Origin of the sequence: Streptomyces sp. PsTaAH-124, from assembly GCF_000373685.1 — a bacterium.
Lineage (GTDB): Bacteria > Actinomycetota > Actinomycetes > Streptomycetales > Streptomycetaceae > Streptomyces > Streptomyces andamanensis.
Window position 1 is genome coordinate 1 of record NZ_KB892165.1, and the last position, 226,555, is coordinate 226,555.

General features: G+C 73.0%; 191 protein-coding genes, 3 tRNA genes, 9 pseudogenes and 5 riboswitches. Of the genes and pseudogenes, 82 read left to right on the forward strand and 121 right to left on the reverse strand.

Annotation, left to right across the window (positions count from 1 at the left end; genetic code table 11):
- A partial coding sequence (locus tag B086_RS39810) for a type I polyketide synthase (RefSeq protein ID WP_037873345.1) occupies nucleotides 1-3,482 on the reverse strand: 3,482 nt, incomplete at its 3' end.
- Nucleotides 3,483-3,733: 251 nt separating this feature from the next.
- Nucleotides 3,734-4,978: a 5-aminolevulinate synthase gene (hemA, locus tag B086_RS0111815; RefSeq protein ID WP_018566618.1), complete on the reverse strand. Its 1,245-nt coding sequence runs from the start codon at nucleotides 4,976-4,978 to the stop codon at nucleotides 3,734-3,736.
- A gap of 210 nt (nucleotides 4,979-5,188) precedes the next feature.
- Between hemA and B086_RS0111820 the strand changes: the two genes are divergently transcribed.
- A complete protein-coding gene (locus B086_RS0111820; protein WP_018566619.1) occupies nucleotides 5,189-6,751 on the forward strand; it encodes an AMP-binding protein in 1,563 nt (520 codons plus the stop codon).
- Nucleotides 6,752-6,758: 7 nt separating this feature from the next.
- On the forward strand, nucleotides 6,759-8,411 hold the full coding sequence (locus B086_RS0111825; RefSeq protein WP_018566620.1) for a long-chain-fatty-acid--CoA ligase: 1,653 nt from the start codon (nucleotides 6,759-6,761) through the stop codon (nucleotides 8,409-8,411).
- Nucleotides 8,412-8,625: 214 nt separating this feature from the next.
- Here the strand turns inward: B086_RS0111825 and B086_RS45905 are convergent, their stop codons facing one another.
- The 3 genes from B086_RS45905 to B086_RS0111845 all read right to left on the reverse strand — a co-directional run bounded on the left by B086_RS45905 (nucleotide 8,626) and on the right by B086_RS0111845 (nucleotide 11,788).
- Entirely contained in the window at nucleotides 8,626-9,468 is an 843-nt protein-coding gene (locus B086_RS45905) for a phosphatase PAP2 family protein (protein WP_018566621.1), read from the reverse strand.
- 562 nt (nucleotides 9,469-10,030) lie between these two features.
- Entirely contained in the window at nucleotides 10,031-10,273 is a 243-nt protein-coding gene (locus B086_RS0111840; RefSeq protein ID WP_018566622.1) for a DUF5302 domain-containing protein, read from the reverse strand.
- Between the two features lie 84 nt (nucleotides 10,274-10,357).
- A complete protein-coding gene (locus tag B086_RS0111845) occupies nucleotides 10,358-11,788 on the reverse strand; it encodes a DEAD/DEAH box helicase (RefSeq protein ID WP_018566623.1) in 1,431 nt (476 codons plus the stop codon).
- A 288-nt stretch (nucleotides 11,789-12,076) separates the two neighbouring features.
- Between B086_RS0111845 and B086_RS0111850 the strand changes: the two genes are divergently transcribed.
- The gene (locus B086_RS0111850) at nucleotides 12,077-12,676 is read left to right on the forward strand and encodes a TetR/AcrR family transcriptional regulator (protein WP_018566624.1); all 600 of its coding nucleotides are present in this window, start codon (nucleotides 12,077-12,079) and stop codon (nucleotides 12,674-12,676) included.
- Nucleotides 12,677-12,719: 43 nt separating this feature from the next.
- Here B086_RS0111850 and B086_RS0111855 read toward each other — a convergent pair whose 3' ends face one another.
- Both B086_RS0111855 and B086_RS0111860 read right to left on the reverse strand, forming a co-directional pair.
- On the reverse strand, nucleotides 12,720-13,331 hold the full coding sequence (locus B086_RS0111855) for a chorismate mutase (protein ID WP_018566625.1): 612 nt from the start codon (nucleotides 13,329-13,331) through the stop codon (nucleotides 12,720-12,722).
- A gap of 47 nt (nucleotides 13,332-13,378) precedes the next feature.
- Nucleotides 13,379-13,939 carry a hypothetical protein gene (locus B086_RS0111860; protein ID WP_018566626.1) on the reverse strand — a complete coding sequence of 187 codons (561 nt, stop codon included), beginning with the start codon at nucleotides 13,937-13,939 and terminating at the stop codon, nucleotides 13,379-13,381.
- A gap of 217 nt (nucleotides 13,940-14,156) precedes the next feature.
- Here B086_RS0111860 and B086_RS0111865 point away from each other — a divergent pair, with 217 nt between their 5' ends.
- Entirely contained in the window at nucleotides 14,157-16,007 is a 1,851-nt protein-coding gene (locus B086_RS0111865) for an FUSC family protein (protein WP_234029299.1), read from the forward strand.
- 38 nt (nucleotides 16,008-16,045) lie between these two features.
- Here B086_RS0111865 and B086_RS0111870 read toward each other — a convergent pair whose 3' ends face one another.
- Nucleotides 16,046-18,382, reverse strand: coding sequence for an FdhF/YdeP family oxidoreductase (locus B086_RS0111870; RefSeq protein ID WP_018566628.1), 2,337 nt, complete (start codon nucleotides 18,380-18,382; stop codon nucleotides 16,046-16,048).
- 194 nt (nucleotides 18,383-18,576) lie between these two features.
- Here B086_RS0111870 and B086_RS0111875 point away from each other — a divergent pair, with 194 nt between their 5' ends.
- The 3 genes from B086_RS0111875 (at nucleotide 18,577) to B086_RS0111885 (ending at nucleotide 20,947) form a co-directional block, all read left to right on the forward strand.
- Nucleotides 18,577-18,942, forward strand: a complete 366-nt coding sequence (locus B086_RS0111875) for a DUF488 domain-containing protein (RefSeq protein ID WP_018566629.1) — start codon at nucleotides 18,577-18,579, stop codon at nucleotides 18,940-18,942.
- Nucleotides 18,943-19,144: 202 nt separating this feature from the next.
- The gene (locus B086_RS0111880; protein ID WP_018566630.1) at nucleotides 19,145-20,128 is read left to right on the forward strand and encodes a Dyp-type peroxidase; all 984 of its coding nucleotides are present in this window, start codon (nucleotides 19,145-19,147) and stop codon (nucleotides 20,126-20,128) included.
- Between the two features lie 3 nt (nucleotides 20,129-20,131).
- Nucleotides 20,132-20,947: a family 1 encapsulin nanocompartment shell protein gene (locus B086_RS0111885; protein ID WP_018566631.1), complete on the forward strand. Its 816-nt coding sequence runs from the start codon at nucleotides 20,132-20,134 to the stop codon at nucleotides 20,945-20,947.
- Between the two features lie 13 nt (nucleotides 20,948-20,960).
- Here B086_RS0111885 and B086_RS0111890 read toward each other — a convergent pair whose 3' ends face one another.
- From B086_RS0111890 to B086_RS0111900, 3 genes and pseudogenes are all read right to left on the reverse strand, one after another.
- The gene (locus tag B086_RS0111890; RefSeq protein ID WP_018566632.1) at nucleotides 20,961-22,001 is read right to left on the reverse strand and encodes an NAD(P)-dependent alcohol dehydrogenase; all 1,041 of its coding nucleotides are present in this window, start codon (nucleotides 21,999-22,001) and stop codon (nucleotides 20,961-20,963) included.
- A gap of 79 nt (nucleotides 22,002-22,080) precedes the next feature.
- Nucleotides 22,081-22,554 (reverse strand): annotated as a pseudogene (locus B086_RS39825) (SDR family NAD(P)-dependent oxidoreductase); the annotation flags it as partial.
- 7 nt (nucleotides 22,555-22,561) lie between these two features.
- Nucleotides 22,562-23,254: a TetR/AcrR family transcriptional regulator gene (locus B086_RS0111900; RefSeq protein WP_018566634.1), complete on the reverse strand. Its 693-nt coding sequence runs from the start codon at nucleotides 23,252-23,254 to the stop codon at nucleotides 22,562-22,564.
- 193 nt (nucleotides 23,255-23,447) lie between these two features.
- Between B086_RS0111900 and B086_RS0111905 the strand changes: the two genes are divergently transcribed.
- Complete coding sequence (locus B086_RS0111905) at nucleotides 23,448-24,071, forward strand: acetate uptake transporter (RefSeq protein WP_018566635.1); 624 nt, start codon at nucleotides 23,448-23,450, stop codon at nucleotides 24,069-24,071.
- Between the two features lie 76 nt (nucleotides 24,072-24,147).
- On the opposite strand, the gene B086_RS0111910 is transcribed toward B086_RS0111905, so the two are convergent.
- Nucleotides 24,148-26,079 carry an ABC transporter ATP-binding protein gene (locus B086_RS0111910; protein WP_051115817.1) on the reverse strand — a complete coding sequence of 644 codons (1,932 nt, stop codon included), beginning with the start codon at nucleotides 26,077-26,079 and terminating at the stop codon, nucleotides 24,148-24,150.
- Nucleotides 26,080-26,384: 305 nt separating this feature from the next.
- Here B086_RS0111910 and B086_RS0111915 point away from each other — a divergent pair, with 305 nt between their 5' ends.
- The gene (locus tag B086_RS0111915; protein WP_018566637.1) at nucleotides 26,385-27,464 is read left to right on the forward strand and encodes a mechanosensitive ion channel family protein; all 1,080 of its coding nucleotides are present in this window, start codon (nucleotides 26,385-26,387) and stop codon (nucleotides 27,462-27,464) included.
- A 91-nt stretch (nucleotides 27,465-27,555) separates the two neighbouring features.
- Entirely contained in the window at nucleotides 27,556-29,775 is a 2,220-nt protein-coding gene (locus tag B086_RS0111920; RefSeq protein ID WP_018566638.1) for an NADP-dependent isocitrate dehydrogenase, read from the forward strand.
- Nucleotides 29,776-29,860: 85 nt separating this feature from the next.
- On the opposite strand, the gene B086_RS0111925 is transcribed toward B086_RS0111920, so the two are convergent.
- Nucleotides 29,861-30,202 (reverse strand): DUF5713 family protein, encoded by a 342-nt coding sequence (locus tag B086_RS0111925; RefSeq protein WP_018566639.1) that lies wholly within the window; start codon nucleotides 30,200-30,202, stop codon nucleotides 29,861-29,863.
- A gap of 167 nt (nucleotides 30,203-30,369) precedes the next feature.
- Between B086_RS0111925 and B086_RS0111930 the strand changes: the two genes are divergently transcribed.
- Nucleotides 30,370-31,662 (forward strand): cytochrome P450, encoded by a 1,293-nt coding sequence (locus B086_RS0111930; RefSeq protein ID WP_018566640.1) that lies wholly within the window; start codon nucleotides 30,370-30,372, stop codon nucleotides 31,660-31,662.
- 18 nt (nucleotides 31,663-31,680) lie between these two features.
- Here B086_RS0111930 and B086_RS0111935 read toward each other — a convergent pair whose 3' ends face one another.
- Genes B086_RS0111935 through B086_RS0111945 form a run of 3 tightly spaced genes read right to left on the reverse strand, consistent with a single transcriptional unit; the run spans nucleotide 31,681 to nucleotide 34,252 of the window.
- Nucleotides 31,681-32,187, reverse strand: a complete 507-nt coding sequence (locus tag B086_RS0111935) for a hypothetical protein (RefSeq protein WP_018566641.1) — start codon at nucleotides 32,185-32,187, stop codon at nucleotides 31,681-31,683.
- The gene (locus B086_RS0111940) at nucleotides 32,184-32,822 is read right to left on the reverse strand and encodes an RNA polymerase sigma factor (protein ID WP_064536479.1); all 639 of its coding nucleotides are present in this window, start codon (nucleotides 32,820-32,822) and stop codon (nucleotides 32,184-32,186) included. Before B086_RS0111940 ends, B086_RS0111935 begins: the two co-directional genes overlap by 4 nt.
- On the reverse strand, nucleotides 32,819-34,252 hold the full coding sequence (locus tag B086_RS0111945) for a S8/S53 family peptidase (RefSeq protein WP_018566643.1): 1,434 nt from the start codon (nucleotides 34,250-34,252) through the stop codon (nucleotides 32,819-32,821). The genes B086_RS0111940 and B086_RS0111945 overlap by 4 nt, the downstream gene beginning before the upstream one ends.
- Nucleotides 34,253-34,385: 133 nt before the next feature.
- On the opposite strand from B086_RS0111945, the gene B086_RS0111950 reads away from it, so the two are divergent.
- Nucleotides 34,386-36,989: a CHAT domain-containing protein gene (locus B086_RS0111950; RefSeq protein ID WP_037873330.1), complete on the forward strand. Its 2,604-nt coding sequence runs from the start codon at nucleotides 34,386-34,388 to the stop codon at nucleotides 36,987-36,989.
- A gap of 52 nt (nucleotides 36,990-37,041) precedes the next feature.
- Here B086_RS0111950 and B086_RS0111955 read toward each other — a convergent pair whose 3' ends face one another.
- The 9 genes from B086_RS0111955 to B086_RS0112000 form a co-directional block, all read right to left on the reverse strand.
- Nucleotides 37,042-38,178: an LLM class flavin-dependent oxidoreductase gene (locus B086_RS0111955; protein ID WP_018566645.1), complete on the reverse strand. Its 1,137-nt coding sequence runs from the start codon at nucleotides 38,176-38,178 to the stop codon at nucleotides 37,042-37,044.
- Between the two features lie 11 nt (nucleotides 38,179-38,189).
- Nucleotides 38,190-39,281, reverse strand: a complete 1,092-nt coding sequence (locus B086_RS0111960) for an LLM class flavin-dependent oxidoreductase (RefSeq protein WP_018566646.1) — start codon at nucleotides 39,279-39,281, stop codon at nucleotides 38,190-38,192.
- Nucleotides 39,278-40,651 carry an NtaA/DmoA family FMN-dependent monooxygenase gene (locus B086_RS0111965; RefSeq protein ID WP_018566647.1) on the reverse strand — a complete coding sequence of 458 codons (1,374 nt, stop codon included), beginning with the start codon at nucleotides 40,649-40,651 and terminating at the stop codon, nucleotides 39,278-39,280. The genes B086_RS0111960 and B086_RS0111965 overlap by 4 nt, the downstream gene beginning before the upstream one ends.
- 19 nt (nucleotides 40,652-40,670) lie before the next feature.
- Complete coding sequence (locus B086_RS0111970; RefSeq protein WP_018566648.1) at nucleotides 40,671-41,906, reverse strand: LLM class flavin-dependent oxidoreductase; 1,236 nt, start codon at nucleotides 41,904-41,906, stop codon at nucleotides 40,671-40,673.
- 107 nt (nucleotides 41,907-42,013) lie between these two features.
- A complete protein-coding gene (locus B086_RS0111975) occupies nucleotides 42,014-43,036 on the reverse strand; it encodes an ABC transporter substrate-binding protein (RefSeq protein ID WP_026252330.1) in 1,023 nt (340 codons plus the stop codon).
- Nucleotides 43,037-43,146: 110 nt separating this feature from the next.
- Complete coding sequence (locus B086_RS0111980) at nucleotides 43,147-44,127, reverse strand: amino acid ABC transporter permease (protein WP_026252331.1); 981 nt, start codon at nucleotides 44,125-44,127, stop codon at nucleotides 43,147-43,149.
- A 721-nt stretch (nucleotides 44,128-44,848) separates the two neighbouring features.
- Entirely contained in the window at nucleotides 44,849-45,745 is an 897-nt protein-coding gene (locus tag B086_RS0111990) for a glutathione S-transferase C-terminal domain-containing protein (protein ID WP_018566652.1), read from the reverse strand.
- Nucleotides 45,746-45,999: 254 nt separating this feature from the next.
- Entirely contained in the window at nucleotides 46,000-46,152 is a 153-nt protein-coding gene (locus tag B086_RS44970; protein WP_018566653.1) for a putative leader peptide, read from the reverse strand.
- A gap of 191 nt (nucleotides 46,153-46,343) precedes the next feature.
- On the reverse strand, nucleotides 46,344-47,012 hold the full coding sequence (locus B086_RS0112000) for an NADPH-dependent F420 reductase (RefSeq protein ID WP_018566654.1): 669 nt from the start codon (nucleotides 47,010-47,012) through the stop codon (nucleotides 46,344-46,346).
- A gap of 69 nt (nucleotides 47,013-47,081) precedes the next feature.
- On the opposite strand from B086_RS0112000, the pseudogene B086_RS39830 reads away from it, so the two are divergent.
- Nucleotides 47,082-47,438: pseudogene (locus B086_RS39830) on the forward strand (winged helix-turn-helix transcriptional regulator); the annotation flags it as partial.
- 107 nt (nucleotides 47,439-47,545) lie between these two features.
- Here B086_RS39830 and B086_RS0112010 read toward each other — a convergent pair.
- Entirely contained in the window at nucleotides 47,546-48,478 is a 933-nt protein-coding gene (locus tag B086_RS0112010; protein ID WP_018566656.1) for a LysR family transcriptional regulator, read from the reverse strand.
- A 180-nt stretch (nucleotides 48,479-48,658) separates the two neighbouring features.
- Here B086_RS0112010 and B086_RS0112015 point away from each other — a divergent pair, with 180 nt between their 5' ends.
- Together B086_RS0112015 and B086_RS39835 are read left to right on the forward strand one after the other, a co-directional pair.
- The gene (locus tag B086_RS0112015; RefSeq protein ID WP_018566657.1) at nucleotides 48,659-49,510 is read left to right on the forward strand and encodes an alpha/beta hydrolase; all 852 of its coding nucleotides are present in this window, start codon (nucleotides 48,659-48,661) and stop codon (nucleotides 49,508-49,510) included.
- A 14-nt stretch (nucleotides 49,511-49,524) separates the two neighbouring features.
- Entirely contained in the window at nucleotides 49,525-50,976 is a 1,452-nt protein-coding gene (locus tag B086_RS39835) for an MFS transporter (RefSeq protein ID WP_018566658.1), read from the forward strand.
- A 32-nt stretch (nucleotides 50,977-51,008) separates the two neighbouring features.
- On the opposite strand, the gene B086_RS0112025 is transcribed toward B086_RS39835, so the two are convergent.
- From B086_RS0112025 to B086_RS0112045, 5 genes and pseudogenes are all read right to left on the reverse strand, one after another.
- Nucleotides 51,009-51,194, reverse strand: coding sequence for a hypothetical protein (locus B086_RS0112025; protein WP_018566659.1), 186 nt, complete (start codon nucleotides 51,192-51,194; stop codon nucleotides 51,009-51,011).
- Nucleotides 51,191-51,484 (reverse strand): annotated as a pseudogene (locus B086_RS0112030) (ATP-binding protein); the annotation flags it as partial. The gene B086_RS0112025 and the pseudogene B086_RS0112030, both read right to left, overlap by 4 nt.
- Before the next feature lie 133 nt (nucleotides 51,485-51,617).
- Nucleotides 51,618-52,832, reverse strand: coding sequence for a helix-turn-helix domain-containing protein (locus tag B086_RS0112035; RefSeq protein WP_026252332.1), 1,215 nt, complete (start codon nucleotides 52,830-52,832; stop codon nucleotides 51,618-51,620).
- A gap of 103 nt (nucleotides 52,833-52,935) precedes the next feature.
- Nucleotides 52,936-53,793, reverse strand: coding sequence for a hypothetical protein (locus B086_RS39840; protein ID WP_063746785.1), 858 nt, complete (start codon nucleotides 53,791-53,793; stop codon nucleotides 52,936-52,938).
- 5 nt (nucleotides 53,794-53,798) lie between these two features.
- Nucleotides 53,799-54,449: a papain-like cysteine protease family protein gene (locus B086_RS0112045; protein WP_063746780.1), complete on the reverse strand. Its 651-nt coding sequence runs from the start codon at nucleotides 54,447-54,449 to the stop codon at nucleotides 53,799-53,801.
- Nucleotides 54,450-55,145: 696 nt separating this feature from the next.
- Between B086_RS0112045 and B086_RS39845 the strand changes: the two genes are divergently transcribed.
- Nucleotides 55,146-57,905 carry a helix-turn-helix transcriptional regulator gene (locus B086_RS39845; protein WP_234029300.1) on the forward strand — a complete coding sequence of 920 codons (2,760 nt, stop codon included), beginning with the start codon at nucleotides 55,146-55,148 and terminating at the stop codon, nucleotides 57,903-57,905.
- A 15-nt stretch (nucleotides 57,906-57,920) separates the two neighbouring features.
- Here the strand turns inward: B086_RS39845 and B086_RS0112055 are convergent, their stop codons facing one another.
- The 3 genes from B086_RS0112055 to B086_RS0112065 all read right to left on the reverse strand — a co-directional run bounded on the left by B086_RS0112055 (nucleotide 57,921) and on the right by B086_RS0112065 (nucleotide 67,079).
- Complete coding sequence (locus B086_RS0112055) at nucleotides 57,921-58,199, reverse strand: hypothetical protein (RefSeq protein WP_018566665.1); 279 nt, start codon at nucleotides 58,197-58,199, stop codon at nucleotides 57,921-57,923.
- 381 nt (nucleotides 58,200-58,580) lie between these two features.
- Nucleotides 58,581-59,222, reverse strand: a complete 642-nt coding sequence (locus B086_RS44570; RefSeq protein WP_158690384.1) for a hypothetical protein — start codon at nucleotides 59,220-59,222, stop codon at nucleotides 58,581-58,583.
- Nucleotides 59,223-59,303: 81 nt separating this feature from the next.
- Nucleotides 59,304-67,079 carry a ricin-type beta-trefoil lectin domain protein gene (locus tag B086_RS0112065; RefSeq protein ID WP_018566667.1) on the reverse strand — a complete coding sequence of 2,592 codons (7,776 nt, stop codon included), beginning with the start codon at nucleotides 67,077-67,079 and terminating at the stop codon, nucleotides 59,304-59,306.
- Between the two features lie 540 nt (nucleotides 67,080-67,619).
- Here B086_RS0112065 and B086_RS0112070 point away from each other — a divergent pair.
- Nucleotides 67,620-70,823 (forward strand): DNRLRE domain-containing protein, encoded by a 3,204-nt coding sequence (locus B086_RS0112070; RefSeq protein WP_018566668.1) that lies wholly within the window; start codon nucleotides 67,620-67,622, stop codon nucleotides 70,821-70,823.
- Between the two features lie 127 nt (nucleotides 70,824-70,950).
- Nucleotides 70,951-72,531, forward strand: coding sequence for an endonuclease/exonuclease/phosphatase family protein (locus tag B086_RS0112075; protein WP_158690385.1), 1,581 nt, complete (start codon nucleotides 70,951-70,953; stop codon nucleotides 72,529-72,531).
- A gap of 197 nt (nucleotides 72,532-72,728) precedes the next feature.
- On the opposite strand, the gene B086_RS0112085 is transcribed toward B086_RS0112075, so the two are convergent.
- Entirely contained in the window at nucleotides 72,729-74,309 is a 1,581-nt protein-coding gene (locus B086_RS0112085; RefSeq protein WP_018566671.1) for a YncE family protein, read from the reverse strand.
- A 68-nt stretch (nucleotides 74,310-74,377) separates the two neighbouring features.
- Nucleotides 74,378-75,013: a hypothetical protein gene (locus B086_RS41935; RefSeq protein ID WP_158690386.1), complete on the reverse strand. Its 636-nt coding sequence runs from the start codon at nucleotides 75,011-75,013 to the stop codon at nucleotides 74,378-74,380.
- Nucleotides 75,014-75,312: 299 nt separating this feature from the next.
- Between B086_RS41935 and B086_RS0112095 the strand changes: the two genes are divergently transcribed.
- Nucleotides 75,313-76,542 carry a hypothetical protein gene (locus B086_RS0112095; protein ID WP_078509760.1) on the forward strand — a complete coding sequence of 410 codons (1,230 nt, stop codon included), beginning with the start codon at nucleotides 75,313-75,315 and terminating at the stop codon, nucleotides 76,540-76,542.
- Nucleotides 76,543-76,727: 185 nt separating this feature from the next.
- On the opposite strand, the gene B086_RS0112100 is transcribed toward B086_RS0112095, so the two are convergent.
- From B086_RS0112100 to B086_RS39860, 3 genes are all read right to left on the reverse strand, one after another.
- Complete coding sequence (locus tag B086_RS0112100; protein WP_234020811.1) at nucleotides 76,728-77,276, reverse strand: PadR family transcriptional regulator; 549 nt, start codon at nucleotides 77,274-77,276, stop codon at nucleotides 76,728-76,730.
- Between the two features lie 193 nt (nucleotides 77,277-77,469).
- Complete coding sequence (locus tag B086_RS39855; protein WP_078531066.1) at nucleotides 77,470-78,321, reverse strand: prepilin peptidase; 852 nt, start codon at nucleotides 78,319-78,321, stop codon at nucleotides 77,470-77,472.
- A gap of 131 nt (nucleotides 78,322-78,452) precedes the next feature.
- Entirely contained in the window at nucleotides 78,453-78,833 is a 381-nt protein-coding gene (locus B086_RS39860) for a type IV pilin protein (protein ID WP_037873336.1), read from the reverse strand.
- Between the two features lie 259 nt (nucleotides 78,834-79,092).
- On the opposite strand from B086_RS39860, the gene B086_RS0112115 reads away from it, so the two are divergent.
- From B086_RS0112115 to B086_RS0112140, 6 genes are all read left to right on the forward strand, one after another.
- On the forward strand, nucleotides 79,093-80,955 hold the full coding sequence (locus B086_RS0112115) for a GspE/PulE family protein (protein WP_234029301.1): 1,863 nt from the start codon (nucleotides 79,093-79,095) through the stop codon (nucleotides 80,953-80,955).
- Between the two features lie 140 nt (nucleotides 80,956-81,095).
- A complete protein-coding gene (locus tag B086_RS0112120) occupies nucleotides 81,096-82,307 on the forward strand; it encodes a type II secretion system F family protein (protein ID WP_018566677.1) in 1,212 nt (403 codons plus the stop codon).
- Nucleotides 82,304-82,738, forward strand: a complete 435-nt coding sequence (locus B086_RS0112125; RefSeq protein WP_018566678.1) for a hypothetical protein — start codon at nucleotides 82,304-82,306, stop codon at nucleotides 82,736-82,738. The genes B086_RS0112120 and B086_RS0112125 overlap by 4 nt, the downstream gene beginning before the upstream one ends.
- Nucleotides 82,735-83,259 (forward strand): type II secretion system protein, encoded by a 525-nt coding sequence (locus B086_RS0112130; RefSeq protein WP_018566679.1) that lies wholly within the window; start codon nucleotides 82,735-82,737, stop codon nucleotides 83,257-83,259. Before B086_RS0112125 ends, B086_RS0112130 begins: the two co-directional genes overlap by 4 nt.
- Nucleotides 83,256-87,107 (forward strand): hypothetical protein, encoded by a 3,852-nt coding sequence (locus B086_RS0112135; RefSeq protein ID WP_020573046.1) that lies wholly within the window; start codon nucleotides 83,256-83,258, stop codon nucleotides 87,105-87,107. The genes B086_RS0112130 and B086_RS0112135 overlap by 4 nt, the downstream gene beginning before the upstream one ends.
- Nucleotides 87,104-88,216, forward strand: a complete 1,113-nt coding sequence (locus B086_RS0112140; protein ID WP_018566680.1) for a type IV pilus twitching motility protein PilT — start codon at nucleotides 87,104-87,106, stop codon at nucleotides 88,214-88,216. The genes B086_RS0112135 and B086_RS0112140 overlap by 4 nt, the downstream gene beginning before the upstream one ends.
- Nucleotides 88,217-88,420: 204 nt before the next feature.
- On the opposite strand, the gene B086_RS0112145 is transcribed toward B086_RS0112140, so the two are convergent.
- Nucleotides 88,421-88,867: a hypothetical protein gene (locus B086_RS0112145; RefSeq protein WP_018566681.1), complete on the reverse strand. Its 447-nt coding sequence runs from the start codon at nucleotides 88,865-88,867 to the stop codon at nucleotides 88,421-88,423.
- 215 nt (nucleotides 88,868-89,082) lie between these two features.
- On the opposite strand from B086_RS0112145, the gene B086_RS0112150 reads away from it, so the two are divergent.
- Nucleotides 89,083-92,145 (forward strand): AfsR/SARP family transcriptional regulator, encoded by a 3,063-nt coding sequence (locus tag B086_RS0112150; RefSeq protein ID WP_018566682.1) that lies wholly within the window; start codon nucleotides 89,083-89,085, stop codon nucleotides 92,143-92,145.
- Between the two features lie 69 nt (nucleotides 92,146-92,214).
- Nucleotides 92,215-92,595 carry an alpha/beta hydrolase gene (locus B086_RS46205; protein WP_199790743.1) on the forward strand — a complete coding sequence of 127 codons (381 nt, stop codon included), beginning with the start codon at nucleotides 92,215-92,217 and terminating at the stop codon, nucleotides 92,593-92,595.
- A gap of 177 nt (nucleotides 92,596-92,772) precedes the next feature.
- Here the strand turns inward: B086_RS46205 and B086_RS39865 are convergent.
- Nucleotides 92,773-93,195: pseudogene (locus B086_RS39865) on the reverse strand (MgtC/SapB family protein); the annotation flags it as partial.
- Nucleotides 93,196-93,769: 574 nt separating this feature from the next.
- Here B086_RS39865 and B086_RS0112160 point away from each other — a divergent pair.
- Entirely contained in the window at nucleotides 93,770-95,533 is a 1,764-nt protein-coding gene (locus B086_RS0112160) for an ABC transporter permease (protein WP_018566684.1), read from the forward strand.
- Nucleotides 95,534-95,568: 35 nt separating this feature from the next.
- The gene (locus B086_RS0112165; RefSeq protein WP_018566685.1) at nucleotides 95,569-96,945 is read left to right on the forward strand and encodes a nitrate/sulfonate/bicarbonate ABC transporter ATP-binding protein; all 1,377 of its coding nucleotides are present in this window, start codon (nucleotides 95,569-95,571) and stop codon (nucleotides 96,943-96,945) included.
- Here the strand turns inward: B086_RS0112165 and B086_RS0112170 are convergent.
- From B086_RS0112170 to B086_RS0112180, 3 genes are all read right to left on the reverse strand, one after another.
- Nucleotides 96,939-97,343, reverse strand: a complete 405-nt coding sequence (locus tag B086_RS0112170; RefSeq protein ID WP_037873337.1) for an ArsR/SmtB family transcription factor — start codon at nucleotides 97,341-97,343, stop codon at nucleotides 96,939-96,941. The genes B086_RS0112165 and B086_RS0112170 overlap by 7 nt on opposite strands.
- 218 nt (nucleotides 97,344-97,561) lie before the next feature.
- Nucleotides 97,562-97,635, reverse strand: a tRNA-Pro gene (locus tag B086_RS0112175).
- Nucleotides 97,636-97,701: 66 nt separating this feature from the next.
- Entirely contained in the window at nucleotides 97,702-98,223 is a 522-nt protein-coding gene (locus B086_RS0112180) for a MarR family winged helix-turn-helix transcriptional regulator (protein WP_026252336.1), read from the reverse strand.
- A gap of 260 nt (nucleotides 98,224-98,483) precedes the next feature.
- Here B086_RS0112180 and B086_RS0112185 point away from each other — a divergent pair, with 260 nt between their 5' ends.
- Nucleotides 98,484-98,909, forward strand: a complete 426-nt coding sequence (locus B086_RS0112185; RefSeq protein WP_018566688.1) for an SH3 domain-containing protein — start codon at nucleotides 98,484-98,486, stop codon at nucleotides 98,907-98,909.
- A 210-nt stretch (nucleotides 98,910-99,119) separates the two neighbouring features.
- On the forward strand, nucleotides 99,120-100,076 hold the full coding sequence (locus B086_RS41940; RefSeq protein ID WP_018566689.1) for a helix-turn-helix domain-containing protein: 957 nt from the start codon (nucleotides 99,120-99,122) through the stop codon (nucleotides 100,074-100,076).
- Between the two features lie 78 nt (nucleotides 100,077-100,154).
- Here B086_RS41940 and B086_RS0112195 read toward each other — a convergent pair whose 3' ends face one another.
- Nucleotides 100,155-100,670, reverse strand: a complete 516-nt coding sequence (locus tag B086_RS0112195) for a hypothetical protein (protein WP_018566690.1) — start codon at nucleotides 100,668-100,670, stop codon at nucleotides 100,155-100,157.
- 164 nt (nucleotides 100,671-100,834) lie between these two features.
- On the opposite strand from B086_RS0112195, the gene B086_RS0112200 reads away from it, so the two are divergent.
- Nucleotides 100,835-101,188, forward strand: coding sequence for a cupin domain-containing protein (locus B086_RS0112200; RefSeq protein WP_018566691.1), 354 nt, complete (start codon nucleotides 100,835-100,837; stop codon nucleotides 101,186-101,188).
- Nucleotides 101,189-101,240: 52 nt separating this feature from the next.
- Here the strand turns inward: B086_RS0112200 and B086_RS0112205 are convergent, their stop codons facing one another.
- The gene (locus B086_RS0112205; protein WP_018566692.1) at nucleotides 101,241-101,885 is read right to left on the reverse strand and encodes a GPP34 family phosphoprotein; all 645 of its coding nucleotides are present in this window, start codon (nucleotides 101,883-101,885) and stop codon (nucleotides 101,241-101,243) included.
- A 242-nt stretch (nucleotides 101,886-102,127) separates the two neighbouring features.
- The gene (locus B086_RS0112210; RefSeq protein ID WP_018566693.1) at nucleotides 102,128-103,036 is read right to left on the reverse strand and encodes a sugar phosphate isomerase/epimerase family protein; all 909 of its coding nucleotides are present in this window, start codon (nucleotides 103,034-103,036) and stop codon (nucleotides 102,128-102,130) included.
- Nucleotides 103,037-103,236: 200 nt separating this feature from the next.
- Between B086_RS0112210 and iolB the strand changes: the two genes are divergently transcribed.
- The gene (gene iolB, locus B086_RS0112215) at nucleotides 103,237-104,196 is read left to right on the forward strand and encodes a 5-deoxy-glucuronate isomerase (RefSeq protein WP_018566694.1); all 960 of its coding nucleotides are present in this window, start codon (nucleotides 103,237-103,239) and stop codon (nucleotides 104,194-104,196) included.
- Nucleotides 104,193-106,121 (forward strand): 3D-(3,5/4)-trihydroxycyclohexane-1,2-dione acylhydrolase (decyclizing), encoded by a 1,929-nt coding sequence (iolD, locus tag B086_RS0112220; RefSeq protein ID WP_018566695.1) that lies wholly within the window; start codon nucleotides 104,193-104,195, stop codon nucleotides 106,119-106,121. The genes iolB and iolD overlap by 4 nt, the downstream gene beginning before the upstream one ends.
- Nucleotides 106,122-106,145: 24 nt before the next feature.
- Here the strand turns inward: iolD and B086_RS0112225 are convergent, their stop codons facing one another.
- The 5 genes from B086_RS0112225 to B086_RS0112245 form a co-directional block, all read right to left on the reverse strand.
- On the reverse strand, nucleotides 106,146-107,534 hold the full coding sequence (locus tag B086_RS0112225) for a PP2C family protein-serine/threonine phosphatase (RefSeq protein WP_018566696.1): 1,389 nt from the start codon (nucleotides 107,532-107,534) through the stop codon (nucleotides 106,146-106,148).
- 350 nt (nucleotides 107,535-107,884) lie between these two features.
- On the reverse strand, nucleotides 107,885-109,654 hold the full coding sequence (gene cimA / locus B086_RS0112230; RefSeq protein WP_018566697.1) for a citramalate synthase: 1,770 nt from the start codon (nucleotides 109,652-109,654) through the stop codon (nucleotides 107,885-107,887).
- Between the two features lie 43 nt (nucleotides 109,655-109,697).
- Nucleotides 109,698-110,702, reverse strand: a complete 1,005-nt coding sequence (locus B086_RS39875; RefSeq protein WP_158679223.1) for an NAD(P)-dependent oxidoreductase — start codon at nucleotides 110,700-110,702, stop codon at nucleotides 109,698-109,700.
- Between the two features lie 272 nt (nucleotides 110,703-110,974).
- Nucleotides 110,975-111,127, reverse strand: a riboswitch (cobalamin riboswitch).
- Between the two features lie 79 nt (nucleotides 111,128-111,206).
- Nucleotides 111,207-111,824, reverse strand: coding sequence for a TOPRIM nucleotidyl transferase/hydrolase domain-containing protein (locus tag B086_RS0112240; protein ID WP_026252338.1), 618 nt, complete (start codon nucleotides 111,822-111,824; stop codon nucleotides 111,207-111,209).
- Between the two features lie 69 nt (nucleotides 111,825-111,893).
- Nucleotides 111,894-113,306 carry a short-chain fatty acyl-CoA regulator family protein gene (locus tag B086_RS0112245; protein WP_018566700.1) on the reverse strand — a complete coding sequence of 471 codons (1,413 nt, stop codon included), beginning with the start codon at nucleotides 113,304-113,306 and terminating at the stop codon, nucleotides 111,894-111,896.
- A gap of 392 nt (nucleotides 113,307-113,698) precedes the next feature.
- Between B086_RS0112245 and aceA the strand changes: the two genes are divergently transcribed.
- The 11 genes from aceA (at nucleotide 113,699) to B086_RS0112300 (ending at nucleotide 130,996) form a co-directional block, all read left to right on the forward strand.
- Nucleotides 113,699-114,982, forward strand: a complete 1,284-nt coding sequence (gene aceA / locus B086_RS0112250) for an isocitrate lyase (RefSeq protein ID WP_018566701.1) — start codon at nucleotides 113,699-113,701, stop codon at nucleotides 114,980-114,982.
- Between the two features lie 83 nt (nucleotides 114,983-115,065).
- Nucleotides 115,066-116,673, forward strand: coding sequence for a malate synthase (locus tag B086_RS0112255; RefSeq protein WP_018566702.1), 1,608 nt, complete (start codon nucleotides 115,066-115,068; stop codon nucleotides 116,671-116,673).
- Nucleotides 116,674-116,920: 247 nt separating this feature from the next.
- A riboswitch (cobalamin riboswitch) is annotated at nucleotides 116,921-117,144 on the forward strand.
- A 171-nt stretch (nucleotides 117,145-117,315) separates the two neighbouring features.
- The gene (nrdI, locus tag B086_RS0112260; RefSeq protein ID WP_018566703.1) at nucleotides 117,316-117,735 is read left to right on the forward strand and encodes a class Ib ribonucleoside-diphosphate reductase assembly flavoprotein NrdI; all 420 of its coding nucleotides are present in this window, start codon (nucleotides 117,316-117,318) and stop codon (nucleotides 117,733-117,735) included.
- On the forward strand, nucleotides 117,732-119,873 hold the full coding sequence (gene nrdE / locus B086_RS0112265; RefSeq protein ID WP_026252339.1) for a class 1b ribonucleoside-diphosphate reductase subunit alpha: 2,142 nt from the start codon (nucleotides 117,732-117,734) through the stop codon (nucleotides 119,871-119,873). The genes nrdI and nrdE overlap by 4 nt, the downstream gene beginning before the upstream one ends.
- Nucleotides 119,874-119,907: 34 nt before the next feature.
- Nucleotides 119,908-120,930, forward strand: a complete 1,023-nt coding sequence (nrdF, locus tag B086_RS0112270) for a class 1b ribonucleoside-diphosphate reductase subunit beta (protein WP_018566705.1) — start codon at nucleotides 119,908-119,910, stop codon at nucleotides 120,928-120,930.
- A gap of 9 nt (nucleotides 120,931-120,939) precedes the next feature.
- Nucleotides 120,940-122,238 (forward strand): tRNA uracil 4-sulfurtransferase ThiI, encoded by a 1,299-nt coding sequence (gene thiI / locus B086_RS0112275; RefSeq protein ID WP_018566706.1) that lies wholly within the window; start codon nucleotides 120,940-120,942, stop codon nucleotides 122,236-122,238.
- 239 nt (nucleotides 122,239-122,477) lie between these two features.
- On the forward strand, nucleotides 122,478-124,286 hold the full coding sequence (locus tag B086_RS0112280) for a methylmalonyl-CoA mutase family protein (RefSeq protein ID WP_018566707.1): 1,809 nt from the start codon (nucleotides 122,478-122,480) through the stop codon (nucleotides 124,284-124,286).
- Nucleotides 124,286-126,463, forward strand: a complete 2,178-nt coding sequence (scpA, locus tag B086_RS0112285) for a methylmalonyl-CoA mutase (protein WP_018566708.1) — start codon at nucleotides 124,286-124,288, stop codon at nucleotides 126,461-126,463. The genes B086_RS0112280 and scpA overlap by 1 nt, the downstream gene beginning before the upstream one ends.
- 12 nt (nucleotides 126,464-126,475) lie before the next feature.
- Nucleotides 126,476-127,504, forward strand: coding sequence for a methylmalonyl Co-A mutase-associated GTPase MeaB (gene meaB, locus B086_RS39880; RefSeq protein WP_018566709.1), 1,029 nt, complete (start codon nucleotides 126,476-126,478; stop codon nucleotides 127,502-127,504).
- 63 nt (nucleotides 127,505-127,567) lie between these two features.
- Nucleotides 127,568-128,275, forward strand: coding sequence for a GntR family transcriptional regulator (locus tag B086_RS0112295; RefSeq protein WP_018566710.1), 708 nt, complete (start codon nucleotides 127,568-127,570; stop codon nucleotides 128,273-128,275).
- Between the two features lie 351 nt (nucleotides 128,276-128,626).
- A complete protein-coding gene (locus tag B086_RS0112300; RefSeq protein WP_078531068.1) occupies nucleotides 128,627-130,996 on the forward strand; it encodes a M9 family metallopeptidase in 2,370 nt (789 codons plus the stop codon).
- Nucleotides 130,997-131,067: 71 nt separating this feature from the next.
- On the opposite strand, the gene B086_RS0112305 is transcribed toward B086_RS0112300, so the two are convergent.
- From B086_RS0112305 to B086_RS0112325, 5 genes are all read right to left on the reverse strand, one after another.
- On the reverse strand, nucleotides 131,068-131,418 hold the full coding sequence (locus B086_RS0112305) for an ArsR/SmtB family transcription factor (protein WP_018566712.1): 351 nt from the start codon (nucleotides 131,416-131,418) through the stop codon (nucleotides 131,068-131,070).
- 134 nt (nucleotides 131,419-131,552) lie between these two features.
- A complete protein-coding gene (locus tag B086_RS0112310; RefSeq protein ID WP_018566713.1) occupies nucleotides 131,553-131,984 on the reverse strand; it encodes an ATP-binding protein in 432 nt (143 codons plus the stop codon).
- A 6-nt stretch (nucleotides 131,985-131,990) separates the two neighbouring features.
- Entirely contained in the window at nucleotides 131,991-132,398 is a 408-nt protein-coding gene (locus tag B086_RS0112315) for a pyridoxamine 5'-phosphate oxidase family protein (protein WP_018566714.1), read from the reverse strand.
- Entirely contained in the window at nucleotides 132,395-134,152 is a 1,758-nt protein-coding gene (locus tag B086_RS0112320) for a SulP family inorganic anion transporter (protein WP_018566715.1), read from the reverse strand. Before B086_RS0112320 ends, B086_RS0112315 begins: the two co-directional genes overlap by 4 nt.
- Before the next feature lie 242 nt (nucleotides 134,153-134,394).
- Nucleotides 134,395-134,925 (reverse strand): CGNR zinc finger domain-containing protein, encoded by a 531-nt coding sequence (locus B086_RS0112325; protein ID WP_026252343.1) that lies wholly within the window; start codon nucleotides 134,923-134,925, stop codon nucleotides 134,395-134,397.
- A gap of 25 nt (nucleotides 134,926-134,950) precedes the next feature.
- Here B086_RS0112325 and B086_RS0112330 point away from each other — a divergent pair, with 25 nt between their 5' ends.
- Nucleotides 134,951-136,504 carry an MFS transporter gene (locus B086_RS0112330; RefSeq protein WP_018566717.1) on the forward strand — a complete coding sequence of 518 codons (1,554 nt, stop codon included), beginning with the start codon at nucleotides 134,951-134,953 and terminating at the stop codon, nucleotides 136,502-136,504.
- Between the two features lie 707 nt (nucleotides 136,505-137,211).
- Entirely contained in the window at nucleotides 137,212-138,177 is a 966-nt protein-coding gene (locus B086_RS44975) for a hypothetical protein (RefSeq protein ID WP_018566719.1), read from the forward strand.
- Between the two features lie 20 nt (nucleotides 138,178-138,197).
- On the opposite strand, the pseudogene B086_RS39885 reads toward B086_RS44975, so the two are convergent.
- From B086_RS39885 to B086_RS0112360, 4 genes and pseudogenes are all read right to left on the reverse strand, one after another.
- A pseudogene (locus tag B086_RS39885) lies at nucleotides 138,198-138,402 on the reverse strand (transposase); the annotation flags it as partial.
- A gap of 154 nt (nucleotides 138,403-138,556) precedes the next feature.
- A complete protein-coding gene (locus tag B086_RS0112350) occupies nucleotides 138,557-138,790 on the reverse strand; it encodes a hypothetical protein (protein WP_018566721.1) in 234 nt (77 codons plus the stop codon).
- A gap of 215 nt (nucleotides 138,791-139,005) precedes the next feature.
- A pseudogene (locus tag B086_RS0112355) lies at nucleotides 139,006-139,272 on the reverse strand (M43 family zinc metalloprotease); the annotation flags it as partial.
- Nucleotides 139,273-139,554: 282 nt separating this feature from the next.
- Nucleotides 139,555-139,628: transfer RNA gene (locus B086_RS0112360), tRNA-Pro, on the reverse strand.
- 114 nt (nucleotides 139,629-139,742) lie between these two features.
- On the opposite strand from B086_RS0112360, the gene B086_RS0112365 reads away from it, so the two are divergent.
- On the forward strand, nucleotides 139,743-140,267 hold the full coding sequence (locus B086_RS0112365; RefSeq protein WP_026252345.1) for a DUF309 domain-containing protein: 525 nt from the start codon (nucleotides 139,743-139,745) through the stop codon (nucleotides 140,265-140,267).
- 94 nt (nucleotides 140,268-140,361) lie between these two features.
- Nucleotides 140,362-141,132: a precorrin-6A synthase (deacetylating) gene (cobF, locus tag B086_RS0112370; protein ID WP_018566724.1), complete on the forward strand. Its 771-nt coding sequence runs from the start codon at nucleotides 140,362-140,364 to the stop codon at nucleotides 141,130-141,132.
- Here cobF and B086_RS39890 read toward each other — a convergent pair.
- Both B086_RS39890 and B086_RS0112380 read right to left on the reverse strand, forming a co-directional pair.
- Nucleotides 141,092-141,901 (reverse strand): polysaccharide deacetylase family protein, encoded by an 810-nt coding sequence (locus B086_RS39890; RefSeq protein ID WP_078531074.1) that lies wholly within the window; start codon nucleotides 141,899-141,901, stop codon nucleotides 141,092-141,094. The two genes, cobF and B086_RS39890, sit on opposite strands and share 41 nt — an antisense overlap.
- Before the next feature lie 207 nt (nucleotides 141,902-142,108).
- Nucleotides 142,109-142,957 carry an SDR family NAD(P)-dependent oxidoreductase gene (locus tag B086_RS0112380; protein WP_018566726.1) on the reverse strand — a complete coding sequence of 283 codons (849 nt, stop codon included), beginning with the start codon at nucleotides 142,955-142,957 and terminating at the stop codon, nucleotides 142,109-142,111.
- 227 nt (nucleotides 142,958-143,184) lie between these two features.
- Here B086_RS0112380 and B086_RS0112385 point away from each other — a divergent pair, with 227 nt between their 5' ends.
- Entirely contained in the window at nucleotides 143,185-144,459 is a 1,275-nt protein-coding gene (locus B086_RS0112385; RefSeq protein WP_018566727.1) for an MGDG synthase family glycosyltransferase, read from the forward strand.
- A gap of 28 nt (nucleotides 144,460-144,487) precedes the next feature.
- Here B086_RS0112385 and B086_RS0112390 read toward each other — a convergent pair whose 3' ends face one another.
- Complete coding sequence (locus tag B086_RS0112390; protein ID WP_018566728.1) at nucleotides 144,488-144,946, reverse strand: RpiB/LacA/LacB family sugar-phosphate isomerase; 459 nt, start codon at nucleotides 144,944-144,946, stop codon at nucleotides 144,488-144,490.
- Between the two features lie 10 nt (nucleotides 144,947-144,956).
- The gene (locus tag B086_RS0112395; RefSeq protein WP_234029302.1) at nucleotides 144,957-146,048 is read right to left on the reverse strand and encodes a serine/threonine-protein kinase; all 1,092 of its coding nucleotides are present in this window, start codon (nucleotides 146,046-146,048) and stop codon (nucleotides 144,957-144,959) included.
- A 319-nt stretch (nucleotides 146,049-146,367) separates the two neighbouring features.
- On the opposite strand from B086_RS0112395, the gene B086_RS0112400 reads away from it, so the two are divergent.
- Entirely contained in the window at nucleotides 146,368-146,553 is a 186-nt protein-coding gene (locus B086_RS0112400; protein ID WP_018566730.1) for a hypothetical protein, read from the forward strand.
- Between the two features lie 54 nt (nucleotides 146,554-146,607).
- Here the strand turns inward: B086_RS0112400 and B086_RS0112405 are convergent, their stop codons facing one another.
- From B086_RS0112405 to B086_RS0112415, 3 genes are all read right to left on the reverse strand, one after another.
- Entirely contained in the window at nucleotides 146,608-147,381 is a 774-nt protein-coding gene (locus B086_RS0112405; RefSeq protein WP_018566731.1) for a sulfite exporter TauE/SafE family protein, read from the reverse strand.
- Nucleotides 147,382-147,506: 125 nt separating this feature from the next.
- The gene (locus B086_RS0112410; RefSeq protein ID WP_018566732.1) at nucleotides 147,507-149,012 is read right to left on the reverse strand and encodes a long-chain-fatty-acid--CoA ligase; all 1,506 of its coding nucleotides are present in this window, start codon (nucleotides 149,010-149,012) and stop codon (nucleotides 147,507-147,509) included.
- A 126-nt stretch (nucleotides 149,013-149,138) separates the two neighbouring features.
- Nucleotides 149,139-150,326 carry a thiolase family protein gene (locus B086_RS0112415; protein ID WP_018566733.1) on the reverse strand — a complete coding sequence of 396 codons (1,188 nt, stop codon included), beginning with the start codon at nucleotides 150,324-150,326 and terminating at the stop codon, nucleotides 149,139-149,141.
- Nucleotides 150,327-150,529: 203 nt separating this feature from the next.
- Here B086_RS0112415 and B086_RS0112420 point away from each other — a divergent pair, with 203 nt between their 5' ends.
- From B086_RS0112420 to B086_RS0112430, 3 genes are all read left to right on the forward strand, one after another.
- Complete coding sequence (locus tag B086_RS0112420; RefSeq protein WP_018566734.1) at nucleotides 150,530-151,354, forward strand: alpha/beta hydrolase; 825 nt, start codon at nucleotides 150,530-150,532, stop codon at nucleotides 151,352-151,354.
- 111 nt (nucleotides 151,355-151,465) lie between these two features.
- Nucleotides 151,466-151,945 (forward strand): Dps family protein, encoded by a 480-nt coding sequence (locus tag B086_RS0112425; protein ID WP_018566735.1) that lies wholly within the window; start codon nucleotides 151,466-151,468, stop codon nucleotides 151,943-151,945.
- 162 nt (nucleotides 151,946-152,107) lie between these two features.
- Nucleotides 152,108-152,758, forward strand: coding sequence for an endonuclease (locus tag B086_RS0112430; protein WP_018566736.1), 651 nt, complete (start codon nucleotides 152,108-152,110; stop codon nucleotides 152,756-152,758).
- A 26-nt stretch (nucleotides 152,759-152,784) separates the two neighbouring features.
- Here B086_RS0112430 and B086_RS0112435 read toward each other — a convergent pair whose 3' ends face one another.
- Nucleotides 152,785-153,729 carry a Cof-type HAD-IIB family hydrolase gene (locus B086_RS0112435; RefSeq protein ID WP_018566737.1) on the reverse strand — a complete coding sequence of 315 codons (945 nt, stop codon included), beginning with the start codon at nucleotides 153,727-153,729 and terminating at the stop codon, nucleotides 152,785-152,787.
- 295 nt (nucleotides 153,730-154,024) lie between these two features.
- Here B086_RS0112435 and B086_RS0112440 point away from each other — a divergent pair, with 295 nt between their 5' ends.
- Together B086_RS0112440 and B086_RS0112445 are read left to right on the forward strand one after the other, a co-directional pair.
- Nucleotides 154,025-154,837, forward strand: a complete 813-nt coding sequence (locus B086_RS0112440; RefSeq protein WP_018566738.1) for an SAM-dependent methyltransferase — start codon at nucleotides 154,025-154,027, stop codon at nucleotides 154,835-154,837.
- Between the two features lie 69 nt (nucleotides 154,838-154,906).
- Nucleotides 154,907-155,434 carry an NUDIX hydrolase family protein gene (locus tag B086_RS0112445; RefSeq protein WP_018566739.1) on the forward strand — a complete coding sequence of 176 codons (528 nt, stop codon included), beginning with the start codon at nucleotides 154,907-154,909 and terminating at the stop codon, nucleotides 155,432-155,434.
- A 28-nt stretch (nucleotides 155,435-155,462) separates the two neighbouring features.
- On the opposite strand, the gene B086_RS0112450 is transcribed toward B086_RS0112445, so the two are convergent.
- The 7 genes from B086_RS0112450 to B086_RS39895 form a co-directional block, all read right to left on the reverse strand.
- Nucleotides 155,463-156,935: an MFS transporter gene (locus B086_RS0112450; RefSeq protein WP_018566740.1), complete on the reverse strand. Its 1,473-nt coding sequence runs from the start codon at nucleotides 156,933-156,935 to the stop codon at nucleotides 155,463-155,465.
- 61 nt (nucleotides 156,936-156,996) lie between these two features.
- Complete coding sequence (locus B086_RS0112455; protein ID WP_018566741.1) at nucleotides 156,997-157,683, reverse strand: putative N-acetylmannosamine-6-phosphate 2-epimerase; 687 nt, start codon at nucleotides 157,681-157,683, stop codon at nucleotides 156,997-156,999.
- Nucleotides 157,680-158,699: an ROK family protein gene (locus tag B086_RS0112460; RefSeq protein ID WP_018566742.1), complete on the reverse strand. Its 1,020-nt coding sequence runs from the start codon at nucleotides 158,697-158,699 to the stop codon at nucleotides 157,680-157,682. Before B086_RS0112460 ends, B086_RS0112455 begins: the two co-directional genes overlap by 4 nt.
- Nucleotides 158,696-159,655: a dihydrodipicolinate synthase family protein gene (locus B086_RS0112465; protein WP_018566743.1), complete on the reverse strand. Its 960-nt coding sequence runs from the start codon at nucleotides 159,653-159,655 to the stop codon at nucleotides 158,696-158,698. The genes B086_RS0112460 and B086_RS0112465 overlap by 4 nt, the downstream gene beginning before the upstream one ends.
- Nucleotides 159,656-159,911: 256 nt before the next feature.
- Nucleotides 159,912-160,679 carry a FadR/GntR family transcriptional regulator gene (locus tag B086_RS0112470; RefSeq protein WP_018566744.1) on the reverse strand — a complete coding sequence of 256 codons (768 nt, stop codon included), beginning with the start codon at nucleotides 160,677-160,679 and terminating at the stop codon, nucleotides 159,912-159,914.
- A 176-nt stretch (nucleotides 160,680-160,855) separates the two neighbouring features.
- Nucleotides 160,856-162,487 (reverse strand): amidohydrolase, encoded by a 1,632-nt coding sequence (locus B086_RS0112475; protein ID WP_018566745.1) that lies wholly within the window; start codon nucleotides 162,485-162,487, stop codon nucleotides 160,856-160,858.
- A gap of 67 nt (nucleotides 162,488-162,554) precedes the next feature.
- A complete protein-coding gene (locus B086_RS39895) occupies nucleotides 162,555-163,373 on the reverse strand; it encodes a TetR/AcrR family transcriptional regulator (protein WP_018566746.1) in 819 nt (272 codons plus the stop codon).
- A 76-nt stretch (nucleotides 163,374-163,449) separates the two neighbouring features.
- Here B086_RS39895 and B086_RS39900 point away from each other — a divergent pair, with 76 nt between their 5' ends.
- Nucleotides 163,450-164,916: a purine-cytosine permease family protein gene (locus tag B086_RS39900; RefSeq protein WP_018566747.1), complete on the forward strand. Its 1,467-nt coding sequence runs from the start codon at nucleotides 163,450-163,452 to the stop codon at nucleotides 164,914-164,916.
- A gap of 88 nt (nucleotides 164,917-165,004) precedes the next feature.
- On the opposite strand, the gene B086_RS0112490 is transcribed toward B086_RS39900, so the two are convergent.
- Together B086_RS0112490 and B086_RS0112495 are read right to left on the reverse strand one after the other, a co-directional pair.
- The gene (locus tag B086_RS0112490) at nucleotides 165,005-165,625 is read right to left on the reverse strand and encodes a response regulator (RefSeq protein ID WP_026252347.1); all 621 of its coding nucleotides are present in this window, start codon (nucleotides 165,623-165,625) and stop codon (nucleotides 165,005-165,007) included.
- Between the two features lie 137 nt (nucleotides 165,626-165,762).
- Nucleotides 165,763-167,088, reverse strand: coding sequence for a sensor histidine kinase (locus B086_RS0112495; RefSeq protein ID WP_018566749.1), 1,326 nt, complete (start codon nucleotides 167,086-167,088; stop codon nucleotides 165,763-165,765).
- 300 nt (nucleotides 167,089-167,388) lie between these two features.
- Here B086_RS0112495 and B086_RS0112500 point away from each other — a divergent pair, with 300 nt between their 5' ends.
- From B086_RS0112500 to B086_RS0112510, 3 genes are all read left to right on the forward strand, one after another.
- Nucleotides 167,389-167,961: a GlcG/HbpS family heme-binding protein gene (locus B086_RS0112500; RefSeq protein WP_018566750.1), complete on the forward strand. Its 573-nt coding sequence runs from the start codon at nucleotides 167,389-167,391 to the stop codon at nucleotides 167,959-167,961.
- Between the two features lie 75 nt (nucleotides 167,962-168,036).
- The gene (locus B086_RS0112505) at nucleotides 168,037-168,684 is read left to right on the forward strand and encodes an ankyrin repeat domain-containing protein (protein WP_018566751.1); all 648 of its coding nucleotides are present in this window, start codon (nucleotides 168,037-168,039) and stop codon (nucleotides 168,682-168,684) included.
- Nucleotides 168,681-169,847: a YncE family protein gene (locus tag B086_RS0112510; RefSeq protein ID WP_026252349.1), complete on the forward strand. Its 1,167-nt coding sequence runs from the start codon at nucleotides 168,681-168,683 to the stop codon at nucleotides 169,845-169,847. Before B086_RS0112505 ends, B086_RS0112510 begins: the two co-directional genes overlap by 4 nt.
- A 21-nt stretch (nucleotides 169,848-169,868) precedes the next feature.
- Here the strand turns inward: B086_RS0112510 and B086_RS0112515 are convergent, their stop codons facing one another.
- From B086_RS0112515 to B086_RS0112530, 4 genes are all read right to left on the reverse strand, one after another.
- Entirely contained in the window at nucleotides 169,869-170,435 is a 567-nt protein-coding gene (locus B086_RS0112515) for a deaminase (RefSeq protein ID WP_018566753.1), read from the reverse strand.
- 14 nt (nucleotides 170,436-170,449) lie between these two features.
- Nucleotides 170,450-170,950 carry a nucleoside deaminase gene (locus tag B086_RS0112520; protein WP_018566754.1) on the reverse strand — a complete coding sequence of 167 codons (501 nt, stop codon included), beginning with the start codon at nucleotides 170,948-170,950 and terminating at the stop codon, nucleotides 170,450-170,452.
- 177 nt (nucleotides 170,951-171,127) lie between these two features.
- The gene (gene cynS / locus B086_RS0112525) at nucleotides 171,128-171,598 is read right to left on the reverse strand and encodes a cyanase (protein ID WP_018566755.1); all 471 of its coding nucleotides are present in this window, start codon (nucleotides 171,596-171,598) and stop codon (nucleotides 171,128-171,130) included.
- A 128-nt stretch (nucleotides 171,599-171,726) separates the two neighbouring features.
- A complete protein-coding gene (locus tag B086_RS0112530; protein ID WP_018566756.1) occupies nucleotides 171,727-172,326 on the reverse strand; it encodes a carbonic anhydrase in 600 nt (199 codons plus the stop codon).
- A gap of 191 nt (nucleotides 172,327-172,517) precedes the next feature.
- On the opposite strand from B086_RS0112530, the gene cynR reads away from it, so the two are divergent.
- The 3 genes from cynR (at nucleotide 172,518) to B086_RS0112545 (ending at nucleotide 174,466) form a co-directional block, all read left to right on the forward strand.
- Nucleotides 172,518-173,456, forward strand: a complete 939-nt coding sequence (gene cynR, locus B086_RS0112535; protein WP_018566757.1) for a transcriptional regulator CynR — start codon at nucleotides 172,518-172,520, stop codon at nucleotides 173,454-173,456.
- 121 nt (nucleotides 173,457-173,577) lie between these two features.
- Entirely contained in the window at nucleotides 173,578-174,024 is a 447-nt protein-coding gene (locus B086_RS0112540; RefSeq protein WP_158679221.1) for a hypothetical protein, read from the forward strand.
- Nucleotides 174,025-174,055: 31 nt separating this feature from the next.
- A complete protein-coding gene (locus tag B086_RS0112545) occupies nucleotides 174,056-174,466 on the forward strand; it encodes a hypothetical protein (RefSeq protein ID WP_018566759.1) in 411 nt (136 codons plus the stop codon).
- A 63-nt stretch (nucleotides 174,467-174,529) separates the two neighbouring features.
- Here the strand turns inward: B086_RS0112545 and rpsR are convergent, their stop codons facing one another.
- From rpsR to rpmG, 4 genes are all read right to left on the reverse strand, one after another.
- Nucleotides 174,530-174,772 (reverse strand): 30S ribosomal protein S18, encoded by a 243-nt coding sequence (rpsR, locus tag B086_RS0112550; RefSeq protein WP_018566760.1) that lies wholly within the window; start codon nucleotides 174,770-174,772, stop codon nucleotides 174,530-174,532.
- 85 nt (nucleotides 174,773-174,857) lie between these two features.
- Complete coding sequence (locus B086_RS0112555; protein WP_018566761.1) at nucleotides 174,858-176,033, reverse strand: CobW family GTP-binding protein; 1,176 nt, start codon at nucleotides 176,031-176,033, stop codon at nucleotides 174,858-174,860.
- Nucleotides 176,030-176,350, reverse strand: a complete 321-nt coding sequence (locus B086_RS39905; protein ID WP_018566762.1) for a type B 50S ribosomal protein L31 — start codon at nucleotides 176,348-176,350, stop codon at nucleotides 176,030-176,032. The genes B086_RS0112555 and B086_RS39905 overlap by 4 nt, the downstream gene beginning before the upstream one ends.
- A 5-nt stretch (nucleotides 176,351-176,355) precedes the next feature.
- On the reverse strand, nucleotides 176,356-176,520 hold the full coding sequence (gene rpmG, locus B086_RS0112565; protein ID WP_026252351.1) for a 50S ribosomal protein L33: 165 nt from the start codon (nucleotides 176,518-176,520) through the stop codon (nucleotides 176,356-176,358).
- Nucleotides 176,521-176,601: 81 nt separating this feature from the next.
- Here rpmG and rpmB point away from each other — a divergent pair, with 81 nt between their 5' ends.
- Together rpmB and rpsN are read left to right on the forward strand one after the other, a co-directional pair.
- Nucleotides 176,602-176,838 carry a 50S ribosomal protein L28 gene (rpmB, locus tag B086_RS0112570; RefSeq protein ID WP_018566764.1) on the forward strand — a complete coding sequence of 79 codons (237 nt, stop codon included), beginning with the start codon at nucleotides 176,602-176,604 and terminating at the stop codon, nucleotides 176,836-176,838.
- Nucleotides 176,838-177,143, forward strand: coding sequence for a 30S ribosomal protein S14 (rpsN, locus tag B086_RS0112575; protein ID WP_018566765.1), 306 nt, complete (start codon nucleotides 176,838-176,840; stop codon nucleotides 177,141-177,143). The genes rpmB and rpsN overlap by 1 nt, the downstream gene beginning before the upstream one ends.
- A 141-nt stretch (nucleotides 177,144-177,284) precedes the next feature.
- On the opposite strand, the gene B086_RS0112580 is transcribed toward rpsN, so the two are convergent.
- Nucleotides 177,285-177,779: a pyridoxamine 5'-phosphate oxidase family protein gene (locus B086_RS0112580; RefSeq protein ID WP_018566766.1), complete on the reverse strand. Its 495-nt coding sequence runs from the start codon at nucleotides 177,777-177,779 to the stop codon at nucleotides 177,285-177,287.
- 212 nt (nucleotides 177,780-177,991) lie between these two features.
- On the opposite strand from B086_RS0112580, the gene B086_RS0112585 reads away from it, so the two are divergent.
- The 3 genes from B086_RS0112585 to B086_RS39910 all read left to right on the forward strand — a co-directional run bounded on the left by B086_RS0112585 (nucleotide 177,992) and on the right by B086_RS39910 (nucleotide 179,979).
- On the forward strand, nucleotides 177,992-178,501 hold the full coding sequence (locus B086_RS0112585; protein WP_199790744.1) for a MauE/DoxX family redox-associated membrane protein: 510 nt from the start codon (nucleotides 177,992-177,994) through the stop codon (nucleotides 178,499-178,501).
- 58 nt (nucleotides 178,502-178,559) lie between these two features.
- Entirely contained in the window at nucleotides 178,560-179,354 is a 795-nt protein-coding gene (locus B086_RS0112590) for a DsbA family protein (protein ID WP_018566768.1), read from the forward strand.
- Between the two features lie 64 nt (nucleotides 179,355-179,418).
- Complete coding sequence (locus B086_RS39910) at nucleotides 179,419-179,979, forward strand: GNAT family N-acetyltransferase (protein ID WP_063746781.1); 561 nt, start codon at nucleotides 179,419-179,421, stop codon at nucleotides 179,977-179,979.
- 132 nt (nucleotides 179,980-180,111) lie between these two features.
- Here B086_RS39910 and B086_RS0112600 read toward each other — a convergent pair.
- From B086_RS0112600 to B086_RS0112610, 5 genes and pseudogenes are all read right to left on the reverse strand, one after another.
- A protein-coding gene (locus B086_RS0112600; protein ID WP_420712548.1) for an IS5 family transposase occupies nucleotides 180,112-180,920 on the reverse strand; the annotation gives its coding sequence in 2 pieces (ribosomal slippage) (nucleotides 180,112-180,572 and nucleotides 180,572-180,920; 810 coding nt in all).
- Nucleotides 180,921-181,580: 660 nt separating this feature from the next.
- Nucleotides 181,581-182,162: a hypothetical protein gene (locus B086_RS45410; RefSeq protein ID WP_234029304.1), complete on the reverse strand. Its 582-nt coding sequence runs from the start codon at nucleotides 182,160-182,162 to the stop codon at nucleotides 181,581-181,583.
- A 249-nt stretch (nucleotides 182,163-182,411) separates the two neighbouring features.
- A pseudogene (locus tag B086_RS46210) lies at nucleotides 182,412-182,498 on the reverse strand (hypothetical protein); the annotation flags it as partial.
- Nucleotides 182,499-182,637: 139 nt separating this feature from the next.
- Nucleotides 182,638-182,982, reverse strand: a pseudogene (locus tag B086_RS46215) (transposase); the annotation flags it as partial.
- A complete protein-coding gene (locus tag B086_RS0112610; RefSeq protein ID WP_106436069.1) occupies nucleotides 182,955-183,473 on the reverse strand; it encodes a winged helix-turn-helix domain-containing protein in 519 nt (172 codons plus the stop codon). The gene B086_RS0112610 and the pseudogene B086_RS46215, both read right to left, overlap by 28 nt.
- 42 nt (nucleotides 183,474-183,515) lie before the next feature.
- On the opposite strand from B086_RS0112610, the pseudogene B086_RS46220 reads away from it, so the two are divergent.
- Nucleotides 183,516-183,857: pseudogene (locus B086_RS46220) on the forward strand (helix-turn-helix domain-containing protein); the annotation flags it as partial.
- A 470-nt stretch (nucleotides 183,858-184,327) separates the two neighbouring features.
- Entirely contained in the window at nucleotides 184,328-184,807 is a 480-nt protein-coding gene (locus tag B086_RS0112615; protein WP_018566773.1) for a hypothetical protein, read from the forward strand.
- A gap of 251 nt (nucleotides 184,808-185,058) precedes the next feature.
- On the opposite strand, the gene B086_RS0112620 is transcribed toward B086_RS0112615, so the two are convergent.
- Nucleotides 185,059-185,132 (reverse strand) — tRNA-Pro (locus B086_RS0112620).
- A gap of 153 nt (nucleotides 185,133-185,285) precedes the next feature.
- Between B086_RS0112620 and B086_RS0112625 the strand changes: the two genes are divergently transcribed.
- Together B086_RS0112625 and B086_RS0112630 are read left to right on the forward strand one after the other, a co-directional pair.
- Nucleotides 185,286-185,993, forward strand: a complete 708-nt coding sequence (locus tag B086_RS0112625) for a transketolase (RefSeq protein ID WP_018566774.1) — start codon at nucleotides 185,286-185,288, stop codon at nucleotides 185,991-185,993.
- Nucleotides 185,994-186,073: 80 nt separating this feature from the next.
- Entirely contained in the window at nucleotides 186,074-186,988 is a 915-nt protein-coding gene (locus B086_RS0112630) for a transketolase family protein (protein ID WP_018566775.1), read from the forward strand.
- Nucleotides 186,989-187,001: 13 nt separating this feature from the next.
- Here the strand turns inward: B086_RS0112630 and B086_RS0112635 are convergent, their stop codons facing one another.
- From B086_RS0112635 to B086_RS0112685, 11 genes are all read right to left on the reverse strand, one after another.
- The gene (locus B086_RS0112635; protein WP_018566776.1) at nucleotides 187,002-188,357 is read right to left on the reverse strand and encodes an MFS transporter; all 1,356 of its coding nucleotides are present in this window, start codon (nucleotides 188,355-188,357) and stop codon (nucleotides 187,002-187,004) included.
- A 261-nt stretch (nucleotides 188,358-188,618) separates the two neighbouring features.
- Nucleotides 188,619-188,978 carry an MmcQ/YjbR family DNA-binding protein gene (locus B086_RS0112640; protein ID WP_026252355.1) on the reverse strand — a complete coding sequence of 120 codons (360 nt, stop codon included), beginning with the start codon at nucleotides 188,976-188,978 and terminating at the stop codon, nucleotides 188,619-188,621.
- Between the two features lie 105 nt (nucleotides 188,979-189,083).
- Nucleotides 189,084-189,986 (reverse strand): LysR family transcriptional regulator, encoded by a 903-nt coding sequence (locus B086_RS0112645; protein WP_018566778.1) that lies wholly within the window; start codon nucleotides 189,984-189,986, stop codon nucleotides 189,084-189,086.
- Between the two features lie 45 nt (nucleotides 189,987-190,031).
- Nucleotides 190,032-191,225 carry a glycine C-acetyltransferase gene (locus B086_RS0112650; protein ID WP_018566779.1) on the reverse strand — a complete coding sequence of 398 codons (1,194 nt, stop codon included), beginning with the start codon at nucleotides 191,223-191,225 and terminating at the stop codon, nucleotides 190,032-190,034.
- Nucleotides 191,226-191,357: 132 nt separating this feature from the next.
- Nucleotides 191,358-192,386, reverse strand: coding sequence for an L-threonine 3-dehydrogenase (tdh, locus tag B086_RS0112655; RefSeq protein ID WP_018566780.1), 1,029 nt, complete (start codon nucleotides 192,384-192,386; stop codon nucleotides 191,358-191,360).
- Nucleotides 192,387-192,595: 209 nt separating this feature from the next.
- A complete protein-coding gene (locus B086_RS0112660) occupies nucleotides 192,596-193,306 on the reverse strand; it encodes a GAF domain-containing protein (RefSeq protein ID WP_018566781.1) in 711 nt (236 codons plus the stop codon).
- A gap of 128 nt (nucleotides 193,307-193,434) precedes the next feature.
- On the reverse strand, nucleotides 193,435-194,133 hold the full coding sequence (locus tag B086_RS0112665) for a GTP-binding protein (RefSeq protein ID WP_018566782.1): 699 nt from the start codon (nucleotides 194,131-194,133) through the stop codon (nucleotides 193,435-193,437).
- Nucleotides 194,111-194,488, reverse strand: a complete 378-nt coding sequence (locus tag B086_RS0112670) for a DUF742 domain-containing protein (protein ID WP_026252356.1) — start codon at nucleotides 194,486-194,488, stop codon at nucleotides 194,111-194,113. The genes B086_RS0112665 and B086_RS0112670 overlap by 23 nt, the downstream gene beginning before the upstream one ends.
- Nucleotides 194,485-194,919 carry a roadblock/LC7 domain-containing protein gene (locus B086_RS0112675; RefSeq protein ID WP_018566784.1) on the reverse strand — a complete coding sequence of 145 codons (435 nt, stop codon included), beginning with the start codon at nucleotides 194,917-194,919 and terminating at the stop codon, nucleotides 194,485-194,487. Before B086_RS0112675 ends, B086_RS0112670 begins: the two co-directional genes overlap by 4 nt.
- Before the next feature lie 119 nt (nucleotides 194,920-195,038).
- Complete coding sequence (locus tag B086_RS0112680; RefSeq protein ID WP_026252357.1) at nucleotides 195,039-196,970, reverse strand: sensor histidine kinase; 1,932 nt, start codon at nucleotides 196,968-196,970, stop codon at nucleotides 195,039-195,041.
- Nucleotides 196,971-197,231: 261 nt separating this feature from the next.
- Nucleotides 197,232-197,765, reverse strand: a complete 534-nt coding sequence (locus B086_RS0112685; protein ID WP_018566786.1) for a MarR family winged helix-turn-helix transcriptional regulator — start codon at nucleotides 197,763-197,765, stop codon at nucleotides 197,232-197,234.
- Between the two features lie 47 nt (nucleotides 197,766-197,812).
- On the opposite strand from B086_RS0112685, the gene B086_RS0112690 reads away from it, so the two are divergent.
- The 4 genes from B086_RS0112690 to B086_RS0112705 all read left to right on the forward strand — a co-directional run bounded on the left by B086_RS0112690 (nucleotide 197,813) and on the right by B086_RS0112705 (nucleotide 203,487).
- The gene (locus B086_RS0112690) at nucleotides 197,813-199,084 is read left to right on the forward strand and encodes an ABC transporter substrate-binding protein (protein WP_018566787.1); all 1,272 of its coding nucleotides are present in this window, start codon (nucleotides 197,813-197,815) and stop codon (nucleotides 199,082-199,084) included.
- A gap of 119 nt (nucleotides 199,085-199,203) precedes the next feature.
- Nucleotides 199,204-200,631 carry an APC family permease gene (locus B086_RS0112695; RefSeq protein WP_018566788.1) on the forward strand — a complete coding sequence of 476 codons (1,428 nt, stop codon included), beginning with the start codon at nucleotides 199,204-199,206 and terminating at the stop codon, nucleotides 200,629-200,631.
- 99 nt (nucleotides 200,632-200,730) lie between these two features.
- A complete protein-coding gene (locus tag B086_RS0112700) occupies nucleotides 200,731-201,753 on the forward strand; it encodes an acetamidase/formamidase family protein (protein WP_018566789.1) in 1,023 nt (340 codons plus the stop codon).
- A gap of 210 nt (nucleotides 201,754-201,963) precedes the next feature.
- Nucleotides 201,964-203,487: a chitinase gene (locus B086_RS0112705; protein ID WP_018566790.1), complete on the forward strand. Its 1,524-nt coding sequence runs from the start codon at nucleotides 201,964-201,966 to the stop codon at nucleotides 203,485-203,487.
- A gap of 84 nt (nucleotides 203,488-203,571) precedes the next feature.
- Here the strand turns inward: B086_RS0112705 and B086_RS0112710 are convergent, their stop codons facing one another.
- The 6 genes from B086_RS0112710 to B086_RS0112735 form a co-directional block, all read right to left on the reverse strand.
- Nucleotides 203,572-204,204 carry an FxLYD domain-containing protein gene (locus B086_RS0112710; RefSeq protein WP_018566791.1) on the reverse strand — a complete coding sequence of 211 codons (633 nt, stop codon included), beginning with the start codon at nucleotides 204,202-204,204 and terminating at the stop codon, nucleotides 203,572-203,574.
- A gap of 114 nt (nucleotides 204,205-204,318) precedes the next feature.
- Nucleotides 204,319-205,365 carry a TRM11 family SAM-dependent methyltransferase gene (locus B086_RS0112715; protein ID WP_018566792.1) on the reverse strand — a complete coding sequence of 349 codons (1,047 nt, stop codon included), beginning with the start codon at nucleotides 205,363-205,365 and terminating at the stop codon, nucleotides 204,319-204,321.
- Nucleotides 205,366-205,560: 195 nt separating this feature from the next.
- Nucleotides 205,561-207,189 (reverse strand): adenosine deaminase, encoded by a 1,629-nt coding sequence (locus B086_RS0112720; RefSeq protein ID WP_086024209.1) that lies wholly within the window; start codon nucleotides 207,187-207,189, stop codon nucleotides 205,561-205,563.
- 172 nt (nucleotides 207,190-207,361) lie between these two features.
- The gene (gene eno / locus B086_RS0112725) at nucleotides 207,362-208,630 is read right to left on the reverse strand and encodes a phosphopyruvate hydratase (RefSeq protein ID WP_018566794.1); all 1,269 of its coding nucleotides are present in this window, start codon (nucleotides 208,628-208,630) and stop codon (nucleotides 207,362-207,364) included.
- 53 nt (nucleotides 208,631-208,683) lie between these two features.
- Nucleotides 208,684-209,406, reverse strand: a complete 723-nt coding sequence (locus tag B086_RS0112730; RefSeq protein ID WP_037873411.1) for a 2,3-bisphosphoglycerate-dependent phosphoglycerate mutase — start codon at nucleotides 209,404-209,406, stop codon at nucleotides 208,684-208,686.
- Nucleotides 209,407-209,440: 34 nt separating this feature from the next.
- The gene (locus B086_RS0112735) at nucleotides 209,441-209,941 is read right to left on the reverse strand and encodes an inorganic diphosphatase (RefSeq protein ID WP_018566796.1); all 501 of its coding nucleotides are present in this window, start codon (nucleotides 209,939-209,941) and stop codon (nucleotides 209,441-209,443) included.
- A gap of 237 nt (nucleotides 209,942-210,178) precedes the next feature.
- On the opposite strand from B086_RS0112735, the gene B086_RS0112740 reads away from it, so the two are divergent.
- Nucleotides 210,179-210,508 carry a hypothetical protein gene (locus B086_RS0112740; RefSeq protein ID WP_018566797.1) on the forward strand — a complete coding sequence of 110 codons (330 nt, stop codon included), beginning with the start codon at nucleotides 210,179-210,181 and terminating at the stop codon, nucleotides 210,506-210,508.
- A 22-nt stretch (nucleotides 210,509-210,530) separates the two neighbouring features.
- On the opposite strand, the gene B086_RS39915 is transcribed toward B086_RS0112740, so the two are convergent.
- From B086_RS39915 to ettA, 3 genes are read right to left on the reverse strand one after another with little or no spacing between them, the layout of a single operon-like run.
- Nucleotides 210,531-211,706 carry an MFS transporter gene (locus tag B086_RS39915; RefSeq protein WP_018566798.1) on the reverse strand — a complete coding sequence of 392 codons (1,176 nt, stop codon included), beginning with the start codon at nucleotides 211,704-211,706 and terminating at the stop codon, nucleotides 210,531-210,533.
- Entirely contained in the window at nucleotides 211,703-212,152 is a 450-nt protein-coding gene (locus tag B086_RS39920; RefSeq protein ID WP_018566799.1) for a hypothetical protein, read from the reverse strand. Before B086_RS39920 ends, B086_RS39915 begins: the two co-directional genes overlap by 4 nt.
- 22 nt (nucleotides 212,153-212,174) lie before the next feature.
- Nucleotides 212,175-213,842 (reverse strand): energy-dependent translational throttle protein EttA, encoded by a 1,668-nt coding sequence (gene ettA, locus B086_RS0112755; protein WP_018566800.1) that lies wholly within the window; start codon nucleotides 213,840-213,842, stop codon nucleotides 212,175-212,177.
- Nucleotides 213,843-213,882: 40 nt separating this feature from the next.
- Nucleotides 213,883-213,946, reverse strand: a riboswitch (Fluoride riboswitch).
- A gap of 112 nt (nucleotides 213,947-214,058) precedes the next feature.
- A riboswitch (Fluoride riboswitch) is annotated at nucleotides 214,059-214,125 on the forward strand.
- A 25-nt stretch (nucleotides 214,126-214,150) separates the two neighbouring features.
- Between ettA and B086_RS0112760 the strand changes: the two genes are divergently transcribed.
- Both B086_RS0112760 and B086_RS0112765 read left to right on the forward strand, forming a co-directional pair.
- Nucleotides 214,151-214,642: an inorganic diphosphatase gene (locus B086_RS0112760; protein ID WP_018566801.1), complete on the forward strand. Its 492-nt coding sequence runs from the start codon at nucleotides 214,151-214,153 to the stop codon at nucleotides 214,640-214,642.
- A gap of 68 nt (nucleotides 214,643-214,710) precedes the next feature.
- Nucleotides 214,711-214,791, forward strand: a riboswitch (Fluoride riboswitch).
- A gap of 161 nt (nucleotides 214,792-214,952) precedes the next feature.
- Complete coding sequence (locus tag B086_RS0112765) at nucleotides 214,953-215,159, forward strand: DUF2180 family protein (protein WP_018566802.1); 207 nt, start codon at nucleotides 214,953-214,955, stop codon at nucleotides 215,157-215,159.
- A 161-nt stretch (nucleotides 215,160-215,320) separates the two neighbouring features.
- Here B086_RS0112765 and B086_RS0112770 read toward each other — a convergent pair whose 3' ends face one another.
- Nucleotides 215,321-216,121, reverse strand: coding sequence for a TioE family transcriptional regulator (locus tag B086_RS0112770; RefSeq protein ID WP_018566803.1), 801 nt, complete (start codon nucleotides 216,119-216,121; stop codon nucleotides 215,321-215,323).
- An 80-nt stretch (nucleotides 216,122-216,201) separates the two neighbouring features.
- Between B086_RS0112770 and B086_RS0112775 the strand changes: the two genes are divergently transcribed.
- Nucleotides 216,202-217,431, forward strand: coding sequence for an erythromycin esterase family protein (locus tag B086_RS0112775; RefSeq protein ID WP_026252360.1), 1,230 nt, complete (start codon nucleotides 216,202-216,204; stop codon nucleotides 217,429-217,431).
- 72 nt (nucleotides 217,432-217,503) lie between these two features.
- Here the strand turns inward: B086_RS0112775 and B086_RS0112780 are convergent, their stop codons facing one another.
- Nucleotides 217,504-218,730, reverse strand: coding sequence for an MBL fold metallo-hydrolase (locus B086_RS0112780; protein ID WP_018566805.1), 1,227 nt, complete (start codon nucleotides 218,728-218,730; stop codon nucleotides 217,504-217,506).
- Between the two features lie 137 nt (nucleotides 218,731-218,867).
- Between B086_RS0112780 and B086_RS0112785 the strand changes: the two genes are divergently transcribed.
- Entirely contained in the window at nucleotides 218,868-219,488 is a 621-nt protein-coding gene (locus tag B086_RS0112785) for a TetR/AcrR family transcriptional regulator (protein WP_199790745.1), read from the forward strand.
- An 83-nt stretch (nucleotides 219,489-219,571) separates the two neighbouring features.
- Here B086_RS0112785 and B086_RS0112790 read toward each other — a convergent pair whose 3' ends face one another.
- The gene (locus tag B086_RS0112790; RefSeq protein WP_018566807.1) at nucleotides 219,572-220,357 is read right to left on the reverse strand and encodes an SGNH/GDSL hydrolase family protein; all 786 of its coding nucleotides are present in this window, start codon (nucleotides 220,355-220,357) and stop codon (nucleotides 219,572-219,574) included.
- 249 nt (nucleotides 220,358-220,606) lie between these two features.
- On the opposite strand from B086_RS0112790, the gene B086_RS0112795 reads away from it, so the two are divergent.
- The gene (locus B086_RS0112795; protein WP_018566808.1) at nucleotides 220,607-221,404 is read left to right on the forward strand and encodes a tyrosine-protein phosphatase; all 798 of its coding nucleotides are present in this window, start codon (nucleotides 220,607-220,609) and stop codon (nucleotides 221,402-221,404) included.
- Between the two features lie 30 nt (nucleotides 221,405-221,434).
- Here the strand turns inward: B086_RS0112795 and B086_RS39925 are convergent, their stop codons facing one another.
- The 5 genes from B086_RS39925 to ispG all read right to left on the reverse strand — a co-directional run.
- Nucleotides 221,435-221,554 (reverse strand): DUF6126 family protein, encoded by a 120-nt coding sequence (locus tag B086_RS39925; protein ID WP_018566809.1) that lies wholly within the window; start codon nucleotides 221,552-221,554, stop codon nucleotides 221,435-221,437.
- Entirely contained in the window at nucleotides 221,551-222,174 is a 624-nt protein-coding gene (locus B086_RS0112805) for a helix-turn-helix domain-containing protein (protein ID WP_018566810.1), read from the reverse strand. Before B086_RS0112805 ends, B086_RS39925 begins: the two co-directional genes overlap by 4 nt.
- Before the next feature lie 86 nt (nucleotides 222,175-222,260).
- Complete coding sequence (locus tag B086_RS0112810) at nucleotides 222,261-223,643, reverse strand: aspartate aminotransferase family protein (RefSeq protein WP_018566811.1); 1,383 nt, start codon at nucleotides 223,641-223,643, stop codon at nucleotides 222,261-222,263.
- Nucleotides 223,640-225,625 carry a 1-deoxy-D-xylulose-5-phosphate synthase gene (gene dxs / locus B086_RS0112815; RefSeq protein ID WP_018566812.1) on the reverse strand — a complete coding sequence of 662 codons (1,986 nt, stop codon included), beginning with the start codon at nucleotides 225,623-225,625 and terminating at the stop codon, nucleotides 223,640-223,642. The genes B086_RS0112810 and dxs overlap by 4 nt, the downstream gene beginning before the upstream one ends.
- Before the next feature lie 30 nt (nucleotides 225,626-225,655).
- Nucleotides 225,656-226,555, reverse strand: a 900-nt coding sequence (gene ispG, locus B086_RS0112820; protein WP_026252361.1) for a flavodoxin-dependent (E)-4-hydroxy-3-methylbut-2-enyl-diphosphate synthase, incomplete at its 5' end; no start/stop codon positions are given.

Below are 226,555 nucleotides of genomic sequence, written 5' to 3' on the forward strand. Positions count from 1 at the left end.
TAAGGCGCCAGAGCCCGACCACACTCCGCCATCCGCCCCGCGAACACACGCGACTCGTCCAGCAGCCCCGCAGCCATCCCCACCCACTGCGAACCCTGACCCGGAAACACCCACACCGAACGACCGGAGACCAACCCGCCACCGGACACCAGCCCGGATACCGGTGCCGAACGCCCTTCCGCCAGCGCCTTCAGCCCACCGAGCAACGCACTCCGGTCGCCGCCCACCACCACGGCACGGTGCTCGAACGCCGCGCGCCCCGTCGCCAGCGAACAGCCCACGTCCGCCACATCAAGGCCGGGCTCCGCCATCACCCGCGCCGCCAACGCCTCCGCCTGCGCCCGCAGAGCCTCCGCGCTGCGCGCCGACACCGGCCATACGACCGTCCCCGGACGCCGGGCACCCGCCGGTGTCCCGGCCGGGGCCTCCGCTAGGGCCGCGGACTTAGCCTCCGCCGGGGCAGACTCCAAGATCACGTGAGCGTTGGTCCCGCTGATACCGAAGGAGGACACAGCCGCCCGGCGCGGACGACCCGTCTCGTCCCACGCACGGGCCTCCGTCAGCAGCCGGCCGGCCCCCGCCGACCAGTCCACCTCCGGCGTCGGACCGTCCACGTGCAGCGTCTTCGGCATCACCCCGTGCCGCATCGCCAGCACGGACTTGATGACCCCGCCCACACCCGCCGCGGCCTGGGTATGGCCGATGTTGGACTTCAGCGAGCCGATCCACACGGGGCGGTCCCCCGGCCGGTCCTGCCCGTACGTCGCCAGCAGCGCCCGCGCCTCGATCGGGTCACCCAGTCTGGTGCCCGTACCGTGCGCCTCCACCACATCCACATCCGCCGCCGTCAGCCCCGCGTCCGCCAACGCCGCACGGATCACCCGCCGCTGCGACGGACCACTGGGCGCCGTCAGACCATTGCTCGCACCGTCCTGGTTCGTCGCCGAGCCCCGCACCACCGCCAGCACCGGATGCCCGTGACGCCGGGCGTCCGACAACCGCTCCAGCAGCAGCATCCCCACACCCTCGGCCAGGCCGAAGCCGTCGGCGGCTGCCGCGAACGCCTTGCAGCGGCCGTCCGGGGCCAGACCGCCCTGGCGGCTGAACTCCACGAGCATGCCGAGCGTGGACATCACGGTCGCGCCGCCCGCCAGCGCCAGCGAGCACTCCCCCGACCGCAGCGCCCGTACCGCGAGGTGCAGGGCCACCAGCGAGGACGAGCACGCCGTGTCCACGGTGACCGCCGCTCCCTCCAGACCGAGGGTGTAGGCCAGGCGGCCCGAAGCGACGCTTCCGGTGGTGCCGGTCAGCAGGTGGCCGCCCTCGTCGGCGCCCTGTTCGAGAGGGGGGCCGTAGTCCATGGTCATCGCCCCGACGTAGACGCCCGTCGGGGTCCGCCGCAGGGTGGCGGGGTCGATACCGGCCCGCTCCAGCACTTCCCAGGCCGTCTCCAGCAGCAGCCGCTGCTGCGGGTCCATGGCCGCCGCCTCGCGCGGCGAGATGCCGAAGAACTCCGCGTCGAACTCGGCCGCACCGGCGAGCGAACCTGCCTCGCGCTGGTAGTACCGCCCCGGTGTTCCCGGTGTGGGGTCGTAGCGTCCGGCGGTGTCCCAGCCGCGGTCCTCGGGCAGCGCGGAGACGGCGTCGGCACCTGCCGCCACCAGCTCCCAGAGTTCGTCGGGGCTGCCGACACCGCCGGGGTAGCGGCAGCCCATCCCGACGATCACCACGGGGTCGTCGTCCGCGGGCCGCCGTACCGGCCCGTCCGCGTCCGTGTCCCTCCTGTCGGGTCGGTCGCCGCCGATCTCGGCGCAGAGGTACGCGGTCAGGGCCGCCGGGGTCGGGCAGTCGAAGACGACCGTCGCCGGGATGCGCAGCGCCGTCGCCGCGCTCAGCCGGTTCCGCAGCTCCACGGCGGTGACGGAGTCGAACCCCAGGTCCAGGAAAGCAAGTTCGGCGGGGACAGGGTCGGAGCGTCCGGTCAGCGCGGCGATCTCCTCGTCCACCAGCCGGGCCAGCGCGGCACGCCGCTCCGGTACGTCCGTCGCGGCCAGCTCCGCGCGGAACGCGGTGGCGGCCTCCCGGTCACCGACCGCGCCGTCCGCCCCGTCCGGCCCGTCCGGCCCGTTGACGTTCGCCGGACCGTCCTGCGTGAACGCCGCCAGGACAGCCGTCGGCAGCTCCCGCACCCGGGCGTGCCCGGCGGCGGACAGCGCTTCCCGTTCCGGGGTGACACCGCGCACGTACAGGTCACCGAGCGAGGTCAGGAACCGTCCCGGACCGTCCTGGTCCCGGCGCAGCGTCCCGAGGACGGCGACCCGCGCGCGGTGTTCCTCCACGCAGTCCGTGAGGGCGGAGGTCAGCACGGTGTGCGGGCTGACCTCCAGCAGGACGTCGTGCCCGTCCCGCAGCAGGGCGCCGGCCGCCTGCCGGAACCTGACCGTGTTGCGCAGGTTGCGGCACCAGTAGTCGGCGTCCAGTACGGGGACGTCCAGTCGTCCGCCGGTCAGTGCGGAGTAGTAGGGCAGATGCGGTGTGCGGGGCCGGATCGGTGCCAGGTCGGCGCTCATCCGGGGAGTGATCGCGTCGATGTGGGGGGAATGGGCGGCCAGGCCCACGGCGATCCGCCGTGCGTGCACCGCGTCCGCGGCCAGGTCGGCGAGGAGTTCGGCCGCGGCGTCGCGGTCGCCGGAGACGATCACGGACCGCGGGCCGTTGTGCGCGGCGACGACGAGGCGGCCCTCCCAGCGGCGCAGCCGCGGCTCGACCTCGTCGGCCGGGGCCATGACGGAGAGCATGTCGCCCTGCCCGGCCAGGGTCGCCTGGGCCTGGCTCCACAGGGCCACCACCCGCGCGGAGTCGTCCAGGGACAGCGCGCCGGAGACGGCGGCGGCGGTGACCTCGCCGACGCTGTGTCCGAGCACGGCGGCCGGTTCCACGCCGTGGGAGCGCCACAGCGCGGCGAGCGACACCGTCACGGCGAACAGCAGGGGCTGCACCACGTCGGCCCGGTCCCCGGCGGGCGAACCCGGCGCGTCCGGGTCGCGGAGCACGTCGACGGGCGACCAGTCGACGAACGGTTCCAGGGCCTGCGCGCACGCGTCCATCCGGTCGCGGAACACCGGAAAGGTGTCCAGCAGGTCCGCCGCCATCCGGGGCCACTGCGCGCCCTGTCCGGGGAACACGAAGGCGACCCGGCGGCCGGACCCGGCGGCGCCCTCCACCAGGCCGGGCATGCTCCTGCCGTCGGCGAGCGCGTCCAGCCGCCGCAGGAACCCGTCCCGGCCGTCCGCCACCAGTGCCGCCCGCCGACTCCCCTCGGAAGCGTCGCGCGCGAGGGCGGACGCGATGTCCCGGGGGGTCCAGTCGGCTCGGCCGGCCAGGTACGCGTGCAGGCCGCGCGCGCCGGCCGCCAGCGACTCCCTGCCGCTGCCGGAAAGGGTCCACAGCAGCGGTGCTTCCGTACCGTCGGGGTGCGCCATCGTGTCTTCGGACTCCTTCACGGCGAGCAGGAACACCGGTCACCGGACCGTGGCGGGGTGCCGCTCCCACGGGTCGCGCGTCGGCCGGGCGGCCTTCGTCGGGCCCGGCGTGCGGCGCCGCCGGGCCTACGAGGCCGATCTTGCCCACGTCGCATAGCGGCCCGATATCGCAGGCCGCGACACGACGCGGGTACGGGGAACGGACGGGTCGGGGAGCGGCGGAAGTGCCGCGTGCGGCCTTTCGGGGCGCCTCAGCCGTCCGTTCCGGGCGAGGGGTGCGGGCCCGGAATCCGCGTCACTCCCAGTTCCCGCCAGATCCCGTCCAGCGCGGCGACGAACTGCTCGATCTCCGCGGGCTCGTGGACGGCCCCGGGTGCGCTCCTGAGGATCTCCTGGCCCGCGCGCACGCTCGGCGCGTTGATCGCCTGGACGTAGATGCCGTGGCGTACCAGCAGCAGGGCGGAGATCCGCCGGGCGAGTGCGTCGTCCCCGACGAAGATCGAAACGATGTGGGACCCGTCGGAGACGAAGGGGATGCCGTGTTCCGTGAGCAGCCGGTGCGTCAGTCGCGCGTTCTCGCGGAGCCGGTCGCGTTCCTCGTCGGAGGTGCGCAGATGCCGGACCGCGGCGAGGGCGCCCGCCACGACCGCCGGTGGCAGGGCGGTGGTGAAGATGAAGGGGCGGGACAGGCCGCGCACCGCGTCGACCAGTTCGGCGGGACCGGCGATGTATCCGCCGGTGGTGCCGAATCCCTTGGCCAGGGTTCCCATGATGACGGTGAACTCGTCCGCGAGGCCCAGGCTCGCGGCGACACCGGCTCCCTCCGGGCCGTACATCCCGACCGCGTGGACCTCGTCGAGGAAGGTCATCGCGCCGTGCTCGCGGGCGATCCGGGCGATCTCGGCGAGCGGGGCGACATCGCCCGCCATCGAATAGACCGACTCCGTGACGATCATCTTCGGCCGACCGGGGTCGGTGGCAGATATCAGCTCTTCCAGATGCGCCATGTCGTTGTGGCGGAAAATGTGTTTCTCGGCGCCGCTGTGGCGGAGTCCGTCGATGATCGAGGCGTGGTTCATCTCGTCGGAGAAGACGACGCAGTTCTCCGGCCGACCGGCGAGGACCGTGAGGGCTCCGTCGTTCGCGGTGTACCCGGAGGTGAAGAGAAGGGCGTCCGCCTTGCCGTGCAGATCCGCCAGTTCCTTCTCCAGCAGCACGTGGTAGTGGTTGGTCCCGCCGATGTTCCGGGAGCCGCCCGAGCCCGCGCCGTACTCGTCGAGGGCTTCGCGCGTGGCCGCCAGGACCAGCGGGTGCTGCCCCATCCCCAGGTAGTCGTTGCTGCACCACACGCTGATCTCGGAGGTGACCCCGTCCCGCAGGCTCCGGGCCGCCGGGAATTTCCCGGCGAGCCGGCCGATCTCCAGAAACTCCCGTTTCGCCTCCGGTGACCCACCTTCCCCCGTATACCGCGAGAAGAGCTCCAGGTAATGGTTCATGACGACCCTTTTCTCCGAAGACCAAGCCGATGCGGGGGCCGAACCGGTAGAGGGCATTGTCTCAGAGCGGCATATCACTTCGATGGCGCGGCCTGCGACAATTCGGCACCGCCTGCGCACCCGTTTCTTCTTTTCACACTCCTGGTGTACTCGATTCGCTTGTTGTAGGCTCTGCGGAAATTCCTCGACACGGCACCGTTGGAGTTTCCTATGCCGTCGAACGAAACGTATGTCAGCCAGATCCTTCAGGTGATATCCGCGGAACCGGAGAAAATCCTCCTGTCCTGGCGCGACAAGACGCTGACCGCGGCGGAGCTGACCACTCTGGTCCGGTCGGGCGCGCAGGTCCTGCACCAGCACGCCGCCGGGACCGGTGGGACCAGTGGGACCGGTGGCGGAACCGTCGTCGCCGTCCTGACCGTCACCAACACCGCCCCGACGCTGGTCCTGCGGTACGCCGCGAATCTGGCCGGGGCCACGGTGGTCCATCTGCACACCACCAACGCGGTCGACCCGGCGGACCAGCTGGCCGCCGACGCCCGGCTCAAGATCCTCCGGGAGACCGGTGCGACGCATCTGGCCGTCGACGCGGAGAACCTCGCGGCCGCCCGTGAGCTGCGCGGGCGGCTGGGCACTCCGCTCACCCTCGTCGCCCTCGGCGACCTCGGCCCCGACGTCCTGGACCTGACGGCCGGGGATCCGGACGCGCTGGACCCGGCCGCCATCGAGATCGGACTCGACCGGCCCGCCGTGGTGACCTACACGAGCGGGACGACCGGTGAGCCGAAGGGCATCGCCTTCGACTTCCGGGCCCGCAACGGTTTCATCTCCGCCGGACTCCAAATGGGCTGGCGGTCGGTCTATCTGGCCTGCCTCCCGCTCAGCCACTCCAGCGGCGCCACGGCCGACGACTCACTGGCGTCCGGCGGCTCGGTGGTCCTGCGGGACGGCTTCGACGCGGGTGACGCGCTGCGCTGCGTCGAGCGGTACGGGATCACCCGGATGCTGCTCTCCCCTCCCCAGCTGTATCTGCTCATGGACCATCCGGAGCTGGGCTCGACCGACCTGTCCCGTCTCCAGATGGTCACGTACGTGGGCTCCCCCGCGTCCCCCGAGCGACTGGGCGAGGCGGTCAGGGTCTTCGGCGACGTGCTGATCCAGGTGTACGCCACGAGCGAGGCGGGCTTCGTCAGCATGCTCTCGCCCGCCGAACACCTCGACCCCCGGCTGCGGGTCACGGTCGGCCGGCCGATGCCCGGCTGGGTCCGGATCACCGATCCGGACGACCACCGCGACCTGCCGCCGGGCGAGATCGGCGAGGTCTGCGTGCAGTCGCCGTTCACGATGAGCGCGTACGTGGCCGAGCCCGAACTCACCGCCCGGACCGTGCGGGACGGCTGGGTGCACACCGGTGACCTCGGTCTCGTCGACGGTGACGGCTACCTCCACCTGCGCGGCCGGATCGGCGAGGTGATCAAGACCAATGGCATCAAGATCCACCCGGTGACCGTGGAGAACGCCTTCCTGGCCCATCCCGATGTCGTGCAGGCCGCCGTCTTCTGCGTCCAGGACCGGGACCGGGTCGAGCACCTGCACGCCGCCGTGGTGCTGCGCGAGGCGAGTACGGCCGGCCCCGGCGAACTGGCCGAACACATCCGGACCGCCATCTCGCCCAAGCACGTTCCCGCGCGGATCGACGTCCGCCCCGCTCTCCCGCTCACCGGTGTCGGCAAACCGGACAAGGCGCGGCTGGCCGCGGAAGCGAGCGGGTGACACCCCCATGACCCTCTCCGTGGCGTCCGTACTGGCCGAATCCGCGCTACGGCGACCGGAGCACCCGGCGATCGTCTCCGGTACCCGGAAGATCACCTACCGCGAGCTGTGGGACGGGGCGCGGCGGTACGCGGCGGCGCTGCGCGCGCGGGGCATCGGGCCCGACGACAAGGTGGCGCTGCTGCTGCCCAGCACACCGCACTTCCCGCTTGCCTACTTCGGTGTGCTCGCGCTCGGCGCGATCGCGGTGCCGGTCCACGCCCTGCTCCGGGCCGACGAGATCGCGTACGTCCTGAAGGACTGCGGGGCGGCGGCGCTGATCTGCGCCGCCCCGCTCCTGGCCGAGGGCGGCAGGGCCGCGGAGACGACGGGCACGCCCGTGCTCACCGTCAGGGACGAAGAAGCCGCCGGGGAAGAGGACGGGAACGCGGAAGGAGAAGGGGACGCGGGGGAAGAAGAAGGGGACGCGGAAGAGGGGCGCACCCGCGTGCCGCGGCTGGACGCGCTCGCGGCGCGGAGCACCCCGATCGACCGTCAGGTGCCGCGCGCTCCCGGGGACATCGCGGTGGTCCTCTACACCTCCGGCACCACCGGCCGGCCCAAGGGCGCCCAGCTCACCCATCTCAACGTGGTGATGAACGTCGACACGACCATGCTGTCGCCGTTCGACTTCACCGCGGACGACGTCCTGCTCGGCTGTCTGCCTCTGTTCCACGCCTTCGGTCAGATCTGCGGCATGAACACCTGCTTCCGGGCGGGGGCGACCCTGGTGCTGATGCCCCGGTTCGACGGGCCGGGCGCGCTGGACCTCATGGTGCGGGAGGGCTGCACCGTGTTCATGGGGGTCCCGACGATGTACACGGCGCTCCTCGACGCGGCCCGCGCCGACCCGCGCAGGCCCGCGCTCGACCGCGCGTTCTCCGGCGGCGCCGCACTACCCGTGGCGGTCCTGGACGCGTTCCGGGAGACGTTCCGCTCCCCGGTTCTCGAAGGGTACGGACTGACCGAGACGTCTCCGGTGGTGGCCTACAACCAGAAGGCGTGGCCGCTCAGACCGGGCACGGTGGGCCGGCCGATCTGGGGTGTCGAGGTCGAGATCGCCAGAGCCGAGGTCGAGGGCAGGATCGAGCTGGTGCCGGCCGGTGAGGTGGGCGAGATCGTCATCCGGGGGCACAACGTGATGGCCGGTTACCTGAACCGGCCGGAGGCGACCGCCGAGGCCATCGTGGACGGCTGGTTCCGCTCCGGTGACCTCGGCGTCAAGGACGACGAGGGATATCTGTCCGTCGTCGACCGCAAGAAGGACGTGGTGCTGCGCGGCGGGTACAACGTCTATCCGCGCGAGGTGGAGGACATCCTGTCCCGCCATCCGGCGATCGCCCAGGCGGCCGTCGTCGGGCTCCCCCACCCCGTCCACGGAGAGGAGGTGTGCGCGGTGGTGAGGGCCCGCCCCGGCTCGGCGCCGGGCCCGGCCCTCGGCGCCGAGATCGCCGCCTGGAGCAGGGAGCGGATGGCGCCGTACAAGTACCCGCGCCGGGTGGAGTTCGTGGACGCCTTCCCCCTCGGCCCCAGCGGCAAGATACTCAAACGGGAGCTGGTCGCCCGGCTGAGCGCCGCCGCTCCGGACGAGCCGCCGGACGGCCCGCCCCGCCCACGCTGAGCGCGGGCCCCGAGCGGTCGGACTCCCCGGCGGGAACGGGCACCGGCGCGCGACAGTTCGTACGGGGCCGCCCGCGGTCTGCCGGTCCGTACCGAGGCGCAGGAAGCGGCACGGCGCCACGCCGTCCGCCCGACGGAGCACGCGAGCGCGCCGTACGCGCGGGGGCCGGGGCGGTGCGGCCGCGGGCCGAAGGCCCGCCGGACCCCTGTCGGGCTCAGGAGGCGATCAGCAGCCGCAGCCGGGTCCGGCCGAGGAGTCCCGCCACGGTCCGGGCATGCCGGGACAGCAGCAGTGCGAGAGGCAGGGCGACGAGTGCGCCGACGGCGAGACCGGCGAGGACGTCGTGCGGATAGTGGGCCCCGACCCACACCCGTGAGGCGGCCATCGCCAGCGCTCCGACGGTCGCGATCACGCCGAGGCGGGTCGAGACGAACCAGAGGACGACCGCCGCCGCGGCGGCCAGTGTGGCGTGGTTGCTGGGGAAGGACCAGTCGCCGGGCGCCGGACATGCCTCCAGGGTGATGACGTGCAGGGACCGGCACGGCCGGTTCTCGTGCACGGCCTGCTTCAGCACGGTGCTGACGGCGAACGCGAGCACGGTCAGGACCGGGGCGGCCAGGGCCTTCACCGCCTGTCGCGCATCCTGCGCGCGGGCCTGCCACCATCCGAGCAGCATCAGGACGGCGAAGGTCCGGGACGGGACGGCGAGCGCGCCGGCGAGCGGGTTCAGCAGGGTGCGCACGGGGGGCAGGAAGCGGGCCGGCACGATCGCCTTGGCGTGCCCGTACCGCTCCAGGATGCCGCAGGCGCGGGCAGCGCCTTCGGTGATCCCGCGGGACGTCGCGCGGGCGAGCAGGGCCGGTCCGGCGCGGCGTCCGAGAAGGTATCCGGTCTGGGCTCCGGCCGGCGCGCCCACGGCCGCGGCGACGAGCACCCACGGCAGGGACAAATGTCCCGAGGAGGCCGTGGAGCCTCCGGGGCACAGCAGTCCGGCGGTGAACAGGAGCGAATCCCCGGGCAGGAAGAACCCGACGAGCAGGCCGGTCTCGGCGAACATCACGACGGCGATGCCGATCGTGCCGAAGGCGGCGAGCGGCCCAGCGCCGATGACGCTCGCGCACCAAGCCGAACCAAGCCGAACCCGCCCTCCAGCTCGCCGTGAACATCCTCGACGCGTGGGGCCGGAGGAGCGCGAGGTGCTCTTCGCCCATGAACACGCCCATCTGTCGGGCCGCCATCACCTGCTGTCGTTTCTGGTCGACCTCTGTGTGACCGTGCACCCCGCGGTGCGCGGCCTGAGGGAGCCGCTGCAGTTCCATCTCGAGCGATGGGCCGATGAAGAGGCTGCCGCCACTGTCGGTGACCGGAAGCTGGCAGCGGCTGCCGTCGCCAAGGCGGCGCTGGCCGAAGCGGCCCAGCAGCGGCGTGCCCGCCGCGGATATCCGCAGCTGTCCGTGACGAGCGGACCGGTGCCTCAGCGCTCAGGGCACCGCTTCCCGCGTCTCCCGCAACGCGCGCACAGAGTGCGCGTGGTGCGGGAGACCGCGCCGGACGTACGGAGGGGCCCGAAGCGCTCAGGCTGCCGCCGGTCGTGCGGTCAGGCCCCGGGAGTGATCGGCTCAGCCGCCGCTCTTGCGCCTGAACGACCGCTGGCTGGTGGCCGGGCCGTGTGCCGCGCGTACCTTTGACGCATCCGGGTTGGCGGCGGCGTCGGCGGCGTCCGCCTGCGCACCGCGCTTGCGGGCCAGGGCCTCGCGGAACTTGCGCTTGAGGTCGTAGTTGCCGTCGGCGTCCGGCGTCAGAGCGGACGTCTCGGCGTCAGCCGGCTCCGAACCTTCCGTGGTGACGGGCTCTTCGGTCATGGTGACCTCCTGGGTTCGGGGATGGGCACGCACAGCTTGACATGCCGGGCGTGGTGCCGGGACCGGCCGACGGGGCAACCGCCCTCAGCCGTTGCGGCGTACGAGGGCGGCCTTGCGGGCCTCGGCGAGCTTGCGGGCCTCGCCCGCCTTCCGGGACTTGCCGCCTCCGCCGCGGGCGGGGTCCTTGCTGGTGCCCAGGCCGCGGAAGGGCGCGTTGGTGTTCTTGGGCCGGGCGGGGGCGGCCCCGCCGTCGAGCGGGGTCCCGGAGGGGGCCTTGGCGCCGGTGATCCGGCTCAGCTCCGCCTCGCCCGAGCGCACCTTGGTGACGGTCGCCTCGATGCCGGCCTCGGCCAGCATCCGGCGTGTCTCGTCGCGGTGGCCCGCCGGGACGAGCGTGACCACCCGGCCGGACCCGCCGGCGCGGGCGGTACGGCCCGCCCGGTGCACATAGTCCTTGGGGTCGGTGGGCGGATCGACGTTGACCACGAGATCGAGGTCGTCGACGTGCAGACCGCGGGCCGCGACATTGGTCGCCACCAGAACGGTGATCTGACCGTTCTTGAACTGCGCCAGGGTCCGAGTGCGCTGCGGCTGGGACTTGCCGCTGTGCAGCGCCCCGGCGTGCACCCCGCTGGCCCGCAGATGCCGGGTGAGCTGGTCGACGGCGTGCTTGGTGTCCAGGAACAGCAGGACGCGGCCGTCGCGGGCGGCGATCTCCGTGACGACGGCGTAGCGGTCGGGGCCGTGGACGACCAGGACGTGGTGCTCCATCGTCGCGATCCTGCCCGCGCCCGGGTCGACCGAGTGGGCCACGGGATCGTGGAGGTAACGGCGGACGAGCTGGTCGACGTCGCCGTCCAGCGTGGCAGAGAACAGCATCCGCTGACCGTCCGGGTGCACCTGGTCGAGGGCCTCGACGACCTGCGGCAGGAACCCCAGGTCACACATCTGGTCGGCCTCGTCCAGCACGGTGATCCGCACCCGTCCCAGACGGCAGGCGTTGCGCTCGATCAGGTCGTGCAGGCGTCCGGGGGTGGCGACGACCACCTCGGCTCCCTGGCGCAGCGCGGCGACCTGCCGGCCGGTCGACACACCGCCGACGACCGTGGCCGTCCGCAGCCGCAGCGCCTCGGCGTACGGCGCCAGCGCCTCGGTGACCTGCTGGGCCAGTTCCCGGGTGGGTACGAGAACCAGCGCGAGGGGCTGCTTCGGTTCGGCCCGCCGTCCGGCCGTACGGGTCAGCAGCGGCAGGCCGAAGGCGAGCGTCTTGCCCGACCCGGTGCGCCCGCGCCCCAGGACATCGCGGCCCTTCAAAGCATCCGGCAGCGTGGCGGCCTGGATCGGGAAGGGTTCGCGCACCCCGGACTCGCTCAGTGTCCGCAGTACCTCCACCGGCAGTCCCAGGTCGGCGAAGGAGCCTGCCGGGGGCAGCGCCGGGGTCGTGGCGCCGGGCCGGGCGGGACCGCCCCGAGTCGCGCCGGAGTCGGCGGTGCCGGAGTCATCGGGGTGCTTCATGAACAGCCTTCCGCAGGAGGAACGTACCGAGCCGAGGAAGGCCCGGCAGGACAAGACAGCCCGCGCACCGGCCGGGCTGAATCGCTCACCGCGACGACCACGCAAACGCACGAGACTAACACGGGCACACGGGCACACGGGCACACGGGCACACGGGCACACGGGCACACGGGATGGCGGCCGGGGGCCGGGTCCCGGCGGTCGGCGGCGGTCGTCGTACGTACGCCCGGCCGCGCACTCCTGGTTCGAGACCGATCGTTCGCCCTCGTTCTTCGTTACCCTGGCTGGATGAGCCAGGGCACCAGGGGAAGCAGCACGTCGGCGGCGCGGGCGCGGCTGCTCGGTACGGCGACCAAGATCTTCTACGCGGAGGGGATCCACTCCGTGGGCGTCGACCGGATCATCGCGGAGGCGCAGGTCACCCGTGCCACGCTGTACCGCCACTTCACGGGCAAGGAAGAACTCGTCCTCGCCTACCTCGGCCTGGCCGACCGGGAACTCCGCTCCCAGGCCGAGGCCGCGCAGGCGGGTGAGGAGTCGGCGGCCGACAAGCTCCGGGCCGTCTGCCGGACCATCGCCGCGGGGATCCGGTCCCCGGGGTTCCGGGGCTGCGCCTTCCTCAACGCGGCGGTGGAGTACCCGGATCCGGACCATCCGGTCCACCGCGCCGTCCTGGCCCACCGGCAGTGGTTCCTGGACACCGTCACGGGACTGCTGGCCGGGACCGGCGGCGACGCATCCGCCGAAGCCGCCGGCCGGCATCTCGTCATGCTCCGCGACGGTGCCATGGCCTCCGGGTGCCTGTCCGACCCCGAACTGGTGGCCGAGACCTTCCTCCAGGGCGTCGAGGGGATCCTCCGGGCCCGTTCCGCGCCGCTCGGTGGCTGACGGGCGCCGGTCCGTCTCAGTGGCACATGGAGCGCGCCTCGCCTCAGTGGCACACGGAGCGCGTCGCCGTCCTGAGCGCACGGCGGTGGAGTGCGTCCAGGTGTTCCAGTGCCGCGCCCGTTGCGCCGGCCAGGGCGAGTCCCGCCGCACAGCCGACGGGCTCGGCGCGCCGACGCTCCGTGTCCTTGAGCTCGTCGAGCAGGGCCCGGGTCAACCGGTCGAGCCGCTCGCGGATCGGGCCGAGTTCGGGGCGTGTCGCGGGGGCTTCCCCGGGGTGGGCGGTCCAGCGGGCGAACAGCCCCCGCTGCGTGATCTTGCTGGCCGTGATCTGGTCCCGGAAGAACGCCACTGCCGCCTCCGGATCCAGCCCGGCGACACCGGCCTGCGCACGGACCTGGTCCAGGACCTGTCCCTCGCGCACGGGATCCTCGATGGGCGCGCCGGTACCGAACTTGGCCGCCGCCACGTCGTCGCCCACCCGGATGCGCTCGATGACGAGGTCCGTCAGAGGGCCGAGCCTGCCCAGCGGGGCGCCCAGGGGCCCGGCGGTCGTACGGGCACTCGCCGCCGTCGCCTGATGAGTCGTCGGCAGCGCCAGGGCCCCGCACATCGCGGTGACGACGGCGCAGCGAGTCGTGCTGTCTCGCAGGTTCACTTGCCCACCTCGGGTTCGGGTGCCTTCCCGCTGTCCTGTCCGTCCTGTCAGTTCCCTTTGGCGGCACGGCCCAGACGCAGGGCCGAGACGAGGAAGAAGACGCCGCCCGGAACGGCGTAGCCGATCGCACCGGTGAGCGCGGGATCGTCCGCCCCGGCCGACGCGACGAACGACGCCCCGGCCAGGACCGAGATGCCGCCGCTGAGGATCATCGGCCACTGGCCGCCCAGCGCGCGGCGGGGGACGGCCACGATCAGCTGGACCAGGCCGGACACGACCGCCCAGGCGCCCCACACCCGCAGTACCGCCGGAACGCCGGACGCGCAGGCGACGGCCACGCCGACGGCCGCGACCGAGCTAATGGCCATGTTCAGACGCAGCAGCGCAGGCGATCCGGCGGCGCGCGACGCCCTCGCGTCGACGACGGCCGCACCCACGTCGAACAGCGGATACAGCACGAGCAGCACGGCCGTGGCCGTGCTGATCCCCGACGCCGTCGTGAACATCACGAGCGCCCAGGTCAGGGCGAAGGCGCAGCGGACGAAGTACAGGCGGCGCAGGGCGGCGGCCGTCCCGGTGACACCGGACGGAGCGGCGATGGTGCTCATGGTGATCCCTTTCGGTGGATTCGGCGGATACGTGGTGGAGGTCGGAGTTCGCGGCGGAGGTCACGATGGGCCATGAAAGAGACCGAACGTTCTCCCTCCCTTCTTGAGCCTGGCAAGCGCGTCCCGCCTTGTCAAGACCGAACGTTCTCCCTCACCGAAGCCGGCCTGCCCCGGGCACGTTTTGACGCGGCCGGGAAAGCGGCAGATGCTGAGGTCGATGGAGCCCGGAGGTGCGGCAGGCCGCGCGGTCGCCGGGGTGGCGCGGGTGCTCTCGCCACGCGGGGCACTGGCCGTGCACCGGGTGGACGGGGCCCTGGTGTTCGCCCTGCGGGCAGCCCTGGCCATGGCGCTGGTCGCCCTGCCGATCGTGCTCGCCGGACGTCCGGATCTCGCCGTGTACGCGATGCTCGGCTCCTTCACCACCACGTTCGGACGCAATCTGCCCTATCCGCGCCGCGCCCGCGTGCTGGCGTGGGTCGCGCTCGCCATGACCGCGTGCGTGGGCTGCGGCGTGACACTGGCGGCCCTGGTCCGTCCGCAGGCGGGCGGGGCGGGCGCCGTCCTGGTGGTGGCGGCCACGGCCGTGGTCGCCGGAGCGGCGAAGTTCGCGTGCGACGCGGCGCGGCTGGGCGGGCTCGGGGCAGTGCTGCTGCTCTTCTCCTTCGCGGTGGCCGCCGAGAGCCCGGCCGCGTTCACCGACGTGCTGCCCCGGACCGGGCTGGCCGCGGCAGCCGCGGCGGTCGCCTGGGCACTGGCCGTCGCGGGCCGGTACGTCCACCCGGACCGGCCGCAGCGGCTCGCCGTGGCCGTCGCTCTGCGCGCGCTCGCCCGCCTGCTGACGGCGGCCGACGCCGAGGGGGCGGATCCGGGGGGTGCGGCGGGGCGGGAGCGGCACCGTGCGACAGTGGCCGTGCTGCACGCGTACCACTGCCTCGGTCTCGCGCCGCACACCCACCGGTCCCCCGGCCTCGACCGGTGCCCGCCCGGGGCCGGGGCGCGCAGCGACCGGGACGGGACCGCCGTCTGCGTCCGTCTGGCCGACGTGTCCTGGTCCCTGCTGATCGGCTCCGCGAGCCGGCCGTCGCCGAGGGGGGCCGAGTCGGCGGAGCTGCTGCGCCGCCAGGCGCGGCTGCTCGCGGACCGGCGCCGGGCCCGGCCCGAGCTGCTGCCGGGCTTGCCGACGCCGTACGCGGCCGCGGGTGCCGCCCCGCCCACTCCCCCCGCCCGCACCCCGGGCGCGGACCCTCCACCCCTCTCGGCACCCCCCTCGGCATCCCCTTCGGCACCCTCGGCCGACTCCACGCGCCGGGCCGGTGAGCTGTTCGCGGGGCCGCGGCTCGCCGGGCCCGTGCATCTCTCGGTACGGGTGGTGCCCGCGTTGCGCATGGTGCTGGGCACCGGGGCGGCCGGTGCCCTGGCGCTCGTGCTCGGCCTGGGGCACGGCTACTGGGCGGCGATCTCGGCCGCCGCCGTGCTGCACTCGGTCAACATCCGTACGACCGCGCAGCGTGCCGTCCAGCGGACCCTGGGGACGGTGGTGGGGCTGCTGCTCGCGCTCGGGGTGCTGGGCGCCCGCCCGGACCCGGTGGTCCTCGTGCTGGTGATCGTGGCCCTGGAGTTCCTGCTCGAATGCGTGGTGGTCCTCAACTACGGCCTCGGCGTCGTCTTCCTCACGCCGCTGGCGCTGCTGCTGAGCGAACTGGCGGCTCCCGCCCCCGCCGGCGCGCTCGTCCAGGACCGGGCCCTCGCCAGTCTCCTGGGCATCGCGGTGGGCCTGGCCTGCGCGATGCTGGTGGTCGACGACCACGCCGCCGTACGCGTGGAGCACGCGCTGGCCGCGTGCACCCGCGCCGCGCGGCAGGCGGAAGAGGCGCTGGCCGGTGCCGCGGGGCCGCCGCCCGCGGAGCTGGCGGTGCGGCTGGCCGAGGCTGTGGTGGAGCTGCGCGAGGCGGACGACGCCGCGGCGGGCGAGCTGTGGCAGGCCGGGATCGACCCGGCCCTGCTCGCCGCCGCGGAGCGGCGCGGCTATCTGCTGCTGGAGCGGCTCCTGTCGCACCCGCCCGAGTGAGCCACGCCCCTCTGCCGCCCGGTCATCCGGTCAGCTGGTCATCCGGCTGCCCGGTCCCCCGCCCCCGACGGCCGCACGGTCACGTCCACGTTCTTCATCAGCGGCTGGTCGCTCTGGGTGCTGTAGTCGCCGATGGCGCACAGGACGTTCAGCTCCGGCATGTATCCGGCGGCGCAGCCGCGCGGGATGTCGTACTGGACGGCCTTGTAGCGGTGGACGCTGCGGGTCGAGCCGTCCCGCGCCGTGCTGGTGATGTCGACCTCGTCGAAGAGCGTGAGCCCGCGGTCGCGCATGTCCTGGGCGTTCATGAAGATCAGGGTGCGCAGGTTCTTGATCCCGCGGTAGCGGTCGTCGTCGGAGTAGATGGTGGTGTTCCACTGGTCGTGGGAGCGCATCGTGCCGAGCTTGAGCACGCCGTCGGCCGGTACGACGTCGGGGAGTCCGGCGGCGGAGAACTCCGCGCGGCCCGAGGCCGTACGGAAGACGAGTTCCCGGGCGGGCTGCTTGATGCGGAACCCGAGCGGGAGCCGGACGCGCCGGTTGAAGTCCTCGAACCCCTCCAGGGCCGCCGCCATGGTGTCGCGGATGCGGTCGTAGTCCTCGACGTACCACTCCCAGGGGGTGTCGCTGTCCGGCAGCGCGGCGCGCGCCATTCCGGCGATGATGGCCGGTTCGGAGAGCAGGTGGGGCGAGGCGGGCCGCTTCATACCGAGGGAGAGGTGGACCATGCTCATGGAGTCCTCGACCGAGGTGGCCTGCTTGCCGGCCTTCTGGAGGTCCTTCTCGGTGCGGCCCAGGCAGGGCAGGATGAGCGCCCGGCGGCCGTGCACCAGATGGCTGCGGTTGAGCTTGGTGCTGACCTGCACGGTCAGTTCGCACCGCCGCAGCGCCTCGGAGGTGTACGCCGTGTCCGGGGCGGCCAGCGCGAAGTTGCCGCCCATGCCGACGAAGACCGTCACGTCGCCGCGGTGCATCGCCTCGATGCTGCGCACCGTGTCCAGGCCGTGTTCGCGGGGCGGTTCGATGGCGCACGCCTTCGCCAGGCGGTCCAGGAACTCCGGAGGCGGCCGGTGGTCGATGCCGCAGGTGCGGTTGCCCTGCACATTGCTGTGGCCGCGCACCGGCGACGGACCGGCGCCCTCGCGGCCCAGGTTGCCGCGGAGCAGCAGCAGGTTGACGATCTCCCGGACGGTGTCCACTCCGTGTTCGTGCTGGGTGATCCCCAGGCACCAGCTGAAGATGCTCCGGTCGGCCTCGCAGTAGACGCGGGCGGCCTTGGCGATGTCGGCGCGGGCGACGCCGCTCTGCCGTTCGATCTCCTCCCACGGCGTGGCCTCCACCAGCGCCCGGTAGGCGTCGAAGCCCGTGGTGTACCGCTCGACGAACTCCCGGTCGAGCGCCTTCGGGTCGGTCTCCGCCTCGGCGAGCACGGCCTTGGCCATGCCGCGCAGCAGGGCCATGTCGCCGCCGATGCGCGGCTGGATGTTGAGCGAGCTGGTCGGGGTGGACCGGAACAGCGCCATGTCCACGAAGTCGTGCGGGATGATCGTGCGGGTCGCCGCGGCCTCCACGAGCGGGTTGATGTGCACGATCTTCGCGCCGCGCTTGTGCGCCTCGGCGAGCGAGGTCAGCATGCGCGGGGCGTTGGAGGCGGCGTTGACCCCGAGGATGAACAGGGCGTCGGCGACCTCCCAGTCCTTGAGGTCGGCCGTGCCCTTGCCGGTGCCGAGCGCGGCCTGGAGGGCGCGGCCGCTGGCCTCGTGGCACATGTTGGAGCAGTCCGGCAGGTTGTTCGTGCCCAGCTCGCGCGCCATGAGCTGGTAGAGGAAGGTCGCCTCGTTCCCGAGCCGTCCCGAGGTGTAGTACGTGGCCCGGTGCGGGCTGTCCAGCTCGCGCAGGGTGCCTCCCACCAGGGCGAACGCGTCCTTCCAGGAGATCGGCACATAGGTGTCGGTGTCCGGGTCGTAGCTCATGGGGTGGGTCAGCCGGCCCTGGCGTTCCAGTTGCTCGTCGCTCCAGGAGGACAGCTCGGTGACGGTGTGCGCCGCGAAGAACTCCGGGCCGACCCGGTGGTGGGTCATCTCCCAGGAGACGTGCTTGATGCCGTTCTCGCAGATGTCGAGCCGCAGCCCCTTGAGGTCGTCCGGCCAGGCGCAGCCGGGGCAGTCGAAGCCCTCCCCCTCGTGGTTCATGCGCTGGACGGCCCGCGGTCCGTCGACGAACTCGCGTTCGCGCAGCAGGAAGCGGGAGACGCTCTTGGCCGCGCCCCAGCCTGCCGCCGGGTGGTGGTAGGGGCGGAACTCCGGGGCCCGCCGGTCCGGGGCGTCCTCGGAAGGGGCGTCGGCGGACTGCGCCGGGGTCCTCTGGTCGGTCATCGGGTACTCCCTGTTCTGCGGACGTTCCGCGGGACGTTCTGCGGGATGCTCCGTGGTGTTCTACGTTCTACGGGACTCTCGGTTCCACGGGGACTCTCGGTTCCACGGGGACTCTCGGTTCCACGGGGACTCTCGGTTCCACGGGGACTCTCGGTTCGTTCTCCGGGGCTCGGTTCGACGAGGAAGGTACCGCCATGTCCGGACGGGTCAGCTGCCGCAGGATCTACGAGGACGCCTCGCCGCAGGACGGCACGCGGGTGCTGGTGGACCGCCTGTGGCCCCGGGGGGTGAGCAAGGAGGACGCCCGCTGGGACGAGTGGCTGCGGGACATCGCGCCCTCGACCGGTCTGCGCCGCTGGTATCACCATGATCCGGACCGCTTCACCGAGTTCCGCCGCCGTTACGTCGCCGAGCTGGGCGACCCCGACCACCACTCCGCCGTCGAGCATCTGCACGACCTGGCGGCCCACGGCAGGCTCACGCTGCTGACGGCCACCAAGGACGTGGACCACAGTGAGGCCGCGGTCCTCGCCGACTGGCTGAACCACGCCGGACGCTAGGTCTTTCGTCACCCAGGGCGTGTGACGGGCTCCAGTGCCAGGTTATGCGCCCGGCTCCCGTCCGGCCCGTCCACAGCGGCCACCGGGCCGGGACACTAGAGTCCGTAGTGCAGCACGCAAGACTCCGTAGGGCAGCACGCAGCACGAGAATCCCGCAGTACTCCCGCCCTGTACGCCCGCCATCAGCCTGGAGGCACGCTCCGTGGTCGAGCCGCAGTCCGTGATCGCCCCGCCCGCCAGATCCGCCCTGTTCCTCGTCTGCACCATCGTCTCCGGTGGTGAGGCGGTCGTCCGCGATCTGCTCCCGGATGTGGCCGGGCTGAAGCGGTCGGTGGGGTTCCGCGCCCCGGACGACGACCTCACCTGTGTCGTCGGCATCGGCTCCACCGCCTGGGACCGCCTCTTCGGCGGCCCCCGCCCGCGCGAGCTGCACCCCTTCGTGCCGCTCACCGGAGCCCGGCACCACGCGCCCTCCACCCCGGGCGACCTCCTCTTCCATCTGCGCTCCCGGCGCATGGACCTGTGCTTCGAGATGGCCCAGCTGATCGGTGAGCGCCTCGACGGCGCCGTCACGGTCGTGGACGAGGTGCACGGCTTCAAGTCGTTCGACGAGCGCGACCTGCTCGGCTTCGTCGACGGCAGCGAGAACCCGGAGGGGCGCCTGGCCCTGGACGCCGTCCACATCGGCGAGGAGGACCCGGACTTCGCGGGCGGCAGCTACGTCGTCGTCCAGAAGTACCTGCACGACCTCGCCGCGTGGAAGGCGCTGCCGGTGGAGGAGCAGGAGAAGGCCATCGGCCGCTCCAAGCTGGACAACGTCGAGATGCCCGACGACGTCAAACCTGTCGACTCCCATGTCGCGCTCAACACCATCACCGACGAGGACGGCACCGAACGCAAGATCGTCCGGGACAACATGCCCTTCGGACGGGTCGGTGAGGGCGAGTTCGGCACCTACTTCATCGGCTACGCCCGTACTCCCGCGGTGACCGAGCAGATGCTGCGGAACATGTTCCTCGGCGACCGGCCCGGCGTGCACGACCGGATCCTCGACTTCTCCACCGCGGTCACCGGCTGCCTCTTCCACGTCCCCACCGCCGACTTCCTCGACGACCCGCCGCCCCCGCCCGCGGTCACCGCCGTGGCGGAGGGCTCCCTGGGGATCGGCAGTCTGAAAGGAGCCTGATCCATGTCCACGCCCACCGCCATGACCAACCTCCACCGCGAACTCGCCCCGATCACGCCCGAGGCGTGGGCCCAGATCGAGGACGAGGCCCGCCGCACCTTCCAGCGCAACGTCGGCGGCCGGCGCGCCGTGGACGTGACCGGGCCCGAGGGGCCGACGCTGGCGGCGGTGGGCACCGGCCACCTCACCGCCATCGAGGCGCCCGCGCAGGGCGTGACCGCGCGGCTGCGCCAGGTGCAGCCCCTCGTCGAACTGCGCGTCCCCTTCAAGGTCACCCGGGACGCGGTGGACGACGTGGAGCGCGGCGCGCAGGACTCCGACTGGCAGCCGGTGAAGGACGCGGCGCGCGCCATGGCGTTCGCGGAGGACCGTGCCGTCTTCGAGGGGTACGCGGCGGCGGGCATCGACGGGCTGCGCAGGCGCACCTCCAATCCGGTGGTGAGCCTGCCGGCGGAGCCGCGCGACTACCCGGACGCGGTCAGCCACGCCCTGACGACGCTGCGGCTGGCCGGGGTCGCCGGTCCGTACGCGCTGGTGCTGGGCGCCGCCCCGTACACGGCGGTGAACGAGACGTCCGACCACGGCTACCCGATCGCCGCGCACCTGAGCCGGCTCCTGGACGGGCCGCCCATCTGGGCCCCCGCCCTGGAGGGCGGCTTCCTGGTGTCCACCCGGGGCGGTGACTTCGAGCTGCGGCTCGGCCAGGATCTCGCGATCGGCTACACCGCCCACGACGCGCAGGCGATCGAGCTGTACTTCCGGCAGACGCTGACGTTCCTCGTCTACACGGACGAGGCCGTGGTGGCGCTCACCTCCTGAGCGGGCCCGCCGCTCAGCCGTTGGGCAGGACGACCGCGCGGCCGTCGACGCGGCCCGCGTGCAGCCGTTCGTAGGCGAGCGGTGCCTCGTCGAGCGTGAAGGTCTCCGTGTGCACCGACAGCGCGCCGGAGCGGGCCAGGGCCAGCACCTCGGCGAGTTCGCCGCGGCTGCCCCAGTACGGGGAGCTGACCGTGACCTCGTGCGGCAGCCGGCCGAAGCCGACGGGCAGCGCCCCGCCGCCGAGACCGACGACGGAGATCTCGCCCTCGACGGCGGCGACGGCCCCGGCGACGGCGACGGTCGGCGGGGCACCGACGAAGTCGAACACGGCCTCGGCGCCCAGCCCGCCGGTCAGTTCGCGGACCGCGGCGGCGGCCCGCTCGTCCGACCTGACCGTCTCGTGCGCGCCGACCTCGCGGGCCAGCCGCAGCTTGTCCTCGCTGATGTCGAGGGCGACCACCCGGGCCGGGGACAGCGCCCGCAGCAGTTGCACGGCGACGTGTCCGAGGCCGCCGGCGCCGATCACCACGGCGGTGGAGCCCGGCACGAGGCGGGGCAGCGCCCGCTTGATCGCGTGGTACGGCGTGAGGCCCGCGTCGGTCAGCGGGACCGCGGCGACCGGGTCGAGGCCGTCCAGCGGGACCAGGTGCCTGGCGTCGTCGACGAGCAGGTACTCGGCCATCGCGCCGGGGGCGCCGAGGCCGGGCGGGCGGATGCCGAGCGCACCGGCGCGCAGGCAGTAGTTCTCCTTGCCCTCGGCGCACTTGGCGCAGGCGCCGCAGCCCCAGGGCCCGTACACGGCGACCTGGTCGCCCTCGGCGAGCCCGCTCGCCCCGGCGCCGAGCGCCGCGACCGTGCCCACGCCCTCGTGGCCGAGGGTGAGCGGCAGCGGGAAGGAGAGCGCCTCGGCCGGGCGGCTCATCACGGCGATGTCGGAGTGGCACACACCGGCGGCGGTGACCTTCAGCAGGATCTGGCCGGGACCGGGCTCGGGATCGGGGACGGTGACGACCTCGGGCGCGGCGCCGACGGTGCGGTACTGGAGTGCCTTCATGGAAAATCGTTCCTCCTTCGGTCTGCTGGTCCGCTGGTCCGCGGGGACGGCGGCCTCAGACGGCGGTGTAGGCGCCGTCGAGCAGCGGGGTCTCGATGAAGCCGGGGCCGACCGCGTTGATCCGGATGCCGCGGGCGGCGTACTCGGCGGCGGCCGTCCTCGTCAGGCCGACCACGCGGTGCTTGGCGGCGACGTAGGCGGAGGAACCGGCGAAGCCGACGGAGCCGAGGATGGCGGCCACGTCGACGATCGCACCGCCGCCTGCCGCCTCCCAGGTGTCCTGGGCGAAGGCGACCGCCACCTCGACGGACTCGGGCCGGGTGACGTCGGTGCGGACGGCGGCTGCCTCGACGCCCTCGGCAGCCGGCTCTGCGACGGCCCGCTTCGCGCCCTCGGCGTCGTGGTCCGCGAGGACGAGGCGCGCGCCGCCGGCGCCGAGGCGGCGGGCGGTGGCCAGGCCGATGCCGGAGGCGGCGCCGGTGACGAGGGCGGTGCGCCCGGCGAACTCGGTGGCGTGGCCGGGGGCGGGGTGCGCGGGGGCGGTGGTGCTCATGGGGTGCTCACTCGTCGGTGGTGCGGTCGGCGGCCGCGGTGACGGCCTCCGTGGTCACGGCGTCGTAGGCCCGCTCGACGAGAGCGGCGAGGTCGGCGGCTCCCGTGGTGTCGTCCCCCGCCGTGCGCGCCCACTGGCGCAGCGCGGCGGTGAGGACCCCGGCGGCGGCGCCGACGACGACGGACGGGCGTACGTCCTGGGTGTCGTCGGTGCCGAGCCGCCGGGCGATGATCCGGACGGACTCCTCCTGGGCGTCGACCCGGATGCGTTCGTAAGCGGCGAACAGGGCGGGCTCGCGGTCGAGCAGCGCCAGCAGCCGCCGCATGTCCGGCCGGTCGTGCCAGGCCGGGTCCGTCCGGTCGGCGAGCCAGCCGCGGACGGCCCCGCGGTAGGCGAGCAGCGGCGGCTCGGCGGCCGGACGGGCGCGCAGCAGGGCGTTGATGCGGTCGCCGTCGCCGCGGACGAAGTCCAGGGCCGCGTCCTCCTTGCCGGTGAAGTTCCGGCTGAAGGTGCGGCGGGTGACGTCGGCGCGTTCCGAGATCGCCTCCACGGTGGTGTCGGCGAGGCCGCGTTCGAGGATCAGTTCCAGGGCGGCGGTGGCCAGCGCGTTCCGGGTCTGCCGGGCCTTGCGCGCGCGGCGGTCCTCGGGGGCGCCGGGGGTGTCGGCCGGGCTGCTGCTGGGGGGCTGCGTCGCCGTCATGTCCCTCACCGTACACCCGCCATGTCCCATGGAGACATGTGTCCCTTTGGGACATCTGCCGTCCGGTCGTACGCCGCCCGAGGCCACCCGGTCCCACACCGGCCGAGGCCACCCGGTCGTACGCCGTCTGAGACGGCCGCGCCGTGGGTACTCGGCCGCCGTCCTGCTGGCCCCGGTCGAAGGGATGGTGGCCATGGCCGACGACACGAGCCGCGGCGTCCGCGAGGAGGCGCGTCCGGCGGATCCGCAGGCCCGCTCCTCCGCGGATCCGGCGCCGGTGGGCCTCGCGGGTTTCGCGCTCACCACACTGCTGCTGTCCGTCATCAACACCGGTCTCCTCAAGGAGCCGGGCGGCATCCTCCCCGTGCTGGCCCTCGCGGCGTTCTACGGCGGGCTCGCCCAGTTCGTCGCGGGGCTCTTCGAGTTCCGCCGGGGCAACACCTTCGGCGCCACGGCGTTCATGTCGTACGGCGCCTTCTGGCTGACCTACTGGTGGCTGGTGCAGCATGTCGCCGGCGCCGGTGACGTGCACAACGCGCTCGGGCTCTATCTGCTCGGCTGGGGCATCTTCACCGCCTACATGGCGGTGGCCGCGCTGCGCGTCAGCGTCGCCGTGCTGGCCGTGCTGGTGCTGCTGACCGTGACCTTCGTCCTGCTGGCCGCCGGTGAGTTCCAGGGCGGTGCGGGGCCGTCCGCCCTGACCAAGGTCGGCGGCTGGTTCGGTATCGCCACGGGCCTGGTCGCCTGGTACGCGTCGGCGGCGGCCGTCGTCAACGCCACGCACCGGCGGACGGTGCTGCCGACCGGACCGCGCTGAGGCCCGCCCGGTCCCCTGTCCCCCGGCCCCCGCGGCGGCGGGCCGCGCCGGTCCGCCGCCGCGGGGGCCGCCCGGCCTACGCCACCGCCTCGCCGACCGGCTGTCCGGCGTGCTGCCCGTCGCCGCCCTCGGCGCCCCGCTCCGGGTGCTGCCGGGCGAACTGGGTGCGGTACAGCTCTGCGTAGCGTCCGTCCGCCGCCAGCAGCGCGTCATGGGTGCCGCGCTCGACGATCCTGCCCGCCTCCACGACCAGGATGAGGTCGGCGGTGCGGACCGTGGACAGCCGGTGGGCGATCACCACGGCGGTGCGGTCCGCGAGGGCCTCGGTGAGCGCCTCCTGGACGGCCGCCTCCGAGGTGTTGTCGAGGTGGGCGGTGGCCTCGTCGAGGATGACGACCCGCTGGCGGGCCAGCAGCAGCCGGGCGATGGTCATGCGCTGGCGCTCGCCGCCCGAGAGCCGGTAGCCGCGCTCGCCGACGACGGTGTCCAGGCCGTCGGGCAGCGCGCGGACGAGGTCGTCGAGGCGGGCCCGGCCGAGCGCGTCCCACAGGTCCGCGTCGCTCGCTCCGGGGCGGGCCAGCAGCAGGTTGGCGCGGACCGAGTCGTGGAAGAGGTGGCCGTCCTGGGTGACCATGCCGAGCGTGGCGCGCAGCCCGGCGGCGCTCAGGTCGCGCACGTCCACGCCGCCGACGCGGACGGTGCCCTCGTCGGCGTCGTACAGGCGCGGCAGGAGCTGCGCGATGGTCGACTTGCCCGCGCCGGAGGAGCCGACCAGGGCGACGGTCTGCCCGGGTTCGGCGCGGAAGGAGACGCCGTGCAGGACCTCGGCACCGCCCCGGGTGTCGAGGCTCGCCACCTCCTCCAGGGAGGCCAGGGAGACCTTGTCGGCGGAGGGGTAGCCGAAGCGGACGCCGTCGAACTCCACCGCGACCGGCCCGTCCGGCACCTCGCGGGCGTCCGGCCGCTCCTCGATCAGCGGTTTCAGGTCGAGCACCTCGAAGACGCGCTCGAAGCTGACCAGGGCGCTCATCACCTCCACGCGCGCTCCGGCGAGCGCGGTCAGCGGGGCGTACATCCGGGTGAGCAGCAGGGCGAGCGCGACGACGGCGCCCGGCTCCAGGGTGCCGCGCAGGGCGAAGTACCCGCCGAGGCCGTAGACCAGGGCCAGGGCCAGGGAGGAGACGAGGGTCAGGGACGTGATGAAGACGGACTGCGCGGTGGCCGTGCGGATGCCGATGTCGCGGACCCGGCGGGCGCGGGCGGCGAACTCCGCCGACTCCTCCTCGGGGCGGCCGAAGAGCTTGACGAGGGTGGCGCCGGGGGCGGAGAACCGCTCGGTCATACGGGTGCCCATCGCGGCGTTCAGCGCGGCCGCCTCGCGCTGCATCCGGGCCATCCGGCTGCCCATCCGCCGGGCCGGGACCACGAACACCGGCAGCAGCGCCAGGGCGAGCAGGGTGATCTGCCAGGACAGGGTGAACATGACGGCGAGCGTGAGCACCAGCGTCACCAGGTTGCTCACCACGCCGGACAGGGTGTTGCTGAAGGCGCGCTGGGCGCCGATGACGTCGTTGTTGAGCCGGGAGACGAGCGCGCCGGTGCGGGTGCGGGTGAAGAAGGCGACCGGCATGCGCTGCACATGGTCGAACACGGCCGTGCGCAGATCGAGGATGAGCCCTTCGCCGAGGGCGGCCGACAGGCGCCGCCCGAGGATGCCGAGCGCCGCCTCGGCCACCGCGATCAGGGCGATGAGCAGGGCCAGGCGGACGACCTCGGCCCGGTCGCCGCCGGAGACGATGGCGTCGACGACCCGTCCGGCGAGCACCGGGGTGGCGACGGCGAGCAGGGCCGTCGCCACCCCGAGGACGACGAACCGGACGATGCGGCGGCGGTGGGGGCGGGCGAAGGCGCCGATGCGGCGCAGCGTCGCGCGGGCGAAGGGACGGCGTTCCTGCTCGGCGTTGAGCACGCTGTGCAGTTGCGTCCAGGCGGTGGTCTCCATGCTCATGGTGGAGAACCTAGGACCTCAAGTGTTGTTGAGGTCAACGCCCGGCCGGGGGACGGGGGCGCGCGGCTCCGCACGGGCCGCGGGACGCGTGCTCCCCGGGCACCGGCCGTGTGCGCTCCGGGCCCCGGTCACGTACGAACTACCCTGACGGATGGGGCAGGATGAGCGATCGCGCCGCCCTCGGACCGAGTGCCGCCCGGCGCGATCCCCGTAGCCCGGAAGCGAGCAGGTGACCACGTGACGCGACTTCACCCCAGGCCCTCGACGGCCCCCGTCCCCGCGGACCGCCGCGGCGGAGGCGCCCGGTGAACCGCGACGTGAGCCTGGACGACGTGTTCCTCGCCGGGGTCTCCCTGGCCGCCGGTGTGGTGGTGGCCTTCCTGTCGCGGACGCTGCTGCTGTGGCTGGCCCGGCACGCCAAGCGGACCCGCTGGAGCGGTGACGACGTCATCGTGGACGCGCTGCGCACGGTGGTGCCGTGGGCGGCCATCGCGGGCGGCGCCGCGGGCGCGGCGACGGCGCTGCCGCTGGCCCGGGTGAGCCGCCACCATGTGAACCAGACGCTGACGGTGTTCCTGATCCTCGTCGTCACCCTGTCGGCGGCGCGGGTGATCTCCGGGCTGGTGCGCACGCTCACGCAGTCCCGCTCCGGAGTGGCCGGATCGGCCACGATCTTCGTCAACATCACCCGGATCCTGGTGCTGGCGATCGGCTTCCTGGTGATGCTCCAGACCCTCGGCATCTCCATCGCGCCGCTGCTCACCGCGCTGGGCGTGGGCGGTCTCGCGGTCGCGCTCGCCCTCCAGGACACCCTCGCCAACCTCTTCGCCGGGGTCCACATACTGGCCTCCAAGACCGTCCAGCCGGGCGACTACATCCGGCTGAGCAGCGGCGAGGAGGGCTATGTGGAGGACATCAACTGGCGCCAGACGACCGTGCGCCAGCTCTCCAACAACCTGGTCGTCATCCCCAACGGCCAGCTCGCCCGGACGAACATGACCAACTTCAGCCGCCCCGAGCAGCGGCTGACGATCCTGGTGCAGGCCGGGGTGGGCTACGACAGCGACCTGGACCATGTCGAACGGGTGACGCTGGAGGTGGTCGCCGAGGTGATGCACGAGATCACCGGCGCCCTGCCGGAGCACGAGCCCGCGCTGCGCTTCCACACCTTCGGGGACTCCCGGATCGGCTTCACGGTGATCCTCGGCGTCGGCGAGTTCAGCGACCAGTACCGGATCAAGCACGAGTTCATCAAGCGGCTGCACCGGCGCTACCGCCGCGAGGGCATCAGCATCCCGGCCCCGGCCCGCACGGTGACGCTCCAGGCGGACCCGGTGGTCATCCCCCGCCCGCGCGGCTCCGAGGACGGCGCGGTCTCCGCCTGAGCCGGTTCTTGGCGCGGACCCCTGTCGAGCCGGGCCCGATCACGAGATATCTTGATGTCGAGCAATGTTGCAGACGTGGAGCGGAGCACCGGTGACTGACTCGACCATCATCTACACACACACTGACGAGGCCCCGGCCCTGGCGACGTATTCCTTCCTGCCGGTGGTCCGGGCGTACGCCTCGCAGGCGGGTGTGGCCGTGGAGACCCGTGACATCTCGCTGGCCGGGCGCATCATCGCGGTGTTCCCGGAGTACCTGAGCGAGGACCAGCGGATCCCCGACGCGCTGACCGAGCTGGGCGAGCTGGCCAAGACGCCCGAGGCCAACATCATCAAGCTGCCGAACATCTCGGCGTCCATCCCGCAGCTCAAGGCCGCGATCGCCGAGCTCCAGGGCCAGGGCTACGCGCTGCCGGACTACCCGGACGACCCGAAGAGCGACGAGGAGCGCGACATCCGCGCCCGCTACGACAAGATCAAGGGCTCCGCGGTCAACCCGGTCCTGCGCGAGGGCAACTCCGACCGCCGCGCCCCCGCCTCGGTGAAGAACTACGCCAAGACCCACCCGCACCGCATGGGCGCCTGGACCGGCGAGTCCAAGACGAACGTGGCGACCATGGGCGCCGACGACTTCCGCTCCACCGAGAAGTCCGTCGTCATCGCCGAGGACGGCGCGCTGCGCATCGAGCTGAAGGGCGACGACGGCTCCACCACCGTGCTGCGCGAGTCGGTGCCGGTCCTCGCGGGCGAGGTCGTCGACGCCTCCGTGATGCGGGTCGGCGCGCTGCGCGAGTTCCTGACCGAGCAGGTCGCCCGCGCCAAGGCGGAGGGCGTGCTGTTCTCCGTGCACCTGAAGGCCACCATGATGAAGGTCTCCGACCCGATCATCTTCGGCCACGTCGTCCGCGCCTTCTTCCCGAAGACCTTCGCGAAGTACGGCGAGATCTTCGCCGCCGCGGGTCTGACCCCGAACGACGGCCTGGGCGGCATCCACAAGGGCCTGGAGAGCCTGCCGGAGGGCGCCGAGATCAAGGCGTCCTTCGACGCCGAGCTGGCCGAGGGCCCGGAGCTGGCCATGGTCGACTCCGACAAGGGCATCACCAACCTGCACGTGCCCTCCGACGTGATCGTGGACGCCTCCATGCCGGCCATGATCCGCACCTCCGGCCACATGTGGGGCCCCGACGGCCAGGAGCACGACACCCTCGCGGTGCTGCCGGACTCCTCCTACGCGGGCGTCTACCAGGCCGTGATCGAGGACTGCCGCGCCCACGGCGCCTACGACCCCTCGACGATGGGCTCGGTGCCGAACGTCGGTCTGATGGCGCAGAAGGCCGAGGAGTACGGCAGCCACGACAAGACCTTCGAGATCCCGGTCACCGGCACGGTCCGCCTGGTCGACCAGGACGGCAACGCGGTCCTGGAGCAGGCCGTCTCGGCCGGTGACATCTTCCGCGCCTGCCAGACCAAGGACGCGCCGGTCAAGGACTGGGTGAAGCTGGCCGTCACCCGCGCCCGCGCCACCGGCGACCCGGCCGTCTTCTGGCTGGACGAGACCCGCGCGCACGACGCCAACCTGATCGCCAAGGTGAAGCAGTACCTGCCGGAGCACGACACCGAGGGCCTGGACATCCGGATCCTGGCCCCGGAGGAGGCGACCAAGCTGTCGGTGGAGCGCATCCGCCGCGGCGAGAACACCATCTCCGTCACCGGCAACGTGCTGCGCGACTACCTGACCGACCTGTTCCCGATCCTGGAGCTGGGCACCAGCGCCAAGATGCTCTCGGTGGTCCCGCTGATGGCGGGCGGCGGCCTCTTCGAGACCGGCGCCGGCGGCTCCGCGCCCAAGCACGTGCAGCAGCTGGTCAAGGAGAACTACCTGCGCTGGGACTCCCTCGGCGAGTTCTTCGCCCTGGTGCCGTCCCTGGAGCAGTACGCCGAGGCCACCGGCAACACCCGTGCCAAGGTCCTCGCCGACACCCTCGACCGGGCCACGTCGACCTTCCTCGACGAGGACAAGTCCCCCACCCGTCGCGTCGGCGGCATCGACAACCGCGGCAGCCACTTCTACCTGTCCCTGTACTGGGCGCAGGAGCTGGCCCGGCAGACCGACGACGCCGACCTGGCCAAGGCGTTCGCGCAGCTCGCCGAGACCCTCGCGAGCAGCGAGCAGCGGATCGTCGACGAGCTGAACGCCGTCCAGGGCGAGCCGGCCGACATCGGCGGCTACTTCCAGCCCGACCCGGCCAAGGCCGCCGCGGTGATGCGTCCTTCGGCCACCTGGAACGAGGCCCTGGCCGCCCTGAGCTGACCCGGACACCGCCCCGGACCCGGTGGTCCGGGGCACCGGTCCCCCGCCCGCCCCGGCCGGTCCCGTACCGGCCGGGGCGGCGGTGTCACCAGTCGCGGGGCGCGATCAGCTCCTCCGCGTCGGCGTCTTTGAAGCCGTAGACCTGGGCGACGAACCAGAAGTCCTCCGCTATCTCCTCGCGGGCCACCGTCTCGATCTCGCTGCCCGCCGCCGCGAAGTCGTCCTGGAGGCCGTTGAACTCCTCGGTCGCCGCGTGCGTCAGCGCGTACAGCGCGGCCAGGTCCGCGGGCCGCTCCGCCTCGATGCGCTCGCACAGCCGCACCAGCACCGCCCGGCCCAGATCCACGACCGGGTCCGGGTAGTAGTCGCTGCGGTACAGGTTCCTCAGGAACGCGTGGTCGAGCACGCGCTGGTCGGTGACGGGCATGGCGCTCCCCTCCCCCGGCCCCCGGCCTTGTCGCGGGGGCCTCGGCGATGTGACGGCTCCGATCCTGCCGCACACCACTGACAACCCCGCCGTTCGGCTGACAACCCTGCCGCACGGCTGGAGCACTCCCACGCGACAAGCGGCCCGGCCGCGGTGAGGGTGGATGTATGACGCAGGAGATCACCACGCCCTCACCCGACCGGGTGGCTCCGCGGCCTGCCGCCCGGGTCGTGCCGATCACCGTCGAACCGCCGGCCCCGGCTCCGGCCCCGCCGCCCCCGATACGCGAGTGGCCCGCCCTCGACCTGGACGGGCCGGAGTTCGACCCAATACTCGCCGGCCTGATGCGCGAGGGCCCGCTCACCCGGATCCGGCTGCCCCACGGCGAGGGCTGGGCCTGGCTGGCCACCCGGCACGACGACGTGAAGCTGATCACCAACGACCCCCGGTTCAGCCGGACCGAGGTCACCCGGCGTCAGGTGACGCGGCTCGCCCCGCACTTCAAACCGCGCCCCGGCTCGCTCGCCTGGGCCGACCAGCCCGACCACAACCGGCTGCGCAGGCCGATCGCCGGTGCCTTCACCGTCGGTGCCATGAAGCGGCTGCGGCCCCGCGCCCAGGAACTGCTGGACCCCCTGGTGGACGCCGTGCTGCGCGACGGGCCGCCCGCCGACCTGGTGGAGCGGGTCCTCGAACCGTTCCCCATCGCGGTGGTCGCCGAGGTGATGGGGGTGAGCGCGAGCGACCGCGAGCAGGTCCACACCTGGACCCGGCAGATCATCTCCATGTGCGGGGGCGCGGAGGCCGCCGACCGCGCCAAGGAGGGCATGTACGGCTGGATCGCCGCGACCATCCGGGCCCGCCGGGGCAGCACCGGCGAGGATGTGCTGTCGCGGCTCGGCGCGGCCGTGGGCCGGGGCGACATCAGCGAGGAGGAGGCGGTGGGCCTGGCCGGTCCGCTCCAGATCGGCGGGGAGGCCGTCACCCACAACGTGGGGCAGATGCTCCACCTGCTGCTGACCCGGCCCGAGCTGATGGCCCGGATGCGGCAGCGGCCCGACGAGCGCGGCCCGGTCCTGGAGGAGCTGCTGCGCCACATCCCGCACCGCAGCACCGTGGGCCTGGCCAGGATCGCCCTGGAGGACGTCGAACTGCGCGGGGTGCGCATCGCGGCGGGCGACCCCGTCTACGTCTCCTATCTGGCCGCCAACCGCGACCCGGCCGTCTTCCCCGCCCCGGACACCATCGACCCGGACCGGGACCCCAATCCGCACCTGGCCTTCGGCAACGGGCCGCACTACTGCACCGGCGCCGTCCTCGCCCGGCTCCAGACCGGACTGCTCGTCGACACCCTGCTCGACCGGCTGCCCGGTCTGCGGCTCGCGGTGCCGCCCGACCAGGTCGCCTGGCGCCGCAGGACGATGATCCGCGGCCCGCGGAGCCTGCCCGTCGCCTGGTGAGGAGCGCCCCGCGGCCGCTCAGGCCCGCAGCCACTCCGTGACCACCACGTCCCCGCCCGCGTGCAGCCGCAGCGCGAACGGCCCGGCCGGCGGGGCCTGGGCGGCGAAGCGGCCCAGCTCGTCGGCGGTGAGCCGGTCACCGGCCCGCGGGCCGTTCAGCACCTCGATACGGGCCGGTTGCGGCGGCATCACCTGCCCCAGCAGACCGTCGCCGCTGACCTCCACGTCGACGGTGAGGTCACCGGCCTGGAAGGTCAGCATCCGCGGCACGTCCGTGGCGCCCCGGACCGGGATGGCGTCGACCAGCGAGTCGAAGGTCAGCTCGGCGATCCGGGCGTCCAGGTCGTGCAGCGCGAACGCCTCCACGGCGAGCTGGCGCAGACTGTCCGGGACCGGGTCGAGGACCGCGGCGGCCTGCCGCAGCTCCTCCTCCAGCAGCTCCTGCTCGGCCTCGCCGAAGTCGCCGCCCGCGCGGCCGTCGTCGTGCCCACCGGTGGTGTCGTGGGTACCGGCGTTGTCGTTCACGAAGTCCCCCGTGCGTCGAGTCGTGCGCGCAGCCGCCGCAGACAGCGCTGGCGCAGAGGTCCGATACTGCCCACGGCGACGCCGAGAGCGGCCGAGACCTCCTGGTAGCTGGGCGGCGGCGAGGCCATCAGGACCCGCAGCAACTGGCGGCAGCGGTCGCCGAGTTTCTCGAACTCCTGCCACAGCCGACGGATCCGCTCGCTCTGCGCGGCGGCCTCCTCGGCGTCCAGCAGCGACTGCTCCGGTGTCCCTTCCTCGCTGACCCGGTCGAGCAGCTGCGGATCGTCGGTGACGGTGAGCCGGCTCAGGCTGCGGAGCGTCCTGAGGCACTCGTTGCGCGCGGTGCTCGCCAGCCAGGAACCCGCCTTCTCGGGCTCCCGGATCCGCCCCAGGTGCTGGGCGAAACGGAACCATACCGTCTGATACACCTCGTGCCCGTCGGCGTCGGAGAGCCGGTGCGCGCGCACCACCGACCAGACCAGCGGGCTCAGGCCCTCCACCAGCGCCTTCCAGGCGGCCGCGTCACCGTCGACCGCCGACTGGACGAGCGCCCCGACATCTGCACGGTCCACCGACTCACCCCTCGTGTACGGCCTGTCATCGTACGCCGTGGAGGGAAGGGTTCCGATGCTCATACCGGCGGCGCCAGCCGCTGGACGGGCACCGGACGCCAGGTGGGCGGGCGCAGCGCCGGTACGTGCGCCCCGCGCACCTCGGCGTACTGGGCGTGGGAGGCGAGGAGTTGACGGCGCGCGGCTCTGGGATCGCGCTCCTTGTGGGCCGTCATATGGGCGGCGACCATACCGGCGGCCACAGGGGTGGCGAACGAGGTGCCGCTCCAGTGCGCGTACCCCTCGAACATCACCTGGTCCGGTTTGTCCGGGGAGTTGTCGCCGTCCTCGCTCAACAGGCCCGCGTGCGGCGGCGACTGGCAGGTGCAGGCGTAGTGGAAGCCGAACCGGCAGGCGTCGTAGGTGGAGTGCTGGTAGACGTAGGGCACGGGCGTCTCGAAGCCGGTGAGGACGCTGGTGAGCCGCTCGCCGGGGGCGTACGCCTTCACCCAGTGGCCGTGGTTGCTGAAGCAGGCGCCGTGCTCGCCGTCGCCGCGCAGCGCGCCGACCGACAGCACCGCGTCGGCGTAGCCGGGCAGGTCGGCGTAGGCGGCGGGCCAGAACGGCGTGGCGCTGGCGTTGTTGCCCGCGGCGGCGACCAGGAGCGTGCCCCGGGCGCGCAGTTCCCGCATGAAGGCGTCCACGCCGAGCAGGCCGTCGAGGCGGCCGTTGGAGGTGCCCGCGGAGAGGCTGATGATGTCGGGCCAGCCGCCCGCGTCGACGGCCTCGAACAGCCGGTGCCCGAAATCGGACTCCAGCACCGCCCCGGCGTCGTCGAGGGTGCCGCGGACCGTGATGTCGGTGTTGGGCGCGACGGCGGCGAGGAGCCCGGCGATGAACGTGCCGTGGCCGACGTACTGCCGCAGGACGCCGTCGTGGGTCTCCTCGACCTGGCGGTCGCCGCGCACATGGCCGAGCAGCGGGGTATCCGCGTGGTCGTGCATGAGCCCGGTGTCGACGACGAGGACAGCCACGGCGGTGTCCGGGTCGTGCGGGGTGCTCTCGGGCGCGGGGTTCATCCGGGCGGTGCGCGGCGCGGGCACCGGCTCGTCGCCGGGGCAGGCGTTGACCGCGATGGACACCACGTGGTTGCGGCTGACCAGGCGCCGCCCGGCGCGTCCCTCGTGCTCGCGCAGGGCGCGCAGGGCGTGCGCGACGGCGAGGTCGCCGCCGCCGTCGCCGTGCCCGGGGTCGCCGACCTGGATCCGGGTGACGCCGGTGCGGTTGGTCTCCGGGCCCGCCCGGCGCACCCGGTCCGCGGTCAGCTCGGGCGCCGCCGTGAAATGGGTGCGCACGGTGTCCTCGACGAGCCGGGCCTCCTCGCCGTCGCGGGCGAGGACCACCCCCTTCTCGTACAGGAACTCCGCGGAGTCGTCCGGGCCCAGGGCCAGCGGGACGCCGGGCATCGAGCGCTGGATCTGCGCGAACTGCTCGTGGAAACGCTGTGGTGCCATGGCGCGCGTGTCCTCCCGTCGGGACGGTGGTCGTCAGTCAGAGCCGCCGGGGCCGCGTCTGATACAGCCGCGGCGGCGCCGCGGCCCGGGGACGCGGTTCCGGGGCCACTTCCGGACCACTACCATCCGGGGGGTGACTCCGGGAAGCGATACGGTGCTCGACCTGCTGCCTTTGGTGTTCGCCGACCCCGGCGAGGCACTGGCGCGGGCCCGCGCGCTGCTCGACGCCGGGCCCGCGCCGCTGCACGCGTCGGTGGCGCATCAGGTGATCGGGATCTGGCAGCGGGACTTCGGCGATCTGCGCCTGGCGCTGCGGCATCTGCGGCGGGCCCGGGACCTGGCGGCGCGGGCGGAGTCGGCCGAGCGGGAGGCCGATGTGCTGGCCACGCTCGGGGTCGCGCTGGTGCACGCGGGCCGCACCCGGCAGGGCCTGGCCGCGTTCGAGCGGGGTGTGGCGCGCGGCACCGGGCACACCCGGGCGCGGGTCAGGTACCGGCGGGCGTACGTGTGGTGGGTGCTGGGCCGGCACCGGGAGGCGCTGGAGGACGTACGCCGGGCCGTGGGCGTGCTGCGCCAGGCCGGTGACGTGATCTGGACGGCGCGGGCGCTGACCCTGCGGGCCACCGTGCATCTGGCGCTGGGCGCGGTGGAGCGGGCCGACGCCGACTTCACGGCGGCCGAGGCGCTGTGGGACACCACCGACCAGGAGCACGACAAGGCGGACGCGGTGGAGAGCCGGGGCCTCGCCGCGTTCCGGCAGGGCGACGTGCCGGCGGCGCTGCGGCTGCTGGACGAGGCCGAGGAGCGGTACGCCAAGCTGGGCACGCCCACCTTCATGCTGGACATCCGGCGCTGCGAGGTGCTGATGGCGGCCGGTCTGGCGCCCGAGGCGCTGGCCGAGGCGGACACGGCGATCGCCGAACTGGACCGGCTCGGCGGGCAGTCGACCCGCAAGGCGGAGCTGCTGCTCGTCGCGGCGCGCGCGGCGCGGCTGGCCGACGACCCGGACACGGCGACCGCGCGGGCGGCGGTGGCGGTGCGGCTGTTCGCCGCGCAGCGGCGCGCCTGGTGGGCGACGCACGCCCGGCTGGTGCTGATCGAGGCGCGGGCGGCGGCCGGGCGCCGCTCGGGGCGGCTGGTCGCGGACGCGGCGGCGGTGGCCGAGCGGCTGGCCTCCTTCGGTTCCCCGGCCGCGCCGCAGGCGTCGCTGCTCGCGGGCCGGATCGCACTGGCCCTGGGCCGGTCCGAGGAGGCCGAACGGCATCTGGCGGTGGCCGCGCGCAGCAGGCGCGGCGGGCCGCCGCTGGCGCGGATGAACGGCTGGGCGGCGCAGGCGCTCAGGGCGCGGGCGGCCGGCTCTGACCGGGGTGTCCTGGAGGCGTGCCGACGCGGCCTCGACGTGCTCGACGACCACCGGATGACGCTGGGCGCCTCCGAGCTGCGGGCCCGTGCCACCGCGCAGGGCGCCGAACTGGCCGCGCTGGCCCAGGAGGCGGCGCTCGCGTCGGGCGGTCCGAGGAGGCTGCTGGTGTGGAGCGAGCGGTGGCGGGCGACGGTGCTGACCGCGCCGCCCACCCGGCCGCCCGCCGATCCGGCGCTGCTCAGCGGGCTGACCGCGTTCCGGGAGATCGCGGCCCGCGCGGAGGAGGCCCGGCAGGACGGCCATCCGGTCCCGGCGCTGGAGCGCGAACAGCGGCGTCTGGAACGGGAGATCCGCTCCCGTACGCTGCATCTGCGCGGGGAGGCGCCGGGCGGCGGCGACCGCTTCCGGCCCGCCCGGCTGCTGGAGCGGCTGGGCGAGGGCTGGCTGGTCGAACTCGCGGTGCTGGACGGGCGGGTGCAGGTGCTGCTGTGCGGCCAGGGGCGGGTGCGCCGGTTCGAGGCCGGGCGGCTCGCGGACGCGGTGGCGGAGGCCGAGCACGTGCAGGCGGGGCTGCGGCGGCTGGCGCACCCCGGCGCGGCGGCCCGGCTGCCGCTGGTGGAGGCGGCGGGCCGCCGCCTGGAGGAGATCCTGCTCGGTCCGGCCGTACGGCAGCTCGGTCCCGGTCCGGTCGTGGTGGTGCCGCCGGGTTCGCTGCACCGGGTGCCGTGGGCGCTGCTGCCGTCGCTGCGCGAGCGGGTGCTGAGCGTGTCGCCGTCGGCGAGCAGCTGGCTGCGGGCCCGGGAGACCGCGCCGCCGCCGGTGGGCCGCCCGGTGCTGGTGCGCGGCCCCGGGCTGGCGTCCGGCGGCGCGGAGGTGCCGGAGCTGGCCGCACGCTACGGCAGGGCGACCGTGCTGGAGGAGGGCGACGCGCATGTGTCGCGGGTGCTGCGGGAGCTGGACGGCGCGGCGCTCGCGCACATCGCCGCGCACGGCACGTTCCGGGCCGACAGCCCGCTGTTCTCGTCGCTGACCATGGCGGACGGGCCGCTGATCGTGCACGACTTCGAGCGGCTGGACCGCAGCCCGTACCGGATCATCCTGTCGTGCTGCGACACGGCCCGGTTCGCATCGGTCGGCGCGGACGAACTGCTGGGCCTGGTGACGGCGTTGCTGCCGCTGGGCACGGCCGGGGTGGTGGCGTGCAGCGCGCCCGTCAACGACGAGGCGGTGGTGCCGCTGATGCTCGCGCTGCACAAGGGCCTGGGCGCCGGTCTTTCGCTGGCGGAGGCGCTGCGCGACGCCCGGGGGGCCGTCCCGGGCGACGCGACGCATCAGGCGACGGGGTGGGCGTTCTCGGCGTTCGGCGCGGCCTGAGCCGGGCCGGGCCGCCGCACCGCGTCCCGGCCCGCCCCGGCGGCCGGGTGCCTCAGCCGGATCTGCGGTGCCACTCCCGGGCCAGCAGCTCGTAGGACCGTACGCGGGCGGTGTGGTCGTGGGTGATGGTCGTGACGAGGAGTTCGTCGGCGCCGGTGGCGTCGCGGAGCTGTTCGAGCCGGTCGGCGACATGGGCCGGGGTGCCCACGAACCGGGTGTCGACGCGGTCGCGCACCAGGTCCTCGTCCTTTTCGGTCCAGGGCAGGGCGCGGGCCTCCTCGGGGGCGGGGTAGGCGATGGCGCCCTCGGCGGTGCGGATGCTGCGCACCCAGGGCCCGTAGCCGGCGGCGAGGTGGCGGGCGGTGGCGTCGTCCTCGGCGACGACGACGTCGGCGGAGACGCTGACGTAGGGCTTGTCGAGGACGTCGGAGGGCTGGAAGGCGGCCCGGTAGCCGTCCACGGCCTCCAGTACGGTGGCGGGGCTGACGTGGTAGTTCGCCGCGAAGCGCAGTCCGCGCGCGCCCGCCTCCCGGGCGCTCGGTCCGCCGCTGCTGCCCAGGATCCACACCTGGAGGTCGGCGCCCTCGCCGGGCACCACGTGCGCCTCGACGCCGTCCGCCGAGCGGTAGGTCCCGGCCAGCAGGGCGAGGATGTCGTCGAGCTGGTCGGGGTAGTCCTGGGGTTCGGCGCCGGGGAGCAGCAGCAGGGTGCGTTGCAGGGCGATGCGGGGCGAGCCGAGCAGCGCCTCGAAGGAGAAGCGGCGCGGGACGAGCAGGCCGCCCGGGGCGCGGCCGTCGACGACGGGGGTGGCGGCGGGTGCCGGGGTGTCCGGTACGGGCGCGGGGCGGCCGCCGGAGCGGCCGAGGCCCAGGTCGAGGCGGCCGGGGTGGAGGGCGTCGATCAGCCCGAACTCCTCGACCGTGGACAGGGCGGTGCGGTGGCCGAGCTGGACGGCACCGGAGCCGAGCCGGATGGTGGAGGTGGCGGCGGCCGTCAGCGCGAGCAGGACGGCGGGCGAGGTGCCCGCCACGCCGGGGTTGAGGTGGTGTTCGGCGAACCAGTAGCGGGTGTAGCCGAGGCGTTCGGTCTGCCGGGCGAGGTCGAGGGAGTTGCGCAGGGCGTCGGACGCGGTGGCCCCGGAGGGTACGGGGACCAGGTCGAGGACGCCGAGGGGGGTGCCGAGGGACACGGGCGGGCTCCTCAGTGGTCGGCGGGTACGGGCCGGGGCGTCTGCCGGACACCGGACGGCGCCCAGGGGAAGGGCGGGTCGGGGATGGCGCGGCGCAGGACGGGCGCGACCTCGCTCTGGAACAGTGCGAGCGAGTCGCGGTGCTGGGTGCGGGTGAGTCCGCCTGCGTCGGCCTGGATGTGCTGCACGGTGTGCCCGAACCGCTCGTGGTAGCGGTGCACCTTGTCGATGACCTGCTGGGGGCTGCCGATGAGCGCCGAGGAGCGGGCGGCGAAGTCCTCCAGCGTCTCGAAGACGACGGGCAGGCCGGTGCGCTTCTGGAAGGCGAGGTTGCTCTCGAACACCGGCCGGTAGGCGGCCAGCGCTTCCTGGGTGGTGCGGGCGACGTACAGGCCCGCCGAGCCCGCGCCGACCGCGATGTCCGCCGGGTCGTGGCCGTGGTGCTCCCAGCGTTCGCGGTAGTGCCCGATCAGTTCGGCGTAGGGCTCGATGGGATGGGTGACGTTGGCGGAGAACAGCGGGTCGCCGTAGCGGGCGGCCAGGTCGACGCTCTCCTTGCTGGTGGCGCTGCCGTGCCAGACGCGGACGGGCCGCTGGTAGGGGCGCGGCCACACCTCGGCGTCCTTGAGCGGGGGCCGGAAGCGGGTGTCGGCGGTGACCTTGTCCTGCCGCCACAGGGCGCGGAACACCTCGTAGCTCTCGGCGTTGCGGTCCCACTGGTCCTCGGGCGTGACCTGGAACAGGTCGCGCTGGGCGGAGCCGTTGCCCTTGCCGATGATGAGGTCGAGCCGGCCCTCGGCGAGGTGGTCCAGGGTCGCGTAGTCCTCGTAGGCGCGCACCGGGTCGAGCAGGCTGAGGGTGGTGACGGCGGTGAAGAGCCGGATCCGCCGGGTGAGCGCGGCGAGGTGGCCGAGGACCACGGTGGGCGCGGAGGAGAGGAACGGCCGCTCGTGCCGCTCCCCCACGCCGAAGCCGTCGAAGCCGAGTTCCTCGGCGAGCACGGCGTTGTCCAGGACCTCGCGGAAGCGGTCGTGGGTGGATTCGAGGACGCCGGTGACCGGGTCCGGGCGGTGCACGATCAGGGTGATGGCGAGGAACTTCACGACGCCACCCGCTCTTCTCCCGCGTGGTCCGGGTGGGCCAGGCCGAGGTGGTCGCGCAGGGTGGTGCCCTCGTAGTCGGTGCGGAAGACGCCCTTCTCCTGGAGGAGCGGCACGACCTTGTCGGCGAACGGGTCGAGGCCGCCGGGGGTGAGGTGCGGGACGAGGATGAAGCCGTCGCAGGCGTCGGCCTGGACGAACTCGTCGATGGTCCGGGCGACGGTCTCCGGGGCGCCGACGAACGTCTGCCGGTTGCCGGTGTTGATGACGAGGTCGCGGATGGACCAGCCGTTGGCGGCGGCCAGTTCGCGCCACTCGCGGGCGGTGGCCAGCGGGTCCCGGTACATGCGCACCTGGGCCCGCCCGCGCGCGATGTGGTCCTCGCCGGTGTCGGGGTCGATGTCGGGCAGCGGGCCGTCCGGGTCGTACCCGGACAGATCGCGGTTCCAGACGAACTCCAGGTGCTTGAGGGCGGTGGCGCCGCTGACCTGCTGCCTGCGGACCTCGCGGGCCAGTTCCTCGGCCTCGGCGTCGGTGTCGCCGAGCACGAAGGTGGCGGCGGGCAGAATGAGCAACTGGTCGCGGCGGCGGCCGTACTTGGCGAGGCGGCCCTTGACGTCCTGGTAGAAGGACTGTCCCTCGGCCAGGGTGGCGTATCGGCTGAAGATGGCGTCGGCGCCGGACGCGGCGAACTCGCGGCCCTCCTCGGAGTCCCCGGCCTGGAAGATCACCGGCCGGCCCTGGGGCGAGCGGGGCACGTCGAACCGGCCGTGGATGTCGAAGTGCTGCCCCTGGTGGACGAAGGCACCGGCCTCGGCGTCCCGCAGGAAGGTGCCGGTGACCCGGTCGGCGACGATCTCGTCACCCTGCCAGGAGTCGAAGAGCTCGTGCGCGGTGGCCAGGAACTCCGCGGCCCGCGAGTAGCGTTCGTGCTGCGGGAGGAAGCCGCCGCGCCGGAAGTTCTCGCCGGTGAAGGCGTCCCAGGAGGTGACGACGTTCCAGGCGGAGCGGCCCGCGGAGAGGTGGTCGAGGCTGGCGAACTGGCGGGCCACCTCGTAGGGCTCGTTGAAGGTGGAGTTGATGGTGCCGGTCAGGCCGAGGCGGTCGGTGACGGCGGCCAGCGCGGCGAGGATCGTGAAGGTGTCGGGGCGGCCGACGACGTCCAGGTCGTAGATCTGACCGCCCTGTTCGCGCAGGCGCAGTCCCTCGGCGAGGAACAGGAAGTCGAACTTGGCGCGTTCGGCGGTCCGCGCGAAGTGGGCGAAGGAGCTGAAGTCGATGTGGCTGCCGGCGGCCGGGTCGCTCCACACGGTGGTGTTGTTGACACCGGGGAAGTGGGCGGCCAGGTGGATCTGCTTGTGCGGCTTGCTCATGGCGTGCGGTTCCTCCGGCTCAGACGGTGGCGGCGGCCGTGGCGTAGCGGTTGGCGGGGCGGTCCAGGCCCAGGTGCCCGCGCAGGGTGCCGGCCTCGTAGGAGCGGCGGAAGCGGCCGCGGCGCTGGAGTTCGGGGACGAGGTCCCGGGTGATACGGGGCAGGTCGTGTCCGAGGACGGCCGGGCGCAGCCGGAAGCCGGTGAGGCCGCCGGTGGCCAACTCCTCCAGCAGATCGGCCAGTTGTGCGGCGGTACCGGTGAAGATCCGGGCGTCGCTGGTGTACTCGGCGCCGTCGAGGGTGTCGAGGCGTTCCTTGCGGGCCGTTGCCTCGTCCGGGTCGTCGTCCAGGAGGACCACGAGGTCGCCGAAGACGTGCAGCGGCTGGTCCGCGCGGCCCGCGGCGCGCTGTTCGGCGCGGATCTCGGTGACGATCGCGCGAGCGTCGGCGGCGTCGCGCGGGGTGACGTAGCCGATGTCGGCCTGGCGGGCGACGAGCCGGTACGGGACCGTCTGGTGGGCGAGGGCGCTGACGACCGGCTGGCCCTGCGGCGGGCGCGGCGTGATGGAGGGGCCCTTGACGCTGAAGAAACGGCCCTCGAAGTCGATGTAGTGCAGTTTGCCGCGGTCGATGAAGCGGCCGGTGGCGACGTCGCGGATCTCGGCGTCGTCCTCCCAGCTGTCCCAGAGCCGGCGGACGACCTCGGTGTGGTCGGCGGCCTCGTCGAACAGCTCGGAGATCCGCTCCTGCCCGGCCGGGCTGCGCAGGCTCTCCAGGGTGACCGGCGGAAAGGCGCGGCGGCCGAAATGGGCGGCCTCGTGCGGGCGGGGCGTGATCTGCACCCGCAGCCCGGCCCGGCCGCCGCTCACATGATCCAGCGTCGCGATCGCCTTGGATATATGGAACGGCTCCGTGTGGGTGGCCACTACGGTCGGTACCAGTCCTATGTGCTGGGTGAGGGGTGCGACGCGGGAGGCGATGAGTACGGCGTCCAGGCGTCCGCGGACCTGGTCGGTGCGGCCGTCCGGCTCGCCGAAGCGTGAGGACTGCTGGCCCAAGCCGTCCTCGAAGGTCACGAGGTCGAGCAGGCCGTGCTCGGCCTCCGTGACGAGGTCGGCCCAGTACCGGGCGGTGAACAGGTCCTGGGGCCGGGAGACCGGCTCCCGCCAGGAGGCGGGGTGCCAGCCGGTGCCGTCGAGGGCCACGGCGAGGTGCAGCGCGTCGGGGTGCGCGGGAGGCGGCGGTGTCGTGGGCATGCGGGGTGCCTTTCTGGAGGGCCGGCGGCGGGGCGGCGGCTCCGGGCCGCGCGCGGTGCGCGACGGCCCGGCCGGGGGTCAGGAGTCGTCGAGGGGCAGGCCGGGGGTCAGGAGTTGTCGAGGGGCAGGCCGGGCGGGTTGGTCTCCGACTTCGCCACGGACTCGTTGGAGAGGTTCCAGGCGGCCAGCCAGCGGGCGTACTGCCCGTTGTCGATCAGGTGGTTGATGGCGTCGGTCAGCGGCTTGGCGAGACCGCTGTCCTTCTTCGCGGTCGCCGCGATCAGGCCCTGGAGGCGCGCGCCGGCGCCGGAGAAGGTGCCCGCGTTACGGGTGGCGTGGGGCGTCTTCGCGCTCTGCGTGACGTGGTAGGAGACCCCGGGGTTGGGGCCGAAGTAGGCGTCGATCCGGCCGCTCGCCAGGGCCAGGTAGGTGCTGTTGCTGTCCTGGTAGTGCTTGACGGTGAGCTGCTTGCCCTCACCGGCGAGCCGGGCCTGCCACTCCAGCAGGATCTTCTCCTGGTTGGTGCCGGAGCCCACGGCCACGGTCTTCCCGGCGAGGGCGCGGTAGTCGCCGCCGAACGTCCACGTGCTCTTCTTCAGCACCTCGAAGGCGAGGTTGTCGCGCCGGTAGGAGGCGAACTCGTACTTCTTCTTGCGTTCCTCGGTGTCCGTGACGTTGGAGAAGGCCACGTCGGCCTTGCCGCTGTCGATGCCGACGAACATGTTCTCCCAGGTGAAGTTCTTCACCTCGGGCCGCAGGCCGAGCACCGCGGCCACCAGCCGGCCGAGGTCGGGTTCGGAGCCGGTCAGGGTCTTCTGGTCGCCGCCGACGTACTCCAGCGGCGGCGACCCCGCGGGCAGTGCGCCGACCGCGATGACGAGGGTGCCTCTCTTGCGTACGGCGGCGGGCAGTTCGGCGTTCAGGGACTTGACCTCGGGCACGTCGAGGACGGTCTGCCGGGCGGCGCCGTTGGACAGCCGTCCCACGGTGACCTTGCCCGCGGTGTCCCCGGTGGTGGTGGCGGCCTCGCTGTCGCCGCCGCAGCCGGCGAGGGAGAGCGCGAGGGCGGCGAACGCGGTACCGGCGGCGAGCCCGCGCAGGGTCCGGACGGGGAGACGGGAGGTGGTCACGGCGGTTGTCCTTGTCGGGGTGGAGGCGGAGGCGGAGGAGGGAAGGTTCGGCTGCGGGTGCAGCTGCGGATGCGGCTGCGGCGGGTGCGGGGCCGCGGGGTCCTCGGCGGTCATACGGCGGCTTCCTTCCGGAGGCGTTCGCGCAGGCCGGTGGAGTGGGCGCGCAACCGCTGGAGCGGGGTCGGCGGCACGGCGCGCAGGGCGCCGCGGGCATAGTGGCGCTCGACGTAGAACTGGACGACGGAGACGACGCTGGTGAGGATCAGGTACCAGGCGGTGACCACCAGCAGCAGCGGCACGATGTCGCCGGGGTAGGTGGAGCCCATGGTCTGCGCGGAGCCGAACAGGTCGAGCAGGGAGACGTAGAAGACCAGGGAGGTGCTCTTGACCAGGCCGATCAGCTGGTTGACGTAGTTCGGGACGATGGAGCGCAGGGCCTGCGGCAGGACGATCCGCCGGAACCGGTGGAGCCGGGGCAGACCGAGGGCGGCGGCGGCCTCGTGCTGGCCCTGGGCGACGGAGAGGACGCCGCCGCGGACCACCTCGGCCGCGTACGCCGCCTCGTTGAGGCTGAGTCCGAGGACGGCGACGGCCATGTCGGTGGCGAGCCGGGACTCGTCGAAGCGGAAGAAGGCCGGACCGAAGGGGACGCCGACGCTGAGCGTCTGGTACAGGGCGGAGAAGTTGTAGAGGAAGATCAGCACCACGATCAGCGGCACGGACCGCAGTGCCCACACATAGGTCCAGCTCACCGCGCGCAGCACCGGGCTGCGGGAGAGCCGGGCGAGCGCCAGGACGATTCCGCCGAGCAGGCCCAGCACGGCGCTGAGCGCGGCGACCTCCAGGGTGACCAGGAGGCCGTCGAGAATGGTCGGCCGCAGGAACCAGTAGCCGAAACGGTCCCACTGGTAGAACGGGTTGGTGGCCAGTCCGTGCGCGAACTGGGCGATCAGCACCAGGACGACGGCGGTGGCGATCCACCGGCCGGGGCGGCGCGAGGGGCGCACCCGCAAGGCGGCGGGGGGCGTGGGCGAGGGGGCGGCCGGCGGTGCCTCGGCGAGGGACACGGCGGCGCCAGGGGGTTCACTCATGGTGGGCTCCGGCGAGGTCGGACGCCCCTGGCCACGACGGCGCTCGCTCCAGGCCGCGGCGGCGCACCACGATGTCTCGGGGACCGCGGTGCGGACGGCGCGGCGCACGGCGGCGCACGGCTGGCGTCAGGGCGGGGGCAACGGATCACCGCGGCAGCGGTGTTCGGCACGGGGCGGAGAAGCGGGCCGGGGGCCGTGGGCCGGAGACCGGAGAGGGGTCGTCAGGCCCGGCGGCGGGCACGGCCCGGCGCGGTACACGCGGTACACAGTGCGCTGCTGACGCGCAGCAGATCGACGGCGCGGTCGGCCACCAGGCGCTGGGCGGAGAGCGGCGGGGAGGACGGCGCGGAGAGCGGCACGCAGCCTCGGACGCGGCCTGTGGCCGTCCGGGGAGCTGCGTGCATGTCCGTCACCTGTCGCTTGTCGCCTGTGCCCACTGCCTATTGCCTGTTGCTTGTCGCTGGGCCTCGCGTCCGGGGCGTCCGGTCCGGGGCGCGGGTGGGCGTGTGTGCCGCATCCGTGACCATTCCGGGCCGTAAGTAAGTCAGTTGTCCGTCCGAAAGTCAACGGCGGTCCGTCACGTGGAACGGTTGGTGGGACGGCCGGCGGGACCGCCGGTCGGACGGCCGACAGGACGGCACCTGGGACCGTCGGCGTGACGGCCCGTGGCGCCACCGCGCGACGGCCGGTGGGGGCGCCATGTGACGGCCGGTGGGACGGCTCAGGGGCGGTGGAGCCGGTGGGTGCCGTCCGCGTGGGCGGCCCAGTCCAGGATCTGGACGGCCGCGCCCGCGGCCTCCAGGCCCCGGCAGTGGGCCCGGTGGCGGCGGGCGATGCCTGCCGGGTCGAGGGCGGCGCGGAAGGCCGGGAGCGCGGTGAGGCGGCGGGCGTGGTCCCACAGGGCCGGGTGGTCGGCGATGCGGTGCACCGCGCGGGCGTCGAGGTGGTGGCGGTGCACGAGGTCGAGCTGGACGAGGGTGACCCACAGCGTCACATCGGCGCCGGTGAGCCCGTGGCCCGCCACATGGTCCCGGTCGGTCAGCCGGCGCTCCAGCACGTCCAGCGCGCCGAGCAGCACACCGAGCGCCTCGGCCCGGTGGGCGGGGGCGGCGTCCGCCTCTCCGGCGCGCTGGGCGGCATCCTCCACTTCCTGGGCGCACAGCCGCTCCACGGCCTCGATCGCGGCCTCCTCCGCGCACGGGTAGAGGGCCGCCCGGCCGTCGCCGAAGTGGCGGTCCAGGTCGCGTGCGATGTCCGGGGCGTGGGTGCTGACGATCCGTCCCGACCAGTCGTCGCTGAGCACCGGCGCGAGCGCCGGTCCCGGGTGGCGGTGCGCGCTCGCCTCGTACAGCGGGCGCAGGACCGCGTGACCGCCGTCCGGGCCGTCCGGCACCGCGGGCAGGACCGTCACCGGACAGCTCTCCCCGATGCCCAGCAGGCCGTGCACGACGGCGACGCCCAGCCCCTGCGGACAGGCGGTGGACAGATGGAGCCGGTAGCGGCCGGGCACGGCGTAGTGGCCGCTGCGCGCGTCGCGGCCGATCCGGCCCCGGAAGGCGGGGGTGGCGGCGCCGCGGTGGCCGGTGAGGTGGGCGGCGGTCTGCGGTGTGACGGACATGGGTCTCCCCGGGTACGGGCACGCGCGGACGCACGCGCAGCGGAGGCGGTGGCGGAGCGGCGGACGGCAGGGGGCGGGCGGCGGGCAGCGAGCGGCGGCGGGCGTACGGTCTGAGCCCCGGCCCGGACGTGGCGGGGCGGACCGGGACCGCTTCCGGCCGGTCGTGAGAGACCGCCGGACGACACGAAGCCGTGGGCGGCACGAAGGCGTAGGCGGTACGAGCGCGGGGTTCCCGGTGTCGGCCCGGTCGCGGTTCAGCCGGACAGCGACAGCGGGCTCGTGGCGCCGCACCCGAGGCTCATGGCGCTGCACACGCGCAGCAGATCGATGTGGCGCCGCGAGGTGAGCAGGGGCGAGGGCCGGGGCGTACGGCTCGCACGGCCGGTCACCGGCTCAAGGCGCCTCATGATTCCCTACCTGTTCACTAGGGTTCCTCACTGGAGTGTCGGCCCACCCGGGGGCGCAGTCAAGGGGTCGTCCACCACCGGACGAGCGGAGCGTGCGCGGGCCGGTGCCGGGCGGGGGCGTTGCACTGCCCCGGCTCCGCCCCGCACCGCCCCTCGACACTCGGGCCGCCCCCCGCACAGGTGGCGCGCATTCAGGCCGTACGGACGCCCGCCGCCTCCCCCGCCGCGTAGGCCAGCGGCGGCGCGATGGCCTGTGCGTCCGCACCCTCCCCGACCCACAGGGAGATGAACAGCGCGGCGGTCGCCTCCAGCAGCCCCGCCCGTTCGAGGCCGCCGCCTGCGAGAGGTTCGCAGCCCACGTCCCGTACCAGCTCCCGCACCCGCGCGAGGGCCGTCTCGTCGTCCCCGCACAGAGGTACGGCCAGGGGCCGCCCGCCGAAGACGGGCGGCCGCATCCGCCACACGTCCTCGTGACAGAGGTTGAACGCCTTGACCACACGGGCTCCGGGCGCCGCCGCCGCAAGGCGCTGCGCCGCCGAAGGCCCTCCCCCGGTGAGCAGCCGGAACCCCTCCCCGACCGGGTTGGAGCAGTCCAGCAGCACCGTGCCCGCCAGGGCCGCGCGCAGCTCCCGTACCACCTCTTCTCCCGCCCCGAAGGGCAGCGCGGCCAGCACGACGTCCTGCCCGGACCCGGCCGCCGTGCGCAGCCCCGCGGGCCGCGCGCCGCCCCCGACACGCGCCGCGAGCCGTGCGGCCCTGCCCGCGTCCCGTCCCCCGATGGTCACCTCGTGCCCGGCCCGCGCCCAGTGGGTGGCGAGCGCGTCGGCCATGTTGCCCGTGCCCAGTACACCGATCCTCATCACGTGGTCCCTCCCTCTCCGTGCCTGTTCCGACCGTCCGCACCGACGCTAGAGGGCGGGTCGGGCACCATGTGGTACGTGACGACGACCGACGCCTTCCTCGCGGACTGCCGCGCCCGCCTCGCCTTCGACCTGCTCACCAACACCTGGAATCCCGTGGTGCTCTGGGCACTGCGCGAAGGTCCCCGACGCCCCGTCGAACTCCGCGAGCGCATCGGAGGCATCAGCTCCAAGGTCCTCACCGAGACGCTGCGGCGGCTGCGGTACAACGGCCTGGTGACCCGCCGTACGCCCCCCGACACCCCCTCCGCGGTCGAGTACGGCCTCACGCCCCTCGGCCGGACCCTGCTCACCCCCCTCGACGCCTTCGGTGCCTGGGCCTTCGAGCACGGCGACGAGGTCATGGCCGCCCAGGAGGCGGCATGCCGTCCGACGGCCGCGGAACACCACTCGCCGTCACGCTCACCGGCGACCGGCCCGCATCAAGTCGGAGGCAGAATCAAGCCTGAGGCCGCATCAGATCTGACGCTTGATCAAGTCTGAGGCCGGAGCCGGTCGTCGAGTGCGGCGCCGACGTCGGGGCAGTTCTTCCGGACGGTGTCGAGGAAGGCGCGCAGCACCGGGGAGTGGTCGCGGGCCGCGAAGGACAGGACGAGATCGGGCAGCGGTGTGCGCGGGGTCACCTCACAGAAGCGCACTCCCGGACGCGGGACCGCCCTCATGCGGGACGGCCCCAGGCCGACGCCCACGCCCGAGGCGGCGAGGCCGATGATCGTGTGCACGTCCCTCGCGACGGTCGCGCCGCCGAGCGCCGACGACTCCGCGCCCAGCAGCGTACGCAGTCCGGCGACCACGGCGGGCTCGTCCTCGCCGGCCGACACGATCAGCTGCTGTCGCCGCAACTGGTCGGCGCTCACCGACTGTTGCCCCGCGTACGGGTGCGCCGTGCTCACCACAGCGATCACGTGGTCGCGTCCGACCGGGACGGACACGAGATGCTCGGCCCCGGCACCCCGTGGCGGGCCGAGGGTGAGGGCCACGTCGAGTTCCCCGGCGACGAGCGCCGAACTGCTGCGGCTGGTCGCCATCTCGTGCAGTTCCAGTCGCACATCGGGCCGTTCGCGGCCGAACCGGCTCAGCACGCCCGGCAGCGGGTCGAGCAGTGCCGAGGCGATGAAGCCGAGGCGCAGACGTCCCGTCTCGCCGCGCGCGGCCCGGCCCGCGTCGACCGTGGCCGCCGCGATCTCGTCGAGCGCCCGGCGCGCCCGCGCGAGGAACGCCTCACCGGCGGCGGTCGGGAACACCCCCTGCCGTGTGCGGTCGAACAGCCGGGCCCCGACCTCGCGCTCCAGGTCGGCGATCTGCTTGGACAGCGGCGGCTGCGCGATGCCCAGCGCACCGGCGGCCCGCCCGAAGTGTTCGTGCTCGGCGAGAGCGACCGCGTACCGCAGGTGCCGCGCTTCCATGACCCGTCCTCCGTCCGCTCGGCCCGGTCGACCCAATGAGTCCGATGGGCCTGATTGACCCGATGGGCCCGATGGGCCCGATGAGCCCGATCGAGTACCGACAAGACCTCAAAGATATCGCCAAGCCACTTACCAGATCTATGAATGGATGACACGGCGGCTCCCGTCTGGAATGGAGCCATGAACAACGCATCCCTCACCGCCACCGACACCGTCTTCGTCTTCGTGCACGGTGCCTGGCACAGCTCCGGGCAGTGGGCGGCGACACAGCGCGCGCTGGCCGGACTGGGCGCCGCGAGCGTGGCCGTCGACCTGCCGGGGCACGGCTTCGACGCTCCCCTGCCCACCGGATACCTGCTGCCCGGTCAGCCGGGCCTGCTGACCGAGAGGTCACGGCTCGCCTCCCTGACGATGGACGACTGCGCCGAGGCAGTATTGAGTGTGCTGCGCCAGGTGCGTCACCGTCGCACTGTCGTGCTCGTCGCGCACAGCGCGGGCGGCGGTCCCGCGTCCCTGGCCGCGGAGCGGGCACCCGAGCTGGTGGACCGGATCGTCTACCTGTCCGCGTTCGTCCCGGGCGGGCGGCCGCGGTTCTTCGACTACCTGGGCGCACCCGAGAACGCCACCGCGCTGGGCCGGAACCTGAACATCGGCGACCCCGAGGCGCTGGGCGCCGTACGGATCAATCCGCTCTCACCGGATCCCGCCTACCTGGCCGAACTGCGGGAGACCCACTACCACGACACCCCGCTCGACCGCTTCGACCGGTGGCGGTCCGCGCTGAGCCCTGATCTGCCCCTGGCGATCCCGACGGCGCCGGTCGCCCTGACCGCGGCCCGGTGGGGACGGATTCCACGGACTTTCCTGCGCTGCGCCGAGGACCGGGCGCTGGCACCGGCCGCGCAGGACCTGATGATCGCGGAAGCCGACCGGGCCTTCCCCGGCAGCCCGTTCACTGTGCATACCCTGCCCGGCAGCCACAGCCCGTTCGCAGCCCGGCCGGGCGAGCTCGCCGCGGTCCTCGCCTCGTGAGCGGGCGTCAGCCCGTGAAGGCTTCCCCGTTCCCGAGCACGGGACGGCTCGCATCCGGTGACGGCGGGCGGCTCGTACTGCCGGTCGTGCTGTGCGCGACATTCGTGCAGTTGCTCAACGTCACCGTCGCGCAGATCGCCGCCCCGGCGATCCAGGCCGACCTGGGGGCCGGTCCAGGTGCCGTGCAGCTGATACTGGCCGGGTACACCCTGACCTACGCCTGCCTGCTCATCACGGCCGCGCGCCTCGGTGACCGGTACGGATACCGCCGGCTGTTCACGCTGGGCACCCTCGTCTTCATGGCCGGTTCGGCAGCCGCCGCGTGCGCTCCCGATGCCGCGTTCCTCATCGCGGCCCGGCTGGTCCAGGGCGCGGGCAGCGGCCTGGTCGCCCCGCAGGTTCTGTCGATCATCCAGGTCACCGTCCCCGCTGCCCGGCGCCCACGGGCTCTCGGCCTGTTCGGTGCCACGATGGGAGTGGCGTCACTGGCCGGGCCGCTGATCGGCGGACTCCTCGTCGGCGCCGACCTCTTCGGCCTCGGCTGGCGCTCGGTCTTCCTGGTCACGGTGCCGGTGGCACTCGTCTCGCTCGCGGGCGCGACCGTACTGCCTCGTACGCGAGGCGCGGCCGGACAACGCGTGGACGGGGTGGGCGTGTTGCTGACCACCGTGGGCTTCGGCGCGCTGGTGCTGCCGCTCGCGCTGGGAGGCGGAAGCGGCTGGCCCTGGTGGACATGGGCCGCTCTGGCGGTTTCCGCGGCCGTTCTCGGCTGCTTCGCCCTGACTCTCCCGCACCGGCCCGATCCTCTGGTGGATCCGTCGCTGTTCCGCGACCGGAGGGCGCGTGCGGGGGTGCTGCTGGTGTTCGTGTTCAACACCGGGGTGCCGTCCTTCACGTATCTGCTGTTCCTCCATCTCCAGTCGGCCCTCGGGTATCCCGCCCTCACGGCCGCGCTGACCTCGGCTCCCTTCGCGGCCGCGGCCGTCCTGGGCAGCCGCAGCGCACCCGCGCTGGCCCGTCGGCACGGGTCGGCCGTGCTCACGGTCTCGGCTCTGGTCCTCGCGGGGACGGCCCTCGCTCTCGGGCCGCTCATCGGCACGGCGGCCGGACGCTGGGCGGCGTTGCCGGTCCTGGCCCTCGGCGGCGCCGCCTTCGGCTCGTTCACCGCATCGGTGTTCGCTCTGGTGCTGGCGAGGGTGGACGGCTCCGCGGCCGGTTCCGTGTCCGGGCTGCTGCCCACGGCCCAGCAACTGGGCGGCTCGATCGGGGTGGCCGCGGCGGGACTCGTCTACTTCGCCCCCACCACCGGCCCGGGAGCCGCCTTCCGGCACGCCATGATCTACGAGGCCGCCGTCTTCACCGTCACCGCCCTGATCAGCCTCCGGCTCCGCGACCGAAACCGCCCGGCCGCGCCACAGGCAGACGTGCCGCGCACTGCGGAGACACTCGGAACACCTGGAACATGAGCCCAGGGACCCCGGACCCTGCCCGCCGCCTCTCAGAGTGGTCCGTGGTCTGCCGCCCGGCTGCTGTCGGAGACGGCGATCTGGTCGGACCCGCCGCCATCGGGCGCGGACGCGGTGTGGATCCGCAGGCACCCGTCGGTGCCGAACATCTCGATCAGCTGTGACAGGTGGGCTCGGGCCGTACTGCGTACGGGGACGGGGCTCTCTTCGCCGATCATTGTTGTCCCTCCAGGTCGGCCCACACGATCTTTCCCCAGGGACGCTCGTCCGTGCCCCGATCCGCAGCCAGCGCCGACACCAGCAGCAGGCCGCGGCCGCCTTCCGCGTCGTCGCTTGGTGAGCACGGTGCGGGAAGAACGCGGGAGAAGTCCACGACGGCCACCCGGACCGTTCGCACAGCTGTGCGCTCCACCATGACGCGGACGGACTTCCGCTGGGTGTGCCGGACCGCGTCGGCGACCAGTTCCGTCACGACCAGCGCTCCGTCCTCGGCCGACTCGTCGCAAGTCGGGGCATGTCGTTCTGCTTCCTCGGGTCAGGCGAGCCCCGGGGCCGGGCGAGCGGCCGCCGGGGCGCTGTCCGTTCATGGAAGCGGCGCACGGGGGACGCCGACAGGGGCGGAACGTCCCACTTTCGCCATGCTAAGCGCTGACCCCCAGGAACTCCGCCAACGGCCGTAGCCCCGAGGGGTGGTTGGGCAGAGCCCAGAGGTCCCGCACGATGGCCACGGCCAGGGTGTGGTGCCGCATCCACGTCGGTGTCACCCGGCGCAGGGACTCCAGGGTCTTGACCGCTCCGGCCGCGTCCCCGATGTCCGTGTGCGCTCGTGCCACGTCCAGCAGGAGCCAGGTCCGCCAGGACGGCGGCGTGTCCTTGCTGAGCCGCATCCCCTTGGCCAGGGCCAGGGCGTCCCGCGGATGCCCGTACTGCACGGCGAGGCGGACACGTTCGATACGGACCGACGACGGGCTGAAGACGCTGACCATGCGGCTGTCCCCGCAGTCGGGGAGCCTGGCAACCCGCACGGCCTCCTTCTCCGCCGTCTCCATCATCGTCGCCGCACGCTCGTAGTCGCCGCTCCGCGCGGCCGACGTGGCGGCGCTCATGGTCAGCCCGCCCCACACCTTCAGGCCGTCCGCCGAGTCGGTACGGCCCGCGCCCGCCAGATCAGCGGCCGCGCGCAACGCGATGCTCAGCGCGTCCTCGAGGCGCCCCTGCCGCTGATACGTCCACGCCATGGAGTTGGCGATCATCGCCGGAAGCAGTGGATCGGAGGACTGCCGGGCGGCGTCCCTCGCGCGTTCCAGACCGATGAGGGCGAGATCCGTCTTCCCCATCCGTACGGCGACATGTCCGGCGAGCTGAAGCGCCTTGCCCAGCGCCGCGAAACCGGCTCCGCGCTCCCCCGCGTCGCCCGAGGCCGCGGCGGAGCGCGCGTCCGAGATCAGGTCCGGCAGAGCCTTCATCACCGTGTCGAACTCGGCGGAGTGGTACTGCGTCCAGCCCTCCGCGATCCGCTCCCGCAGGCGCTCGGGCGAGAACCCGGGCCCCGGCGGCTCGGGTGCCGGGCCCCCGAGCACCGGCATGACGGCGCGACGCACCGCCACGAAGCGCGGTCCGTCGTTCTCCCCGGACGAGGAGACGGCAGGAGGATCGCCCAGAAGCGTGGTCGGCTCCACGCCGAGCCCGTTCGCCAGCGCGTGCACCGTGGGCAGGCGAGCCGAGTGCTTCCGCCCCTGTTCCAACTGGCGGATCACCTCGACGGACACGCCGGAGCGCTCGGCCAGTTCCTCCTGCGTCAGGGCGGCCAGGCCGCGCAAGCGTGGCAGGAGTCGGCTCAGGTCTCCGTTCGCCACGCGGCCACCGTACGCGGGATTCCCGGCCGGTGGCGTGCCCGTCGAGCCGCTGCCGGTGCCCCGTGCCCGGGAAGTGGCACGCAGCACCGGCAGCAGCCGGGGGTCAGGCCGTCGTGTCCCGGCGGCGCGTGACCAGGGTGATCAGCAGGGCCCCGGCGCCCGCCGCGACCGCACCGCCACCGCCCGCCAGCAGAGCGCGCGGGGTGGTGTCGGCGAGGGAGACGGTTCCGGTGGCGGGGGTGACGCCGCCGTACTTGTGGGACTTCTGGTAGGCGGAGCCGGGGAGCTTGTCGGCGTACCGCTGGTGCACGAGGTGCTGGTAGGCGGTGAGGGTGGTGCCGTGTTCGCCGACCGACTGGCGGGCGGACTCGTTGAGCGGCAGGACCTGTTGGCCGCTGACCCGGTACCAGGCGTTGAGCTGCGGTTCGGTGAAGGCGTAGCCGTCCTTCGCCTTGGCCGCGTAGCCGATCTCGTCGGTTCCCTGGGCCATGCCGACGACGGCGTAGCCGTGCTGCTGCGGCTCGACGCGGGCGGTGGCCTGACGGCCGTCGGCGGAGACGGACTTCACGGCCAGGTAGGCGACTTGGGCCGGTGCGCTGCCCGTCTTGCCGGTGACGAAGTCGGCGCTCAGCGAGTAGACCGGGACCGCGTCGCCCGCCGCCTCGGGCGACTTGGCCGCGGCCTGCGCGGTGATGTCGGCGCGGGCGGCCTGGTCCACGGGCAGGTGGCGGGCGCGCTGGTCGAGGTGGACGAAGAAGCGGCCGGCCATCTCCCGTGCCTGCGCGGTGTCCGCCGCGTGCGCGGCCTGGGCGAGTTCGGTGGCGGCGGGGGCCTTCGGGGCCGGTACGGACAGGTCGGCGGCGTGCGCGGAGCCGGTGCCGAGGAACAGTCCGAGGCTCACGCCCGCGCCTGCGGCGAGCGAGGTGGTGGCCGTCAGCGCACGGCGGGTGTTCTTCCTCATGCTGATCACGCCCCGACCCGGTAGACGGAACCGCCCCAGTAGAACTGGGAGTTGCTGATGTAGGAGTTGTAGTACATCTCCTGGTAGCGCTGGTTGCTGGGCCAGGGGTCGCTGAAGAGGATGGTGCCGGCCGACGCGTCGTAGCCGTAGATCACGCGCGCGTGGCCGCCGCCGGCGGTCCAGTACACGCCGGTCTCGATGGGCCGGTCGGCGTTTATCTCGCTCTGCACGGTGGCGAAGCTGACGCGGCCGTTCACCTCGGTGCCCGCGCTCAGGCCGAGGGCGCGCCAGCCGCGCTGGACGGTGGAGAGTTCGGCGGCCTGGTTGGGGCAGTAGCCGCTGGAGTAGCCGCGGGAGGCGAGGCAGAAGCTGTTCTGGCTGACGTTGCGCCCGTAACCCTTGTACTGGGCGATGCTCAGGCCGGTGGCGGCCCAGCACCACTGGTCCTGCTCCTGCACCAGCTCGTTGAAGTTCAGGTTGGTGTACTGCGCGACGGCGGGGGCCGCCTCGGACCGCGCGGCCGGGGTGGCGGCCTGGGCCATGCCGCTCGCACCGATGAGCAGGGAGGTCGCGGCGACGGCCGCGGCCAGGGCGGCCCGGCGGCGGCTTCTCACCGCTGTCCCGGGGGTGGGGGGCTGGGGATCGCTGGCCCTCATGGGCACACACGTCCTTTCGGGTGTGGTGGGGGGTGGGGCCCGGACGGGCCCCCGGACCTGGGGTCCACCGCCGCCGCGACGGTCTCCCGGGGACATACGTCTTCGGGGTACGTCCCCGGCGTACGTCTTCCGGGTACGGCAGCGGGCCGGGCGGCCCCCGCGCGCCGCTGACGGCGCGGGGTTCGCCCGCATGGTGGCTCCGAAGCTCCGCAGGGGTGTGGGGAGTTGCGGCCCCGCCGCGGACCCGGACGGGCGCCGTGTGCCGGAGGCGGGGTTCGTGCTCGGCCGGAACCCTAGGACGCGGAGCGATTTGCCTTCCATCCGTGCGCGGGATTTACGGATACGCAGGAAATGAAGGGCACATGACAGCCACATGGATGGCGTGTCACCACCGGTCTCCCTCGCCGCCGGGCGGATGCGCGGACGACCGTCCCATGTGAACTTCCGCCTCTTCTGCCGGATTTGGTGCCGTCTGCCGTACGGACACGCCGCGCACCGCCCGCCGCCGCCTGAGGTCGGACCGCCGCCACGAGGTGTTTCTTGCGTATCCGTAGCGCCCCGGACCCGTCTGTACGCATGGTCACCAAGGTCCGTACGCTGGGGGCGGATTCCGGCAGGAGCTGCCGGAACTCCCCTTGTCGCGAGGCAGGCTTCCGTGCCCCGTCGGCCGGCCGATCGAAAGCGATGGGCGATGACATGACCGCTGCCCAACGATCCCCGTGGTCCGCCCCGTTGCGTCTGGCGCTCGCGGGCGGCGGCTCGGTCCTCGTCCTCGTGGAAGGCACCGCGGGCATGGGCAAGAGCCACGTCCTGCACGAACTGGACGCTCTCCCGGAGGCCGCTGAGGTCCGTCGGGCCCGGTGGCGGTGCGGCGCGGCGGAGGAACCTCCGGACACCGCGGACGGACCCGCCCTGCTCCTGGTGGACGACGTGCACCGGGCGACAGCGGACGAGCGGCAGTGGCTGCGCCGCGCCGTGGAGCGGCCGCGCGAGGGCCTGGCGACCGTACTGACCTACCGGCCGGAGGAGTTGGGCGGCACCGGCCTGCCGCTGGGCACCCCGGCCGTCTCCTACCCGCCCGGCCTTGCGGCCTTCCGCCACCGGCTGCGCGCCTGGGACGTGGAGCGGGTGCGGCTGGCGGCCTCGGAGACGCTGGGCGAACGTGCGACCTGGGAGGCCGTGGCCCGGCTGCACCTGCTGTCCGGCGGGGTGCCACAGGTCGTGACCGATCTGCTCGCCGTGCTCCGCGCGGGCACGGGCCCCCGGTGCACGGCCGCCGATGTCGACGCGGCCGGTGTTCCCGTCCGGCTGGCCGAGCTGGCGATGAGCCGTACCGGCGCCCTGGCCGCCGCGGACCGGCCCGTCGTATGGGCCGCCGGGGTGCTGGACGAACCGGCCGATCGCGGCGAACTGCTCGCCGTGGCAGGGCTGGACGGCACCCGCGGCCGTGACGCGCTGCTCGCGGCCCTGTCCGGCGCGGTGCTGTCGGAGGTGGCGGAGGGGCGCTACGGATTCGCCGTACCCCTCGCCGCCCCGGCCGTGCGCGAGCACGTACCCGGACCGGTCCGCCAGGAACTGCACGAGCGCGCCGCCCGGGTGCTCTCCCGCCGACGGCCCGCGCCCTGGGCCGAGGTGGCCCGGCACCGCAGGGCCGCCGGACGGCGCGGGAGCTGGCTCAGGGCGGTGGAGAAGGCCGCCCGGACCGCGGTCGAGTCGGGCCGCCACCAGGAGGCGATCGGCCTTCTGGAACGGACGCTCGCGGTACCGGAGGTCTCACCGGTGGACCGTGCCCGGCTGGCGCCGCTGCTGGCCCGCAGCGCGGTCGTCGGACTCCGGTCGGACCAGACCGTGGACGTGCTCACGCAGGTCGTCCGCGACCCCGGCCTGCCCGTGGACGTACGGGGCGAACTCCGCCTCGACCTGGGCCTGATGCTGTATAACCAGATCGGCGACCTCGCCGCCGGAGTACGGGAACTGGAGGCGGCGGCGGAGGAGTTGAGCGAGGTGCGGCCCACGCTCGCCGCACGGGCGATGGTGGCGCTGGCCATGCCGGAGTGGCCGACGGGGGCGCTGCCGGGGCACCGCGAGTGGCTGCGCAGGGCCGCCGGTCTCGCCCGCGACAGCGGGAACGACGTCGCGCGGGCCGCCGTCGCCGCCAGCCGCGCGTCGCTGGCCGTCGTCTGCGGCGACCCGCGGGCCCGGCAGCTCGTGGCGGCACTGCCCGTCGACAGCACCTCGGCCGGATGCAGGGAACAGGCCGTACGCGGGCTGTGCAATGCCGCCGACGCGGCGGTCTGGCGGGGTTCCTACCACTGGGGGCGGGAACTGCTGGCCGCCAGTCTCGACCTCTCGGCCCGCACCGGCGCCCTGTACGCCGAGCAGACGGCACAGGGCACGCGGCTGCTGCTGGACTGGTGGACCGGGCAGTGGAACGAACTGGGCGCGCGGTGCGAGCAGTTCATCGCGAGGGCAGCCGACATGCCCGTGGTGGCGGCGGACGGGCACATGGTGCGGGGCATGCTTGCCTTCGCCCAGGGCGACTGGGCGGAGGCACTGCGCTGGCTGACCGCCCTGGGGGCGCCCTCGCCCCAGTGCACCCGCATGCCGCTGGCCGCGGCCACGGCGGGCGCGCTGGTCCGGCTCGCGCTGGCCCGTGACGATCTTCCCGCCGCCGCCGACCAGGCGCGGTCGGCCTGGGCGGCCGTGGCCGACAAGGGCATCTGGACCTGGGCGGCGGAGCTGGCCCCCTGGGCGGTGGAGGCGCTGGCCCGCTCGGGCGACACGGCGGGCGCCCGCCACCTGGTCGTCGAGTTCGAACAGGGGCTGGCCGGGGACGACGCCTCGGCCGCGCACGCCGCCGCCGCGTGGAGCCGGGCCGCGCTGGCGGAGTGCGAGGGCCGCCGCCGGGAGGCGGTCAGGTCGTACCGGAAGGCCGCTGCCGCCTACCGGACCCTGCCCCGCCCGTACGCCTGGGCCCTGACCACCGAGGGCGCGGCGCGCTGCGCCCTCGCCCAGGAGGCGGAGCACGCCGACGCGGACGGCGGACCGGCCCAGGACCGCGCGGGCGAGCCTGACGGCGCGCACGGCGCAAATGGCGCGGCCGGTGCCGCCGGTGACGGGCGGAGCCGCGCCCACGCCGTCGCGGCCCTGCGTCACTGCGTCGACGAGTACACCGCGCTCGGCGCGGTGTACGACACCGCCAGAGCCCGCGCCCTGCTCCGGGCCCACCAGCCCGCGGAGGCCCGGCGGCCGGGCCGTCCCGCCCTCGACGACCGGCTCTCCCCGCGCGAGCGCGAGGTGGCCGAACTCGCGGCCAGCGGCCTGATGAACCGCGAGATCGCGGTGGTCCTGCACCTGTCCCCCCGGACGGTGGAACAGCACGTCGCCCGAGCCATCCGCAAGACGGGTGCCCTCTCCCGGCGCGACCTCCTGCGCACGTCCGGCGAGCCGCAGTAGGGATCGTCTGCCCTGTCAGACAAGACTGTTGTGCCGCCAGGGCACGACGGTGGCCGCCGCCCAGTCCAGCTCCCAGCCGAGCCGTACCCCGCGCGCGCCCCACCCGTCCGGACTCCTGCGCGGAAGGGGCTCCCCGGCCGCCCGCGCCGCGAGAGTGGCCTCGCACACCATCCGCGCCAACCGCACGGCCTGACCGCCGTCGTCCGCGCTCCCGGTGAAGATGTGCCGGCCCTGCCGCTCCGGCTGCGCCGCACTCCACGTGGGGACATCGACCTGGAAGTAGTGCTTGGCCATGACACCGCCTCCTCGTCCTTCTGTGGTGCCTTCGCGTGACGGTGACGCTATGCGGCTGTCCGCGCTGCGGGTATCCGTGCCCGGGACACCACGTATACGGAAACAAATCAGCGAAGGCGCGCGAACGGCCCAGGCGGGCCGCCCAGCCCGGCCGGCGCCCCGGTGGTGGCGCGCCCTTCCGGGCCCACCGTCCGCGCTCGCCCCGACTGTCGTGGAACGGCCGCCGCGCCGTCGCGCGCCGCCTCGGCGTTCAGCGGGAGTACACGGTCGCCCCGCAGGGCATACCAGGGCCTTGATCTGCGGTTCCCGGAAGACGATGTCATGGCCGCAGGCGTGCCGCGTGCCAGCTGCACCACGCCGTACACCGCTCAGTACAGATGCTCACTGCGGAACGATTTGACCAAGACCAATTCTGACCATTTCAGGAAGCGACTCGACGCGGAGATCACCAACGTCTCCGCGTGCCACGAGAACCCCCAGGGACCGACCGATCTCATCTCCGGCAGAATCGACCAGCTCTTCGTCCTGGATCGAATGCATCAGCGCATCCAGAACCCGGCCATCCCTCCAGTTCACGAGATCAATAATTGCTTCGCACCGAAAGTCGAAATCTTCCGATTCGTCCAAGACGAGCGCCAGCATCCGTTCCGCGCGCCAGTCCCATTCCAGCCGACCGATATCTTTCAAACCGTCCAAAAACTCTTCGGGCGGGCGATACCCATGTTCTTCCATATAGTGCAGGATCATCATCGGGGCGACATAAACATCCCCACTCCGACCATAATATCGATATTCCCCGTTTCCTTCGAATGCGGAATCCGGTGGGCAAAATTCACATTCGTGCGTGCCCAGCGTGACGCTTCCCAGACGCTGCGAGGCACCCCTGATCCTCTGCCTGTCGGCGGCACCCAGGTCCTGACCACCGCCGCCCTGCACGCCGAACCGACGGCCCAGCCAGCCGACCGAGCGCATCGGGATGGGGAACCTTCGGTACTCATAAAGAGAGAGATCGAGATACTCCATGCCACTTCCAAAGATAAAAATCTCACGGGGAGGCATCATGCCTCCCCGTGAGATTGCCGGTCGGATCAGCCCCGCTTCACACTATCGGGGGTTTCTACTCCCTCGGCAGGCCGCCCAATGACACGTCCCCATGTTCGGCTGAAGCAAGTCACTGAGCAGTGTCCTCTCCTCGACAACGGTGGAGCCGTTCCGGAATGTGAAGCCCGGACCCAGTGGCGACAGAGTGTAGTTGGGAATCTCGTCACCCGGGCCGGCGATCGACACCGGAGTCATCCTCGGGCCGCCAGGGCCAGAGATCCTCATCCCCTCCTGCCGGGAGATCGTAAACCCGTGCTCGCCGTAGAAAGCGACCGAGGTGCCTTCGGGGACGACCACTGTTCCGTGCTCAGGCCGCCAGGATCCGTGACCGTGGAAGACGGTCTCGCCGTCACCGCGGAAGGCCATGTCCGTGCGAGTCGCACCGCCGGACGTGCCTCCACCGCTGTCCGCCAGACTCTCGGAGTCACCGGTTCCGCAGTTGTGGACGAGGACCGATACCCCACCCGCCAGCACATAGTACGTGTGCAGATCCGACACCGTCATGTTGTGGACGGTGGTCTGCGCGACCGTCCAGCGGGTGACGGCCGTGATCTGGACGTGCGTGCCCGAGCTGGTGCGGAGCCATTCGCCCGGCTGGAGTTCGGTGGCCTTGACCCAGGTGTTCAGGGCGGGGACCCAGAAGGGGTGGCCGTCGGTCGCGGTGACCTGGGCCGTCTTCGTGCCCTTCGGGCCGTCGGTGTCGATCGTGACCTTGACCAGGTGCTTCAGGCCCTGGCCACGGATCTCGGCCGTGACCGTCTCGACGCGGGTCTCACCCGTCTTCGGGTCGGTCGCGACGACCTTGTCGCCGGCCTTGACCTTCTCGATCGGCTTGGTGGAGCCGTCGGCCATCAGGACCCTGGTGCCAGGGGCGAAGCTGTTGCACGTCGCGCCCTCGCCGCTTCCTCCCTCGCCGGCCTTGCCCGAACCGCCGCTGCCGCTGCTTCCGCCCTTGCTCTTGGCGGAACCCCCGGAGTGGCCACCGGGTTTGGAGCCGCCTCCCCCGGACTTGCCGCCGCCACCGCGGGTGTGGGACGACACCTTCGGAGCCGCCTTGGCCTGGGCCGCCTTGTGCCGGGGGTTGCCCGTCTTCTTCGCGGCTTCCAGTGCCTTGTCGGCGGTTCTCTTGGCTGCCTCGGCCGCTCTCTTCTTGGCTCGTTGCGCCGCCAGCTTCTTGGCTCGCTCGATGGCGAGTTTCTTCGCTCTCAGCGCCGCGGCCTCGGCGGCCTTCGCCGCCTTCAGCACGAGCTCGGCCGCCTTCTTGGCCGCCTTGAAGGACTCGACCGCCTTGATGGTGCGCTTCACGGCCTTGATGACGGACGGGATCTTGCCCAGCTTGGTCCACGGGATCGCGTCGACCGCGATGCTGATGCAGGACCACATGCTGCCGCCGAAGCAGGCGATGGCGTCGTTGATGCCGATGAAGTCCTTCAGCGTCTCCCACGCCACAGCCAGGATCACCGAGGTCAGGGACTTGCCCTGCATGGCCTGGGCCTGGGCGACCTGAGCCGCGGACAGACCCGCGCCCGCGAGGGCGGCGGCCCGCTCCGACGCGGTCAGCGAGATCGCCATACCGGTCGGGTCGGAGAACGTGACCGGGTTGTTGTGCGCGTAGGCGTAGCCGTTGGACTGCTGGACGTCGTTGAGGTCCACCACCGGGTCGGCGGACAGGAAGCGTCCCACGACCGGGTCGTACAGACGGGCCCCCAGCGGCTGGTAGCCGGAGGGATCGTCACGGGGCGCGCCCAGGAAGCCGCTGTGGCTCTGGAAGTTCACGCCGGCCGTGTCCGCGCCGCGCTGGTTGCCGAACGGGTCCTGCTTGCGGAAGCGCACCGGCATCCCGCTGCCGAGGTAGACCTCGGCGTACGCGCTGCCCTGGTGGTCGTTGGTGAGCGCGACCATGCGCTCGCCCGCGACGCCGTCGGCGTACCGCATGACCGCGCCGCCGGGGGCGTCGTAGGTGCGCTGGGTCTGCACCAGGACACCGCCCTGCTGCACGGTGACCTCGGACTCACCGAGGGTGAGGGTGGCCTGCTTGCCCCGGATGGTCAGCAGGCGTTCCCCGCTGGGCCCGTAGATGTAGCGGGTGTCGTTCTGCGGCAGCCACACCTGGGCCGCCTTGGTGCTGTCGCAGGTGGCCAGCACGATCGGGGTGGAGTCCGCCGAGTTCGCGTCCTGGACCGCCAGGCACAGGCCCGAGGCGATGTGCGTGAGCTGCCCGGAGGCGTTCCGCTTCAGCTCCTGCCCGGCCGAACCGTCGCACTTCTGCAACTGGAGCGCCGACCCCGCCGTGCTGCCGGCCGGCTGGAGGCACCACTTGTCGTAGATGGTCAGCGTGCCCCGGTCACCGTCGGTCTGGGCCGCGCCCGGAGAGGGCACGAAGCGCCAGCTCTGGGCCGGTGCGGCGTTGCAGGTGTAGAGCTCGATCTTCCGGCCGGCCTCCGTGAGGCCGCTGTTCAGGTCCAGGCACTTGTCGGCGAGGCCCACGTACGGGGTCTTGCCGCCGCTGCCCGCGCCCTTGATCCGCTCGATCTTGCCGTCGTACGTCCAGGACAGCTCCTGCTTGTCGCCGTTCTCGACGGACGTGACGGACTTGGTCTCGCCGGTCAGCTCGTACAGGCGCTCCGCCTCGGCCTTGACCTGCGCGCCCTGGGGCGTGGTGTAGGTCTTGGACACCTTGGTCAGCGTGTGCGGCTGGGTGCCGTCGGCCTTGCCGTAGGCGTAGGTGGTCGTGGCGTCCTTGGCGGTGGCGCCGGTGAGGTCCTTCTCGGTCAGCTTGGTGCGGTTGCCGAGCAGGTCGTACTCGTACTCCTGCCAGTAGCCGGAGCCGTCCTTGCCCGCGGCGACGTTGAGCGTGCCGTCGCTGTTCTTCGGACCGGTGCAGGAGCTCTGGTCCTTGGAGGTCCAGGCCGTCTTCAGCTCGCCCAGCGGGTCGTAGGCGAAGCACTGGCGCTCGTCGACGCCGGTGGCCGCCTCCTGGACGGAGGTGACGTTGCCCGACGGGTCGTAGGTGTACGACCGCTTGGAGACGAGGTTCCCGGAGACGAGGGTCTTGTCGTCGCTCTTCTCGCGGAAGACCTGCTGGTCCTTCAGCTCACCGCTGGACTCGTCGAAGGTGTTCTGCGTCCAGACCCGGTAGGGCTGGGCACCGAGCGTGGAACGCAGCACCTGGCCGTAGGGGTCGTAGACCGTCTCGGAGCCGTACCAGTCCTTGCCGGAGACGGAGAGGGGCTTGCCGTCCTTGTTGTAGCGGACGACGAGTCTCTCCTGGTCCAGCTTGCCGACCTTCGGCAGCGTGGACTCCTCCAGCACGCCGTTGTCGGCGTACTTGTAGGAGTACGTGTAGGACTCGTCCAGGCCCCAGGCGGCGGCCAGGGTGCTCGGCAGGCTCAGCGTGGTCGAGGTCGGCTGGTAGTCCTTGGTGTAGCCGTTGACCTGCTGGGTGTAGGGCTGGCCGTCGGTGTAGCGGGTGGCGGTGTAGGGCATGCCCTTGCCGCCCGGCGCCAGGTCGTAGGTGAGGCTGGAGAGCAGGGTGCCGGACGCGTTGTCCAGGCGCTGCTCGGTCGGCCGCGACAGCTGGTCGTAGCCGTTCCACACGACGGTGCCGCGCGCGTTCTTCGTGGTGAGGACGCGGTCGTGGTTGTCGTACGTGGTCCTGGTGGCCCCGGCGTCCGGGTCGGTGGCCGTGTCGAGGCGGCCCCGGTGGTCGTAGGTCCACGTCCACGGGTGGGCGGCGTCGGCGGAGTTGGCCGCCTTCACCAGCTGCCCGCGGGGGTCGTACTGGTAGCGCATCGACGTGAAGCCGCCGGGCGCGTCGGCGTTGAAGGTGTCGACCCGCGAGGTGCGTCCGAGCGCGTCGGTGAAGACACGGTAGTCGGAGGTGCCCTGCGGGTTGTCGACCTTCGACCAGTCCAGGCCGTACTCGTAGCGGGTGGCCCGCTCGGGGACCTCCTTGGACTGGGTCTCGCCGGTCAGCGGGTCCGCGACCTTGAGGACCGGGGTCTCCTGGAGCACCCGGCCCGAACCGTCGTAGCTGTAGCGGGTGATGTTCGGGACGGCGGTGTCGGCGAGCGGCGTGAACAGCTCGCCGGGCTTGGCGTCGTAGGTCAGGTAGGCGTTGTTGGTCTGCCAGACCTCACCGGAGCTGTTGTACAGCGTGTCGGTGATCAGCCAGCCGCCGCCGTCGGCCTCCTCCTGCGTCTGCCGCTCGCGGCCGAGGCCGTCGTAGAGGGTGACGGAGGTCTCGACACGGTCGTTGTAGCCGCGCGAGTAGGTGGTGACGTAGGACGGCTTGCGGTCCTCGCCCTCCTTGTACTGCGGGACCGTGTAGACGGCGTGGAAGTCGGGCACGGCGCCGTCGGCGGGCGGCCGGTCCGCCGCCCAGGCGTTCTCGAGGCGGCCCAGCGGGTCGAACTCGGCCTGGCTGACGTGGTTGTTGGCGTCGATCGTCTTCGTCGTGGTGCCACGGCCGGGCTCGATCTCACGGATCTCGGACTGGCCGAGGGCGTTGGTCTCGGTGACCTTGAAGACCTGGCCGCGGGCGGGCTCGTAGGTGAGGAGACCGGCGGTCTTGTGGTCCTGGTCGGTGGTGCGGGTGACCCGGCCGATGTCGTCGAACTCGGACGTGCCGTCGGACTGCCAGCCCGTGCCCTCGCCGTTGACCGACCAGGTCTCGGACGCCTCGCCCTCGGTGGCCTCGGCGAGCGCGGCGCCGTACGCCTGCCCGTCGTACGCGGTGCGGGTGCCGCCGGACAGCGTCGACAGGTTCGCGAAGTCGGCCGCGGCGCAGGTCGTCGGGGAGATCAGGACCTGCTTGGTCAGGCCGATCAGGTTCTTCTTGGTGTTGTGGACGTACTCCGACTTCGTGCACGACTCGTCGCCGGTCTTGCCGGTGTCGCCGAGGGACTCGACCTGGACGGGCAGGCCGTAGGTCGTCTCGTACGTCGTGTGGGTCCTGACGGTCCGCTCGGTGCGGGTGTCGTCGCTGTTGGTGCCGGAGGACTTGGTGTAGGCGAGCTCGTCCGGCTCGGTGACGCGCCAGGCGCGCAGCGGGTCCAGGCCGTCGTCGCGGTCGCGGTGGGCCAGTTCGGTGGCCTCCGGGACGGTGACGGAGCGGGAGACCCAGTCCGTGTCGGCGTCGGTGGCCTTGTCGTAGTCCAGTTCCTCCGCGATGCGGCCGGCGAACGCCTCGCGGTCCTTGGCGATCTCGGTGCCGGTGATGTCCTTCATGGACACGCTGTCGCCCATGCCGCGGAAGAAGCGGGTCACCGACTTGGACTGCTTGGAGCCGATCGAGGGGTCCTCGCTGCCGGTGATCACCGTGGTCTGCTCGACGCCCGCGAACTGCGAGTACGTGCGGGTCGACTTCTTGGTGAACTCCTGCTCGGCGAGCTTCCAGCCCGGGTTCCTGTACGTGTACGACGTCTTGGTCGCGAACGCCCCGTCGACGTTGGGGAGTTCCTCGATGGAGTCGACGACGTACTTCTGGAACCAGTCGATGTCCTCGACCTCGGGGTCCGGGGACCAGAACGAGGGGTAGCACAGCCGGGTGTTCGTCCTGAGGGCGGCGGAGCCCTTGCCCGGCAGGCCGGTTCCGGTGGCGCAGTCGCCGGTGGGCTGCTTGTAGGTGACGACGGTCTCGCCGCCGTACTCGTTGATGACGCGTCCGATGCGCGGCCGGGAGAAGCCGGGCCGCGGATCGTTCTGCCCGCGCATCACCCGGTTCGGCATATCGTCGACGGTGGGCTCGAAGCGCACCGCGTTCATCGCGACGCTCTTGTCGGTGCTGCCGCCCCGCGCGAAGCCGGTCCGCTGCACCGACTCAAGCCACAGCGCCGTGTTCGGGCCCGAGGTGAGGACGGGGAAGTTCTGGGTGAGCGTGAAGCGGTCCACGACCTGACGGGCCGTGGTGTCGGTCCGGCGCTGCGCGGAGGTCTGGATCTGCGTCAGGCGCTTGCGGCTCCAGAAGGAGGGGCCGGCGTTCCAGCACTTCGTCTTGTAGGTCGAGGTGACCTTCCTGCAATTCAGGTCGGCCGGGGTGTCGTACCAGATGCGGTACTTGCCCGGGTCCTTGTCCTCGAAGTTGGCGTCGGAGCAGGCCAGTCCGCCCTCGGGCAGACAGCGCTCCTCGACGGTGAAGTTCACCCGGGCCGGCGCGGTGGCGGTGAAGAGGGTGTCCTTGCGCTGGCCGTAGTCGATGTGGTCGAGCCAGCCGTCGCGGTCGTAGACGACCGGCGCCTTGAAGTCGAAGTTGCGGGCGTAGTAGTTCTGGTCCTTCTTCCACCACAGGGACATGGCGTTGCCGTGGATGTCCTCGACGTAGTCGAGGTTCCAGCGCCAGCCCTGTGTGCAGGCGGAGTGGACCCAGTCGCCGGCCTTGTAGCAGTCCTCGCCCTCGTGGTTGCCGTACACCGGCACGGTGAGCACCGAGTCGGTGACCGGCTGGCCCGAGGTCCAGTTGGGCAGCTTGTTGAGACCGAAGTGGTAGCGGGTGCCGTCACGGGTGGTGACGACCCAGTACTCGCCCTGGTAGGCGCCGTTGCCGTTGCCCGCGTCGGTGCGGCGCTCGATCTTCGAGCCGTCGCCGTTGGCGGTGAACCACTCGTGCGTGTCCTTGTCCCAGACCAGCTCGGTGGTCATCCCGCCCAGCGACAGGGTCGCGTTGTCCGAGCCCCAGCACAGGTCGGCGGTGCGGTGCGTCTTGTTGTTGGACCCGGTCTTCTTGGAGTCCTCACGGCAGTTGGCGTACGTCCGGGTGATGGAGCCGGGGTTGTAGTCCCAGCCGTCACCGATCCAGGAGGCCTGGTTGTTCGTGGCCGAGGTGCGGCCGTCCACCGACTGGGACGAGTAGCCCAGGGAGATCTTCGGCATCGGGCCGCCGGCGGTCTGCGGCACCTGCACGTCGTAGGAGTACGTGAACGCGCCCGACGAGGAGCCGGCCGCCCAGGCGCCCGACGACAGCAACGGGGACGCGGTGAAGTCGCCGCCCGCGGAGGCTCCCGTGTCCATCGCGCCGATGACCTGCGGACCCGAGGCGTCCACCACCGGCAGCACATCGCCGTCGCGGTACGACGCGGTCCGGACCGAGGCGCCCGAGGCGCTCGTGCCGGTGTCGTGCGCGAGCAGGGCCCCGACCGGCACGGAGCCGGTGAGGATCTGGTGCCGGGTGGCCTTCTTCGAGGCCTTGTACTTCGTCGGTGCCTTGGCGGCGGCGACGACCTTCACCGAGCTGCGCAGCCGCTCGGGCCGCTTCTCGGTCCTGCCCGACATGGTGGTCGTACCGCCGTCGGCGGCGCAGTCGCCGCTGTCGGGGCTGTCCATGACGCAGTTCGGCAGCAGGACCATGCCGAAGCGCGCGGCGGCCTGCGTGCCGTACAGGTCGGCGAAGCCGGCGGTGTCGACGGCGATCGAGACCTGCGCGGCCGGATCGGCGTCGGCCGGCGGCGTGACCCTCATGATCATGCCGGAGACGCCCGCGTCCTGCGAGGCGGTCTGCGCGGCCAGGTCGACCTTCCAGTCACCGTCGATGGCGGCCGGGTCGGCGCCCTCGGGCACGCCCACCGCGATCGGCAGGTCGTCGACCGGGACCGTGGTGCCCGGCCTGGTGTCGGCCGTCAGGGTGGCGACACCGCTGTCCTGGGACCACGGGGTGACCGCACTCGGAGTGTAGGGCGTGACAGGGACCTCGGGCGCGGTGGTGAGGTTCTTCTCCGCTTCCTCGTCCGCGTCCAGCGCGGTGGGAACGGGCAGATCGGGGAGCTTGACCTCCTCCCGGCTCATGCCGGGGCCGGGTATCGCCCACGCCTCCGGGCCGAGACTGGTCACCAGCAAGGTCGTGGACAACAGAAGGACGGTCGCCGCGCGGCTTTGCCGGCGGCGCCGTCGTTGTGACTCCGTCGTCGCCGGGCGGAACCGCCTCAGCCACGACGGTGGACTTTGAGCGCGCATACGCGTCGACCCCACCAAGGCATACGAAGAAAAACGACAGATGACTCCGCACCCTCTGTCATGAGCGCCACACGATTCAAGATCGATCCCCGGAGGTTCCATCGATGTAAGTGATCCGTGTCACGGGGCATATGCCGGCCGACCGGCACCTACGACCAATAAATCGACAAGGCCACGAATACCCGCCGCAGAGACCGCACTTCGGGCGACCAAAAGCCGCACATGACGCATCGTCAAGCGGTGACCAACTCCGACCCATGCGTTCGTCACGGATTCATAAATTCTTCACACGTGGACCAACTGTGCAGATCATGTGATCGTGTGCGCGCCCATGCCCATCCGCCCAGGTCCCCACGGGAGTAGACCGCCGCCGTGTCCGCGCCGCATCGTTTTCTCAGCCCCTTCGTGCGCACGCGCACCAGGCTGGCCCTCACCCTCGGCCTCGTGCTGGCCGCCCTGACCGCTGCTCTGTTGCCCTGGTGGCAAACCGACGGAGCCCCACCCCCGCAAGCCCGCAAGACCACCGGCGCGCGCCCCGCGTCGACGCCTCCGCGTGACGAGAGCGCCGCGCGGGCCGAGGCCCGGCGCACCCGCAAGCAGGTCCTCGTGGAGACCGCCACCACGGCGACCTCCCAGACCTGGGCGCGGCCGGACGGCCAACTGCGTACCGTCATCACGGCCACGCCGACCAGGGCGAAGACCGCGACGGGCGCCTGGGCGCCGATCGACAACCGGCTGCGCCGGGTGCCCGACGCCCCGCGCAACCTGGGCGTCCAGCCCGTCAACGCCGCCCATCCGATCCGCTTCTCCAGCGGCACCAAGGGGGCCCACGCCGACCGCTCCTTCACGCGCCGGCCACTCGTCGACAGCGTCGACAGACCGAAGGCCCACGACACACTGCTGGCCGAGGTCGACATCGACGGGGACACCGTCGCCTACACCTGGCCCGGTCCCCTGCCCGAACCGGTCCTCGACGGACCGCGCGCCCTGTACCCCGAGGTGCTGCCAGGTGTCGACCTGCTGCTGGTCGCCCGCGAGGAGGGTGGCTTCGCGCAGCTGCTGATCGTCAAGAACGAGGAGGCCGCCCGCTCCGATGCCCTCGCGACGGTGACCTACGGGCTGCGCTCGGCGACGGCCCGCTTCCGCCAGGACAAGAGCGTCGGCCACGTGGTCGTCCAGGACAAGTCCGGCAAGGAAATCGGATCCCTCCCGACCCCGTTCGCCTGGGACTCCGCCGGCCGTGACCCCGAGCTGGCCGAGGCCGGCAAGGACAGCACCCCGCGCACCTCCGTCGCCACCTCCGCCGATGTGCTGAAGCTGTCCGGCCTGACGGGCATCGAGCCCGGGGCGCACAGCGCTCCCGTGCCCGTACGGTTCGACGGCGACGGCACCGGCAGCGCGCGCCTGGGTCTACAGGCCGCGAAGACCGGCCTGTTCGCCGCCGCCGGCACGCAGTACCCGGTCTTCGTCGACCCGACGCTCAACACCGGCTGGCAGGCCTGGACCGTGGCCTACAAGCCCTACCCGAACACCAGCTTCTGGGACGGCACGAACTTCTCCTCCGGCACGTCCGACGCCCGTGTCGGCCATGAGAGCGAGACCAACGGCACCGCCCGGTCGTTCTGGCGGATGAACTACAACACCAAGATCAAGGGCGCGAAGATCTCCTCGGCCCACTTCAAGGTGCTGAACAACCACTCCTGGTCCTGCACGAAGCGCGACTTCGAGGTCGTCCTGACCGGGGCGATCTCCTCGGGCACGACGTGGAACAAGCAGCCCAGCTGGTCCACCGTGCAGGAGAAGAGATCCTTCGCGCACGGCTGGTCCTCCAGCTCCTGCCCGGACGACTACGAGAGCTTCAACGTCAAGGACGCCGCCCAGAAGGCCGCCACCAGCGGCTCGTCCACCATCACCCTCGGCATGCGGGCCGCCCCCGGCACCGAGAGCGACAACCAGACCTGGCGCAAGTTCAAGGCGACCAGCGCCGCCCTGGATGTCGTCTACAACCGGACGCCCTACGAGCCCACCGGCGGCAAGTCCTCCCCCGGCGGCGCCTGTTCCGTCGGCGGCTCGGGTGTGACCGTCGGCAAGACGAACATCGTCCTGACGGCCACCGGCAAGGACCCCGACGACAACCTCCAGAAACTGCAGTTCCGCTTCTGGAAGACCGGCGGCACGGTCCAGGAGGTCCCCACCGACGTCACCCCGAACGCGAGCGGAACGGCGTCTGTGACCATCCCGGCCACGTTCCCGCTGGAGGACAGGACCACCTACTCATGGGATGTGCGCTCCAAGGACTCCGAGGGCCTGACCTCCACGTTCTTCCCGCCGGGCGACGATCCCTGCCGGATCAACATCGACGCCAGCGCCCCGCCGCAGCCGACCGTCGACAGCACGGACTTCCCCGAGGCCACGAGCAACCAGGACAACTGGTCGGGCATCAAGTTCGGTGGCAAGGGCTCGGTGACCTTCAGCGCCACCGGCGCCACCAAGTTCCGCTGGTCCATCGAGGGCAACAACCCCGTCGATGTCACCGCGAAGAACGGCGCGGCCACCGTCAGCGCGCTGGCTCCCGCGCACGCCGGCCCCAACACCCTCCAGGTGTACGCCTACGACAACGTCGGCAACGCCAGTAAGCGCACCAACTACACCTTCTACGTGCCGCCGCGCGACAAGACCGACGGTCCCATGGACGCCACCGGCGACGGCAAGCCGGACCTGATGATCGTCGACGCCAACGGCAACCTGCGCAACTGCGTGGGCGGCGACGACGGCGACCTGTACAACTGCCTGACCGCCTCCTACGACAGCACCAAGAAGGAGGGCGAGCAGCGCGACCCGAAGGGGTACTGGTACGACGCGGCCACCGGAAAGGCCGCCCTGCTCGCGCACTACCAGGACACCTACCCCGGTGACGGGGTCACCGACCTGTTCGCGGTCTCCCCGGACGGCCGGTTCTGGCTCTACCCGGGCGACGGCTACGGCAGCTTCGACGTCACCAAGCGCCTGGAGGTCCGCCTGCCGTCCGGTACCCCGGCACCGTCGACGTGGACCCAGATCAAGGCAGTCGGCGACATCACCGGAGACAAGCTGCCCGACCTGGTCCTGCGGTCCGGTGCGCAGTTGTGGGCGCTGTCCGGCTACACCGGCGCGACGTTCCAGACCGCCACGCTGATGAACAACGACGCCTGGGGCCGCCGCGAGGTGGTCAACGTCGCCGACATCAACGGCGACAAGACGCCCGACCTGCTGTGGCGCAACCTGGACAACGGCGCGATGTACGACCGCCAGGGCAAGCCCGGTTCCGTCGCCGGCAGCGTCGACCTCACGTCGCTCAAGCTGGCCGCCAACTCGCTCACCGGCAAGGACGAGCCGTACGGCACCGATTGGACCGAGGCCAAGGTACCCACGGCCATCGGTATCCCGGACGTCAACGGGGACGGCATCCCGGACATCTGGGCCCGCTTCTCCTCCGACGGCGCCACGCGGATCTACCATCCGTCGCGGACCAACACCAACCCCGCCGTGCGGATCGTGCTGTCGGTGAACTGGAACACGGTCAAGGCGTTCGGCTGACGCTCCTCCCGCCCCTGGCCCCGGCCACCCCCGCAGGGTGGCCGGGGCCAGGGGCGTCGCCCGGGTCCTGGCCTTCCGGTGACCCGTCCCGCATGTTTCTCACTGTTTCCTACGAGGGGATGACGGCGTGCGACGCCTCATGAGCACGGTCGCGGCTTTCTGCGTCCTGATATCCGGTCTGCTGCTGTTCTCGGCCGGCCCGGCCAGTGCGACGGCGGTGTCCGCGGACGCCGATGCCGTGGCCAAGTCGGCCGGGCAGAAATGGGCGTTGAGGTCGCTCGCGAACCGGAAGTACGTGTCGGTGCGGCTTCATGACGCCGACTCCAAGGAATGGCGGCTGCGGGCCTCGGCGGACCGGCCGGGGACCTGGGAGCGGTTCACCCTGCACACGAACCACGCGGGCAGGACGATCGGGTTCCGCTCCGAGATCACGGGCTTCCTCGCCTCGGCCGAGTTCGCCGACGGCGGCGACCAGAAGGGGATGCTCAGGGCGAGGGGCGTCCGCCTCGGCCAGTGGCAGCAGTTCATCCCCCACTATCTGGACGAAGCGGTCCTGCCCGACTCGCCCCGTGGTTCGGTCGTCGTGACGCTCCAGGCGAGCGAGAAGGCCCAGAGCGACGGGAAGGCCACCGACGCGCAGAAGGAACTGAAGTACGTATCAGCGGAGTTGGGAGCGGACAGCGACGGAGAGCTGCGGGCTCGGGCCGCCTCGGCCGGATTGTGGGAGAAGTTCGTGCTGGAGCCCGTCGCCGGCACCCTCGCCAGTGACACGCACGACATGCCCGCAGCCGGTTCCGCGCCGGCCTCGGACCTGAACGTCATGACGTGGAACCTGTGCGCGAACAACCGCAGCTGCACCTGGAGCGGCGGCCTGGCGGGCTATGCGGAGCTGAACTCCGGCATCAGCGCTCATCTGCGCAGCGGGTCCGGTGCGCTGCCGGACGTCATCTTCTTCCAGGAGTTCTGCGAGAAGCACGCCAAGCGTGTCGAGGAGATGCTGGAGAAGCCGGTGGGCGAGGGCGGTACCGGCAGGCAGTGGGACGTGCGGTTCGCTCCCATCCACAACGAGGGGGACGCGAACGGTCCCCTGGCCCAGAAGCAGTGCGCGATCAAGGACAAGAACGACAAGATCGTGGCGGACCGCGGTGCGTACGGCGTCGCCATCGCGGTCCCCGACGAGAACGTCTGGTACAAGCGCTACGACCTGGTCTCGCCGACCTCAGACATCAAGTACGAGCAGCGCACCGCGGTGTGCGCCGTCCTCCCCTCGCGCGCCGTCGCCGCGTGCACGGCCCACCTGAGCGCGGGCTACCTCTACGACGACCCCGACGGCACCTGGCGCAGGCGTCAGGCCCAGCAGCTGCTGGACATCACCAGGACGTACGAGGCCAAGGGGTACCGGGTCGTGTTCGGCGGAGACTTCAATCTGGTGCCTCCGTATCCGCAGGCCGGCCCGAAGGAGGGCGGACCGAGCGAGGCGCTGGACCCCGTCTACGACAAGTACCTCGAGTGCGGCCAGCAGGGTGACCCGAACGCGAAGCGGACCGGTGAGCCCACCGCCAACGCGTCGAACGGCAAGCCGACCCGGAAGATCGACTACATCTTCTCCCCGAAAAACGCCCCCGTCAGGAACTGCTCCGTCTCCCCGGACTCCGGGCACTCCGACCACTGGACGCTCTACGGCACGGTGTCGCTGCCGGCCACGTGAGGCGCGGGGGCGGTCAGGAGGAGACGGCCGGGGCAGGCGGCGGCCCGGTGACCGGGCCGCCGCCGTCGTCGTCGCCGCACGCGGTCGGTGTGATCGCCGCGATCGCACCGGCCGCCGCGAGGGAGCCGAGGCGGCCGCTCGACCGCGGCCGGTGACCCGGGCCCTCGCGGAAGGTGTGTGACCGGTCCGGCGTCGTCCTACGCCGAGCCCGTCCCGAACACCGCGACCGTCCCGTTCACCGGATCGACCGCGTACACCTTTCCCGTGGTGTTGTTCGCGGCCAGCGCGCCGAACTGGCGGGGTGTGCCGAGCGTGGCCTGCGGCAGCAGCGTGCTGCCGTCGGCCACCCCGATACCGCCCGGCGCGCCGCCGACGTTCTGCTGGGCCACGAAGATCCTGTTGAAGTTCTTCAGCATGGTGACCTTGTGCGCCTGGTTCCCGGTGGCGGTCGACACCGCGCAGACCGATGCCTGTCCCGTGACCTTCGTCCCGACGATGCGGTCGATACGGCCGCCGCTGCCGCCGCAGTTCGCCCCGCCGTCCAGGTAGACGTAGACCGATCCCGCCGCGGAGTTGTAGACCGCGGAGATGGGCACGTAGGGCGTTCCCACCAGGTCGTTGATCGCTGTCGAGCTGCCGTCGCCGGGGTTGACGACGATCGTCGTCGCCACGGACTTCCACGGGCCCGACGGATCGGCCGGGTTCGGAACGCACCTCTTGGCCAGGAGGTAGACCCGGTTGCGGCCGGGATCGACGGCGACGCTGCCACGCGCGCTGTTGGCGACGAGGACGTCCCCGGCGTTGGTACCGCAGGACGTCTTCGTCGGGAAGTGCACCACGGCGTCGGCGGCGTGTGTCTGCGACGAGATGGTGAACAGGCCGATGCCCGCGGCGAGGGTCGTGCCGCTGCCGACACCCGCCTTCGTGAGATACACGGCGTGGTGCGCGGGGTCGAAGGAGAAGTCCATGCCGGTGCTCGCGCTCACGACTCCGGCGGCGGGCAGCGGGATCGGCGTCGCCACCGAGCCGCCGGCCGGGATGTAGGCGACCGCGGAGGTGCTCGCGGCCCCGCCGCCGACGTAGACGTCACCGTTCTCGGGAGAGACGGCCAGGCCGGTGACGGCCGTCGTGAAGCCGCTGACGGGGATGACTCGGTCGGCGTGGGCCGTGTCGATGATCGCGACGCCGCCCGCGCCCCCGACGTAGACCCGGCCCGTGCCGGGGTCGACCGCGACGCGGGTGGGGCTCGACACCGCGCTGGACACGTCGATCGGAGCACCGACCGGGGTGTCGGTCCTGCCGTCGATCACGGTCACGTCGTTGCTCCCGCCGGCGACGACGTACACGCGGTCGGTCTTCTCGTCGACCGCGAGGTCGGCCGGGTCGGTGCCCGCCCGGATCGCGTCCGCTCCGCTCTTCGTCGGTGTGGAGGCGTCATGCAGCGTGAACGACGACTTCTCGCCCCGGCCGCACTTGTTCTCCTCGCCGACCACCAGCACGTTGTAGACCGGGTCGCCGGACAGCAGTCCGTCGGCCTTCAGGTCGTCGGCTGTCCCGTAGTGCCCGTGCCGCGCGCAGTAGGACTCCTCCGCCGTGCGGAGCGTGGCCGCGTCAGCGGTGATCGCGTTCTTGCGGCCCTTGTCGCCGAGGCCCCGGACGGAGAACACCACGACCGCGGCGACGACGCCGAGGATCACGATGACCACGAGCAACTCGATGAGCGTGAAGCCGTCCTGGCGTCTGGCCCGCGAGGTGAACGGGCGAGGGTCCCATGTCATGGCAGTCGGGGCTTCCTTCGATCGATGGGTCACGTTCGGCCCGTGCGCACGCGCGGGCCCTTGCCGCGTCACGGTGCTTCCCGTCGCACGGGCTTGACGTCCTTGGGCCCCGGCAGGTCCGGGCAGGCGATGCCGTTCCCCTCGTCGTCGAGGTGGTTCGGGTCGGCCGGCTCGAATCGCAGGACGGCCTGCGCGTCCGCCTGGCTGGCGAAGTCCGGGCAGTCGTAGGCGTCATTGCCGTAGCGCAGGAAGTAGCGGGCGTCGAAGGACCGCTTCGCCTGTGGGCAGAGCGCGCTGCGCGTGTCACCAGGACGGCATCTGAAGTGCTGTGCGGTGCCGGCGACCGGTTCGGTGTCACGCGGCTCCGGCAGTCCGCGGCACGCGACACCGCCTCCGTCGTCCAGGTGGTTCGGATCGCTGGGATCGGCCCGCAGCACCGCCTGGGCGTCCGCCTGACTGGCGAAGTTGATGCACGCGAAGGCGTTGCCGTGGTGGGCGTACTCCTTGGCGTCGAACTCCTTGCCGTGCGGGCAGAGCGCGCTGCGCTGGGTGCCCGGCGTGCACCACTCCGGGTCGGACTTCTGGGCCTGGGCGGCCGAGTCCGACCCGCCGCGCACCAGCGCCACGGCGACCAGCGCCACCGCGGCCACCACGAGAACCAGCGCACCCCATTTGGCCGTGCGCGAGCCCGACAGTCTGCTCAACAGTGCCATCACACGCCTTCGCCCATCGTGCCGCCAGCCCCTCTCCTGGGTCCCGCGGCGGCCCGACGGCACTCGCCCGCCGACCCCGCCGCGGGCTGGATGCGTGCATTACATCCACAGCGGGCACGGTTGTCAATCATTGACTACTGGGTCGACGCATGAGCACCATCTACGCGTATGAGGTGCCGTCAGGCCGGAAAGCCACGCAGATGCCCGGGAGTTCTCGGACATCGGCTCGCTCCCGCCGACAGGGTGCCGGTGCGGCAGCCGCCGCCGAACGGATCGACGAGGAGTAGCAGATGCAACGAAGAACCAGACGTGCTCGCAGCACTCGGGGCTCCGGCCTCACCGCGCTGCGCCGGGTGCGGAACGCATTCGCGGTGGGCGCCCTCGCGACGGCGCTGATCGCCACCGCGGCACCGGCGGTGTCCGCCGCGACGGACTCACAGGTCGGTATCGCGAACAACATGTATCCCGCGACGAAGGACATGAAGGGCGCGATCGAGTCGCTCGGGTCGTTCACGTCCTTCACGGCGAACGCCGCGTCGCAGGTCGGCGGGTTCTGGAACAAGCCGGCGATCGACACGTCGACGATGCGCGGGATCACGTCGGGAAGCCTGCGCCAGCAGCTGAAGAGCGCCGGCCCCTACACCACGTGTGATCCGTCCTCGTCGAACAACTGCGTCAACGGACCGTTGCACATCGACGCGTTCCTGTCGGCGGACGAGACCAATGTGGACGCGGTCATCCCGACCGCGGACGGCGGCACGTGCACGGCGAGCGGGAGCGTCGAGTGCAACGGCACGATCTCCAGCAAGCATCCCGTGGCGATCGGGCACCTGGCGATCTACAGCTGTAGCGGCAGCTGGGCGGGCTCGACCCACGGTGACGACCCGTCCAACGCCGGTAGTCCGCCGTTGGCTTCCGGCGCGGACGCCAACGGCAGCGGCAACGGCAAGGCGCAGTCGCCCCGGTGCGACGCCTCACCGGTGGCCGGCGGCGCGCCCACGACGATTCCGGGGGTGGTGAGCTGGCTCGGGACGAGCGGGCACCGGATCGCGGTCGCCGACCCGGCCTCCGCGCCGTTCGGTGCGGCGTCCAAGCAGGCGTTGATCCAGAACGGCTTCTCGTGGATCACCAGCGGGGCGGGTCAGAACGTGTTCACCGGAAGCGCGTGCGACAGCGCGGGTGCGGCCTGCAAGGTGCGCGTGGAGTCGGGGATCAGCCAGGTGCGGGGCGCGGTGACGGCGAACGCCGGCGGGAACACCCAGCTGGGCCTTGTCGCGAAGTCGAACATCATGCACGTGACCTGGACGTCCAGTTCGCTGAACGGCACCACGGGCAATGATCCCAACACATGGACCGACGTCGATCCGAGCGCGTACTCCGACTACGGGGACATCGAGCAGTTCGGCGTCGCCCTGACCGGCGGCAGCCCCGGCGCGGCGGCCGCCTGGGACAACCTGTTCAACACCAAGTGGGACAACAACTCCACCATCCAGTCGACCCTCGCCGCCTACGGGTACTAGGGTCTTCCGTTCACGGAACCGGCCGCCGATCGGCACAGCACCGCGCCGATCGGCGGCCGTACTGCCGGGGCGGCGATTCCGGCGGCCGCCCGCGGGACGCTGACACGCGTCGTCGGGCGCCGCCCACGGCCATCCGTCACGCACGTGACGTGAACACCGAGGGGAGGACGGTCACGAGCGCGGTGTCAACCGGTCCTGACGGCCGGCCGCGTCGAGTCGACGTCGACGGCGTCGAGGAAACGGCGCGCGGCACGGACGTGTTCCAGCCGCCAGGCGTAGATCGCGCGCGCGAGGTAGTCGTCGACGTGCTCCTTGGCGCGCAGCGACTCCTCTATCTCGTCGATGACGACCCGCTGACGCTCGACCAGGCGCGACGGGCTGGCGCCGCGACGCCGCAACAGCAGGAGCTTGCTGGTGAGTTCGGCGCGGATGTCGAACAGGCGGGTCACGGGATCGCTGAGCCACCGGGTGACCGCTGTCTTCGCGGAGCGGGTGGCGGCGTAGATCATGCGCTGCGGTCCGCGGTCGCTCTCCTCGGCGCCGACGGGCGTGATCAGTCCGCGTTCGACCAGCCGCGTGATCGACCGGTAGACCATGGGGCGCGAGATGTACCAGAACTCCCCGATCTCCGCGCCCTCCGCGGTGAGGGCCGCGACGGCGAAGCCGTGGCTGGGACGCTCGGCCACGAGTGCGAGCACAATCCACTCGGCCAGTGGCAGATCAGGTCGCTCCATGATGGTCAGAGTACTGCATGGTAACCAGGGCGGAGCCCGTCCGCGGCGCTCACCGCATCGACCCGGACCCGGCCCGGGAAGGCTGGGACGGGGGCCGGATGCGAAGACACCGGGAGACCGGATCCCCGGGCGACAGACTGATCGGTCTGACAGGCGGTCGCACCTGCCGGAGGCCCGGCCCGGGAGGTCATGGTCATGGCCGGCGGCGGACCGTCGCGTGCGGCGCACCCGACGCGTGCGGCGCACTCACCCTCTCGTGTCCGTACGGGTCGCTCACCCTCTCGTACCAGTGGACGACAGGAGCGCCGACCAGGAGGGCGGCGATGGCACCGGCGGCGAGGAACACACCGAACGGGAGCCGGGTGTGCCGGGTCGCCCGCCCCGCCGCCATGAGCACGACCCCCACCAGCAGTCCGGCGGCGCTGCCGGCCAGCAGCGCGAACACGAGGTACCACGGGCCGAGCCATCCCAGCCCGGTGCCGAGCAGTCCGGCCAGACGCACGTCGCCGAATCCGAGCCAGGCCGGGCGCACCCCGTGCAGGGCGAAGAAGACGGCGAACGCGCCCACCCCGCACGCCGCGGTCACGCCGAGCCGGTGCCACTGGCCGGTGGCCGCCGCCGCGGCGAGCAGACAGGCGGCGGTGAGCCAGAGCGTCGGATAGACCAGCCGCCGAGGGAGCAGGAACTGCTCGGCGTCGCAGGCGGCCAGGGCCAGCAGCCCCGCGGTGAAGACCAGTTCGGCCGGCAGCGCTTCCGACCAGCCGAAGCGCAGTGCCTCGGCCAGGAACAGGATCGCGGTGAGCGCTTCGACGAGCGGGTAGCGCGCGGGGATGGGAACCCGGCAGGCGCGGCAGCGCCTGCCCAGCAGGAGCCAGGACACGATGGGGATGTTGTCCCGGGGCGCGATCGGGGCGGCGCATCGCGGGCAGGCGGAGCGGGGCCGCACGACCGAGCGGCCCGCGGGCACCCGGGAGACGGCGACGTTGAGGAACGAGCCCACGGCGAGCCCCAGCAGGCCGACGGTCACGACAAGTGTGCAGGACATGGACGTATGTGTTCCGTACCGTTCGTGCGGGCCGCCCCCGCCAGCCTGCGACCAACGTCGGCCGACGATGTCCGGCGAGGTCCGGCGGGGTCCGGCGGGGTCCGGCGGGGACTCCCCCGTATCCCCCCGTATCAACTACAGGGGTTCGACTGGCCGTCCGAGGGTGCGATCGGCGTGATGGTGTACGTGGCGCCGCTCACCTTGACGTCGTACCAGGTGGAAGCGGAGGACAGGAACCCGCCGTCCACCAGGTCGGCCATGCTGCCGTACCGGCCGCGGTTGTCACTGGCGAAGTACGCCTCTTCCGCTGTCTGGATCGTGGACTTGTCGGTCTTGCACGCCGAACCCTGGCCCTTGTCGTTGATGCCGCGCACGGAGAAGACGACGACGGCGGCCAGGATGCCGAGGATCACGATGACCACGAGAAGCTCGATGAGCGTGAACCCGGCCTCCGCCGTCTCATGCCGTGCACGTATTCGCCGACGCAACTTTTCCTGCTGGTATGTGAACATCTCTCTCCCTCTGCGGCGACCGGCGCAAGCGAAGTCGAGTGGCAGCGGCACTTAGTAGTAACCCTCTGATTAATCAGCCGTAGACTACGCAGCCGTGCAGTCGAGTTACAAGAGCCGACCGTGATCGATTTCGGCAGGGGCAGCGCGGCGACTGCTGTAGTATCCGGCTGACTAATCAGCGGCTGACAGTACCGTGGGTCGAGTTCACGGCGGCTGACCGGCCGTTCTTCCGGATGGACACGCGAAAGGGGTGGGTTCTTTGGCGAATCGCCGGCTTCTCCGTCGCCGCGCGGCGACGACAGGCCCTGCGGGCGAGGACAACACCCCGCCCGACGTACCACAGGAGTCGACGCTGCCGCCGGTCCCGGCGGACGGCGGACGGGTCCCGGCGGGCGAACCCGCCCGGGACCCGGCGTCCGGCGCCCCGCAGGAGTCACCCGCGGGCCAGGAGCGGCCGCGTATCGGGGAACTGCTGGTGCGGCGCGGGCTGCTCACCCCGGCGCAGGTGGACGAGGCGCTCCTCCAGCAGTCGGCGTCGGGCAAGCGGCTCGGCGCCCTGCTGGTCGAACTCGGCATGGTCGACGAGCGGTCGCTGACCGAGGCGCTGTCGGTCCAGCTCGGTGTCCCGGTCGCCGACCTGCACCACAGCGAGCCCGACCCGGAGGCGGCCGCCCGGGTGCCCGAGGCGCTGGCCCGCTCCCTGGGCGTCGTCGCGGTGCGGCGGGCCGAGGGCGCGCTGCTCATCGCGGCGGCCGACCCGAGTGACCCGCGGGTGCGCGAGGAGGTCGGCCGGGCCGTCGCGCCGGACCGGGTGCGACTCGCGATAGCGCCGCCCTCGGACATCCGGCGCGCGATCGACAGCACCTACCGGGCGCTGGCCGGTGTCGGCAGCCTGGTCGAGGCCTTCGAGGCCACCGAGACCGGCCGCGCCGCCGCCTCCGGGGCCAGGGTGGTGAGCGAGGACGCTCCCGTCGTGCACCTGGTCAACCTCATGCTGACCCAGGGCCTGCGCGACCGGGCCTCGGACATCCACATCGAACCGCACGGCGACCGGGTCCGGGTCCGGTACCGCATCGACGGTGCGCTGCACGACGTGCTGAGCCTGCCGGAGAGCATGGGGCCGTCCCTGGTCAGCCGGATCAAGATCATGGCCAATATGAACATCGTCGACCGGCGGCGCCCGCAGGACGGGCAGATCGCCACCGAGATCGACGGCAGGCCGGTCGACATCCGGGTGGCGACCAGCCCCACCATCTGGGGCGAGAAGGCGGTGCTGCGGCTGCTCGACAGCAACCGCACCCTGTTCCGGCTGGCCGAGCTGGGCATGCCCGCCGCGACCTACGAACGGTTCTCGTCCCTGCTGCGCTCCCCCTACGGCATGGTCGCCTGCGGCGGGCCGACCGGCAGCGGCAAGACGACCACCCTGTACGCCACGCTCGGTGAACTGAACCAGAGCGAGCGCAACATCACCACCATCGAGGACCCGGTGGAGTACGTGTTCCCGTCGATCAACCAGATCCAGATCAACGAACAGGCGGGCATCTCCTTCGCGACCGGGCTGCGCTCGATCCTCCGGCAGGACCCCGATGTGATCCTGGTCGGCGAGATCCGAGACGCCGAGACGGCGCGGATCGCGGTCGAGTCCGCGCTCACCGGCCACTTCGTGCTGTCGTCCATCCACGCCGGAGACGCCTGCTCCGCGCTGCACCGGTTCGCCGACATGGGCATCGAGCCGTTCCTGATCACCTCCACCGTCGCCGGGGTGGTCAGTCAGCGGCTGGTGCGGCGGATCTGCGACCAGTGCCGCGAGCCCTACCGGCCGGGCGTGGACGAACTGGCCTTCTTCGCCGAGGCCGGCGGGTCGACGGACGCCGGGTTCTGGCAGGGCCGGGGGTGCAACTTCTGTTCCCGCACCGGCTACCAGGACCGGATCGGCGTCTTCGAACTCCTCGTGATGAGCGACGCGGTCAAACGGCTGCTCGTCGAGAAGGCGCCGATCGACAGCCTGCGCAGGGCCGCCCGCGAGCAGCGCATGGACAGCCTCCTGGACGGCGGCGTCCGTCTGGTGGAGGAGGGCGTCACGACCATCGCCGAGATCATGTCGAGCGTGTACGTGGTCTAGCGCTGGTCCAGGGCTTGTCCAGGGCCGGTCCAAGGCCGGTGCAGGGCTTGTCCGAGGCCGGTCCAGCGCGCCCGCACGGACGCCGCATCCGTACACCGACGACGCGAACCTCTGCCACCGGAAACCAGGAGGGCATCTGCATGGCCACCTTCAAGTACGTCGCGGTCGGCCCGGACGGGAAACGGGCCACCGGCGTGCTCAAGGGCTCCAGCGTCGACGGTGTGACCGACAGCCTGACCCGGCAGGGCTACGACGTGACATCGGTCAGGGCCGCGGGCCGCAACCTGCTGCAACTCGAACTCACCGCGGCCAAGGCCGACCTGGTCGAACTGAGCAACTTCTCCCGCCAGATGGCCGCCTTCATCAAGGCCGGAGTGCCCCTCCTGGACGCCCTGGAGATCATCCGCGCCGAGACCAAGGACAAGAAGCTGGGCGCGGTGCTCGTCGACGTGATGGACTCGCTGCGATTCGGCGAGAGCTTCGCCGCCGCGATGGCCGCCCACACCGCGGCGCTCCCGCCGTTCTACGTCTCCGTCCTGCGCTCGGCGGAGGCGACCGGTGAACTCGACGTGGTGATGGCGCAGTTGGCCCGCTACATCGAACGCGACGTCGAAGGCAGACGCAGCATCCGCTCCGCCCTGACCTATCCGGTCCTGGTGATGGGTCTGGCCGTCGGGGTCGTCCTCGTCCTGGTCCTGTTCGTACTGCCCCGTTTCAAGGTGTTCTTCGAGTCCTTCCATGCGGAACTGCCGCTGACGACCCGGCTCCTGCTGGGCTTCACCGACTTCGTCACGGCCTGGTACCCGGTCGTCCTCGGGGCGCTCGTCGTGCTCGGCGCGGCGCTGATCGCCGGTCTGCGGACCGAGCGCGGACGGGTGCTGCGCGACCGCTTCCTGCTGGCGCTGCCGGTGGTCGGCGATGTGGTCCGCTTCATGGCCATCGAACGGTTCTGCCGCATCCTGACCTCGATGATCAAGGCCGGCGTGCCCATCCCGGAGGCGCTCGGCCTGGCCGCTTCGGGCGCCAACAACCTGGTGTACGAGCGGTCCATCGGCACGGCCCGGAAGGAGATGCTCGAAGGCGGCGGCATCTCCCGGCCGATCGCCCGCACCAAGCTGTTCCCCGGGGCGGTCACCCAGATGATGCGTGTGGGGGAAGAGACCGGCACCCTCGACGACCAGCTGGAGAACGTGTCGGACTTCTACGAGAAGGAACTCCAGCACAAACTCAAGCGGCTGACCAGCCTGTTCGAGCCGACCATAGTGATCATGGTCGGGGTGGTCGTGGGGTTCGTGGCCGTCGCCCTCATCTCGGCGATCTACGGCGTCTACAACCAGGTCGACGTCCCATGACCGGCCCGGCACGCCGCCCGCGGCGCCGTCGCGGCGAGGAGGGCGAGACCCTGGTCGAGGTCCTCGTCGCCGTCGTGCTCATGGGCGTCGCCTTCGTGATCATCCTCGGGGGCATGGGCACCGCCATCGTCAGCTCGGTCACGCAGCAGAAGGTGACCGGCGCCGACTCGGTCGTCCGCAGCGCCGCCGAGAAGATCGTCGGCGCCCCGTACGTGTCCTGCGCCGGGAGTTACGACACTCCGGGGCCGCCGGCCGGGTACACCGTGACCGTCGAGGTCGAGTACTGGGACGGGGTGGGGGCGTTCGACCGGCTCTGCCCGGCGGCCGACACCGGAGTGCAGAAGGTGACGCTCACCGTGCACTCGACCGGCCCACGCCCCGTCAGGGACACGACCCTTGAGGTGGTCAAGCGGGAGTCGATGCCGTCATGACGACACAACGTACCGGCGGACGACCGGAGTCGGGGTTCACCCTGACCGAGTTGCTGGTCACCATCGTCATCGTGGGCATCATCGCGACCCTGCTGCCCAAGGCGATCATCCTCGGACTGCGGTTCACCGCGGGCACCGAGAAGCGGGTGGCCGCCACCAGCGCGGCGGGCACGCTCAACCGCTACTTCTACGGCGACGTGCGGAGCGCGGACAGTGTCACGACCGACCCCGCGTGCGGCGTCGACGACGTGATCGTCCACCTCGGCCGGCCCGACGCCGACGTCGTCTACACCTACGACCGGCCGACCGGCGCCCTCAGCCGCGTGAAGTGCGCCGCCGGAGGCGTCGTCACCACGCTGCTGGGCCGGTTCGACAACGCCGCGCCGGGCCGTCCGGTGACTCTCAGCTGCGGGGCCGAGACCCCGTGCACTCCGCCCACAGAGGTGACCCTGACCGTGCAGAGCGACCCCGCCGCGCCTCCCACGGCCCTCACGGCCGTCCGACGATCGAGTGCGTCATGACCGGCCGCCCGGATCCGCGCCGCCCGCGCGACGACGAGCAGGGCGCGACCCTGATCCTGGCACTGGCCTTCGTCGTCGTGTTCAGCCTGGTCACCGTGTCGGTCCTGGCCTTCGCCGGTACGGGGCTGAAGGCCGCCGGCGGGTACGTCGACCAGGGCAGGCGGGACTACAGCGCGGACGGTGCCACCCAGCTCGCGATCAAGAGCTTCTCGCAGGGCGGCCCGTGCGCCGACTACACCGCCCCGCCGGTCAACGGCCGCCGGATGACCGTCCACTGCGACCCCCTCAACGCGTCTCCCGCGACCACCCGCGCGACCCAGCCGCAGGACGCGCTGCGCAGCCTGGGCAGCACAGCTCAGGACGGCATCGACGTGACCACGCGCGGCCTGCGCGTGCAGGGCAGCGTGTTCTCCCACGCGGACATCACCACCGGCACCGGCGCCTCGATGGTGGTGTCGGGCGACGTGTCCGCCGTCGGCGACTGCTCCGGTGCCGTGTCGCAGCCGCGACTGCCCCCGACGCAGGCGCCGTACGCGCACGCCTGCGCCAACGACACCCCGCCGGTCCCCGCCGACGAGGCCGCGGGCGGCGACCCGGACTACACCCCGCCCGCCACGGCCGTCCCGGTCCGGCGGACGGTGCCCGCGTGCCCCGGCTCCGCTTCCGGCGCCGGTTCCTGGCTGGTGCGGCTCCAGCCCGGCTACTACGACGACGCCCGCGCCCTCACCCGCCTCACCGGTGGCGACTGCCCCGGCATCGTCGTATGGCTGCAACCGGGCGTCTACTACTTCGACTTCACGTTCACCGGCGGCACCGCGGTCTGGACGGTCGACGACCCCACGGTCAGCGTGGTCGGCGGCACGCGGACGGGCTGGGATCCCGGGGCCGCCGCCCGCCCGGCCGTCCCCGACCCGGGCGGCTGCGACCCGACGCGGCCCGAAGGCGTCCAGGTCATGATGGGCGGCGGCAGCCGGTTCCAGGTCGACCGCGGACACGTCGAACTGTGCGCCCCGGTGACCCGGGACGAACAACAGGTCGCGGTGTACGGCGTCCAGCCGCCGAAGCCGTCGCACACGCTGAAGCCGACCGCCGTGGCCGCCGACACCGGCTTCGCCGACCCGGGCCACGCCCTGACCGGCGGCGAACGGCCGGCCCCGCCCGGGTGTCCGCAGCCCACGGGCACCGCGAGCTGCACGGCCGACGCCGTCCTGGACCCGGTGAAACGCCGGTCGGCCTCGATACAGCTCGCCGGCTTCACCCCGCGGGTGCCGCCCGGCTCGGTCATCACCGGCGCGACGCTGCGGGTCAGGCACCAGGACGACGGCGACCTGACCTCCCCCGGCGCGGTGCAGGCCACCGTCGCCGTCGGCGCGGACACCTGCCGCACCGACCACCTGCCCCGGCACACGGCGCTCGCCACGGATCCCCCGATCGACCTGCTGGGCGCGTGCGGGCTCACCGACCCGGCCCGGCTCACCGGCCTGACCGTGACCTGCACCGCGACCCTGGACACCGACGGCACCGCCGCCACGGAACGCCTGGACGGCATCTGGCTGGAGGTCTCCTACCGCACGCCGACCACGTTCAAGCCGACCGCCGTGACCGCGTCGGCCGGGTTCACCGCCGCCGGCACCGATCCCGGCAACGCCCTGGAGATCGGCGAACAGCCGGTGCCGCTGGTGGCCGGGGCCGGGCTGACCGAGGCGGCCCGCTCCGCGTCGATCACCCTGGCCGGGTTCGGCCGGCCGCCCCTGCCGCCGGGGTCGACGGTCGTCTCCGCCGTACTGCGGGTGGCCCATCGGGAGAGCGGCGACGCGGCGGCGCCCAGGATCAGCGTCACCCCCGCGGGCGGCGGCGGCCGCTGCACCGGCCTGCCGCTCACCGCGCGGACCGGCCTGGGCGACGACCGCGTAGACCTGAAGTCGTGCGGCATCACCGACCCGGCACAGCTGTCCGGCCTGACCGCGACCTACACCGCCGCCCTGGACGGGGACGGCACCACGGGCGCCGATTCCCTCGACGGCATATGGCTCGAAGTCGTCTACGACCCGCCGCCGCCCCGCCCCGCGACGACCGCGGAGTCGACGGCGTTCACCCCCGCGACCGACGCCGAGGCGATCGACGGCGCCCGCACGGCCCACGCGGCACTCGACTCGGTCACCACCCCGACCGCCACCATCGACCTCGGCGGCTACGACACCCCCGCGGCGCCGCCCGGCTCGGTCCTGGACAGGGCCCTGCTGCACGTCGCGCACCGCGACGAACCCGGGGCGGGAGGAGGACCGCCGCCGACGGCCGCGGTCACCCTGACCGGGCCCGGCATGCCCCGTTCCTGCACCGCCCCGCGGAGCCTCGCCGCGCACCCGGACGCCCTGGCCACCGACACCCTGGACCTGGTCGCCGCCTGCGGGCTCACCGACCCCGCCCAACTGACCGGCCTGGTCGTGACCTACACCGCCGCCCTCGGCGCCGGAAGCACCACCGCCACCGCCCAGCTCGACGGCATCACCCTGGAACTGTCCTCCCGCCCCCCGGTCTCGGTACGGCCCACCGAGGCGGTCAGCGCCCCGACACCCACCGTCGCCGCGTTCCTCGACCCGGAGAACGCGCGCGCCGTCGACACCACCACGTCGACCGCGACGCTCTCCGGGGCCACCCCGGCGGCGTCGATCCGGCTCGGCGCGTTCACGATGCTGCCCCTGCCCGCGGGGGCGGTCATCGACAAGGCCGTGCTGCGCGTGGCGCACCAGGACGACGACACCACCCCCGCACCACCCGCAGCGCCGTCCTCGTCGGCGGAGCCGCCCACCGCCGCGCTGACCGTCTCCGGCACCGGCACCGCCTGCGACGCGAACCACCCCCTGACCGCCCAGCAAGGGGTGCTCGGTGTCGACGTGGTCGACCTCGGCGCCTGCGGGGTCACGAAGGAGGACCAGTTGTCCGCGCTGGCTGTCGACTACGCGGCGCAGCTGGGCACGGGCAGCACCGACGCCACCGACCGGCTCGACGGCGTCGAACTCGACATCGTCTTCCGGGCCCCGTCCATCCATGCCCTGTCCGGCTGCCTCACCACGGGCGGCCGTTGCGCGGTGCTGAAGTCGACCGACGACGCCGACACGGCCACCGAGCACAGCCGCCTGGTGGTCAACGGCACCGTCTACGCGCCGACCGCCGCCGTCGACCTGTCGATGAGCCGGGTCGCCTCGCAGGTCGTCACCCGGGGCATCATCGCCCGGACCATCCGGCTCGGCGTCAGCCCGGCCGGCGGCTACCTCCGGCCGGTGATCGGAATCCCCCCGGAGCCGGTGCTGTTCACGGCCTATCCGACCGTGATCGCGGAACCCGCGTCGGTCGGCGCGATCACCGGGTTCACCGCCCCGGCTCCCGGGGCGCCCGTCGACGTCACGGACGCCACCGTCCCCGGCGGCGGCCGGGCGTCCCTCACGTTCGCCGACTACGCCCAGCCCGCACCGGCCACGGCGACCGGGCCGCTCGACCATGTCGTCCTGCGGGTGGCGCACCACGAGGACGGCGACATGGAGTCGGTGAAGCTGTCGGTGGACTTCCCCGGCAGCACCTGCGGCGGCGACGGCTCACTGGACGTGCCGGTCCGTCCCGGCCCGAGCGGCCCGGTGACCGACCAGGTCGACCTGGCACCCTGCGGTCTGACCCGAGCCTCCCAGCTGGCCGGGCTGACCGTGACCTACGCCGTCACCGCGGGACCCGGCGGCGCGACCGAGCACCTCGGCGGCGCCCGGATCGACCTGCTGTCCGGACCGCTCGTCCAGGCCGCCGTGTCCTTCGACGGCCACGCCGACACCGTCGAGCGGTGGACGGTCCTGCCATGAGCAAGCACGCCACCCCGGAGGCCACCATGCCCGCGCCCAGTTCCGCGATCATCGACCACCTGCTCGGTGAGCTGTGGGAACGCGGCGGCAGCGACCTGCTGCTCACCGCGGGATCGGCGCCGTTCCTCCGCGTCGACGGCGCCCTGCGCCCGGTCGAGGGCGACGCGCTGACCGAGCCGGAGGCCGATCGTCTGGTGACCGGGGTGCTGGGCGAGGAGCTCACGGAACGGTTCCGCCGGGAGAAGCAGGTCGACTTCGCGTTCAGCTGGGGAGAACGGGCCAGGCTGCGCGGGAACGCCTTCGTGCAGCGCGGCGCGTCGGCGCTGGCACTGCGGATCATCCCGTTCGACGTACCGTCGTCCGAGCAGCTCGCCCTGCCTCCGGTCGTGCTCGGCTGGGCGGGCATGCCGCGCGGATTCGTGCTGGTCACCGGGCCGACCGGGTCGGGGAAGTCGACAAGCCTTGCGGCGCTCCTCGACCATGTCAACACACACCGGTCGGTGCACATCCTCACCATCGAGGATCCGATCGAGTACCTGCACCGGCACAAGCGCTCCGCGGTCAGCCAGCGCGAGGTCGGCACCGACACCGATTCGTTCCCCGCCGCGCTGCGCTCGGCCCTGCGCGAGGACCCCGATGTCCTGCTCCTCGGCGAGATGCGCGACCCGGAGAGCATCTCCGCGGCCCTGACCATCGCCGAGACCGGGCATCTGGTGTTCGCCACGCTGCACACCAACGACACGTCGCAGACGCTGGACCGCATCATCGACGTGTTCCCGGCCGCTCAACAGCCTCAGATCCGTTTGCAGTTGGCGCACACCCTGGTCGGCATCCTCAACCAGACGCTCATCCCCCGGACCGGTGGGGGCCGGGTGGCCGCCTTCGAGGTGCTGGTGGGCACGTCGGCGATCCGCAACCTGATCCGCGAGGGCAAGAGCCGCCAGATCCGCAACATGATCTCGACCGGCCACCGCGACGGCATGCAGACCCTCGAAGCCTGCATCAACGCCCTCGTCGCGGCGGGCACCGTCACCTACGAGGAGGCCGTGCTGCACACGGCCCACCCGGAGGACATCAAGCGGCCGTACGTCCCGGCGGCCCGCGTCTGACCGTCCGGCGGCAGCGTCGTGAGGGCCACCGCGCGGAACAGCGGGCCCCTCGGTCAGAATTCGGCCCTCGGCTCTCCGTACCGTGGGCCCCTGCCGACTTCGGCAGGGGCCCACGCTCGCAAGAGCGGTCGCGGGCGGGTCACCGACGGGGACGCCCCGGCGACGGTCCTCCCGCGAAGGTCTCACGGACCGGTTCGGATCCGGTCAGACGTTGCAGGGCGTCTTGATCGTCTCCTCCTCCGTGATGTTCCCGCCGTAGATCCAGCCGTACGGGGCGCCGCCCCCGGTGCTGACGTAGTACCAGAGGTTCTTCGCCGGGTTCTTGTAGTAGCACCAGCCGCCGAGGCGCTGCCCCACGAGGAGCTTGGGGTAGATGTCGTCGCAGGCGCTGCTCGGGCCGGTCCTGAGGTAGATGGACGTCGTCACGGTGGCGCCACCGTAGCCGTTGGTCGTGGGCCTGACACCGCAGGCCTGGGCGCCGGCGGGGGCGTTCGACGGTGTCCAGTCGGGTGCTCCGTCCGCCGCGCTCAGGGAAACGGCCGATGCCGCTCGGGCGGGAGGGGACGCCGTCTGCGCGGACGCGGTGGTACCACCGGTCAGCAGGACGGCTCCCGTGACGGCGGCGCAGACGAACGCGAATCGATTGCGCATGCTTCTCCTCAAGGTCGAATACCGGTCGATGCCGTTGACGTCCCTCGGTGCTCCGGACGGGTGCACCGTCCTGAGACCCGGGGCGTGCTGCTCACCGTGCCGAGGGCAGCGTCGGCAGACCTTCGGAAAAGCTTGAATCCACCTGGAACCAGGAGCCGGTTGGCACACAGAGTGTGGCGTGGAGACGCAGGGGCGGGCAGGGGGTGTGGTGGCGGATGGCGACGCGCTTCGCGATCCTGGGGACCATCGAGGTGTGCCGGAACGCGGTCCCCGTCGACGCGGGGCACGAGATGCAGCGGCGCGTGCTGGCGGCGCTGCTCGTCGACGCGAGCCGGGCGGTTCCGGCCGACGTGCTGGTGGACCGGGTGTGGGGGGACGCCGAGCCGGCGGCCGGCCGTCGGCAACTGTACGGATACATCTCCCGGCTGCGGCACGTACTGGCGGACGACGGGACGGCCATCACACGGGAGCGGGGCGGCGGTTACCGGCTGGCCGTCCGGCCTTCGGCGGTGGACGCACACCGCTTCCGTGATCTGTCGGACCGTGCCCGCGAGGCGGGCGACGACGAGCAGGCGGAGGCGCTGTGGCGGGAAGCCCTGGCACTGTGGCGGGGCAGCGCGTTCGCCGGGGCGGACACCCCGTGGTTCAACGCGCAGCGCGATCTCCTCGACGGTGAACGGCTGGCAGCCCAGATCGAGTTGGCCGATGTGCGGCTGCGCCTGGCGCGGCACGGCGGGATGGTGAACGAGCTGGCCGCCCGGGTCGAGAGGCATCCGCTCGACGAACGGGTGATCGGGCAGTTGATGCTCACCCTGTACCGGTGCGGACGGCAGGCCGAGGCACTGCACGTCTACGAGCGCACGCGGCGACGGCTCGCCGGTGAACTGGGCGTCGACCCCGGCGCGGCGTTGCGGGGGCTGTACGAACGCATCCTCGCCGGGGACCCGTCGCTGTCCGTGTCCCCTCCCCCGTCCCCTCCCCGGCCCCCGTCCCCGACCGCCGCACAGCCCGTCCCGGCGGCACCGGCCGACGAGGCGGAGACGGAGGCGAACCCGCCGATCACGGAGGCGAACCCGCCGATGGCACGCCAGCTCGTGCCCCGTCTGCTCCCGGCGGACCTGTCACTCTTCGTCGGCCGCGACGACGCGCTGGACGAGGCCCGTCGGCTGCTCGGCGAAGAACAGCCCGGTCCGGTGACCCTGCTGGTCACCGGCCCCGCCGGGGTGGGCAAGAGCGCCTTCGCCGTGCGTACGGGGCATCTGGTCGCCGCTCGCTTCCCGGACGGCCAGCTCCACGTGGACCTGCGGGGCTTCGGCGACGAACCGGCCGATCCGTTCACGGTCCTCGGCACCTTCCTGCGCGCGCTCGGGGTCCCCGGCGGTACCGTGCCCGCGGAGCTGATCGACCGCGTCCACCTCTACCGCACCCTGCTGGCCGGGCGGCGGACGCTCGTCGTCCTGGACAACGCCGCCGGGGCCCGGCAGGTGAGGGACCTCCTGCCCAGCGGCATCCGCTGCGCCGCTGTCGTCACCAGTCGTACGACCATGGCGGAACTGCCCGGCCGACGGCTGCCGTTGGGCGTGCTGGACCCCGAGGCGGGGCTCGGTCTGCTGCGCGAGATGCTGGGCCGGGACCGGACCGAATCCGATGCCGAGGCGGCCCGTTCCATCGTGGAGACCTGCGGTGGCCTCCCTCTGGCCGTGTGGGTCGCCGGTGCCCGGCTCGCCGCGCGTCCGCACTGGCCCCTGGCCAAGGTGGCGCGTGCCCTCGCCGACGAGCAGCGCAAGCTCGACGAGCTGGCCGTCGGCCACATCGCCGTACGCGCCAGCCTCGAACTGACGTACCGGCAGGTGACGTCGGCCATGCAGCACGCTCTGCGGATGACCGCTCTGCTGCCGGGACCGGGTTTCGCCGCCTGGGCACTGGCCGCGCTGCTGGACACGGACCTGTCCGCGGCTGAGGCCGTCCTCGACGACCTGGTCGAGGTACACCTGGTGCAGGCCGGTTCGGCGGACGCCACCGGGATCCGGTACGAACTGCACGACCTGGTGCGGCATTTCGGCCGGGAACGGGCGGAACAGGACGTCCCGGAACGGGACCGCGCCGCTGCGCTCACCCGGTTGCTCGCGGCGAGCCTGCACCTCGCCGACCACGCCTCGGACGCGCTCAGTGTCGACTTCCAGGGCATCTCGCAGCTGGACCTGGTCTCCTGGCGGCTGTCCGACACCGAGGCCGGGCACCTGCTCGCCGATCCGCTGGCCTGGTTCAACGACGAACGCCGGTTCCTCATCGACGTCGCGGAGCAGGCGCTGGACGGGACGGAGGGCGTCGCAGCCGCCGCCGGACTGGCCACCGCCCTCACGACCCTGTTCCAGGTCGGCAGCCACTTCGACGACTGGGAGACGCTCCAGAAGCGGGCCCTCAAGGCGGCCCTGGGCAGCGGCGACCGGCTCAGCGCCGCCAAGGTGCACCGGTGCCTGGGCGAACTCACCACCATCCTCGACCGCTATCCGGAAGCCGTGGACCACTTCGAGCAGGCCCTGCTGCTCGCCGTGGACCAGGAGCCCGTGTACCGGGCGAGTGCGACGGCCGGACTGGCCTATGTGCACCGGCTCCTCGGCCAGTACTCCTCCGCCGTGCTCCACTTCGAGGCGGCAGCCGGGCTCGCCGCATCGGCGGGCAACGTCAACTGCCTCGTCTACGCGACCAACGGCCTCGGCGTCATCGATCTCGAACAAGGACGCGTCGAGGCCGCCGTCGCGGCGTTCGCGAAGTGCCTGGAGCTCAGCCGGATCGCGGGCTACCGGCCGGGGGAGGCCCAGGCCCTGCGCTGCCTGGGCCAGAGCCGTCGCGCGCTCGGGGCCTATCCGGCCGCCGCCGACGCCTACCGGCAGGCCGCCGCGATCAGCGAGGAACTCGGCGACCGTCTCAGCGTCACCCACGCCACCTGCTGGCTGGGGGACATCCTGGTCCGGCAGGGCGAGCACGGGGAAGGACGCCGCCTGCTGGCCAGGAGTCTGTGGACCTACCGCGAGTTCGGCAACCTCTGGGGCGAGGCGGCCACCCTGCACGCGCTCGCCGAGGCACAGCTCGCGGTGGGCCACCCGGTCCTCGCCCGCAGGCGTGCCGAAGCCGCCGTCAGGATCTGGCGGCGGATCGGCTCCGCCAGATGGCTGGCCGTCGGCCTCGGCACCCTGGCCGAGGCACACACCCTGACCGGCGACCACGCGGCCGCTGTGCGTGCCCGCGACGAGGCCGACAGGGTGCGGACGGCTTGATCCGGCCGCCGCGGGCACCGACCCCTCCGCGGCACATGATCGAGGGCCGGGTTCGCGCCCGAGTGGATCGTGCGCGACAACCTGCACCGACCGCTCCCCCTGATTCCGGCCTTGAGGCACCTTCCCCTTTCGCCCTGGCCTTCGGACGGCCGCCGCACCGAGAGACTGTTCTCCCGGCAGGGATCCGCCATCGGCTGGGACACGTTCCACCGCGCCGAGGTTCTCCTGACGCAGCCGCTGTGCGTCGTCGTCGGAGACAAGCCTGGTGCGTTCGGCGCCTACCGGGACGGCCTGGAGATCTACCGCCGTGCAGCATCGAAGGGCAAGGAGCTGGTCGTGGCAGAGGACTTCTCCCCTACGACCTGTACGACCAGCCCGAACCGGTCAAGATCGCCCTGGATCACCGGATCCCGTTCCACCGTCCGCGCCGACCTGACCCCTCATCCATGACCGGCCCTTGCCCCCGGACGGGATCGGAGTGGGCCGTCACGGTCTCGCACGGTCGGGATGTCCCGGTGAGAACGCTGCCTCGATCCACTCGTGCACGACGGTCACGGGCACGTGTCCGTCGGCCGCGACGGCCTCGGGCGGCCCGGCGTGCGCGCAGTACGGCGGTTTCGGGTCGCGTTGCGGTACGCGGTCGATCAGCCGTCCCGCCGGGCGCAGCAGCAGGTGGACGGCGATGACGACGGCCGTGCCGATGAGGCACAGGTCCAGTCGGCCGGACGCGGCGAGTACTCCGACCGCCGCTGAACACCACAGCGTGGCCGCGGTGTTGAGGCCGCGGACCCCGCCGCCCTCGCGGAGGATGACGCCGCCGCCGAGGAAGCCGATGCCTGAGACGACGTAGGAGGCGACGCGGGTGGGGCTGCCGGAGTCGCCGACCGCCTCGCTGTAGAGGACGAAGAGGGTGGCGCCGACGGCCACGAGGGCGTTGGTGCGCAGGCCGGCCATGCGTGCGCGCCACTGGCGCTCGACGCCGATCAGGGCGCCGCAGCCGCCGCCGACCGCGAGCCGGAGTGCAAAGTCGAAGGTGGTCAGGTCCGCCATGGGAATCTCCCTTGGCCCCGCCGGAACAGGGACGGGTCGAGGGCACGGTGGCGGCCCCGACGCGGTGCGCGAGGACTACCGGGTGCCCGAGAGGTGGGGGGACACGGGGGCGAGGGGCCGGATATGGCCCGGACTACTGCTGCGATCCATGTCGCTCACCTCCTCGGCAGGGCCGGCCTGCCCCCTCCATACTTGCACATCGGCGCAAACAGACCACCCCGATCCCCTCCGATCGGTCTATTTGCGTATCGACGCAACAAGCGGCAGACTACCTGTCGGCACCCGCCTGTCACATCCCTGGACGGGCTCCGTGTGCCATCCCGGAACCGCACGACTGAACGGAGGCGATCATGGACATCGACCCACCCAGTCCGTGCTGCCTCTGCGGCAGTCTCTGACCGCTTCCGCACGTGACTGGCCGTGCTGCCTCCGCCGAGGACGCACACGCGCTCCGTCGGAAGGCTGCGCCCGCGCGCGTCCACGCGCCCCGGTACGCGGCAACCATCCGCTCTCACCATCTGCTGCACCCGCGCCCCGGTACACCTGTGGCCACGTGCGGTTGGAGGTTCCTGTGATGTCGTTCCGGACGAACACGTCCGCCCCCGCGACGCAGTCGTCGTCGTTGTCCGCCCGTTCCGCCGACCGCCTGTCCCGCTTCTCCTGGGTGGACGTGGTGGTCGCTGCCGCCGTGCTGGTGCTGCTCTACGTCGCGCTGCGGGTCGGGAAAGGGACCACGGTCTCGTTCTCCACCAGTCAGTCGGCGAAGGTGGATACCAGCATCGGCGAACTGCCGTACGACGCCGCGCGCTCCCTGCTGCGCATGTTCCTCGCGCTGGCCCTGTCCACCGTCTTCACCTTCGTCTACGCCTACGCCGCCGCCAAGAGCCGCCGCCTGGAGCGCATCCTCATCCCGGCGCTCGACATCCTTCAGTCCGTCCCCGTCCTCGCCTTCCTGACGGTGGCCGTGACCGGGTTCATCGCCCTGTTCCCCGGCTCCATGCTGGGACTGGAGTGCGCGTCGATCTTCGCGATCTTCACCTCGCAGGCGTGGAACATGACCTTCAGCTTCTACCACTCCCTCACCTCCCTGCCCCGCGAACTCGACGAACTCTCACGCTCGTTCGGCTTCACCCGGTGGATGCGGTTCTGGAAGGTGGAACTGCCCTCCGGGACGATCGGCCTGGTGTGGAACGGCATGATGAGCTTCGGCGGCGGCTGGTTCTTCCTCGTCGCCTCCGAGGCCGTCACCCTGGGCAACACCGACTACGCCCTGCCCGGCGTCGGCTCCTACGCCGGTGCCGCGATCACCAACGGCGACCTCGGCAAGGTCGGCTGGGCCATCGCCACCATGGCGATCATGGTCGTCGGGGTGAACTTCCTGTTCTGGCGCCCGCTGACCGCCTGGGCCGAGCGCTTCAAGAACGAGCAGTCCGAGGCCAGCGAGGTCCAGAAGTCCTACGTCCTCAACTTCCTGCGCCGCTCCCACTGGCCCCAGCTCCTCGGGCGTGCCCTGCATCCCGCAGGCCAGGCCCTCAGCCGGGCCGGCCGCGTCTTCGGCGTCGACGACCAGCCGCTGGTGGTCGACCGCACCCGACAGCGCACCGGCGACATCGCCTTCGCCCTGGTCTCCGGCGGACTGATCCTGTGGGGTCTGATCGACCTCGGCCACTACCTCCACGACCACACCGGCCTCGGCGTCTTCGGCGAACCCCTCCTCCTGGGCCTGGCCACCCTCGCACGCGTCGTGGTCCTGGTCGCCGTCGCGACCCTGGTCTGGGTGCCCGTCGGTGTGAAGATCGGCTTCTCGCCGAAGCTGACCCGCATCGCCCAGCCCGTCGTCCAGGTCCTGGCCTCCTTCCCCGCCAACTTCCTCTTCCCGCTGGCCGTCTGGTTCTTCCTGAGGACCGGGCTGACCATCGACATCGGCGGCATGTTCCTGATGGCGCTGGGCGCCCAGTGGTACATCCTCTTCAACACCATCGCCGGCGCCATGGCCATCCCCACCGATCTGCGCGAGGCCATGGACGACCTGGGCGTCACCGGCCGGCAGCGCTGGAAGCGACTGATCATCCCGGGGATCTTCCCGGCCTACGTCACCGGCGGCATCACCGCCTCCGGCGGCGCCTGGAACGCCTCGATCGTCTCCGAGGTGGTCGGCTTCGGCGGCACCACGCTCACCGCGACCGGCCTGGGCGCCTACATCGCCCATGCCACCGAGGCCGGGAACTTCCCCAAGCTGATCGCGGGAGTGGCCGTGATGAGCCTGTACGTCGTCTCCCTCAACCGCTTCTTCTGGCGCCGCCTGTACCGGCTGGCCGAGTCCCGCTACTCCCTGTGAACTTCCCTTCTGCTGATACGCGCTTGGAGCCAGCCATGGCGATGAATGTCCTCCCCTCGACCACGACCACCCGCCCTGCCGACGGTGACCTGCTGCTGGAGACCGCCGGTCTGACCAAGTCCTACGCCGGCGCCGACGGTGAACTGCCCGTCCTGTCCGGCATCGATCTCCAGGTCCGCGCCGGCGAAGTCGTCGCCCTGCTGGGCAAGTCGGGCTCCGGCAAGTCCACGCTGCTGCGCTGCCTGGCGGGCCTGCTCCCTGCCAGCTCCGGCACGGTCACCTACAAGAACACCCCCCTGACCGGAGCCAACCCCGGTACGGCGATGGTGTTCCAGACCTTCGCGCTGCTGCCGTGGCTGACCGTGCAGCAGAACGTCGAACTCGGCCTGGAGGCCAAGGGGGTCGGCGCAGCGGAGCGCGCGGAGGCCGCCCGGCAGGCGATCGACCTGATCGGCCTGGACGGCTTCGAGTCGGCGTACCCGAAGGAGCTGTCCGGCGGCATGCGCCAGCGCGTCGGCTTCGCCCGCGCACTGGTGGTCGAGCCGGATGTGCTGATGATGGACGAGCCGTTCTCCGCCCTGGACGTGCTGACCGCGGAGAACCTGCGCGGCGAGCTGATGGAGCTGTGGGAGTCGGGCCAGTTCCCGACCCGGGCGATCGTGCTGGTCACCCATAACATCGAGGAGGCCGTGCTGATGGCCGACCGGATCGTCGTCCTCGGCTCTCGCCCCTACGGCACGATCCGCGAGGTCTTCGAGGTCGGCCTGGACCGCCCGCGCGACCGCAACGCAGCTGCCTTCGAGGACCTCATCGACCGCGTCTACCGCACCATGACCGGCCGGCAGAAGGAGGGCCGGACACCCGGCCGCGCGGAGTCGGTCGAGCTGGACAAGCGCACCCCGGCCAACACCCCGCTCCCGCAGGCCAGCGTGGACGGCCTGTCCGGCCTGGCGGAAATGGTCCTCAACCGCGGCGGACGCTGCGACCTGGCCGACCTCGCCGACGACCTCGGCCTGGAGATCGACGACATCCTGCCCCAGGTCGACGCCCTCGACCTGCTCGCCTTCACCACCCTCACCGGCGACGACCTGCTGCTGACCGAGACCGGCGAGCGCTTCGCGGACGCCGACGTCCAGGAATCGAAGAAGATCTTCGCCGAGGCGGTCCTCGGCCACGCGCCGCTGGTCCAGCTCATCACCCGCAGCCTGCGCCAGAACCCCGGCCGCGCCCTGCGCTCCGGCTTCTTCCGCGACATCCTGGCTCACCACTTCACCAGCGAACAGGTCACGGTCCAGCTGGAGACGGCCACCGACTGGGGCCGGTACGCGGAGCTGTACTCGTACGATGCCGAGCCCCAGGAGTACCGGCTCGGCGAGAACGACGACGCCGGCACCCGGATCCCGGGCTACTGACCCAGCGCCAGCCGGGCGCCGAGCGGCCCGCGCACGACAGCGGGCCGCTCCTGCGCGGCCGCGGCGGGCACCTCGCCCCCGCCGCCGGGTCCCGAGGCGTCGTCGCCCGCGCCCACCAGCTGGGCCTCCTCCAGCAAAGCGCGTACAGCAGCCGCTCGGTAGTAGATCCGCGTGCCCTCCCGGCGCGTGGTCACCAGCCCGGCCGTCCGAAGCTTCGCAAGATGCTGCGAGGTCGCGGCCACATGGGCGCCCAGGATCCCGGCCAGCGCGCTCACCGACAGTTCCCGGCCGCTCAGCGCCCACAGCAACCGGTAGCGCGAGGGGTCGGCCACCGCCTTGAGCACCGCCACCGCCCGTTCCGCGGCCTCCTCGTCCCACACCCGTTCTTGCGTACCCATGCAATGATGGTACCGGCGGCCCGTATCATCCGCCCGTGCCCGCCCGAAGGGCCCGAGAGGAGCCCCCCGACAGCCCACGGCGCTCCGCAAGGAGGACGCCGCGTTCCGTCCTGGAGGGGAGCCGTACGCCTCTCCTGGCGACGCGACCCACCCCAAAAATGATCAAGGGCCGGTTTCGGATGCCTCCGAAACCGGCCCTGACCTGCGACTGTCTCCAGTCGGGACGACAGGATTTGAACCTGCGACCCCTTGACCCCCAGTCAAGTGCGCTACCAAGCTGCGCCACGTCCCGATGCGCTCACGTGCGGTGAACCGCGTGAACGCGCAGGTAAACATTACCGCACGCGCGCGGGTGCTCTCAGCCGGTGGGCGAGGCGGTGGGTTCGTGGTCGGGGTCCACGTCCTTGGCGTAGGCGAGGAAGTCGTCGACCATGCGGTGGAACAGGGTGGCGAGCTGCCCGAGTTCGTCCGCGGACCAGTTGGACAGGGCGGCCTCCATGCCGCGGGCGCCGACCTCGCGGACCCGGGCTATGGCGTCGCGGCCCGCCTCGGTGAGCCGGATGCGCTGGGCCCGCCGGTCGTCGGGGTCGGGGACGCGGGTGACGTGCCCGGTCTTCTCCAGTTGCTGCACGGTACGGGTGACGTGCGAGGCCTCCACCCCGAGGCGGTGCGCCAGTTCGCCGGGGCGCAGCGGTTCGGAGTCGGCGATCTGGCGCAGCAGCGCGACCGCGGCGCGGTCCAGCGGGACTCCGGCCAGGCCCATCATCTTCTCGTGCTGCCGGGCCCGCGTGCTCAGATAGGTGATCCTGGTGAGCGCGCGCTCGATCTCGGCCACTTCGGGCGAGACGGGTCCGGGCGACGGGGATGATGCAGAGGCCATGGCTCCAGTTTACCATATCGTTGCGTTACTCAAGTAGTTCGCGAGTGCACAGCGGGTGAGGGCGGCGCCCAGCTCGGCTTCGGCCGGATGCGGATTCCCCGGAGCGATCGTTGCGGTGTGCCCGCCGCGCGGTCCCGGGGACGTCCCCGCCGTCCCCGGGACGCGGGGACGGCATCGGGGGCGGCCGACGCGGAAACGCTGGGCGACGTGTGATCACGTCAGGTGGTCACCGTCACCGGAACGACAGCCCGGAGGTTTCCATGATCCGACGGACCCTCACCGGCGGCCTGCTGGCCACGGTCGCGATGCTCGCGCTCGTGCCCACGGCAGCCGAGGCCACCCCTGCCACCCCGCGCGCCGCGGTGTCGGCGGCCGCCCCGACCCCATCGTCCGCGCCCGCCGCACGGCCCGCGCACCACGTCAACCACCGGGCCACGCACGGCCGTTCGACACACGCCTACGGACGGGTGATCACCCGCCACTCCCCACTGCGGGTCCGCTCCGGCCCGGGTACCGGCTACCGGGTGACCGGCCGGCTGCGCGCGGGCAGCCTGGTGGCGCTCCGGTGCCGGACGAACGGCTCCTCGGTGCACGGCACACGTCAGTGGTACCGGCTCGCCCAGAGCCGCGGCTATGTCTCGGCGCACTACGTGCGGGTGGTGCGCGGCACGCTGCCGTGGTGCTGACGCCCCTCCCCCGGCCGTGACCGGCGCCCGTCGCGGCCGGTGACGGCACGGGGCCGCCGCCGCCCGGCTGGTTCCCGTGTGCGGCGGCGGACCCGTACCCGGCTCACCCTTCTCATACCGGCCGGATGTGTGGCGGTGCCCCCGTCCCGGGAAGCCATGGGGGCATCCGGGGTGAAATCACCCGAAGCGGCACGGAGTCGGGAGCAGCACATGCGCCAGCCCCAGGAAGCGGCACCCTCGTCCGGGCCGCTGGCGGCGAATCTGCGCGAGCTGAGGGGGCGCACCGGTCTCAGTCTGGCGGCCCTGGCCGCGCGCACCCCCTACAGCAAGTCCGCCTGGCACCGCTATCTCAGCGGCGCCAAGCACCCGCCCCGCTCGGCCGTGGAGGCGCTGGCCCGGCTCGCGGGCACCGACCCGGGCCCGGCACTGGCCCTCTGGGCGGCACCGGTGGACACCGGGTCCCGGGCGGACACCTGTACCGGGACGGACATCGCACCGCTTGCGCACTTCGCACCCGGCGTCCCCGCGCAACGCGCGTCGGCCCCACCGACCGCGCCCGTCCCACCGACCTCGCCTGTCCCACCGACCTCACTCATCCCACCGACCTCGCCTGCCCCACCTACCGTTTCCGCCCCTGAAGGCGGGTCCGGGGCGTCCGGCCGTCCGGGCGCCGCCCGGCCGCGGCGGCGGGGCCGGGGGCTGGTGCTGCCCGCGCTCACCCTGCTCACCGCGCTCGCCGCGGTGGTCACGGCCCTGGCCACCTCCTCGCGCGGTGCCTCCCCGGGCGCGCGGGCCGCCGTGCTGGCCGCCCTGCGCTGCCACGGCCGGTCCTGCCAGGGCGCGTTGCCCGGCGCCTCGGCCTGCGCCCGGGACGCCCGCACCGAGAGTTCCGTCGCCGACGCGACCTACACGGTGCGGCTGCGCTGGTCGCCGTCCTGTCGTGCCGTCTGGTCCCAGGTGGCGGTGCGCGGCGCGGTGGCCCGGGAGGTCTCCGTGCGCAGCGAGGAGGACGCCCTGTCCGCCGCCTACTCCGCCGCGGACACCGCAGGCGACGCCAGTCCGATGCTGGCCGTCTCCTCGCCGCGCGGGGTGGAGGCGTGCGCCGTGGTGCGCGGGAGGGTGGCATGCACCGGTCTGGACGACGCCGGGGCCGGACGGGTGCTCTGAGTCCGGGTCGGCCGGATCGACCCCCGTCTTTCCCGCACCCCACCGCGCTTTCCCGCACCCCACCGCGCGGGCGCCAGGTCACTTGATGACCGCGTTGGCCACCACGACGAGCAGTCCGAACAGGGCGTCCACGAACCCCGTGGCCAGCGCCGCCGTCCAGCGCCGCCCGGCCCGTCTGGCCGAGGCCAGGCCGAGGGCGAACAGCAGGGCGATGTTGAGGACGAACGCCGGGTACTCCACGCCGTCCGCGGGCCACCAGCCCCAGCCGGCCCCGGCGAGGATCAGCACCGTGGGCAGCATGGCCGCGACCAGCGGCCACTCGGCGGCGAGCGCGCGCAGTGCCTCGCCGCGCCGGTGCGGTCCGCGTTCGGCGATGTAGTGGGAGTAGCCGTGGGCGAGGGCCGAGGCGAAGGCGGTGACCAGCAGCCAGGCGGCGTCGTAGCGGCGGGCGGCCGGTGAGGTGTGCCCGTACTCGGTGAGCGCGGCGACCATGGCGCAGGCCACCACGGCGCCGTAGACCCCTCCGAAGAGCAGCATGGCCCGGGGATCATCGTGGGCGGGCCGCGCGGGCACGGCCGCCGTGGGGTCCGCCATGGGCTGCTCGCTTCCCGGGCGTACGGAGTCGGAACCCCCCAACGATCACCCGGGGCGCCCGCCCGCGCCACTTCACGGCGCGCGACGAAGTGTCCGTGCCCGCGCGCCGATCCCGCACACTGTGTCCACGCCGCGCGGCGGCGTCCCCCCGTTAGGGTCCCCGCATGACCCACAGTTTCGCGCTCCACGTACCGGCCGTCCCCGACAGCGAGCTGGTCCCCGAACCGCTCGACCCGGCACAGATCGTCTCCGGCAGCCCGGAGGTCACCGGGAAGGTCCTCTGGGAGTCGGCCGACGGGCGGCAGGCGCGTGGGATCTGGCAGATCACCCCGGGCGTCGTCACCGACACCGAGGCGGACGAGCTGTTCTTCGTGGTCAGCGGCTCGGCGACGATCGAGGTGGAGGGCGGCCCGACCCTGCGCGTCGGCCCCGGCGACGTGGCGGTGCTGCGGGAGGGCGACCGTACGACATGGACGGTGCACGAGACGCTGCGCAAGGTGTACGCGGTCGATCTCTGAGCGTTCGGCGGACGGCGGGCCGGGACGAGGGCGGCGGGCCCCGGCGCCACGCTCAGGCACCCCGCCAGACGTTGGCGAAGGCGGCGTCCTCGATGGCGCGGCGGCGGCGCACCGCCTCCAGTTCCATCACCGCGTCGTGCACGGCGGCGAGCACGGTGAGGACCGTGTCGTCGGTGGCCGTCGGCTCGTCCGGGGCGATCTCGTCGCGGATCCCGGCCGCCGCGGCGAGGGCGAGCAGTACGGGCTCGTCGGCGGCCCAGCGGTACGCCGCCCGGCGCCGTGCCGCGGTGTCGCCGAGGACGGTGCGTCCGCCGCGGAACGGCAGCCAGCGGCTGCGCTCCCAGGACACGTGCCCCTCCTCCGCGAGCGCGGCCAGCCGCGCCGAGGCCAGGCCGCGTCCGCGCCGCCAGAGCCAGTCCGGGAGCGATTCGTAGGGCGCCTCGCGCCGGAGTACGGCGGCGGCCTCGTCCAGGAGCCGGTCTGCGGGTCCGGGGCCGGGTCCGGGTTCCGGACCCGGTCCGTGGCCGGTGCGGGGTACCGGCAGGATGCGTCCGCCGCCGTCCAGGACGATCGTCCCGGCCCGGAGCAGGTCGTACGCCTCCGCACCGGCCAGCGCGAGCGAGAGGTCGCCGCGTTCCAGGCGGCGGGCCGGTGCCGTGTCCAGGGCGACGATCATCAGGTCACGCGCTGTGCTCATGAGGCTCCCCGTCGAAGGGCGTGTCCGGCACCGGCACCGGCACCGCGCCACCGGCGGCCCTCACGGCCGCCGGTGATGCCGTACCAGGGGCGACTCTAGCGCGGGCGGTGCGCCCGGGGACGGGACGCGGGTCCGGCCGGGCCGCCGCCGGACACCCGCGCGGACCGGGCGGCCGGACACCCACGCGGCACCGGGCCGCCGGTTCGCCCCGCCGGGGCGGACGTCCGCCCGCCCCCGCCGCGTCAGGCGCCGCAGGACCGCAGGAAGCGGCGGGTGCGTACGGCGATGGGCAGGGGCGTGTCCGGCGCGCACGGGTACATGTCCTGTTCGACGATCGCGAACAGGTCGACGCCCAGCTTCTGCGCGGCGGCCAGGACGGGCTCCAGGTCCGGGACCCCGGAGGGCGGTTCGCACATCACCCCGCGCCGCACGGCGGGCCCGAACGGCACCCCGTCGGCCACCACCCGGGCCAGGATCTCCGGGTCGACCTGCTTGAGGTGCAGATAGCCGATCCGGTCGCCGTAGGTCTCGATCAGCCGCACGCTGTCCCCGCCGCAGTAGGCGTAGTGCCCGGTGTCCAGGCACAGCCGGACCAGGTCGGGGTCGGTGGCGTCGAGGAAGCGGGCGACGTGCGGTTCGGTGTCGATGTGGGTGTCGGCGTGCGGGTGGACGACGATGTCGAGGCCGTAGGTCTCCTTGACCTCGCGGCCGAGGCGTTCCGTGCCCCGGGCCAGGTGCCCCCACTGCTCGCTCGTCAGCTCGGGCGGCTCCAGGATCTCGGCCGTCCTGTCGTCCCGCCAGAAGGAGGGGATGACGACGAGGTGCCGTGCGCCCATGGCGCGGGTGAGCGCGGCGACGCGGCCGACATGCTCCCAGGTGTCCTGCCACACGGACGGGCCGCGGTGCAGGCCGGTGAAGACGGTGCCTGCGGAGACCTTCAGGCCGCGCCGGTCCAGTTCGTCGGTGAGCCGGGCCGGGTCGGTCGGCAGATAGCCGTACGGGCCGAGTTCGATCCAGGGGTAGCCGGCCTCGGCCACCTCGTCCAGGAAGCGGTGCCAGGGGGTCTGCCGCGGGTCGTCGGGGAACCAGACGCCCCAGGAGTCGGGGGCCGAGCCGACCCGGATCCGGTCGAGCGCGGGGGCCGTGGCCATGGCAGCCGTTCCCTTCGGGGGTCGTCGGTGCGGGCCCGGCGGGGTCCCGCGTCGTCCTCCCCCGCGAGTCCACCCCGTGGCGCGCCCGCTGTCAATCCACCGCCGCCGATCCGCGGTCAGGACACGGGCTCCGCACGGCGGTCTGGCGAAAACGGGTGTGTTCGGGTGTGATCGGGGGAGCAGAGGAGGGAGATCATCCGATGACGTCCACGCCCGCCGCCGCGCCCGGACCCGGCGGCCCCGCCGCACCCGGCCCCCGGCTCCATCTCCCCGCGGGCCGGGCCGCCGACGGCCCCTACGCCGTGCGGGTCACGCCCGAGTCCGCGGGCTGGGGCCACTCCTCGCTCCGGATCCTGGAGCTGGCGCCGGGCGGCTCGCACACCTTCGACACCGGCGACAGCGAGTGGATCGTCCTGCCGCTCGGCGGGGCCTGCGAGGTCGGCTGCTCCGACGGCTTCGGGCACGGCACGTTCGCGCTCACCGGCCGGGAGAGCGTGTTCGCCGGGGTGAGCGACTTCGCGTACGTGCCCCGGGACGCGCGGGTGACCGTCTCGTCCGGCGGGGGCGGGCGCTTCGCGCTCACCGGCGCGCGCTGCGCCCGCCGCCTGCCCGCCCGGTACGGACCGGCGGCCGGGGTGCCGGTGGAGCTGCGCGGCAGCGGGTCGTGTTCGCGCCAGGTCAACAACTTCGCCGCGGCGGGCGTGTTCGACTGCGACCGGCTGATCGCCGTGGAGGTGCTCACCCCGGGCGGCAACTGGTCGTCGTTCCCGCCGCACAAGCACGACGAGGACCGGCCCGGCGAGGAGTCCGTCCTGGAGGAGATCTACTACTTCGAGTTCAGCTTCGAGTTCAGCGGCCACGACGGCACGCCGGGGCTCGGCTACCAGCGGGTGTCGCCGTCCGGGCCGGGCCGGGACACGGACGTGCTCGCGGAGGTCCGCGACGGCGACGTGGTGCTGATCCCGGACGGCTGGCACGGACCGTCGATGGCGGTACCGGGCCACCACATGTACTACCTCAACGTCATGGCGGGCCCGGGGGCCGACCGGGCGTGGCTGATCCGCGACCACCCGGACCACGCCTGGATCCGCGGCACCTGGCCCGAGCAGCCCGTCGACCCCCGCCTCCCCTTCTACCGCGCCCCGGAGCCGTCCCGATGAGCACCCGCACCCCCGCGACCGGTCCCGGCCCCGGTCCCGATCCCGGCCGCTCCCCCGGCACCCGCCGGATGACCGTCGCCCAGGCCCTGATCCGGTTCCTGGCCGCCCAGTACACCGAACGCGACGGTGTGCGGCGGCGGTTGATCGCCGGTACCTGGGGCATCTTCGGCCACGGCAACGTGGCGGGCGTCGGCCAGGCGCTCGTCGAGCACGCGGACGTGATGCCGTACCACCAGGGCCGCAACGAGCAGGCGATGGTGCACGCGGCGGTCGGCTTCGCCCGCCGCAGCGGGCGACTGTCCACGATGGCGGTCACCACGTCCATCGGGCCGGGCGCCACCAACCTGGTCACCGGCGCGGCCCTGGCGACGGTCAACCGGCTGCCCGTGCTGCTGCTGCCCGGCGACTACTTCGCCACCCACCGGGCCGATCCGCTGCTCCAGCAGCTGGAGCATCCCTCGGCGGCCGACGTGTCCGTCAACGACACCTTGCGCCCGGTCTCCCGCTTCTTCGACCGGATCACCCGCCCCGAGGCGCTGATCCCGTCCGCGCTGCACGCCGTACGGGTCCTCACCGACCCGGCGGAGACCGGCGCGGTCACCCTCGCGCTGCCGCAGGACGTGCAGGCGGAGGCGTACGACTGGCCCGAGGAGTTCTGGGCGGAGCGGGTGTGGCGCGTCCGGCGGCCCGCCCCCGACCCGGCCGAACTCGCCGCCGCGACCAAGGCGGTCAGGTCGGCGGCCCGTCCGCTGATCGTCGCGGGCGGCGGGGTCCGGCACAGCGCGGCCGAGGACGCGCTGCGGGCGCTGGCCGACGCCACTGGCATCCCGGTCGCCTCCACCCAGGCGGGCAAGGGGGCGCTGCGGTACGACCATCCGGCGGACGTCGGCGGTGTCGGGCACACCGGCACCGAGGTCGCCGACGGGCTGGCGCGCGGCGCCGATCTGGTCCTCGGCGTCGGCACCCGCTACACCGACTTCACCACGGCCTCGGGGACGCTCTTCCGGCATCCGGACGTCCGCTTCGTCAACCTCAACATCAGCGCGGCGGACGCCCACAAGATGGCGGGCACCACCGTGGTGTGCGACGCGCGGGCCGGGCTCACCGCGCTCACCGCCGCGCTGGCCGGGCACCGCGTCGACGCCGCCCACGAGGCCGCGTACCGGGAGGGGAAGCGGCGCTGGGAGCGGGTGGTCGAGGCCGCCTTCCGCGCCGACGACGACACCGTGCCGACGCAGACGCAGGTGCTGGGCGCGCTGGACGCGGTGGTCGGCGACGAGGACGTGGTGATCAACGCGGCCGGCTCGCTCCCCGGCGACCTGCACAAGCTGTGGCGGGCGCGTTCGCCGCACCAGTACCACGTGGAGTACGGCTACTCCTGCATGGGCTACGAGATCCCGGCCGCCATCGGCGTGCAGCAGGCGGCGCCCGGCGTGCCGGTGTGGGCGCTGGTCGGCGACGGCACCTATCTGATGATGCCCACGGAGATCGTCACCGCCGTCCAGGAGGGTCTGCCGGTCAAGCTGCTGCTGGTGCAGAACCACGGGTACGCCTCCATCGGCGGTCTGTCGGAGGCGGTGGGCGCCGAACGCTTCGGCACCGCCTACCGCCACCGCGAGGCCGACGGCGCCTTCACCGGCGCCCCGCTCCCGGTCGACCTCGCCGCCAACGCCGCCAGCCTCGGCATGGACGTGCTGCGTGCCCGGACCGCGGGCGAGTTGCGCGCCGCGCTGCGCACGGCCCGTGCCGCCGACCGACCGACGTGTGTGTACGTCGAGACGGACACCTCGGACGGGGGCGCGGCGGCGCCACCCGCCGCGGCCTGGTGGGACGTGCCGGTGGCCGAGGTCTCCGGCCGCGAGGCCGCGGTACGGGCCCGTACCGCCTACGACCGCGAGGCCGCCGCCCGCCGCCGCGCGCTGTGAGGCGCAGTCGCTCCCGGCGGCGGCCTACGTACGGCCGTAGCCGGTGAGGGGCGGGGTGCGCAGGGCGAGGACCGCCATGTCGTCGTGGCCGTCGCTGGGATGGTGCTCGGCCAGTGCCCGGCACAGTTCCTCGGGCGGCTGTCCGGCATGGCGCGACGCGGTGGCGGCGAGCTCGGCGAGGCCCTCGTCGATGGATTGGCCGGGGACCTCCACCAGGCCGTCCGTGTACAGGACGACGGTGCTGTCCACGGGCACGGACTCGCGGTGGTCGGGCCGGGCGAGGTCGGCCGCCACGCCGAGGGGCAGTCCGGGGTCGGTGTCCAGGTAGCGGACGCGGCCGTCGGGCAGCAGCAGGAGCGGCGGCGGGTGCCCGGCGCTGGACCAGTGCAACTGCCAGGCGCCTTCGACGGGTTCGAGGCGGGCCAGCAGCGCGGTGGCGACGGGCGCCTCGTCCAGGGAGTGGATGATGCGGTCGAGCCGGGTGAGGGAGGTGCTGGGCGGGGTGCCCCGGTCGTAGTAGAGCGCCCGCAGCATGTTGCGGATCTGCGCCATGTCGGCGGCGGCCCGCAGATCATGGCCGACCACGTCGCCGATGACGGCCACGCAGGCGCCGTCGGGCAGCCGCATCGCGTCGTACCAGTCGCCGCCCACCGCGGCCGGTGCGCTGGCCGGGCGGTAGGCCGCGCCGGCGGCGAAGGGTCTCAGGTCGGGCAGCCGGGGCAGCAGGAGCCGCTGGAACTGCTCGGCGCTGTTGCGGGCCTGGTGGTAGAGGCGGGCGTTCTCGATGGCCACCCCGGCGGTGCCGGCGAGCGCCCGGATGACGCCCTCGTCATGCCGGTCGAAGGGCTGGCCGTCCTTGCGCTCGGAGAGGTAGAGGTTGCCGTAGACGCGTCCGCGCACGCTGATGGCCACGCCGAGCAGGGTGTTCATCGGCGGGTGGCCGGGCGGGAACCCGGCGGACTCCGGATGCCGGGAGATGTCGCGCACCCGCAGCGGCTCGGGGTGGTGGATCAGGTGGCCCAGCAGCCCCCGGCCCCGGGGCAGCTCCACGCCCTTCAGGTCCGCGAGTTCCTCCGCGCTCAGACCGAGCGGGATGAACTCGTCCAGCAGCCGCCCCTCCTCGTCGAGGACGCCCATGGCTCCGTAGCGCGCGCCGACCAGGTCCATGGCGGTGCGCACGATACGGCGCAGCACCCTGGGCAGTTCCAGGTCCCCGGTGATGTCGACGACGGCCTGGAGGAGTTCCTGAAGGGTGCTCTGGGCACGGGCCAGGGCGTGCAGTTGCTCGCCGATGCGGTTCAGGTCGGAGCTGAGCGGAAGGCCGAGCAGTGAGGCGTACGGGTCCTCCCCCGCCGCGTCGCGTGTCCGCGGCTCCTCGTCCCCGTCCCGTGGCCCGTTCCGGTCGTCCGCCATCACCGCTCCGCCGTCCTCCGCCGTCCGCCGCCCGCAGTCCGCTCCGGGCGACCCTCGCGCCCGGCCGTGGTCCGGCCCGTCGCCCGGACCGACTCCGACATATGAACCGCGGACCTGCTCCCACCGCCCGGCGACGGGCCCGCACGCCGCGCGGGGACACCCTATCGGCCCCCTCTTCGGGGCGCGGCGGGGGCGGGGCCGGGGCACCGGGGCGCGTCGGCCGGCGCCCCGGCCGCCGTGTCCGCGCACGGGGACACGGCGGGCCGGAAGAGGACCGGAAAGAGGCCGGAAGGGGGCCGGAGGAGGGGCGGTGACGGTGTGTGCGTGGTGGGGGGAGGTGCGTCGGCGGGTCAGGAGGCCGGGACGCTCGCCCGGGGCCGTCCGGGGGCGCGCAGTGCCTTGTGGGCGAGGGCGTCGGTCAGGGCCTGCATGGCGGCGACGACGACACTGGCGTGCACACCGGTCGTGGTCCACTCCCGTTCGGCGTCGCGGGAGACGACGAGGACGCGGGTCAGCGCGGTGCCGTCCGCGGAACCGTCCGCGGAGCGCTCGGCCACCGCGTCCAGGACGCGGACGCTGTGGTCGGCGAGGCGGACCTCGTCGAGCCACGGCAGGTGCGGGGCGAGGGCCCGGCGCAGGGCCGCGTCGAGCGCTTCGAGGGGGCCGTTGCCCTCGGCGGTGGCGGTGGCCTCCCGGGTGCTCCGGCCGGTCGCCGGGGCGCTGCCGACCGTGCCGTCCATGCCGTCGTTCCCGTCCGTGCCCTCCGCGCCCTCCGCGTCGGGCAGGCTCAGCCGGACCATCGCCTCGGAGACGACCGCGCCGTCCGGGGCGCGGCGCTCCACGACCTGGTACGACAGGGGAGTGAAGGGCGGGAACGGGCGTCCCGGCCCGCCCTGGCCGCCGGGCTCGCCGGCCGTCAGTTCGTCGTGCAGGAGCAGTTCCAGGGAGGCGTCCGCCGCCTCGAAGGACCACCCGCCCGCCTCCAGACGCTTGATCCGGGCGACCGCCCGGGAGAGGGCTTCCAGGTCGTCGAGTCCGAAGCCGAGTTCCAGGCACTTGAGTTCCAGGCTGGTGCGCCCGGCCATCTCGCTCACCAGGATGCGGGTGCCGTTGCCCACGACGTCCGGGTCGATGTGGTGGTAGAGCGCGGGGTCCACCTTGATCGCGCTGGCGTGCAGGCCCGCCTTGTGGGCGAAGGCCGCCGCGCCGACGTAGGGCTGGTGCCGGTCGGGGCTGATGTGCGCGGTCTCGGCGAGGGCGTGGGCGGTGCGGGTCAGGTCGCCGAGCCGGGTGCGCGGCACCACCGGCATGCCGAGCTTGGTGGTGAGGTTGCCGATGACCGCGAACAGGTCGGCGTTGCCCGCCCGTTCGCCGTAGCCGTTGGCGGTGCACTGGACGTGGGTGGCGCCCGCCTCCACGGCGGCGATGGTGTTGGCCACGGCGCACCCGGTGTCGTCCTGGCAGTGGATGCCGATACGGAACCCGGTGCGGGCGGCGACCTCGCCGACGGTCTCGGCGAGCCGGCCGGGGAGCTGGCCGCCGTTGGTGTCGCACAGGACGGCGACGTCGGCGCCCGCGCCCATGGCGGCGTCCAGCACCCGCAGCGCGGTGGCGGGGTCGGCGGCGTAGCCGTCGAAGAAGTGTTCGGCGTCGAGGAAGACCCGGCGGCCCTCGGCCACCAGGAGGCGCACGGTGTCCCGGACCATCGCACAGTTCTCCGCCACGTCCGTGCGCAGCGCCCGTTCGATGTGCCGCCGGTCGGACTTGGCGACCAGGGTGATCACCGGGGCCCGGGAGTCGAGCAGGGCCCGTACCTGCGGGTCCTGTTCGGCGCTGCGGCCCGGCTTGCGGGTGCTGCCGAAGGCGACCAACGCGGCGTGCTTCAGGTGCAGTTCATCCGTCGCTCGGGCGAAGAACGCGGTGTCCTTGGGCAGTGCGCCCGGCCAGCCGCCCTCGATGAAGCCGACGCCCAGGGCGTCCAGGGTGCGGGCGGTGGTGAGCTTCTCCGCGACGGAGTAGGAGATCCCCTCGCGCTGTGCGCCGTCGCGGAGGGTGGTGTCGTAGAGATGGAAATCGTCGCCGAGGGGGGTGTCTGCCGGTGTGGTGCGGGTGTGAGCCACTGGGCGTCCTTCCTGGGGAGTTCCTGGGTCCGTGCGCGGCGGTCTACGGGAGCACGGTCCTACGGCGCGAGCGGTCGCCGTCCCAGGCGGCGCGGTTGACCGGTGCGGCGGGGAGGTCGCCGCGCAGCGCCGTCCCGAGCTGGGTGACCGCGGAGTCGGTCATCCGCACGATGGTCTCGGCGGTCAGTCCGGCGGTGTGCGGGGTGAGGATGACGCGCGGGTGGCTGAGCAGCGGGTGCCCGGCGGGCAGCGGCTCCGGTTCGACGACGTCGAGTCCGGCCGCCGCGATGTGGCCGCTCTCCAGCGCGGCGACCAGCGCCTCGGTGTCGAGGACGCCGCCGCGGGAGCAGTTGACGACGAAGGAGCCGCGCGGCAGCCGGGCGAGCTGGTCGGCGCCGATCATCTGCCGCGAGGTCGCGGTCAGGGCGGGCGCGAGCGCGAGGATCGTGGACCGGGACAGCAACTCGTCCAGGGAGGTGACGAGTTCGGCGCCGACCAGATGGGCGATGCGGGGATCGGCGTACGGGTCGTAGGCGAGTACGTCCGCGCCGAAACCGGCGGTCAGCTTCCGGGCGGTCTCGGCGCCGACGTAGCCGAGTCCGACGACGCCCACCGTCCTGCCGTGCAGTTCGTGGAGGCTGAGGTCGCTGCGCTGCCGCCAGGCGGAGCCGTCGCGGGTGGCCGGGTCGGCCCAGTGGAGCTGTTTGAGCGTGGCCAGGATCAGCATGACGATGTGTTCGCTGACCGGAATCCGGCCGAAACCGAGCTGGTTGACGACGAGGATCCCGAATTCGGTGGCCGCCTCGATGTCGACGTTGTCGGTGCCGAATCCGGAGGTGGAGACGACGGTGAGCCGGGGTGCCGCCGCGAGTATCCGGCGGCTGACTTTCTCGGGATAGCGCACCCAGAGCGCGTCGGCGTCGGCCACCGCCGACATCACCTCGGATTCCTCGGAGGAATCCACGACGACGACTTCGGCACCGAGGCCGCGCAGTCTGTCGGCGCCCGAGGAGTCGTACATCGGACGCCAGAGAACGATCTTTGTCACTTCTTCTCTTCCCATCCCCGGATGCTCACGCACGCGGAATCGGCGGTGTCTGAGGGGCGGTGCGCGGGCCACGCGGCACAGGTCGGCAGCGCAAGCGGCCACCGGGGCGGTCGGTTCGCGTGCGGTCACCGTGGAACGCGTGCGCGCGGGCACGCCGGATTCAGCCCCCGACGGAGCTAGGCGAGGATTGCGAATGCAGGCGCCGAAAGCGTGCGGCGCCCTGTCCCGGCATGCGGGAGATTCCCGTAACGCATCAGCACCATCCTCGTGGGCCTCGTCGTGACACCTGCGGGCGGCAATCTGACTTCCGGGGATTTCTCCCCGGTCACAGTGGCGGGACCGTGCCGGATTCTCACCGGCTTCCCCGCTTCGCAGGCACTGGTGATTCATGTATAGCAGCGGGCCCCGTTCCCCGGACCCCCCTACGGCCGCCGCGAACCCCCTATTCGGTACGGGAATTCCCGAGGGGTCGGGCGGAGCGCCGCCCGCCCGGGTGCCCGGCGGTCACACTCGGGCAAGCAGGGCGGCGAGCGGGGCCGGTACGTGTCCCGGCGCGAGGGCCTCCACGAGGACCCGGCCGTAGTGGATCTTGCGGCCCTTCTTGGTGCCGAGGAAGCGCCGCAGCCGCTGGTGCGCGGTGCGCTCGCGCTGCGCGGGCTGGTTCCCGAAGGTCCGCAGGGCGCGCAGGTCGCCCTCGTCCCGGATCAGTTCCTCGACGCGGGCGACACCCAGGGCGCGGACGAGTTCGTCCTCCAGGTCCGCCGCGCACACGAAGTACGCGTCCGGTGCCGCACCGGCCGGGGCGAGGGCGCGGGCGTAGTAGCGGCGCTCCCCCTCGTCGCACAGTCCGGTGAGACGCAGGCCGAGGCCGGTGGGGCCGAGGAGGCGGGCGAAGCGCCCGACGTTGGTGACACCGCCCATCGGCAGCACGCAGACGCCCTCGGCTGCCAGGTCCCGGCCGTCCCGGGCGGCCAGCGCGTCGACCGCCGCCGCATCGCTCGGCCCTTCGAGCAGGACGGCGGTCCGGACGGGCAGCAGCGCGGCCCGTTCGCGCGCGGGACCGCCGGGTCCGCCCGACGCCCACGCGAGGACCGCTTCCCGGAACGCGTCCATGTCAGCCATGGGAGGAGTCTCCGCCCCGCTCACGCCACCGTGCCAGAGGATTTCCCCGGCCCCGGACCCGGACCCGGCCTACGTGAGCGGCCCGGCGCCCGTGACCGGATAGGGCACGAAGGTGCTGCTGTGCTGGTCGATGAGCAGCGGGCGGCCGAGCGGTGGCGCGGCCCGCTGCGAGCAGTCGAGGCGTTCGCAGACGCGGCAGCCCATGCCGATGGGAGTGGCCGCCGCGGCGTTGCCGAGGTCCAGGCCCTCGGAGTAGACGAGGCGGTGGGCGTGGCGGATCTCGCAGCCGAGGCCGATGGCGTAGACCCGGCCGGGCTCGCCCCAGCCGCCGCGGTGCCGGGTGACGGCGCGGGCGGTCCACAGGTAGCGGCGCCCGTCGGGCATGGCGGCGATCTGCACATGGATGCGGCCGGGCACGGCGAACGCCTCGTACACGTTCCACAGCGGGCAGGTGCCGCCGCCCCGGGAGAAGTGGAAGTCGGTGGCCGACTGGCGCTTGGACATGTTGCCGGCCCGGTCGACGCGGACGAAGGAGAAGGGGACGCCGAGCAGCCGGGGCCGCTGGAGGGTGCTCAGCCGGTGGCAGACGGTCTCGTAGCCGACTCCGTAGTGGTCGGTGAGGCGTTCGATGTCGTAGCGGGCCTCCTCGGCCGCCGCGTGGAACGCGGTGTACGGGAGGATCAGCGCGGCGGCGAAGTAGTGGGCGATGCCGATGCGGGTCAGGCCGTGGGCCGGGGTGCCGGGGGCGAAGTCCTCGGCGGCCAGCCGGGCGAAGTCGTCGCCGTGTTCCAGCAGGGCGAGCTGGGTGGCCATGCGGAAGGCGCGGCGGCCGGGGCGCAGCCGCGGGGACAGGTGCAGGGTGCGGGTGCTCTCGTCGTAGTGGTGCAGCCGGTCGCCGGTCTCGGCGGCCAGGTGGACGCCGTGGGAGGCGGCGAGCCGGGCGGTGAGGGCGGCGGTCGTCTCGCCCGGCCGGACCCCGGTCCGCGCGGCCAGGTCCTCGGCGGCGAGGTCGGTGGCGTGCAGGTAGTTGCGCCGCCGGTAGAAGAAGTCCCGTACCTCCTCGTGCGGTGAGGAGGCGGGGGTGCGCGCGCCGTCCCGGCCGTCGGTGGCACCGGCCAGCCGCTCGGACAGCTCCTGGTTGCGGCGGCCGAGGTCCAGCAGCACCCGGGCCACGGCGGGCGTCCGGGAGGCGAGGTCGGCGAGATCGGCCGCGGTGACCCGGGACTCGGCGATCTCCCCGGCCAGCGCCTCACGCAGGTCGGCCACCAGCCGGGTGGTGTCGCGCTCGGAGAAGAAGCCCGGGTCGATGCCGAAGGTCTCGGTCAGCCGGAGCAGCACGGGCACGGTGAGCGGCCGGGAGTCGTGCTCCATCTGGTTCAGATAGCTGGGCGAGATGCACAGCACCCGGGCCAGTTCGGCCTGGCTCATCCGGCGGTCCTCGCGCAGCCGCCGCAGCCGGGCGCCCGCGTACGTCCTGCTCACCGCTCACTCCTCCGGGCCGACGGCACGTCCCGCCCAGCCTAGGCGAACCGGCGCCGTGCGCGGTCTTCGCAACCTTGGCAAAAAACGAGGGAAAGATACGCAGAACTTGGCAGCCGTCCATGGTTGTTGGCACTCAGTGCCAGTGCCAGAGTCGTAGTGCGGCCCGCCGGAACGGGCCGGCGCCACCGGGGAGCGGGGTCCGATTCACCGCCCTGACGTCGGAGATCCTGACACCGGTGGCGTCCCGGACCGGCAACGTTGCTCACGTGCGCCCACCACGGGTGGCGGCGGGCCGCACCCTTCGACGAGTCGTTCAAGACACGCAGTGCCATTACACGCCATGACGGCCGGTGGATTCGCATCCGTGGCAGACCGAGGAGACGGTGACAGACATGACCAAGCCGAACACACAGGCGGCCGCGGAACTCGCCCGGCGCTGGGCCACCGACCCGCGCTGGCAGGGCGTCCAGCGCACCTACGGCGCCGAGGACGTGGTCCGCCTCTCCGGCAGCGTCCGCGAGGAGCACACCCTGGCCCGGCGCGGCGCCGAGCGGCTGTGGCGGCAACTGCACGAACTCGACTACGTGCACGCGCTCGGCGCGCTCACCGGCGGCCAGGCCGTCCAGCAGGTCAGGGCGGGTCTCCAGGCGGTCTACCTGTCCGGCTGGCAGGTCGCCGCCGACGCCAACCAGGCCGGTCACACCTACCCGGACCAGAGCCTGTACCCGGCCAACTCCGTGCCCCAGGTGGTGCGCCGGATCAACAACGCGCTGCTGCGCGCCGACCAGATCGCCACCGCCGAGGACGCGGGCGACACCACCGACTGGCTGGCGCCGGTGGTCGCCGACGCGGAGGCCGGCTTCGGCGGCCCGCTGAACGCCTTCGAACTGACCAAGGCGATGATCGCGGCGGGCGCGGCGGGCATCCACTACGAGGACCAGCTCGCCTCCGAGAAGAAGTGCGGCCACCTCGGCGGCAAGGTCCTGGTGCCCACCTCGCAGCACATCCGCACCCTCAACGCGGCCCGGCTGGCCGCCGACATCGCCGATGTGCCCACGGTGATCGTGGCCCGCACCGACGCCCTCGCCGCCACCCTGCTGACCAGCGATGTCGACGAACAGGACGCGGAGTTCACCACCGGCGAGCGCACCGCCGAGGGCTTCTACCGGGTCCGCGGCGGCATGGACCCGGTGATCGCCCGCGGGCTGGCCTACGCCCCCTACGCCGACCTGCTGTGGATGGAGACCGGCACGCCCGACCTGGAGCAGGCGCGCACGTTCGCCGAGGCGATCCACGCCCGGTACCCGGACCAGCTGCTGGCGTACAACTGCTCGCCGTCCTTCAACTGGAAGGCGGCCCTGGACGACGACCGGATCGCCAAGTTCCAGCGTGAACTGGGCGCGATGGGCTACCGGTTCCAGTTCATCACGCTGGCCGGTTTCCACTCGCTCAACCACGGCATGTTCGACCTGGCCCGCGGCTACGCCGAGCACGGCATGACCGCCTATGTCGACCTCCAGGAGCGCGAGTTCGCCGCGCAGGCCGACGGGTTCACCGCGGTCAGGCACCAACGCGAGGTCGGCACCGGCTACTTCGACCTGGTCTCCACGGCCGTCAACCCCGCCTCCTCCACCACCGCCCTGGCCGGCTCCACGGAGGAGGAGCAGTTCCACTAGCCGCTGCACGGCCTGTACGGCTGTACGGCGCGGCCCCCGCCCGGGGCCGCCCGTGGGTCCTGTCGCGTCCGAAGGAGAACCCGATGACCACCCTCGCACCGCCCCGGCCCGTCCGTGTCCTCGCCGCTCCCGGCCCCCGGCACGAGGAGATCCTGACCCCCGGCGCCCTGGACTTCGTCGGCCGGCTGGCCGCCGCGTTCGCGGAGCGCCGGCGCGACCTGCTGAAGGAGCGGCGGCGCCAGGCGATGCGGCTGGCGTCGGGCTCCCCGCTCGGCTTCCCCATGGTGACCGCCGCCGTGCGCGCCGACCCGTTCTGGCGGGTCGCGCCGCCCGCGCCCGGTCTGGCCGACCGGCGGGTGGAGATCACCGGGCCGCCGGACCGCCGGACGGCCGTCGAGGCGCTGGCCTCCGGCGCCCAGGTGTGGACGGCCGACTTCGAGGACGCCACCGCACCGCTGTGGGACAACGTCGTGGGCGGGCAGCTGACCCTGCTGGACACCGTCGAGGGCCGGATCGGCCCGCCCGCACCCGGCGGCGGGGAGCACCGGGCGGGCGGCGGCCGGATCCCCACCGTCATGGTCCGCCCGCGCGGCTGGCACCTGGACGAGGCGCACCTGGAGCACGACGGCGCGCCGGTGCCCGCCGCCCTGGCCGACTTCGGCCTGTACTTCTTCCACTGCGCCCGGCGGCGGACCGAGGACGGGAGCGGCCCGTACTTCTCGCTGCCCAAGCTGGAGAACCGGTACGAGGCACGGCTGTGGAACGACGTGTTCCTGCTCGCCCAGGAGCTGCTGGGCATCCCCCGGGGCACCGTCCGGGCCACCGTGCTGATCGAGACGGTCACCGCCGCCTTCGAGATGGAGGAGATCCTCCACGAGCTGCGCGAGCACGGTGCGGGTCTGACCGCGGGCCGCCGGGACTACCTGTTCAGCCTCGTGCGCACCTTCGGCCACCGCACCGACTTCCTGCTGCCGGAGCGCGCGGGGGTGCCGATGACGGCGCCGTTCCTGCGGGCGTACACCGAGCTGCTGGTGCGCACGTGCCACCGGCGCGGCGCGCATGCCGTCGGCGGGCGGGCGGCCCAGGTGCCGGGCGCGGACGCGGCGGCGCGCGAGGCGGCCGTCGCGGCGGTCCGGCTGGACAAGGAGCGGGAGGCGGAGGACGGCTTCGACGGGTCCCAGGTGGCCTGTGCCGAGCTGGTCCCGGTCTGCCGGGAGGCGTTCGACGGGGTCCTGGGCGAGCGGCCGCACCAGCTCGACCGCACCCGCGAGGACGTCGAGGCGGGCGCCGCCGAGCTGCTGTCGGTGCGGCGGATCAGCGCCCCGCCGACCCCGGAGGGGGTGCGCACGGGCGTCGCCGTCGCGCTGCGCTGCTTCGCTGCCTGGCTCGGCGGGCGGGGCACCGTCGTCGTGGACGGGCTGCTGGAGGACACGGCCACCGCCGAGGTCGCCCGGACGCAGATCTGGCAGTGGCTGCGGCACCGGGTGGTCGACCGGGAGACGGTGCTGCGGATGCTCGACGACGAGCTGGCAGCACTGGGCGCCGCCTACCCGTGGGCGCCGCTGGAGGAGGTGCGCGCGCTGTTCGAGCGCACCGCGCTCGCCGGTGAGCTGCCGCTGTTCTTCACCCCCGACGCGTACGCGCGCCACCTGGTGCGCCGTACGGGCGCCGGGGGGTGCGAGCGGGGATGAGCCTGCGGCCGGACTGAGGGGTCCGGGCGCGGCGCGTACCGAGGGGTGCGCGACGGCACCGGTGCGGTGAGGGCCGCGGCGGTGCCCCGGGAGACGGGCGGGAAGCGCGGGTACGGCGCTTCCCGCCCGTGCCGTTTCCGGGTCCGCGCGCCGTGCGCCGCCGCCACCGCGACAGGGCTTAGGTATACCTAAGTTTTCCCGAAGACACAACATCTGGGGCTGTGCACCACGGCAGCGTTCTAGATGTAGTGTTGGCCGTGCTGGTGGTTCGCCAGGCACTCCGGTGCCCGGCGAGGCAAGAGGGAACCCGGTGGGAATCCGGGACTGCCCCGCAGCGGTGAGCGGGAACGACCGCCGTCATACGCACTGGACCCGGTGGACCGGGCCTGGGAAGCGACGGCCAGTAGACGTCTCGTACGACACGAGACACGCCCGCGAGTCCGAAGACCTGCCACCGGTGCGTACGCCGACGAGCGGCGTGCGTGCTCCGAGGCCCCGAGGGAGGGCCGCGTGGCAGCAGCACGGACCCGGGTCCGGCGTGCCCTTCTTCCGCCGCCGCCCGGCCCCGCCGTACGCGCCGCGACGCTCCTCCTCCCCCGGTCCTCGGACAGGGACGGGAACGAGCGAGAGGAGCGGCGGTCGATGAGCGGCCTCGTGTATTTCTCCAGCGTCTCGGAGAACACCAAGCGCTTCGTGGAGAAGCTGGGTCTGCCCGCCACGCGCATCCCCCTGCATCCGCACCGCGACGGCCTGCCGCGGGTGACCGGGCCGTATGTGCTGATCACGCCGACCTACGGCGGCGGCGAACGCGCCGGGGCGGTCCCCAGGCAGGTGATCCGCTTTCTGAACGTCGAGGCCAACCGCGCGCTGCTGCGCGGGGTCATCGCGTCCGGCAACACCAACTTCGGCGCGGACTACTGCCTGGCCGGACGGGTGATCGCGGCGAAGTGCGGGGTTCCGGAGCTGTACCGATTCGAACTGCTGGGCACGGAGCGCGACGTCCGTGCCGTGAGGGAAGGACTGAGGACGTTTTGGACACGACACTCATCGGCGGCGGCGTGATCACCGCCCAGCGCGAGTCGGTCGGTACGCGCAAGGACTACCACGCGCTCAACGCCCTGCTGAACATGTACGACTGCGACGGCCGCATCCAGTTCGACAAGGACCGCGAGGCCGTACGCCAGTACTTCCTCCAGCACGTCAACCCGAACACGGTGGTCTTCCCCACCCTCAAGGAGAAGATCGACCACCTGATCGAGAACGACTACTACGAGGAAGCCCCGATCCGGCGCTACGACTGGGAGTTCGTCAAGGGCCTGTACCGGCGGGCGTACGCCCACGAGCACCGCTTCCGCACCTTCCTCGGCGCGTTCAAGTACTACACGTCGTACACGCTCAAGACCTTCGACGGCTCCCGCTACCTGGAGCGCTACGAGGACCGGGTGGCCGCGACCGCGCTGTTCCTCGGCGCCGGGGACGAGGCGCTGGCGTCCCGGCTGGTGGACGAGATGATGACCGGCCGCTTCCAGCCGGCCACGCCGACCTTCCTCAACGCGGGCAAGGCGCAGCGCGGCGAGCTGGTCTCCTGCTTCCTGCTGCGCGTCGAGGACAACCTGGAGTCCATCGGCCGGGGCGTCAACTCGGCGCTCCAGCTGTCCAAGCGCGGCGGCGGGGTGGCGCTGCTGCTGACCAACCTGCGCGAACAGGGCGCCCCGATCAAGAAGATCGAGAACCAGTCCTCCGGGGTGGTCCCGGTGATGAAGCTGCTGGAGGACTCCTTCTCCTACGCCAACCAGCTCGGCGCGCGCCAGGGCGCGGGCGCGGTCTACCTGCACGCCCACCACCCGGACATCATGCGGTTCCTGGACACCAAGCGGGAGAACGCGGACGAGAAGATCCGCATCAAGACGCTGTCGCTGGGCGTGGTCGTCCCGGACATCACCTTCGAACTGGCCAAGCGCAACGAGGACATGCACCTGTTCTCGCCCTACGACGTGGAACGCGAGTACGGCAGGCCGCTGGCCGATCTCTCCGTCAGCGAGCACTACGACGACCTGGTCGCCAACCCGCGCATCCGCAAGACCACGCTCAGCGCCCGCGAGTTCTTCAAGACGATCGCGGAGCTTCAGTTCGAGTCGGGCTACCCGTATCTGCTGTTCGAGGACACCGTGAACCGGGCCAACCCGATCCCGGGCTGGATCAACATGTCCAACCTGTGCTCGGAGATCCTCCAGGTGAACACGCCGAGCACGTACGACGCCTCGCTCGGCTACGAGACCGTCGGCCGGGACATCTCCTGCAACCTGGGCTCGCTGAACATCGCCGCCGCCATGGCCTCCCCCGACCTCGGCGCGAGCGTGGAGACAGCGGTGCGCGGTCTGACGTCCGTCTCCGACCAGTCGCACATCGACGCGGTGCCGTCCGTGGCACACGGCAACGACCTCTCGCACTCCATCGGCCTGGGCCAGATGAACCTGCACGGCTACCTCGCCTCGCAGCGCATCCACTACGGCAGCGAGGAGGGCGTCGACTTCACCGACCTGTACTTCTACACGATCGCCTACCACGCGCTGCGCGCCTCGAACCGGATCGCGATCGAACGCGGCACCGCCTTCGACGGGTTCGAGAAGTCCGCGTACGCCGACGGCTCGTACTTCGACCAGTACACCGAGCGGGCCTGGGAGCCGGCCACCGCGCGGGTGCGGGAGCTGTTCGCCGACGCGGGGATCGCGCTGCCCACGCAGGACGACTGGCGCGAGCTGAAGCGGTCAGTGCGGGAGCACGGCATCTACAACCAGTACCTCCAGGCCGTGCCGCCGACCGGGTCCATCAGCTACATCAACGACTCGACCGCCTCCATCCACCCGATCGCCTCCAAGGTGGAGATCCGCAAGGAGGGCAAGCTCGGCCGCGTCTACTACCCGGCGCCGCACATGGACAACGACAACCTGGAGTACTTCCAGGACGCGTACGAGATCGGCTACGAGAAGATCATCGCCACCTACGCGGCGGCCACCCGCCATGTCGACCAGGGGCTCAGCTGCACGCTGTTCTTCCGGGACACGGCCACCACCCGCGACCTCAACAAGGCGCAGATCCTCGCCTGGCGCCAGGGCATCAAGACGCTCTACTACATCCGGCTGCGCCAGGAGGCCCTGGAGGGCACCGAGATCGAGAACTGCCTGTCCTGCACCCTGTGACCCCCTCGCACGCCCCGTTCACGAAAGCACCCCGATGACCACCACCCCCGCCCCGCTGACCGAGATCTCGGTCACCCCGCCGGCCTTCCGCCAGGACCCGGCCGCCCGGCTGCGCCCGGTCAACTGGAACCGCGTCACCGACGAGAAGGACCTGGAGGTGTGGAACCGGCTCACCGCCAACTTCTGGCTGCCCGAGAAGGTGCCGCTCTCCAACGACGTGGGCGCCTGGCAGCAGCGGCTCACCGCGGACGAACGCACCCTGACCATGCGGGTGTTCACCGGTCTGACCATGCTCGACACCGTGCAGGCCACGGTCGGCGAGATCGTCCAGATCCAGGACGCGCGCACCGAGCACGAGCAGGCCGTCTACACCAACATCGCCTTCATGCAGGCCGTGCACGCCCGCAGCTACTCCTCGGTGTTCTCCACCCTCTCCAGCACCCCGGAGATCGACGACGCCTACCGCTGGGCGGTGGCCAACGACGTCCTCCAGCAGCGCTGCAAGACCGTCCTCGCGCACTACTACGGCGACGACCCGCTCAAGCGGAAGGTCGCCTCCACGCTGCTGTCGTCGCTGCTGCTGTACGCGGGCTTCTATCTGCCGCTGCACTTCTCCACGCACGCGCTGCTCACCAACACCGCCGACATGATCCGGCTGATCCTGCGCGACAAGGCGGTGCACGGCTACTACTCCGGCTACAAGTTCCAGCGCGGCCTGGAGCGGCTGACGGCGGCGGGCCAGGAGGAGATGCGCGCCTTCACCCACGCGCTGCTGGAGGAGCTGTACGAGCTGGAGCTGCGCTACTCGGGCGAGCTGTACGAGCCGCTGGGCCTGATGGACGACGTGGCCGTCTTCGTCCGCTACAACGCGAACAAGGCGCTGATGAACCTCGGTTACCCGGCCCGCTTCGACGCCGCGGAGACCGAGGTCAACCCGGAGATCCTGGCGGCGCTCTCGCCGGGCGCGGACGAGAACCACGACTTCTTCTCCGGTTCCGGCTCCTCGTACGTCATGGGCAAGGCGGAGAACACCTCCGACGACGACTGGGACTTCTGAGAGGCTCATATGTCCGGCAACCCCCAGGTGCCCGCTCCCCGGGCGGGCACCGCGCCGCACGGCGCCTGCGTCCTGCTCAAGCACGGCGAGATCTTCCTCAAGGGCCGCAACCGGCACCTGTTCACCGAGCGGCTGCACGACAACCTGCGGATCGCGCTGCGCGGGATCGGCGGCTCGACCTGGATCAAGACCGCGCAGAACGTCACCGTGGTCGGCGGGCAGGTCCCGCAGGACGCGCTGGTGGAGCGGGCGCGCCGGGTGATCGGCTTCAACTCCGTCGAACCGGCCCTGCGGGTGCCCAGCACCCTGGAGGAGATCACCCGGACGGCCGTCGCGGAGCTGCGCGCGGCCGGTGCCGAGCGGCCCGGACTCGGCTTCGCGGTCCGGGCCCGGCGCCGGGACAAGCAGTTCCCGCTGACGTCGTCGCAAGTGGCGGGGCATCTGGGGGCGGAGGTGCTGCGCGCGGTCCCCGGGCTGCGCGTCGACCTCACCCGGCCCGAGGTGACGCTGTCCGTGGAGATCGACCGCAAGGAGACGTATCTGTCCTGGCGGCGGCACCGGGGGCTGACCGGGCTGCCGGTCGGCTCCAGCGGGCGGGCCCTCGCGCTGCTGTCCGGGGGCTACGACTCTCCGGTGGCCGCGCACCGGGCCATGCGGCGCGGGCTGCACTGCGACTTCGTGCACTTCAGCGGCGCCCCGTACACGAACCCGGCGTCGGTGTACAAGGCGTACGCCCTGGCCCGGGAGCTGAACCGGTACCAGCCGCCCGGACGGCTGCACGTCATCGCGCTGGGCAAGGCGCAGAAGCAGCTCGCCGTGGCGGGCGCCGGGCGGCTCCAGGTCGTCGCCCAGCGCCGCCTCATGGTCCGCACCGCCTCGGCGCTCGCCGCCCGTACCGGCGCCGAGGCGCTGGTGACCGGCGACAGCCTGGGGCAGGTGGCCAGCCAGACGCTGGCCAACCTCGCGGCGGTGGACGAGGCGGCGGCGCTGCCGGTGCTGCGTCCGCTGATCGGCTGGGAGAAACAGGAGATCATCGACGAGGCGGGGCGCGTCGGCACCGCGGAGATCTCGGTGCTGCCCGACGAGGACTGCTGCCGGCTCCTCGCCCCGCCGCGCGCCAGCACCCGGGCGGGCCTGCCCCAGCTGCGCGCCGTGGAGCGCCGCCTGGACCTCGACGAGGTGACGGCGGCCCTGCTGGAGAGCGCCCGGGTGATGCTGCCCGGCGCGGACCCGGATGCCGACCCCGGCCCCGACAACCCCGGCCCCGAGGCGACCGCCCCGGGCTGCCCGGCCCCCGCACCGGCCTGACCACCATGAGGCCGCACCCGCCACCACTGGCGGCACACCGCGTCGGCGCCCCGCCCCCGCCCCGCCCGCGGCACCGCTGCCAGGCTCGGGGGCGGAAGGACCCGTACGGCCACCCGCCCCGCGCGAGCGGCAGCGCGCCGTCGCTTTCACCCGAGCGGCCTACGCCACACTCCGGGAGAGAACAAGGTCACAACCTCGGCCTCTGCCTGCGCTCCACCGGACTGTCCTAGCATCCGACCATGACGGTCCTGCCTGACGACGGGCTCTCCCTGGCGGCCGACTTCCCTGACGCGACGCATGAGCAGTGGCGCCACCTGGTGGCGGGTGTGCTGCGCAAGTCGGGCCGGGAAGTACCGGACGACGAGGCGGAGGGCGCTCTGTCCACCGCGCTGGAGGACGGGTTGCGCGCCCGCCCCCTGTACACCGCGCGCGACCACGCGCCCGACCCCGGCCTGCCCGGCTTCCCGCCGTTCGTGCGCGGCGGGAAGGCCGAGGGGAGCACGGTCGGCGGCTGGGACGTGCGCCAGCGGCACACGGTGGCCGAGGCGGCGCCCGTCCTGAACGACCTGGAGAACGGCGTCACCTCGCTGTGGCTGGCCGTCGGCGACCGCGGCATCCCCGTCTCCGCGCTCGGCACCGTCCTCGACGGCGTCTACCTCGACCTGGCCCCGGTCGTGCTGGACGCGGGCGAGGCGGCGGAACCGGCCGCGCGCGAGCTGCTGCGGCTGTTCGCCGAGCGCGAGGTGGCCGCCGACGCGGCCCGCGGCAATCTGGGCGCCGACCCGCTGGGCCTGGAGGCCCGCACCGGGCGGCCCGGCGACACGGCGTCCGCGACGGAGGCGGCCCGGCTGTGCGCGGCACGGTACCCGGGGCTGCGCGCGCTGACCGTGGACGCGCTGCCGTACCACGAGGCCGGTGGCTCGGCCGCGCAGGAGCTGGGCTGCTCGCTGGCGACCGGCGTCGCCTATCTGCGTGAACTGACCGCGGCCGGGCTGGACACCGCCCGGGCGCTGGCACAGCTGGAGTTCCGCTACGCCGCGACCGCCGACCAGTTCCTGACCATCGCCAAGCTGCGCGCCGCCCGGCGGCTGTGGGCGCGGGTGGCCGAGGTGTGCGGGGCACCCCGCGCGGGCGGCCAGCTCCAGCACGCGGTGACCTCCTCGGTGATGATGACCCGCCGCGACCCGTGGGTGAACATCCTGCGCACCACGGTGGCCGCCCTGGCCGCCGGGGTGGGCGGCGCCGACGCGGTGACCGTGCTGCCCTTCGACCACGCGCTCGGCCTGCCCGACGCGTTCGCCCGGCGGATCGCCCGCAACACCTCCGTCATCCTCGTCGAGGAGTCGCAGCTGTCCCGGGTGGTCGACCCGGCGGGCGGCTCCTGGTACGTGGAGCGGCTGACCGACGAACTCGCCCACGCGGGCTGGGAGTTCTTCCAGGAGATCGAGCGCGCCGGAGGCCAGGGGCCCGCGCTGCGCTCCGGGCTGGTCGGCGAGCGGCTGGCGGCGACCTGGGCCGCGCGCAGCGCGAAGCTCGCCAAGCGCCGCGAACCGGTCACCGGCGTCAGCGAGTTCCCGCATCTGGCGGAGAAGCCGGTGGTGCGCGAACCGGCGCCCGAGCCGCCGTCCGGCGGGCTGCCCCGGGTGCGCCGGGACGAGGCGTTCGAGGAGCTGCGGGCCCGCTCCGACGCCCACCTCGCCGCGACCGGGGCTCGGCCCCGCGTGTATCTGGCGGCGCTCGGCCCGGCCGCCGCGCACACCGCCCGGCTCACCTTCGCCGCCAACCTGTTCCAGGCGGGCGGCATCGAACCGGTCACCGAGGGCACCTTCGAGGAGAGCGGCGCGCGCGAGGCGTGCCTGTGCTCCAGCGACGCGCTGTACGAGGAGCAGTCCGGCGCGGTCGTCCGGGGCTTGCGGGAGGCGGGCGCCGCGCACGTGTTCCTCGCCGGCCGCCCCGGACCGTACGAGGACGTGGACACCTACGTCTTCGCCGGCTGCGACGCCGTCGCCGTGCTCTCCGCCGCACTCGACCGCATGGGAGTGTCCTGATGTCCGTCCCCGACTTCTCGGCGATCGAGCTGGGTCAGCCGCGCCCCGACGGCGGCGCCGACGAGTGGCGTACCGCCGTGCAGAAGGCCGCCGACGGCGACGACCTGCTCTGGGAGACGCCCGAGGGCATCACCGTCAAGCCGCTGTACACCGGGCAGGACGTGGAGGGCCTGGACTTCCTGGACACCTTCCCGGGCGTCGCCCCGTATCTGCGCGGCCCGTACCCGACGATGTACGTCAACCAGCCCTGGACGATCCGCCAGTACGCGGGTTTCTCCACGGCGGAGGAGTCCAACGCGTTCTACCGGCGCAATCTGGCGGCCGGTCAGAAGGGCCTGTCGGTCGCCTTCGACCTGCCCACGCACCGCGGCTACGACAGCGACCACCCGCGGGTGACCGGTGACGTCGGCATGGCGGGCGTGGCGATCGACTCGATCTACGACATGCGGCAGCTCTTCGACGGCATCCCGCTGGATCGGATGACGGTGTCGATGACGATGAACGGCGCGGTGCTGCCGGTGCTGGCGCTGTACATCGTGGCCGCGGAGGAGCAGGGCGTCCCCGCGGAGAAGCTGGCCGGGACCATCCAGAACGACATCCTCAAGGAGTTCATGGTCCGCAACACCTACATCTATCCGCCGAAGCCGTCGATGCGGATCATCTCCGACATCTTCGCCTTCACCTCGCAGCGGATGCCCCGCTACAACTCCATCTCGATCTCCGGGTACCACATCCAGGAGGCGGGCGCGACGGCCGACCTGGAGCTGGCGTACACGCTGGCGGACGGCGTGGAGTACATCCGGGCGGGCCGGGACGCGGGCCTGGACGTGGACGCCTTCGCGCCCCGGCTGTCGTTCTTCTGGGCGATCGGCATGAACTTCTTCATGGAGATCGCCAAGTTGCGCGCGGCCCGGCTGCTGTGGGCCAAGCTGGTCAGGCAGTTCGACCCGAAGAACGCCAAGTCGCTCTCCCTGCGCACCCATTCGCAGACCTCCGGCTGGTCGCTGACCGCGCAGGACGTGTTCAACAACGTCACGCGCACCTGTGTGGAGGCGATGGCGGCCACCCAGGGGCACACCCAGTCGCTGCACACCAACGCCCTGGACGAGGCGCTGGCACTGCCCACCGACTTCTCCGCGCGCATCGCCCGCAACACCCAGCTGCTGATCCAGCAGGAGTCCGGCACCACCCGGGTGATCGACCCGTGGGGCGGCAGCGCGTACGTGGAGCGGCTGACGTACGACCTGGCCCGCCGGGCGTGGCAGCACATCCAGGAGGTGGAGCAGGCGGGCGGCATGGCGCAGGCCATCGACGCGGGCATCCCCAAGCTGCGCGTGGAGGAGGCGGCGGCCCGCACCCAGGCGCGCATCGACTCCGGGCGGCAGCCGGTGATCGGGGTGAACAAGTACCGGGTGGACAGCGACGAGCAGATCGAGGTGCTCAAGGTCGACAACTCCTCGGTGCGCACCCAGCAGATCGCCAAGCTGCGGCGGCTGCGCGAGGAGCGGGACGAGACGGTGTGCCGGGACGCGCTGGACGCCCTGACCCGGGCGGCCGGCGGTGCGGGCAATCTGCTGGAGCTGGCGGTGCGGGCGGCCCGCGCCAAGGCGACGGTCGGGGAGATCAGCGACGCCCTGGAGAAGGTGTACGGGCGGCACGCGGGCCAGATCCGTACCATCTCCGGTGTGTACCGCAACGAGGCAGGCCAGTCGCCGAACGTGGACCGCACCCGCGCGGTGGTGGACGACTTCGCGGAGGCCGAGGGCCGCCGGCCGCGCATCCTGGTCGCCAAGATGGGCCAGGACGGGCACGACCGCGGCCAGAAGGTGATCGCCACGGCCTTCGCCGACCTGGGCTTCGACGTGGACGTCGGCCCGCTGTTCCAGACCCCGGCGGAGGTCGCCCGGCAGGCCGTCGAGGCGGACGTGCACATCGTCGGGGTGTCGTCGCTGGCCGCCGGGCATCTGACGCTGGTGCCCGCGCTGCGCGAGGCGCTCGCCGAGGAGGGCCGCGGCGACATCATGATCGTGGTGGGCGGGGTGATCCCGCCGCAGGACGTACCGACGCTCCTGGAGATGGGCGCGACGGCCGTCTTCCCGCCCGGCACGGTGATCCCCGACGCGGCCCGCGACCTGGTGACGCGGCTGGCGGCGGATCTCGGCCACGACGAGCTGTGAGCCGGTGAGCTGATGGCCATCGATCTGGACACGTACGTCAAGGGCGTCCTGGACGGCAAGCGGGCGCTGGTGGCCCGCGCGATCACGCTGGTGGAGTCGGTGCGGCCGCAGCACCGGGCGCTGGCCCAGGAGTTGCTGACCCAGCTGATGCCGCACAGCGGCCGGGCCCGGCGGATCGGGGTGAGCGGGGTGCCGGGCGTCGGCAAGTCGACGTTCATCGACGCCTTCGGCACCATGCTGACCGGGCAGGGGCACCGGGTGGCGGTGCTCGCCGTCGACCCGTCCTCCACCCGGACCGGCGGTTCCATCCTCGGCGACAAGACCCGTATGGAGCGGCTGGCCGTCGACCCGGCGGCGTTCGTCCGGCCCTCCCCCAGCGCGGGCACGCTCGGCGGGGTGGCCAAGGCGACCCGCGAGTCGATCGTGGTCATGGAGGCCGCGGGCTACGACGTGGTGCTGGTGGAGACGGTCGGGGTGGGCCAGTCCGAGACGGCCGTCGCGGGCATGGTCGACTCCTTCCTGCTGCTCACCCTGGCCCGCACCGGCGACCAGTTGCAGGGCATCAAGAAGGGTGTGCTGGAGCTGGCCGATGTGATCGCGGTGAACAAGGCGGACGGGCCGCACGAGCGCGACGCCCGCGCGGCGGGCCGTGAACTGGCCGGTGCGCTGCGGCTGATGCACGGGAAGGACGCCTTCTGGACGCCGCCGGTGCTCAGTTGCAGCGCCCGCGAGTCGACCGGTCTGGACACCGTCTGGGAACGCCTGGAGCAGCACCGCGCCCTGCTGGACTCGGCGGGCCGCCTCACCGCCAAGCGCCGTGCGCAGCAGGTCGACTGGACCTGGAGCATGGTCCACGACGAGCTGCTGGGCCGGCTGCACGCCGACCCGGCCGTCCGCTCTCTCGCGCCCGAGCTGGAACAGCAGGTCAGGCAGGGCGGTCTGACGGCCACTCTCGCCGCCGAACGGATCCTGCGCGCCTTCACCGGGGGCGGCGCTCCGTCCGGCTCCGGCGGTCCCGGACCCGGCCATGGAGCAACGTGACATTGTATAGTGGGAGGTCATCGGGCTGAGCACCGCAGGCCGGTCACACGGAGGAGCGCACAGATGGCCCATCTCGAACCGCGGGCGATCTCCGTCCAGACCCATCTGCGCGACCAGGTCGCCGACGCGCTGCGGGCGGCGCTCATCGCCGGTGAGCTGCGCCCGGGGGTGATCTACTCCGCCCCCGCCCTCGCGGGCGAACTCGGCGTCTCCGCCACCCCGGTGCGCGAGGCCATGCTGGACCTGGCCCGGGAGGGCCTGGTCGAGGCGGTGCGCAACAAGGGCTTCCGGGTCACGGAGATGACCGAGCGGGACCTCGACGAGTTCACCGACATCCGTGCCCTGATCGAGGTCCCCACCGTGGGCCGTGTCGCCGCGTCGGCGACCACCGAGCAGTTGGAGGCGCTGCGTCCGCTGGCGCAGCAGATCGTCACGGCGGCGCGGGAGCACGACGTCCTGAAGTATCTGGAGGCCGACCACCGGTTCCATCTGGAGCTGCTGTCCCTGGCGGGCAACCACCATCTGGTGGCCGTGGTGGCCGATCTGCGCAAGCGCTCAAGGCTGTTCGGGCTCGGCAGCCTGAACGAGACCGGTCGCCTGGTCGCCTCCGCCGAGGAGCACGTCGAACTCCTCGATCTGCTGGTGGCCGGCCGGGGCCGGGAGGCGGAGGAGTGCATGCGCCGCCACCTCTCGCATGTGCGCACCCTGTGGGCGGACGGCCGGCCCGAGCCCGAGCAGCCCGGACCGGCCCTGCGGCTCGGCAACCGCTGACCCTCCCCGCCACCCGGACCGCCCCCCTCTCACCCGTCCCACCCGTCCTTCCCGTCCCGATCCCGCCGCGTCGGCCGAGTCCGGCGCGGCGGCTTTCGTATGCCCCACCGCCGTACGGACTCCTGCCGCCGCACGCCTGCCCGCCCCGCCCCTCCCCGTCCATCTGCGGGAAGCCCTCAATTCCTCCGGACGACTTCCCTGAGACATGTGACCTGTGCAATGGTACATGGCGCAGGTCGTGGCCATGTCAATCGTGGCGCGGCCGTGCGATCCGATCCGTCGGCGGCACGGCCCTCCCCTGAACACGACCTCCCCATCCCATCGGCCACGCCCCGCGTGGCCCGACCCCTCATGGGAGGCGCAGTGAGAAAGTCACCGGTCCGGCGAGTCCGGCGAAGTCTGGGCGCGGCAGTGCCGCTGGCCCTGGCCCTCGCCCTGGCCGTCGGCCTGCCCGCACAGCAGGCCGACGCGCGGACGGCGACCCCCGCATCCGCCCCGTCCGCCGCGCCCGCCCCCGCGGCGCACGGCGCGCGGCACACCGGGACCCCACCCGCGGCGCAGTCCGCCACGACCGCGGCCGGACACACGGGCCGGGGACGCCTGAAGGCGTCCGAGCTGCCCCCGCTGGCCGCGAGCGACGACGCCCTCAAGGAGCCCTACGGCGAGACGGCGAAGCCGCCGGTGCGGCCCTCCAAGTCGATGGAGACGGCGGCAGGCGGCGCTGCGGGGACGAAGCGCTCCGCCGCCACCTGCGACGTCTCCGGCTTCACCACCCGCACCGGCAGTGCTCTGGTGCGGCAGATCCGGACGTCCACGACCGACTGCGTGAACACCCTGTTCAACCTGACCGGCAACGACGCGCGCAACGCCTTCCGCGAAGCCCAGATGGCCACCGTCGCCGACGCCCTGCGCGACGGCTCGGCCGCCTACCCCGGCGACGCGAGCACCGGCATGCCGCAGACCGTTCTCTACCTGCGCGCCGGTTACTACGTGCAGTACTACAACGCGGGCACGGTGGGCCCCTACGGCAGCACCCTGCGCACGGCGATACGCGGCGGTCTCGACGCCTTCTTCGCGAGCGCGCACTCCCACGACGTCACCGACGCCAACGGCGAGACCCTCGCCGAGGCCGTCACCCTCATCGACAGCGCCGAGGAGAACGCCCGCTACCTCTACGTCCTCAAGCGGCTGCTGGCGGACTACAACATGTCGTGGAACGCGTCCTGGTGGATGCTCAACGCGGTCAACAACGTGTACACGGTGACCTTCCGCGGCCACCAGGTGCCCGAGTTCGTCACGGCCATCGAAGCGGACCCGAGCCTGATCGACTCCCTGTACCGCTTCGCCTCCGGCCACCTCGCCCTGCTCGGCACGGACCAGTCGTATCTGACGTCCAACGCGGGCCGGGAACTCGGCCGGTTCCTCCAGCACGCCTCGCTGCGGTCCAAGGTCCAGCCGCTCGCCGTCGCCCTGCTGCGCGCCTGCTCGATCACCGGCGCCACCGCGCCACTGTGGGTCGGCGTCGCCGAGATGACGGACTACTACGACCGGGCCAACTGCTCCGTGTACGGCACCTGCGACCTTGCGGCGCAGCTGACCAGGGCCGTCCTCACCACGACCTACCCGTGCAGCGCCAGCATCACCATCAAGGCGCAGCAGATGACCTCGGCGGAGCTGGCCGCCACCTGCACCAGCCTGCGCAGCCAGGACGCCTACTTCCACGGTGTGGTCAAGGACAAGGGCCCGGTGGCCGACGACCGCAACAGCACCATCGAGGTCGTCGTCTACGACTCCAGCGCCGACTACCAGACCTACGCCGGTGCCATGTACGGCATCGACACCAACAACGGCGGCATGTATCTGGAGGGCGACCCGGCAGCGGCCGGAAACCAGCCGCGCTTCGTCGCCTACGAGGCCGAATGGCTGCGCCCGGACTTCCAGATCTGGAACCTCAACCACGAGTACACGCACTACCTCGACGGCCGCTTCGACATGTACGGCGACTTCGACGCGGGCGTCACCACGCCGACCGTCTGGTGGATCGAGGGCTTCGCGGAGTACGTCTCCTACTCCTACCGCGGTGTCCCCTACCCCGAGGCCATGGACGAGGCGGGCCGCGGCACGTACGCCCTGAGCACGCTGTTCGACACCACCTACGACAACGACACCACCCGCGTCTACCGCTGGGGCTATCTCGCCGTCCGGTACATGCTGGAGCACCATCCCTCCGACATGGCCACGGTGCTCGGCGACTACCGCGCCGGTGACTGGAACGCCGCCCGCAGCTATCTCACCGGCACCATCGGCACCCGCTACGACAGCGACTGGCGCACCTGGCTGGCGTCCTGCGCGGCCGGCAGGTGCAGCGGCGGCACCACCACCCCGCCCGGCATTCCGTGCACCGGAACCGACGCGCGGGAGCTGGGCCAGAACTGCACACGCGCCGGCCAGTCCGCCACCACCGGGAACTACGCCTACCTCTATCTGCGCGTCCCGACCGGCACCTCCCGGCTGACCGTCACCACCTCCGGCGGCACGGGCGACGCCGACCTGTACTACAGCGCCGACGGCTGGGCGGGCACCGGCAGTTACACCCAGCGCGCCACCGGCCCCGGCAACAGCCACACCCTGACGGTCGACAACCCGCCGGCCGGCACCCACTACATCAGCCTGTACGCGGTGAACGGCTTCAGCGGAGTGAGCGTCGCCACCGCCTACTGAGCCGGACGGCCGCCCCGCGCCGGCAGAGCGCTGACCATCACGGGCGCGGGGCGGCCGCCGTCCGATGCCGCCTACGCCTGCGGGCCGCCCTCACCCTGGGCGGCCCGCAGGTCGGCGAGCAGTTCGGCCTGGCCCGCCAGGACCCCGGACAGGATGGTGCGGGCCACCCTGAGCAGCTCCGCCACATGCGGGCTGGTCAGGGAGTAGTACACGGTCGAGCCCTCCTTGCGGGTCACGACCAGGTTGGCGCGGCGCAGCACGGCCAGTTGCTGGGAGAGGTGCGCGGGCTCGATACCGATCTCGGGCAGCATCTCGGCGACCGCGTGCTCACGCTCGCTCAGCAGCTCCAGGACGCGGATGCGCGCCGGATGGCCGAGCGTCTTGAAGAACTCGGCCTTCAGCTGGTACAGCGGGGTGCTCATGCTGCTGCCGTCGCCTCTCCCGCCCGCCGGTACGGCCGACCGGACCGGACCTCGGCGCATCGCATCCACCCACTCGTCGTGCCGAACTCGTCGATTGCCGAGGTCAGCAATTCTATACACCGTGTCTTGCGGGTTCAGAGGGGCAGGGTGATCCAGATCGTCTTGCCCTGCCCGTCGGCGTCGCCGCGCACGACCGCGGTGCCGCCCAGGCCGAGGGTGAGTTCCATGACGGTGGCCAGGCCCCCGGCGGCCGTACCGCCGATCATCCCGGTCAGCCGCGGCCGGTAGGGGTGGCGGTCGTGGACGCCGAAGGCCAGGCAGTCCGCGCCCGCCGCGTAGAGCACCGTGGTCTGCGGGGAGAGCGCGGCCGCGTGCCGTACGGCGTTGGTGACCAGCTCGCTGACGATCAGCAGCGCCTGGCCGACGGCGGGATGGAGCAGGCTGACACCCCACTCCGTGAGTGCCTGCTCGGCGGTCTCCCGCGCCAGGCGCACGGCGGACGGCAGTGTCGGCACGGTCAGGACGTGGCGGTGGGGCAGGGCTTCGAGCCGCGTGGTCACGGTCATGGCCCCTCAGCCCCCTGTCCGGGCGAGCCGGAAGCCGGTGACGGTCCGCGGGCGCAGCCGCACGATCGTGTCGTGCGGGCCGTGCGTCCAGCCGCGCAGGACGCGCCGGTAGTGGGCGGCCTCGTCGGGATCGGCGACCACCTCGGCGGGGCCGTCGGCGGTGACGCTCCAGCCGGTGCCGGTGTCCCGGTCCACCTCGTCCACGTGGTACGCCGCCGAGGCGGGCACCGCGGCGGCCGGCACCGGGGTGCGCACGACGAGGCGGCCCGCCTGCCACACGTGCCGCCCCGGACGCACGACGGCCTGCTCCCGGCGGACGTACACCAGCCGTCCCAGGCGGCTGCCCTCCAGGAGCCACAGGGCCTCGGGGCCGGAGACCTCGGTCATGCGCAGCGCTGCGCGGGCGGTGCTCATCGGACGGGTTCCTCACTGCCGCGCTGCGGCCGGGCGGGGACGGCGGCGGGTTCGGCGGGCAGCGGCCCGGTCAGGTCGACGTGGTCGCGCGCGCCGCGCAGCGCCTCCGCGGTGGTCGCGTACTCGCGGCCCTCGCGGCGCAGCAGCTCCAGCGCGCCGACCGAGTCGAGGACCCGGCGCTGTCCCGGCCGTATCCCCGAGGTCATCACGGCGATGCCGCGCCGGTTCAGCTTCTCGACCACGTCCTTGAGGACCAGCGCGCCGGTGGCGTCCACCGTCGTCACCCGCGACATGCGCAGGACGACCACCCGGGCGCCGGCGACCTCGCCCAGTTCCCGCAGGAAGCGGTGGGCGGCGGCGAAGAACAGCGGCCCGTCGATGCGGTAGGCGACGATGTGTCCGGCCGACAGGGCGTCAGCCGCGGCCGTGCGCTCGCCCTCCCCGCCGTCCCGCCCGTCCGGCTCGTCCAGCGGCATCCGGTCGAGGCGGACCTGCCGGGCGACCGCGCGCAGGGCGAGGGCGCCCGCGACGACGAGGCCGATGATCACGGCGTAGACCAGGTCGAGGGCGAGGGTCGCGGCGGCCGTGAGGACGAGGGTCAGCGCGTCCGAGCGGGTGGCGCGCGCCATCGCCTTCAGCGAGGCCACCTCGACCATGCGGACCGCGGTGGCCAGCAGCACGCCCGCGAGCGCGGCGAGCGGGATCTGCGACACGAGCGGCGCGGCGGCGAAGACGATCACCGCGAGGACGGCGGCGTGGGTCAGCGCGGCGAGCCGGGAGCGCGCCCCGGTGCGGACGTTGACCGCGGTGCGCGCGATGGCGCCGGTGGCGGGCACCCCGCCGAACAGCGGGGCCGCGATGTTGGCGAGCCCCTGCCCGAACAGCTCCCGGTCCGGGTCGTGCTTCTGCCCCGTCGTCATCCCGTCGGCCACCGAGGCGGACAGCAGCGACTCCAGGGCGGCCAGGGCGGCCACCGCGACCGCGGGTGCGAGCAGCGAGCCGAGCGCCCCCGCGTCGAGGAAGGCCAGCGACGGCGCGGGCAGTCCGGCGGGCAGGTCGCCGATCGGCGTGGCCGCGTCCAGACCGGCGAGCCGCGCCACCGCGGTGGCGGCCACGACGGCGACGACGGAGAACGGGACGGCGGGCCGGCGGCGGGCACCGGCCAGCATGAGCGCCGCCACGGCGACGGCGAGGCCGACCGCCGTCCAGTTCGGTGTCCTCGCGAACTCCTCGACGGCCCGCCAGGTCACCACCAGCACGCGGTCGCCCTCGGGTTTGGCCACGCCCAGCGCGTTCGGCACCTGCTGCAAGCCGATCACACAGGCGATGCCGAGCGTGAAGCCCGCCACCACGGGGGCGGGCACGTACTGCATGTACTTCCCCGCCCGCAGCACGGCGAGGCCGACCAGCAGGAAGCCCGCGATCAGGCCGACGGTGAGCACCCCGCCCGCCCCGTACCGGCCGAAGATCGGTACCAGGACGACGGTCATGGCACCGGTGGGCCCGGACACCTGGAGGTTCGATCCGCCGAAGACGGCCGCGACCGCCCCGGCCACCACGGCGGTCGCGAGGCCCGCCTCCGCGCCGAGTCCGGAGGACACCCCGAAGCCGAGCGCGAGCGGCAGCGCCACGATCGCCACGGTCAGACCGGCCAGCAGGTCTCGGCGCGGATCCCGGCGGACGTCCGCCAGGTCGGACCGCGCGGGCAGCAGCGAGCGCGCCGAGCGGGCGGCCCGTGTCAGCGGGGTGCTCATCGCGTGGCGACCTCGGCTTCCCGCAGCACATTCCGTACCGGCACCGGCCCGACCCCTCGACTGTCGACTCTCCCGCCGTCCGCCCCAGGCCGGGCGCACGCGCAAGGCTGTGCCCGCGCTTCCTGCGGGCACAGCCAACACAGCATCTAACCAATTGCGAACTTTTGCAATTCAGCAGCACCGCGCCGCCGCGCACCGCGCCGCGGCGGCGCCTCGCAGCGGCCGCTCGGCTCTCCCGTCCGCTACGAGGCGGCCTCCCGCGCGGCCCGGCGGTGGCGCCGCACGGCGTCACGGTTGGCGCAGGCGTGGGAGCAGTACCGCTGGCGCCCCGGCCGACTGTGGTCGACATAGGCGTCACCGCACTCGGGCAGGGCGCAGCGGCCGAGGCGCCGCATCCCGTGCGCGGTGAGGTGCTGGGCCGCCGCGACGGTGGTGGAGGCGGTGAGGACCGCGCCCAGACCCGCGCCGTCCGGCCGGTAGTGCAGGTGCCAGCCGCTGCCGTCGTGGTCGGTGACGGTGGGCGGCCCCGCGTAGCGGGTCAGCAGCGCGTTGAGGACCGCGACGCGGGCCGGTTCGTCCTCGGCGTCGACCAGGCGCCGCCAGCCGCGGAGATAGTCGCGCACCAGCGCGGCGTCGCCCTCGCGGGCCTCGTTCTCCAGGGGCATGCCGACGGCGACCCAGCGCGCGGTGATGTCCTCGATGCCGGTGGGCGGCCGGTTGAGCAGGTCGATCACGTTGTCCAGCAGAGGGCGCCCGTAAGGGTTTACATGCACAAGAGCATTACATCACCGTCGGGTCATGACCGCCCGCGACCGCATCCGCACCCTGCCCCCGACGACGCCCGACGCCCCTCGCGCCCCTTCGCGCGCCGCCCCGGCGGGGACCGGGAGCGGACCGGGGTGGCTGCCGCTGGCCGCCTGCTGCCTCGGTACGTTCCTGCTGCTGCTGTACACGACGGTCGTGACCGTCGCCCTGCCCGGCATCGGCGCCGGTCTCGGCGCGGACCACGGCGCCCAGCAGTGGGTGATCGACGTCTACACCCTCGCGCTGGCCGGACTGCTGCTCGGCGCCGGTGCGATCGGCGACGCGCTCGGCAGCCGCCGGGTGTGCCTCGCGGGGCTGGCCGGATTCACCCTGGCCACCCTGGCGTGCGGACTCGCCACCTCGCCGGGCCTGCTGATCGCGGCACGGGCCGGCCAGGGCGTGGCCGGGGCCGCGATGCTCGCCACCATCGTCCCGCTGATCGGACTGACCTATGTACGCCCCGGGCAGCGGGCGACCGCGTTCGCGGTCTGGGGCGCGGTGGCGGGAGCCGCCTCGGCGGTCGGTACCGTCTGCGGCGGCGTACTGACGGAGTACGCCGGATGGCGCTGGCTGTTCCTCGGCTCGCTCCCCCTGTGCGCCGGGGCGCTGGCGCTGGCCGCCCGCTCGTTGCCGCACGCGACGGTGCCTCCGTCACCGGCCTCGGCCCCGGCACCGGCCCGGGCCTCGGCACCGGCACCGGCACCGGAGCCGGAGCCGGAGCCGGAGCCGGGCTTCGCCCCGTGCGGGGACCGGACGGCCCGGCGCCTGTTCCGCGCCCGGGTGGACTGGCCGGGCATCGTGCTGGTCAGCGTCGCGGTGACAGGTCTCGCCTACGCGGTGATCTCCGGCGGCGAATCGGGGTGGGGCGCGCCGGACTCGCTCGCGGGCTGGCTCACGGCCCTGTGCGCGGGGGGCGGATTCGTACTCGCCGAACGGCGCTGCCCGCGGCCCATCCTGCCGCCCGCGCTCGTCACGGCACCGAGGTTCGTCGCGGTCCTGCTGGCGGCCTTCGGGTACTACTTCGCCGCGTTCGGGGCGCTGCCCGCCCTGGCGACGTGGATGCAGACCGGTCTCGGCCTGGCCTCGCCGGCCGTCTCCCTCGTCCTCGTCGCCCAGCTCGTGGTCTTCGTCGCGGTCTCCGGCCTGGTCAGCAGGCACCTCCACGCGCTCCACCCGGCCTGGACCCTCGGCGCGGGCACGATCCTGGTCGGCGTCGGCGCGCTCACCGCCACCGCGGTGGCCGGGCGGCCGGCCTGGCCCGTGCTGCTGCCGTTCCTGGTGCTCAGCGGAGCCGGCGCGGGCGTGGTCTCGCCCGTGCTGCCCGCCGTCGCCATCGCCACGGCCCCGCCCCACCACGCGGGCGCGGCCGGCGGCGCGGCCAACGCCGTCCGACAGCTCGGCCTCACCCTCGGCGTGGCGGTCTGCGGCACCCTCACCCGCACCTCGACCGCCCCCCGTATGTCCCTCGCCTGCGCCGCCTGCGCGCTCGTCGCCGTCACCACGGGAGCACTCGCCGTCCGGCTGCTGCGGCGCTCGGGCGGCGGATGAGCGGAGCGGCCTGGACCGGGCCGTACGCCCCCCCCGGAACCGGAAAACGCTCAGGGACGGTCTCGGGTTCCTCCGAAACCACCCCTGACCTGCGACTCTCACGAGTCGGGACGACAGGATTCGAACCTGCGACCCCTTGCCCCCCCCAGATCGATGAGTCGGGGGAAATCATGACATGTGCTGCAATCAGAGGATGCACGGCGTGTATATCTGTACGTGCTGTGCACCCATCGACACGGACGCCGGCCCCCAACTGGTCCCCAAGTGCGCCACCTGCCCCTCGGGCCGCCCTCGTCACAGACGGTCGCTAGGCGACCACGGTTACGACCACGACAAGTACCGCGGCCTGGTCCGGGGCCTCGGCGTGAAGCCGTTGATCGCGCGCCGCGGCACCGAGCACGGCTCCGGCCTGGCCGCCCAACGCTGATTCGCAGAGCGCGCGTTCGCCCATCTGTCCTGTTCCGCAGCCCGCGGATCCGCTGGGAGATACGCAACGACATCCCCGAAGCCCCCTCACCCTCGGATGCGCACTCATCGGCCGGCGACGCCTGAAGTCATTCCGACAGGAGTTCTTGCTCGACAGGCTCGGCGGCTCTCCGGATTACCCACCGGTCATGTGGTCACGCCTCTTGCCGGGAGACTGCTCGGGCCGTTACGTTCCCGGCCAACCCGATCGTCTACGCGCGTCACGTCACCAGGAGAAGTGCATGAGCATGCGTAAGGCCGTCCTGCCCGCAATCGCCCTGCTCGGTGCGGTGGTTGCCGTGGTCGCCACCACCGGAGTGACTGCGGCCCGGACAAGTGACGCGCCGACGACCACGGCCCCCCGATGGGAACCGGCCGGACACGACATGCGAAGCGGCATCAGCGGGCTCGCCGTCGTCTCACGCTCGGGCAGCACCTACCGAACCCTGATCGCCCGGGACAACAAGCTGCCCGGAGAGAACCGCATCGCCCGACTCACCTACCGCCCCGGTGGGTCCGGGCGCGCAACCGTCGTACAGCCGCTCGATTGGAGGGGCGATGCCGAGCCGATCGACCTGGAGGCGCTCGAAGCGGTGCCCGGCACCTCCGACGAGTACCTGGCAGTGGCGAGCCGGGGACTCATATACCACCTCGAGGTCACCGACGACGGGAACGCGGCCGAGGTCCGCGACCTCTCGCCGCTCCCGGCGATCGGTCAGGGCGACAACTTCGAGAGCCTCACGCTGATTTCGCGCCATGGCAGGCTGGTGGCGGTCTGGGCCGACAGGGGCGAGGGCGAGGGCCGAGCGGCGACGCTCTACGCGGCACCACTGTCGTTCAACCAGTACGGGGAGTCGGTGTTCGGCGCCGTGACGAAGGCCGTCTACCGTGCTCCGTATCCCACGGGAGACGTCCGGCACGTCTCCGACCTCTCCGTCACAGACTCGGGTCGGCTGCTGATCGCTTCGGCGTCGGACGACGGTGACGACGGGCCGTTCGACTCGGCGGTGAGCGACGCGGGCTCGGTGTCGCTCGACCGCTCGGGCCAGGTGCGGCTCACGGTGGCCAAGTCCCCAAAGGTGCTGCGGAAGTTCAAGGACCACAAGGTTGAGGCATTGGACTGCGTGTCCGGCTCCGGCGTCGCGGTCCTTGGCACGGACGACGAGAATTCGGGCGGCGGCGTGACGACCGCCCGTATCTGTGACTGACCCTCGGCTCAGCTCGTGAGCCGGTCCGCACAGCCGACCGAGTTCCTGCGGCAGGTGTTCCCAGGAGATCCCGGTACGCAGGACGAACAGGATGCCCTGGAAGACCAGCCGGTCCGGATGCCGCTTGCGTCCTGGGTGCCTGGTCCGTCACTCGACCTTGGGCAGCAGCGGCTCGATCACCGCCCACAGTTCATCGCCGACCTCCCACGGCTTCGGCCGTGCCACTTCGCACCCCCAGACCACCGGTTCCGGAGTGGTCCAACCACCTCGGAGGTCATTTCCAGTCCGGAGCCGTGGGCGACGCCGCGTCGGGCGATCAGCTGGGCTGGCGCGCGCGGGAGCGCTCCGCAGCGCGTGGCTGCGGAGCACCTAGCGACGTTCAGTCGACTATCTTGCCGTTTTGCGTACCACCCACGCAGGTCCCGGTGTGGGGTATCTGCGCCTTGCTCCAGTCGACCGTTCCGCCGCCCGCCGTGCACTCGCCCGGGGTGAGGGCGGCGCCGTCCTGACTCGGGGTGTGGGTGGCGGCGGTGGCGGTGGCGGCGCCCGTGAGGCCGAGTCCGGTGAGGGCTGCCGTGGCGATGACGGCGGCGAGGGCTCGTCGAATGCGCATTTGTTTTCCCCTTCTGCGGATTGCCTTGACTGGGACACTCACCAGCGTGATGTTCACCCGTACGGGTGGCACATCACGTTAGGCCGTTCGGGTGACGGTGCTGTCGGGTGAGGGATCGGCGACGCGGCCCGTCGGACAACCAGGGACCCGCTTGCCGGAACACACGTAGCGGCCCGCCGTGTACCGGCGAGCCGCTAGGCGGGATGACCCGAAGATCAGGAGCCGCTGCCCGTGGGCATACGGTAGGCCACCCACGAATCGGCCATTCGCTGCGCCTGGCCGACGGTGAATCGGTACATGCACGCGTCGTCCATCATGTCCCTGTAGTTGTGCAGGTCGAAGGGTGCCTCGGGGCACCCTTCGGTGGCGGACGCCTGTGGCGCGGTGTCGGCCACGTAGTCACCAGGAGGTTCACACCCGTTGTCGTAAGTGCGGTACAGGTTCAGCCAGTGTCCCGTTTCGTGGACCACGGTCCTGCCCTGCGCCGTGTTGTCGCGGTCGCCGGGAAGAGTGTCGTACCCGGCGGTCTGCGATCACTGCGGCTACGGCCGAGGGGAGTTCGGGGGTGCGTGCGGCAGTACGGCCGCCGGGCGGCGCTCTCCGCACACCTCAGCGTGCTCCGCGCACCTCGCTCGCTGCCGAGCCCGATCGTCGTGACCCGCTGACCCCGGTCAAGGGCGCCGGTCCCCATCTGGTCCCCAAAAATGATCAAGGGGCGGTTTCGGATGCCTCCGAAACCGCCCCTGATCTGCGACTCTCACGAGTCGGGACGACAGGATTTGAACCTGCGACCCCTTGACCCCCAGTCAAGTGCGCTACCAAGCTGCGCCACGTCCCGATGCGCTCTCGTGCGGTGGACCGCGTGAGCGCGCGAAGGTCACTTTACCGCACGCCGGGGGCGGTGCCGAAGGGGGCACTCGGGGCGGCACGGCGACAAGGGAGAATCGTGGGTATGAGCAGCACATCATCCGACCGGGTGGTCGGTGCGCGGGACCGGGACAGTGAGGGGCGGGCGCGCAACGCCCGGCCACGCGACGGCCTGGGGCGCCCGCTGCCCTACGGCGCGGACGGAGTGGCGCGGCAGCCCGAGGGGGTGGTGCGCACCCCGGACCGGACGGTCGCCGAGGCGCAGACGCTGCTGGACGCGGGACGGCCGTTCCACGCGCACGAGGTCTTCGAGGACGCCTGGAAGTCCGGGCCCGAGGGCGAGCGCGGGCTGTGGCGCGCGCTGGCCCAGCTCGCGGTGGGCCTCACGCACTCCGCCCGCGGCAATGTGACCGGCGGCGCCCGCCTGCTGCGGCGCGGCGCGCAGGGCGTACGGGACTGGACGACGGACTCCGGGGTGCCGGAGCCGTACGGCATGGACGCGGCCGGGCTCGTGGGCTGGGCGCGGGCACTGGCCGACGCGGTGGAGGACGGGACGGCCGGGGTGGTGGACGCGGCACGGAGCGCGCCCCGGCTGCGCGCCGGGGCGTAGGCGCCCCGGCGGATCCGCCCCGCAAAAGCGCCGCCGGTGACCGGGTGCAGCACCTGGTGCACGCGGTGTCAGTGCCCTGGGGCACACTCGGGGTGTGCGAGAGATTCATGTCATCGGTATCGGCGCGGGCGACCCCGACCAGCTCACGTTGCAGGCGGTCAGGGCGCTGCGCGACACGGACGTGTTCTTCGTCCTGGACAAGGGCGAGGTGAAGTCGGACCTCGTGCGGCTGCGCCGGGACATCCTGGACGCCCATCTGCCCGAGGGCGGGTACCGGGTGGTGGAGGCGCGCGACCCGGAGCGGGACCGCGCGGCGGGCGGCCGGGGCTACTCCCCCGCCGTCGACCAGTGGCGCAGCGCCCGCGCGGACCTCTACGAGCGGCTGATCACCGGCGAGCTGGGCGAGGACGACACCGGCGCGTTCCTCGTCTGGGGCGATCCCGCGCTGTACGACAGCACCCTCGGCATCCTGGAGGAGGTGCTGGCGCGCGGTGCCGTGGAGTTCTCGTACGACGTGGTGCCCGGCATCAGCAGTGTCTCCGCGCTGGTGGCCCGGCACCGCACCGGGCTCAACCGGGTGGCCCGGCCGGTGCAGATCACCACGGGACGGCGGCTGGCCGAGGGGTTCCCCGAGGGGGTGGACGACGTGGTGGTGATGCTCGACGCGCAGCAGGCGTTCCGGCAGTACGCCGACCAGGACATCGACATCTACTGGGGCGCCTACATAGGCACCCCGGACGAGATCCTCGCCTCCGGTCCGATCGCCGAAGCCGGGCCGCGCATCGAGCGGCTGCGCGCCGAGGCCCGGGAGCGCAAGGGGTGGATCATGGACACGTATCTGCTGCGTCGCAGGCCGCAGGGGTAGGCGGGGCGCCGGAAGGCGGTGCGGCCGGGGGGTGTGCGCCGGTGCGCCGACGGCTCCCGGTCCGGCCGGTCACCTCGTGTTCCGCCAGGGTGCCCACGTCCCAGCCGGCCTCCCGGCAGGCGGCGACGAGGCCGGGCAGGGCGCCGAGGGCGGCGTGCCAGCAGCCGGGGGCCGAGGCGCGGTCGGTGTCGTGCAGCAGGACCGTGCCGCCGCCGCGGAGATCGGCCATGACGCTCGCGTGCACGGAGGCAGCGGTCGCGTCCGTCGTCCAGTCCCGGCCCCACGCGCTCCACAGCACGGGCCGCAGGCCCAGGCGCCGGGCGGCGGCCCAGCGGCCGCCGGTGAGGATGCCGTAGGGCGGCCGGTACCAGAGCGGGCGGCGGCCCGTGAGAGCGTGCACGGCGCGGACCGCGCGCGCCGTCTCCCGCAGGTCCCGGCCCGGGTCGGGCAGCCAGGGGCGGCTGTGGGTCCAGCCGTGCACGGCGACCTCGTGTCCGCGTCCGGCGATGGCGCGGACGAGTCCGGGGTGGCGGACCGCGCTCTCGCCGAGCACGAAGAAGGTGGCGCGGACGTCGAGCCGGTCCAGCGCGTCCAGGAAGTGCGGGGTGCTCGCGGGGTCGGGGCCGTCGTCGAAGGTGAGCGCGACATGGCCGGGCCGGCCGTGTCCGGCCAGGTGCGGCAGACAGCGGGAGCGGAAGCGCGGCAGCCAGGACGCCGCCGGGGCGATGTGCGCGGCGGCCAGGGCGGCCACGGCGGCGAGGGAGGCCACGGGCACGAGCGTCCCCGCCGAGGCGAGGGGGGCGAGGGGGCCAGCGGGAGGGACAGAGGTGGCGGAGGCGACGGGGGTGGCGCTTTCCGCGGTGGGAAGGGGCGTGCGGGGCACCGGCGCAGAGCGCCGTTCGGTGCCCTCGGCCCACCGGCCGCTGCCCTGCGCCGGTTCCCCGCCGCTCATGGACCTGCTCCCGCGCATCGGCCCTCACCCGAAGCGTGAGGCGAGGCGCCGGTACAGGGCGGGTGCGGCGCCGCGGATCCGGCCGGGCAGCCGGGTCCAGCCGGGGACATAGATCTCGTCCCGGCCGCGGGCGACCGCCTCCCACACGGCGTCGGCGACCCGGCCCGCCGGAACGGGCCGGGGCCGCGCGCGCCGGTACGGCACACCCCGGCGGTCGAAGAAGGGCGTGTCCACGACGCCGGGCACCACATGGCTGATGCCGACGCCGGTGCCGCGCAGTTCGTAGCGGACGGCGTCGGCGAAGGTGGCCAGGGCGGCCTTCGCGGCCGAGTAGACCGCCTCGTCGCGTACGCCGACCGTGCCCGCGAGGGAGCCGATGATGACCACGCGGCCGGTGCCCCGCCCCACCATGTGCGGCAGCAGCAGCCGGACCAGGTGCACCGTGGCGAGCACATTGACGTCGAAGACCTCGTCGATCGCGGGCTGGGGCATGGTGCTGAAGGGACCGGCCCAGCCGATGCCCGCGCCCGCCACCAGCAGGTCCACCCCGCCGACGCTGTCGAGGGCGAACTGGGCGAGGCGGCGCTCGGCCCCCGGCCCCGACAGGTCCGCGGCGTAGGCCAGTGCCGAGGTGCCCCGGGCGACCTCCTCCAGGCGGGTGCGGTCGCGTCCGTTGAGCACCATCCGCCAGCCGCCCTCGGCGGCGAGCCGCCGGGCGACGGCCGCGCCGATCCCGGAGGAGGCGCCGGTGACCAGCGCGCCCCCGCCGGCCGGCCGGCCGCCGTCGCCTCCGCGACGCTCGGTGCCCGGCGCCGCCGGTGCCCCGGGGCGGGTCCCGGAGCCGGACCGTGCGCGGGAAGGGGCTTGGGTCATCGGGGCACCTCTGGATCGACGGGCCCGGGACCGGCGGTGCGGCCCCGGCGGTCCGGTACGGCGTGCCGGGCGTGGAGCGTCCCGGGGGCCGGGTCTGAAACGCGGGACGGGCGGGGGTGTCCGTCGGGACGGGCTGGGTGTCCGTTCGGGTGACTGCGGTTCGTTTGGCTGCGGTGCGTGAGGGTTACTCACTTCCAGTGTCGTCCGAAACGCCCGTACCGCCACCGGTGCCCGCCGCTCGGGGCCCCCTGACCGGCCCGGGGGCCGCCGCTCCCGCCGCGTTCGAAGGCCCCGCCGCCGAGGGGACCGCCGCCGGGGCCGGGCGGCTGCTCGTCGTCAGCGCGTCCATGGGCTCGGGGCACGACACGGTCGCCGCCGAGCTGGTGCGCCGGGCCCGCGCCGCCGGGAAGGAGGCGCGGGCCGTCGACATGCTGGAGCTGCTGCCCTGGGGCCTGGGCACGGGGCTGCGCGGCGGCTACCAGGCCGCCGTACGGCACTGCCCGTGGCTCTACGCCGGTGTCTACGACCTCTTCCTGCGGCCCGGCCCCCGGCCCCGGCCGAGCGGGACACCGCTGGCACGGCTGGCCGGTGACCGGCTGCTGGAGCTGGTGCGGCACACGCGTGCCGATGTGGTGGTGCCGGTGTTCCATCTGGCGGCCCAGCTCACCGGCCATCTGCGGGCGCGCGGGGCGCTGCGCGTGCCCAGCGCGGTGGTCGTGGTGGACTTCGCGGTGCACCGCCAGTGGCTGCATCCCGGCAACGATCTGCACCTGTGTCTCACGGACCGGGCCGCCGACGAGGTGCGCGCGGCCCTGGGGCGGCCCGCCCGGGTGACCGGCCCGGTGGTGGACCCCGCGTTCTTCGCCGGACCGTCCCCCGGCACACCGGGGCCGACGCGCCCCCCGGAGTCGTCGGCGTCGCCGAGGTCGCCGAATTCATCGGATTCACCGGATCCAGCGGATGCAGCGGATCCAGCGGGTTCGTCGGAGTGGCGGCGTCGCTTCGAGCCGTACGGACCGGGTCGTCCGGCGGTCCTGGTCTCGGCGGGCGCCTGGGGGGCCGGGGCGCGGCTGCACCGCACCGCGCGGCTGCTCGCCGCGCACGGCTACCTGCCCGTCGTGCTCTGCGGGCGCAACGACCGGCTGCGCCGCGCCCTGTCCGGTGTGCCCGGGGTGCTCACGCCCGGCTGGGTGACGGACATGCCCGCCCTGCTGCGCACCTGCGCCGCCCTGGTGGACAACGCGGCCGGGCAGACCGCCGTCCAGGCGCTCGCCGCGGGGCTGCCGGTCGTGGGCTACCGGCCGCTGCCGGGGCACGGGGCGGAGGGGGTCCGCCGGATGGCGGCGGCCGGGGTGTCCGACCATGTACCGGACGAGGCCGGGCTGCTGGACTCCCTCGCCCGGCTGACGGCGCGCGGTCCGGAGCGCGCGCGCCGCGTCGCCGCCGGGCACGCGCTGTTCCGCGCGGACGCGCTGGCGGAGGCCGTACGCCTGCCCGGCTGACCACCCGCGCCCCGGTGGCCCCGGCCCGTCACCACTCCTGGGCCCTCGCCTCGTCCAGGCGTCCGACGACGGCGATGTTCTCGCGGTCCTCGGCGTCCTCGCTGGGTACGGCGGCGAACCAGGCGTCGAGGATCTCGTCGAGCAGCGGCTGGGAGGTCAGCCGCAGGCCGAGGGCGAGGACGTTGGCGTCGTTCCAGCGGCGGGCGCCGTCCGCCGTGGCGGCGTCGGTGCACAGGGCCGCGCGGACGCCGGGCACCTTGTTGGCGGCGATGGACGCGCCGGTGCCGGTCCAGCAGCACACCACCGCCTGGTCGCAGCGGCCCTCGGCGACATCCCGCGCCGCCGCCTGCGAGCACACCGCCCAGCGCGGGTCGCCGCCGGGGCGCAGCGCGCCGTGGGCGGTGACGTCGTGGCCGCGCTCCGCGAGCGCGGCCACCAGGGCGCGGGCCACGGGCGCGTCCAGGTCGGAGGAGACGGAGATCCGCATGCCCGGCAGGCTACGCCTGGAACAGGCTCATGCCGAGCAGCAGTGCGCAGACGAACAGGGCCGCACCGCCGAGCACGGCGACCAGGCGGGAGTGGCGGCGCAGCGAGGTGCGCAGGCCGGGGCGGCGCGCGGGCACGCGGTGGACGGTGGTGTTCCAGCCGGTGTCCACGGCGGACGTCTGCGGGCGCGCGGCGCGGTCAGGAGCGCCCTGGGGCGCCGCCCGGTGCCGGGCGGGTGAGGCGGGTGCGTAGGGCTCGACGGCGTGGCCGGGCAGCTCCGGCGGCAGCGGTTCCGGTGCGCCCCGCCAAGCGCCGCTGCGGAACCAGTCCGCCGTCTGCCGGGCGGTGGGCCGCTCCTCGGGCCGCTTGGCGAGCAGGCTCAGCAGGTACGCCTCGAAGGCGGGCGGCAGCACGGCGCCGCGCTGGTGCGGGGGCACGGGCGGGGAGTCGACGTGCTGGTAGAGCAGCCCGGTGGCGGTGTCCGACTCGAAGGGCGGGCGGCCGACGGCCAGTTGGTAGAGCACGCAGCCCAGTGAGTACAGGTCGGAGGCCGGGGAGGCGGGGGTGCCGATGGCGCGCTCGGGGGCCAGGTAGAGGCCGGTGCCGACGATCTGCCCGGTGGTGGTGAGTCCGGCGGACGGGTCGTCGAGGAAGCGCGCGATGCCGAAGTCGCCGATGCGGACCGTGCCGTCGCGGTCGCTGAGCAGGTTGCCCGGCTTGATGTCGCGGTGCACGATGCCCTGGGTGTGGGCGGCGGCCAGGCCCTCGGCGGCCTGTTCGGCGACCTGGGCCAGCCGGTCGGGGGTGAGCGGGCCGCCCGCGTTCAGTTCGCCCGAGAGGCTGCCGCCGTCGACCAGTTCCATGACGAGGAAGCAGCGGTGCTCCCAGGTGCCGAAGTCGAGCGTGCCCACCACGTGCGGGTGGTGGAGCCGGGCGGAGGTCTGCGCCTCCAGCCGGAAGCGGGCCTCGGCCGAGGCGTCGGCGAGGTCACTCAACAGCAGTTTGACCGCGACCGGCCGGCCGAGGACCTCGTCCTGGGCCTGCCAGACCTCCCCCATCCCGCCCCGCCCGATGACCGCGTGGAGCCGGTACCGATCCGCCACCAGCACCTGTAGACCGCCCTCTGTCCCCGAAGTCGACACTGTCCCTACCCCCTGTGCCCGCCCCGTCCCGGTGGTGGGCACGGCGGCAGCCGAGCCACCGCCTCCGGGTCGCGGCAACCGGCTCATCTTAACGATCACTTGGCCTGCCGCCGACCGGATCATTGCCCTGGCGCCCGCCGGGCGGGCCAGGGCCGCCCGCCGTACTGGATCCTTCCGGGTGAAAAGCGGAACGTCGCTCTTCGTACCAGTATGTAGAACTGATCATGTATGTCATGGTCGCCCCTGACCCACTGATCCACTGGGAAGGGAGAGGACGACCTTGGACCCACTGACCTGGCTGCTCATCCCGCTGGCGACCGTGATCATGGCCGCTCTGTGGGGCCTCTGCGCGGGGCGTCCGCGGCGTGCCGACGACTGGACGAACGTGCAGCGCTACGACCGGCTGCGGGCGGCCCTGGCCCGTGCCACCGCGTCCGCCTCGGCCCCGGCGTCCACGGCCTCGTAGGGGCGTAGGGCGTACGTAGGGGCGCAGAGCGTAGGACGTGCCCCGGGCCGTGCCTCAGGTGAGCAGCAGTTGCACACCCCCCACGACCGTCGCCGCGATCACCAGCCGTTCGAAGAGCCGCTGGTCGATCCGGTCGACGGCCCACCGGCCGAGCAGCGCCCCGGGCACCACGAACACCGCGAGGGCCGCGTCGAGCAGCAGCGAGCGGCCGTCGATCAGGCCGAGGCCCGCGCTGAACGGCACCTTGGCGACGTTGACGATCAGGAAGAAGAAGGCCGACGTCCCGAGGAACCCGAGCTTGCGGAAGCCCGCGGAGAGCAGATAGAGCGACATCACCGGGCCGCCCGCGTTGGCGACCATGGTGGTGAAGCCGCCGAGGACACCGTAGGAGCGGGCCTTGAGGCGGCCGGAGCGGGTGGTGACCGCCTCGGGTTCACCGGGGCGGTCGGCCGCCCGGCGCCGCAGGACCGTGACGGCCGCCATCAGCAGCAGGATGGCGCCGATCGAGACGCGTACGACCCCGTCGTCGGCCCACAGCAGGAACAGCGTGCCGACAACCACCCCGGCGGCCACGGCCGGGAACAGCCGCCACAGCGTGGGCCAGTGGGCGTGGCGCCGGTAGGTGAGCACGGCGAGGACGTCCCCCGCGATCAGCAGCGGCAGCAGCACCCCGGTCGAGGCGCGGGCGGGCAGCAGCGCCGCGAAGATCGCGAGGCTGACCGTGTTGGCCCCGCTGACGGCGGTCTTGGAGAAGCCGACGAGCAGGGCCGCGAAGGCGAGCGCCGCGAAGCCCCAGCCGGTGAGGTGCCACAGATTCATCGTGTCCATGCGGACACCGATGCTATGTCCGCACGCGCGGTGCGGGTTCCGGCGGGGTGTGCGTCAGCTGTCCGGCGTCTGTTCCGGCAGGTGTTCCGGCGGGAGTTCCGGCGGGAGTTCCGGTGCAAGTCCCGTCAGGCGTACCGCGCCCGCAGCTCGCGCTTGAGCACCTTCATGCTGGGGCCGAGCGGCAGCGCGTCGGTGAACTCCACGCGGCGCGGGTACTTGTGGCGGCCCAGGTGCTCCTTGGCCCAGGCGGTGACGGCGGCGGCGTCCGGCCCGGCGCCGGGTGCCGGGACGACGACCGCGCACACCTCCTCGCCGTGCAGGTCGTCGGGCAGGCCGATGACGGCCGCCTGGGCGACGGCGGGGTGGCGCAGCAGCACCTCCTCGACCTCGCGCGGGTAGACGTTGTAGCCGCCGCGGATGATGACGTCCTTCTTCCGGTCGACGATGCGCAGGAAGCCCTCGTCGTCCTTGGTGCCGAGGTCGCCGGTGCGGAACCAGCCGTCGACGAGCGCCTCGGCGGTGGCCTCGGGGCGGCCGAGATAGCCGGAGAAGACGTTGTGGCCGCGCACCACGACCTCGCCGACCTCGCCCGGCGGCAGCAGTTCCACGCGGTCCTCGGTCTCGGCGCGGGCGATCTCGACGTCCACGCCCCACAGCGGGTGGCCGATGGAGCCGGGCCGCGTGCCGAACACCGGCTGGTTGACGGCTGCGGCCGGGGAGGTCTCCGACAGCCCGTAGCCCTCGTGGATCCTCGCGCCGAACGCCGCCTCGAACCGCTCCAGCACGGCGACCGGCAGGGAGGCGCCACCGGAGACGCACAGGCGCAGGTCCGGCAGGACGTCGGCGCCGGGCGCCGCGGCGGCCAGGGAGACGAACATGGTCGGCACGCCGTGGAAGGTGTTGACGCCCTCCTTCACCATCAGCTCGATCGCCCGGGACGCGTCGAAGCGCGGCAGCAGGACGAGGGTGGCCCCGGCCCGCCAGGTGGAGTTCATGGACACCGTCTGGCCGAAGGCGTGGAACAGCGGGAGCGCGCCGAGGGCGATGTCGTCGGGGCGGATGTCGTTGGCGTCGAAGGCGTTGACGGTCGCGTTCATCACCAGGTTGAAGTGGCTGAGCACGGCGCCCTTGGGGACGCCGGTGGTGCCGCTGGTGTAGAAGACGACGGCCGGGTCGTCGGCGGCCCGGGTGACGTAGGAGGGCAGCGGTTCGGCGCCGGCCGCCAGCGCCTCCAGTTCGGCGCCCAGGGTGACGACGCGCACCCCGGTGGCGCGGGCGGCGGCGGTGCCCGTGTCCGCCTGCGCCGGGTGGCACAGCAGCAACGCGGCGCCGCTGTCCCGCAGGACGTGCTCGACCTCCGCGGCGGACAGCAGCAGGTGCACGGGAACGACGACCGCCCCGGCGGCAGCGATGGCGTAGTACGCCTGCGGGAACTCGGCGGTGTTGGGCGCCATCAGGGCGACGCGGTCCCCCGGCCGGATCCCGAGCCCGGCGAGCGCCCCGGCCTGCGCGCGGGCCCGCTGCCACACCTGGGCGAAGCTGAGCCGCAGGTCGCCTTCGACCAGAGCCGTCCGGTGGGGGCGGCGGCGGGCGTTCTCGGCGAGGATCGCGGCGACGGAGAGGGTGGCCATGGGGGTGCTCCCTTGGTGGTGCTGTGGTGCGGCGATGGTGCTGATGGTGCTGTGGTGGGGCTCGGGTGGGATCGGTGGCGTGGGGGGGGTGCGTGCGGCCGGAGAGCCGGGGGCGGGGCGGGGCGGTCAGGGGCGTTCGACCAGGACGGCGCTGCCCTGGCCGACGCCCACGCACATCGTGGCGAGGCCGCGGGCCGCGCCGGTGCGGTGCATGCGGTGCAGCAGCGTGGTGAGGATGCGGGCGCCGGAGCAGCCGAGCGGGTGGCCGAGCGCGATGGCGCCGCCGCTCGGGTTGACCAGGTCCTCGTCGATGCCGAGCTGGTCGACGCAGGCGAGGGCCTGGGCCGCGAACGCCTCGTTGAACTCGGCCTCCTCGATGCCGCCGATCTCCCATCCGGCGCGGGCCAGCACCTTGCGGGTGGCGGGGACGGGGCCGATGCCCATCACGTCCGGGTGCACGCCCGCCGAGGCCCCGGCGACATAGCGGCCCAGGGACGTCAGACCGAGGTCGTCCAGGGCCTCCTCGCTCACCAGGAGCAGCCCGGCGGCGCCGTCGTTCATCGGGGAGGCGTTGCCCGCGGTGACCGTGCCGTCCGCGCGGAAGACGGGCCGCAGCCGGGCCAGCTTCTCGTACGAGGTGTCCTCGCGGACGCACTCGTCGGTGTCGACCAGGACGCCGTCGGGGCGCTCGACGGGCAGGAGTTCCCGGTCGAAGTGGCCCTCGGCGCAAGCGCGGGCGGCGCGCCGGTGGCTGCGCAGCGCGAAGTCGTCCTGCCGCTCGCGGGTGATGCCGTACCGGGCGGCGACCTCCTCGGCGGTCTCCCCCATGGACAGCAGCCCGTGCAGGTCCTTCATCGCCGGGTTGACCAGGCGCCAGCCGAGCCGGGTGTCGTACGTCTCCATGCGGTGCGGCAGCGCCTCGTCCGGGCGGGGCAGCACGAAGGGGGCGCGGCTCATCGACTCGGAGCCGCCCGCGAGCACGATGTCGGCCTCTCCGGCGGCCACGGCGCGCGCGGCGGTGGTGACCGCCTCCAGGCCGGAGGCGCACAGCCGGTTGACGGTGGCGCCGGGCACGGACTCGGGGAGTCCGGCGAGCAGGGCGGCCATCCGGGCGACGTTGCGGTTGTCCTCGCCCGCCTGGTTGGCGGCGCCCCAGTAGACGTCGTCGACGCGGGCCGGGTCGAGCGCGGGCGCGTCGGCGAGCAGGGCGCGCAGCACCGCGGCGGCCAGGTCGTCGGGGCGCACGGCGGACAGGCTGCCGCGCACCTTGCCGATCGGGGTGCGGCGGGCGGCCGCGAAGTGGACGGGGCGCACGGCAGATCTCCCAGGAGGCTCGCACGGTGGCGTACGGACCGGCGGCGGCCGCGCGGGCCCGGACGGGCACTCGGCCGGCTCGGCCGCGTACGGCCAACAACCATTAATTAGCACTGCTAGTTTTATACTGTTCCGGACTATAGCCCGCGGACCGGCCCGCTGGGAAGATCCCCACAGGGTCCGCCGACGCCGCTGGAGGAGAGATGAGCGACACCCGCGAGCACGTTCTCACCGGGTCCCGGGGCGCTGTCCGCGTCCGCGTGTGGCCGCACCCGCGCCCGCGCTTCCTCGCCCTGCTGGTCCACGGCTACGGCGAGCACGCCGGGCGGTACGAGGAGGTGGCCGGTGTGCTCGCCGGGCTCGGCGCGGCGGTGTACGCCCCCGACCACCGCGGGCACGGCGGCTCGGCGGGCGAGCGGGCGGTGATCGAGGACTTCGAGGACGTGGTCGCCGATGTGCACGCGGTGGCGGACCTCGCCCGCGCCGCGCACCCGGGGCTGCCGCTGGTCCTGCTCGGCCACTCCATGGGCGGTCTGATCGCAGCCCGCTACGCCCAGCGGTACGGCGCCGAGCTGACCGCGCTCGTGCTGTCGGGGCCGGTCATCGGCGCCTGGGAGCTGCCCGGCCGGCTGCTCGGCCTGGACGAGATCCCCGACACGCCGATCAGCCCGGCCGCGCTCTCCCGGGACCCGGCGGTCGGCGCCGCGTACCGGGCGGACCCGCTGGTGTGGCACGGCCCGATGAAGCGGCCCACGCTGGAGGCGTTCGCGCGGACCCTGCGGACGGTGGCCGAGGGCGGGGACGTGGGGCGGCTCCCGGTGCTGTGGCTGCACGGCGACGACGACCGGCTGGTGCCGCTCGACGGCAGCCGGGCCGGCGTGGAGCGGCTCACCGGCGGCCCGGACGGCGCCGGCGAGCTGACCGAGCGGATCTATCCGGGCGCCCGGCACGAGGTGTTCCTGGAGACCGACCGGGCCCAGGTCTTCGCGGACGTGACGGCCTTCCTCCGGCGGGTCCTGCCCCGCTGACCCGCCCCGCCTCCCCGTGCGGTCCGGCCGGGGCGGGACCGGTTTGCGACGGTCTCCGGCGGGCACCCGCCCGGTACCGTCAGAGACGACCCCACGAGGGAGAACCACCGCATGACTGTCGTGAAGAGCACGATTCCCGAGGCGGCACGCCAGGTCACCGGGGAGGCGCTCCAGAGCACCCTGGTGGACCTCCTCGGCCTGTCGCTGATCGGGAAGCAGGCGCACTGGAACATCGTCGGACCGCGCTTCCGCTCCATCCACCTGCAACTGGACGAGGTGGTGGCCTCGGCCCGCGAGTTCGCCGACACCGTCGCCGAGCGCTCCTCGGCGCTCGGCCTGCCGCCGGACGGCCGCCCGGAGACCATCGCCTCCGCGTTCACGCTGCCCAGCCCGAAGGACGGCTGGATCCGCGACGACGACGTCGTCCAGGTGATCGTCGAGGCGCTGGAGGCGGCCATCGCCCGGCTGCGCGAGCGCATCGACGCGACCGAGAAGCCGGACCCGGTCACCCAGGACCTGCTGATCACGATCACCGCGGAGCTGGAGAAGCAGCGCTGGATGTTCGCGGCCGAGAACGTCTCCCGCGACTGACCGCACGGCCGACCGACCGCACGGCCGCCGAGAGGCGCACGACCGCCGAGAGGTTGTCGGCGGGTCCCGGCGGGTGCCGTGGGACGACCGGCGAGAGAGGCGCGTGATGGACCGAGCCGTCGAGACCGTCGAGACGACAGCCGAGGCCGTCGGAGCCGTCCGGTGAGCGCGGGGACGCGGAGCCGTGAGGCCGGGATCGTGCGCGACCTGGTCGCCGAGCACGGCGAGACCTTCGCCCACGAGGCCGGAATCCCGCTGAAGGACACCCCGCAGCCGCTCTACCGGCTGCTGGTCCTCGCCGTGCTGCTCAGCGCCCGGATCCGCGGCTCGGTCGCCGTCGCGGCGGCGAGGGAGCTGTCCGAGGCCGGGCTGCGCGATCCGCGCCGCATGGCCGCCGCCGGGTGGCAGCGGCGCGTGGACGCGCTGGGCCGCGGCGGCTACCGGCGCTACGACGAGCGCACCGCCACCCAGCTCGGCGAGGGCGCCGAACTGGTGCAGGAGCGCTGGGGCGGCGATCTGCGGCGGCTGCACCGGGAGGCGGGCGGCGACGTGGCGGCGCTGCGCGACCTGCTCCAGGAGGTCCCGGGCCTCGGCCCGGCGGGCGCCGACATCTTCCTGCGCGAGGCGCAGGCCGTGTGGACCGACATCGCTCCGTACCTGGACGCCAAGGCACTGTCCGGTGCGGAGCGCCTCGGGCTGCCCGAGGACCCGCGGCGGCTGGCCTCGGCGGCGGGCGACACGGATCCGGCCGCCCTCGCGGCGGCACTCGTGCGCGCGGCGCTCGACAAGAAGGTGGCGGAGTCCGTCGGGTGAGCCCGGCGCCCGCGCCGTACGCCGCGTCAGTCCCGTACGCCGGTGTCCGCACCCGCCGCGCGCGGCTCCCCCGGCAGCAGCTCCGCCGGGAGGTCCAGCAGGCGGGCGATGGTGCGCAGGACGCCGTTGTCGTTGTTGGAGGGGGCCAGGTGGCGGGCCCGCCGGACGACTTCGGGGTGCGCGTTCTCCATGGCGAACGACCACTCGGCGGCGTCCAGCATCTCCAAGTCGTTGAGGTAGTCGCCGAACACCAGGGTCTGCGCGGGCGTGATGCCCAGGTCCCGCTGGAGGCGGCGCAGCGCGGCTCCCTTGTCGGCGGTGCGGTTCATGACGTCGACCCAGTGCTCGCCCGAGACGACCACCTGGTGGGTCGCGGTGAACGGCGCCAGGGCCGGGGCGACGGTCCGCTCGGCGGACCCGAAGTCGAAGAGCGCGACCTTGATGATGTCGTCGTCGACCGTGGCGGCGTCCGCCACGACGCGGTGCCGTACGTAGTACTTGCGGACCTCGGCGAGGAACGGCTCGTCGCTCCGCTCGACGTAGGCGGACCGCTTGCCGCAGACCACGGCGCCGACGTCGGCGCCGCGCCCGGCCAGTTCCCGCACGGTGGCGACCAGCCGGGCGGCCACGGCCGCGTCCAGCGGGTCGGAGCTGAGCTCGACGCCGTCACGGACGACAAAGGTGCCGTTCTCCGCGATGAACACCATGCCCTCGTCGGCACCGGCGAACTGCTCGGCCAGCGTGGCGTACTGGCGTCCGCTCGCCGGGCTGAAGAGCACTCCGCGGCGGCGCAGCTCGGCCAGGACCGGCCACAGCCCCGGCGGGATCCGCTTGCCGTCGTCGAGGAGCGTGCCGTCCATGTCCGTGACGATCAGACGTATGTCGGCAGGGGCGCCGGACCCGGCGGATCCGGCGGGGCCGGGGGCGCCGCCGTCGGCGGTGGTGAGCGCGGGCGAGGAAGTGCTGGACATGTACCGGTTCCTGTAGGGGGCGAGGCGGGCGGGCAGTGCGGCGTCGGGCCGGGCCCCGGCCCGCCGGGCTCCGAGACAAACACGGCGCGCGCCCCGCGGGCAAACGCCGTCCGCGGGGCGCGCGTCCGGTCCGGTCCGCCGATTCCCGGGACACCGTGATCACCGCGCGGCACAATGGCTGGGACCGGCGGGTGGACGACGCCGCCGTGATACACGCGTAGACGGACCGGGGCGTACGACCGGGGACTGACGACCGGGACGTACGACGGACACAGACGAACCAGGGAGCACGGACGTGAGCGAGAGCAACACCCCGTCGGGCGGGTCGCCGAGGCTGAACACCGGGGTGGCGCACAACGCGCGGGTCTGGAACTACTGGGTGGGCGGCAAGGACAACTACGAGATCGACCAGCAGGTCGGCGAGCACGTCGCCGGGATGTTCCCGGTGATCCGCGAGGTCGCGCGCGCGGACCGCGAGTTCCTGGGCCGGGCGGTGCGCTTCCTGACCGCCGAGCGCGGCATACGGCAGTTCCTCGACATCGGCACCGGACTCCCCACGGTCGACAACACCCACGAGATCGCCCAGCGGCTCGCCCCCGACGCGCGGATCGTGTACGTCGACAACGACCCGATCGTCCTCGCCCACGCCCGCACCCTGCTGACCAGCACCGGCGCCGGGGCCACCGACTACATCGACGCCGATGTGCACGACCCGGACGCCATCGTCGAGCGGGCCGCCGAGACCCTGGACCTCGGCCGGCCGGTCGCGGTGATGATGCTCGGCATCCTGAACTTCGTCCTGGACACCGACAAGGCCCGCGACATCGTCCGCCGGGTCGTGGCGGCCGTCCCGCCGGGCAGCTTCCTGGTCCTCACCCACCCGACCCTCGACGCCGACCTGGGCGGCGAGGGCAACGTGGGTGCCATGGCGTTCTGGAACGAGAACGCCACTCCCCCCATCACCGCCCGGCCGCGCGCCGAGGTCGCCGCCTTCTTCGAGGGCCTGGACCTGGTCGAGCCGGGTCTGGTGCCCTGCTCGCGGTGGCGGCCCGGGGCCGGGCCGTCCGCCGTGGTGCCGCAGTTCGGCGCGGTGGCCGTGAAGCCGTGACGCGGGGCGGCGCGCCCGCCGCCCTCCCCCATCGGGAATGACTGAAAGTATGATCAAGCAATGTCTGACATGACCGAGATCACGCCCGGTTGGCTGAGCACCGACGAACTGGAGTCGGCGCGCGCCCGCATGCCGATCCTGTACGTCGAGGCGGTGCCGGTGCGGGTCGACGACAGCGGCGAAGTGACCAGCATCGGACTGCTGCTGCGCATCGGACCGGACGGCACGGTCAGCCGGACGCTGGTCTCCGGCCGGGTGCTGCATCACGAGCGGGTGCGCGACGCCCTGCTGCGCCACCTGGAGAAGGACCTCGGGCCGGTGGCGCTGCCCCGGGTGCCCGCCTCCCTCCAGCCGTTCACGGTGGCGGAGTACTTCCCGACGGTGGGCGTCACGCCGTACCACGACCCGCGTCAGCACGCCGTCTCGCTCGCGTACGTCGTCCCGGTGGCCGGTGACTGCCGGCCCCGGCAGGACGCCCTGGACCTGGTCTGGTTCACGCCGCAGGAGGCGGTCTCCGCCGCCCTCCAGAGCGAGATGCCGGGCGGGCACGGCGTGCTGCTGAAGCAGGCGCTGGCGCACGTCGGGTACGTGGCCTGAGCCGGGTCCCTCGCGCGGTGCACGGCCCTCAGGGGCGCGTGTGCTGCGGTGTGCCCTCGGGCGCCCCGCTGCCGTCCTCGCCCATGAGGTGGTCGGCCGGGCCCTCCGGGTCGAGCAGCCGGCCCAGCCTGCCCGGCACGTCGAGGCCGACCAGCAGCACCACGATCATCGTCCCGGCGAAGGTGAGGACGGCCAGCGCCTGCCCCAGGTCCATGCCCGAGGCGAGGTGCGCGCCGAGCACGGGGGCCACGGCGCCGCCCAGCGCGCCCACGTTGTAGGTGAAGCCCAGGGCGGCGGCCCGGGAGTGGGTCGGGAAGTGCCCGCCGATGTAGCGCGGCAGCAGCCCGGAGATGCCGAAGCTGGTGGCCTGGAGCACGAACAGCAGCACGCCGAGCAGCGGCAGGCTGTCCTTGACCGCGAACACCGGGAAGACGAAGGCCAGCGACGCGAGCAGGGTGAGGGCGTACGCCTTCTTGGTGCCGATCCAGTCGCCGACGAAGCCCGCCAGCCAGCAGCCGGCCATCGTGCCGAAGCCCGCGTAGAACAGCACGTCGGTGACCTGGCCCGGGTCGTAGCCCAGGTCGGACTTCAGATAGGTGGGCAGCAGCGCCTGGATGGGCCAGGAGTACAGGAACGCGAAGAAGATCGTGACGATCATCGAGACATAGAGGAGCCAGCCGCGCCGCCCGCCGAGCTGCACGGCGAAGGCGATCAGGCAGATTCCGGCCACCACCGACAGCAGCGGCACCAGGCCGTCGCCGAGCGGGGTGAAGACCGCGAAGAGCGAGACGGTGGCCGCGACCGCGAGCACCACGTTCACGGTGGCCCTGGCAGAGGTGGCGAAGAGCGGGCGGAAGGGGTTGGGCCGCTGTCCGCGCTCGGCGACGGACGCCTTCCAGTCGGCGGCCTCGGGCAGGGCGCGGCGCATCCACAGCGCGATCAGGACGGGGATCAGGCCCAGATAGAACATCCAGCGCCAGCCGAGGTTCGGCACCACCCACTTGTACACCTCGGCGGCCAGGACCGTGCCCACCGAGTAACCGGAGATCAGGAAGCCGCTGGCCCGGTTGCGCATGTGCACCGGCCAGCTCTCCATCACATAGGTGGCGCTGGACGAGTACTCGCCCGCCATGCCCATGCCGATGGCGAGCCGGGCGACGAACAGGCTGGTGTAGTCCCAGGCGAACCCGCAGGCGAAGCTGCCCAGCGAGTACAGCAGGATGCTGACCACCATCGACAGCTTCCGGCCGAAGCGGTCGCCGAGGGCGCCGAGCACCGCCCCGCCGAGCCAGCGGGTGATGAAGGCGGCGGAGACCAGGCTGGCGGCCTGGACCGTGTCCAGGTGGAAGTCGTCGCTGATCTCGGTGAGCACCAGGGTGATCAGGACGAAGTCGAAGCCGTCGAGGAGATAGCCGATCCAGGCGGCGAAGAACGACTTCCACTGGCTGCGGCCCACCTGGCGGTACCAGGGGGACGAGGGCGGCGCGGTGGTGTGGGGCACGGTGACTCCAGGATGCCGGACGGACTCGTCGTCGAGTGCGGTCGGGAACGAGGGAGAACGCTCAGGGACGGGTGAGACGGGTCACGAACCGCCGGGTGAGCGCGGTCGGGGCGGTGATGGCGGTGCCGACGACGACGCTGTGGGCGCCCCTCTCCAGCGCGGCGGCGGCCTCCTCGGGGGTGCCGATACGGCCCTCGGCGACGACCGGGGCGGCGGTCGCGGCGGCGAGGGCGGCGACCAGGTCCAGGTCGGGTCCGGACCGCCGCGGGGACCCGGGCACGTATCCGGACAGGGTGGTGGAGACGAAGTCCGCGCCCTGCCCGGCGGCGCGCACGCCTTCCTCCAGGGTGGCGACGTCGGCCATGACCAGGGCGCCCGCCGCGTGCACGGCGGCCACCAGATCGGCGAACGAGCCGCCGTCCGGGCGGGGCCGTGCGGTGGCGTCGGCGGCGACCACGTGTGCACCGGCCTCGGCGACGGCGAGGGCGTGGCGCACGGTCGGGGTGATGTAGACGCCGGTGTCGCCGTCCTTCCACAGGCCGATCACGGGCAGGTCCACGGCGGCCCGGACGGCGGCCACCACCTCGGGTTCGTTGACGCGGATGCCCGCGGCGCCCCCGGCCGCGGCGGCGCGGGCCAGCGCGACCAGGGTCGGCGTCCCGCGCATCGGGTCGCCGGGCGGTGCCTGGCAGGAGACGATCAGCCGGCCGCGGACGGCGGCGGCGACGGATGCCGCGGACAGGGTCATCGGGTTCCTCCGGGTAGGGGCCGGGGCACGGCCGGGCCGGGCGCGGGGGCCGCGGGGCCGTGCAGCGGGGTGGTGCGGGTGAGCAGGGCGGCGCCCCGGACGGCCGCGTCGGCGCCCAGGCGCGGGGGCACGGGGCGCAGCGCGCGCAGCGGGGCCATCAGTTCGGCGCGGAAGGCTTCGGTGAGCGCGGTCCAGTACAGCGCGCCGATGCGCGGCACGCCGCCGCCGACGACGACCCGGTCCGGGCCCAGCGCGTTGGCCAGACCGCCCAGCACCCGTCCGGTGGCGCGGGCCCCGGTGGTGATCGCCCGCCGGGCGGCGGCGTCGCCCCGCGCGGCGCGCCCGGCCACGTCCTGGAGCCGGCCGGCAGGCTCGCCCGTGAGCCGTCCGTACAGGGCGGTGATGGCGGGCCCGGCGGCCACGGCCTCCAGATGGCCGCTGCCGCCGCAGGTGCAGGGCAGCCCCTCGGCCTCCGGGCTGGGCACATGGCCGAGGTGACCGGCGATGCCCGCGCTGCCGTGCAGCATCCGGCCGTCGGCCGCGACGGCGCCGCCGACCCCGGTGCCCACGGCGGCCAGGACGAGCGAGCGGCGCGGGCCGTCGAGCGCGGCCAGTTCCGTGGCGGCGGTGGCGCGTACGTCGTTGTCGCAGGCGACCGGCAGGCCGGTGCGCGCGGACAGGCCCGCGGCCAGTGCGGTGCCGGCCCAGCCGGTGAGGGAGTCGGTGGCGCTGGTGACGGTCCCGGTGACCGGGTCGATGACACCGGCGGCGGCGACGCCGATCGCCCCGGCGCCGTCGTCCACCTCGCGGGCGGCGGCGGCCAGCGCGTCCAGGACCGCCGCCGCGCCCGCGCGGGCGGGGGTGGGCCGGGTACGGCGGCGCAGCACCGTGCCGTCCGCGGCGACCAGGGCAGCGTCGATCTTGGTCCCGCCGAGGTCGAGGCCGATGACGGGACCGGCCGCCGTGCCCGTCCCGGGGCCGGGTCCGGCCGTACCGGACGGCTGGGCGGCGGTCATCGGGCCGGGGTGAGTCCGGCGGCGCGCAGCCGGGCGTCGACGGCGGCGACGGACGAGGCGCTCAGCGGGACCTGCGGGAACGCGGTGTCGCCGTGGTCGATGACGCCCAGCAGCCGCAGCGCGGCCTTGAACGCGCCGAGCGCGGAGGAACTGCGGCCCATCTCGTCCTCGGGGCCCGCGTCGACCATGGCGAACAGGGCGGCCAGCCGCTCCTGTTCCGCGGCCGCGCGCGACCAGTCACCGGCTCGGGCCGCGTCGTGGAGGCGTACGTAACCGGCGGGGTCGACGTTGCCCAGTCCGGGGACGACACCGTCGGCGCCCGCGAGCAGCGCCGCGTCCACGGTCAGCTCGGACCCGGTCAGCACCGAGAAGGCGGGGACCGGTCCGGCGGCGCGCCCTTCCCGGCCGCCGAGCGCGACGAGCAGGCGGCGCAGCGAGCCCTCGTCGCCGCTGCTGTCCTTGACGCCCGCGAGGGTGCCGTCGGCGGCCAGGTCGAGCACCAGGGCGGGCGAGAGCTTGCTGTGCACGGAGACCGGAAGGTCGTAGGCGAACAGCGGAAGGTCCACCCGGTCCCGGACGCGGCGGAAGTGCGCGGCGGTCTCCCGGGGGTGGGTGCGGGTGTAGAAGGGCGCGGTGGCGACCAGCGCGTCGGCCCCGAGCCGGGCCGCGGCGCGGGCGTGGTCGAGGACGCGGGGCGTGGTGGTGTCGATGACCCCGGCGAGCACCGGTACCCGCCCGTCGACCACGTTCACCACGGTCTCCAGTACGGCACCGCGCTGCTCGTCGGTGAGGTACGCGACCTCACTGGTGGAGCCGAGGGCGAACAGGCCGTGGACCCCGCCGTCGAGCAGGTGCTCGACCAGCCGGGCCAGGGAGCCCATGTCGATGTCTCCCTGGGCGTCGAGCGGGGTGCAGACGGGCGGGACGACGCCGCGCAGGGGTGCGGTCAAGGGCATGAGTACTTCTCCGTGGAGGGTGCCGGACAGGGACGTAGGACGTCTGACGTCCGAACTTTAAGCATCCTCCGGGCGGGCGGGTCAAGAGGGAGGTGGGTCACAGGTGGGGACGTGAACGGGGCGGGGGCGATGTGTGTCGATGCATGGCATGCGCATGACAATCACAATCGGCACACCGGGCACCCCGGGGCTTCGAAGCTCCCGGGAGCCGGAGGAACGACCGGAGGGCGGCGGAGGACGCCGGGCCGGGCAGGTGTCAGGAGGCGGGCGCGGCCCCGGTCGTCGTGCCGTCCTGGGCGGCGCGGGCCTGGGCCAGCCGGGCGCGTACGGGTGCGTAGTGACCGGCCAGGGCGCGCGAGAAGGCGTCCGCGTCGCGGTCCCTGGCCGCGCGGACCAGGGCGCGGTGGTCGGCGACCGTACCGGCCTCGTCCGCCTCGGAGCCGCCCTGGAGATGCGGTGCCACGAGGGCGTACACGTCCCAGAACGCCTGGGAGAGCTGGCTGACCAGCTGGTTGCCGATCGGCTCCATCAGCCGTTCGTGGAAGGCGCGGTCGCAGGCCGCGAGGTCCTCGCCCGCGGCGCCGAGGGCGTCCATCTCGTCCACCAGCGCGTCCAGCGCGTCCAGATCGCCGGGGGCGAGCGCCGCCAGGATGCGCTCGGCCATGCCGCGCTCGATCAGCTCGCGCACCTCGATCAGCTCGGACAGGATCCGGAAGTCGTCCTGGGGGCTGAGCAGGCCGCGGAAGACCAGGCCCTCCACCAGCGCGGACAGGCTCAGCCGGCCCACGTACGTCCCGTGGCCGTGCCGCACCTCCACGATGTCGAGCACGGCCAGGGCCTTGACCGCCTCGCGGATGCTGGACCGGCTGGCGCCGAGCGCGGCGCACAGCTCGGCCTCGGACGGCAGCGGGTCCCCCGGCTTGAGGCGGTTGTCGAGGATGTAACTCTTGATCGCCTCCGAGACCTCCTGCCGCAGCGACGGCCGGGCCGCCGTGCGGAACTCCTGCGGACGCGACGGGTTCACTCCTGCCCCCTCCTCGATGACTGCGCCTGCCCCTTGCGCAGGCCGCACCCCAGCGTATCAATGTACGACATCAGACATCTGATGACCCGTGGACCAGCGCTCCGGCCGCCCGTCCGCCGCCACCGCTCCGTCCGCCACCGCTCCGTCCGTCGCCCGCTGCCTCGCCCGGCCGGTGCTCAGATCCCGGCGGCGCGGTGGGTGGGGCGGCCGGCCACCACCGTGAGCAGGACCGGCAGCCCGGCCAGATCCGCGTCGGCCACGTCGAGGGGGTTGTCGGCGAGCACCGTGAGATCCGCACGGTACCCGACGGCGAGACGGCCGGCCCGGTGCTCCTCCCCCGCGACCCAGGCCGGGTTGAGGGTGATCCCGCGCAGCGCCCGGAGCGGGGTCAGCGCCTGCTCGGGGCCGTGCGGCGGCCGGGAGAGGTCGCCGGGGCGGCGGTGCCGGGCGCCCGCCATGACCCCGAGGGGCGGATAGGGCGCGATGGGCCAGTCGGAGCCGAGGACGACCCGGGCGCCCGCGTCCCACAGGTCGCGGCAGCGGAACGCCCGCGACGCCCGCTCCTCGCCGAGGCGGCGCGACCAGTTGTCGGTGTGGTCGGCGCGCGTGTACTCGCAGCAGTGGGTGGGCTGCATCGAGGCCGCCACCCCGAGCCGGGCGAAGCGCGGCACGGTGTCGTCCGGGACGGTCTCGATGTGCTCCACCCGGTGCCGTACCGTCGCGCCGTCCGCAGCCGGGCTCTCCGCCTGCGCCCGCTCCACCGAGTCCAGGACGTGACGCACGGCGGCGTCCCCGATGGCGTGGGTGGCCGTGGGCACCCCGGCCCGGTGCAGCGCGCCGACCACCCGGCGGTACTGGTCGGGGTCGGGCCAGAAGGCGTCCCGGGACTCCCCGTGGCAGTCGGGGCTCTCCAGCCAGGCGGTGCCGTTGTCGATGGTGCCGTCCATGAACATCTTCACCCCGGCGACCTGCCACAGCCTGCCGCCGGTGCCCTGCTGCCGGACGAGTCCGTCGACCGCCTCCGCGTCGGCGCCGGGCTGGCACCAGGGCGCCACCCGCAGCCGCAGGGGCAGTTCGCCGTCGCCCTCCAGCGCGCCGAGAATGTCGAGGGTCGCGCCGTTCGCGTCCATGGCGTGCCCGCCGGTCAGCCCGGTCGCGGCCATCTCCCGCAGCACCTCGGCGGTCCGTGCCCGCACCTCGTCCCCGGTGGGCCGGGGCGCGACGGCCTCGACGAGTTCGCAGGCCGCGTCCTCCAGCAGCAGCCCGGTGGGACGGCCTGCCTCGTCGCAGACGATCTCGGCCGCCTGCTCGAACCGGCGGGGCCCGTCGACACCCGCCTGCTCCAGCGCACGGGCACTGGCCAGCATGGAGTGCCCGTCGAACAGGTCGATCAGGGCCGGTACGCCGTCGAGGACCGGGCCGAGGGACGCGGCGGCCACGGGCGCGTCGCCGAAGGTGTTCGGGTCCAGGCCCCAGCCGCGCAGCCAGCCGCCGGGCGCGAGCGCCGCGGCCGGACCGGCAAGCGCCGCGCGCACGTCCGCCAGGTCGCGGCAGGCGGAGAGGTCCACGCCCATGGTGCGTTCGGCGCCGGAGACCGGGTGCAGATGGCCGTCCGTGAAGCCCGCGGTCACCACCGCGCCCTTCAGGTCGATCACGGTGGTCGCCGGTCCGGCCAGCGCCCGGATCTCGCGGTCGTCCCCGAGGTGGGTGATACCGCCGTCTCCGGCGGCCAGCGCGGTGTGCGGCAGGAGCGAGCCCGTGCCCGGGTCGAGCAGCCGGGCGGAGAGCAGGACGAGATCGGGGGACACGGGTCACTCCTTGCGAACTGGTGGCGCGGGGGTGCGGGGTGCGGTGGGGCGGTGGGCGGTGGCGCCGCTACGGGGCGGAGGACTCCGAGGGCTCCAGGGGCTCCGAGGGCTCCGTGCGGGCGGCCGGGGCCGCTCCGGAAGCGGACCGGGGCCCGGAGGTGACGGTGAAGGCGTCGGTGGAGGCTGCCGTGGTCCGTGCCGACGCGGGGGCGCTCCCCTCGTCGGGGGCGTTCCGTACGGCGGGAACCGCGCCCTCGGCGGGTGCGGCGAGCGTGCCCGCGGGCAGCCCGAGCGCGTTCTCCGCCGTGGCGGCGGCCATGCCGCTCACCGCCGCCGGGTGCTCGGCCGTACCGGTGTTCGCGTGCGCGCCGAGGCCGTCGAGGACGACGAGGATCTGGACGACGGCCACGGACACGTAGGCCGGGCGGAACTCCCCCGCGTCGACGCCTTCCTGGACGAGCGCGCCGAGGCGACCGCGCCAGGCGGCCTCCTGTCCGACGACCCGCTCGCGCAGTTCGGGCCGGTAGCGGCTCAGGTGCCGGGCGTTGATCCACAGCCGGCTCATCGTGTCGTAGGCGTCGCCCGTCGTGCGGGCGAGGAACCGGGCCAGGCGCAGGGTGGGCGTCTCGCCGGGCCTCCCGGCCGGGACCAGGGCGTCCAGCTCGCCGGTCGCGGCGCTGCCGAACGCCTCCGCCACGAGATCGTCGGCGGCGGGGAAGTAGTGGCTGATCAGCCCCGGGCGCACCTCCAGTTCCTCGGCGATCCGGCGCAGGGTGATGCACTCCAGCCCCTCGGCCAGCGCGATCGCCGCGGCGGTGCCGACGATCTCCGCACGCCGGGTGGCCGGGTCTTTGCGAATTCGTTTGCGGCTGACGCTTGACGACATGTGCCGGATGCTATTGAGTGACCGACCAATAAGCAAGCTCCGACCGGTGAGCACGCTCCGAACGCCCGGAGGGACAATGGCGTCCACGATCCCCGACCCGCACCCGGACGTCGACGACCGTCCCGGCGCGCCGCCGCCCCCCGAGCGCGCGGCGCGCGTCGAGGCCCACGGCATCGACCACATCCCGGACGGCGAACGCCGCGGCCGGCCACGGGAGTTGTTCTCCGTGTGGGCCGCAGCGAACGTCAACTACCTGAGCCTGGTGGTCGGCGGCGCGCTCGTCCTGATGGGCCTCGGCCTGTGGCAGGCGCTCGCGGTGATCGTGGTGGGCAACGCGTTCTGGCTGCTGACCGGGGTGCTGGCCGTCTCTGGCCCGGCCGCGGGCACGCCGAGCGAGGTGATCACCCGCGCCATGTACGGGATCCGCGGCAACCGCGTGAACAACGCCGTCGTCGGCTGGCTGATCTCCGTCTGCTACTTCGCGCTCAACCTCGCCGCCGCGACGGCGGCCTTCTCCCTGGCCGGTGAGGCGGGCCTGCCGGTCAACACCGGGGTGAAGATCGTCGTGGTGGTGCTCGTCGCGGCCCTGACCCTCACCATCAGCGTCTACGGCCACGCACTGATCATGAAGCTGTACCTCCCGATCACCCTGGCCCTCACCGTCGCCTTCGCGGGCGTCGCGGTCGCCGTCGTCCGGCACGCGGACTTCTCCTACACGCCCGAGCAGCCGCTGACCGGCACCGGACTGTGGGCGGCCGTCCTCGGCGGGATCGCCCTGGTCGCCTCGGGCCCGCTGTCGTACACGACCAGCGCGGACTTCTCCCGCTATCTGCCCCGTACGACGTCGGCGCGGGCGATCGTCGGCTGGACGGCGCTCGGCGGCTTCCTGCCGGGCACGCTGGTCTGCGCGCTGGGCGCGTTCGCCGCGACCGCCGTCGACATGACCGACCCGCAGAGCGCGCTGCGCGGGATCCTGCCCGGCTGGTTCGACCCGGTCTTCCTGCTGGCGCTGATCCTCGGCACCGTCGCCATCAACGCCCTGACCGCCTACAGCGCGGGCCTGGCCCTCCAGGCGGTGGGCGTGCGCATCCGCCGCTCGCTCAGTGTCCTCGTCGACGGCACGGTCTCGGTCGCGCTCACCCTGTACGCGCTGCTCGTGTCGAACTTCCTCGACACGGTGAACAACGTCCTCCAGCTCACCGTGGCCCTGCTCGGCCCCAGCATGGCCGTCTACGCCACCGACATCCTGCTGCGCCGCAACCGCTACGACGGGCGCGCCCTGATGGACGAGACGCCGGGCAGCCCCTTCTGGTACTCCGGCGGCGTGAACCGGGTCGGCGCGGTCGCCGTCCTCGCGGGCACCGCCGTCGCGTCCCTGTGCGTCGACACCCTCTACTACACCGGGCCGATCGCGTCCGCCCTCGGCGGCGTGGACCTCGCCCTGCCGGTGGGCCTGGTGGTCGCGTCGGTGCTGTACGCCGCGCTGCTGCCGAGGACGGGCCCTGGTCTCCGGCTCGATCCCGGTCGCACCGACCGGCGGTAGGCGGTCCGGCGGTAGGCGGTCCGGCGGTAGGCGGTGGGCCATGGGCAGTTGGCAGTAGGCAGATCGGGGGGCCGGTCCCGGTGGTGGTTCAGGGCAGCAGGCGCTGTTCCTTGGCCACCGCCACGGCGCCCGCGCGGGTGTCGACGCCCAGCTTGTCGTAGATGCGCCCCAGGTGGGTCTTGACCGTGGCCTCGCTCAGGAACAGGGCCTTGGCGATGTCCCGGTTGGTGAGCCCGCGGGCGAGCTGGCCGAGGATGTCGCGCTCGCGGTCGGTGAGGCCGGGGCGCGGGCTGCGCATCCGGGCCATGACCCGGTGGGCGACCGGCGCCGACAGCGCGGTACGGCCGGCGGCGGCGCTGTGGATCGCCGTGAACAGCTCGTCGGGGCGCTCGGCCTTCAGCAGGTACCCGGTGGCGCCCGCCTCGATGGCACGGGTGATGTCGGCGTCGGTGTCGTACGTGGTCAGGACCAGGACGTGGACGGCGCCACCGGAAGCGGCGGTGATCCGGCGGGTGGCCTCCACACCGTCCATCGCCTCCCCCAGTTGCAGGTCCATGAGGACCACGTCGGGGCCGAGCTTCGCGGCGAGCGCGACCGCCTCCGCCCCGCTGTCCGCCTCGCCCACCACCTCGATGCCCGCCGCGCTGCCCAGCAGGGCGCGCAGACCGGCGCGGACCACGGCGTGGTCGTCGCACAGCACCAGCCGCACGGACGGGACCGGAGCGGGCGCGGCGGGCGCGGGCGTGGCGGGTGCGGGCGTGGCGGGTGCGGGCGTGGCGGGTGCGGCCGACCGGTGTGTTCCGGTCGGCGGGTACGGGCCGGTCGGGCCCGTGGGCCGGGGCTGGTTCACGGTGCGGGGACCTCCGTGGGGCTGGAGCCGGGGCCGGGTGCCGCGGGGAGCGGTACGGCGGCCGAGACGACGGTGCCGTCGCCGGGCGCGGACTCGACGGTCAGGGTGCCGCCGAGCTGGCGGACCCGGGCGCGGATCGCGGGCAGCCCGTGCCCGCGCACCCCGGAGGGCCCGTCGGCGCGCACTGCCCGCGCGCCGGTGTCCAGGCCGCGCCCGTCGTCCGCGATGTCAAGACGGACCTGATCGCCCAGATAGGTGAGGGTGAGGGCGGCCCGGGTCGCGCCGGAGTGCTCACGGACGTTGGCGAGCGCGCCCTGTGCGATGCGCAGCAGCGCGGACTGCACCCGGTCGGGGAGCCCGGCAGGCCCCGGGGTGCCGTCGATGTGGCAGGTGACGGTGCGCTCGGGTGTGCTCTCGCGGGAGGCGAGGCCGCGCAGCGCCGCTTCCAGGCCGTCGCCCTCGGCGAGGTCGGCCGGTGCCAGGTCGTGCACGAACCGGCGGGCCTCGGTGAGACTGCGCTCGGCGATCGTGCCGGCGGTGCGCACATGGGCGCGCGCCTGCTCCGGATCGGGGTGCCACAGCCGGTCGGCGGCCTGGAGCAGCATCCGCTGGCTGGACAGGCTCTGGGCGAGCGTGTCGTGGATCTCCATGGCGAGCCGCTGGCGCTCGGCGAGGGTGCCTTCGCGGCGTTCGGTGGCGGCCAGTTCGCGGCGGGTGCGGACCAGGTCACGGATGAGCGCGGCCTGACGGGTCGCCTGCCGGTCCATGCGGGTGAAGACGGCGGTCGCCAGGAGGGCCACGGCCGGCGGGCCGACCACCAGGTCGACGTCGATCCGGTCGGCCAGCCGCAGTTGCGCCACCACCACGAAGACGGTGAAGAACGCCACCAGCGTGTACGCGGCGCGTTCGGGCAGGGTGCGCAGCGCGGTGTAGAAGAGCGGCACCGCGCACCAGGCGAAACTGGGCGCCAGCGCGACCAGCACCGCCCAGACCGCGACCAGCGCGCCCAGCCGCAGCAGCCCGCCGGGCGACGGCCGCCGCCGTCCGGGGCTCGCGCCCACGTCGCCCGCGTCCCCGGCGGCGAGTTGGTCGCCGGGCGGCCCGTCGGCCGTGCGCCGACCGATGACGTACAGCACCGCCAGCGCCCCGGCCAGCGCCAGGACGGCGGGCACCTGCGGCTGGGCGCCGTGCCGCTGCACATAGCGGGCCAGGGCGGAGCCCAGCAGCAGGAAGAACGCCAGATGGACGGCGAACGCGAGCCCGCGCGCCCCGCCGTCGCCGGACCTCGGCCCGCCCGGGACGGGACGGCTGCTGGACTGCATGGACTGCTCCGCTCCTCCCCGGACGGGGCTTCTGGCGCCTTCTGTCATGTTCTGGAACCGGCTGCGGCATCTTCCCGCACCGGGACGCACGGCGGCGCCGACGGCATCGGCGTACGGCGGCACTGACATTGTCGCCCCGGCCGCGCCTCGCGGGGTCAACCGTTCGGATGACCCCGCCGTCAGCCGTACCGCGCGCCGGAGCGAGCCGGTACGCCGACGGCGGCGCGGGGTGAGGGGCCCGAGGCTGGAGGCACGGCGCGGACAGCACCGCGCCACGACACCACCGGGGAGTTGCCCGTCATGCAGCACAAGGCCAAGAAGTTCTCCACCCGCGCCAGGACCGTCACCGCCGTGGCGGCCGTGGCGGCGGTCGGTGCCGGGGTGGCCGGCGCGGTGTCCGCCTCCGCCGACACCCCGGCCGCCGCCCCCGTCGCGGCGACCGCCGCGGTGAAGGGCAGGGCCACGACCACCAGCACCCATCTGACGGTCGAGGCCGCCACCGACGCCGCGCGGGCGGCCCTCAAGGCGGCGCAGAAGGAGGGCCAGCGGGTGACCGTCGCGGTGGTGGACCGCAACGGCAACACGGTCGTCACCCTGCGCGGGGACGGTGCCGGTCCGCAGTCCTACGACTCCGCGATCAAGAAGGCGTACACCGCCGTGTCCTGGAACGCCCCCACCTCCCAGCTGGTCAAGCGCCTGGACGGGGCGCCCACCCTCAAGGACATCCCGGGCACCCTGTTCCTCGCGGGGGGCGCCCCGGTCGCGTACGAGAACGCGCCGATCGCGGGCGTCGGTGTGGCGGGCGCGCCCTCCGGCGACCTGGACGAGAAGTTCGCCCAGGCCGGCGTGGCGGCGATCAGCAACGGCCGCTGACCCCGGCTCCCGCCGCCCGCCCGCGGCCCACCACACTCGTTCCTGTCCGCTGCCACCCCGTGGAGGAGTTCCGTCGTGGCCAAGAAGTCGATTTCCCCGGCCGACCGCGCCCTGCTGGACGCCGCGCGGCGCGGTGACACCGCCGCCGTACGCGCCGCGCTGGACGCGGGCGCCCGGCTGGAGGCACGCGACGAGGACGGCCGCACACCGCTTCTGCGGGCGGCCCTCGCCGACCAGGTCGCCGCCGCCGAGGCGCTGGTCCGCGCGGGCGCGGACGTGAACGCGCAGGACGCCCGGCAGGACAGCGCCTGGCTGGTGACCGGGGTGACCGGCAGCGTGGCGATGATGCGCGCGCTGCTGCCCGGCGGCCCGGACCTGACGCTGACCAACCGGTTCGGCGGGGTGTCCGTGATCCCGGCGAGCGAGCGCGGCCATGTGGCGTACGTACGGGCGGTGCTGGCCGAGACGGACATCGACGTGAATCACGTCAACCGGCTCGGCTGGACCGCCCTGCTGGAGGCGGTGATCCTCGGCGACGGCGGACGCACCCACCAGGAGGTGGTGGAGGAGCTGCTCGCGGCGGGCGCCGACCCGCTGCTGCCGGACGGCGACGGCACGACGGCGCTCGCCCACGCGGAGCGCCGGGGTTTCGCGGGGATCGCGGGCGTCCTGCGGGAGGCCGAGGGGCGGCCGGGTCCGCGCGGCCGGGAGACCGGGCGATGACGCGGCCGGGGCCGAGGGCCGGGGCATCGCGGGTTTCGGCGGTGCTGGCCGCGCTGACGGCCTGTGCGGTGCTCGCCGGATGCGCGGCGGACGCCGGGCGCGACGACGGCGCGGGCGCTCCCGCCCGTGCTCCCGCAGCGACGGCCGGTCCCGCGGACCCGTCCCCGGCGGGCGCGCTGCCCGAAGGCGCCCTGCTGGTGACCGACTTCGGCGCCGACACGGTGACCTTCGTCGACCCGGCGCGCCGCGGCCGCGCGGCCGCACTGGGCTCGGTGACCGTGGGCACGGCTCCGTACGGCGTCGCACCGGGCGCCGACGGCATGGCGTGGGTGGCGACGGCCGAGGGCGTGGCGGTCGTGGACACCGGGGCCCGGCGCCGCGTCGCGCTGATCCGGTACGCCACGGCCACGGGCCCGGTGACCACCGGTGAGTACCGGGGCGGCGGCATGGGCATCGCGCTGTCCCCGGACGGCACGCGGGTGTACGTCGGGGTGAACGTCCCCGGTGGTGACGGCACCCTGGAAGTGATCGACACGCGCCGTCGCGCGGTGGTGCGGACCGTGCCGGTGGGGCGCCGCCCCTTCGACGTCGACGTCTCGCGCGACGGCCGCCAGGTCTATGCCACCGGGCACGACTCGTTCGACGTCACGGTCGTCGACACCGGCACCTGGTCCGCGCGCCGCGTCGAGGTGGCCCCGTACGGCACCGAGGGCGGCCTCGGCTCATGGCTGAAGCCGCACTACGCGGCCGTACGGCCGTCCGACGGGGCGCTGCTGCTGCCGTTCGAGGGCGAGCGGCTCGCGGTGGTGGACCCCCGCTCCGGCCGGGTCCGGGTCGAGCCGATGACCGCCGACACCCATCAGCACGGGGTCACGATCGGCGCGGACGGCACGCTGTACGTGGTCGGCACCGGGCCGATCGATCCGTCCCGGGACGAGGGGCCGTCGCTGACGGTGCGCTCCCCCGGCGGCCGTGAGCGGGTCGTCCCGCTCGACGGACCGCACGAGGACGTCGCCGTGTCGGCGGACGGCCGCACCGCCTATGTGTCGGGCGGCTTCACCCGGGACGGATACTGGGACGGCATCAGCGTCGTCGACCTCGGCACGGGCCGTGTCACCCGCCTGACGGCCGGTCACCGGCCGCTGGGCATAGCGGTGTTGTAGCCGCCCCCAGGCGTCGGCCGGTCACGAGCCTTCCGTGCACCGCCGGTGGAACTCGTGGTGCAGCGCGCGCAGCCGGGAGGTGAGCGCCGGGGCGGGCCCGCGCACGTCTAGGCCGGGCACCACGTCCCGCAGCGGCAGACAGCGCACCGGGGACGGCGGCGCGTCCAGGGCGGTCAGCCACTCGGTCAGCTCGGCGGCCGAGTGGGCGTAGACGACGGTTCCGAGCCCGGCCCAGCCGTGGGCGGCGGCGCACATGGTGCAGTGCTCCCCCGAGGTGAAGACGGTCGCCGCCGCCCGCTCGCGCGCGTCGAGATGCCCGATGGCCCAGCGCACCAGGGCGAACTCGGGGTGCCGGGTGCGGTCGCCCAGGGTGTGCACCCGGTTGCGGTCCTCCGCCAGGATCCGCCCGTCGCCGCCGACCAGGAGCGAACCGAACGGCTCGTCCCCGGCGCCGAGCGCCTCGGCCGCCAGGTCGACGGCGCGTTCCAGGTAGGGCAGGTCGGCGGCGGTCGCCTCGGCGGGGCGGCGGGCAAAGCGCCCGGCGGACTCTCCGCCGGAATCCCCGGTGGACGCTTCGGTGGGGTTCACGGTCGCACCGCCCCTCAGCCGGCCGTGGGGGCACCGGCGACGCGGCGCTCACCGCCGTTGCGCTCCTGCCACAGCCGGTAGACGTCGACGGCGTCCTCGCGCGGCTCGTGCCGCATCGGCAGTCGGCGCTCGCGCCAGTCCTTGGCGAACTCGCCGTAGAAGGTGTCGAGTTCGAAGTACTTGCGGTCGTCGACGTAGTGGGGTTCGTAGGCGTCGCGGGTGGTGAGGAAGACGACCTCGTCCGGCGAGCAGTAGTAGAGCGAGCCCAGGCACATCGGGCAGGGGTGGGCGAGGACGTAGACGGTGGCCCCGACGAGGTGTTCCGTGCCGAGCCGGGTGCACGCCTCGCGTACGGCGAGGATCTCGGCGTGGGCGGTGGGGTCGCTGGTCTGGGCGACCTGGTTGGCGCTCTCGGCCAGGATCTCGCCGTCCTTGACGATGACGGTGGCGAACGGGCGCCCGCCCTCGGTGACATTGCGGCGGGCAAGGTCGATGGTGCGCTGTACGAAGTCCATGTGGGGCGGCTTTCGGTGAGTTCTGCGGAGTGAGGGCTCGGGCGGGGCGGGCCCGGAGGTCCGGGCGGGGCGGGCCCGGAGGTCCGGGCGGGGCGGGCCCGGAGGTCCGGGCGGGGCGGGCCGGGGAGTCGCGGTACGACTGCCCCGGCCCGGCCCCGTACACCGGCGGCTGGGCAATCAGAAGGGCCTGGTCGGCAGGTACTTGCCGTCCAGGGTGATCACGGCGCGCTCGCCGCCCTCGGGGTCGGCGACCTTCTTCACGTCCAGCTTGAAGTTGATCGCGGAGATGATGCCGTCGCCGAACTGCTCGTGCACGAGTGCCTTGAGCGTGGTGCCGTACACCTGGAGCATCTCGTAGAAACGGTAGATGGTCGGGTCGGTGGGGACGGCACCGGCCAGGGAGCCGCGGGTCGGGATCGTCCGGAGCAGCGTCACGGCGTCGTCGTCCAGGCCGAGCAGCTCGGCGACGGCCGCGGCGGACCGCTCGGGCAGGGCGTGCTGGCCGAGCACGGCGGCGGTGGTGAAGGCCACGGAGAGGCCCGCCGCGTCCGCGATCTGCTGCCAGCTGAGGTCCTTGCGGATCTTGGCCTCGACGGCGGTGACGGCGAGGGCCTGCCGGGCGGTGGGGTCGAGCTGGGCGTGCGTCATCAGGGGATGTCCTTCCTGGATACAAGGGTGGGGGAACGCCCGGTCCGCAGCGACACGGCGACGGCCGGGAGGCAGGGGTGCCCGGAGCCCGGAGAGGGCGGAGGGGCGCCGGGGCCGGGGCCCGGCGGTCAGGCCGCCGGAGCCGGGGTGGCCGGGGCAGCGGCGGAGGTGAGGACCTCCACCCCGCCGGTGGCGATGTCGTAGACCCACCCGTGCGCGGTGAGGGTGCCCTCGGCCAGGGCTCGGGCCACGGAGGGGTGGGTGGCGAGGGTCGCCAGCTGGGCGAGCACGTTCTGCCGGACCAGGGCGGTGACGTCCCCGCGCGCGGCGGTGCGGGCACGGGAGGCGTCCGCGTGCCGCAGCCATCCGGCGACCGCCGGGACACCGCTGAGGTCGTGCGCCTCGGCCAGCGCCGTCATCGCGCCGCAGCCCGAGTGCCCGCAGATCACGACGTCACGGACGCCGAGGACGGCGACGGCGTACTCGATGCCGGCCGCCACCGCGTCGGGGCCCGGTGTGTACGCGGGGACGAGGTTGCCCGCGGTGCGGACGACGAACAGCTCGCCCGGTTCGCTGGCGGTGATCAGTTCGGGGACCACGCGGGCGTCGGAGCAGCCGATGAACAGCGTGTGCGGCGCGTGGTGCCCGGCGAGACGGGCGAACAGGTCCGCCTTGGCGGGATGGACGTGCCGCTGGAATCGCGAGACGCCCTCGGCGAGGTCACGCATGGGGGCACTCCCTTCGGTGGGTCTGCGGTGGGCCTTCGGCGGGTCCTCGATGGGCCCGGCCGGTCGGCCTCGATGCATCCACCCTGCATGACCTGTACCTATAGTGTCCAAGACGCACTACTCATGCCTGCCATTGCTGACATCTATATATGGCCGCGACCCGACTCCCGCCTGGCCCTACAGTGGCGTCCATGGCCCTGGAACTGCGTCATCTGCGCTATCTGCTCGCCGTGGCCGAGCACGGCAGCTTCACCCGCGCCGCGGAGGAGCTGCGCATCTCGCAGCCGACCCTCTCCCAGCAGGTCAGGCAACTGGAGCGGACCGTGGGCGCACAGCTGCTCGACCGGACCGGCCGCAGCGTGCGGCTCACCGACGCCGGTGAGACCTACGCGCTGCACGCCCGCCGGGCCCTCAGGGACCTGGCCGCCGCCGAGCGCGCCGTCCGGGACGTCCGCGACCTCACGAGCGGCCACCTCCGCCTGGCCGTGACGCCCACCTTCACCGCGTATCTGGTGGGCCCCCTGGTCGCCGGACTGCACACCCGGCACCCGGGCGTCACCCTGGACCTGAAGGAGATGACCCAGGACCGCATCGAGTCGGCGCTGCTCGCCGACGACGTCGACCTCGGCATCGCCTTCGCGGGCACCCATCTGCCCGGGATCACCGCGACGACCCTGTTCACCGAGACCCTGAGCCTGGTCACCGGCGCCCGCACCCCGGAGGACGGCCCGCCCCGCCCGCTACCGATCCACGAACTGACGAACCATCACCTCGGCTTGCTCAGCGGTGACTTCGCCACCCGAGGTCACATCGACGCCCACTTCGCGGCCCACGGGGTGCGCCCGCGCATCGCGGTCGAGGCCAACTCCGTCCAGGCCCTCGTCGAGATCGTGCGCCGCACGACGATCAGCACCGTGCTCCCCGACGCCATCACCCACGACCACCCCCACCTCACCCCCGTCCCCCTCACCCCCTCCCTCCCCGCCCGCACCGTCACCCTCCTGCGCCGGGGCAACGCCTACGAGACCGCCGCCGCCCAGGCGTTCACCCACCTCACCCACGACATCGTCCGCAACCGGGGCTACGCCGACGCGGCGGACCGCGCCGCCCCTCCCCCGCCCCTACCCTGAGTCCATTTATGGGCAGAACTGTCCGGATCATGCACATGCCTGCTAGCGTGCGTGCCGACCGGCGGGGCATGACGCCTCGTCAACCGGCAAGGGGGACACCGGTACTGTGAGAATCAAGGCAGTGACAGCCAAGGGAATCGCGGTGCTCGCCGCCGCTCTCGCCACAGCGACCACCGGGCTGACCGGTCCGGCGGCGGCCGCCGAGCAGTTTCCCTCCGGGGACTCGGGAGGGTTCCGGGTGGACTGGAGCGGTCAGTGGGTCAATGCGCGGCGGATGGAAGACATCACGCTCCAGTTGTGCGACGCGAGCCCGGCCGACAAGAACAAGGCGACGGCCCGGCTCCAGGGATATGTGTTCGCGGGCGGGACCTCGAAGATCAGGGTGGCACCGACGGTCTTCCAGGTGCCCATCGGTGACAAGAAGTGCTACGCCTGGCGGCACGTCCTCTTGACCTACTTCCAGAACGGGGAACGGCTGGACTACGCGCGCGTCGCCTTCGGCGGCTCCGAGGAGCCGTCGAAGACGTCGGCCACCAAGTGGGTGCGCAATCCGTTCGTGGACCCCTGACGCCACCGCCCCGCGATCGGTTGGAGAGCCGATGAAACTCCGCAAGTCGGCGGTCGTCGCCGCCGGTGTCGTCGCCCTGGCGGCTCCGGCGGCACTGCCCGCGCACGCCGCACCCGCCGCACCCGCAACCTGTTTGCTCACGGCCTTCGGCCACGCGATGCCGTACGTCTGCGGAAGCAGGACCCTGTCGCCCGACTGGGACCACGACGGGCAGCGCGACGAGGTGTTCGCCGTGAGCCCTCCGAACAACTACATCTACCGCATCTCGGCCGGCAGCAACGGCCCCGTCCGGGTCGGCAACGGCCGGGCCGCCACCATGCGCAACTGGGAGATCCGGCCCAGCACGCAGCGGCGCGTGTACGCCGTGACGGCGACGAACCACGTCTACTACTCGTACCTCGGGACCGGTGGCTGGAGCGACTGGTACCCCTACGTTCCCTAGCCGGAGCACGAGTTCGGGAGCTTCGTGCGGACAGGTGTCCGTACGAAGCTCCCGCGGCGCCGCCTACCGGGAGCCGTACGGCAGCAGGGCCATCTCGCGGGCGTTCTTGACGGCCCTCGCTATCCGGCGCTGCTGCTGCCGCGTCACCCCGGACACCCGGCGGCTGCGGATCTTGCCCCGGTCGGAGAGGAACTTCCGCAGCAGATCGGTGTCCTTGTAGTCGATGAAGGTGATGCCGGCGACGTCCAGCGGGTTGGCGCGGCGGCGCTCGGGATGCTTCCGGCCGGTGGTGGCGGGGCGGGGCATGGTGTGGTGCGGTCCTTTCCTCAGGTGATGGTGCGGGGACAGGCGGGCGGGATTTCCGGTTCCCGGGCCGGGCCGGGGCGGTCCGTCAGACCACCGGATCGAGCAAGTCGTCGAAGGCGTGCGGGAGTTGTTGCCAGCGTTCCCGGCCCGCCGCGTACTCCTCGTCGGTGAGCAGACAGGCGTCGAGCACGGCCGCCAGGCCGTCCCGGTCCAGGCCGGGCGAGGTGAAGCTGAGGTGCTGGCAGCGGTCGCCGTGCGCGGGATGCCAGTCCACGGCGGCAGCGAGACGGCGTTCGGCGGGCACCATCTCCCAGGCCGCGTCGGGCAGGGCGGCCAGCCAGGGGCCCGCCGATTCGACACACAGCGCACCGCCCGCCGCGTCCCAGGTGAGCAGGGTGTCAGGGCGGTCCGCCAGCCAGAACCGCCCGCGGCTGCGGGCGGCGGCGCAGGTCAGGTCCTCCAGTGCCGCGTAGAGGCGCTGCGGGTGGAAGGGGCGTTCGCGCCGCCAGACGAAGGTGCCGACCCCGTGTTCGTCGCAGTCCTGGGGCAGCAGCGCGCAGGCCGGGTGCACCCGGGCCGCCGCCGCTGTCACGTCGAAGCCCGCCAGCAGCGCGTCCGCCAGGGCGCCGCCGTCCGCCCGCACCTTGCGTGCGCCCGGGGTGAGTTGGGCGAGCAGGGCGTGGTCGGTTTCGTCGGCGGCCTCGACGTGCGGTCCGGCCTCCGTGCCCTCGACGACGGCGATGACTGTGGGGTACTCCAGTTGCCGGGCGAAGGTGTCGGCGACCGTGCGCTGGTCGGTGGGGGCGGCGGCGAGCCCGATTTCGGCGAGGTCGTCGCCGTTGGCGAGGTACGGCAGTACGAGGGCCGGGTCGACCGCGGTGGCGGTCCCCGTGAGGACCAGCGGTCCGTCCGCTTCGGCGATGACCGGGGCCATGGCCTGGGGCTCCACGGAGTCCCACAGCTCCACGACGGCCAGGCGGTACCGGCCCTCCTCGGCCAGCCGCAGCAGTTCGGGGAGCAGGTCCTCCCGGAGCGCGCAGCAGGCGCAGTCGTTCACCAGGGGTGCTTCGCCGCTGCTCAGAGTGGCGCCCGCGTCCCGTACGGTGCGGCGCACCGCGCGGTCGGCGGCGGCCGTCAGGTCGTGGTGGAGCGCGACCGAGCCGGGAACCGTGCGCAGGATCTGTTCGACGGCGGTCCGGCGGGCGTCGGCGTGCAGTCCGGCGACGATCGCGACGGGAAGGCGTCCCTGACGGCCGGTCACTGTGCGCCCCCGGAAAGGCCGTTGTGCCCCGCGTCGCCACGGCCGCCGTCACGGCCACCACCGCCACGGCCGCCGTCTCGGGCATAGCGCCGCTGGAAGCGTTCGACGCGTCCGGCGGTGTCCAGGACCCGCTGGGTGCCGGTGTAGAAGGGGTGGCTCGCCGAGGAGATCTCGACGTCGATCACCGGGTAGGTACGGCCGTCCTCCCACTCGACGGTCCTGTCGCTCGTCGCCGTCGACCTGGTCAGGAACGCGAAGCCGGCCGCGCGGTCGCGGAAGACGACCGGGCCGTACTCGGGGTGGATTCCGGGCTTCATCGCGCTCAGCGCTCCTCTCGGAAGTCGACGTGGCGGCCGACGACCGGGTCGTACTTGCGCAGGGTGAGCCGGTCGGGATCGTTCCGGCGGTTCTTGCGGGTCACGTAGGTGTAGCCGGTGCCGGCGGTGGACCTCAGCTTGATGATCGGGCGCAGTTCGTTACGGGCCATGGACGGCACCATACACGTATTGGTTTTCATTTTCATTAAGCTGCTAGAGTGCCGCCCCGGTACCAAGGAGGAACGAGGAACATGTCAGCACACTGCCAACTCACCGGCCGACGGCCCGGCTTCGGGCACCAGATCTCGCACTCGCACCGGCGCACCAAGCGCCGCTTCGACCCCAACATCCAGCACAAGCGCTACTGGCTGCCCAGCGAGGGCCGCCATGTCCGGCTCACCCTCTCCGCCAAGGGACTCAAGACGGTCGACGCGATCGGCATCGAGGCGGCGGTGGCCCGGATCCGCGCCCGGGGAGGGAAGGTCTGATGGCCAAGAAGAGCAAGATCGCCAAGAACGAGCAGCGGCGCCGCACCGTGGCCCACTACGCCGCGCGCCGCGCGGAACTGAAGGCGGTCCTCGCCTCCCCGGACACCTCCGCCGAGGACCGGGCCGCCGCCCAGCGGGAACTGCGCCGCCAGCCCCGCGACGCCTCCGCCACCCGTGTCCGCAACCGCGACGCAGTGGACGGCCGCCCCCGCGGCCACCTCCGCACCTTCGGCCTGTCCCGCATCCGCGTCCGCGAACTCGCCCACGCGGGGCAGCTTCCCGGGGTGACCAAGAGCAGTTGGTGATCCGCGTGTGAACGGGGGGCGGCGGCAGCGACGTCTCCTGCGCGCCCGGCCGATCCCGGGGGCGGGGCGACGGAGAACCCCTCCCCCGGGCGACGCGGCCCGTCCGAGGCGCGTCCGGTCGTACGCCGGGCCGGGCGCGCCTCAGGCGCGAGGCGCGTCGGCGCTGGACGGCCGCCGGTCCAGCCACACCCCGTCGCGCATGACGACTCTCCCCCGCAGCTCCGGCTCGCCGCGCCACGCGCGCACTGTCCCAAGGACCACGCGCACATACACGAAGGCCCCCTCCTCCGCGCGTGGATCCCACCCGAACTTGCCCGCGTACGCCTGCGCGGCCTCCGCGGGCACCTCCTGGTCCGGGAAGCACTCCGCCTCGCCCTGGAGGAGCACCACGTCGAAGGTGTCCGGCAGCGACAGCCGCACGCGCGGCTCCCGGCGGAGGTTCCGCACGGTGGCCGAAGAGGCGCCGGTACACATCCACACCGCCCGCCCGTCCCACAGGAACCACAGCGGCACCTGGTGCGGTCCGTGGTCGGGGTGCGCCGTCGCCACCCATACGTCCCGCTCGGTGCCGAGCCGTTCCAGCACGTCGCGCGTGCGCTCCGCCGTCCGGCGACAGGCGGTTCCCGTGGTCTCCATGGGGACCGACCCTAGCCAGGCGGGCGCGCAGCGCGCCTCAGGCGCCGGACCTACTCCCGACGACCGAGGGACTCCTCCGCCTTCACGTCACCCATAGGCCCGCCTTATGAGGCCATCGAACGGCTGCCGCTACCGGCCCACTGCGGCCTGGGCGAGGTTGAGAGGGCGGACCGGCAAGGCGTCGGTCGCGGCCGAGCGAACAGGAATCCCAGGTGACGACGCGTCTTTCGACCCGAACTCCGGCGCCCGCGCGAGGAGACGGGGTCCGGCGGGCGTTGCCGGGCCTCAGCGCGGCCGTACGCCTCGCCCTCGCGCTCGTCTGGGGCTGGGCCGGATGGACGAAGATCCAGGACCCGGCCGCATCCGTCCAGGCGGTACGCGCCTACCGGATCCTGCCCGAAGCGCTGGTCACTCCGGTCGGCCACGGCATGCCCGCGCTGGAACTCGCCCTCGCCGGGCTCCTGTTGGCGGGACTGCGGATCCGGCTCGCCGCGGTGCTGTCCGCGCTGCTGCTCACCGGGTTCCTGGCCGGGATCGTGCAGGCGTGGGCCCGCGGCCTGAGCATCGACTGCGGCTGCTTCGGCGGCGGCGGAGAGGTCGACTCCGCGGACACCCACTACCTCCGGGAAGTCCTCAGGGACGCCGGGCTGCTCGTCCTGAGCGCCTGGGCGGCCCGGTGGCCCGTGAGCCGCTTCTCGCTCGACGCCGCACTCGCACCGTGACGCCGCCCCGCACCTCACCCCCTCCCCCCTCACTCCCTCTCTCCCGAACAGGTCCCGCATGAGCAAGTCCACCGCCCGTACCCGGGCCCGTCAGGCACGCGAACGCCTGCGGGCCGAACGCGAACGAGCCGCCCGGCGCTCCCGCCGCAAGCGGCAGGCCGCGGTGAGCGCCGGGGTCGTGGCGGCCCTGGTCACGGTCGTCGCGGGCGCCGTCGTGGTGCAGTCCGGCCGGACGGCGGACAACCGGCCGGTCATCGCGCCCGCGGGTGCCACGGGCGATGAGAAGCTGGTCATCCCCAGCGGCCGGGCGGACGCCCCCGCGACCCTGACGGTCTACGAGGATCCCCGCTGCCCGGGATGCGCCGAGTTCGAGCACGAGCTGCACGCGACGATCAACAAGCTCCAGGACGAGGGCAAGCTGCGCGTCGACTACCACATCCTGTCCTTCGTCGACCGCATCGTCTCCGGCAAGGGATCGAAGTACGCCGCCAACGCCCTGGCGGCAGCACAGAACGCGGGGAAGTTCCGCGAGTACCACGACGCCCTCTACGCTTCCCCTCCACCCTCCGAGCGGGAGGACACCTTCGGGGACAAACAAGCCCTGCTGGACCTCGGGAGAAAGGTCGCCGGGCTGGACATGGTGAAGTTCACCGCCGCGGTCAGCGAGGGCACGCACGACACATGGGTGAAGAAGGTGCAGCAGAAATTCGACCGGCAGACCGCCGTCCGGGCCACACCGGCCGTATTCCTGAAGGGCAAGAACCTGCTCGATGACCCGGAACACCCGCTCACCCCCGAGCGGTTGACCCAGTTGGTGGAGGCGGAGTCCTCCCGCCGGACACCGGGCCGGTGAGCCGTCGGCGACGGCCGGCCGCCCACGCCGCTGACATCGTCCGGCGGATCTGACAAGGTGGATCATGCCCAACGCCGCGACATGCCGCTCCGGTTCACCGGGACCGATCGAGTTCAGAGCACTCGGTCACGCCGATCTCTCGCTTCTGCACCGGTGGTTGAGCGCACCTCATGTCCGCGCCTGGTGGCGTGACGCCCTCAGCCCGGAAGAGGTGGAACGCAAGTACGGGCCCCGGATCGACGGGACAGGACCGACCCGCTGCTTCGTCATCGAGACCGGGGGCGACCCCATCGGAATGATCCAGGGCTACCGCCACGCCGATCTCCCCGCCGGGAACCACGCCATCGGCATTCCGGCCGCCGCGGGCATCGACTACCTCATCGGCGACGCGTCCCGCTGCGGCCACGGGACCGGTTCGCGGGTGATCTCCGCGTTCGCAGCCGTGCTCTTCCGCCTCCACCCGGACGTCTCCACGATCGTCGCCACTCCCCAGAAGGACAACACCGCATCCTGCCGAGCACTGGAGAAGGCGGGCTTCACCCTGTCCCACGACGCGGTACTCGACGCAGGCGATCCCTCGGACAGCGGAGTCAGCGCGGTCTACGCACTCCCCCGGCCGACCTGAGCCCGGCCCCGGCAGCCACGGGAGTCCCCGGAGCACCGGGCGGCAACGACCGAGGGCCGGTGTCGGATGTCTCCGATACCGGCCCTGATCTGCGACTCTTTCGAGTCGGTACGACAGGATTTAGAGGCCTTCTCATTTGGTGAGTCGGCGGTAGCAGATGAGGGTGCAGGCGATGCTGGTGAAGGCGAGGAAGTGGTCGGCCTTGCGTTCGTAGCGTCGGTGGAGGCGGCGGCAGCCAGCGAGCCAGGCCATGGTGCGTTCGACGGTCCAGCGGTGACGCCCCAGCCGTTGCGAGGACTCGACTCCCTTGCGGGCGATGCGGTGGGTGATGCCGCGTTCGCGTAACCATTGCCGCAGGTGGGCGTAGTCGTATCCCTTGTCGGCGTGGAGTTTGCCGGGCTTGCGCCGTCGCCGGCCGCGGCGCGAGCGGATCGGCGGGATGCCCCTCACGAGCGGGATCGGGGCCTGGCTGTCGTGCAGGTCGGCCCCGGAGATGCCGATGGATATGGGCAGACCTGATCGTTGCGTGATCAGGTGGATCTTCGAGCCGTACTTGCCCCGGTCGACAGGATTCGGGCCTGTCAGGTCCCCCTTTTCAGGGCCCGCATGTTGACCGAGTCGATCGCGCACCGCGACCAGTCCAGCTCGCCGCGGGCACCGAGTTCGTCGAGGACCAGGCGGTGGAGCTTGGCCCACACCCGGGCCTTCGACCACTCCGAGAACCGCCTGTGGGCGGTTGCTCCGGACGGGCCGAACGACGCCGAAGGCAGCTGCTGCCAGGTACAACCCGACGTGGCCACGAAGACGATCGCCGCCAGCACTTCCCGGTCGCCATGCCGACGCCGACCACCACCCTGCGGCCGCGACGGCACCTCCGGCACCACCCGCTGGAACAACACCCACAACTCATCCGGCACCAGCCGCTCAACGATCCCCACCATGACGCACAGAAGACCGCTGTCGCCCGTTGCCATCGGACCATCCCGAAACAGCGCTCCATGGGTACGAATTCGAAGGAAATGCACGGTGAATTCCTTGCCGCGGCAGACGGCGCCGGTGCAGCGGGCCGCCCTGGGAGTAGGGGCGGCCTTGCCTGCTCGACGGCTTTACGGCCGCCCGGAACGGCGTTGATCATGCGGTTCCAGACAACAGCAACGACATCGGTCACGGAGCCGCCAGTTCAATCCAAATTACCCCTCGCGCTTCGACGAAAAGAAACAGCCCGCGCAACGGGATGATCGGCCCTGCAAGCGCTGGGAGCGGATTCGCCCTTGACCACCCTCACGCTGTCAGAGGTTGCCGTTGCTACTCCCTCGGAAAAACCAACCGCAAGAACCTCCGCCAACATGCTGTTGGGTCCGCCCTCCGGGAATGGAGTTACCGCACGAAATGCTTCGGTTTCCTGGCCACCCAACCAGTCATGGTCCGCGGTCACAGTGAGCCAATCATCCTCGGACCTGATACGAACGTCGCCTGCACCCCTGATGAGCGCCTCGGTTGCGATCATACCGGCCAGTTCGACGGCGTCGAATGATCCCGAGCGGAAAAATCGCCCTTCGTTCCTGGTCAAGTATTCCCACGTGTCAACCAGCGTGATGTCTTCAGGGTGATACTTCAATTTCGCCGCTCCGCCTGAGTTGGTTAAAGAGAGGAAAAGCTGAGTTTGGGATGTGGAACTCATATCCCTCGAACTTCGGAGATTTCGGGGTTTCCGGAATCTTGCGGGTGACTGCTCCAGCGTTCTGAAGTTTCACGATCGCAGAGTCAGTTATTTTGACCTTGATGATTCCCGGCGCCGATCCCGATCGAAGCGCAAAGTATTCTGCGTCTCCATAGTGTGTCGCGAGGAAGAAGCCCCCGGGTCCATCAGTGTAGTTCGCTGCGGCCTCGGAGGCGTCCAACCCCTTGTTGAGGATACCCACCAAGGACTTCACATCAGCTCCGTGGTAGTACAGGTTTCCGCCGGTCGGACGGTAGGGATTCGCTCCGTTGAGTGCCGGGTCGTCGCCGTGAGCCGCACCCGGGCCGAACCTCCTGGGCTGAGCGGTGGCAGGGACCTCTACCGCGTCTGCCTCCCAGCCGGTCAGTCCGCCGATTCCGACGAGCACGATCTGCTGGGAGAGTTCGTCAGCCGCCTGAAAGTAGAGATCGGAGAGGGCATCGCACCCCTGCTCATGGAACATGAACGACGCGCGGTAGAGGCGGTAGGCGGGGCGAACGGGGAAGTACTTGTCGATGAAGACCCCCGCGCCTCCGTTACAGCCGGAGAGGGCGTCGGCAAGGTCACCGATGAAGATGAAGGGGGATTCGACGCCCTGTTTGAGGCCGGTACCAATTGCCTTGAGGCGTGAGGTGATCGGGTCCCACCAGCTCTGGCCCGAGAGGTCGACGGCGTAGGTCGGCCGGTCTCCGGCGTAGCTGTAGGCGGAGGCGTAGGGCTCACCTTGACGCAGCTGGACGGGGTCGGTGGCGGTGAAGCGGCCAGTGGTGGGGTCGTAGTTGCGGGCGCGGAGGTTGTAGCCGGCGGCCGAGGTGGTGGGTTCGGTGTACTGGCCCGTGCAGGTGAAGGGGTTGGCGGGTGGATGAGTGGGTTGAGCTCGGGAGCGTAGGCGGTAATCGCTCCAGCGTCAGCCAGCCCTGCTCGATGACCCAGGCCCGCATCGCCCGGCTCCAATGGGCGGACAGGCCGTCCCAGACCAGCACCACCTGTTCCCCGGCGTAGAACACCTTCAGCTGTTCCAAGACTTCGATGAGGGCGGTGGTGTCGTAGCTGCCGGGCTTGAGATGGAAGCACAGCCGAGGCCCGCGGTCGGGCTCGGCGGCGTGATAGCCGAGAGCCGCGGCCATCGAGGCACGCTTCCAGTTCAGCCGATGCCGCAGGAGCGGGGTGCGGCCGCGGGGTGCGTAGGTGCGGCGGACCTGGGGCAGCGACGAGACTCCCGATTCGTCGAGGAAGACGATCCAGGCACGTTTGTTCATCGCCCCTTTTTGATGCGCGGCCATTCGTGCGCGATCCAGCGGGCGATCTCCGACTCGTCCCGCTCCACCGCCCGCCGCTCCGGGCGTTGCAGACTCCACCCCAGCCGGCCCGTCAGCAGCCGCCACACCGACGCCCTCGACAACACCACGCCCGCGACCCGCTCCACGACCACGCCGACTCGCTCCAACGTCCACAAATCAGCCTCGAAGCCATGCGCCTGGGCACCTTGCTCCAGCGCGATCCGCACCTGCTCGACCTGGGCGTCATCCAGCTTGGGCGGACGACCGGAGGCAGGACATCGGCGCAAGGCATCAGTACCGCCCTCCTCCCACACCCGCTTCCACCGCCGCACGCTCTCAGCACTGACCTCCAGCAACCGTGCGATCTCAGCACTCGTGCGTCCTTGCCCGAACAACTCGGCCGCCCATACGCGCCGGCCCTCGGCCAACTGCGGCCGCGTCAAAGGAGGAACGACAGATCTCGAAGCAACAGGCGAAGGCTTGATGGCGGGCATTTTCCCTGCATGGGTGGGGTGTTGAGGGCTGAGCCGGTGTGAGTGGAGACGTTCACCGGGTTGCGGACGGGGCGCTTTGAGAAGCTGCTTCGGGTGGTGCGGGAGCAGGGCGGCAACGGCCCCGGTGGTGGCCGACCGTGGTGCCTTCCGCTGGCCGAGCGGGTACTGCTGGTAGCCGTCCACTACCGCACGAACCTCACCATGCGCCGGCTCGCGCCGTTCTTCGGCTGCTCACCTGCCACCGTCTGCCGGGTCATCCAGCGCCTGCGACCCCTGCTCGCGCTGGAGCCGGCGCCCCGGCCACTGCCGGGCACCGACCGGCTGTGGATCATGGACGGTACCCTGATCCCGGTCCGTGACCGTAAGGTCGCAGCCTCCTCACGCTTGCTGTTGCTCCGCTATGCCCAGTGGCCCGCCGCGAGCTCCCGGCTCACCATCGACCACATCGAGGAGACGGAGGGCGCCGTTCGCATCCGCTTCAGCGCCGTTCCGGTCGAGCTTCCCGCATCCATCGCTGACCTGGCCCGACAGCAGGTCGCGGTCCGCCGCAGCCATGCCGTCCTCGGGCGGACGGAGTCGCCCTGGCCCTTCCTCGGAAGCCAGCCCGGCCGACCGTTCAGTGCCTGGGCCATGGGCGAACGCCTCCGCAAACTCGGCATCCGGCTCGCGGAAGCCCGCTCGACCGCGCTGTTTCAGCTCGCCACCGAGCTACCCGCCGCGGTCCTCGCCCGCACCCCTCGGCATCGACATCACCGTCGCCGTCAAGTGGCAGCGGGCCGCCGCCGGCGACTGGGCCGCCTACGCAGCAGAGATCAGCCAACGAGCCACCCGCCACCTCCACGGAGAAGACGTACATGCCCCTCGATGACCAGAACACTTGGGCTCTGCTCCGGCAACTTGATGACCCGCAGCACATGGAGTTTCCCCACGGCTACGACCACGACGCCACCCGAGCCCGATTCGAGCAGCTCGCAACCCGCTTGAACGCACGATTCCAGTGCACCTGCACCGTCGACCGCCAGGTTCAGGACGCCAGCCACCACGGGACAATCGTGATCCCGGCAACCGCCACCGACAGCGCCGAACACATCACGGTGACCATCAGCAACTTCGGGAACCTGGCCGTCGTGACCTTGGGCAATCCCGGGAGCTACAACGAGGAAGAAGAGCGTGAACTCTTTCAAGCTACCGACCGGCTCCGCGTCGAGGAAGAACTCGAATCCCTCGGCTACACCGTCATCTCAGAGCACCTGCTCTGGACGGGATACGACGGCGTCAGCGACCTCGTCTCCTACTACCCGACGTGGTGGATCCGCTTCTTCGACTACCTGTGATCCAGCCTGCGCTGTCCTCGGCAGAGGCATTCCGAGAGTTCCCATACCCGAGCCCACCATTACACCCCGACGTACACAAGATCACGGACGCCGGGCCAGCGCGCTCCGCAGACCTCGCTCACTGCCGAGCCCGATCGTCGAGACGTGCTGCCCCGCCGTCAAGGGCGCCGGTCCCCATCTGGTCCCCGAAAATGATCAAGGGCCGGTGTCGGATGTCTCCGATACCGGCCCTGATCTGCGACTCTTTCGAGTCGGGACGACAGGATTTGAACCTGCGACCCCTTGACCCCCAGTCAAGTGCGCTACCAAGCTGCGCCACGTCCCGATGCCCGTCTGACCTGGGGTTTCCCCTGGGGTGACGTGCAGGAAAACCATACCGCACTCGGGTCGGTGGTCGCGCACGCCTTGGCCCGGGGCGGCCGAGTGGCGGGATGCGGTGCTTGACCTCAAGTTTGGTCGAGGTTGCACGATCGTCGGCATGACGACCACCGACGAACTCGGGCGCACCCACGGGTACGCCGACCTGCCCCGGCTGATGGGGCTCATGACGGGCGACGAGAAGCACGGTCCGGCGGCCACGTCGACGCTCGATGTGCTGTGGGTCCTCTACGACCGGGTCCTGCGGGTGGGACCGGAGCGGCGGGACGCTCCGGAGCGCGACCGGTTCCTGCTCTCCAAGGGGCACGGGCCGATGGTGTACTACGCCGTCCTCGCCGCCAAGGGCTTCCTGTCCGTGGACTGGCTGCCGGGCTTCGGCGCCTACGACTCCCCGCTCGGGCACCATCCGGACCGCACGCTGGTGCCGGGCGCGGAGATCGGCAGCGGCTCGCTGGGGCACGGGCTGCCCCTCGCGGTCGGCTCGGCGCTCGGGCTGCGCGCCCAGGGGCTGCGCGAACCCCGGGTGTGGGTGCTGATCGGGGACGCCGAGCTGGACGAGGGGAGCAACCACGAGGCGATCGCCTTCGCCGGTCCCGCGGGGCTGGACCGGCTGCACACCGTCGTCGTCGACAACTCCTCCGCCAGCCACGCCCGCCCCGGCGGGATCGCGGCCCGCTTCGAGGCGGCCGGCTGGTCGGCGGCGACCGTCGACGGCCGCGACCACGAGGCGCTGTACGACGCGTTCACCGCGCCGCACCCGGGCCGCCCGCACGTGGTGGTGGCGCGGGTGGAGCCGAAGGACTCCTGATGGGGCGGCCGGTCCCCGGCGCCCGGACCCGCGCACCCCGAACGCCCCGTACATCCCGAACGCAGAAGGGCTCGACCCCCATGGACACCATGCGTGACCGTTTCGCTCCCGTTGTCACACGCCTCCTCGACGAGGACCCGCGGGTCGCGGTCGTCCTCGCCGAGATCGGCAAGGACGGCTTCGCCGAGGCGCTGCGGCGGCATCCCGACCGGGTGATCAACGTGGGCATCCGCGAGCAGTTGCTCGTCGGCGCCGGTGCGGGCCTCGCGCTGACCGGCATGCGGCCGGTGGTGCACACCTTCGCCAGCTTTCTCGTGGAGCGGCCCTTCGAACAGGTGAAACTGGACCTGGGCCACCAGGGCGTGGGCGCGGTGCTGGTGAGCGCGGCGGCCTCGTTCGACTGGCCGGCCGGCGGGTTCACCCATATGGCGCCCGGTGATGTCGCCCTGCTGGACACCCTCGACGGCTGGACCGTCCAGGTGCCCGGCCATCCGGACGAGGCCGAGACGCTGCTGCGGCACGCGGTCGCGGCCGGGGACGACAGGGTCTATGTGCGGCTGTCCGTGCAGTCGAACGCCCGCGGTCGCACGGTCGACGGCGAGCACTTCCTGACGGTGCGCGAGGGCCGTCGCGGGGTCGTGGTCGCGGTCGGGCCGCTGCTGGACGCGGTGCTCGACGCGACGGAGGGCCTGGACGTCACCGTGCTGTACGCGACGACCGTACGGCCGTTCGACGCGGGCGCCCTGCGCCGTGCCGTCCGGGGTGCCGGTCCCGACGTGGTGCTCGTCGAGCCGTATCTGGCGGGCACGTCGACCGCGGCGGCGAACGACGCGCTCTCCGCCGTCCCGCACCGGATCCTGGGCCTCGGGATGGGCCGGGCCGAACTGCGGCGTTACGGCACGCTTGAGGAGCACACCGCCGCGCACGGCCTCGACGCGGCGTCCCTGCGGGCGCGGATCTCCGCGTTCCTCGGGGCGGGCGCGCCGAGTCGGTGACCGGGGCGGGCGGTCAGTGCTTCGCCGGTCGCGCCCGGCGTATGTGAGGGCCGGGCGGGTCGGCGCGTACCAGGCCGCTGATCGCGGGGACGGCGAGCAGCACGACCGGTACGACGACGCTCGTCGCCGCGGACACCAGCAGCACATGGCCCGCGCCGAGGGCGGAGGCGGCCGGTCCGGCGAGCGCCTGGCCCACGGGCATCATGGCGAGGGAGCCCGCCACGTCGTAGGCGTGGATGCGGTTGAGGACGTCCGAGGGGACCTGGGTCTGGACGCTGGTCGCCCACATCACGCCCCAGAACGCCTGTCCCGCACCGGCGACCGCGGCTCCCGCGGCCATGGCCTCCACGCCGAGGCCCGCACCGACCGCCGCCGGGAAGCAGCAGAAGGCGAAGAGCGCGACCGCCCCGGCGCGCAGCATCCGGCGCGGGCGCAGCCGCAGCGCGAGGAAGCCGCCGACGACGGTGCCCGCGCCGAGGGCGGAGTTGATCAGACCGTAGGCACGCGGGCCGTGCTGCTGGACCACCTCGGTGGCCACCAGCGGCACGGTCGGGCCCCACACGGCGATCATGTAGAGGCACCAGACGGCGATGACTCCCCACAGCCAGGCGCGCGAGCGGAACTCCCGCCAGCCCTCGACCAGGTCGGCCCGGAAGGTGCCCCAGCCGGATCCGTGCGCGGCCGCCGCCGGGCGGCTGCCGGGCGGGAGCGGAGGCAGCCTGAGCAGGAGCAGGCACAGCGCGCTGACCGCGTAGGTGGCAGCGTGGGCGGCGAAGACCCCGCCGGGCGAGGCGAAGCCCACGAGGACACCGGCGACGGCCGGGCCCGCGAGCTGGGCGGCGGACTCGGCGATCCGTATCGCGCCGTTGGCGCCCTGGATGTCGGCGGCGAGCCGGGGCACCGTGCTGGCGACGCCCGGCTGGAAGACGGCTCCCGCCACGCCGTTGGCGAGCCCGATGACGCAGATCTCCCAGAGCACCACGTGCCCCGAGTAGAAGAGGACCGCGGCCAGGGACTGGGTGCCGAGCCGCACCAGGTCCGCGCCGATCATCAGCTTGCGTGTGCTGAAGCGGTCGGCGATGACGCCGCCGAAGACCACGAGCCCGGCGAAGGCGGCGGCCGTCGAGGCCATGGCGAGTCCCACCGCGCCCGCGCCGTACCCGTGTTGCAGCAGTCCGGCGGCGAGCGCCACGGGCAGCATGGTGTCGCCCAGCCGGGCGACGGCCCGCGCGACGAAGAACAGCGCGAAGTCCCGTGACCAGACCGGCCTCGCCCCGGGGCTCGGTCCGACCCCGGGTCCGGCTCCGGCCTCGCTCCCGGCACCGACGACGCTGTCCTGCGGTGACGGCTGTGATGACATCTCGGTCATCCGTTCGACGCTCCCCTCCCTGGCATGTCCCGTCCCCGTGCCCCCGTGCCCCCGAATCCCCCGCGCCGTCAGGCCCGTACGGACAGCCCGCCGTTCCGGTCCCCCGTCCCGGCCCCCGGCCGAAACCCGTTCGCGCCCCGCACCTCCGGATCATGCCATGGCCCACCGACAACGCCCGCGGGATTTTCAGGGAGGGAATCTTCGAAGGCCGGTTCTTCGAAGGCCGGTTCTTCCGAGGCCGGTTCTTCGGAGGCGGGTTCTTCAGGGGGCGGCGGGCAGCCCCAGCTCCGGATGGGCCTCCAGGAGCCGGCCCGGGGCGGCCTGGCGCCAGGAGTCCGCGAGGATGTCACGCAGCTCGGCCTCGTCCTCCAGCGCGGCCAGCCGCACCCTCACCCAGGCGAACTGCGCCTCGTGACCGGCGATCCAGAACTTCCCCGGCTCGGCCAGGACCAGTTCGGCGCGCTCCTCCTTGGGGCAGCGCACGGCGACGGAGGTCTCCTCCTCCGGCAGCGTGGCGAACATCTTGGCCGCGACCCGGAACGTGGGCATGCTCCAGGCCGTCTTCTCCGTCGTGTCCGGCAGGGACAGGGCGATACGGCGTACGTCTTCTGCATCCGGCATGCCCCGCACGCTAGCGGCACCCACTGACAGCCGCCCGCCCCGGACGCGCTCGGCCCGCTCAGCACCCGTCCCGTCCGGTGCCGCCCTGTCCCCCCTGTGCCGCCCTCAGGAACGCGCCGCCGCATGCAGCGCGTCCAGCACCGGCCGGATCAGCGGGTGCTCCTCCGCGCCCCGGCGCACCGCGGCGAAGACGCGCCGGGTGGGCGCGACCCCGTCGACCGGGCGCACGACCACGCCCGTGAGGTCCATGCCGCGCAGCGCGGAGCGCGGGACGAGGGCCACGCCCGCGTCGGCGGCGGCGAGGGCCACGACCGCACGGAAGTCATCGGACGAGTGTTCGATACGCGGCGGGAATCCCGCGTTCTCGCAGGCCAGCACCGACACGTCATGGCAGGGGTTGCCCGGGTACGGGCTGATCCACGCGTCCTTGGCCAGCTCGGCGAGCGGGACCTCGGGGGCGTCCGCCACCCGGTGGGCGACCGGGACCACCACGTCGAAGGGCTCGGCGTACAGCGGGACGTGGGTCAGGCGCGGGTCGTCGGCGGACGGCGCGCCCCGGTACTCGACGGCGACGGCGACGTCCACCTGCCGGTCCAGCACCATCGGCAGGCTGGCGTCGCCCTCGGCGTCGTGGACGCGGATGCGGATGCCGGGCGCCGAGGCGGCCAGCCGGGCGAGTGCCGGGGCGACCACCTCGGCGATGCCGGTGGCGAAGGCGGCCACGGTGACCGTGCCGGCCTCCCCCGAGCCGTAGGCCGCCAGCTCCGCCTCCGCGCGCTCCAGCTGGGCGAGGACCGCGTTGGTGTGGCTGAGCAGGATCTCACCGGCCGGGGTCAGCCGTACGCCCTTGGCGCCGCGTTCCACGAGCCGGTGGCCCGTCTCCTGCTCCAGCGCGGTGAGCTGCTGAGAGACCGCCGAGGGGGTGAGGTAGAGCGCGGCGGCCGCGGCCGTCACCGTACGGTGGTCGGCCACTGCCCGGAGGATGTGCAGCCGCCGCGCTTCGATCATGGAACCGATTATCTCAGGAGTGCGGGACAGGTGTGTCCCCGCAGGTCAGCCGCCCAGCTCGGTACGGGCGGCGACGAAGGCGTCGACCGCGCGGTTGACGTCGGCGGTCGAGTGCGCGGCGGACAGCTGCACGCGGATGCGGGCCTGGCCCTGCGGCACCACCGGGTAGGAGAAACCGATCACGTACACCCCGCGCTCCAGCAGCAGTTCCGCCATCCGGGCCGCCTCGGCGGCGTCGCCGATCATCACCGGGGCGATGGCGTGGTCGCCGGGCAGCACGTCGAAGCCCGCCTCGGTCATCCGGGAGCGGAACAGCTTGGTGTTCTCGGCCAGCCGGACGCGCAGGTCGTCGGCCGACTCCAGCAGGTCGAGGACCTTCAGGGAGGCCGCCGCGATCACCGGGGCGAGGGTGTTGGAGAACAGGTACGGCCGGGAGCGCTGGCGCAGCAGGGCGACGATCTCGGCGCGGGCGGCGACGTAGCCGCCGGAGGCGCCGCCGAGCGCCTTGCCGAGGGTGCCGGTGATGATGTCGACGCGGTCCATGACGCCGTGCAGCTCAGGGGTGCCGCGCCCGCCGGGGCCGACGAAGCCGACGGCGTGCGAGTCGTCCACCATGACCATGGCGTCGTAGCGGTCGGCGAGGTCGCAGATCTCCGCCAGGGGTGCCACATAGCCGTCCATGGAGAAGACGCCGTCGGTGACGATCAGCCTGCGGCGGGCGTCGCCGGCGGCCTTGAGCTGCGCCTCCAGGTCGGCCATGTCGCGGTTGGCGTAGCGCAGGCGGCGGGCCTTGGACAGGCGGATGCCGTCGATGATGGAGGCGTGGTTGAGGGCGTCGGAGATCACCGCGTCCTCGGCCCCGAGCAGGGTCTCGAAGACACCGCCGTTGGCGTCGAAGCAGGAGGAGTAGAGGATCGTGTCCTCCTGGCCGAGGAAGGCCGACAGCCGGGCCTCCAGCTCCTTGTGCACCTCCTGGGTGCCGCAGATGAAGCGCACGGACGCCATGCCGTAGCCCCAGCGGTCCAGGGCCTGGTGGGCGGCGGCCACGACCTCGGGGTGGTCGGCGAGGCCCAGGTAGTTGTTGGCGCAGAAGTTGAGCACCTCGCCGGGCCGGCCGCCCGCGGTGACCTCGACGGTCGCGGACTGCGGGGTGCCGATGACCCGCTCGGGCTTGTGCAGACCGGCGGCGCGGATCTCGTCGAGGGTGGCGCGCAGATCGTCACGCACGGAGTCGAACATGGAAAAGCTCCTCGGATGCTTGCCTGAAGGCGAAGGACTGCCTGCTCTGGGAGTGAAGGACCGCCCGCTGCGAAGGCGCGGGACCGGCAGGACGGCCCACGCCGACGCGAAGGGCGCGGTGGCGGGTGCGGGTTACGCGGTCCAGTCCAGGATGACCTTGCCGCCCCGGCCGCCGGCCGCCTCGTCGAAGGCGGCCTCGAAGTCGGCGTAGCCGTACCGGCCGGTGATCACCGGGGCGAGGTCGAGGCCGCCCTCCAGCAGCACCGACATGGCGTACCAGGTCTCGAACATCTCGCGGCCGTAGATGCCCTTGACGGTGATCATCGAGGTGACGATCCGGGCCCAGTCGACCGGGAACTCCTGGGCGGGCAGGCCGAGCATGGCGATCCGGCCGCCGTGCGTCATGTTGGCGATCATGTCGCGCATCGCCTCGGGCCGCCCGGACATCTCCAGGCCGATGTCGAAGCCCTCGCGCAGACCGAGCACGCGCTGCCCGTCGGCGATGGTGGCGCCGCCGACGTCGAGGGCGAGGCTGACCCCTATCTTGCGGGCGAGTTCGAGGCGCTCCTCGCTGACGTCGGTGATGACGACGTTGCGCGCGCCGGCGTGCTTGGCGACGGCCGCCGCCATCAGGCCGATCGGCCCGGCGCCGGTGATCAGCACGTCCTCGCCGACCAGCGGGAAGGACAGCGCGGTGTGCACGGCGTTGCCGAACGGGTCGAAGATCGCGGCGATGTCGAGGTCGACGGGGACGCGGTGCACCCACACGTTCCCGGCGGGCAGGGCGACGTACTCGGCGAACGCGCCGTCGCGGCCCACGCCCAGGCCGACCGTGGCGCGGCACAGGTGGCGGCGCCCGGCCAGGCAGTTGCGGCACTTGCCGCACACGAGGTGGCCCTCGCCGCTGACCCGGTCGCCGGTCTTGATCTCGGTGACGTCGCGGCCGGTGGCGACGACCTCGCCGACGAACTCGTGGCCGACCGTGAGCGGGGTGCGGATCGCCTGCTGCGCCCAGCCGTCCCACGCCCGGATGTGCAGGTCGGTCCCGCAGATGCCGGTACGCAGGACCTTGATCAGTACGTCACCGGGTCCGACGGCGGGCTCGGGCACGTCCGTGAGCCAGAGTCCCGGCTCCGCCTTCTCCTTGACCAGCGCCTTCACGCTACGGCTCCTGTGGGTCGAGCCCGGTCCGGGTCCGGCGCACGCCGGAGGGACCCGCATCCGGGACGAGGGGGTGGAATCACCTGGCAATCTGCCGTACGCGGGGTGCGCCGGTCCATCGAGGATTTCTTAACCACGGCCACAGCTTTCCTTCACGCCGTCCGGAAGACGGCCCGCGACACGGCCGTGCCCCCGGGTCCCGGGCCGGTTCAGCCCGGCGGCGCACCGTCCGGGCCACCCAGCCCCTCTGGACCGTTCGGACCCTCTGGACCGTTCGGACTCTCTGAGCCGTTCGGGCCGTCCGGGCCGCGCTCGGCCTCGCGGCGCCGCAGCCGTCGGCTCAGTTCGGCCGCCGCGGCCTTGATGGTGTCCAGCCCCTCCCGGCCCCACGGCCGCGGCTCGACGTCGACGACGCACACCGTGCCCAGCACCATGCCCGCGCTGTCCACCAGCGGCGCGCCGAGGTAGGAGCGGATGCCGAATTCGTCGACCACCGCGTTGCCCGCGAACCGCGGGTAGTCGCGGACGTCCTCCAGCACCAGCGCCTTGCCGCGCACCAGCACGTGCGGGCAGAAGCCCTGGTCGCGCGTCAGACGGCGGCCCAGTTCCCGGTGCGCTCCCGCACCGGCCGCCGGGGCGCCGGGGCGCGGCGGGCCGTGCGGTGCCGGGGCATCCACGTCCAGCACGTCCCGGGACGGCCGGTGCAGTCCGGCGAAGAACTGCCCGTGCTCGCCGGGGAAGTTGACCATGGCGTACGGCGCCCGGGTGCGTCCGGCGAGCCGGTCGGCGAAGGCGTCGAGGGCCGGTTCGGCGCGCTCGCCCAGGCCCAGCCGGCGCAGCCGCCGGGCACGGGCCGGTGCCTCCCTGTCCTCCGGGGTGAGCAGCAGCCGACCGGCCGGGCGCGGCGGGTCGTAGGTCATCGCCGGGCTCCGGCGTCGTGGGCGTGTGTCATGGACGGGCTCCGTGGCGGGTTCGGGGCAGGGCTCCGTGGCGGTTCGGGACAGCGGCGGGGCCGGGCCCGGGACGTGGTCGCGGCCGGGCGGGGCGGTCACAGGTGGGCGCCGTGGCTGGCCTCCGGTGCGGACGCGTGGGCGATGAGGTGCCGTACGAGGGTCAGCAGGGTCTGGACGCCGGAGCTGGAGATACGGGCGTCGCAGCGCACCACGGGGATCTCCTCGGCGAGGTCGAGCGCGGAGCGGATGTCGTCCAGGCGGTAGCGGTGGGCGCCGTCGAAGTCGTTGACGGCGACGATGAAGGCGAGGCCGCGCTGCTCGAAGAAGTCGACGGCGGCGAAGCACTCCCCCAGGCGGCGGGTGTCGGCGAGGATGACCGCGCCGAGGGCGCCCTCCGACAGCTCGTCCCACATGAACCAGAACCGCTCCTGCCCGGGGGTGCCGAACAGGTACAGGACGTGTTCCGCGTCCAGGGTGATCCGGCCGAAGTCCATCGCGACGGTCGTCTCGACCTTGTTCTCGATGCCGTCGAGGCTGTCGGTGTCGGCGCCGGCCGTGGTGAGCAGTTCCTCCGTGCTGAGCGGCGCGATCTCGCTCACCGCGCCGACGAAGGTCGTCTTGCCCACGCCGAACCCGCCCGCCACCAGGATCTTCAGCGCGGTGGGGAAGGGGTCGGCGGGGCCGTCGTCGCAGGCGGAAGGCGGCGGGGCTCCCGTGTACGGGTGGTGCGTCGCCGTGCCGCCGTCGTGGCCCGCGGGGCCGTCGCCGTGGTCAGAGCTGTCGTCGTAGTCCATCGAGCACTGCCTCCAGTAGGGCCCGGTCGGTGGGAAGGTGGGGGGTGACGGGCGGTTTGGTGGTCAGGGCGCCGCAGTCGACGAGGTCGGACAGCAGCACCTTGGCCACCGCCGCGGGCAGCTTCAGGTGGGCGGCCACCTCGGCCACCGAGACCGGGGCCAGGCACAGGTCGAGTGCCTCGCCGTGCTCGGGTCCGAGGTACCCCAGCGGCGTCACCCCGGTCACCATCACCTGGGACATCAGGTCGAAGGCGATGGTGGGCCGGGTGCGGCCGTTGCTGACCGTGAAAGGGCGCACCAGCCGCCCGGCCGCGTCGTCGAGCCAGGGCCCGTCGCCGGTCACCGCCGCGCTCAAGGCCGCAGCGCCGGGGGTTCGGCGGTGTGCTGGCGGGGCGCGGTCACGAGGTACGGGCGGACGCTCTTGACCAGCATCGCCATCTCGTAGCCGAGCACCGCCGCGTCGGCCTCGCGGCCCGCGAGCACGGCGAGACAGGTGCCGGAACCGGCGGTGCTGACGAACAGCAGGGTCGAGTCGAGTTCGACGACGACCTGCCGCACGTCGCCGCCGTCGCCGAAGCGGATACCGGCGCTGCGGCCGAGGGAGTACAGGCCGGAGGCCAGCGCGGCCATGTGGTCGGCGCTGTCGGGGTCGAGGCCGTGCACGGACTTCACCAGTCCGTCGCAGGACAGCAGGACCGCGCTGGTGGTGTGCGGTACGCGCTGCACGAGGCCGCTCATCAGCCAGTCGAGGTCGGAAACATGGCCGGTCGGCGCATCGCTCGCCATGGTGGATCGACTCCTTGGGGTACGAAGGTCCGGGGGCGCGCCGAAGGTGGGGGCGCAGGCGGGGGGACGAGTGGGGGGCGGGACGGAGGTGTGCGGGCGGGTGGGGGCGGTCGTGCGGGTCATCCGGCGGGCGTGCTCCCGTCGTGGTGTGCGGCCTCGGCCGGCTCCGGGGACGCGTCCTGGCGCTGGCGGGCCTCGGCGAGCCCGATCCCGCGCTGGAAGGCGGCCATCAGACCGGGATCGTGGCCCACGGTGTCGTCGCTGTCCTGGCGGGGCGCGGGGCCGCCGCGCAGCTGGGGCGCGATGTGCTGCTGGGCGCGGCGCCGGGGCAGGCTGGGCGGTTCCATGACGCCGCGCACCACGTCGACGCGCGGCACGGGCAGGACACCGGCGTTCGCCGCCACGGCGGCCCGGTCGTGCGGCCGGATGCCGGGGGCGGCCTCCGCCGGGTTCGCCCGTCCGTCCCGGTCACCGCGTCGCGGCAGGGGCGCGGGCTCCTGGTGGTGGGAGGGCACGGCCGGTTCGGCGTACGGCCCGGCGGCCGCGTGGGTGCCGTCCCCGGCCGGTCCGGGATCCCCGCCCGCGGCGGACGGGGCGGGCACGGCGGGCAGGGCCGGTACGCCGCCGTCGCGCGCCGGGGCCTGCGGGTGGACGCCGGGGGTGTCGGGGGCGCCGGGGGTTCCGAAGCCGGCAGAGGGGGCGGGGGCGGCGGGGACGCCGTCCCTCGCCGAGTCCTGGGTACCGGCGTAGGGGGCGGCACCGGCCGCACCGGCTCCCCCAGCCCGCGCTCCCGTTCCCGCTCCCGCTCCGGACCTTGCCCCGGCTCCGGCACCGGTGCCGGGCTCCGCTCCGAGCAGCGCCTGCGGCACCACGAGCACCGCCTGCACACCGCCGTAGATGTTGGTCTGCAACCGGACGTCGATGCCGTGCCGCTTGGCCAGTTGGGAGACGACGAACAGCCCGATGCGGCCGTCCGCGAGCAGCCCGGCCACGTCGGCCTGGTCCGGGTCGGCGAGCAGGGTGTTCATCCGGACCTGTTCGCCGACCGGCATGCCGAGGCCCCGGTCCTCCACCTCCACGGCCAGTCCCGAGGTCACCAGGCCCGCGCGCAGCAGCACTTGGGTGTTCGGGGCGGAGAACACCGTGGCGTTCTCGACGAGTTCGGCCAGCAGATGGATGACGTCGGCGACGGCGTGGCCGCGCAGCCGGCCATCGACGGGCGGGACGAGCTTCACCCGCGAGTACTGCTCGACCTCCGCGATGGCCGAGCGCAGCACCTCGGTCATGGAGACGGGGTGGCTCCACTGACGCCGGGAGACGGCGCCGCCGAGGACGGCGAGGTTCTCGGCGTGGCGGCGGATGCGGGTGGCGAGGTGGTCGACGTGGAAGAGGCCCTTGAGCAGGTCGGGGTCCTCGATCTCGTTCTCCAGCTCGTCGAGGATGGAGATCTCGCGGTGCACCAGGGACTGGAGGCGCCGGGCGAGGTTGAGGAAGACCTCCAGCTTCTGCTCGCTGCCGTCGCGGCCGGAGAGCCGGGCGGCCTGCACGACGGCGTCGACCGCCCCCTCGTGGGCGCGGGCCAGGTCGGCGGCGAGCAGCTCGAACCCGTCGGCGTCACCGGGCGCGCCGCCGGGCGGGGTGCGCGGGGGCAGGGTCTCGCCGTGCCGCAACGCCTCGACGAGCGCGGTCAGTTCGGCCTCGCGGTGCGCGGTGCCGCGGCGCAGCGCGTCGAGCCGCTCGTGCACGGAGGCGGCCGCGCGCCCGGCGGCGACGGCGGCGGTCACGATGCCCGCGACCGTGACCGACAGCGCGCCCGCGAGCACCGCGCACAGGGCGAGGCCGGGCCGGGCGCCGGTGGAGCGCACAGCGAAGAGCACGGCCGCGCCCGCGCCGAGCGCCACCGCCAGCGGCGGCAGCACGGCCAGCCGCAGCAGTTGGGGCCGTATGCGGGGCTCGGGCAGCGAGGGGACGGTGCGGGCCACCGGCCGCCCGTGCCGTCCGCCGCCCTCGCGGCGATCTGCGCGGGCGGCCGGTGCACGGAGGTGAGACATCTGTTCCTCGTACTGGATTCCGTCGGGCCTGTGCGCTCGCGCCGGAGACGCGAGCGGGCGTACGCCATCGCTGTGCCGGACGGCCAGGCCCTGGAGAGCGCCTCTACGTCGTCCGGTGGACACTCACAGTAGTCACCGAGGCATCATGTGCGATGAGCAGTCGCCAAAATCCCCCGCCGAGCGTCCCGCTCTGGTATGAGGCGTCGTACGGCCGACCGAAAAAACGTGCGCGTCCGGGACCGGTGGCGCGGGCGGCCGGGGTCAGGCGCAGGCGCCGGGGTCCGCCGCGAGATGGGCCACCAGGGCGCCGAGGCCGCCCGCGCCGTCGCCACCGGCCGCGGCGCGCAGCGCCGACTCATGGGCGGCGGCGAGCGCGTCGAGGCGGGTCAGCCGGTCCCGGCCGCGCCGGGAGAGGTGGACGCGGATGCTGCGCCGGTCGGTGTCGGACTGCCGGCGGTAGACCCAGCCGTCGTCGGCGAGCGCGTCCACCAGGCGGGTCAGGGAGGCGTGCGGGATGAGCAGCCCTTGCGACAGCTCGCCCATGGGGCTGCCCGCGTCGTCGGCGAGGGCGCGCAGGACGCGCCACTGGTCGACGGTGCAGCGCTCCTCGCCGAGCACGGCGGCCAGCCCCTGGACGAGCCGCCGCTGGGCGAGGGTGAGGATCTCGACGAGCGGGGGCCCGCCGGTGCGGGCGGCCACGGAGCCGGGCGGCGCCGGGCGGCCCGGCGCGGACGCCGCCGCGGGGGCCGGGGGCGGTGCGGTGTCTGCGACGGGATCCGGCCGTACGCTCCCCACGCGCACTCACCTCCTCCGTCCGCCGCTTCCTGGAGCATACTCGCGGCGTGGACTACGGCGTGAACCTCCAGGCGCGGCTGATCGAGCCGCTCGACGCGCTGTACGCGCCGGGTGACGCGGCGGCGTTCCGGCTCTGCCTGGTGGTGCCGCAGTCCGGGGCGCTGGGGCTGATCGGACCGTCCGCGCTGGACGCGGCCGCGCTGGCGGCGCACGAGATCAACGCGGCGGGCGGGATCGCGGCCGGGCCCGGGGGCCGTGGGACGGCGGCGCGGGCGCGGCGGGCCGAGGGGCCGGCGGATGCCCGGCCCGCCGGGTCAGGACGGGGCGTCCGCCGGGTGCGGGACCGTGCCGTTCCGCGTGCCGAACACCGGATGGACCTGGTGCTGGTGGACGGCGGCCGGGCCCCGGCGGCGGTCGCCGGGCAGGTCGCGGAACTGGTCGGCGCGGGGGCGGTGGACGCGGTGGCCGGTTTCCACTCCAGCGATGTCCACCGGGCCGTCGAGGCGGTGGTGAGCGGCCGGGTGCCGTACGTCTTCACCCCGCCGCACGAGGGAGGTGCCCGGCTGGCGGGGGTGGCCTGCACCGGCGTCGGGCCCGGGGAGCAACTGACCGCCGCCGTCGCCTATTTGACAGCGCGTCATCAGGTGCGCCGCTGGGCGCTGGTGGGCAACGACTACATCTGGCCGCGGGCCGTGCACCGGGCCGCCCGCGACGCCGCGGCCGGGTGCCACGCGCAGGTGGTGCTGGAGCACCGGGTGCCGCTGGGGCAGGTGGACCGGGCGCTGGGGCGGCTGGTGGAGGAGCTGCGCGCGCACCGGGTCCAGGCGGTCCTGGTGAGCCTGATCGGGCGGGATCTGGTGACGTTCAACCGGGGGCTGCGGCACAGCGGTCTCGACCGCCGGCTGGTGCGGCTGTCCGGGGCGCTGGAGGAGAACGGCCTGCTGGCCTGCGGCGGCGACGACACCGGCGCCCTGTACTCCTGCATGGACTCCTTCGCCTCGCTGGCCGACGACCGCGCGCTCGCCCTGACCGAGCGGCACCGCGCCCTGCTCGGCCCGGCCGCCCCGGTGCTGGACTCCTACGCGCGCGGCCTCTACGACGGCGTGCACCTGGTCGCGGCGCTGGCCGCGCGCCGAGCGCTGCGGGCGGACGCCGCTCTGCCCGCGGCCGTACGGCGCCTGCTGGCCGCGCGGGGGCCGGGCCCGCGCGAGGCGTGGCGCGCGGCACCGCAGGGACCGCCACGGCCCGCCCTGCACCTGGCCCGCGCGGACGGCCCCGACCTGCGGGTGGTGGCCTCGTTCCGCGCCCGGGGCCACTGACCCGCCGCCCTCGGTGCCGGGGTTCAGCGACCCTCCCCCGTCGAGATACTTCCATCTGGAAATAAGTGGCCGTACGCTCTCCCCGCAACGCGCGGGCACCCCGCAGTGAGGAGAACGCCATGTCCGAACCACCGGCTTCCGGCACGCTGGAGAGCTACGGCTACCGGCAGGAACTGCACCGCTCGCTGAGCTTCCGGGACCTGCTCGTCTACGGCCTGGTCTTCATGGTGCCCATCGCACCCTTCGGGATCTTCGGCAGCGTCTTCCAGAGCTCCGGCGGCATGGTCGCCCTGACCTACGCGGTCGGCATGGTGGCGATGATGTTCACGGCCCTGTCGTACGCGCAGATGGCGAAGGCGTTCCCGATGTCCGGCTCGGTCTACGCCTACGCGGGCCGCGGGATCGCCGCCCCGGTCGGCTTCCTCTCCGGCTGGATGATCCTCCTCGACTACGTCCTGGTGCCCGGCCTGCTGTACCTGATCGCCGGGATCGCCATGAACTCGCTGGTCCCGGCCGTCCCCGTGTGGCTGTGGCTGGTGGGCTTCGTGCTGCTCAACACCGCGGTCAACTACACCGGCATCCGGATGACCGCGCGGGTCAACAAGCTGATGCTGCTCGCCGAACTCGTGGTGCTGGCCGTCTTCCTGGTGATCGGCGTGATCGCCCTGGCGCAGGGCAAGGGCCGGGGCTTCGACTTCACGGCGGTCTACAACGGGCACACCTTCTCCTGGTCGCTGGTGTTCGGGGCCGTCTCCGTGGCCGTGCTGAGCTTCCTCGGCTTCGACGGCATCTCGACGCTCGCCGAGGAGAACAAGGACTCGGCCCGCGCCATCGGCCGTTCGATGGTGGCGGCGCTGGTGCTGGCGGGCGCCCTGTTCATCGTCCAGACCTGGCTGGCGTCGCTGCTGGTGCCCGCACCGGACCGGCTGCTCACCGAAGGCGATCCCGGCGGCACCGCCTTCTACGACGCGGCCCGGGTCGCCTCCGGCGAGTGGCTGGCCACCCTGACCGCCGCCGCCACCGCGGTGGCCTGGGGCTTCGCCAACTCGCTGGTGGCGCAGGCCGCGACCTCGCGCCTGCTGTACGCGATGGCCCGGGACCGCCAACTGCCCGCGTTCCTGGCCAAGGTGCACCCGCGCCACCGGGTGCCGGTGAACGCGACCCTGCTCACGGCCGCCGTCTCGCTGGCGCTGGGCCTGTACATGAACTCCCGCGACGACGGGGTGACCCTGCTGAGCAGCCTGGTCAACTTCGGCGCCCTGACGACGTTCCTGGTGCTGCACGTGTCCGTGGTCGTGCACTATCTGGTCCGGCGGCGCAGCCGCGACTTCTGGCGGCATCTGATCGCACCCGCGATCGGCTTCGCGATCCTGGCGTACGTGGTGGTGAACGCCGACATCGCGGCGCAGCGGCTGGGGTTCGTGTGGCTCGGCATCGGCGTCGTGGTCCTGGCCGGGCTGCTGCTGACCGGCCGACGGCCCGACCTGGCGGCCGTGGAACACGCGGAGAGCACGGACGATCCGGTGGCCCCGCCGCCCGCCGGGTAGTCCTCCCCCGGGTGCCGCCGCACGCGGCGCCCTGTCCCTGGCCCGCCCGCCCCGCCCGCGTTCGCATCCGCGATCCGGCACTCAGGAGGAACCCCCCGTATGAACACTTCCGCCCCGGTGATCAACGTCCCCTCGGATCCCGCCCGTTACGCCTACGCCTTCGGCGGCGGGTCGCCCGTGGTGACGGTGGAGCCCGGCAGCATCGTGGAGCTGACCACCGAGGACTGCTTCGGCGGCCGGGTGCGCGGACCGGCCGATCTGCCCAGCAGGGTCTGCTCGTTCCCGTACCTGAACCCGGTCACCGGTCCGATCGCAGTGGCCGGCGCCGAGCCCGGCGACACGCTCGCGGTGCACTTCGTGGACATCGCACCGGCCCGCGACTGGGGCGTGTCCAGTACGTTCCCGCACTTCGGGGCGCTGACCGCGACGCACACCACGGCCATGCTGCACCCCGCGCTGGAGGAGCGGGTGTGGGTCTACGCCATCGACACGAAGGCCGGCACCTGCCGGTTCGAGGCGACCCGCGGCGACTTCGCGGTGGAGCTGCCGCTGGACCCGATGCACGGCACGGTGGGGGTGGCCCCGGCGGCGGGCGAGCGGCTGATGTCGATCTCCCCGGGGGTGCACGGCGGCAACATGGACACGCCCGAGCTGCGGGCCGGGACCACCGTCTACTTCGGCGTCAATGTCGAGGGCGCGATGCTGGCCGTCGGCGACGGCCATGCCCGGCAGGGCGAGGGCGAGGTGTGCGGTACGGCGGTGGAGACGGCGATGAACACGGTGGTGGCCGTGGATCTCGTCAAGGGCGGCGGGCCCGCCGTGCCGCGGCTGGAGAACGACGGGTTCCTGCTGAGCACCGGGCACGCCCGGCCGCTGGAGGACGCCTTCCGCATCAGCCAGCACGACCTGGTGCAGTGGACGTCCGAGCTGCTCGGGCTCGATCAGCTCGACGCGTACCAGCTGGTGAGCCAGGCGGGTCTGGCGCCCGCGGCGAACGTCTGCGACACCCTCTACACGATGGTCGCCAAGCTGCCCAAGCGGGTGCTGGGCGCGGCCCGCGCCTACGAAGGCGTCCACGACCGGCTGCGGGATCTCGGCGCGGCCTACCTGAGCGGCCGCTGAGCCCAGAGGGGCGAAAGAGGCCCGCGGGTGGTCCAGTCGGCCGCCGCGGGCCCTGTGCAGGCGAATGAGTTTCCGGACCGGCGAATTGGTCTAGTCCCTTTTTGGTCCAGACCATTGACCCACCTGGTCGGCGGGCGCTATCCCATACGCATCAACTTCTCTACCCCGTACGGGATCCGGCGAACTCCCCCTCCACACACCGGGACTGACATGAGACTCAGGCGTTCCTTCCGCGCGGTCCTCACCGCGGCCGTCACCACGGCGGCCTCGGTGGGCCTCGCCCTGGCGGGCACCGGCACGGCGCAGGCGGCGACACCGCTGCCCGCGCACGTCTTCGCGCCCTACTTCGAGGCCTGGACCGGCGAGAGCCCCGCCGCACTGGCCGCCCAGTCGGGCGCCAAGCACCTGACGATGGCGTTCCTCCAGACCGCGTCCAAGGGCTCGTGCACGCCGTACTGGAACGGCGACACCGGCATGCCGATCTCCCAGTCGACCTTCGGCAGCGACATCAAGACCATCCAGAACAACGGCGGGGACGTCATCCCCTCGTTCGGCGGCTACACGGCCGACACCACGGGCACCGAGATCGCCGACAGCTGCACCGACGTCCAGCAGATCGCCGCCGCGTACGAGAAGGTCATCACGACCTACGACATCTCGCGGCTCGACATGGACATCGAGGCCGACTCGATCGACAACTCGGCCGGCATCGACCGCCGCAACAAGGCGATCAAGCTGGTCCAGGACTGGGCGGCGGCCAACGGCCGCACGGTGGAGTTCTCCTACACCCTGCCGACCACCACGCACGGCCTCGCCGACAACGGCGTCCAGCTGCTGAAGAACGCGGTCAGCAACGGCACCCGGATCGACGTCGTCAACCTGATGACGTTCGACTACTACGACAACCAGTCCCACGACATGGCGAAGGACACCCAGACCGCCGCCCAGGGCCTGGTCACCACGCTCGGCCAGCTCTACCCGAGCAAGACCTCCGCACAGCTGTGGGGCATGGTCGGCGTCACCGAGATGCCCGGCGTCGACGACTTCGGACCGGCCGAGACCTTCACCCTGGCCAACGCCACCTCGGTCTACAACTGGGCCGTCTCCAAGGGCATCAACACCCTGTCCTTCTGGGCCCTCCAGCGTGACAACGGCAGTTGTGCGGGCGGCGCCGCCGCCGACAACTGCTCCGGGATCCAGCAGAACACCTGGGACTTCTCCCATATCTTCGAGCCGTTCACCAGCGGCAGCACCGCCCCGTCCAACGACTTCTCGGTGGCGCTCGGCGCGGCCTCCGGCAGCGTGACGGCGGGCCAGTCCGCCACCACCACGGTGAAGACGGCCGTGACCAAGGGCGACGCGCAGACGGTGAACCTCAGCGTCAGCGGTGCCCCGGCGGGCGTCACCGCCTCGGTCAGCCCCACCTCGGTCACCGCGGGCGGCTCCGCGACGCTCTCCCTCGCCACCACCTCGGCGGCGGTCTCGGGCACCTACAACATCACCGTGACCGGTTCGAGCGCCTCCGGCAGCCACTCGGCGACGTACGCCCTGACCATCACCGGCGGCAACGGCAACCAGTGCACCGCCGCCCCGTGGGCCAAGGGCACCGTCTACACCGGCGGCCAGCAGGTCTCCTACAAGGGCCACAACTGGAAGGCCAAGTGGTGGACGACGGGCGAGGAGCCCGGCACCACCGGTGAGTGGGGCGTCTGGCAGGACCTCGGCGCCTGCTGATCCGCTCCCGTACGGCTGAACGGCCCGGAGTCCGCCCCCCGTGGGCACGGACTCCGGGCCGCTCGTCCCTGTCCGGCGGCCGGCTCAGTACCGCTGCGCCTTCGCCAGCCGGGCCGTCAGCTTCTTGTCGGCCGACTGGCGGCTGAACGCGATCGGCTGCGCCTTCTTCCCCGGTTCGAGGTCCTGCGCCCCGACGTACCGGGTCTCGGCCACCTTGCCGTCGGCGTCGACGAAGTCGACCTGGACGGCGTACGACGCCTTGCGGTCGGTCTTGTTGGTGATGGTCACCAGCACGGCGAGCACCCCGCCGGTCCGGTCCCGGGGCACCCCGGTCATCCCGACCTCGCCCACGGCGTTGCCCCTGCCCGGCACGCCCTTCAGCGCCTTCTCGGCCGTCGCGGCGGAGCGGGCGGTGTCCGCCGACACCGACGCCTCGAACTCGGAGGCACGTGCCTCCAGGGAGGAGGCCGCCGCCGAGACCGAGGCCCGCGCGGAGGACACAGCCGCCGAGGCGGAGGAGGCCAGCGCGGACGGCAGGGTCCCGGCGGAGAAGGAGCCCGTCTCGGGTGCGCTCGGCGTCCGAGTGGCGGATCCGCCCTGGTCGTTGCCGCCGCCGCATCCGGTCAGCGTGCCGGCCGCCAGGGCGCAGAGGAGTGCGGCCGCCGTGAGGGCGGTGGGGCGCGGCCCGGAAGGGCCCGCGCGACGCGGGAGAGGCATCGGCCCGTCCTTAGGGGTGGGGAACCTTGACCTCATCGTCGGCGCGGTCCGCGCGGCGCGCGACCCGGCCGCCGCCGCCCCGGTGACGCGGCCCCTCCCCCGGCCCGGAAGGTGCTAGTCCTTGCGGGCCACGATGATGTCCCGGTTGATCGCCTGGTCCACGCGGTGCTCGAAGCCCCGGTACGCCGCGGAGTCGCGGACGGTGAAGCCGTGGGCCTCCAGGATCTCGGCCAGCTGCTCCCGGCCCGCCACGTGGGTGTTCCAGGAGATGCCGAGGGCGCCGCCGGGCCGCAGCAGCGGCTGCCAGACCGGGACGGCGGCGGCCAGCAGGTCCACCGGGCTGCGGGAGAGCCGTCCGGCGTTCCCGCCGCCGTGCGGGCGGCTGCCGTGCTGCACGCCGTACGGCGCGTCGGTGACGATCAGGTCGAACTCGCCGCGCCGGAAGAAGTCGCCGCCGCGGAGGGTGTCCGCGTTGACGACGGTCACGTCGATGGTGCTGCCCTCGCGGTACAGCTCCTTGGAGGCGCCGAGGGCGACCTGGAGCCGGCGCCCCAGAGTCGCCTTCTGCCGCCGTACGGTGCCCGTCTCGGCGCGGTGCTTGAGGCGGCTGTTCTTCAGCCAGGTGCGGAAGAACGCGGAGTAGGCGTCGAAGTCCTTGGGGTCGATCTCGATCCCCGAGGCGTCCATGCCGTACATGACGGCCTGGTTGAGCGTGGTGCCCCGGCCGCACATCGGGTCGAGCAGGCGCAGGTCGCCGGTGAGCAGCCGGGCGGGCTCGTCCGAGGCCAGCGCGGTCACGTTCAGCAGGAGCCGGGTGAAGTCCTCGTTGGTCTTGCCCGCGTACTTCTGGATGGTGAGCAGGTCGCTCTCGAACAGGTCGAGGGGCTGCCTGGCGACCGGCCGCAGCAGATCGCCCTCGACGGCGAAGAGGGCGTACAGCGACGACAGGTTCGACAGCAGCCGGATGTCGGTGCCGGACAGCTCCGCGGCGCTGAACGTGACGTAGGGCACGCCGCCGATCTCGGTGACGCCGGTGTCCTGGACACCGCCGTCGATCACGGTCTCGCCGAACGCCTCCAGCTCCGCCAGGGCCAGCGCGGGCGCCGACCGGGCGTACACGCGGTTGTGCGAGGGCGAGACGAGAAACCCGTACCTGCTCATGTGTTGCGGATCCTGCTTTCCAGGGGCTTCCGGCGGCGGCCGCGGTGGTGCTGGTGCCCGGGGCGCGGCCCTGCTCGGGGCCGGTTGAATGACACACCGACCTTACCCGAGCCGCCCGCCGCGCCCGGCCCGGTGCGGGGCACCGGACCGGGCGCGCACGGTCAGCGGGCGCGCACGGTCAGCGGGCGCGCACGGTCAGCGGGTCCGGCCCGCCGACGCCTCGAAGCGGTGGAAGGCGATCTCCTGGCGCCACTCCAGCCGCGCCTTGAGGCTGGCGTCCAGCAGCCGGGCGCACGCGCCGCCCGGCCGGTCGACGCCGGGGCGCACCCCGCGGCAGGCGGCCACGGACGTGTAGCCGGAGCGGGTGGGGTTGCCCTGCCAGAGGCTGGCACCGGGCGCGAACGCGTACTCCAGGGAGGCCCGCGCCAGGTCCTTCAGCTCGGGGTAGGCCAGCGCGTACGTCAGGGAGGCGTACTGGTACTCGTGGGTGATGTCGATCCGGCTCACCCCGGGGTCGTCGGTGGCGAGCACGACCGGTACGCCGTAGCGGCGGTAGGTCTCGAAGGGGTGCTCGGCGCCCTTGACGCCGAGGATCTGCGCGTTGCTGGTGAACGGCACCTCGACGGCCGTCTCCCGGGCGGCCATCGTGCGGGCGGTGCGCTGCCAGTCGTCCTCGTGGACGAGGTCGACGCCGTGGCCGATGCGCTCGGCACCGGCGACGTCCACCGCCTCCTCGATGTGGAACTTCAGGTCGGCGGGCTTGACCAGGCCCGGCCACAACTCCCCGGCGTGCAGGGTGAGATGGGCGTGCGGGTAGACGGTGCGCAGGTACTTGAGCATGCGCATCTGGAGGCTGTAGTCGCGCAGGGCGGTCTCACCGTCCTCCGGCTGGACCAGGTTGACCGCGACGAAGCGGTGGTCGCGCTCGGACAGGCGCATGCCGAGGGCCATCTGCGTGAAGACGCGCTGCGGCGAACTGCCGCGCGAGACCTGGGAGATCCAGCGCACGGTGACGGTGCAGCCGGGCCGGGCGGTCCTGGTCCCGCAGTGCTCGGCGGTGCGGAACTCGGCGTCACCGTCGTCGGCTTCCGTACGGGCCTGGGCGACCACCTGGTCGAGTCCGCCGCCGGCCGTCAACTTGCGGTGCAGGGCGGCCAGGTCGGGGTCCCAGCCGACCTGGTCGGCGAGCTTCTTCGCGCCGTCGGAGGCGGGCGTGACCAGCGTCTCCAGATAGGACTGGTTCTGGACGGCGAGGTGGTCGGCGACGTCGGCGAGCAGCTTGCCCCGGTGGCGCCAGGTCACCTCGCCGAACTTGCCGAAGGTGTCGAAGAAGTGGTCGTGGCCGTTGCCGCCGGGCGGGAAGTCCTGCATGGACCAGGCGCGCACGATCGCGTCGCGGAACGCCTTGTCGGTGCGGGCGTCGGCGGCGGGCCGGGTACCGGCGCCGCAGGGCGGGGGCACGGCCGTCATCGTCGCGGTCTGGATGCACAGGCCGTCCTCGGCGGCCAGTTCGACGAGGTACTCGGTGGTGACCGCGCCGGAGAGGTGGTTGTGCAGGTCGCCGCCCTTGGGCATGCGCTGGAAGAAGCGGCGCAGGGCCGCGGGGTCGCGCCGGATCGAGCGCAGGTAGGCGTCGGTCGCGGCTTCCGCCCGGGTGGCGGGCGGCCGTGCGGCGGCGGGGCGGCTGGCGGGCCGGGCGGCCGTGGCGGAGGCGGCGGCCGGCGCGGCCGGTACGGCGGCCAGCGTCGAGAGCGCGGTGAACAGGACGACACCTGAGGTGGTCAGAGCCCTGCGTCGGGGCCCGGACCGCGTGGATTCGGTAATCACGCCTGCATCATCACGATGCCGGGCGCCCCGGGTCAGGCGAGCGGGCGGAGATCCACTCGACAGGGTGACACCGGCCCGCGGCCGTACGGGGTGCTCACCCCGGACCGCCGCGCGCGAGCGCCCCGCCGGGCGCCGTCGGTCCGACGCCGGGCGGGGCGGGTGTGCCGCGTCAGCCGGCCAGTCCGAACGGCAGCTCGGGGTGGGCCTCGGCGATCTCGATCAGCCGGTTGTACTTGGCGACGCGCTCCCCGCGGGCCGGGGCACCGGACTTGAGCTGGCCGCAGCCGGTGCCGACGGCCAGGTCGGCGATGAAGGCGTCCTCGGTCTCGCCCGAGCGGTGGGACACCATCTGCGTGTACCCGGCCTCCCGGCAGATCCGCATCGCCTCCAGGGTCTCGGTGACGGTGCCGATCTGATTCACCTTGATGAGCGAGGAGTTGGCGATCTTCCGGCCGATCGCCTCGGTGAGGATGGCCGGGTCGGTGACGAAGATGTCGTCGCCCATGATCTGCGTCCCGTGGCCCAGGCGGGCGGTCAGCCGGACCCAGCCGTCCCAGTCGTCCTCGGCCAGGCCGTCCTCGATCGACCAGACCGGGAAGCGGTCGACGATCTCCTCGTAGCGGTCGATGAGGCGGTCCGTGCTCAGGTGCTCCCCCGCGACCCGGTAGCCGTCGCCGTCGCGGAACTCGCTGGCCGCCGGGTCCAGGGCGATGGCCACTCCGTCCCGGCCGGGGGCGTGGCCCGCGTCGCCGATCGCCTCGGTGAGCAGCCGCAGGACGTCCTCGGGCCGGTCGACGGCGGGGGCGAAGCCGCCCTCGTCGCCCAGCCCGGTGGTGTGCCCTTCCGCGGCGAGCCGGGCCTTGAGCCGCCCGTAGATCTCCGCTCCGGCCCGCACCGCCTCGGGCAGGCTCGGCGCGCCGAGCGGGGCGAGCATGAACTCCTGGAAGTCGAGCGCGTTCGCGGCGTGGGCGCCGCCGTTGACGACGTTGAAGTGCGGCACCGGCAGCCGCGGGGTGGTGCCCGCGACCCGGGCGAGGTGCTGCCACAGCTCCCGCCCGGCGAGGGCGGCCTCGGCGCGCCAGGCGGCGAGGGAGACCCCGACGACGGCGTTGGCGCCGAGCCGGGACTTGGTGCCGGTGCCGTCCAGTTCGATCAGTGCCCGGTCGAGGTCGGCGGCCGAGTCGAAGGCGCGGCCGGTCAGGGCGCGGGCGATCTCGCCGTTGACGTGCCCGACCGCGGCCAGGACGCCCTGGCCCCGGTAGCGGGCCTCGTCCCCGTCGCGCAGTTCGACGGCCTCCCGGGTGCCGGTAGAGGCCCCGGAGGGCACACCGGCCCGGGTCCGGGTGCCGTCGTCGGTGGTGAGGGTGACGGCGAGGGTGGGGCGGGCGCGGGAGTCGAGGATCTCGACGGCGTGCAGCTCGGCGGGGCGCAGAGTCATGGGGGTCTTCCTCCGGGGTGCAGGGGTGGTGGACCGAGGGCGGGGCGCCGGGGTCAGTGGCCCTCGGCGGCCACCAGGTCGGCGCGGGCGGCGCTGCCGGGGTCCAGGTAGGTGCCGTGGCGTACGAGGGGACGCAGGTCGCCGTCGAAGTCGTGGCGCAGGGGTGCGCCGGTGGGGATGTCGAGCCGTTCCGCCTCGTCGCCGGTGAGGCGGTCCAGCACGGCCGCCAGCGCGCGCAGGGAGTTGCCGTGCGCGACGACCAGCACGGTGGCTCCGGTGCGCAGTTGGGGTACGAGGACGTCGGTCCAGTAGGGCACGACCCGGGTGATCATGTCGGCCAGGCTCTCCACGGCGGGCACCGCGTCGGGGCGCAGGGCCGCGTAGCGCGGGTCGGCGCGCAGCCGGGCCAGCGCGTCGGCGGGCAGCGGGGCGGGGCGGCCGTGCAGCGAGCGGCGCCAGTGCCGGTAGCGGCCGGCGCCCGCCTCCTGCCGGACCTCGTGCTTGAGGCGGCCGGTCAGGGCCCCGTACTGGCGCTCGTTCAGCCGCCAGCTGCGGCGTACGGGGATCCACAGCCGGTCCAGCGTGCCGAGGGCGAGGTCGGCGCTGTGCACGGAGCGGCGCAGCAGGGAGGTGTGGACGACGTCCGGCAGGAGCCCTTCGCGGGCGATCGACCGGGCCGCCCGGACGGTCTCGTCCTCGCCCCGGGCGGTGAGGGGCACGTCGGTCCAGCCGGTGAAGCGGCCTTCCGCGTTGGTGGTGCTCTGGCCGTGCCGCATGAGGACCAGGGTGCCCACCGGGCGGGCGCGCGGCTCAGTCACCGGTCGTTCCCGGGGTGGCCGCGGCCCGCTCCCGGGCGGCGCCGATCTCCGCGTACGCCTGCTCGCGGCCCTCCCAGTGGGAGCCCTCGACGGACTTGCCGGGTTCCAGGTCCTTGTAGACCTCGAAGAAGTGGGTGATCTCCAGGCGGTCGAACTCGGGGATGTCGTCGATGTCCCCGAGGGACGCGTAGCGCGGGTCGTGGGCGGGGACGCAGAGGATCTTCTCGTCCGGGCCGTGCTCGTCCTTCATGACGAACATGCCCACCGCCCGGCATTCGACGGCGCAGCCGGGAAAGGTCGGCTCGCCGGTGAGCACCAGCGCGTCCAGCGGGTCGCCGTCGCGGCCCAGGGTGCCCTCGATGTAGCCGTAGTCGGCCGGGTACCTGGTGGAGGTGAACAGCAGCCGGTCCAGCCGGATGCGGTGCAGTTCGTGGTCCATCTCGTACTTGTTGCGGGACCCCTGCGGGATCTCCACGGTCACATCGAACTCCACGGGAGCCTCCTGGCGACGGGAGCCGTCCTCATGGCACGGCTCAGCTGTTCTGCCAGGGACCGTCAGCGGCATGATGCCGCGGTTCGCGGTGAGCCCCATCACCGACGCGCTGGGCGCCTCCACAGTGTGCCCCATGGATCACCGGCGCGGGTATCCAGGGTACGCCGGACGGAGCAGCTCCGTGGGCGGAGCCCCGCGACGTACGCTGGACGTGCGGGAAGACCCGGGGAGGATGCCATGTCCGGCGCCGTCTCCAGCTCCCACGGGAGCGCGCACCTCACTGTCTCGGCGGGACTCTTCGCGCCCGCGTGGCTGCCGCCCGGCGGCCGGGGCAACGGTCTGCGGGCGGTGTCCTGGGCGCCGGTCGCCGACATCCCCGCGCGCCGGGTCGACGAGGTGCTCGACGCGCTGCGCGAGGCGGGGGTTCCCGCGCACGCGGCGCCCGCGCCCCGGCCGGTCCGGGTCGTGACGCCGGGCGAAGGCGCGCAGGGGACCGTGTGGCGGCTGCGGGTGGGCTCGCAGGCCTACGGGAGGGCCGAGGACGTGCTGATGCGGCTGCTGCGGTGAGCCGCCCGGTCCCGCGCGGCGCTCAGGCGATGTGGCGCACCTTGAGCAGCAGCGGGACCGCGGCCAGTTGCAGGGCGACGGAGAAGACCACCAGGCCGGTGACGGAGTGGTCGTAGAGGGCCCCGAGGGCGAGGCTGCCCGCGCACCAGCACAGGCCGAAGCCGGTGTCGAAGAGGCCGAAGGCGGAGGCCCGGCGGCCGGGGGCGGTCATGCCGGTGAGGGCGGCCCGGACCACGGACTCCTGGGCGGCCGTGCCCAGCCCCCACAGCACCACGCCGCACACGGCGGCCACCGGGCCGCCGAGGAAGACCAGCGGCGGGAAGCACGCCGTCAGCAGGGTCGCGCCCACCACCGTCCGCAGCCCCCACCGGTCGAACAGGCGGCCGAGGGTGAGCGCGGCGAGGGCCTCGGTGGCCATGGCGACGGCGTACAGGACGGGGATCCAGGGGGCGGCGACGACGTGCGCCCGGCCGAAGTGGTAGGCGATGAGCGGGTAGTCGGCGTAGGCGGCGGCGATCAGGCCCATGGCCGCCAGATAGGTCCAAAAGGCCCGGGGGGTGCCGTGTCTGCCGGGGACGTCCTCGCCGGTGTCCAGGCCGGACGGGTCGGGGTACTGCCGCCACGCGGCGGCCAGGACGAGCAAGGTGAGCGCGGCCGGTACGGCGAGCACGGCGAAGCCCGTGCGGTAGCCGCCGTGCAGCGCGAGCACACCGGCCACGACGAGCGGGCCGGTCATCGCGCCGGCCGCGTCCAGGGCCTCCCGTACGCCGAAGACCCGGCCGCGGCCCAGCTCGGCGGTGGCGTGGGCGAGCATCGCGTCCCGGGCGGGGGTGCGCAGGGCGCGTCCGGCGCGCTCGGCGGCGATCAGCACGGCGGCCACCGGCCAGTGCCCGGCCAGGGCGAGCAGCGGCACCGCGACCATCTGCACCAGGTAGCCGGCGGCGGTGATCGGCCAGTACCGGCCGGTGCGGTCGGCGGCCCGGCCGGACACGAACCGCAGTGCGTAGCCGAGGAGTTCGCCGGTGCCCGCGATCACGGAGACGGCGAGGGCACCGGCGCCGAGCGAGCCGAGGAAGGGCCCGGTGATGCCGCGCGCGCCCTCGTGGGCCATGTCGGAGAACAGGCTCACCACGCCGATGAGCAGCACGAAGCGCAGCGCGGTGCCGCCCGCCGGGCCGCGGCGACCGGCGCCGCTCACCGCTTCGGGTCCGCCGGTGGCTCCGGGGAGCCGTGCGCGAGCCCGCGGCCCGTGCTCCGGCCGGAGCCGTCCGCGCCGCCGTCCGGCGGGAGGCCGCCGGGGACGTCGGTGACGCGGCGGCGGCGCAGGCCCGCGTGGCGGGCCAGGGCGCGGGCGGCGCCGTGCAGGGTGCGGTAGCCACCGATCTCGTGGGCGGTGCCCGCGGGGACGGCGACCCAGCGGGCGCGGCGGCCGTCGCGGTGGTGGCGGGCGCGGCCGAGCGGCCGTCCGCCGATCGCGACGACCTGGATGACGAAGTGGCCGGGGAAGAGCGGGGTGCAGGCCAGGCGGCCGGTGCGGGCGAGCCGGCCGAGGGCCTGCTCCTCGCGCAGGTGCCACTCGGCGTTGACGACGGTGACGCGGGCCGTGCGCAGGGCCGCCACCGCCGCCCGGTCGAGGTCTGTCATGGCGCGGTGCTCCTGTCGGGCGTCAGCCGCGGACCAGCCGCCGGTGGGTGACCGGGTGCGGGCGGGCGGCCTCCTCGCCCAGCCGCTGCCGCTTGTTGGCCTCGTAGTCGGCGAAGTTGCCCTCGAACCAGAACCAGTGGGCGCCGCCCTCCCAGGCGAGCACATGGGTGGCGACGCGGTCCAGGAACCACCGGTCGTGCGCGGTGATCACGGCGCAGCCGGGGAAGGCGAGCAGCGCGTGCTCCAGCGAGGCCAGGGTCTCCACGTCGAGGTCGTTGGTCGGCTCGTCCAGCAGCAGCAGGTTGCCGCCCTGCTTGAGGGTGAGCGCCAGGTTGAGCCGGTTGCGCTCGCCGCCGGACATCAGGCCGACGGGCTTCTGCTGGTCGGCGCCCTTGAAGCCGAAGGTGGCGACATAGGCGCGCGAGGGCAGTTCCACACCGCCGACGCGCAGGTGCTCCTGGCCGCCGGAGACCGCCTCCCACACGCTGGCGGCCGGGTCGAGCCCGGCGCGGTCCTGGTCGGCGTAGGAGATGCGGACCGTGTCGCCCAGGCGCAGGGTGCCGCTGTCGGGCCGCTCCTCGCCGACGACCATCCTGAAGAGCGTCGTCTTGCCGACGCCGTTGGGGCCGATCACGCCGACGAGGCCGCCGCGCGGCAGCGAGAAGGACAGGTCCTCCATCAGCAGCCGGTCGCCGTGGCCCTTGGTGAGGTGGTCGGCCTCCAGGACGAGGCTGCCCAGGCGCGGGCCCGGCGGGATCCGGATCTCCTCGAAGTCCGGTTCGCGGCGGCGCGCGGCCTCGCTCGCCAGTTCCTCGTAGCGCTGCACGCGTGCCTTGGAGGCGGCCTGCCGGCCCTTGGCGCCCGCGCGCACCCAGGCCAGTTCCTCGGCGAGCCGCTTCTGCCGCTTGGCGTCCTTGCGGCCCTCCACCTGGAGGCGGGCGGCCTTGGTCTCCAGGTAGGTGGAGTAGTTCCCCTCGTAGGGGTGGATGCGGCCGCGGTCGATCTCCAGGATCCAGCGGGCGACGTTGTCCAGGAAGTACCGGTCGTGGGTGACCGCGACGACCGTGCCCGGGTAGTCGGCCAGGTGCTGTTCCAGCCAGGCCACGGACTCGGCGTCCAGGTGGTTGGTCGGCTCGTCCAGGAGCAGCAGGTCCGGCTGGGACAGCAGCAGCCGGCACAGCGCGACCCGGCGGCGCTCACCGCCCGACAGTCCGCGGACCGGGGTGCCGGACGGCGGGCAGCGCAGGGCGTCCATGGCCTGCTCCAGCCGGGAGTCGAGGTCCCAGGCGCCCGCGTGGTCCAGGGCCTCCTGGAGCGCGCCGAGTTCGTCCAGGAGGTCCTGTGCCTCCGGTCCTTCGGCCCGGCCGAGGCGCGCGGTGACCTCCTCGTAGCGGCGCAGCATGTCCCGGACGCCCGCGACGCCCTCCTCGACGTTGTCCCGGACGGTGGCCGTGTCGTCGAGCCGGGGCTCCTGCTCCAGGATGCCGACGCGGGTGTCCGGGGCCGGGGCCGCCTGCCCGCGCGCGGGCTGTTCGAGTCCCGCCATGATCCGCAGGAGGGTGGACTTGCCCATGCCGTTGGGGCCGACCACACCGATCTTGGCGCCGGGCCGGAACGAGAGGGTGACGTCGTCCAGGACGACCTTGTCGCCGTGGGCCATCCGCACGTTGCGCATCGTGTACGCGTACATCCGCGATGCCTCCGTAACCGGGCCGCCGGGGAGGCGGCCGTCGTTCACAGAGGCCATCAGCACGGGGTGTGCGGTCAAGGGCGAGCCTCATCGCCGTCTCCGTCCATGGTGCCCACAGCGGGCGCCCGCGCGCCAGCCCGAGCCGCCCGCACCCGGTGGCGACGGACGTCAGGTGGACATGGCAGGCATATCCGGCGGCCGGGCCGGGGAGAATGAACGTGCCGGGGCGATGGGGCTCGCCCGTGACCGCACGGACCGCCGTGCTGATGGCCTCTGCGTGGACCGCCGTACCACGGGAGGAGCCTGCGATGGAGATCATGGTCATGGTGGCGGCGACGGTCGGATCGCCGTTCGCACCGCACGACGGATCGGACGGACACGATGTGGCCGCCGCGGGCTCGACCCGCGTGACCGGCTACCCGGTCGGCGCCGGCCGGATCGACGACACCCTCACCGAGGACGGCGAGCCGACCGCCGTCCTGCTGCTGATGGAGGAACCGGCGCTGCCGGGCCGGACCGTGCGGGCCCGGCCGGTCGCGCTGGTGCACGCGCTCAGGGACGGCCGTCCGTGCCCGGAGCTGGTGTGCGTACCGGCGCACGACGCCAACTTCGCGGCCCTCACCGGCGTACGGGCGCTGCGTGCCTGGCACGCGGACGAGGGCACCCTCGCCACCGTGCTGCACCGGCTCGACCCGGCGCACCACTGGCGGGTCGAGGAGTGCGAAGGCCCCCCGGCCGCCGAGGAGTTCGTGACGGAGGCCCGGCAGGCGTACGCCCGTCTCACAGGCTGTCTGGAATAGGGCCGCCCGGCGGGACCGGGACACCGATGGCGGCGGCGGCCTTGACCGGCGCCGCCCGGACCGGTTCACTCGGACTCGGCGATGGATCCCGCCTGGGCCGTTCTCCGGCCCGAACCGCCCTCCTCCGGGCTGATGGTTCCTGACCGACGTCAGGACGCATGCCCTCGGGAGGTACGCACGTGGACGTTTCGCCGCCGTCCGTGCACGTTCACGGACCCACTCCCCCGCGCCTCCCGGAGCGCCGCCCGCGTCCGGGGCACCTGCCGGGTGCGGCGCGTCCGTCCGGCCCCGGCCGGGACGGAGCGGTGCGATGATCTGCTTCGACTGTCAGGAACTCGACGTCACGACGGTCGCCGTCGCCGTCTGCCGTACGTGCGGCGCGGGCATCTGCCGCGGCCACGGGCGGCCCACTCCGCAGACGCTGCACGACCTGACCGGGGCCGGTCTGGCCACCAAGCCGCGTGCCGCGCGGCGGATGGTGTGCCGCACCTGCCTCGCCGCGGAGCGCAGCGGGTGACCGGTTCCCGGCACCTGCCCCGACCGCCCTTCAGCGCGGGTCCCTCCGAGGCGCACACCCGCGCGCCCCGGTCGCGAGAAGGGCACCGGTGAGGGGTGCGCCGTGTCCTGACCGGCGCACCCCTCACCCCATCCTCACTTCATCCTCGTGCGGTCCGTCCGTCAGCCGCGCTCGCGCAGATACGCGTCCAGTTCGGCGGCCCCGGCCAGCAGCGCGCGCCCGCGTTCGCTGAGCCGGTCCCGCCAGTCGCACAGGGTGGCCTCCAGCGGTTCGGGGCCGCCCGCCGCGCGGACCCGTTCGATCAACGGCGCGATCTGCTCCAGCGGATGGCCGCCGCGTCTGAGCTGGTGCACCAGCCGGGCGTCGCGCACGGCGGCCTCGTCGTACACCCGGTAGCCGGTGCGCGGATCGCGGCGCGGGCGGACCAGTCCGGCGCGCTCCCACTTGCGCAGGGTCGCGGGCCGGATGCCGAGCTGCCCGGCCAGCGGGCCGATGAAGCCGCCCGAGGTCCCGGCCCGCGGACCGGAGTCCCCGGCCCGCGGGACGGAGGCGGGCACCGGTCCGGACCGGGGCACCGGGCCGGGACCGGGCGCGGCAGGTGATGTGAGGCCCCGGAGGGCCTGTTCGACCGCCTGGAGGGTCCGCCGGTCCTCCAGGAGCTGGGCGTGGCTCTCGTCGATCAGGCGCAGTGCCTCCTCCACCGCGCCCTCCCCGACCGCCCGCATCACCGCGGCCGCCGTGCGGTGGCCGTGGCCGGGCACCAGGGCGAGGAAGGTGCGCAGGGCGCGCGCGTGCAGCGGGGTGTAGGTGCGGTAGCCGTGCTCGGTGCGGGCGGCGGCCGGGAGGATGCCGGCCGCCTCGTAGTTCCTGACCGCCTGAGTGGACAGCCCGTGCGCTCGGGCCAGGTCGACCGGCCTGAGCCGCAGGCTGCTTCGCGGGCTGCTTTGAGGGTCGGACGCCATGATCCTGCCGTTTTCCGGGGCTTTTGAAGAGGGCGGTCGGGAAAAGTTTCCACCGAGGGTTCAACGATAGCGTTGAAGGCATGGCTACCGGTATCAGGAACACCGCCCATGCCGTGGACGCCGCCGCCGTGCTGCGGCTGCTCCCGTCCCGGCCCCGGATCCTCGCCCTGGGCGAGCCCACCCACGGCGAGGACGCGCTCCTCGCACCGCGCGACGCGCTGTTCCGGCAGCTCGTCGAGGAGGAGGGGTACCGCACCGTCGCGATCGAGAGCGACTGCCTGCGGGGCCTGGCCGTGGACGACTACGTCACCTGGGGCAGGGGCTCCCTGGACGAGGTGATGGAGCGCGGCTTCAGTCACGAGTGGTTCAACGTGTCGGCGCCCAACCGCGAACTGGTGCGCTGGATGCGGGAGTTCAACGAGGGGCGACCGCTGTCCGAGCGGGTGCGCTTCGCCGGGATCGACGGCCCGCTGGAGATGACCGGCGCCGAGAGCCCCCGGCACGCCCTGACCGCGCTGCACGCCTTTCTCGCCGCCCGGGTGGACGCCGGTCTGCTTCCGTGCGCCGCGCCGGAGCTGGACCGGCTGCTCGGCGCCGACGGCCGCTGGAGCGAACCGGCCGCGATGCGGGACCCGGCCCGGTCGGTGGGGCGCTCGGCCGAGGCCGCGCGGCTCCGGCTGATCGCCGACGACCTGGTGACGCTGCTCGACACCCAGACACCGCTGCTCATGGAGGCGGCCGCGCCACCGGAGCTGGAACGGGCGCGCCTGTACGGGCGTACCGCCACCGGGCTGCTGCGCTACCACTCCCGGACGGCCGACACCTCACCGGACCGGATGACCTGGCTGGTGGCCCTGCGGGACCGGATGATGGCGGCCAACCTGCTGGCCCTCGCCGAACGCGGCCCGGTGCTGGTCCACGCCCACAACGGCCACCTCCAGCGGGAGCTGAGCACCATACACATGGACGGCCGGCCGGTGCGGTGGTGGAGCGCGGGCGCGCTGGTGGGCGCCCGCCTGGGCGAGCGGTACGCGTTCCTGGCCACCGCCCTCGGCACGCTCCGCCACCGGGGTGTGGACGTCCCGCCGCCGGACACCCTCGAAGGGATCCTGTACGCCCTCCCGGGAGCCGACGGGCCCCGTGTCGTCGACGCGCGCGGCCTGGCGGACGCCCTCGCGGGCGGCACCCCGCCCGTCCCCCGGCAGTCGCCGTACCACGGCTACGCCCCGCTCGACCCGGCGCACCTGGCCCGGACCGACGGGATCGTGTTCGTGAAGGACGTCCCGGAGGCCGGACGGGCGCACACCTGACAGCAGGGCGCGGAGGAGGCCGCGCGGGCGCGGCGGGTGGTTCGGTCCTCGGCAGTCCTCGGCAGTCCTCGTTCAGTCCTCGGCCAGCAGGTCGAGGCCGCGGGCGGCCTTCAGGCCCAGTTCGGGCGCCGGCCACCTGCGGGCGCGGGCGGACCGGGACACGTCGCGCCACCACGGGAGCGCGGGCAGCTCACCGGCCGGTTCGAAGGGGCGGCCCGGGACGGGCAGGGCCAGAGCCTGGCCGACCGCGTCCGCCGCGGCCAGCGCCCACTCCGCCGGTTCCGACCAGGGGTGCAGGGCGAGGTTGAACGTCCCCCAGTGGATGGGCAGCATGACGCCCTCGGCCCGGCCCTGTTGCAGGTCGAGGTGGCTCTGCACGCCCTGGGTGGGGTTCATGTGGATGTCCGGCCAGGCGCCCGGCAGCGGCCCGGCGTCCGGCTGGTCCTCGGGCCAGAAGTCGGAGTACGCGCCGAGCTGGATCATCGTGGCGTCGAAGGGGCCGTGGTCGGCGCCGATGTCCCGGAAACCGTCGAAGTAGCCGGTGTCGCCGCTGTGGTAGACGCGGTGCTCGTCACCGGCGACGACCCAGGAGGCCCACAGGGTGTGCTGGGTGTTGCGCAGGCCGCGGCCGCAGAAGTGCCGGGCGGGGGTGGCGGTCAGGGTCAGTCCGCCGACCTTGGTGGCCTCGTGCCAGTCCAGTTCGCGCAGCCGGTCGGCGGAGACACCCCAGTGTTCGAGGTGGGCGCCGACGCCGAGCGGCACCGCGAAGAGGGTGTCCGTGGCGGCCAGTGCCTTGATGGTGGGCAGGTCCAGGTGGTCGTAGTGGTCGTGGGAGATGACCACCACGTCGACCGGGCCGAGCGCGGCCAGCGGCAGGGGCACCGGGTGCAGCCTGCGGGGGCCCGCGAAGGGGAACGGCGAGCAGCGCTCGCCCCACACCGGGTCGAAGAGCACCCGGTGCCCGTCGATCTCCACGAGCACACTGGAGTGCCCCAGCCAGGTCAGGCGCAGACCGCTGGCCGCGGGACGGGCCAGGTCGGCGAAGGTGGTGGCGTGCACCGGGATATTGCCCCGGGGCGAGCGCCGGACCCGCTCGTCCTTGTCGAAGTAGTGCTTGGCGAAGTCGAGCATCGAGCCCGAGGGCCGGATGCTCGCCGGGCCTCCCGGGTTCTGGAAGACGCCGTCCTTGAAGTGCGGGGAGCGGCGGATCCGCGCCATGCGCGCACCGCCGGGGTCCACGCCGAAGGCCTCGGGCCGCAGGGCGCTCAGCCCGGGAATCGAGGGACGGAAGCCGGCCACGTTACCTCCAGGTGGGGTCGCTCAGGTGGTCCATTATGAGGGGGCCGCCGCGCCGTTCCCGGGCCGCCCCGCGCCGTCCCCGGCGGGTGCCTGGCACAGATCTTGTCTGAGAGGCAAGACCCATTAGGGTGACTCGCGTGGCGAGAGTGCGGTTGAGCGTGGCGGAGCGGCGCGAGGAGTTGCTGCGGGCCGCCATCGGGCAGATCGAGGCGCGGGGTGTGGCGGCGGTGCGGATCGCCGACGTCGCCGCGGTCCTCGGGGTGAGCAACGCGCTGGTGCTCTACCACTTCTCGACCAAGGAGAACCTGGTGGCCGCCGCGTTCGCCCGCGCCGCCGAGGACGACCTGGCGCGGCTGCGCGCGCTGCTCGGACGGCGTACGACGGCGGTGCGCAGGCTGCGGGCGGCGGTGCGCTGGTACGCGCCGACGGGCAGCGCCAAGGGCTGGCGGCTGTGGATCGAGGGCTGGGCCGCCGCGGTGCGCGAACCCGCGCTGCGGGAGGTCACCCGGGACCTGGACCGGCGCTGGAAGGCATCGCTCACGGCGGTCGTGGCCGAGGGGGTGGCGGCGGGCGAGTTCCACTGCCCCGACCCGGCCGGTACGGCCCTGCGGCTGACGGCCTATCTGGACGGTCTCGCCGTACAGCTGACCTGCTACGGGGGCACGCTGTCCCGCACCCGGGCACTGGAGTGGGTCGACGACGCCCTGGCCCGCGAACTGGGCCTGGACCGGGAGGCGTTGACCGCCGCGGCCCGGTGAGCGCGCCCGATGCCCTGCCGGGCTCCGGTGGTGCGGGGGCCGGTGGCCGGGGCCCGCGCGCGGCGGGTCCCGGTCGGCCTGCCTCAGGCCACCGACGCGATCCGCGTCCTGATGTCGTCCGGGGACAGCGTCCCCTTGGCCGTCACGGCGTCCCCCGAGGACTCGCCCCGCAGACGGCGGCCGATCCACGGGACCAGGTACTCGCGGGCCCAGTGGACGTCGTCGCGGCGGACCTCCAGCGTGCCGCGCGGCGGCAGCGGGGGCCAGGGCTGGTCCGGGTCGGCCGGTACGTCGACGCCGAGGACCTGTCCGGCGCGCAGCGCGACGCGGGTATGCCCCTCGGGCGAGAGGTGCAGCCGGTCGTGGTCCCAGGCCCGCCGGTCCTGGACGGTCCTGAGCGACCACAGGTCGAGCACGGGGCAGCCGTAGCGGTCGGCGACGGCGCGCACATGCCCGTTGTACGTGGCGATCTTGCCGCGCAGGTGTTTGAGCAGGGGTACGCCGCGGGTGTCGAAGCCGGTGGTGACCAGGACGGTGCCGGCCGCCCCGGTGAGCCGGGCGACCGCCTTCTCGAACCGTTCGGCCACGTCGTCCGGGTCGGTGCCGGGCCGGATGATGTCGTTGCCGCCCGCGCAGAAGGAGATCAGGTCGGGGGCGTGTGAGGCCGCCCGCGGCACCTGGTCCGCCACGATCTGGTCGAGCAGTTTTCCGCGCACGGCGAGGTTGGTGTACCGGAAGTCGCCCTCGGGTCGCCGGTCGGCGAGCAGCACGGCGAGCCGGTCGGCCCAGCCGACGAACGCTCCGTCGGGTCCGGGGTCTCCGACGCCCTCGGTGAAGCTGTCCCCCACCGCCACGTACGACCCGATCACTGATCTGCTGTCACTCTTCGAATCGTCTGCCACGTCGGCCCATGATTCACCTTCCGATGTGACTTACGCGACCGTAGGCAGGGGTTGACGGTCGGTGAGAAAGGCCACTTCGACATCATCGCCGAGCCGGGAATACACCCGCCCGCACCAGGCGGTACGCGGCTCTGCCGCCCCGGGAGGGCATGTCGTATCGTCGGGACCGCGCCCGCCGACGAGCCGTGAAGGCGGGGCGGACAGGGAGGAGCCCCCGTGACGCAGCAGGTGCCGTCGACCGAGCCGGAGCTGACCGGAGTCCGCAACTTCCGCGACGTGGGCGGGCTGCCGACCGTGGACGGGCGGCGGGTGCGGCACGGGGTGCTGTTCCGCAGCGGCCACCTGGCGCACGCCACCGAGCAGGACACCGCCTTCCTCGCCTCGCTGGGCCTGCACACCGTCTTCGACTTCCGCAACGCGGCCGACCAGAAGCTCGAAGGGCCGGACGTCGCGCTGCCCGGGGTGCGCAATGTCAACCTGCCGCTGAGCGACCCCGCCGACGGCACCGAGTTCTGGAAGATGGTCCGCGACGGCGACCTGGACCAGTTGCGCGCGATCCTGGACGGCGGCAAGGGCGCGGACCGGATGATCGCCTCCTACCGCACCATGGTCACGGAGCGCACCGCCGAGCACTCCCAGGTGCTGCACGCACTCGCCGAGGACAGCGTCCCGGCCCTGATGCACTGCGCGGCGGGCAAGGACCGCGCCGGTCTCTCGATCGCCGTGACCCTGCTCGCGCTGGGCGTGGAGCGGGACGCGATCGTCGCGGACTACCTGGAGTCCAACGCCCTGCACCGCCGCTACAAGGTGCGCCGCAGCGGCACCTCGCCCGCGGCCCGCTCCCCCGAGGTGATGGAGCTGCTGAGCCCGCTGTTCGACGCGCGGGCGGAGTATCTGACCGCGGCCCTGGAGACCGCCGAGGAGACCTGGGGCGGGGTCGACGCCTATCTGGAGCGGGGACTCAGGCTCGCGCCGCCGGTCAGGGAGCGGCTGCGCGAGCGCCTGCTGGACTGAGCCCCGAGCCCGCCGCGTGCGGCGCCCGCCTCACTTGGCGCCGATCTCGAAGAGCAGCCAGATGAACGCGGCGAAGAGGTGTCCGACGGCGATGTAGATGATCAGCCGGACCCACAGGGCACGCGGGAACTTCTCCTCCATGTCGCTCATGGCATCTCTCCGGTGTGGGGGCCCAGGCACAGCGCGGCCGTGGGACTTTGCAGCAGGGTGTGGACGAAGAGCAGGTCGAGCCCGTCGGGGTCCTCGGCCGCGATGCGGTGCGGGGTCAGCGAGTCGAAGTGCGCGCTGTCGCCGGGGGCGAGCAGGTGGGTGCTGTCGCCCAGGCGCAGCCGCAGCCGGCCCTTGAGGACGTACAGCCACTCCTCGCCGGGGTGCACGCGTACGATGTCGCCCTGGGAGCCGTGCGGCACACGGACCCGCAGGGCCTGCATGCCGCGCCCGGGAGAGCCCGCCTGCCAGTAGGTCCAGCCACCGGCGGGGGTGGGCTCCATGTCCCCGGAGCGCACGACGGCGTCCCGGTCGGCGGCGCTCTCGCCGAGCAGTTCGGAGACGGTCGTACCGTAGACGCGGGCGAGCGACAGGAGCATCGGCAGCGAGGGCTGGCGCTGCCCGGTCTCCAGCCGGGAGAGATGGGCGGGCGACAGCCCGGCGGCGCGGGCGGCGACCTCCAGGGTGAGGGAGGCCCGGCGGCGCAGCGCGCGCAGTTGGGGCGCCACGGCGGGCAGGGTCTCGGCCTGCCCCTCCGGTGGCCCGGACTCGGGGGTGCTCATGCCTCCATTCAGCCGCAGGATTGCCCCTGGGGCAAATTTCTTGCCTCAGGGGCAAAACTGGGCTCGCGGGCAGGGCGCCGTGACGGCTACCGGTTGGCCACCGCCTGCTTGACCAGCGTCTTCCCGAAGTCCCACATCAGTCCGCCGCCGTGCGCGTCGTCCATCACCGCGGTGAAGGCGTCCACGAACCGGTCCACGTCCGCCTCGTCGATCACCAGCGGCGGGATCAGCTTGATCACCTCCAGATGGTCGCCGGAGACCTGGGTGAGGATCCGGTGGCGCTGGAGCAGCGGGACGACCACCATCTGCGCGAACAGGCCCTTGCGGGCCGCCTGGAGCATGGTCCAGCGTCCGCGCAGCTTCAGCGACTTCGGCCTGCCGAACTCGATGCCGATCATCAGGCCCCGGCCGCGGACGTCGGCGAGCAGCTCGTACTTGTCGGTGAGCGCCGCCAGCCGGGACTTCAGCAGGTCGCCCACGGTCCGCACATGAGCGACGGTCTGCTCGTTCTCCATGACCGACAGCACCGCGAGGGCCGCCGCCATGGCCTGCGCGTTGGAGCCGAAGCTCGCCGAGTGCACCAGCACCCGGTCGATCGAGGAGTAGACCTTCTTGAAGATCCAGTCCTTGCCGAGGGTCGCGCTCACCGGCACATAGCCACCGGAGAGGGCCTTGGCCACGCAGACCAGGTCCGGTTCGACACCGGCCTCGTGCTGGTAGGCGTAGAAGTCGCCGGTGCGGCCGAGGCCGGTCTGCACCTCGTCGGCGATGAGCAGGGCCTTGTGCCGGTGCAGCAGCTCCTGCGCGGCCCGCAGATAGCCCGGCGGGGTCTCGTGCACGCCCTTGCCCTGGACGGGCTCCACGATCAGGGCGGCCACGTCGCCCTTCTTCAGTTCGCGGGCGAGCGCGTCGAGGTCGCCGAGCGGGACGGCGGTGTCGGGCAGCAGCGGGGCGAAGCCGTCGCGGAAGCCCTCCTCGCCGTTCACGGAGAGCGAGCCGGTGGTCAGGCCGTGGAAGGAGTGCTCGCAGTAGAGGATGCGCTGTCTGCCGGTGGCGCGGCGGGCGAACTTGAGCGCGGTCTCGACCGCCTCGGTGCCGCTGTTGCCGAAGAACACCCGGTCCAGGTGCGGGCTGTGGGCGAGCAGCCGCTCCGCCAGCAGTCCGGGCAGCGGCTGGCAGTCGAAGCGGGTGAGGTCGGCGAGGTGGGCGTCCAGCACGTCGTGCAGGGCCTTGCGGACGACCGGATGGTGCCGGCCCAGGCCCATCACGCCGAACCCGGCGAGCATGTCCAGGTAGTCGTTGCCGTCGGCGTCCCAGAAGTGGGCGCCCTCGGCCCGTTCGTAGACCTTGTCGAAACCGATGGTGTGCAGCATGCGCGGCAGCTGGTGGTTCAGGTGCTTGCTGTGCAGCTCGTAGCGCTCGGCGCCGCGCTCGGCCAGCAGGGCGCCGAGGTCGAACTCCGTGGTCATTCGGTTTTCTCCTTGACTGCCATGACGGCCCCGGCCGGACCGGCGGCCTCGTCGGCCGCGGCGGGTTGCTGCGCGGGGACGGTCCCGGTCCGCTCCGGCCGGGCCCCGCCGCCGTCCCGGGCGGCCAGGCTCGCGCCGATCCGGCCGGCGATCTCCACCGGGGTCAGCCCGATGTCGGCCAGCACCTCACCGCGTTTGGCGTGTGCGAGGAACTGCTCCGGGACACCGAACCGCCGCACCGGTACGTCCACTTCGGCGTCGCCCAGGGCCAGGGCCACCGCGGAGCCGACCCCGGCGGCGCGGCTGTTGTCCTCGACCACGGCGACCAGCCGGTGCGCGGCGGCCAGCTCCGGCAGCGCCGGGTCGACGGGTTTGACCCAGCGGGGATCCACGACCGTGCAGCCGATGCCGCGCGCCTGGAGCAGCCCGGCGGCCTGGAGACACACCGGCGCCATCACGCCGACGGCCACCAGCAGCACCTCGGGCCGCTCCGCCCGGTGCAGGACGTCCATGCCGCCCACCCGGTCGACCGCCGGGATGTCCGGGCCCACGGACTCCTTGGGGAAGCGCACCAGTGTCGGCGCGTCGTCCACCGCGACGGCCTCGCGCAACTGGGCGCGCAACTGCCCGGCGTCGCGCGGCGCGGCGATCCTGAGGCCGGGCACGACCTGGAGGATCGACATGTCCCACATGCCGTTGTGGGAGGCGCCGTCGGTGCCGGTGACCCCGGCCCTGTCCAGGACGAAGGTGACCCCGCACCGGTGCAGGGCCACGTCCATCAGCACCTGGTCGAAGGCGCGGTTGAGGAAGGTGGCGTAGACGGCGACGACCGGGTGCAGTCCGCCGGTGGCCAGGCCCGCGGCGGAGACCGCCGCGTGCTGCTCGGCGATGCCGACGTCCCAGACCCGGTCCGGGAACCGCTCGGCGAACGCGCCGAGGCCCACCGGGTGCAGCATGGCCGCCGTGACGGCCACGACGTCCGCGCGCTCCTCGCCGATCCGGACGATCTCCTCGCCGAACACCGAGGTCCAGGAAGGACCGCCGGACGGGGCGAGGGGCGCGCAGGTGAGCGGGTCCATCGCGCCGACCGTGTGGAAGTGGTCCGCCTGGTCGGCCAGGGCGGGTTCGTAGCCGCGGCCCTTCTCGGTGAGGCAGTGCACGAGCACCGGGCCGCCGAAGCGCTTGGCGCGGCGCAGCGCCGACTCCAGGGCGCGCACGTCGTGGCCGTCGATCGGGCCGAGGTACTTCAGGCCCAGGTCCTCGAACATGCCCTGCGGCGCGAAGGCGTCCTTGAAGCCCTTCTTCGCGCCGTGCAGCGACTCGTAGAGGGTGCCGCCGACGACGGGGGTGCGCTGGAGCAGCTCCTTGCCCCAGGCGAGGAACTTCTCGTAGCCGTCGGTGGTGCGCAGGGTGGCCAGGTGGTTGGCGAGGCCGCCGATGGTGGGCGCGTAGGAGCGCTCGTTGTCGTTGACGACGATGATCAGGGGCCGGTCGCGGGCGGCGGCGATGTTGTTCAGCGCCTCCCAGGCCATGCCGCCGGTGAGCGCGCCGTCCCCGATGACGGCGACGACATGCCCCTTCTCCCCTTGCACGTCCCGGGCTTTGGCGAGGCCGTCGGCCCAGCCGAGCGCGGTCGAGGCGTGGCTGTTCTCGATGATGTCGTGCTCGGACTCCTCGCGGGAGGGGTAGCCGGACAGGCCGCCCTTGCCGCGCAGCTTGGAGAAGTCCTGACGTCCCGTCAGCAGCTTGTGCACATAGCTCTGGTGGCCGGTGTCCCACAGGATCCGGTCGGCCGGCGACTCGAAGACCCGGTGCAGAGCGACGGTGAGTTCCACCACCCCCAGGTTGGGCCCGAGGTGACCGCCGGTCCTGGCGACCGCGTGCACCAGGAAGTCGCGTATCTCACCGGACAGTTCGCCGAGTTCCGCCTCGGACAGCGCCTTCAGGTCGCGTGGTCCCCGGATCGTCTCCAGAATGGTCACGCTGGGCCCCCTCTCGGTCCGTGCCGTACGTCAACTCACCGTCACCGTGGGTGTTCCGGTGGCGGGTTCGCCGGAGGCCACGCCGTCCGCCTCCATCTGCTCGGCCAGCTTCATGGCCTCCTCGATCAGGGTCTCCACGATCTTCGACTCGGGCACCGTCTTGATGACCTCACCCTTCACGAAGATCTGCCCCTTCCCATTGCCCGACGCCACACCCAGATCAGCCTCACGCGCCTCCCCCGGACCATTGACGACACAGCCCATCACCGCGACCCGCAACGGCACCTCCATACCCGTCAGACCCGCCGTGACCTCCTCCGCCAGCTTGTACACATCCACCTGCGCCCGCCCGCACGACGGACACGACACGATCTCCAGACCCCGCTGCCTCAGATTCAACGACTCCAGGATCTGGATACCCACCTTCACCTCCTCCACCGGAGGCGCCGACAACGACACCCGGATCGTGTCCCCGATCCCCTGCGACAACAGCGCACCGAACGCCACCGCCGACTTGACCGTCCCCTGGAACGCCGGACCCGCCTCCGTCACNCCNAGNTGCANCGGATAGTCACACTGCTGCGCCAGCTGCCGGTACGCCTCGATCATCACGACCGGATCATTGTGCTTCACCGAGATCTTGATGTCCCGGAAACCATGCTCCTCGAACAGCGACGCCTCCCACAGCGCCGACTCCACCAGCGCCTCCGGCGTCGCCTTCCCGTACTTCTGCAACAACCGCCGGTCCAGCGACCCCGCGTTCACCCCGATCCGGANCGGNGTCCCATGATCCTTCGCCGCCCGCGCGATCTCCCGCACCTGATCGTCGAACTTCTTGATGTTCCCCGGATTCACCCGCACCGCCGCACACCCCGCCTCGATCGCGGCGAACACATACTTCGGCTGGAAATGAATGTCCGCGATCACCGG

What these genes read in the sequence shown, in the direction of transcription:
- hemA (WP_018566618.1), bottom strand. Translation starts at nt 4,978, where the DNA reads ATGAACCATTACCTGGAGCTCTTCTCGCGGTATACGGGGGAAGGTGGG.
- B086_RS0111820 (WP_018566619.1), top strand. Translation starts at nt 5,189, where the DNA reads ATGCCGTCGAACGAAACGTATGTCAGCCAGATCCTTCAGGTGATATCC.
- B086_RS0111825 (WP_018566620.1), top strand. Translation starts at nt 6,759, where the DNA reads ATGACCCTCTCCGTGGCGTCCGTACTGGCCGAATCCGCGCTACGGCGA.
- B086_RS45905 (WP_018566621.1), bottom strand. Translation starts at nt 9,468, where the DNA reads ATGTTCGCCGAGACCGGCCTGCTCGTCGGGTTCTTCCTGCCCGGGGAT.
- B086_RS0111840 (WP_018566622.1), bottom strand. Translation starts at nt 10,273, where the DNA reads ATGACCGAAGAGCCCGTCACCACGGAAGGTTCGGAGCCGGCTGACGCC.
- B086_RS0111845 (WP_018566623.1), bottom strand. Translation starts at nt 11,788, where the DNA reads ATGAAGCACCCCGATGACTCCGGCACCGCCGACTCCGGCGCGACTCGG.
- B086_RS0111850 (WP_018566624.1), top strand. Translation starts at nt 12,077, where the DNA reads ATGAGCCAGGGCACCAGGGGAAGCAGCACGTCGGCGGCGCGGGCGCGG.
- B086_RS0111860 (WP_018566626.1), bottom strand. Translation starts at nt 13,939, where the DNA reads ATGAGCACCATCGCCGCTCCGTCCGGTGTCACCGGGACGGCCGCCGCC.
- B086_RS0111865 (WP_234029299.1), top strand. Translation starts at nt 14,157, where the DNA reads ATGGAGCCCGGAGGTGCGGCAGGCCGCGCGGTCGCCGGGGTGGCGCGG.
- B086_RS0111870 (WP_018566628.1), bottom strand. Translation starts at nt 18,382, where the DNA reads ATGACCGACCAGAGGACCCCGGCGCAGTCCGCCGACGCCCCTTCCGAG.
- B086_RS0111875 (WP_018566629.1), top strand. Translation starts at nt 18,577, where the DNA reads ATGTCCGGACGGGTCAGCTGCCGCAGGATCTACGAGGACGCCTCGCCG.
- B086_RS0111885 (WP_018566631.1), top strand. Translation starts at nt 20,132, where the DNA reads ATGTCCACGCCCACCGCCATGACCAACCTCCACCGCGAACTCGCCCCG.
- B086_RS0111890 (WP_018566632.1), bottom strand. Translation starts at nt 22,001, where the DNA reads ATGAAGGCACTCCAGTACCGCACCGTCGGCGCCGCGCCCGAGGTCGTC.
- B086_RS0111900 (WP_018566634.1), bottom strand. Translation starts at nt 23,254, where the DNA reads ATGACGGCGACGCAGCCCCCCAGCAGCAGCCCGGCCGACACCCCCGGC.
- B086_RS0111905 (WP_018566635.1), top strand. Translation starts at nt 23,448, where the DNA reads ATGGCCGACGACACGAGCCGCGGCGTCCGCGAGGAGGCGCGTCCGGCG.
- B086_RS0111910 (WP_051115817.1), bottom strand. Translation starts at nt 26,079, where the DNA reads ATGAGCATGGAGACCACCGCCTGGACGCAACTGCACAGCGTGCTCAAC.
- B086_RS0111925 (WP_018566639.1), bottom strand. Translation starts at nt 30,202, where the DNA reads ATGCCCGTCACCGACCAGCGCGTGCTCGACCACGCGTTCCTGAGGAAC.
- B086_RS0111930 (WP_018566640.1), top strand. Translation starts at nt 30,370, where the DNA reads ATGACGCAGGAGATCACCACGCCCTCACCCGACCGGGTGGCTCCGCGG.
- B086_RS0111940 (WP_064536479.1), bottom strand. Translation starts at nt 32,822, where the DNA reads ATGAGCATCGGAACCCTTCCCTCCACGGCGTACGATGACAGGCCGTAC.
- B086_RS0111945 (WP_018566643.1), bottom strand. Translation starts at nt 34,252, where the DNA reads ATGGCACCACAGCGTTTCCACGAGCAGTTCGCGCAGATCCAGCGCTCG.
- B086_RS0111965 (WP_018566647.1), bottom strand. Translation starts at nt 40,651, where the DNA reads ATGAGCAAGCCGCACAAGCAGATCCACCTGGCCGCCCACTTCCCCGGT.
- B086_RS0111970 (WP_018566648.1), bottom strand. Translation starts at nt 41,906, where the DNA reads ATGCCCACGACACCGCCGCCTCCCGCGCACCCCGACGCGCTGCACCTC.
- B086_RS0111980 (WP_026252331.1), bottom strand. Translation starts at nt 44,127, where the DNA reads ATGAGTGAACCCCCTGGCGCCGCCGTGTCCCTCGCCGAGGCACCGCCG.
- B086_RS0111990 (WP_018566652.1), bottom strand. Translation starts at nt 45,745, where the DNA reads ATGTCCGTCACACCGCAGACCGCCGCCCACCTCACCGGCCACCGCGGC.
- B086_RS44970 (WP_018566653.1), bottom strand. Translation starts at nt 46,152, where the DNA reads ATGAGGCGCCTTGAGCCGGTGACCGGCCGTGCGAGCCGTACGCCCCGG.
- B086_RS0112000 (WP_018566654.1), bottom strand. Translation starts at nt 47,012, where the DNA reads ATGAGGATCGGTGTACTGGGCACGGGCAACATGGCCGACGCGCTCGCC.
- B086_RS0112010 (WP_018566656.1), bottom strand. Translation starts at nt 48,478, where the DNA reads ATGGAAGCGCGGCACCTGCGGTACGCGGTCGCTCTCGCCGAGCACGAA.
- B086_RS0112015 (WP_018566657.1), top strand. Translation starts at nt 48,659, where the DNA reads ATGAACAACGCATCCCTCACCGCCACCGACACCGTCTTCGTCTTCGTG.
- B086_RS0112025 (WP_018566659.1), bottom strand. Translation starts at nt 51,194, where the DNA reads ATGATCGGCGAAGAGAGCCCCGTCCCCGTACGCAGTACGGCCCGAGCC.
- B086_RS39840 (WP_063746785.1), bottom strand. Translation starts at nt 53,793, where the DNA reads ATGAGGAAGAACACCCGCCGTGCGCTGACGGCCACCACCTCGCTCGCC.
- B086_RS0112045 (WP_063746780.1), bottom strand. Translation starts at nt 54,449, where the DNA reads ATGAGGGCCAGCGATCCCCAGCCCCCCACCCCCGGGACAGCGGTGAGA.
- B086_RS39845 (WP_234029300.1), top strand. Translation starts at nt 55,146, where the DNA reads ATGACCGCTGCCCAACGATCCCCGTGGTCCGCCCCGTTGCGTCTGGCG.
- B086_RS0112055 (WP_018566665.1), bottom strand. Translation starts at nt 58,199, where the DNA reads ATGGCCAAGCACTACTTCCAGGTCGATGTCCCCACGTGGAGTGCGGCG.
- B086_RS44570 (WP_158690384.1), bottom strand. Translation starts at nt 59,222, where the DNA reads ATGGAGTATCTCGATCTCTCTCTTTATGAGTACCGAAGGTTCCCCATC.
- B086_RS0112065 (WP_018566667.1), bottom strand. Translation starts at nt 67,079, where the DNA reads ATGAGCCGGGAGGAGGTCAAGCTCCCCGATCTGCCCGTTCCCACCGCG.
- B086_RS0112085 (WP_018566671.1), bottom strand. Translation starts at nt 74,309, where the DNA reads ATGACATGGGACCCTCGCCCGTTCACCTCGCGGGCCAGACGCCAGGAC.
- B086_RS0112095 (WP_078509760.1), top strand. Translation starts at nt 75,313, where the DNA reads ATGCAACGAAGAACCAGACGTGCTCGCAGCACTCGGGGCTCCGGCCTC.
- B086_RS0112100 (WP_234020811.1), bottom strand. Translation starts at nt 77,276, where the DNA reads ATGGAGCGACCTGATCTGCCACTGGCCGAGTGGATTGTGCTCGCACTC.
- B086_RS39855 (WP_078531066.1), bottom strand. Translation starts at nt 78,321, where the DNA reads ATGTCCTGCACACTTGTCGTGACCGTCGGCCTGCTGGGGCTCGCCGTG.
- B086_RS39860 (WP_037873336.1), bottom strand. Translation starts at nt 78,833, where the DNA reads ATGTTCACATACCAGCAGGAAAAGTTGCGTCGGCGAATACGTGCACGG.
- B086_RS0112120 (WP_018566677.1), top strand. Translation starts at nt 81,096, where the DNA reads ATGGCCACCTTCAAGTACGTCGCGGTCGGCCCGGACGGGAAACGGGCC.
- B086_RS0112125 (WP_018566678.1), top strand. Translation starts at nt 82,304, where the DNA reads ATGACCGGCCCGGCACGCCGCCCGCGGCGCCGTCGCGGCGAGGAGGGC.
- B086_RS0112130 (WP_018566679.1), top strand. Translation starts at nt 82,735, where the DNA reads ATGACGACACAACGTACCGGCGGACGACCGGAGTCGGGGTTCACCCTG.
- B086_RS0112135 (WP_020573046.1), top strand. Translation starts at nt 83,256, where the DNA reads ATGACCGGCCGCCCGGATCCGCGCCGCCCGCGCGACGACGAGCAGGGC.
- B086_RS0112140 (WP_018566680.1), top strand. Translation starts at nt 87,104, where the DNA reads ATGAGCAAGCACGCCACCCCGGAGGCCACCATGCCCGCGCCCAGTTCC.
- B086_RS0112145 (WP_018566681.1), bottom strand. Translation starts at nt 88,867, where the DNA reads ATGCGCAATCGATTCGCGTTCGTCTGCGCCGCCGTCACGGGAGCCGTC.
- B086_RS0112150 (WP_018566682.1), top strand. Translation starts at nt 89,083, where the DNA reads ATGGCGACGCGCTTCGCGATCCTGGGGACCATCGAGGTGTGCCGGAAC.
- B086_RS0112160 (WP_018566684.1), top strand. Translation starts at nt 93,770, where the DNA reads ATGTCGTTCCGGACGAACACGTCCGCCCCCGCGACGCAGTCGTCGTCG.
- B086_RS0112165 (WP_018566685.1), top strand. Translation starts at nt 95,569, where the DNA reads ATGGCGATGAATGTCCTCCCCTCGACCACGACCACCCGCCCTGCCGAC.
- B086_RS0112170 (WP_037873337.1), bottom strand. Translation starts at nt 97,343, where the DNA reads ATGGGTACGCAAGAACGGGTGTGGGACGAGGAGGCCGCGGAACGGGCG.
- B086_RS0112180 (WP_026252336.1), bottom strand. Translation starts at nt 98,223, where the DNA reads ATGGCCTCTGCATCATCCCCGTCGCCCGGACCCGTCTCGCCCGAAGTG.
- B086_RS0112185 (WP_018566688.1), top strand. Translation starts at nt 98,484, where the DNA reads ATGATCCGACGGACCCTCACCGGCGGCCTGCTGGCCACGGTCGCGATG.
- B086_RS41940 (WP_018566689.1), top strand. Translation starts at nt 99,120, where the DNA reads ATGCGCCAGCCCCAGGAAGCGGCACCCTCGTCCGGGCCGCTGGCGGCG.
- B086_RS0112195 (WP_018566690.1), bottom strand. Translation starts at nt 100,670, where the DNA reads ATGGCGGACCCCACGGCGGCCGTGCCCGCGCGGCCCGCCCACGATGAT.
- B086_RS0112200 (WP_018566691.1), top strand. Translation starts at nt 100,835, where the DNA reads ATGACCCACAGTTTCGCGCTCCACGTACCGGCCGTCCCCGACAGCGAG.
- B086_RS0112205 (WP_018566692.1), bottom strand. Translation starts at nt 101,885, where the DNA reads ATGAGCACAGCGCGTGACCTGATGATCGTCGCCCTGGACACGGCACCG.
- B086_RS0112210 (WP_018566693.1), bottom strand. Translation starts at nt 103,036, where the DNA reads ATGGCCACGGCCCCCGCGCTCGACCGGATCCGGGTCGGCTCGGCCCCC.
- iolB (WP_018566694.1), top strand. Translation starts at nt 103,237, where the DNA reads ATGACGTCCACGCCCGCCGCCGCGCCCGGACCCGGCGGCCCCGCCGCA.
- iolD (WP_018566695.1), top strand. Translation starts at nt 104,193, where the DNA reads ATGAGCACCCGCACCCCCGCGACCGGTCCCGGCCCCGGTCCCGATCCC.
- B086_RS0112225 (WP_018566696.1), bottom strand. Translation starts at nt 107,534, where the DNA reads ATGGCGGACGACCGGAACGGGCCACGGGACGGGGACGAGGAGCCGCGG.
- B086_RS0112240 (WP_026252338.1), bottom strand. Translation starts at nt 111,824, where the DNA reads ATGGCTGACATGGACGCGTTCCGGGAAGCGGTCCTCGCGTGGGCGTCG.
- aceA (WP_018566701.1), top strand. Translation starts at nt 113,699, where the DNA reads ATGACCAAGCCGAACACACAGGCGGCCGCGGAACTCGCCCGGCGCTGG.
- B086_RS0112255 (WP_018566702.1), top strand. Translation starts at nt 115,066, where the DNA reads ATGACCACCCTCGCACCGCCCCGGCCCGTCCGTGTCCTCGCCGCTCCC.
- nrdI (WP_018566703.1), top strand. Translation starts at nt 117,316, where the DNA reads ATGAGCGGCCTCGTGTATTTCTCCAGCGTCTCGGAGAACACCAAGCGC.
- nrdF (WP_018566705.1), top strand. Translation starts at nt 119,908, where the DNA reads ATGACCACCACCCCCGCCCCGCTGACCGAGATCTCGGTCACCCCGCCG.
- thiI (WP_018566706.1), top strand. Translation starts at nt 120,940, where the DNA reads ATGTCCGGCAACCCCCAGGTGCCCGCTCCCCGGGCGGGCACCGCGCCG.
- B086_RS0112280 (WP_018566707.1), top strand. Translation starts at nt 122,478, where the DNA reads ATGACGGTCCTGCCTGACGACGGGCTCTCCCTGGCGGCCGACTTCCCT.
- scpA (WP_018566708.1), top strand. Translation starts at nt 124,286, where the DNA reads ATGTCCGTCCCCGACTTCTCGGCGATCGAGCTGGGTCAGCCGCGCCCC.
- meaB (WP_018566709.1), top strand. Translation starts at nt 126,476, where the DNA reads ATGGCCATCGATCTGGACACGTACGTCAAGGGCGTCCTGGACGGCAAG.
- B086_RS0112295 (WP_018566710.1), top strand. Translation starts at nt 127,568, where the DNA reads ATGGCCCATCTCGAACCGCGGGCGATCTCCGTCCAGACCCATCTGCGC.
- B086_RS0112300 (WP_078531068.1), top strand. Translation starts at nt 128,627, where the DNA reads ATGGGAGGCGCAGTGAGAAAGTCACCGGTCCGGCGAGTCCGGCGAAGT.
- B086_RS0112305 (WP_018566712.1), bottom strand. Translation starts at nt 131,418, where the DNA reads ATGAGCACCCCGCTGTACCAGCTGAAGGCCGAGTTCTTCAAGACGCTC.
- B086_RS0112310 (WP_018566713.1), bottom strand. Translation starts at nt 131,984, where the DNA reads ATGACCGTGACCACGCGGCTCGAAGCCCTGCCCCACCGCCACGTCCTG.
- B086_RS0112315 (WP_018566714.1), bottom strand. Translation starts at nt 132,398, where the DNA reads ATGAGCACCGCCCGCGCAGCGCTGCGCATGACCGAGGTCTCCGGCCCC.
- B086_RS0112320 (WP_018566715.1), bottom strand. Translation starts at nt 134,152, where the DNA reads ATGAGCACCCCGCTGACACGGGCCGCCCGCTCGGCGCGCTCGCTGCTG.
- B086_RS0112330 (WP_018566717.1), top strand. Translation starts at nt 134,951, where the DNA reads ATGACCGCCCGCGACCGCATCCGCACCCTGCCCCCGACGACGCCCGAC.
- B086_RS44975 (WP_018566719.1), top strand. Translation starts at nt 137,212, where the DNA reads ATGAGCATGCGTAAGGCCGTCCTGCCCGCAATCGCCCTGCTCGGTGCG.
- B086_RS0112350 (WP_018566721.1), bottom strand. Translation starts at nt 138,790, where the DNA reads ATGCGCATTCGACGAGCCCTCGCCGCCGTCATCGCCACGGCAGCCCTC.
- B086_RS0112365 (WP_026252345.1), top strand. Translation starts at nt 139,743, where the DNA reads ATGAGCAGCACATCATCCGACCGGGTGGTCGGTGCGCGGGACCGGGAC.
- B086_RS0112380 (WP_018566726.1), bottom strand. Translation starts at nt 142,957, where the DNA reads ATGACCCAAGCCCCTTCCCGCGCACGGTCCGGCTCCGGGACCCGCCCC.
- B086_RS0112390 (WP_018566728.1), bottom strand. Translation starts at nt 144,946, where the DNA reads ATGCGGATCTCCGTCTCCTCCGACCTGGACGCGCCCGTGGCCCGCGCC.
- B086_RS0112405 (WP_018566731.1), bottom strand. Translation starts at nt 147,381, where the DNA reads ATGGACACGATGAATCTGTGGCACCTCACCGGCTGGGGCTTCGCGGCG.
- B086_RS0112410 (WP_018566732.1), bottom strand. Translation starts at nt 149,012, where the DNA reads ATGGCCACCCTCTCCGTCGCCGCGATCCTCGCCGAGAACGCCCGCCGC.
- B086_RS0112420 (WP_018566734.1), top strand. Translation starts at nt 150,530, where the DNA reads ATGAGCGACACCCGCGAGCACGTTCTCACCGGGTCCCGGGGCGCTGTC.
- B086_RS0112425 (WP_018566735.1), top strand. Translation starts at nt 151,466, where the DNA reads ATGACTGTCGTGAAGAGCACGATTCCCGAGGCGGCACGCCAGGTCACC.
- B086_RS0112435 (WP_018566737.1), bottom strand. Translation starts at nt 153,729, where the DNA reads ATGTCCAGCACTTCCTCGCCCGCGCTCACCACCGCCGACGGCGGCGCC.
- B086_RS0112445 (WP_018566739.1), top strand. Translation starts at nt 154,907, where the DNA reads ATGACCGAGATCACGCCCGGTTGGCTGAGCACCGACGAACTGGAGTCG.
- B086_RS0112455 (WP_018566741.1), bottom strand. Translation starts at nt 157,683, where the DNA reads ATGACCCTGTCCGCGGCATCCGTCGCCGCCGCCGTCCGCGGCCGGCTG.
- B086_RS0112460 (WP_018566742.1), bottom strand. Translation starts at nt 158,699, where the DNA reads ATGACCGCCGCCCAGCCGTCCGGTACGGCCGGACCCGGCCCCGGGACG.
- B086_RS0112465 (WP_018566743.1), bottom strand. Translation starts at nt 159,655, where the DNA reads ATGCCCTTGACCGCACCCCTGCGCGGCGTCGTCCCGCCCGTCTGCACC.
- B086_RS39895 (WP_018566746.1), bottom strand. Translation starts at nt 163,373, where the DNA reads ATGTCGTCAAGCGTCAGCCGCAAACGAATTCGCAAAGACCCGGCCACC.
- B086_RS39900 (WP_018566747.1), top strand. Translation starts at nt 163,450, where the DNA reads ATGGCGTCCACGATCCCCGACCCGCACCCGGACGTCGACGACCGTCCC.
- B086_RS0112495 (WP_018566749.1), bottom strand. Translation starts at nt 167,088, where the DNA reads ATGCAGTCCAGCAGCCGTCCCGTCCCGGGCGGGCCGAGGTCCGGCGAC.
- B086_RS0112500 (WP_018566750.1), top strand. Translation starts at nt 167,389, where the DNA reads ATGCAGCACAAGGCCAAGAAGTTCTCCACCCGCGCCAGGACCGTCACC.
- B086_RS0112510 (WP_026252349.1), top strand. Translation starts at nt 168,681, where the DNA reads ATGACGCGGCCGGGGCCGAGGGCCGGGGCATCGCGGGTTTCGGCGGTG.
- B086_RS0112520 (WP_018566754.1), bottom strand. Translation starts at nt 170,950, where the DNA reads ATGGACTTCGTACAGCGCACCATCGACCTTGCCCGCCGCAATGTCACC.
- cynS (WP_018566755.1), bottom strand. Translation starts at nt 171,598, where the DNA reads ATGACGCACGCCCAGCTCGACCCCACCGCCCGGCAGGCCCTCGCCGTC.
- B086_RS0112530 (WP_018566756.1), bottom strand. Translation starts at nt 172,326, where the DNA reads ATGCGTGACCTCGCCGAGGGCGTCTCGCGATTCCAGCGGCACGTCCAT.
- cynR (WP_018566757.1), top strand. Translation starts at nt 172,518, where the DNA reads ATGGCCCTGGAACTGCGTCATCTGCGCTATCTGCTCGCCGTGGCCGAG.
- B086_RS0112545 (WP_018566759.1), top strand. Translation starts at nt 174,056, where the DNA reads ATGAAACTCCGCAAGTCGGCGGTCGTCGCCGCCGGTGTCGTCGCCCTG.
- rpsR (WP_018566760.1), bottom strand. Translation starts at nt 174,772, where the DNA reads ATGCCCCGCCCCGCCACCACCGGCCGGAAGCATCCCGAGCGCCGCCGC.
- B086_RS39905 (WP_018566762.1), bottom strand. Translation starts at nt 176,350, where the DNA reads ATGAAGCCCGGAATCCACCCCGAGTACGGCCCGGTCGTCTTCCGCGAC.
- rpmG (WP_026252351.1), bottom strand. Translation starts at nt 176,520, where the DNA reads ATGGCCCGTAACGAACTGCGCCCGATCATCAAGCTGAGGTCCACCGCC.
- rpmB (WP_018566764.1), top strand. Translation starts at nt 176,602, where the DNA reads ATGTCAGCACACTGCCAACTCACCGGCCGACGGCCCGGCTTCGGGCAC.
- rpsN (WP_018566765.1), top strand. Translation starts at nt 176,838, where the DNA reads ATGGCCAAGAAGAGCAAGATCGCCAAGAACGAGCAGCGGCGCCGCACC.
- B086_RS0112580 (WP_018566766.1), bottom strand. Translation starts at nt 177,779, where the DNA reads ATGGAGACCACGGGAACCGCCTGTCGCCGGACGGCGGAGCGCACGCGC.
- B086_RS0112590 (WP_018566768.1), top strand. Translation starts at nt 178,560, where the DNA reads ATGAGCAAGTCCACCGCCCGTACCCGGGCCCGTCAGGCACGCGAACGC.
- B086_RS39910 (WP_063746781.1), top strand. Translation starts at nt 179,419, where the DNA reads ATGCCCAACGCCGCGACATGCCGCTCCGGTTCACCGGGACCGATCGAG.
- B086_RS45410 (WP_234029304.1), bottom strand. Translation starts at nt 182,162, where the DNA reads ATGTTCCATGAGCAGGGGTGCGATGCCCTCTCCGATCTCTACTTTCAG.
- B086_RS0112610 (WP_106436069.1), bottom strand. Translation starts at nt 183,473, where the DNA reads ATGCCCGCCATCAAGCCTTCGCCTGTTGCTTCGAGATCTGTCGTTCCT.
- B086_RS0112615 (WP_018566773.1), top strand. Translation starts at nt 184,328, where the DNA reads ATGCCCCTCGATGACCAGAACACTTGGGCTCTGCTCCGGCAACTTGAT.
- B086_RS0112625 (WP_018566774.1), top strand. Translation starts at nt 185,286, where the DNA reads ATGACGACCACCGACGAACTCGGGCGCACCCACGGGTACGCCGACCTG.
- B086_RS0112630 (WP_018566775.1), top strand. Translation starts at nt 186,074, where the DNA reads ATGGACACCATGCGTGACCGTTTCGCTCCCGTTGTCACACGCCTCCTC.
- B086_RS0112635 (WP_018566776.1), bottom strand. Translation starts at nt 188,357, where the DNA reads ATGACCGAGATGTCATCACAGCCGTCACCGCAGGACAGCGTCGTCGGT.
- B086_RS0112640 (WP_026252355.1), bottom strand. Translation starts at nt 188,978, where the DNA reads ATGCCGGATGCAGAAGACGTACGCCGTATCGCCCTGTCCCTGCCGGAC.
- B086_RS0112645 (WP_018566778.1), bottom strand. Translation starts at nt 189,986, where the DNA reads ATGATCGAAGCGCGGCGGCTGCACATCCTCCGGGCAGTGGCCGACCAC.
- B086_RS0112650 (WP_018566779.1), bottom strand. Translation starts at nt 191,225, where the DNA reads ATGTTCGACTCCGTGCGTGACGATCTGCGCGCCACCCTCGACGAGATC.
- B086_RS0112660 (WP_018566781.1), bottom strand. Translation starts at nt 193,306, where the DNA reads ATGACCTACGACCCGCCGCGCCCGGCCGGTCGGCTGCTGCTCACCCCG.
- B086_RS0112665 (WP_018566782.1), bottom strand. Translation starts at nt 194,133, where the DNA reads ATGGACTACGACGACAGCTCTGACCACGGCGACGGCCCCGCGGGCCAC.
- B086_RS0112675 (WP_018566784.1), bottom strand. Translation starts at nt 194,919, where the DNA reads ATGGCGAGCGATGCGCCGACCGGCCATGTTTCCGACCTCGACTGGCTG.
- B086_RS0112680 (WP_026252357.1), bottom strand. Translation starts at nt 196,970, where the DNA reads ATGTCTCACCTCCGTGCACCGGCCGCCCGCGCAGATCGCCGCGAGGGC.
- B086_RS0112695 (WP_018566788.1), top strand. Translation starts at nt 199,204, where the DNA reads ATGTCCGAACCACCGGCTTCCGGCACGCTGGAGAGCTACGGCTACCGG.
- B086_RS0112700 (WP_018566789.1), top strand. Translation starts at nt 200,731, where the DNA reads ATGAACACTTCCGCCCCGGTGATCAACGTCCCCTCGGATCCCGCCCGT.
- B086_RS0112705 (WP_018566790.1), top strand. Translation starts at nt 201,964, where the DNA reads ATGAGACTCAGGCGTTCCTTCCGCGCGGTCCTCACCGCGGCCGTCACC.
- B086_RS0112710 (WP_018566791.1), bottom strand. Translation starts at nt 204,204, where the DNA reads ATGCCTCTCCCGCGTCGCGCGGGCCCTTCCGGGCCGCGCCCCACCGCC.
- B086_RS0112715 (WP_018566792.1), bottom strand. Translation starts at nt 205,365, where the DNA reads ATGAGCAGGTACGGGTTTCTCGTCTCGCCCTCGCACAACCGCGTGTAC.
- eno (WP_018566794.1), bottom strand. Translation starts at nt 208,630, where the DNA reads ATGACTCTGCGCCCCGCCGAGCTGCACGCCGTCGAGATCCTCGACTCC.
- B086_RS0112730 (WP_037873411.1), bottom strand. Translation starts at nt 209,406, where the DNA reads ATGCGGCACGGCCAGAGCACCACCAACGCGGAAGGCCGCTTCACCGGC.
- B086_RS0112740 (WP_018566797.1), top strand. Translation starts at nt 210,179, where the DNA reads ATGTCCGGCGCCGTCTCCAGCTCCCACGGGAGCGCGCACCTCACTGTC.
- B086_RS39920 (WP_018566799.1), bottom strand. Translation starts at nt 212,152, where the DNA reads ATGACAGACCTCGACCGGGCGGCGGTGGCGGCCCTGCGCACGGCCCGC.
- ettA (WP_018566800.1), bottom strand. Translation starts at nt 213,842, where the DNA reads ATGTACGCGTACACGATGCGCAACGTGCGGATGGCCCACGGCGACAAG.
- B086_RS0112760 (WP_018566801.1), top strand. Translation starts at nt 214,151, where the DNA reads ATGGAGATCATGGTCATGGTGGCGGCGACGGTCGGATCGCCGTTCGCA.
- B086_RS0112765 (WP_018566802.1), top strand. Translation starts at nt 214,953, where the DNA reads ATGATCTGCTTCGACTGTCAGGAACTCGACGTCACGACGGTCGCCGTC.
- B086_RS0112770 (WP_018566803.1), bottom strand. Translation starts at nt 216,121, where the DNA reads ATGGCGTCCGACCCTCAAAGCAGCCCGCGAAGCAGCCTGCGGCTCAGG.
- B086_RS0112775 (WP_026252360.1), top strand. Translation starts at nt 216,202, where the DNA reads ATGGCTACCGGTATCAGGAACACCGCCCATGCCGTGGACGCCGCCGCC.
- B086_RS39925 (WP_018566809.1), bottom strand. Translation starts at nt 221,554, where the DNA reads ATGAGCGACATGGAGGAGAAGTTCCCGCGTGCCCTGTGGGTCCGGCTG.
- B086_RS0112805 (WP_018566810.1), bottom strand. Translation starts at nt 222,174, where the DNA reads ATGAGCACCCCCGAGTCCGGGCCACCGGAGGGGCAGGCCGAGACCCTG.
- B086_RS0112810 (WP_018566811.1), bottom strand. Translation starts at nt 223,643, where the DNA reads ATGACCACGGAGTTCGACCTCGGCGCCCTGCTGGCCGAGCGCGGCGCC.